This window comes from Sphaerisporangium sp. NPDC051017, from assembly GCF_040683095.1.
Lineage (GTDB): Bacteria > Actinomycetota > Actinomycetes > Streptosporangiales > Streptosporangiaceae > Sphaerisporangium.
The window spans coordinates 1-230686 of the sequence record NZ_JBFBCI010000004.1; the positions used below are offsets into that span (position 1 = coordinate 1).

At 70.5% G+C, this 230686-nt stretch carries 214 protein-coding genes, 1 tRNA gene, 3 pseudogenes and 1 riboswitch (1 of these 219 cut by a window edge); of the genes and pseudogenes, 75 read left to right on the forward strand and 143 right to left on the reverse strand.

Translation table 11 applies throughout. The features are described 5' to 3' along the window. Positions 1-238 precede the first annotated feature (238 nt). Positions 239-946, reverse strand: a complete 708-nt coding sequence (locus AB0M95_RS05280; protein WP_363759805.1) for a TetR/AcrR family transcriptional regulator — start codon at positions 944-946, stop codon at positions 239-241. Between the two features lie 250 nt (positions 947-1196). Between AB0M95_RS05280 and AB0M95_RS05285 the strand changes: the two genes are divergently transcribed. Next, a complete protein-coding gene (locus tag AB0M95_RS05285) occupies positions 1197-1811 on the forward strand; it encodes an SDR family NAD(P)-dependent oxidoreductase (RefSeq protein ID WP_363759808.1) in 615 nt (204 codons plus the stop codon). Next, on the forward strand, positions 1750-2469 hold the full coding sequence (locus tag AB0M95_RS05290; RefSeq protein ID WP_363759811.1) for a hypothetical protein: 720 nt from the start codon (positions 1750-1752) through the stop codon (positions 2467-2469). Before AB0M95_RS05285 ends, AB0M95_RS05290 begins: the two co-directional genes overlap by 62 nt. A gap of 188 nt (positions 2470-2657) precedes the next feature. Here the strand turns inward: AB0M95_RS05290 and AB0M95_RS05295 are convergent, their stop codons facing one another. From AB0M95_RS05295 to AB0M95_RS05330, 8 genes are all read right to left on the reverse strand, one after another. Beyond that, entirely contained in the window at positions 2658-3602 is a 945-nt protein-coding gene (locus tag AB0M95_RS05295; RefSeq protein WP_363759814.1) for a ribonuclease Z, read from the reverse strand. A 172-nt stretch (positions 3603-3774) separates the two neighbouring features. Continuing rightward, positions 3775-4365 carry a YetF domain-containing protein gene (locus tag AB0M95_RS05300; RefSeq protein WP_358527187.1) on the reverse strand — a complete coding sequence of 197 codons (591 nt, stop codon included), beginning with the start codon at positions 4363-4365 and terminating at the stop codon, positions 3775-3777. Positions 4366-4552: 187 nt separating this feature from the next. Beyond that, positions 4553-5947, reverse strand: coding sequence for an FAD-dependent oxidoreductase (locus tag AB0M95_RS05305; RefSeq protein WP_358515438.1), 1395 nt, complete (start codon positions 5945-5947; stop codon positions 4553-4555). An 84-nt stretch (positions 5948-6031) separates the two neighbouring features. After that, entirely contained in the window at positions 6032-6883 is an 852-nt protein-coding gene (locus AB0M95_RS05310; protein ID WP_363759818.1) for an ABC transporter permease, read from the reverse strand. Continuing rightward, on the reverse strand, positions 6880-7734 hold the full coding sequence (locus AB0M95_RS05315; RefSeq protein WP_363759821.1) for an ABC transporter permease: 855 nt from the start codon (positions 7732-7734) through the stop codon (positions 6880-6882). The genes AB0M95_RS05310 and AB0M95_RS05315 overlap by 4 nt, the downstream gene beginning before the upstream one ends. Before the next feature lie 4 nt (positions 7735-7738). Continuing rightward, positions 7739-8995, reverse strand: coding sequence for a spermidine/putrescine ABC transporter substrate-binding protein (locus tag AB0M95_RS05320; protein ID WP_363759824.1), 1257 nt, complete (start codon positions 8993-8995; stop codon positions 7739-7741). Further along, complete coding sequence (locus AB0M95_RS05325; RefSeq protein WP_358515449.1) at positions 8992-10155, reverse strand: ABC transporter ATP-binding protein; 1164 nt, start codon at positions 10153-10155, stop codon at positions 8992-8994. Before AB0M95_RS05325 ends, AB0M95_RS05320 begins: the two co-directional genes overlap by 4 nt. Before the next feature lie 62 nt (positions 10156-10217). Then, the gene (locus tag AB0M95_RS05330) at positions 10218-11651 is read right to left on the reverse strand and encodes an aminobutyraldehyde dehydrogenase (RefSeq protein ID WP_363759827.1); all 1434 of its coding nucleotides are present in this window, start codon (positions 11649-11651) and stop codon (positions 10218-10220) included. Between the two features lie 216 nt (positions 11652-11867). Here AB0M95_RS05330 and AB0M95_RS05335 point away from each other — a divergent pair, with 216 nt between their 5' ends. Beyond that, the gene (locus tag AB0M95_RS05335) at positions 11868-12371 is read left to right on the forward strand and encodes an Lrp/AsnC family transcriptional regulator (RefSeq protein WP_358515455.1); all 504 of its coding nucleotides are present in this window, start codon (positions 11868-11870) and stop codon (positions 12369-12371) included. Positions 12372-12509: 138 nt separating this feature from the next. On the opposite strand, the gene AB0M95_RS05340 is transcribed toward AB0M95_RS05335, so the two are convergent. Continuing rightward, positions 12510-13523: a DivIVA domain-containing protein gene (locus AB0M95_RS05340; RefSeq protein ID WP_363759830.1), complete on the reverse strand. Its 1014-nt coding sequence runs from the start codon at positions 13521-13523 to the stop codon at positions 12510-12512. A 111-nt stretch (positions 13524-13634) separates the two neighbouring features. On the opposite strand from AB0M95_RS05340, the gene AB0M95_RS05345 reads away from it, so the two are divergent. From AB0M95_RS05345 to AB0M95_RS05355, 3 genes are all read left to right on the forward strand, one after another. Beyond that, positions 13635-14381, forward strand: coding sequence for an ATP-binding cassette domain-containing protein (locus AB0M95_RS05345; protein WP_363759833.1), 747 nt, complete (start codon positions 13635-13637; stop codon positions 14379-14381). Then, positions 14378-15061 (forward strand): hypothetical protein, encoded by a 684-nt coding sequence (locus tag AB0M95_RS05350; protein ID WP_363759836.1) that lies wholly within the window; start codon positions 14378-14380, stop codon positions 15059-15061. Before AB0M95_RS05345 ends, AB0M95_RS05350 begins: the two co-directional genes overlap by 4 nt. A gap of 157 nt (positions 15062-15218) precedes the next feature. After that, positions 15219-16019, forward strand: coding sequence for a methyltransferase domain-containing protein (locus tag AB0M95_RS05355; protein ID WP_363759839.1), 801 nt, complete (start codon positions 15219-15221; stop codon positions 16017-16019). A gap of 75 nt (positions 16020-16094) precedes the next feature. Here the strand turns inward: AB0M95_RS05355 and rnhA are convergent, their stop codons facing one another. After that, complete coding sequence (gene rnhA / locus AB0M95_RS05360; protein ID WP_363759842.1) at positions 16095-16574, reverse strand: ribonuclease HI; 480 nt, start codon at positions 16572-16574, stop codon at positions 16095-16097. Positions 16575-16943: 369 nt separating this feature from the next. Between rnhA and AB0M95_RS05365 the strand changes: the two genes are divergently transcribed. Next, positions 16944-17198: a hypothetical protein gene (locus AB0M95_RS05365; protein WP_358515471.1), complete on the forward strand. Its 255-nt coding sequence runs from the start codon at positions 16944-16946 to the stop codon at positions 17196-17198. 35 nt (positions 17199-17233) lie between these two features. Here the strand turns inward: AB0M95_RS05365 and rlmN are convergent, their stop codons facing one another. Beyond that, entirely contained in the window at positions 17234-18337 is a 1104-nt protein-coding gene (gene rlmN, locus AB0M95_RS05370) for a 23S rRNA (adenine(2503)-C(2))-methyltransferase RlmN (RefSeq protein WP_363759845.1), read from the reverse strand. 107 nt (positions 18338-18444) lie between these two features. Between rlmN and AB0M95_RS05375 the strand changes: the two genes are divergently transcribed. Then, complete coding sequence (locus AB0M95_RS05375) at positions 18445-19482, forward strand: suppressor of fused domain protein (RefSeq protein ID WP_363759848.1); 1038 nt, start codon at positions 18445-18447, stop codon at positions 19480-19482. 7 nt (positions 19483-19489) lie between these two features. Here AB0M95_RS05375 and AB0M95_RS05380 read toward each other — a convergent pair whose 3' ends face one another. From AB0M95_RS05380 to AB0M95_RS05405, 6 genes are all read right to left on the reverse strand, one after another. After that, a complete protein-coding gene (locus tag AB0M95_RS05380; RefSeq protein ID WP_363759851.1) occupies positions 19490-20464 on the reverse strand; it encodes a phosphatidate cytidylyltransferase in 975 nt (324 codons plus the stop codon). A 245-nt stretch (positions 20465-20709) separates the two neighbouring features. Then, the gene (gene frr, locus AB0M95_RS05385; protein WP_363759854.1) at positions 20710-21267 is read right to left on the reverse strand and encodes a ribosome recycling factor; all 558 of its coding nucleotides are present in this window, start codon (positions 21265-21267) and stop codon (positions 20710-20712) included. A gap of 9 nt (positions 21268-21276) precedes the next feature. Beyond that, entirely contained in the window at positions 21277-21975 is a 699-nt protein-coding gene (pyrH, locus tag AB0M95_RS05390; protein ID WP_358516535.1) for a UMP kinase, read from the reverse strand. Between the two features lie 136 nt (positions 21976-22111). Beyond that, positions 22112-22945, reverse strand: coding sequence for a translation elongation factor Ts (gene tsf / locus AB0M95_RS05395; RefSeq protein WP_363759857.1), 834 nt, complete (start codon positions 22943-22945; stop codon positions 22112-22114). A 118-nt stretch (positions 22946-23063) separates the two neighbouring features. Then, positions 23064-24011 carry a 30S ribosomal protein S2 gene (gene rpsB, locus AB0M95_RS05400; RefSeq protein WP_363759860.1) on the reverse strand — a complete coding sequence of 316 codons (948 nt, stop codon included), beginning with the start codon at positions 24009-24011 and terminating at the stop codon, positions 23064-23066. 432 nt (positions 24012-24443) lie between these two features. Next, entirely contained in the window at positions 24444-25664 is a 1221-nt protein-coding gene (locus tag AB0M95_RS05405; protein ID WP_363760323.1) for a CoA transferase, read from the reverse strand. Positions 25665-26540: 876 nt separating this feature from the next. On the opposite strand from AB0M95_RS05405, the gene AB0M95_RS05410 reads away from it, so the two are divergent. Continuing rightward, positions 26541-27266, forward strand: coding sequence for a peptidoglycan DD-metalloendopeptidase family protein (locus AB0M95_RS05410; protein ID WP_363759863.1), 726 nt, complete (start codon positions 26541-26543; stop codon positions 27264-27266). Between the two features lie 105 nt (positions 27267-27371). On the opposite strand, the gene AB0M95_RS05415 is transcribed toward AB0M95_RS05410, so the two are convergent. Together AB0M95_RS05415 and AB0M95_RS05420 are read right to left on the reverse strand one after the other, a co-directional pair. Then, the gene (locus AB0M95_RS05415) at positions 27372-27818 is read right to left on the reverse strand and encodes a nitroreductase/quinone reductase family protein (protein ID WP_363759866.1); all 447 of its coding nucleotides are present in this window, start codon (positions 27816-27818) and stop codon (positions 27372-27374) included. Positions 27819-27900: 82 nt separating this feature from the next. After that, complete coding sequence (locus tag AB0M95_RS05420; protein ID WP_363759869.1) at positions 27901-28131, reverse strand: hypothetical protein; 231 nt, start codon at positions 28129-28131, stop codon at positions 27901-27903. Positions 28132-28804: 673 nt separating this feature from the next. On the opposite strand from AB0M95_RS05420, the gene AB0M95_RS05425 reads away from it, so the two are divergent. From AB0M95_RS05425 to dprA, 3 genes are read left to right on the forward strand one after another with little or no spacing between them, the layout of a single operon-like run. Then, positions 28805-29158 carry a YraN family protein gene (locus AB0M95_RS05425; protein ID WP_363759872.1) on the forward strand — a complete coding sequence of 118 codons (354 nt, stop codon included), beginning with the start codon at positions 28805-28807 and terminating at the stop codon, positions 29156-29158. Continuing rightward, entirely contained in the window at positions 29159-30706 is a 1548-nt protein-coding gene (locus AB0M95_RS05430) for a YifB family Mg chelatase-like AAA ATPase (protein WP_363759875.1), read from the forward strand. Beyond that, complete coding sequence (gene dprA / locus AB0M95_RS05435; RefSeq protein WP_363759878.1) at positions 30703-32250, forward strand: DNA-processing protein DprA; 1548 nt, start codon at positions 30703-30705, stop codon at positions 32248-32250. The genes AB0M95_RS05430 and dprA overlap by 4 nt, the downstream gene beginning before the upstream one ends. 425 nt (positions 32251-32675) lie before the next feature. Here dprA and AB0M95_RS05440 read toward each other — a convergent pair whose 3' ends face one another. From AB0M95_RS05440 to AB0M95_RS05505, 14 genes are all read right to left on the reverse strand, one after another. Beyond that, complete coding sequence (locus AB0M95_RS05440) at positions 32676-32999, reverse strand: DUF2469 domain-containing protein (protein ID WP_030511723.1); 324 nt, start codon at positions 32997-32999, stop codon at positions 32676-32678. 39 nt (positions 33000-33038) lie between these two features. After that, a complete protein-coding gene (locus AB0M95_RS05445) occupies positions 33039-33734 on the reverse strand; it encodes a ribonuclease HII (protein ID WP_358515508.1) in 696 nt (231 codons plus the stop codon). A gap of 478 nt (positions 33735-34212) precedes the next feature. Next, positions 34213-34992 carry a signal peptidase I gene (gene lepB, locus AB0M95_RS05450; RefSeq protein ID WP_363759881.1) on the reverse strand — a complete coding sequence of 260 codons (780 nt, stop codon included), beginning with the start codon at positions 34990-34992 and terminating at the stop codon, positions 34213-34215. A 383-nt stretch (positions 34993-35375) separates the two neighbouring features. Continuing rightward, positions 35376-36257, reverse strand: a complete 882-nt coding sequence (gene lepB / locus AB0M95_RS05455; protein WP_363759884.1) for a signal peptidase I — start codon at positions 36255-36257, stop codon at positions 35376-35378. A gap of 224 nt (positions 36258-36481) precedes the next feature. Beyond that, the gene (gene rplS / locus AB0M95_RS05460; RefSeq protein ID WP_358515515.1) at positions 36482-36847 is read right to left on the reverse strand and encodes a 50S ribosomal protein L19; all 366 of its coding nucleotides are present in this window, start codon (positions 36845-36847) and stop codon (positions 36482-36484) included. Positions 36848-37014: 167 nt separating this feature from the next. After that, positions 37015-37800 carry a tRNA (guanosine(37)-N1)-methyltransferase TrmD gene (gene trmD / locus AB0M95_RS05465; RefSeq protein ID WP_358516539.1) on the reverse strand — a complete coding sequence of 262 codons (786 nt, stop codon included), beginning with the start codon at positions 37798-37800 and terminating at the stop codon, positions 37015-37017. Positions 37801-37909: 109 nt separating this feature from the next. Next, positions 37910-38425 carry a ribosome maturation factor RimM gene (gene rimM / locus AB0M95_RS05470; RefSeq protein WP_363759887.1) on the reverse strand — a complete coding sequence of 172 codons (516 nt, stop codon included), beginning with the start codon at positions 38423-38425 and terminating at the stop codon, positions 37910-37912. 125 nt (positions 38426-38550) lie between these two features. Continuing rightward, the gene (locus AB0M95_RS05475; protein ID WP_114028904.1) at positions 38551-38793 is read right to left on the reverse strand and encodes an RNA-binding protein; all 243 of its coding nucleotides are present in this window, start codon (positions 38791-38793) and stop codon (positions 38551-38553) included. Between the two features lies 1 nt (position 38794). Beyond that, the gene (gene rpsP / locus AB0M95_RS05480) at positions 38795-39259 is read right to left on the reverse strand and encodes a 30S ribosomal protein S16 (protein WP_363759890.1); all 465 of its coding nucleotides are present in this window, start codon (positions 39257-39259) and stop codon (positions 38795-38797) included. Between the two features lie 348 nt (positions 39260-39607). Next, positions 39608-41164 carry a signal recognition particle protein gene (ffh, locus tag AB0M95_RS05485; RefSeq protein ID WP_363759893.1) on the reverse strand — a complete coding sequence of 519 codons (1557 nt, stop codon included), beginning with the start codon at positions 41162-41164 and terminating at the stop codon, positions 39608-39610. A gap of 118 nt (positions 41165-41282) precedes the next feature. Continuing rightward, complete coding sequence (locus AB0M95_RS05490) at positions 41283-41843, reverse strand: ATP/GTP-binding protein (RefSeq protein WP_358515527.1); 561 nt, start codon at positions 41841-41843, stop codon at positions 41283-41285. A 10-nt stretch (positions 41844-41853) separates the two neighbouring features. Then, positions 41854-42237 carry a DUF742 domain-containing protein gene (locus AB0M95_RS05495; RefSeq protein ID WP_114029192.1) on the reverse strand — a complete coding sequence of 128 codons (384 nt, stop codon included), beginning with the start codon at positions 42235-42237 and terminating at the stop codon, positions 41854-41856. A 5-nt stretch (positions 42238-42242) separates the two neighbouring features. Continuing rightward, a complete protein-coding gene (locus tag AB0M95_RS05500) occupies positions 42243-42656 on the reverse strand; it encodes a roadblock/LC7 domain-containing protein (RefSeq protein WP_204070212.1) in 414 nt (137 codons plus the stop codon). Between the two features lie 5 nt (positions 42657-42661). After that, complete coding sequence (locus AB0M95_RS05505) at positions 42662-45796, reverse strand: nitrate- and nitrite sensing domain-containing protein (RefSeq protein ID WP_363759897.1); 3135 nt, start codon at positions 45794-45796, stop codon at positions 42662-42664. A gap of 433 nt (positions 45797-46229) precedes the next feature. On the opposite strand from AB0M95_RS05505, the gene AB0M95_RS05510 reads away from it, so the two are divergent. From AB0M95_RS05510 to AB0M95_RS05530, 5 genes are read left to right on the forward strand one after another with little or no spacing between them, the layout of a single operon-like run. Then, positions 46230-47210, forward strand: coding sequence for an ABC transporter substrate-binding protein (locus tag AB0M95_RS05510; protein ID WP_363759900.1), 981 nt, complete (start codon positions 46230-46232; stop codon positions 47208-47210). Then, positions 47207-47983 (forward strand): ABC transporter permease subunit, encoded by a 777-nt coding sequence (locus AB0M95_RS05515; protein ID WP_358515535.1) that lies wholly within the window; start codon positions 47207-47209, stop codon positions 47981-47983. Before AB0M95_RS05510 ends, AB0M95_RS05515 begins: the two co-directional genes overlap by 4 nt. Continuing rightward, the gene (locus AB0M95_RS05520; protein WP_363759903.1) at positions 47980-48825 is read left to right on the forward strand and encodes an ABC transporter permease; all 846 of its coding nucleotides are present in this window, start codon (positions 47980-47982) and stop codon (positions 48823-48825) included. Before AB0M95_RS05515 ends, AB0M95_RS05520 begins: the two co-directional genes overlap by 4 nt. Positions 48826-48841: 16 nt before the next feature. Further along, on the forward strand, positions 48842-49636 hold the full coding sequence (locus tag AB0M95_RS05525) for an ABC transporter ATP-binding protein (protein ID WP_363759906.1): 795 nt from the start codon (positions 48842-48844) through the stop codon (positions 49634-49636). 46 nt (positions 49637-49682) lie between these two features. Further along, complete coding sequence (locus AB0M95_RS05530) at positions 49683-50690, forward strand: methyltransferase (protein ID WP_363759909.1); 1008 nt, start codon at positions 49683-49685, stop codon at positions 50688-50690. Between the two features lie 50 nt (positions 50691-50740). Here the strand turns inward: AB0M95_RS05530 and AB0M95_RS05535 are convergent, their stop codons facing one another. From AB0M95_RS05535 to AB0M95_RS05560, 6 genes are all read right to left on the reverse strand, one after another. Next, complete coding sequence (locus AB0M95_RS05535; RefSeq protein ID WP_114028915.1) at positions 50741-51337, reverse strand: ATP/GTP-binding protein; 597 nt, start codon at positions 51335-51337, stop codon at positions 50741-50743. After that, positions 51318-51779 carry a DUF742 domain-containing protein gene (locus AB0M95_RS05540; RefSeq protein ID WP_363759912.1) on the reverse strand — a complete coding sequence of 154 codons (462 nt, stop codon included), beginning with the start codon at positions 51777-51779 and terminating at the stop codon, positions 51318-51320. Before AB0M95_RS05540 ends, AB0M95_RS05535 begins: the two co-directional genes overlap by 20 nt. 23 nt (positions 51780-51802) lie before the next feature. Beyond that, positions 51803-52216, reverse strand: coding sequence for a roadblock/LC7 domain-containing protein (locus AB0M95_RS05545; protein WP_214413570.1), 414 nt, complete (start codon positions 52214-52216; stop codon positions 51803-51805). Positions 52217-52221: 5 nt separating this feature from the next. Further along, positions 52222-55287 (reverse strand): nitrate- and nitrite sensing domain-containing protein, encoded by a 3066-nt coding sequence (locus AB0M95_RS05550; protein ID WP_363759915.1) that lies wholly within the window; start codon positions 55285-55287, stop codon positions 52222-52224. A gap of 326 nt (positions 55288-55613) precedes the next feature. After that, the gene (locus AB0M95_RS05555) at positions 55614-57035 is read right to left on the reverse strand and encodes an aminobutyraldehyde dehydrogenase (protein ID WP_363759918.1); all 1422 of its coding nucleotides are present in this window, start codon (positions 57033-57035) and stop codon (positions 55614-55616) included. Between the two features lie 91 nt (positions 57036-57126). Next, positions 57127-58434 carry a glycosyltransferase gene (locus AB0M95_RS05560; RefSeq protein ID WP_363759921.1) on the reverse strand — a complete coding sequence of 436 codons (1308 nt, stop codon included), beginning with the start codon at positions 58432-58434 and terminating at the stop codon, positions 57127-57129. Positions 58435-58568: 134 nt separating this feature from the next. Between AB0M95_RS05560 and AB0M95_RS05565 the strand changes: the two genes are divergently transcribed. Continuing rightward, the gene (locus AB0M95_RS05565; protein ID WP_358515561.1) at positions 58569-59183 is read left to right on the forward strand and encodes a TetR family transcriptional regulator; all 615 of its coding nucleotides are present in this window, start codon (positions 58569-58571) and stop codon (positions 59181-59183) included. Positions 59184-59230: 47 nt separating this feature from the next. Here AB0M95_RS05565 and AB0M95_RS05570 read toward each other — a convergent pair whose 3' ends face one another. The 4 genes from AB0M95_RS05570 to AB0M95_RS05585 are packed head-to-tail and all read right to left on the reverse strand — an operon-like array spanning position 59231 to position 63184. Continuing rightward, positions 59231-60295 carry an ABC transporter ATP-binding protein gene (locus AB0M95_RS05570; protein WP_358515564.1) on the reverse strand — a complete coding sequence of 355 codons (1065 nt, stop codon included), beginning with the start codon at positions 60293-60295 and terminating at the stop codon, positions 59231-59233. Further along, on the reverse strand, positions 60292-61065 hold the full coding sequence (locus AB0M95_RS05575; protein ID WP_358515567.1) for an ABC transporter permease: 774 nt from the start codon (positions 61063-61065) through the stop codon (positions 60292-60294). The genes AB0M95_RS05570 and AB0M95_RS05575 overlap by 4 nt, the downstream gene beginning before the upstream one ends. Continuing rightward, positions 61058-62008 (reverse strand): ABC transporter permease, encoded by a 951-nt coding sequence (locus AB0M95_RS05580; protein ID WP_363759925.1) that lies wholly within the window; start codon positions 62006-62008, stop codon positions 61058-61060. The genes AB0M95_RS05575 and AB0M95_RS05580 overlap by 8 nt, the downstream gene beginning before the upstream one ends. Before the next feature lie 33 nt (positions 62009-62041). Beyond that, positions 62042-63184 carry a spermidine/putrescine ABC transporter substrate-binding protein gene (locus AB0M95_RS05585; protein WP_363759928.1) on the reverse strand — a complete coding sequence of 381 codons (1143 nt, stop codon included), beginning with the start codon at positions 63182-63184 and terminating at the stop codon, positions 62042-62044. A gap of 209 nt (positions 63185-63393) precedes the next feature. Here AB0M95_RS05585 and AB0M95_RS05590 point away from each other — a divergent pair, with 209 nt between their 5' ends. Both AB0M95_RS05590 and AB0M95_RS05595 read left to right on the forward strand, forming a co-directional pair. Continuing rightward, a complete protein-coding gene (locus tag AB0M95_RS05590) occupies positions 63394-64467 on the forward strand; it encodes a hypothetical protein (protein ID WP_363759931.1) in 1074 nt (357 codons plus the stop codon). Then, the gene (locus tag AB0M95_RS05595; protein ID WP_363759934.1) at positions 64464-65417 is read left to right on the forward strand and encodes an SIS domain-containing protein; all 954 of its coding nucleotides are present in this window, start codon (positions 64464-64466) and stop codon (positions 65415-65417) included. The genes AB0M95_RS05590 and AB0M95_RS05595 overlap by 4 nt, the downstream gene beginning before the upstream one ends. A 75-nt stretch (positions 65418-65492) precedes the next feature. On the opposite strand, the gene AB0M95_RS05600 is transcribed toward AB0M95_RS05595, so the two are convergent. From AB0M95_RS05600 to AB0M95_RS05655, 12 genes are all read right to left on the reverse strand, one after another. Continuing rightward, positions 65493-66083 (reverse strand): ATP/GTP-binding protein, encoded by a 591-nt coding sequence (locus tag AB0M95_RS05600; RefSeq protein ID WP_363759937.1) that lies wholly within the window; start codon positions 66081-66083, stop codon positions 65493-65495. Then, positions 66064-66423, reverse strand: coding sequence for a DUF742 domain-containing protein (locus tag AB0M95_RS05605; protein ID WP_114028927.1), 360 nt, complete (start codon positions 66421-66423; stop codon positions 66064-66066). The genes AB0M95_RS05600 and AB0M95_RS05605 overlap by 20 nt, the downstream gene beginning before the upstream one ends. Continuing rightward, on the reverse strand, positions 66423-66836 hold the full coding sequence (locus AB0M95_RS05610; RefSeq protein WP_358516541.1) for a roadblock/LC7 domain-containing protein: 414 nt from the start codon (positions 66834-66836) through the stop codon (positions 66423-66425). The genes AB0M95_RS05605 and AB0M95_RS05610 overlap by 1 nt, the downstream gene beginning before the upstream one ends. A gap of 5 nt (positions 66837-66841) precedes the next feature. After that, positions 66842-69841: a nitrate- and nitrite sensing domain-containing protein gene (locus AB0M95_RS05615; protein WP_363759940.1), complete on the reverse strand. Its 3000-nt coding sequence runs from the start codon at positions 69839-69841 to the stop codon at positions 66842-66844. Positions 69842-70141: 300 nt separating this feature from the next. Beyond that, positions 70142-72502, reverse strand: a complete 2361-nt coding sequence (locus tag AB0M95_RS05620; protein ID WP_363759943.1) for a [protein-PII] uridylyltransferase — start codon at positions 72500-72502, stop codon at positions 70142-70144. A 4-nt stretch (positions 72503-72506) separates the two neighbouring features. Beyond that, positions 72507-72845 (reverse strand): P-II family nitrogen regulator, encoded by a 339-nt coding sequence (locus tag AB0M95_RS05625; protein ID WP_358515589.1) that lies wholly within the window; start codon positions 72843-72845, stop codon positions 72507-72509. Beyond that, positions 72842-74155, reverse strand: a complete 1314-nt coding sequence (locus tag AB0M95_RS05630) for an ammonium transporter (protein WP_363759946.1) — start codon at positions 74153-74155, stop codon at positions 72842-72844. Before AB0M95_RS05630 ends, AB0M95_RS05625 begins: the two co-directional genes overlap by 4 nt. Positions 74156-74522: 367 nt before the next feature. Next, a complete protein-coding gene (locus AB0M95_RS05635; protein WP_358515593.1) occupies positions 74523-75464 on the reverse strand; it encodes a sigma-70 family RNA polymerase sigma factor in 942 nt (313 codons plus the stop codon). A 245-nt stretch (positions 75465-75709) separates the two neighbouring features. Further along, positions 75710-77059: a formimidoylglutamate deiminase gene (locus tag AB0M95_RS05640; protein WP_363759949.1), complete on the reverse strand. Its 1350-nt coding sequence runs from the start codon at positions 77057-77059 to the stop codon at positions 75710-75712. Positions 77060-77147: 88 nt separating this feature from the next. After that, positions 77148-77843 carry an SDR family oxidoreductase gene (locus AB0M95_RS05645; RefSeq protein ID WP_363759952.1) on the reverse strand — a complete coding sequence of 232 codons (696 nt, stop codon included), beginning with the start codon at positions 77841-77843 and terminating at the stop codon, positions 77148-77150. Further along, positions 77819-78046 (reverse strand): hypothetical protein, encoded by a 228-nt coding sequence (locus AB0M95_RS05650; RefSeq protein WP_363759955.1) that lies wholly within the window; start codon positions 78044-78046, stop codon positions 77819-77821. The genes AB0M95_RS05645 and AB0M95_RS05650 overlap by 25 nt, the downstream gene beginning before the upstream one ends. A gap of 49 nt (positions 78047-78095) precedes the next feature. After that, entirely contained in the window at positions 78096-78986 is an 891-nt protein-coding gene (locus AB0M95_RS05655) for a MurR/RpiR family transcriptional regulator (RefSeq protein ID WP_363759958.1), read from the reverse strand. Between the two features lie 446 nt (positions 78987-79432). On the opposite strand from AB0M95_RS05655, the gene AB0M95_RS05660 reads away from it, so the two are divergent. Continuing rightward, on the forward strand, positions 79433-81163 hold the full coding sequence (locus AB0M95_RS05660; RefSeq protein WP_363759961.1) for an ABC transporter ATP-binding protein: 1731 nt from the start codon (positions 79433-79435) through the stop codon (positions 81161-81163). A 406-nt stretch (positions 81164-81569) separates the two neighbouring features. On the opposite strand, the gene AB0M95_RS05665 is transcribed toward AB0M95_RS05660, so the two are convergent. After that, positions 81570-82304, reverse strand: coding sequence for a MerR family transcriptional regulator (locus AB0M95_RS05665; RefSeq protein WP_358515610.1), 735 nt, complete (start codon positions 82302-82304; stop codon positions 81570-81572). Between the two features lie 2 nt (positions 82305-82306). Next, positions 82307-83560: an MFS transporter gene (locus tag AB0M95_RS05670; protein ID WP_363759965.1), complete on the reverse strand. Its 1254-nt coding sequence runs from the start codon at positions 83558-83560 to the stop codon at positions 82307-82309. A gap of 132 nt (positions 83561-83692) precedes the next feature. Here AB0M95_RS05670 and AB0M95_RS05675 point away from each other — a divergent pair, with 132 nt between their 5' ends. Together AB0M95_RS05675 and AB0M95_RS05680 are read left to right on the forward strand one after the other, a co-directional pair. Further along, positions 83693-83965 carry a hypothetical protein gene (locus AB0M95_RS05675; protein WP_363759968.1) on the forward strand — a complete coding sequence of 91 codons (273 nt, stop codon included), beginning with the start codon at positions 83693-83695 and terminating at the stop codon, positions 83963-83965. Between the two features lie 10 nt (positions 83966-83975). Then, positions 83976-84584: an alpha/beta hydrolase fold domain-containing protein gene (locus AB0M95_RS05680; RefSeq protein WP_363759971.1), complete on the forward strand. Its 609-nt coding sequence runs from the start codon at positions 83976-83978 to the stop codon at positions 84582-84584. 198 nt (positions 84585-84782) lie between these two features. Here AB0M95_RS05680 and AB0M95_RS05685 read toward each other — a convergent pair whose 3' ends face one another. Beyond that, positions 84783-85580 (reverse strand): hypothetical protein, encoded by a 798-nt coding sequence (locus tag AB0M95_RS05685; protein ID WP_363759974.1) that lies wholly within the window; start codon positions 85578-85580, stop codon positions 84783-84785. Between the two features lie 122 nt (positions 85581-85702). Further along, complete coding sequence (locus AB0M95_RS05690) at positions 85703-86428, reverse strand: FCD domain-containing protein (protein ID WP_363759977.1); 726 nt, start codon at positions 86426-86428, stop codon at positions 85703-85705. Between the two features lie 149 nt (positions 86429-86577). Here AB0M95_RS05690 and AB0M95_RS05695 point away from each other — a divergent pair, with 149 nt between their 5' ends. The 7 genes from AB0M95_RS05695 to AB0M95_RS05725 all read left to right on the forward strand — a co-directional run bounded on the left by AB0M95_RS05695 (position 86578) and on the right by AB0M95_RS05725 (position 94127). Then, positions 86578-87924: a glutamine synthetase family protein gene (locus AB0M95_RS05695; protein ID WP_358515625.1), complete on the forward strand. Its 1347-nt coding sequence runs from the start codon at positions 86578-86580 to the stop codon at positions 87922-87924. 1 nt (position 87925) lies between these two features. Next, on the forward strand, positions 87926-89269 hold the full coding sequence (locus tag AB0M95_RS05700; protein ID WP_363759980.1) for an aldehyde dehydrogenase family protein: 1344 nt from the start codon (positions 87926-87928) through the stop codon (positions 89267-89269). 65 nt (positions 89270-89334) lie between these two features. Then, a complete protein-coding gene (locus AB0M95_RS05705) occupies positions 89335-90099 on the forward strand; it encodes a 3-oxoacyl-ACP reductase (RefSeq protein ID WP_363759983.1) in 765 nt (254 codons plus the stop codon). Positions 90100-90108: 9 nt separating this feature from the next. Beyond that, a complete protein-coding gene (locus AB0M95_RS05710) occupies positions 90109-90804 on the forward strand; it encodes a gamma-glutamyl-gamma-aminobutyrate hydrolase family protein (RefSeq protein ID WP_363759986.1) in 696 nt (231 codons plus the stop codon). An 81-nt stretch (positions 90805-90885) separates the two neighbouring features. Then, a riboswitch (glycine riboswitch) is annotated at positions 90886-90983 on the forward strand. A gap of 134 nt (positions 90984-91117) precedes the next feature. After that, entirely contained in the window at positions 91118-92209 is a 1092-nt protein-coding gene (gcvT, locus tag AB0M95_RS05715) for a glycine cleavage system aminomethyltransferase GcvT (protein ID WP_363759989.1), read from the forward strand. Beyond that, positions 92206-92595: a glycine cleavage system protein GcvH gene (gcvH, locus tag AB0M95_RS05720; protein WP_363759992.1), complete on the forward strand. Its 390-nt coding sequence runs from the start codon at positions 92206-92208 to the stop codon at positions 92593-92595. Before gcvT ends, gcvH begins: the two co-directional genes overlap by 4 nt. Positions 92596-92750: 155 nt before the next feature. Further along, entirely contained in the window at positions 92751-94127 is a 1377-nt protein-coding gene (locus AB0M95_RS05725) for an L-serine ammonia-lyase (RefSeq protein WP_363759995.1), read from the forward strand. Here the strand turns inward: AB0M95_RS05725 and AB0M95_RS05730 are convergent. Further along, positions 94114-95778, reverse strand: coding sequence for an integrase (locus AB0M95_RS05730; protein ID WP_363759997.1), 1665 nt, complete (start codon positions 95776-95778; stop codon positions 94114-94116). The two genes, AB0M95_RS05725 and AB0M95_RS05730, sit on opposite strands and share 14 nt — an antisense overlap. Positions 95779-96231: 453 nt before the next feature. After that, positions 96232-96882: a hypothetical protein gene (locus AB0M95_RS05735; RefSeq protein ID WP_363760000.1), complete on the reverse strand. Its 651-nt coding sequence runs from the start codon at positions 96880-96882 to the stop codon at positions 96232-96234. Positions 96883-97020: 138 nt separating this feature from the next. Here AB0M95_RS05735 and AB0M95_RS05740 point away from each other — a divergent pair. Then, a pseudogene (locus AB0M95_RS05740) lies at positions 97021-97149 on the forward strand (L-serine ammonia-lyase, iron-sulfur-dependent, subunit alpha); the annotation flags it as partial. Between the two features lie 762 nt (positions 97150-97911). Here AB0M95_RS05740 and AB0M95_RS05745 read toward each other — a convergent pair. From AB0M95_RS05745 to AB0M95_RS05760, 4 genes are all read right to left on the reverse strand, one after another. Continuing rightward, positions 97912-98109, reverse strand: coding sequence for a DUF397 domain-containing protein (locus tag AB0M95_RS05745; protein ID WP_363760003.1), 198 nt, complete (start codon positions 98107-98109; stop codon positions 97912-97914). Next, on the reverse strand, positions 98099-98905 hold the full coding sequence (locus tag AB0M95_RS05750) for a helix-turn-helix transcriptional regulator (protein ID WP_363760006.1): 807 nt from the start codon (positions 98903-98905) through the stop codon (positions 98099-98101). Before AB0M95_RS05750 ends, AB0M95_RS05745 begins: the two co-directional genes overlap by 11 nt. A 377-nt stretch (positions 98906-99282) precedes the next feature. Next, positions 99283-100097 (reverse strand): IS5 family transposase gene (locus AB0M95_RS05755; RefSeq protein WP_363760009.1). Its coding sequence is split into 2 segments (ribosomal slippage): positions 99283-99734 and positions 99734-100097, totalling 816 coding nucleotides; the frame shifts between segments, so codons are not numbered across the junction. Positions 100098-100240: 143 nt separating this feature from the next. Then, a complete protein-coding gene (locus tag AB0M95_RS05760; protein WP_363760012.1) occupies positions 100241-100924 on the reverse strand; it encodes a hypothetical protein in 684 nt (227 codons plus the stop codon). Between the two features lie 179 nt (positions 100925-101103). Here AB0M95_RS05760 and AB0M95_RS05765 point away from each other — a divergent pair, with 179 nt between their 5' ends. Continuing rightward, positions 101104-102633, forward strand: coding sequence for a hypothetical protein (locus AB0M95_RS05765; RefSeq protein ID WP_363760015.1), 1530 nt, complete (start codon positions 101104-101106; stop codon positions 102631-102633). Positions 102634-102745: 112 nt separating this feature from the next. Beyond that, complete coding sequence (locus AB0M95_RS05770) at positions 102746-103933, forward strand: amino acid deaminase/aldolase (protein WP_363760018.1); 1188 nt, start codon at positions 102746-102748, stop codon at positions 103931-103933. A 33-nt stretch (positions 103934-103966) separates the two neighbouring features. Here the strand turns inward: AB0M95_RS05770 and AB0M95_RS05775 are convergent, their stop codons facing one another. The 7 genes from AB0M95_RS05775 to AB0M95_RS05805 all read right to left on the reverse strand — a co-directional run bounded on the left by AB0M95_RS05775 (position 103967) and on the right by AB0M95_RS05805 (position 112442). Then, positions 103967-105145 carry an LLM class flavin-dependent oxidoreductase gene (locus AB0M95_RS05775; protein ID WP_363760021.1) on the reverse strand — a complete coding sequence of 393 codons (1179 nt, stop codon included), beginning with the start codon at positions 105143-105145 and terminating at the stop codon, positions 103967-103969. After that, positions 105142-106497 (reverse strand): NtaA/DmoA family FMN-dependent monooxygenase, encoded by a 1356-nt coding sequence (locus AB0M95_RS05780; protein WP_363760024.1) that lies wholly within the window; start codon positions 106495-106497, stop codon positions 105142-105144. Before AB0M95_RS05780 ends, AB0M95_RS05775 begins: the two co-directional genes overlap by 4 nt. A gap of 129 nt (positions 106498-106626) precedes the next feature. Beyond that, entirely contained in the window at positions 106627-108228 is a 1602-nt protein-coding gene (locus tag AB0M95_RS05785; RefSeq protein ID WP_363760026.1) for an ABC transporter substrate-binding protein, read from the reverse strand. A 70-nt stretch (positions 108229-108298) separates the two neighbouring features. Further along, positions 108299-110047 (reverse strand): ABC transporter ATP-binding protein, encoded by a 1749-nt coding sequence (locus tag AB0M95_RS05790; protein WP_363760029.1) that lies wholly within the window; start codon positions 110045-110047, stop codon positions 108299-108301. Next, positions 110044-110961: an ABC transporter permease gene (locus AB0M95_RS05795; protein ID WP_363760031.1), complete on the reverse strand. Its 918-nt coding sequence runs from the start codon at positions 110959-110961 to the stop codon at positions 110044-110046. Before AB0M95_RS05795 ends, AB0M95_RS05790 begins: the two co-directional genes overlap by 4 nt. Before the next feature lie 10 nt (positions 110962-110971). Further along, positions 110972-111916, reverse strand: a complete 945-nt coding sequence (locus AB0M95_RS05800) for an ABC transporter permease (protein WP_363760034.1) — start codon at positions 111914-111916, stop codon at positions 110972-110974. A 196-nt stretch (positions 111917-112112) separates the two neighbouring features. Beyond that, positions 112113-112442, reverse strand: a complete 330-nt coding sequence (locus tag AB0M95_RS05805; protein ID WP_358515680.1) for a DUF3618 domain-containing protein — start codon at positions 112440-112442, stop codon at positions 112113-112115. A gap of 149 nt (positions 112443-112591) precedes the next feature. Here AB0M95_RS05805 and bcp point away from each other — a divergent pair, with 149 nt between their 5' ends. The 6 genes from bcp to AB0M95_RS05835 all read left to right on the forward strand — a co-directional run bounded on the left by bcp (position 112592) and on the right by AB0M95_RS05835 (position 118900). Further along, positions 112592-113065: a thioredoxin-dependent thiol peroxidase gene (gene bcp, locus AB0M95_RS05810; protein WP_358515683.1), complete on the forward strand. Its 474-nt coding sequence runs from the start codon at positions 112592-112594 to the stop codon at positions 113063-113065. A gap of 53 nt (positions 113066-113118) precedes the next feature. After that, positions 113119-113191: transfer RNA gene (locus AB0M95_RS05815), tRNA-Leu, on the forward strand. Between the two features lie 340 nt (positions 113192-113531). Further along, the gene (locus tag AB0M95_RS05820) at positions 113532-114713 is read left to right on the forward strand and encodes a sensor histidine kinase (RefSeq protein ID WP_363760037.1); all 1182 of its coding nucleotides are present in this window, start codon (positions 113532-113534) and stop codon (positions 114711-114713) included. 61 nt (positions 114714-114774) lie between these two features. Then, on the forward strand, positions 114775-115455 hold the full coding sequence (locus AB0M95_RS05825) for a response regulator transcription factor (RefSeq protein WP_363760040.1): 681 nt from the start codon (positions 114775-114777) through the stop codon (positions 115453-115455). Positions 115456-115617: 162 nt separating this feature from the next. After that, a complete protein-coding gene (locus AB0M95_RS05830; RefSeq protein WP_363760043.1) occupies positions 115618-116379 on the forward strand; it encodes an ABC transporter ATP-binding protein in 762 nt (253 codons plus the stop codon). A gap of 1 nt (position 116380) precedes the next feature. Further along, on the forward strand, positions 116381-118900 hold the full coding sequence (locus AB0M95_RS05835) for an FtsX-like permease family protein (protein WP_363760046.1): 2520 nt from the start codon (positions 116381-116383) through the stop codon (positions 118898-118900). Positions 118901-119028: 128 nt separating this feature from the next. Here the strand turns inward: AB0M95_RS05835 and AB0M95_RS05840 are convergent, their stop codons facing one another. The 8 genes from AB0M95_RS05840 to AB0M95_RS05875 all read right to left on the reverse strand — a co-directional run bounded on the left by AB0M95_RS05840 (position 119029) and on the right by AB0M95_RS05875 (position 126312). Beyond that, positions 119029-119307: a hypothetical protein gene (locus AB0M95_RS05840; protein WP_358515698.1), complete on the reverse strand. Its 279-nt coding sequence runs from the start codon at positions 119305-119307 to the stop codon at positions 119029-119031. A 43-nt stretch (positions 119308-119350) separates the two neighbouring features. Beyond that, the gene (locus AB0M95_RS05845; protein WP_363760049.1) at positions 119351-120253 is read right to left on the reverse strand and encodes a toxin glutamine deamidase domain-containing protein; all 903 of its coding nucleotides are present in this window, start codon (positions 120251-120253) and stop codon (positions 119351-119353) included. 218 nt (positions 120254-120471) lie between these two features. Next, a complete protein-coding gene (locus AB0M95_RS05850) occupies positions 120472-122187 on the reverse strand; it encodes a molybdopterin-dependent oxidoreductase (RefSeq protein WP_363760052.1) in 1716 nt (571 codons plus the stop codon). A gap of 128 nt (positions 122188-122315) precedes the next feature. After that, on the reverse strand, positions 122316-122927 hold the full coding sequence (gene rdgB, locus AB0M95_RS05855; RefSeq protein ID WP_363760055.1) for an RdgB/HAM1 family non-canonical purine NTP pyrophosphatase: 612 nt from the start codon (positions 122925-122927) through the stop codon (positions 122316-122318). Beyond that, a complete protein-coding gene (gene rph / locus AB0M95_RS05860; protein ID WP_358515711.1) occupies positions 122924-123640 on the reverse strand; it encodes a ribonuclease PH in 717 nt (238 codons plus the stop codon). Before rph ends, rdgB begins: the two co-directional genes overlap by 4 nt. A 4-nt stretch (positions 123641-123644) precedes the next feature. After that, positions 123645-124397, reverse strand: a complete 753-nt coding sequence (locus AB0M95_RS05865) for an MBL fold metallo-hydrolase (RefSeq protein ID WP_363760058.1) — start codon at positions 124395-124397, stop codon at positions 123645-123647. 118 nt (positions 124398-124515) lie between these two features. After that, positions 124516-125427 (reverse strand): glutamate racemase, encoded by a 912-nt coding sequence (murI, locus tag AB0M95_RS05870; RefSeq protein ID WP_363760061.1) that lies wholly within the window; start codon positions 125425-125427, stop codon positions 124516-124518. 66 nt (positions 125428-125493) lie between these two features. Further along, positions 125494-126312 carry a thioesterase family protein gene (locus tag AB0M95_RS05875; protein WP_363760063.1) on the reverse strand — a complete coding sequence of 273 codons (819 nt, stop codon included), beginning with the start codon at positions 126310-126312 and terminating at the stop codon, positions 125494-125496. A gap of 220 nt (positions 126313-126532) precedes the next feature. On the opposite strand from AB0M95_RS05875, the gene AB0M95_RS05880 reads away from it, so the two are divergent. Continuing rightward, positions 126533-128248, forward strand: coding sequence for a DUF3352 domain-containing protein (locus tag AB0M95_RS05880; RefSeq protein WP_363760065.1), 1716 nt, complete (start codon positions 126533-126535; stop codon positions 128246-128248). 180 nt (positions 128249-128428) lie between these two features. On the opposite strand, the gene AB0M95_RS05885 is transcribed toward AB0M95_RS05880, so the two are convergent. The 5 genes from AB0M95_RS05885 to clpS form a co-directional block, all read right to left on the reverse strand. After that, complete coding sequence (locus tag AB0M95_RS05885) at positions 128429-129376, reverse strand: cysteine synthase (protein ID WP_363760068.1); 948 nt, start codon at positions 129374-129376, stop codon at positions 128429-128431. A gap of 2 nt (positions 129377-129378) precedes the next feature. Beyond that, a complete protein-coding gene (locus tag AB0M95_RS05890; RefSeq protein ID WP_358515728.1) occupies positions 129379-129657 on the reverse strand; it encodes a MoaD/ThiS family protein in 279 nt (92 codons plus the stop codon). Between the two features lie 267 nt (positions 129658-129924). Next, positions 129925-130335: a M67 family metallopeptidase gene (locus tag AB0M95_RS05895; RefSeq protein ID WP_358515731.1), complete on the reverse strand. Its 411-nt coding sequence runs from the start codon at positions 130333-130335 to the stop codon at positions 129925-129927. Between the two features lie 9 nt (positions 130336-130344). Beyond that, positions 130345-130872 (reverse strand): DUF2017 domain-containing protein, encoded by a 528-nt coding sequence (locus AB0M95_RS05900; RefSeq protein WP_363760072.1) that lies wholly within the window; start codon positions 130870-130872, stop codon positions 130345-130347. Next, complete coding sequence (clpS, locus tag AB0M95_RS05905; RefSeq protein WP_184887440.1) at positions 130869-131159, reverse strand: ATP-dependent Clp protease adapter ClpS; 291 nt, start codon at positions 131157-131159, stop codon at positions 130869-130871. The genes AB0M95_RS05900 and clpS overlap by 4 nt, the downstream gene beginning before the upstream one ends. A 45-nt stretch (positions 131160-131204) precedes the next feature. Here clpS and AB0M95_RS05910 point away from each other — a divergent pair, with 45 nt between their 5' ends. Together AB0M95_RS05910 and AB0M95_RS05915 are read left to right on the forward strand one after the other, a co-directional pair. Further along, a complete protein-coding gene (locus tag AB0M95_RS05910; RefSeq protein WP_363760075.1) occupies positions 131205-132488 on the forward strand; it encodes a nicotinate phosphoribosyltransferase in 1284 nt (427 codons plus the stop codon). A gap of 114 nt (positions 132489-132602) precedes the next feature. Then, on the forward strand, positions 132603-133259 hold the full coding sequence (locus tag AB0M95_RS05915) for an isochorismatase family protein (protein ID WP_363760078.1): 657 nt from the start codon (positions 132603-132605) through the stop codon (positions 133257-133259). 17 nt (positions 133260-133276) lie between these two features. Here the strand turns inward: AB0M95_RS05915 and AB0M95_RS05920 are convergent, their stop codons facing one another. The 6 genes from AB0M95_RS05920 to AB0M95_RS05945 all read right to left on the reverse strand — a co-directional run bounded on the left by AB0M95_RS05920 (position 133277) and on the right by AB0M95_RS05945 (position 140272). Next, the gene (locus AB0M95_RS05920) at positions 133277-134107 is read right to left on the reverse strand and encodes a hypothetical protein (protein ID WP_358515746.1); all 831 of its coding nucleotides are present in this window, start codon (positions 134105-134107) and stop codon (positions 133277-133279) included. Between the two features lie 36 nt (positions 134108-134143). Further along, a complete protein-coding gene (locus tag AB0M95_RS05925; protein WP_363760081.1) occupies positions 134144-135901 on the reverse strand; it encodes a DEAD/DEAH box helicase in 1758 nt (585 codons plus the stop codon). A 238-nt stretch (positions 135902-136139) separates the two neighbouring features. Further along, complete coding sequence (locus AB0M95_RS05930) at positions 136140-136838, reverse strand: hypothetical protein (protein WP_363760084.1); 699 nt, start codon at positions 136836-136838, stop codon at positions 136140-136142. Between the two features lie 249 nt (positions 136839-137087). Further along, a complete protein-coding gene (locus tag AB0M95_RS05935) occupies positions 137088-137972 on the reverse strand; it encodes a zinc metalloprotease (RefSeq protein ID WP_363760087.1) in 885 nt (294 codons plus the stop codon). A gap of 175 nt (positions 137973-138147) precedes the next feature. Further along, the gene (locus AB0M95_RS05940) at positions 138148-138402 is read right to left on the reverse strand and encodes a DUF3039 domain-containing protein (protein WP_358515757.1); all 255 of its coding nucleotides are present in this window, start codon (positions 138400-138402) and stop codon (positions 138148-138150) included. A 298-nt stretch (positions 138403-138700) separates the two neighbouring features. Beyond that, positions 138701-140272: a DHA2 family efflux MFS transporter permease subunit gene (locus tag AB0M95_RS05945; RefSeq protein ID WP_363760090.1), complete on the reverse strand. Its 1572-nt coding sequence runs from the start codon at positions 140270-140272 to the stop codon at positions 138701-138703. 137 nt (positions 140273-140409) lie between these two features. On the opposite strand from AB0M95_RS05945, the gene AB0M95_RS05950 reads away from it, so the two are divergent. Further along, on the forward strand, positions 140410-141072 hold the full coding sequence (locus AB0M95_RS05950; RefSeq protein ID WP_363760093.1) for a TetR family transcriptional regulator: 663 nt from the start codon (positions 140410-140412) through the stop codon (positions 141070-141072). Here AB0M95_RS05950 and AB0M95_RS05955 read toward each other — a convergent pair. Then, a complete protein-coding gene (locus tag AB0M95_RS05955) occupies positions 141015-141593 on the reverse strand; it encodes a YqgE/AlgH family protein (protein WP_363760096.1) in 579 nt (192 codons plus the stop codon). The genes AB0M95_RS05950 and AB0M95_RS05955 overlap by 58 nt on opposite strands. 184 nt (positions 141594-141777) lie before the next feature. Between AB0M95_RS05955 and AB0M95_RS05960 the strand changes: the two genes are divergently transcribed. Then, entirely contained in the window at positions 141778-142473 is a 696-nt protein-coding gene (locus AB0M95_RS05960) for a hypothetical protein (protein WP_363760099.1), read from the forward strand. A gap of 27 nt (positions 142474-142500) precedes the next feature. Here the strand turns inward: AB0M95_RS05960 and AB0M95_RS05965 are convergent, their stop codons facing one another. Together AB0M95_RS05965 and AB0M95_RS05970 are read right to left on the reverse strand one after the other, a co-directional pair. Then, positions 142501-143910 (reverse strand): NAD-dependent malic enzyme, encoded by a 1410-nt coding sequence (locus AB0M95_RS05965; protein ID WP_358515771.1) that lies wholly within the window; start codon positions 143908-143910, stop codon positions 142501-142503. 244 nt (positions 143911-144154) lie between these two features. Then, positions 144155-145111, reverse strand: coding sequence for a tetratricopeptide repeat protein (locus AB0M95_RS05970; RefSeq protein ID WP_363760102.1), 957 nt, complete (start codon positions 145109-145111; stop codon positions 144155-144157). Between the two features lie 227 nt (positions 145112-145338). Here AB0M95_RS05970 and AB0M95_RS05975 point away from each other — a divergent pair, with 227 nt between their 5' ends. After that, positions 145339-147060: a S8 family serine peptidase gene (locus AB0M95_RS05975; RefSeq protein ID WP_363760105.1), complete on the forward strand. Its 1722-nt coding sequence runs from the start codon at positions 145339-145341 to the stop codon at positions 147058-147060. Between the two features lie 71 nt (positions 147061-147131). Here the strand turns inward: AB0M95_RS05975 and AB0M95_RS05980 are convergent, their stop codons facing one another. Continuing rightward, a complete protein-coding gene (locus tag AB0M95_RS05980) occupies positions 147132-147680 on the reverse strand; it encodes a MarR family transcriptional regulator (RefSeq protein WP_363760328.1) in 549 nt (182 codons plus the stop codon). A gap of 375 nt (positions 147681-148055) precedes the next feature. Between AB0M95_RS05980 and AB0M95_RS05985 the strand changes: the two genes are divergently transcribed. From AB0M95_RS05985 to AB0M95_RS05995, 3 genes are all read left to right on the forward strand, one after another. Then, positions 148056-149447 carry a hypothetical protein gene (locus AB0M95_RS05985; protein ID WP_363760108.1) on the forward strand — a complete coding sequence of 464 codons (1392 nt, stop codon included), beginning with the start codon at positions 148056-148058 and terminating at the stop codon, positions 149445-149447. A gap of 87 nt (positions 149448-149534) precedes the next feature. After that, entirely contained in the window at positions 149535-150224 is a 690-nt protein-coding gene (locus AB0M95_RS05990; protein WP_358515781.1) for a DUF4230 domain-containing protein, read from the forward strand. Between the two features lie 332 nt (positions 150225-150556). Next, complete coding sequence (locus AB0M95_RS05995) at positions 150557-150727, forward strand: hypothetical protein (RefSeq protein WP_363760111.1); 171 nt, start codon at positions 150557-150559, stop codon at positions 150725-150727. A 96-nt stretch (positions 150728-150823) separates the two neighbouring features. Here AB0M95_RS05995 and AB0M95_RS06000 read toward each other — a convergent pair whose 3' ends face one another. Continuing rightward, entirely contained in the window at positions 150824-152011 is a 1188-nt protein-coding gene (locus tag AB0M95_RS06000; RefSeq protein ID WP_363760114.1) for an acetyl-CoA C-acetyltransferase, read from the reverse strand. Between the two features lie 168 nt (positions 152012-152179). Here AB0M95_RS06000 and mce point away from each other — a divergent pair, with 168 nt between their 5' ends. The 3 genes from mce (at position 152180) to AB0M95_RS06015 (ending at position 155534) form a co-directional block, all read left to right on the forward strand. Beyond that, positions 152180-152608: a methylmalonyl-CoA epimerase gene (gene mce, locus AB0M95_RS06005; protein WP_358515788.1), complete on the forward strand. Its 429-nt coding sequence runs from the start codon at positions 152180-152182 to the stop codon at positions 152606-152608. Positions 152609-152880: 272 nt separating this feature from the next. Beyond that, complete coding sequence (locus AB0M95_RS06010; protein ID WP_363760117.1) at positions 152881-154173, forward strand: DivIVA domain-containing protein; 1293 nt, start codon at positions 152881-152883, stop codon at positions 154171-154173. Between the two features lie 113 nt (positions 154174-154286). Next, on the forward strand, positions 154287-155534 hold the full coding sequence (locus AB0M95_RS06015; RefSeq protein ID WP_363760120.1) for an AI-2E family transporter: 1248 nt from the start codon (positions 154287-154289) through the stop codon (positions 155532-155534). Between the two features lie 143 nt (positions 155535-155677). Here AB0M95_RS06015 and AB0M95_RS06020 read toward each other — a convergent pair whose 3' ends face one another. The 3 genes from AB0M95_RS06020 to AB0M95_RS06030 form a co-directional block, all read right to left on the reverse strand. Next, entirely contained in the window at positions 155678-156382 is a 705-nt protein-coding gene (locus AB0M95_RS06020; protein ID WP_363760123.1) for an alpha/beta hydrolase, read from the reverse strand. Positions 156383-156540: 158 nt separating this feature from the next. After that, a complete protein-coding gene (locus AB0M95_RS06025; RefSeq protein ID WP_363760126.1) occupies positions 156541-156840 on the reverse strand; it encodes an ATP/GTP-binding protein in 300 nt (99 codons plus the stop codon). Positions 156841-156911: 71 nt separating this feature from the next. Continuing rightward, on the reverse strand, positions 156912-158387 hold the full coding sequence (locus tag AB0M95_RS06030) for a 3-hydroxybutyryl-CoA dehydrogenase (protein WP_363760129.1): 1476 nt from the start codon (positions 158385-158387) through the stop codon (positions 156912-156914). A 121-nt stretch (positions 158388-158508) separates the two neighbouring features. Between AB0M95_RS06030 and nucS the strand changes: the two genes are divergently transcribed. Then, a complete protein-coding gene (gene nucS / locus AB0M95_RS06035) occupies positions 158509-159210 on the forward strand; it encodes an endonuclease NucS (protein ID WP_363760132.1) in 702 nt (233 codons plus the stop codon). Between the two features lie 917 nt (positions 159211-160127). On the opposite strand, the gene AB0M95_RS06040 is transcribed toward nucS, so the two are convergent. Beyond that, complete coding sequence (locus AB0M95_RS06040) at positions 160128-160724, reverse strand: hypothetical protein (RefSeq protein ID WP_363760135.1); 597 nt, start codon at positions 160722-160724, stop codon at positions 160128-160130. Between the two features lie 78 nt (positions 160725-160802). On the opposite strand from AB0M95_RS06040, the gene AB0M95_RS06045 reads away from it, so the two are divergent. Then, positions 160803-160982: a hypothetical protein gene (locus AB0M95_RS06045; protein ID WP_363760137.1), complete on the forward strand. Its 180-nt coding sequence runs from the start codon at positions 160803-160805 to the stop codon at positions 160980-160982. Positions 160983-161338: 356 nt separating this feature from the next. Here the strand turns inward: AB0M95_RS06045 and AB0M95_RS06050 are convergent, their stop codons facing one another. Further along, on the reverse strand, positions 161339-162829 hold the full coding sequence (locus AB0M95_RS06050) for a recombinase family protein (protein WP_363760140.1): 1491 nt from the start codon (positions 162827-162829) through the stop codon (positions 161339-161341). 64 nt (positions 162830-162893) lie between these two features. Here AB0M95_RS06050 and AB0M95_RS06055 point away from each other — a divergent pair. From AB0M95_RS06055 to AB0M95_RS06090, 8 genes and pseudogenes are all read left to right on the forward strand, one after another. After that, positions 162894-163086, forward strand: a pseudogene (locus AB0M95_RS06055) (endonuclease NucS domain-containing protein); the annotation flags it as partial. A gap of 548 nt (positions 163087-163634) precedes the next feature. Next, positions 163635-164894: a glycosyltransferase family 4 protein gene (locus AB0M95_RS06060; protein WP_363760331.1), complete on the forward strand. Its 1260-nt coding sequence runs from the start codon at positions 163635-163637 to the stop codon at positions 164892-164894. Between the two features lie 108 nt (positions 164895-165002). Continuing rightward, positions 165003-165863 carry an ABC transporter ATP-binding protein gene (locus AB0M95_RS06065; RefSeq protein ID WP_363760143.1) on the forward strand — a complete coding sequence of 287 codons (861 nt, stop codon included), beginning with the start codon at positions 165003-165005 and terminating at the stop codon, positions 165861-165863. Then, a complete protein-coding gene (locus AB0M95_RS06070) occupies positions 165860-166714 on the forward strand; it encodes an ABC transporter permease (protein WP_363760146.1) in 855 nt (284 codons plus the stop codon). The genes AB0M95_RS06065 and AB0M95_RS06070 overlap by 4 nt, the downstream gene beginning before the upstream one ends. Next, positions 166711-167913: a sensor histidine kinase gene (locus AB0M95_RS06075; protein ID WP_363760149.1), complete on the forward strand. Its 1203-nt coding sequence runs from the start codon at positions 166711-166713 to the stop codon at positions 167911-167913. The genes AB0M95_RS06070 and AB0M95_RS06075 overlap by 4 nt, the downstream gene beginning before the upstream one ends. Beyond that, positions 167910-168527: a response regulator transcription factor gene (locus AB0M95_RS06080; protein ID WP_363760152.1), complete on the forward strand. Its 618-nt coding sequence runs from the start codon at positions 167910-167912 to the stop codon at positions 168525-168527. The genes AB0M95_RS06075 and AB0M95_RS06080 overlap by 4 nt, the downstream gene beginning before the upstream one ends. 160 nt (positions 168528-168687) lie before the next feature. Then, positions 168688-170175 (forward strand): aldehyde dehydrogenase family protein, encoded by a 1488-nt coding sequence (locus tag AB0M95_RS06085; RefSeq protein WP_363760155.1) that lies wholly within the window; start codon positions 168688-168690, stop codon positions 170173-170175. A gap of 79 nt (positions 170176-170254) precedes the next feature. Then, on the forward strand, positions 170255-170860 hold the full coding sequence (locus AB0M95_RS06090; RefSeq protein WP_363760158.1) for a TetR/AcrR family transcriptional regulator: 606 nt from the start codon (positions 170255-170257) through the stop codon (positions 170858-170860). A 33-nt stretch (positions 170861-170893) separates the two neighbouring features. Here the strand turns inward: AB0M95_RS06090 and AB0M95_RS06095 are convergent, their stop codons facing one another. Continuing rightward, positions 170894-171220, reverse strand: coding sequence for an STAS domain-containing protein (locus AB0M95_RS06095; RefSeq protein WP_358515826.1), 327 nt, complete (start codon positions 171218-171220; stop codon positions 170894-170896). A 126-nt stretch (positions 171221-171346) separates the two neighbouring features. On the opposite strand from AB0M95_RS06095, the gene AB0M95_RS06100 reads away from it, so the two are divergent. After that, positions 171347-171937 (forward strand): cob(I)yrinic acid a,c-diamide adenosyltransferase, encoded by a 591-nt coding sequence (locus AB0M95_RS06100; protein WP_363760161.1) that lies wholly within the window; start codon positions 171347-171349, stop codon positions 171935-171937. Between the two features lie 82 nt (positions 171938-172019). Here AB0M95_RS06100 and AB0M95_RS06105 read toward each other — a convergent pair whose 3' ends face one another. The 23 genes from AB0M95_RS06105 to thrC all read right to left on the reverse strand — a co-directional run bounded on the left by AB0M95_RS06105 (position 172020) and on the right by thrC (position 196702). Further along, positions 172020-172427, reverse strand: coding sequence for a DUF2550 domain-containing protein (locus AB0M95_RS06105; protein ID WP_363760164.1), 408 nt, complete (start codon positions 172425-172427; stop codon positions 172020-172022). A gap of 13 nt (positions 172428-172440) precedes the next feature. Then, positions 172441-172842, reverse strand: coding sequence for a F0F1 ATP synthase subunit epsilon (locus tag AB0M95_RS06110; RefSeq protein ID WP_358515834.1), 402 nt, complete (start codon positions 172840-172842; stop codon positions 172441-172443). Between the two features lie 52 nt (positions 172843-172894). Continuing rightward, on the reverse strand, positions 172895-174322 hold the full coding sequence (gene atpD / locus AB0M95_RS06115) for a F0F1 ATP synthase subunit beta (RefSeq protein WP_363760167.1): 1428 nt from the start codon (positions 174320-174322) through the stop codon (positions 172895-172897). 9 nt (positions 174323-174331) lie between these two features. Then, on the reverse strand, positions 174332-175234 hold the full coding sequence (locus AB0M95_RS06120; RefSeq protein WP_363760170.1) for a F0F1 ATP synthase subunit gamma: 903 nt from the start codon (positions 175232-175234) through the stop codon (positions 174332-174334). Positions 175235-175237: 3 nt separating this feature from the next. Continuing rightward, positions 175238-176890, reverse strand: coding sequence for a F0F1 ATP synthase subunit alpha (atpA, locus tag AB0M95_RS06125; RefSeq protein WP_363760173.1), 1653 nt, complete (start codon positions 176888-176890; stop codon positions 175238-175240). Between the two features lie 40 nt (positions 176891-176930). Next, complete coding sequence (locus AB0M95_RS06130; RefSeq protein ID WP_363760176.1) at positions 176931-177740, reverse strand: F0F1 ATP synthase subunit delta; 810 nt, start codon at positions 177738-177740, stop codon at positions 176931-176933. After that, a complete protein-coding gene (locus AB0M95_RS06135; protein WP_363760179.1) occupies positions 177740-178279 on the reverse strand; it encodes a F0F1 ATP synthase subunit B in 540 nt (179 codons plus the stop codon). The genes AB0M95_RS06130 and AB0M95_RS06135 overlap by 1 nt, the downstream gene beginning before the upstream one ends. 30 nt (positions 178280-178309) lie before the next feature. Beyond that, the gene (gene atpE, locus AB0M95_RS06140; protein WP_363760182.1) at positions 178310-178543 is read right to left on the reverse strand and encodes an ATP synthase F0 subunit C; all 234 of its coding nucleotides are present in this window, start codon (positions 178541-178543) and stop codon (positions 178310-178312) included. A 77-nt stretch (positions 178544-178620) separates the two neighbouring features. Next, positions 178621-179412 (reverse strand): F0F1 ATP synthase subunit A, encoded by a 792-nt coding sequence (atpB, locus tag AB0M95_RS06145; protein WP_363760185.1) that lies wholly within the window; start codon positions 179410-179412, stop codon positions 178621-178623. Positions 179413-179701: 289 nt separating this feature from the next. Beyond that, positions 179702-180133, reverse strand: a complete 432-nt coding sequence (locus AB0M95_RS06150) for a hypothetical protein (RefSeq protein ID WP_363760188.1) — start codon at positions 180131-180133, stop codon at positions 179702-179704. A gap of 138 nt (positions 180134-180271) precedes the next feature. Then, positions 180272-181525, reverse strand: a complete 1254-nt coding sequence (locus AB0M95_RS06155; RefSeq protein WP_363760191.1) for an MraY family glycosyltransferase — start codon at positions 181523-181525, stop codon at positions 180272-180274. A 60-nt stretch (positions 181526-181585) separates the two neighbouring features. Next, positions 181586-182896: a serine hydroxymethyltransferase gene (gene glyA, locus AB0M95_RS06160; RefSeq protein WP_363760194.1), complete on the reverse strand. Its 1311-nt coding sequence runs from the start codon at positions 182894-182896 to the stop codon at positions 181586-181588. A gap of 215 nt (positions 182897-183111) precedes the next feature. Next, on the reverse strand, positions 183112-183495 hold the full coding sequence (locus AB0M95_RS06165) for a hypothetical protein (RefSeq protein WP_358515864.1): 384 nt from the start codon (positions 183493-183495) through the stop codon (positions 183112-183114). Between the two features lie 33 nt (positions 183496-183528). Then, the gene (locus AB0M95_RS06170; protein ID WP_363760197.1) at positions 183529-185115 is read right to left on the reverse strand and encodes a hypothetical protein; all 1587 of its coding nucleotides are present in this window, start codon (positions 185113-185115) and stop codon (positions 183529-183531) included. A 213-nt stretch (positions 185116-185328) separates the two neighbouring features. Further along, the gene (locus AB0M95_RS06175) at positions 185329-186252 is read right to left on the reverse strand and encodes an L-threonylcarbamoyladenylate synthase (protein ID WP_363760200.1); all 924 of its coding nucleotides are present in this window, start codon (positions 186250-186252) and stop codon (positions 185329-185331) included. A gap of 60 nt (positions 186253-186312) precedes the next feature. Beyond that, positions 186313-187167 carry a peptide chain release factor N(5)-glutamine methyltransferase gene (prmC, locus tag AB0M95_RS06180; RefSeq protein WP_363760203.1) on the reverse strand — a complete coding sequence of 285 codons (855 nt, stop codon included), beginning with the start codon at positions 187165-187167 and terminating at the stop codon, positions 186313-186315. 60 nt (positions 187168-187227) lie between these two features. After that, positions 187228-188280: a peptide chain release factor 1 gene (gene prfA / locus AB0M95_RS06185; protein WP_358515875.1), complete on the reverse strand. Its 1053-nt coding sequence runs from the start codon at positions 188278-188280 to the stop codon at positions 187228-187230. 130 nt (positions 188281-188410) lie between these two features. After that, a complete protein-coding gene (gene rpmE / locus AB0M95_RS06190) occupies positions 188411-188629 on the reverse strand; it encodes a 50S ribosomal protein L31 (RefSeq protein ID WP_358515878.1) in 219 nt (72 codons plus the stop codon). 424 nt (positions 188630-189053) lie between these two features. Continuing rightward, positions 189054-189698: a response regulator transcription factor gene (locus AB0M95_RS06195; protein WP_358516548.1), complete on the reverse strand. Its 645-nt coding sequence runs from the start codon at positions 189696-189698 to the stop codon at positions 189054-189056. An 11-nt stretch (positions 189699-189709) separates the two neighbouring features. Next, a complete protein-coding gene (locus tag AB0M95_RS06200) occupies positions 189710-190999 on the reverse strand; it encodes a sensor histidine kinase (protein ID WP_363760207.1) in 1290 nt (429 codons plus the stop codon). Positions 191000-191667: 668 nt separating this feature from the next. Next, complete coding sequence (gene rho / locus AB0M95_RS06205; protein ID WP_363760210.1) at positions 191668-193674, reverse strand: transcription termination factor Rho; 2007 nt, start codon at positions 193672-193674, stop codon at positions 191668-191670. Between the two features lie 426 nt (positions 193675-194100). Then, the gene (gene thrB / locus AB0M95_RS06210) at positions 194101-195060 is read right to left on the reverse strand and encodes a homoserine kinase (protein ID WP_363760213.1); all 960 of its coding nucleotides are present in this window, start codon (positions 195058-195060) and stop codon (positions 194101-194103) included. 583 nt (positions 195061-195643) lie between these two features. Next, positions 195644-196702, reverse strand: coding sequence for a threonine synthase (gene thrC, locus AB0M95_RS06215; protein WP_363760216.1), 1059 nt, complete (start codon positions 196700-196702; stop codon positions 195644-195646). 495 nt (positions 196703-197197) lie between these two features. Here thrC and AB0M95_RS06220 point away from each other — a divergent pair, with 495 nt between their 5' ends. Together AB0M95_RS06220 and AB0M95_RS06225 are read left to right on the forward strand one after the other, a co-directional pair. Continuing rightward, positions 197198-197494, forward strand: coding sequence for a hypothetical protein (locus tag AB0M95_RS06220; protein ID WP_363760219.1), 297 nt, complete (start codon positions 197198-197200; stop codon positions 197492-197494). 148 nt (positions 197495-197642) lie between these two features. After that, positions 197643-199343: a glycosyltransferase gene (locus AB0M95_RS06225; RefSeq protein WP_363760222.1), complete on the forward strand. Its 1701-nt coding sequence runs from the start codon at positions 197643-197645 to the stop codon at positions 199341-199343. A 39-nt stretch (positions 199344-199382) separates the two neighbouring features. On the opposite strand, the gene AB0M95_RS06230 is transcribed toward AB0M95_RS06225, so the two are convergent. From AB0M95_RS06230 to AB0M95_RS06255, 6 genes are all read right to left on the reverse strand, one after another. Beyond that, positions 199383-201113, reverse strand: coding sequence for a glycosyltransferase (locus AB0M95_RS06230; RefSeq protein WP_363760225.1), 1731 nt, complete (start codon positions 201111-201113; stop codon positions 199383-199385). Further along, a complete protein-coding gene (locus AB0M95_RS06235; RefSeq protein WP_363760228.1) occupies positions 201110-202219 on the reverse strand; it encodes a glycosyltransferase in 1110 nt (369 codons plus the stop codon). The genes AB0M95_RS06230 and AB0M95_RS06235 overlap by 4 nt, the downstream gene beginning before the upstream one ends. A 273-nt stretch (positions 202220-202492) precedes the next feature. Beyond that, positions 202493-203779 carry a homoserine dehydrogenase gene (locus AB0M95_RS06240; protein ID WP_363760334.1) on the reverse strand — a complete coding sequence of 429 codons (1287 nt, stop codon included), beginning with the start codon at positions 203777-203779 and terminating at the stop codon, positions 202493-202495. Between the two features lie 92 nt (positions 203780-203871). Further along, entirely contained in the window at positions 203872-205254 is a 1383-nt protein-coding gene (gene lysA / locus AB0M95_RS06245) for a diaminopimelate decarboxylase (protein WP_363760231.1), read from the reverse strand. 127 nt (positions 205255-205381) lie between these two features. After that, the gene (locus AB0M95_RS06250) at positions 205382-206299 is read right to left on the reverse strand and encodes an anticodon-binding protein (RefSeq protein WP_363760234.1); all 918 of its coding nucleotides are present in this window, start codon (positions 206297-206299) and stop codon (positions 205382-205384) included. Between the two features lie 262 nt (positions 206300-206561). Further along, positions 206562-207464, reverse strand: a complete 903-nt coding sequence (locus tag AB0M95_RS06255; protein ID WP_363760237.1) for a MerR family transcriptional regulator — start codon at positions 207462-207464, stop codon at positions 206562-206564. Between the two features lie 94 nt (positions 207465-207558). Between AB0M95_RS06255 and AB0M95_RS06260 the strand changes: the two genes are divergently transcribed. Further along, positions 207559-207933, forward strand: a complete 375-nt coding sequence (locus AB0M95_RS06260) for a glutaredoxin domain-containing protein (RefSeq protein ID WP_363760240.1) — start codon at positions 207559-207561, stop codon at positions 207931-207933. A 4-nt stretch (positions 207934-207937) separates the two neighbouring features. Here the strand turns inward: AB0M95_RS06260 and AB0M95_RS06265 are convergent, their stop codons facing one another. The 3 genes from AB0M95_RS06265 to AB0M95_RS06275 form a co-directional block, all read right to left on the reverse strand. Continuing rightward, positions 207938-208675: a phosphotransferase gene (locus tag AB0M95_RS06265; RefSeq protein ID WP_363760243.1), complete on the reverse strand. Its 738-nt coding sequence runs from the start codon at positions 208673-208675 to the stop codon at positions 207938-207940. 63 nt (positions 208676-208738) lie between these two features. Next, positions 208739-208945: a DUF397 domain-containing protein gene (locus tag AB0M95_RS06270; RefSeq protein WP_363760246.1), complete on the reverse strand. Its 207-nt coding sequence runs from the start codon at positions 208943-208945 to the stop codon at positions 208739-208741. Positions 208946-208959: 14 nt separating this feature from the next. After that, positions 208960-209820, reverse strand: a complete 861-nt coding sequence (locus tag AB0M95_RS06275) for a helix-turn-helix transcriptional regulator (RefSeq protein ID WP_363760249.1) — start codon at positions 209818-209820, stop codon at positions 208960-208962. Positions 209821-210385: 565 nt separating this feature from the next. Here AB0M95_RS06275 and AB0M95_RS06280 point away from each other — a divergent pair. After that, positions 210386-210850 carry an ATP-binding protein gene (locus AB0M95_RS06280; RefSeq protein ID WP_363760252.1) on the forward strand — a complete coding sequence of 155 codons (465 nt, stop codon included), beginning with the start codon at positions 210386-210388 and terminating at the stop codon, positions 210848-210850. 282 nt (positions 210851-211132) lie between these two features. Here AB0M95_RS06280 and AB0M95_RS06285 read toward each other — a convergent pair whose 3' ends face one another. The 3 genes from AB0M95_RS06285 to AB0M95_RS06295 form a co-directional block, all read right to left on the reverse strand. Continuing rightward, positions 211133-211318 (reverse strand): hypothetical protein, encoded by a 186-nt coding sequence (locus AB0M95_RS06285; RefSeq protein ID WP_363760337.1) that lies wholly within the window; start codon positions 211316-211318, stop codon positions 211133-211135. Between the two features lie 237 nt (positions 211319-211555). After that, positions 211556-212515, reverse strand: a complete 960-nt coding sequence (locus AB0M95_RS06290; protein WP_363760255.1) for a hypothetical protein — start codon at positions 212513-212515, stop codon at positions 211556-211558. After that, complete coding sequence (locus AB0M95_RS06295) at positions 212515-213060, reverse strand: RNA polymerase sigma factor (RefSeq protein ID WP_363760258.1); 546 nt, start codon at positions 213058-213060, stop codon at positions 212515-212517. The genes AB0M95_RS06290 and AB0M95_RS06295 overlap by 1 nt, the downstream gene beginning before the upstream one ends. 169 nt (positions 213061-213229) lie before the next feature. Between AB0M95_RS06295 and AB0M95_RS06300 the strand changes: the two are divergent. Continuing rightward, a pseudogene (locus tag AB0M95_RS06300) lies at positions 213230-213566 on the forward strand (hypothetical protein); the annotation flags it as partial. On the opposite strand, the gene AB0M95_RS06305 reads toward AB0M95_RS06300, so the two are convergent. Next, positions 213516-215996, reverse strand: a complete 2481-nt coding sequence (locus AB0M95_RS06305) for a hypothetical protein (protein ID WP_363760261.1) — start codon at positions 215994-215996, stop codon at positions 213516-213518. The pseudogene AB0M95_RS06300 and the gene AB0M95_RS06305 overlap by 51 nt on opposite strands. A gap of 466 nt (positions 215997-216462) precedes the next feature. Here AB0M95_RS06305 and AB0M95_RS06310 point away from each other — a divergent pair, with 466 nt between their 5' ends. Both AB0M95_RS06310 and treS read left to right on the forward strand, forming a co-directional pair. Further along, on the forward strand, positions 216463-218223 hold the full coding sequence (locus AB0M95_RS06310) for an asparagine synthetase B family protein (protein WP_363760264.1): 1761 nt from the start codon (positions 216463-216465) through the stop codon (positions 218221-218223). Between the two features lie 285 nt (positions 218224-218508). Then, entirely contained in the window at positions 218509-220209 is a 1701-nt protein-coding gene (gene treS / locus AB0M95_RS06315) for a maltose alpha-D-glucosyltransferase (RefSeq protein WP_363760267.1), read from the forward strand. Between the two features lie 61 nt (positions 220210-220270). Here the strand turns inward: treS and AB0M95_RS06320 are convergent, their stop codons facing one another. The 3 genes from AB0M95_RS06320 to AB0M95_RS06330 form a co-directional block, all read right to left on the reverse strand. Continuing rightward, on the reverse strand, positions 220271-222544 hold the full coding sequence (locus tag AB0M95_RS06320; RefSeq protein ID WP_363760270.1) for an FtsX-like permease family protein: 2274 nt from the start codon (positions 222542-222544) through the stop codon (positions 220271-220273). 134 nt (positions 222545-222678) lie between these two features. Then, positions 222679-223446 carry an ABC transporter ATP-binding protein gene (locus tag AB0M95_RS06325; RefSeq protein WP_363760273.1) on the reverse strand — a complete coding sequence of 256 codons (768 nt, stop codon included), beginning with the start codon at positions 223444-223446 and terminating at the stop codon, positions 222679-222681. Between the two features lie 37 nt (positions 223447-223483). Next, on the reverse strand, positions 223484-223990 hold the full coding sequence (locus AB0M95_RS06330) for a PadR family transcriptional regulator (protein ID WP_358515947.1): 507 nt from the start codon (positions 223988-223990) through the stop codon (positions 223484-223486). Positions 223991-224120: 130 nt separating this feature from the next. Between AB0M95_RS06330 and AB0M95_RS06335 the strand changes: the two genes are divergently transcribed. The 6 genes from AB0M95_RS06335 (at position 224121) to AB0M95_RS06360 (ending at position 230521) form a co-directional block, all read left to right on the forward strand. Further along, on the forward strand, positions 224121-225380 hold the full coding sequence (locus AB0M95_RS06335; protein WP_363760276.1) for an ABC transporter substrate-binding protein: 1260 nt from the start codon (positions 224121-224123) through the stop codon (positions 225378-225380). Positions 225381-225476: 96 nt separating this feature from the next. After that, entirely contained in the window at positions 225477-226808 is a 1332-nt protein-coding gene (locus AB0M95_RS06340) for an ABC transporter substrate-binding protein (RefSeq protein ID WP_363760279.1), read from the forward strand. 11 nt (positions 226809-226819) lie between these two features. Then, complete coding sequence (locus AB0M95_RS06345) at positions 226820-228313, forward strand: sugar ABC transporter permease (protein ID WP_363760281.1); 1494 nt, start codon at positions 226820-226822, stop codon at positions 228311-228313. After that, positions 228310-229206, forward strand: a complete 897-nt coding sequence (locus tag AB0M95_RS06350; RefSeq protein WP_363760284.1) for a carbohydrate ABC transporter permease — start codon at positions 228310-228312, stop codon at positions 229204-229206. Before AB0M95_RS06345 ends, AB0M95_RS06350 begins: the two co-directional genes overlap by 4 nt. A 95-nt stretch (positions 229207-229301) precedes the next feature. Next, on the forward strand, positions 229302-229802 hold the full coding sequence (locus AB0M95_RS06355) for a hypothetical protein (RefSeq protein WP_363760287.1): 501 nt from the start codon (positions 229302-229304) through the stop codon (positions 229800-229802). Positions 229803-229843: 41 nt separating this feature from the next. Beyond that, the gene (locus AB0M95_RS06360) at positions 229844-230521 is read left to right on the forward strand and encodes a uracil-DNA glycosylase (protein ID WP_363760290.1); all 678 of its coding nucleotides are present in this window, start codon (positions 229844-229846) and stop codon (positions 230519-230521) included. A 136-nt stretch (positions 230522-230657) separates the two neighbouring features. Here AB0M95_RS06360 and pgm read toward each other — a convergent pair whose 3' ends face one another. After that, a protein-coding gene (gene pgm, locus AB0M95_RS06365) for a phosphoglucomutase (alpha-D-glucose-1,6-bisphosphate-dependent) (protein WP_363760293.1) crosses the window boundary here: on the reverse strand, positions 230658-230686 show its 3' end. It continues 1621 nt past the right edge of the window; 29 of the gene's 1650 nt are visible here — the last part of the coding sequence; the start codon falls outside the window, past its right edge; it ends in the stop codon at positions 230658-230660.

The window sequence follows — 230686 nt, forward strand, 5'->3', positions numbered from 1 at the left end:
GACGCTGGAGGGCCAAGAATCCTCCATCTCTTACGCAGCACCACATCAAGAAACTGCGCCTACACCAGCAGCTCCTTTCGGCGTTCGTGACACACTCAGGGTTTGATCGACGGCTGTGCCTTGGCCGCGGGCGTCCGAACTCGGCCCCGGCACATCCGCGCGTCAACTCCTGGCGGCCGAACAGCCACCAGGAGGCGGGTTCCCGCGTCGTGTACGACGCGTGCCGCCGCCGGAGAGTTCAACCGGCATGGGCGATCCGGTTGAGCCAGGCGCGCAGGAGTGCGGACTCTTCGGTGGTCAGCGCGTCCGTCTCGTCGAGCAGCGCGCGCAGCGCGATCGCGGCGCTTTTGACGCCCGGCCTGATCGGTCGGGGTTTGTCGACGGTGATCGCGGCGATCACCGCCTCCCGGGCGGCCTTCGAGAGGGTCAGGTCGGGTTCGTCCTCCGGGGTCGCGAGCAGGGTCAGTACGGTCCCGCAGCCCGAGGCGAACACCAGCCGCACAGCGAGGTGTTCGCCGACCCGGAGCCTGCCCGCCTGCGCGATGTTGTGGATCCGCGCGGCGAGCGGCGCGACGGTGGTGCGGGCCGCGAGGGAAGGACGGCTGGCTCGGGGGGTGCCGAAGACGACCGTGTAGAGCGCGGCGTTGGCCAGGCCGAAGCCGACGTGCTCGTCCCAGCCGAGCCGGAGCGCTTCGACCGGGTCGGCGTCCGGGTCCGGCTCGGGCCTGCCTGCGAGATAGAGCTCCATGCCGTGCGCGGCGACCGCGTCGATGAGGCCTTGCTTGTCGCCGAACAGGCGATAGATCGTCGGCGGTTGCACGCCCGCCGCGGCGCAGATCGCGCGGGTGGAGAGCGCCTCCGGGCCGCCTTCGGTGAGCAAGGAGGACGTCGCTTCGATGATCCGCCGGCGGGTTTTGGCCGCTGGGGCGGGAGACCTGGGTGCCACTCCCGCAATGCTAACCGTACGTCGTTAACGTTCGCACTCGGCTGTGAGCAGGCTCATCAGGCGCCGGTCATATTGACAAGATTTCCCGTTTGGCGTACGCATGTCCATGCATCGCTAACATAAAAACAATGTCACTGATAACAGTCCCTGGGAGGGCTCGATGATCACTAGGACCGGACTTCCCTGCCGCAGAAGCCACCGGGCTGCCAGATGCCCCGCCGCCGTCGAGAACCGGCGGGAGAACTGAGTCATGGCCGGACGTCTGGAGGGCAAGGTCGCCCTGATCACCGGAATCACCTCCGGCATCGGCCGGGCCGCGGCCCGGCTCTTCGCAGCCGAGGGTGCGCTGATCGCAGGCTGCGGAATGCGGCCCGAGGGCTTGAAGGAGACCGTTCGGCTCGTCACCGAGGCAGGCGGCACCATCGCCGGCACCGCGCCCGTGGACCTGGGGGAGCCCGCCGCGGTCACGGCGTGGGTGGACGAGGTCGTCGAGCGGTTCGGCCGCATCGACGTGCTCTACAACAACGCCGGCGGTCACGCGATGGGGCCCTTCGGTGCGGCGCCGGAAGAGGACTGGCGCGTGACGATGCGCAACGACCTGGACCCCACGTACCTCACGACCCGGGCCGTCTGGCCGACGATGTGCGCGCAGGGCGGCGGGGTCATCATCAACACCGCCTCGATCATCGCCTCGCGGGCCACGGCCGCACCGATGAGCGCGCACGGCGCCGCGAAGGGCGCGGTCGCGCTTCGGCATCGTCACGCGCTTCTACCTGCGAACCCACCCCAGGCCGCCGGTGACCATGGCCAGCGTTCACGTGTACCCGCTCGACGTATACGAGGAGTTGCTGACCTGGGCGATTGAAACGGGGCCGGACCTCGATCCGCGCGTGGAGATCCTCTTCCTCGCGACCAACCCGCGACTCCCGGACGGTCGGCCCGCCCCCGGGCCGACCGCCATCCAGATCATCACCTGCGCCATGGCCTCGACCGAGGCCGAAGCACTGGACATCCTGTCACCGCTCGACACCAACCCGGTGATCGACTCCGCCCTCACCCGCGCGACGTTCCCGGCCACCATGGACCAGATGTACGCCGCCGTCGACGCACTGGAGCCGTCCGGGCACCGCTGGCTCGCCGACAACATGTGGACCGATGCCGGCGCCGACGTGCTCGTCCCGCAGCTGCGCGAGCTGTTCACCACGGTGCCGAACGAGATCTCCCACGTCCTGTGGTACCCATGGCCCGGCCACCCGATCGACGCCGCGTTCTCCAACACGGGCCGCTTCTACATCGCCGCGTACGCCGGGTGGGACGACCCGGCGCAGGACGACGCATACGTCGGCTGGGTGACCGGCCAGATGCGGCGGCTCGAACCCCTTTCCAAGGGCATCCAGCTCGGCGATGAAAACCTCGTCAACCGGCCGTGGCGCTACCTCGCCGAGGACAACGAGCGACGCCTCGAGGAACTGCGCGAACAGTACGACCCCCACGGGCGGTTCTTCGGATACCTCAGGTTGTGACGGGCCGGTCCGACAGCAGCACCGTCCGGGCAGGCGACTGCGGCGGCGTGAGCGGTGACCATACCGTGGTACCGCCGGGTCCACCCGGTCACGGCGCAGCGCACGCAGGCCGACGGGACGATGCTCATTCTCGCCGGCCAGGGATAGATCCAGATGCTCGGCACGTTGGAGCCCGAGGCTGCCGCCGCCTATGTGCCATCGGCCCACTCCCCGCCGGCCGCGCGGCGGGGAGGGACGGGGACGCGGATCAGGTCCTCGGCGATGACCAGGTCGCCGTCGAAGTGGCGGCGGGCCTCCGCGGCGAAGGCGGTGGCGTCGGGGTAGCGCTGGCTGAAGTGGGTCAGGACCAGGCGGCGGACGCCGCTCTCGCGGGCCACGCGGGCCGCCTGGCCGGCGGTGAGGTGGCCGAACTCGTGCGCCAGGCGGGCGTCGGCGTCCAGGAACGTCGACTCGATGACCAGCATGTCTGCGCCCTCGGCGAGAGTGTGGACGCCCTCGCACAGGCGGGTGTCCATGACGAAGGCGAACCGCTGGCCGGCCCGGGGCTCGCTGACCTGCTCAATGGTCACCGTGCGCCCGTTCACGCGGATGCTTCCCTCGCGCAGCAGCTCGCCGACGCGGGGGCCGCTGACACCGAGGGCCGCGAGGCGGTCGCGCAGCATGCGGCGCCCGTCGGGCTCGACCAGCCGGTAGCCGTATGCCTGGACGGGATGGTCCAGGGGGTGGGCCTCGATCCGGCCGAAGGCGCCCTCGGCGATCACTCCGGGGGCGTGCACGGGCTGGGCTATGACGGTGGCGGTCTCGTGGTAGGAGCTGGCGTGCCGCAGGCGGGCGAAGTACTCGGCGCCCGAGGCCGGGAAGTGGGCGTACACCGGGTGCGGCACGCGGTCCAGGGACAGGCGCTGGACGACGCCGGGCACGCCGAGGCAGTGGTCGCCGTGGAAGTGGCTGATCAGGATGCGGGTGACGTCGGTCGCGGCCACCCCCGCCAGGATCATCTGCCGCTGGGTGCCCTCGCCCGGGTCGAACAGCAGGCCCGCGCCGTCCCAGCGGAGCAGGTAGGCGTTGTGGTTGCGGTTACGGGTGGGCGTCTGGCTGGCGGTGCCGAGGACGACGAGCTCGCGCGTGGACACCTGCGCCACGATAGACCCCCGGACGCTCCCGGAGCTCCAGGTTTTCCTGTGGCGGCGACACGCGGGGCATCGCCGGGCCCGCGGGGCCGGGTACGGGCGCGGGACTTTTATAAGCGTCTGCCCAGAAATCACCTAGGTGCACATAACGATGGAAATCTTCGACCTGTGATGTTCAGGCGCCCTGCGGACGGCCGTCGCGCGACGCCGCGAGGGAGGCGAGCAACGCGTCGATGGCGTCCAGCCGGCGATTCAGCGCGGCGATGTCCGCCTTGTCGGCGCTCTGCTCCTCCGGCCGCAGCGTGAGCACCAGATGCCCGGTCTCGGCGAGCTCGCCGACCTGGACCTCGCCGATCTCGTCGCCGTTCTGGATGCGCACGGCGTGTTCCAGCTCTCTCGTGGACAGCGCGAGGCGGCGCAGGTTCTCGGTCACGGGGCGGCCGTCACGGATGACGATCGTCGAGGTGCCCTGGACCAGCCGCGACACCCACGCGTACCGCACGGCCAGGTGGTTCAGCAGCTCGTTGGTGACGACGAGGGTGACCGCGCCGACGACGCCGCCCACCAGACTGTTGTCATTGCCGATCACCGCGTTCTGCACGACGTTGGACAGCAGGAAGATGACCACGAAGTCGAACGTGTTGAGCCCGGCCATGTCCCGCTTTCCCGCCACGCGGAAGACCACGACGATCAGTGCGTAGATCAGGACGGTCCTGAGCAGCTTCTCGGCCAGCGGGATCTGGAAGGTGAACATGTCGTGCCACACGGAGGTCTCCTCATCGGAAGCGTCGCGCCGATCCCCCCGCCGCGCGGGCGGAGGTCCGTACGGAGCGGACCCCGTACGAACCTCCCATCATGCTCTGCCTATTGCCTCGCTCCGCCCGGCGGTTCGGGGCGCCCCGGAGGGGACGCCCCGAACCAGCCCATGGCCGCGCCTCCGGCTCGGCGGGTTCTCAGGAGTCGAAGCCGAGTCCCAGCCGGTCGAGCGTGCGCAGCCACAGGTTGCGCCGCCCCTGGTGGGCGTCCGCCTGGGCGATCGACCACCGGGTGAGCTGGATGACGCCCGAGCGGATCGGCTCCGGCGGGAACGGTATCGGCTTCTCGCGCACCATGCGCAGCTCGGTGCGCTCGGTCGGCTCACCCTCCAGCAGGTCCAGCATGACGTTGGCGCCGAACCGCGTCGCGCCCACGCCCATCCCGGTGTACCCGACCGCGTAGGCGAGCCGTCCCTTGTGCGCCGTGCCGAAGAACGCGCTGAAGCGGCTGCAGGTGTCGATCACCCCGCCCCAGCGGTGCGTGAACCGCACTCCGGCGAGCTGGGGGAAGGTGGTGTAGAAGTGCGCGGCCAGGGTCGCGAACGTCGCGTCCCTCTGCTCGTACTCCTGCCTGACCCTGCCCCCGTTGAAGTACACCGCGTCGTACCCGCCCCACAGGATGCGGTTGTCCGTGGTGAGCCGGTAGTAGTGGAACTGGTTCCCGCCGTCGCCGACGCCCTGCCGGTTGTGCCAGCCCACCGACGCGAGCTGCTCCGGCGTGAGCGGCTCGGTCATCAGCGCGTAGTCGTACACCGGAACCAGGAAGTTGCGCAGCCGTCCGAGCAAGGGCGGGAACACCCCCGTGCCGAGCGCGACCCGGGCCGCCCGCACGCCACCGTGCGGGGTGATCAGCTCCATGGTCGTGCCGTCGTCGCGCAGCGAGCGCACCGGGCTGCGCTCGTAGATGCGGACGCCCAGCGACAGGCATGCCTCGCGCAGCCCCCACGCCAGGCGGGCCGGGTCCAGCATCGCGCAGCCGTCCCGCTCCCACTGCCCTCCGACGTAGGTCGGCGAGTCGACCTCGGCGCGGACCTGCTCGGCGTTGAGCAGGCGCATGTCCAGGCCGAGCTCGCGGGCGATGCCGGTCTCCTCCGCCATCGCGTCGAGCTGCCACGGCTCGGTGGCCACGTGCAGCTCGCCGGTGCGCTCGAACGCGCAGTCGATGCCGTACTTGGCGACCGTCCCCTCGATCTCGTCGAGGTTCTCCGCGCCCAGGCGAACGAGCGTGGAGACCTCGCGGGGCCAGCGGCTGAGGCCGTTGCCGAGCCCGTGGGTGAGGCTCGCGACGCAGAAGCCTCCGTTACGGCCGGAGGCCGCCCAGCCGACGCGCCTGCCCTCCAGCAGGACGACGTCGAGCGAGGGGTCGCGTTCCTTGGCCATCAAGGCCGCCCAGAGGCCGGAGAAGCCGCCGCCGACCACGGCCAGGTCGGCGGTCGTGCTGTCGAAGAGCCGCGGTAGCGGCTCGGGTTTGTCCGGACTGTCCAACCAGTACGGCTTACGCTCCGCGTCAGCCAGTGCTTTCAGCGGATCCACACATTTCACGTCCCAACGAACAGCGTCGTTTTTCCCTGGGCCGGGAACGCCGTGTTCCCGGTGCCAGGCGGGTGTTTCCCGTCTCTAGGTGCGGCGGCGCGAGGTCAGGGTGTTGACGACCGCGATGACCACGCCCACCGCGAAGATGAGGGTGCCAAGGATATTGACCTGCGGGGGCACGCCGATGCGGACCGCGCCGTAGATCCACAGGGGGAAGGTGATCGTCGCCCCGCTGGTGAACTGCGTGATGACGAAGTCGTCGATCGACAGGGCGAAGGCGAGCAGCGCGCCGGAGACCACGCCCGGCAGGATCATCGGGAACGTGACCCGCCAGAACGTGATCCAGGCGGAGGCGCCGAGGTCGCGCGCGGCCTCTTCCACCGACCCGTCCAGGCCGACCACGCGCGCCCGCACGGTCACCGCGACGAACGACACCGAGAACAGCACGTGCGCCAGCACGATCGTCGCGTACCCCGTCTGCACGCCGAGGCTGATGAACAGCGACAGCAGCGAGGCGCCCATGACCAGTTCGGGCGATGAGATCGCGGCGAACATCACCAGGTTGGTCGGCCCCTGCCCGCGGAAGCGGTAGCGGCCGAGGGCGATGCCCATCAGCGTGCCGAGCACGGTGGTGATGAGCGTGGCCAGCAGCGCGATGCTGATCGAGTTCGTGACGGCGGTGGTCAGGTCGGGGTAGTCCCCGAGTCGGCCCCACCACTTGAAGGTGAACCCCTGCCAGCTCACGTTCGACTTGCTCTTGGTGTCGTTGAAGCCGAACGCGATCATCACCGCGATGGGCGCGAACAGCCAGAGCAGGACGAGCCACGTGTAGACGTACAGCAGCCGGTCGCCCCACCGGGCGCGCGGGCGCCTCGGCACGCCCACATGCGCCTGCCGTGCCTCGGCGGGCAGGGCCGGGCTGAGTGAACCGCTCATCGCGCCGCCGCCTCCAAGACGTTCTCGGTGCCGAGGGCCTTGGCGTAGGCGAAGATGCCGATGAGCATCGCCGCCATGAGGATGAACGACAGCGCCGCGCCAGCCGGATAGTCGTTGTTCACGAGGTACTCCGTCTGGATGATGTTACCGATCATCGTATTCGCCGGGCCGCCCAGGATCGAGGCGTTCACGTAGTCCGCCGTCATCGGCACGAATGTCATCAGGACGCCCGCGAACACCCCGGGCAGCGACAGCGGCAGCACGATCCTGAGGAACGAGTCGCGGCGCGTCGCGTACAGGTCCTGGGCCGCCTCGACGACCCGCGGGTCCACGCGCTCCAGCGCCACGTAGATCGGCAGCACCATGAACGGCAGGTAGTTGTACGTCAGCCCGCCGATCACCGCCACCGTCGTCTGCAGCACGTGGAAGTCCGCGGGCAGCAGCCCGGCGTCCTTCAGCGGCTGAAGCAGGATGCCGTCGTCGGCGAGCAGGAACTTCCACGACACCGTCCGCAGCACGAACGAGACGAAGAACGGCAGCAGCACCAGCAGCAGGTACGTCGACTTGCGCGCGCCCGCCTTGAAGGCGATCCAGTAGGCCACCGGGTAGGCGAGCAGGATGGTGAGCACCGTCCCCGCCAGCCCGTACCCGGCCGAGCGCAGGAACTGCGTCTTGTACTCGCCGAGCGCGTCGCCGAAGCTCGCCAGGTGGAAGGTCTGGACGAAGCCGTTGACGACGTCGCCCTCCTGGGTGGAGACCGACGCCATGAAGACCAGCGGCACCACCAGGAAGCACAGCAGCCAGAGCCCGCCCGGGAGGATCAGCAGGTACGGCGCGATCTTCTGTCTCATGGCGTCAGCCCTGCGTGATCGGCTGGAAAATCCCCTCGAAGGCCTTCTCCTCGGCCGTGGTCAGGGACTTGTAGGAGCGCAGCCTGGCCATGTCGGACTCGGAGGGGAAGATCAACGGGCTGGTGGCGGCCATCTCCAGGGCCCTCTTGTCGTCCCCGCTCGCCTTGGCGGCGTCGGCCTTGATGATCTCCTGCGCCGAGGGCACGGGGGTGATGTAGGTGATGTACTCGGCCAGGTGCGCGGCGATCTCGGGCTTGTAGACGTAGTCCATCATCGCCAGCGCGTCGACCGGGTTCTGCGCGGTCTTGGGGATGCACATGTTGTCGGTCCAGATCGTCGCGCCCTCCTTGGGGACGACGAACTTGAGGTCCTGCCCCTCGGCGTTCTGCTGGTAGATGTCGCCGGACCAGGCCATGCACATCCAGATGTCCCCGCGGACCAGCGCGTCCACGTAGTCGTTCTCGTAGTACTTGCGGACGAGACCGGCGTCGCGCTGCTGCTGGAGCTTCTGCCCGGCCTTCTCCCAGTCGGCCTGCACGGACTTGTCCGGGTCGATGCCCAGCGCGAACAACGCGAAGTTCGCGATCTCCTGGGTGTCGATCATCATGCCGACCTTGCCCTTGTACTTGGGGTTCCACAGCTCCTCGATGCTGGTGATGTCCCCGTCGACGTACTTCGGGTTGTACGCGATGCCCGTCAGGCCCGACTGCCAGGGCACGGTGTAGGTGTTGCCCGGGTCGTAGGACGGGTTCTTGTACTTGGCCCCCACGTTGGCGTTGAACGTCGGCAGCTTGGAGTGGTCGAGCGGGACCAGGTAGCCGAGCGCCATGGCCCGGCCGAGGTGGATGCCGTTCGTGATCACCATCATGTCGAAGCCGATGTCCTGCCCGGCGGCGAGCTGCGGCTGGATCTTGCCGAACCAGGTGGAGTTGTCCTGGATGGCCTCCTGGTAGGTCACCTGGATGCCGGTGTCCTTGGTGAACGCCTCCAGGGTCGGGTAGGAGTTCCCCTTCTTCTCCATGTACAGCGGCCAGTTGGCCCACCGCAGGACGCCGTTCTTCTTCTTGTCCGCCCAGTACCCGGCGGCGGCGCTCGCTTTCGGAGGCTCGACCTTCTTCCCCTGGACTCCGCACGCGGCCAGGCCCAGCGCGGCGGCGGACAGCCCTCCGAGGCGCAGCGCGTCACGGCGGGTGAGGGAGGATCGGGTGCGGCTCTGCGTCAGGCCACGCAGGAACGCGAGATCACGTGGAGGGCTGGTCATGAGGTGGTTCGACTTCCAATCGCGTACGAGTGCTGCGGCTGCCATGACAACCAGACGGATTCGCCGCGCTCCGCCGTGATGCTGCTGTCCCGGGCGTTCTGCTCGAACACCGTGAATTCTGCACCGCTCGAAAGGTTGACGGCGTAGCTGTTGTAGGTGCCGAGATAGACCACCTCGGACACGACGCCGCGCACCGCGCTGACGTCCGCGGCCGGCTCCTCGCGGGAGATCCGGATCTTCTCCGGGCGGACGGTGACCTCCACCTGGCCGCCCTCGCGGGTCTGGCCGCCGACCGGCACCAGCACGCGCTCGCCCTCGGCGACGCGGATCACGGCCGTGCCTCCGCTGACGTGGTCGGCCGTGCCGCTGAGCAGGTTGGACGTCCCGATGAAACCGGCGACGAACGTGGTCGCCGGGCGCTCGTAGATCTCCCTCGGCCCCGCGAGCTGCTCGACCAGGCCGTCGTTCATGACGGCGATGCGGTCGCTCATGGTGAGCGCCTCGTTCTGGTCGTGGGTCACGTACACGAAGGTGATGCCGACCTCGCGCTGGATGCGCTTGAGCTCCATCTGCATGGCCTGGCGCAGCTTGAGGTCGAGGGCGCCGAGCGGCTCGTCCAGCAGCAGGGCCCGGGGGTTGTTCACCAGGGCGCGGGCGAGCGCCACGCGCTGCTGCTGGCCGCCCGACATCTGCCGCGGCCGGCGGTTCTCGCGGCCGGTGAGGTCGACGATCTCCAGCATCTCGCCGACCCGCCGCTTGATCTCCTGCTCGGGGACGCGCTTGCGCCGGAGCCCGAAGGCGACATTCTCCCACACGTTCATGTGTGGGAACAGCGCGTAGGACTGGAACACCATGTTCACGTCGCGCTTGTTGGGCGGCACGTTGGTGACGTCCTGCCCGTGCAGGCGTACGGTCCCCCGGGACGGGTCCTCGAACCCGGCGATCATCCGCATGGTGGTGGTCTTGCCGCAGCCCGACGGTCCGAGCATGGAGAAGAACTCTCCCTCGGCGATCGACAGGCTCACGCCCTTGACCGCCTGCACGACCTCACCGTGCGCGTGGTACTCCTTGACGACTCCGTCGAGTTCGATGGCGGGCACCGGGGAGATGTCGGAGGCGGCCGGAGCGGCCGCCTCCTTGCCCGCCTGGATATCGGTCATTCCAGGCTATCCCTCATCTGATATCTGAATCCGTGCACCGATACGGCGCGCGGGGCAGGTGGTCATTCACCGATGTAGTGCATGACGTGCTTCACGCGGCTGTAGTCGTGCAGGCTGAAGACCGACAGGTCCTTGCCGTAGCCCGAGTGCTTGAAGCCGCCGTGGGGCATCTCCGAGACGAACGGGATGTGGGTGTTCACCCAGACCACGCCGAAGTCCAGCCGCCGGGACAGGCGCATCGCCCGCCCGTGGTCGGACGTCCACACCGACGCCGACAGGCCGTACTTCACGTCGTTGGCCTTGGCGAGCGCGTCGGCCTCGTCGCTGAACGTCTGGATCGTGATGACCGGGCCGAACACCTCGGTCTGCACCATCTCGTCGTCCTGCCGCAGGCCGTCCACGACGGTCGGCTCGAACAGGTAACCCTTCTCCCCGATGCGCCTGCCCCCGGTGAGGACCTTCGCGTGGCCGGGGACGCGCTCCAGGAAGCCCTCGACGCGGGCGAGGTGGGCGGCGTTGTTGAGCGGGCCGTAGTACGCGTCCTCGTCGCCGTAGAGGCCGGTCTTGGTGGCCGCGGCCGCCTCGGCCAGGGCCGCCGCGAACGGCTCGTGGATGCTCTCGTGGACCAGCACGCGGCAGGCCGCCGTGCAGTCCTGGCCGGCGTTGTAGAGGCCCGCGCCCGCGATGGCCTCGGCCACGGCGGCGACGTCCTTGACGTCCTCGAAGACGACGACGGGCGCCTTGCCGCCGAGCTCCAGGTGCACGCGCTTCACGTCGTCGGCCGCGGACCGCGCGACCTGCACGCCCGCGCCCACCGAGCCCGTGATCGCGACCATCGACGCGGACGGGTGGCCCACGACCAGGGCGCCGGTCTCGCGGTCCCCGGCGACGACGTTGAAAACGCCCGCGGGGAGGACCTCGCCGACGATCTCGGCCATCTTCAGGGTCGAGACCGGCGTGGTGTCGGACGGCTTGAGCACCACCGTGTTGCCCGCGGCGAGCGCCGGGGCGATCTTCCATACCGCCATCATCAGCGGGTAGTTCCACGGGGTGACCTGCCCGATCACGCCGATCGGCTCGTGGCGGATCACCGAGGTGTGGTCGGCCAGGAACTCGGCCGAGCTCGGGCCCTCCAGGGTGCGCACGGCGCCCGCGAAGAAGCGGAAGTGGTCGGCGGCGGGCGGGATCTCGTCCTCGGCCATGCGCGCCCGCGGCTTGCCGGTGTTGAGGCACTCGGCCTCGACAAGCTCCTCGGCCCGTGCTTCTATGGCGTCGGCGATCTTCAACAAGTACCCGGCACGCTCACCCGGCGTCGTCTGCCCCCACGACTCGAACGCGGCGACCGCCGCGGCGTAGGCTGCGTCAACGTCCTCCTGACGGGAGACCGGCGCCTGAAGGTAGGCCTCCCCCGTGCTCGGATCGATCACATCGGAAAACCGACCGCTCTTGGCATCCACGAGCTCGCCGTTGATGAAGTTCTGGAGACGGGTGGTCAAAGCTCGACCTCCTCGTGAGTGGGCTGAGTTGTCGCGACTCTGACAGAGGTCGGACGCCACGACAAGGGATTTCGTCGCGAATATATCAAATTGCTACGAAATCGCTTGACAGGGCGCGGTGAACTGACAACATGTCGCACCAGGACGGCAACATCACCGGAACGGCCACGTAATCAGCTTGCTGTAGCCGTCCGGTCGCAGGGAGGACGCACGGAGATGACCACGCCGCCGAAAGCGCGACGGGACAACAACCACAACGACGCCAGGCCGGGGCCCGTGGTTCTGGACGATATCTCCAAGCGCATCATCGAGGAACTCCAGGAGGACGGGCGCAAGCCCTACGCCGCCATCGGCAAGGCCGTCGGACTGTCGGAGGCCGCCGTGCGCCAGCGCGTCCAGCGGCTCCTCGACGCCGGGGTGATGCAGATCGTCGCCGTGACCGACCCGCTCACCCTCGGCTTCCCCCGCCAGGCGATGATCGGCATCAAGTGCGAGGGTGACCTGGAGACGGTGGCCGACAACCTGTCGTCCATCGACGAGATCGACTACGTCGTGCTCACCGCGGGATCGCTGGACATCATGGTCGAGGTCGTCTGCGAGGGCGACTCCCACCTGCTGGAGATCCTCGGCAAGATCCGCGCCATCCCCACCGTCCGTGCCACCGAGACGTTCGTCTACCTCAAGCTCCGCAAGCAGTCCTACTCCTGGGGCACCCGCTGACCTCCTTCCCCACGTTCCTCCAAGCGCCTCGCGGCGGCCCGGTTCACCCCGCTGACCTGCCCTGACGCCTTCGCCGGCCAGGCTACCCGGCCCGCGAGACGGCTCGGACGCGCGGCGGCCCGGGACGCCCGGCCGGCCTCAGACGCGCTGCGCCCGCTCGGCCGTCAGGACGTCGCGGCGGTCCAGGATGTCGGCCACCTCGGCGAGGAAGGCGTCCACCTGGGGCACCGCGTACCCTGCCCTGAACAGGACCGTCGCGAACCTGGCCGCCCTGACCTGGTCCCCCGTGAGCGGAAGATCGGTCGTGCCGCGCAGGGTGGCCACCACGCGGTCCAGGAAGATGTCGACCTGGCCCTCGTGGTATCCCGCTCCGAAGCGTCCCCGGCGGAAGAGCATCCGCTCGACCTTCGCCGCCTGGGCCTCCAGCCAGGCCGCGGCGAGCGCCTCGTCGGCCGACGGCGCCTCCTCGGCCGACTGGCCGACGTGGAGGCTCCCCACGGCCTCCGGCTCCGGAGGGCCGTACCCGGCTCGCGCCGGGGTCCAGGGCACCCGCTCGTTGCGTCCCAGGGGATCCCAGGCGCCCGCCACGGGCGCGACGACGTCCTGCGGGTGGAGCGGCCTGCCCTCGGCGGCGGCGATCCGTCGGCCTCCTCCCTCTGAGCGCACCGCGGGCATCCCGGGCAGCGTCGGGGCCTCCTCTTCTTCGTCCGGTTCGTCCGTCAGCCCCGCGCTCGTCCCGCCGTAGGCGAGTTCGGACGCGGGCACCGGCGCGGCGTGGAACGTCTGCCCTCCCGGGTACCGGCGAGGCTCCGGGATGCCGGGCAACCTCGCCAGGCCGCCATCGCCGGGCCCTGCCGTCGCCGCCGTCGTCATGGCGGTCCCGGCGATCCCGGCGATCCCGGCGGTCATCGCGGGACGAAAGGGCAAGGTCTCCACGGCCACCACGAAGGCGTCCAGCGCGTAGTCGACCGCCATCTCGTTGTAGCCGCCGCGTTTGGCGCCGAAGCCCGCCATGCGGATCTCGTCCGCCGTCACCGGAGGGCCCTCCAGCGCGCCCCGGCCCAGGGTCGCCTCGATCCGCCGGATGAGAGCATCGACCTGCCCGGGGTTGTATCCGGTGCGTAACGCAAGTACACGTGGAAAGCGGTTCAAACCGCGTCCTCCCGGTTCACAGCCCCCGCATACGTATCCTCTTTACCATTCTTATTGGATGACTTAAGGAAATCCAGGGAGTCAGCCCTAGGGGAGTAAGCTTCCTGATCTATGCGGCTCGCGAACCTCTCCTTCCGCTACGCCCGCCGCGCCCCATGGGTGCTCCACGACGTGCGTCTCGACCTGCCACCCGGCACGGTCGCCGAAGTCACCGGCCGCAACGGCGCCGGCAAATCGACCCTCCTGAGACTCCTCGCCGGCACGACGCGCCCGACCCGGGGCACGATCGCCGACCGCCCGCCGATCGTCGGATACGCCCCCGAGATCTTTCCCGTGGGCCAGCCGTTCACGGTCGCCGCCTACCTCGCCCACATGGCCGCCGTCCGGGGCGTGCCCGCGTCCGCCGTCGCGCCGTGGGCCGAGCGCCTCGGCATGACATCCCTGCTGGACATTCCGCTCGGCGACCTCTCCAAGGGGAGCGCGCACAAGGTGGGGCTCGCGCAGGCCCTCCTCGCGCCGCCCGGCCTGCTGGTCATGGACGAGCCCTTCTCCGGCCTGGACGCGCAGACCCGCGCCGAACTGCCCCGGATCATCGAGGAGGTCACGGGCGCCGGTGGCATCGTCGTCGTCAGCGATCACCAGAGCGGCCTGGCGGACCACCCCGGCCTCACCCGCCTCGCCGTCGAGAACAACACCGTCCGCCTCATCGCGCCCACCGACCGCGCCCTGACCGATATTTCCGATATATCAGGCAAAACCGTGATCGAGGTCCTGGTGGAAGCGGACGAGGCGGACGCGGTGGCCCAGAAACTGCGCGCCGACGGCTACGACGCCCACATCCGAGGACTGCCGGGATGAAGCCGACCTTGATGCTCGTGCGGTTCAAGACCGCCGCGTACCTGCGCTCCCACCGGATCGTCCAGCCGTTCGTGGGACTGCTGGCCATCCTGATCATCCTGTACTCGACGCGCGTCCTGGCCGGCCACGAACTCTCCTCGTACGGCGACTCCGCCGCCCTGCTGGTCCCGGTCTTCGCCTGGGCGGCGCGGGGCCTGCTCGACACCGAGCCGGACGTCCAGCGCCTCATCTCGGTGACGGCCTCCGGACGTCCCGGCCGCGAGGTGACGGCCGGCCTGCTCGCCTCGGCCGCGGTGAACGCCGTCCTCGCCTGCCTGGCCGTCCTCGCCCCCCTCGGCATCGGCTTCGCCGTCACGCCGGGCGGGGCGGTGGTGGCCGGCGGCCTGGCCCTGCACGCCCTCTCCCTGCTCACCGGCACCGCCCTGGGCGCGCTGTCCAGCCGCCCGATCCTGCGCGACCAGGCGACGTCCACGCTCGTCATGCTCGGCGCCTACGTCGCGATGCTCCTGATCAGCCTGGCCCCCGTCACGTGGCTGACCGTCCCGCTGATCAGCTGGATGCGCGACGCCGGGCGACCGGCCTTCCTGACCTCCGCCCTCCCCGGCCTCGCCGCCATCACCCTCGCGTGGTGCGCGTTGGCCTTCCTCGCGTACACCTACCTACGCCGCACCCGCCCGTAGCCCTTCCTTCCGAGACCGCCTCCTCGCCGGGACGTCCCGTCGCGAGGGGGCGGCGCCGTTTCGGCTTTGACTATCTCGAAATGCGAGACATACTCGCTCGTATCGTGGACACCAGCGTAGGCTGGCAGCGGTTCGGATCCCAGAGGAGTTGATCGGCATGTCCGCCGTCTACACGCACGGTCACCACGAGTCGGTGCTGCGCTCGCACACCTGGCGCACGGCCGCCAACTCGGCCGCGTACCTGCTGCCGCACCTGCGGTCCGGAATGTCCCTGCTCGACGTCGGGTGCGGGCCGGGGACGATCACGGCCGATCTGGCGGAGGTGGTGGCTCCGGGGCAGGTCACGGGGATCGACACCGCCGAAGGAGTCCTGGCGCAGGCCAGGGACGTCGCGGCGGGGCGTGGGCTGCGGAACGTCGTCTACGAGGCCGGAGACGTGTACCGGCTGGAGTACCCGGAGGGGTCGTTCGACATCGTCCACGCCCACCAGGTGTTGCAGCACGTCGCCGACCCGGTCGGCGCGCTGGTCGCGATGCGGCGCGTCTGCAGGCCCGGCGGCATCGTCGCCGCGCGCGACTCCGACTACGCCACCTTCACCTGGTATCCGCAGGTGCCCGCCCTGGACGAGTGGCAGGACCTGTACCACCGGGTGGCGCGCGCCAACGGGGGCGAGCCCGACGCGGGCCGTCGCCTGCTGTCCTGGGCTCGCCAGGCCGGGTTCAGCGACATCACCGCCTCCGGTGCGGTGTGGTGTTTCGCCACCCCGGCCGACCGCGCGTGGTGGAGCGGCCTGTGGGCCGAGCGCATCACGTCCTCGGCCATGGCCGAGCAGATCGTCTCGTACGACTTCGCCACCCGCCCCGATCTGGAGCGCATCGCGGACGGCTGGCGCGCGTGGGGAGCGTCCGACGACGGCTGGTTCACCGTCCTGCACGGAGAAATCATCTGCCGAGCCTGACGGACCACACGGCCCCCGACCCTCAGCCGGGGCCGCCGGCTGTCACCAATGCAATGACTCGTACGGCTGATCCGCTCACCTGGAGGCGTTAAGGACCTGCTCGAGGCCGCGGCGCGCGAGGGCATCGGCGCGTTCGTTCTCGGGGTGGCCCGCGTGGCCCTTGACCCAGAGCCACTCGACGGTGTGCCGAGCGGCCGCCACGTCGAGGCGTTGCCAGAGGTCCATGTTCTTGACCGGCTGCCTGCCGGCCGTCTGCCAACCGTTGCGCTTCCAGCCGCGTAGCCACTGGGTGATGCCATTGCGGACATATGTGCTGTCGGTGTACAGGCGGACGGTAACCGGCCGGGTGAGGATCTCCAGGGCCATGATGGCGGCCATGAGTTCCATGCGGTTGTTGGTCGTACCGACCTCACCGCCGTAGATCTCCTTCTCTGTGTGGCGGTAGCGCAACACCGCCCCCCAGCCGCCTGGGCCCGGGTTACCCCTGCACGCGCCGTCGGTGTATATGTCCACGACCCGACCGGCCACCTGCTCCTGGCCCTCCACAGCCGGCATGTCCTCCTACTCCATCGGTCTCGCGGTCAGCGCCTGTCATGCCATTATGCGGCCTGAACATGAGTCAAGGGCCGCCTCACACTGTCCCTTGCCGCTCGAGAAGAAATCGCGTTCGAGTATCCGGACGACCCTGTAGACATTCATCTCAATCAGTGACCAACAACTCGCATCTGCGGCACGTCGACCAAAAGGGTAATACGACTATACGACCACAGTTCATCTGCGAAGCCGCAAATGGTGAACAATTATATGGATACACAAATCTAGGCACACGGCAAAGCAGGCTCAAATTATGTTTTCTCTGCCGAGCCAGTCGACCGTGCAATAACTTTGGGAGCCGAACGCCCTCTCCCCAGGCAGGAGGCCTCCATGGACAGCCCCGACGGGCGTGTGCTGATCATTGTGATCGTCGCGACGATTCTGTTCGTCGTGGGACGTAATTTCCAGCGGACCGTGGACACCTGGGCGGGCTGGGGCAAAGCCATCCAAACCGCCAAAGAGGCCGCGGACAAAATCCCCGGAGCGAAATCCTCGGCCTGGGCGGCGGTGCGGCGCATGATTTTCATCGGCGCGGTGACGCTGGCCCTCCTGGCCCTGATCGTCAACGCCTTCAGATACATCTGAGGCCGGCACCTCCGCGATCGGATGTGCCGGCCAGGCTAGGACTCCGGGGTGGCGGCGGCGAGTTGGCCGCAGGCGCCGTCGATCTCGCGGCCGCGCGTGTCACGGACGGTGACGGCGACGCCGTGGGACTCCAGGCGGTGGACGAACGCGCGCTCGTCCTCGGGCCGCGAGGCCGTCCACTTCGAGCCCGGGGTCGGGTTGAGCGGGATCAGGTTGACGTGGACGAGCTTGCCCTTGAGCAGGCGGCCCAGCAGGTCGGCCCGCCACTCGTGGTCGTTGATGTCCTTGATCAGGGCGTATTCGATGGAGACGCGGCGCTTGGTGATGGCCGCGTAGTTCCAGGCCGCGTCCAGGACCTCGGCGACCTTCCAGCGGGTGTTGACCGGCACCAGCGTGTCGCGCAGCTCGTCGTCGGGGGCGTGCAGGGAGACGGCGAGCGTCACGGGCAGCCCTTCGTTCGCGAGCTTCTCGATCGCCGGGACGAGCCCGACCGTCGAGACCGTGACCCCCCGGGCGGAGATGCCGAGCCCCTCGGGGGCGGGTTCGGTGATGCGCCGGACGGCGCCGATGACCGCCTTGTAGTTGGCGAGCGGCTCCCCCATGCCCATGAAGACGATGTTGCTCACCCGCCCCGGACCTCCGGGCACCTCGTCGCGGGCCAGCGCGCGGGCGCCCGCGACGACCTGCTCGACGATCTCGGCGGTCGACATGTTCCGGGTCAGCCCGGCCTGTCCCGTGGCGCAGAAGGGGCAATTCATGCCACATCCTGCCTGGGAGGACACGCACATGGTCACCCGGTCGGGATAGCGCATCAGGACCGACTCGACCAGGGCGCCGTCGAAGAGCTTCCACAGGGTCTTCCGGGTCGTGCCGCCGTCGCAGGTGATCTCTCTGACCGAGGTGAGCAGGCCGGGCATCAGGCTCGTCACGAGGCGGTCGCGGGACGCGGCGGGGAGGTCGGTCATGTGCGCCGGGTCGGTGGTGAGCCGCTCGAAGTAGTGCCGCGAGAGCTGCTCGGCGCGGAACGGCTTCTCCCCCAGCTCGGCGACGGCCGTACGCCGCTCGGCCATCGTCAGGTCAGCGAGGTGGCGGGATGGTTTCGCACGCCGGGGGGCGACAAAGGTTAGCTCGGCGGACATGTCCTTCTCTTAACAGTTTGCCGGAAGCTGCACTACACAGCCCCTTGGTGTGATCTATTGCGATCCACGGCCGAACGGGAGACGTACACCGGAAAGGCGGAAAGGCGTTGGGCACCACCGATGTCGTCCTCACCGACACCAGCCCTTATGGCAGTCGCATGGTGACCGTCGAGTACGAGGGGGCGTCCTCGGTAGCTTACCTGCGCGGCGCCGACGGCGGGATCCACGGCGCCGTGTGGCTCGCCAACCATGGACAGGCGCCACCCTTCGTCGACATGGACCAGATCGGCCGGGGCCACGCTCCCGTCATGCCCGTGGCCAACACGCGCCTCCCGGAGGGCACGGCGCCGTTCACGGCCGCCGAACTGGAGGTGCTCTGGTTCGAGGAGGGCGACGGGGCGGCCCTGTTTCGCAACAGCGATCTCCTGGCGGTCATTCCCGGCTGGGCGGACCTGGAGCGCGGAATGCCCGGATACGCCAGGGACGCGGTCGGCGAGTCCCCGTTCGCGTGGTCCCTGGACGAGGCCCTGGAGGGGCTGGCGCCGCGGATCGCCAAGGCCCGTTCGTACTGGGAATGGCGGCACGGCGACGGCGCGTGGCAGTCGTTCCAGCAGTTCGTCATGAGCCACCTGGACACGCGGGTCGGCCCGCCGGCGCGGTACTGGGACATCGGCGGGGACCGACTCCCCACCGTGGGCATCACCGAGCGCCCGCAGAACGGCTACACGGTGCTGTCGACGGTCGGGATGAGCTGCCAGCGCATGCCGACCGTAGAGCAGTACATCGACCGGCCCGACGCCTACGCCCGCATCGAACTGGCCATCGCCACCCGGGGAGAGCCCGCGGAGGCGGCTCAGGTGTTCCTGTGGCTGGCGCGGTACCCATGGCACTCGATCACCTGGCTCGGGCATGGCCACACCGCCCGCTGGTACGGCGCCCCGGCGACCTTCCCGCTCGGCCGCGGCTACGAGGGCGTGCTGATGCTGGACACCGTCCCCGGGCTGCCCGATCTGTCGGGGTTCACGTTCGGGGGCGACGAGGTGCGCTGGCTCTGGCTGATCCCGCTGACCGACCACGAACTGCGGATCGCCGCCGAACGCGGGCACGAGGCCCTGTCGCTGTCGTTGCCCGGGCGGATCCTCTGAAGCCCTCTCAGCCTGGCAGGAAGGCCGCCAGGAGCAGCCAGATCGGGACGAGCGTCGCGAGCAGGGAGTCCAGGCGGTCCATCAGGCCGCCGTGCCCGGGGAGCAGGCTGCCCATGTCCTTGATGCCGAGATCGCGCTTGATGACCGACTCGACCAGGTCGCCGAGGGTGGCGCACACGGCCGCAACGACACCGATGATCGCGCCCTGCCAGTACTGGCCGTCGAGCAGGAACCGCATCAAAAGCGACCCGCAGATCACACAGGCGAGGATGGACCCCGCGAAACCCTCCCAGGTCTTCTTCGGGCTGATGATCGACATCTTGTGCCTGCCGAACAGGATGCCCGCGAAGTAGCCGCCGATGTCGCTGGACACCGTGACGGCGATGAAGAGCAGCACGCGGTCGGCGCCGTCCGGCTTGGCCAGCATCAGCGGCACGAACCCGGCGATCAGGGAGGGGTACACCGAGGTCAGGACGCTTCCCGCGGCGTCCCTGACGTAGCCGTCCACGCCCTTGAACATCCGCTCGCAGAGCATGATCAGCACGGTGATCGTGAACGCGCCCAGCAACCAGATCGGGCCGCCCCAGTACGCCCCGGCGAGCATCGCGGCCAGGCCCGTCAACTGGAGCTTCAGCGGTACCTGGATGTCCCGCACGCCGAACGCGCGGATCATCTCCACCACGCCGATGCCGACGGCCGCCCCGATCACCAGGAGGAAAAGGGCCTTCTGCGTGTAGAGGGTGCCGAGGACGGCGGCCCCCAGCGCTAGGCCCACGCCGATCGCGGCCGGGAGGTTGCGGCCCGTACGAATGCCGTTCGGCTTTCCGGCCGCCGGGACCGGGCCGTGGTCCCCAGGATCGCCCACCCCATCGTCGTGGGCGGTGCCGTTGGCCTGCGCCCGCACGAGCCCCGCCGGGCCGGAAGCCCCGATGTCGCCGCCTCCCGCGGAGGAGGTGTCGGCGCCCCCCTCAGGGCCTTCCACACGGCCGCCTGGAGCCGCGGGCGGACGCGCCCCGGACCGCCGACCTGGTGCCGGCCCGGTACCGTCCGCCGTCGTACCTTCCACAGTTTCCCACCCTCGTACCGCCGGCCACGCTCGACGGCCCACTACGCCTGGCCCGCCGCGACGGCGGGAAGGGAGCGCGATGGGCCCGGCGCGGCGAGGCGCCCCACCCGCGGCAGGCACCGGAGTGGCAGCGCCCCTACCTGACCGTGGCTGATGCGCGCTCAGACCTCGAGCAGCTCGGCTTCCTTGTGCTTGAGAAGCTCGTCGATCTTGGCGACGTGCTTGTGCGTGAGGTCGTCGAGCTCCTTCTCGGCGCGGCGGACCTCGTCCTCGCCCGCCTCGCCGTCCTTGACCATCTTGTCGAGGGTCTCCTTGGCGTGGCGGCGGATGTTGCGCACCGAGACCCTGCTGCTCTCGGCCTTGTTCCGCGCGACCTTGATGTACTCGCGGCGGCGCTCCTCCGACAGCTCGGGGAACACCACGCGGATCACCGCGCCGTCGTTGCCGGGGTTCACCCCGAGGTCGCTGTCACGGATGGCCTTCTCGATGGCGACCATCGAGCCCTTGTCATAGGGCTGGATGATGACCATGCGGGCTTCGGGGACGTGGAACGAGGCCAGTTGCTGCACCGGCGTCGGAGACCCGTAGTAGTCAACATTGATCTTGTTGAACATTGACGGGCTGACCCGGCCGGTGCGGATCGCCGCGAAGTCCTCCTTGGCGACCGCGACCGCCTTGTCCATCTTCTCCTCGGCTTCGAAGAGGGTTTCGTCGATCACAGCGGCTCCCTATTTCCCTGCCGGACTCACCAGCGTGCCGATCTTTTCACCGCGGACCGCCCGCAGGATGTTGCCCTCGCCCATGAGGTCGAAGACCACGATGGGCAGGCCGTTGTCCATGCACAGGCTGATCGCCGTGGCATCCATCACCCCGAGGCCCCGCGTGAGGACCTCGCTGTACTCGAGCTGGTCGAAGCGGACGGCGTCGGGGTTCTTTCGGGGATCGGAATCGTAGACCCCGTCGACCTGGGTGCCCTTGAGCAGCGCCTCGGCACCGATCTCCAGCGCGCGCTGGGCGGCGCAGGTGTCGGTGGAGAAGAACGGCGAGCCGAGGCCCGCACCGAAGATCACCACACGCCCCTTCTCCAGGTGGCGGATCGCCCGCCGGGGCAGGAAGGGCTCGGCGACCTGCTGCATCGTGATCGCGGTCTGGACGCGGGTCTCGATGCCCCGCTTCTCCAGAAAGTCCTGCAGGGCGAGACAGTTGATGACCGTGCCCAGCATGCCCATGTAGTCGGCGCGGGCGCGTTCCATGCCGCGCTCGGACAGCGCGGCGCCGCGGAACATGTTGCCGCCGCCGACGACGACGGCGACCTGGACGCCCTCGCGCACCGCCTCTGCGACCGAGTCGGCGAGCTTGGCGACCACCACGGGGTCGATTCCGAGCGGCTCGGCGCCCGCGAACGCCTCACCGGACAGTTTCAGCATGACGCGCTTCCAGCGAAGCGGCCAGTTGTACGACTTGAACGACGAAGCCGCCGACGTAGCGGGTCGTTGGTTCTCCTGCACGGCGGCGGCCTCCTCGTTGACGGTTCTCAGCTGGTCAGCTTCCTTTGGGCTAAGCCTATGCCTGACCGACCTTGTAGCGGGCGAAGGCCAGGACCTTCACACCCGCCTCAGACGCGTACTTGCCGATCGTCTTCTTGGGGTCCTTGACGAACGACTGCTCGACCAGCGTGAAGTCCTTGTACCAGCCGTTGATGCGGCCGTCGACGATCTTGGCGATCGCGGCCTCCGGCTTGCCTTCCTCGCGGGTCATCTGCTCGAAGACCGTACGCTCCTTCTCGACCACGTCGGCCGGGACGGCGTTCGGGCTGAGGTACTTCGGAGCCATCGCCGCGGTGTGCTGGGCGATGTCCTTGGCGACCTCGGCGTTCGGGCCGTCGAGCTGGATCAGCACGCCCACGGCCGGGGGAAGCTGCGGGTCGGTCTTGTGCATGTAGGACACGATGTAGCCGCCGTCCAGCACCGTGAACCGGCGGATCTCGATCTTCTCGCCCAGGGCCGCGTTGGCCTCGTCGAGGTGCTCCTTGACGCTCTTGCCGTCGATCTCGGAGTCGAGCAGCGCCGGCACATCGGACGGCCGGGCGGCGAGGATGTGGCCGACGACGAGGGCGGCCAGCTCCTGGAAGCGCTCGCCCTTGGCGACGAAGTCCGTCTCGCAGTTCAGCTCAAGGAGGGCGGCGAGGGAGTCGCCCTCGTGCTTGACGGCGATCAGGCCGTTGGAGGCGGTGCGCGTCTCGCGCTTGCCGACGTCCTTGGCGCCCTTGACGCGAAGGAAGTCGACGGCCTTGTCGAAGTCGCCGTCCGACTCCTCCAGGGCCTTCTTACAGTCCATCATTCCGGCGGCGGTGAGCTCACGAAGCCGCTTGACGTCGGCCATGTTCACGGAAGCCATTGTCTTTTCCTCGTCGAGATGTCGTCGTGGATCGGGTGGGTGCGCCGCGTCAGGCACACCCACCCGGAAGGAGCCTTGCCGGCCGGGCGGACGATTCCCGCACGACCTGAGGCGAGACTCAGCCCTGCTGGTCGGTGCCCTCGGCGGCCTCGGCGGCGGCCTCCTGCACCGGAGCCTCAGCGGCCTCCTGCACCGGAGCCTCGGCGGCCTCGGGGGCGGCCTCCTGCGCCGGAGCCTCGGCGGACGCCTCGGCGGCGGGCGCGGCGTCCTGAGCGGTGGCTTCCTCGTCCGAGCGCGCGAGCAGCTCGCGCTCCCACTCGGCCAGCGGCTCGGCGGCGGCACCGGACGGCTTGTCGTCACCGCGCGTCGCACCGGCACGGGCCATCAGGCCGTCGGCGACCGCGTCGGCGATCACGCGGGTGAGCAGGCTGACGGCGCGGATCGCGTCGTCGTTGCCCGGGATCGGGTAGTCGACCTCGTCGGGGTCGCAGTTGGTGTCGAGGATCGCGACGACCGGGATGCTCAGCTTGCGGGCCTCGCTGATCCCGATGTGCTCCTTCTTGGTGTCGACGACCCACACCGCGCTGGGGACGCGGGACATGTCGCGGATGCCGCCGAGGGTGCGCTCGAGCTTGTCCTTCTCGCGGCGGCGCATCAGGAGCTCCTTCTTGGTGAGCCCGGAGCCTGCCACGTTGTCGAAGTCGAGCTCCTCGAGCTCCTTCAGACGCTGAAGCCTCTTGTGGACGGTGGAGAAGTTGGTGAGCATGCCACCCAGCCAGCGCTGGTTGACGTACGGCATGCCGACCCGCGCGGCCTGCTCGGCGATGGCCTCCTGGGCCTGCTTCTTGGTGCCGATGAACAGGATGGTGCCGCCGTGGGCGACCGTCTCCTTGACGAAGTCGTAGGCGCGGTCGATGTAGGACAGCGACTTCTGCAGGTCGATGATGTAGATGCCGTTGCGCTCCGTGAGGATGAAGCGCTTCATCTTCGGGTTCCAGCGACGGGTCTGGTGCCCGAAGTGAACACCGCTCTCGAGCATCTGCCGCATGGTGACGACGGGGGCCATGTGTATGGTCCTCCTGGGTAGAGCGCCGTTGAAGACGCGTGTCTCGGTTGTGCGCGAAGGCCTGCGGCCTTCGCCCTGACGCCCTGAGTCGTCCTATCCGGGTCGGCGACCCGGACCGAGAGGACGATTCGCCTGTGGGCGTGCGAAGTCGGCCCGCCTGACGAGCCATCAAAAAGTGTACCCGGAACCCGACCTCCCCCCGGCCACACGAACGCCCGCCCTCCCCCACCCGGCCATCCGCCGACACCCTCCTTGAGCTCCCTCCGCACCAAGCCTCCCTCTAAGATCACCACCCTCCGTAGCGATCATCACCCCCGGAGTGACGCCCTCACCGATCAGGCCTCAGCACGGCCGCACCTCACCGGATCCCGACCGAAGACGATCACAGCCCGCGAGAGGATTCCGTCCGGCGGTCGCTCGCTGCGGGGTGGGTCACCACCATGCGGGCGGGTGCTCACCACGGCCGGGGGGCGGCGAGGTCCAGCGTGGCCTGAGGTCGCCGATGACACCTGGCGCGCGGACATAGGTCAGCCGTCCCTGCGGGGTGTGCATCGTCTCCAGAAGGTCCGACGCGTCGGGCTCGGCGACGTTCCGGCCGTCGACGCGGCCCAGCCCGTCCAGCCATTGGGCGACGCGGGCGAGGGACAGCTCCACATGCCACGAGCCGCCCTCGGAACGGCGGCGCTGGAGGCCGGCCAGAGCTCCGAGCGCGGCGAGCCAGCCTGTGGCGTGGTCCAGGACCTGGGCGGGCAGCGGGACGGGGCGGTCGCCGTCCCCGCCCTCGTGGGCGATTCCGGTCGCCATCTGCACCAGGCTGTCGAAGCCGCGCCGTCCTGCCCACGGGCCGCGCGTCCCGTAAGCGGATATGTCGACACATACGATGCCCGGCCTGATCGCGGCGAGGTCGTCCGGGCCGAGCCCCAGCGCGACCAGCGCCCCCGGCCGGTACGCCTGAATGAGGACGTCCGCTCCGGCGACGAGTTCCCTGAACGCGGCGACTCCCTCGCGCGTCCGAAGGTCGATCTCACACGATCGCTTGCCGAGTGCCGTGCTCACGACCAGCCCCGGTACCTCAGGCAGATGCGCGGCGCCCACCCGGAGCACGTCGGCCCCGTAGGCGGCGAGCGCGCGGCTCGCCACAGGCCCGGCGATCACCCTCGTCAGATCGAGCACCCGAACCCCTCCAAGCGGCCCCCCACCCACCCCCGCGGGCGCGACGTCTGCCCCAGGCTCGGTATCCGCCCCGAGGCCGGTGTCTGTTCCGGGCAGACCGGGGGCGGCCCGTGAACCGTGATCGTCCATGCGTCCGATCACCACCAGCTGCGTGTCCGCCACGGCGGCACTCTGTGGGTGGGCCTTCCACTCGGCACGGCTCCGCATCGCGGCCGCGCAACCCCCCGCCTCGGTGACCGCCTCCTCCACGTCCAGCGCCGTCCGGCCGGCGCACGCCTCGGCGACCGCCGCTTCGTCCGCGTCGAGGGGAAGTCCGAGCGCACGCAACGCGGCATCCCGGTGGTGGTCGAAATTACCGTGCAGACGGACCCACCCGTCAGCCGTGCGGTAGTCCCCCGACAACGGCGCCCACAGAGCCGCCACCTCACCGCCCACCCGGAAGTACCGCTCGTCCCGGAAGGCGATCGCCGCCTCCCGCATGTCCACGGTCACCGCCCCCGACCGATCACGACGCCGCGCTGCGGCCACCGTCGGCCCAGGGACAAGGGGCCTGTCACCTGGCCCTAACTCCGACGATCCACCCATCACGCTTTGGTGAGGAGAGCCGCCCGTCATGCCTGGCTCCGCAGGCCGACCGGTCATACCTGGGCCCGCAGTTACATCACCTGGGGGCGGACGGGTGCCTGTTCCGCCTAGGTCCCGACAACTGCCTGCCACGCCTGGGCCCAGAGGCCCGTGAGCCGCCTCTGGGCCGCGAGGTCCGTCCGACGGGCCTGTGTTCGGGGATCCGTCGGCGGCGTTCGCCCCGGACGGCGAGCCGTCCGGACTTCCCCCAGATCGCCAGAACAACGAGACGGCCGCCGTCACGGCGCCGACCGTGGCGGCTGCCGCCGTCCCCACCCGGAACACGGAGGGCAGCACCGGATCCTCACCGGTCACCTCGACGGCCGGAAGATCGAGACCAACTCCCGCGCCCAGATCCCGGACGATCTCGGCGATGGCCTTTCCAACACCCCGCCCCGCCATCCCGGCGCCCTCCATGCCCCTCCCCACCTTCGGCTTCCCCTGCCGCCCGGGCGCTTCTGGTCATCCACAACCGGGCGCGCGTTTCGCCGCACGAGTCCGAGTTGTTCGCTTCCATCTTCAGGACTTGTCCACAGAATCGCGTTCGACCGTCTACGCACCGGCCCTATGCGTCAGTGTGCTCGCGTGCCTCAGGTCTCAATTCGCCTCACGGCGGTGTTCCTCGTCACGGTCACCGTTGCCGTGGCAGCCACGGCGGGCCTTCCATGCCTGGCGTCCGCCGTTCCGGCCGTGGCCGCCGTCCCTCGGCATGGTCATGAAGCCGAGGCTGTCATGGGTAGCGCATCGGTGCCGCCACCGCCCCGCCCCGTCATCGGACACCGCCCCCGAGAGGTGACAGAGCCGGATTCAGGTGCCCGTTCCCCGTCCACCCCCGCCGCGCCGGGCCGTTCAGCAGCCTCTCTGATCACGCCGGACGGTTCACCTCCCCCTCTGGCCGCGCTGGGCCGTTCGCCATCCAGATCAAGCACGCCGGGCCAGGGCGTTCAAGCTCTTCCGGCGCACGCCGTCGGCCCAGCGCCTCCAGAGCGGCCCCGCTGGCGGCTGCCGCTCGACGTCCCCTACCGGCGGGCCCTGCGTCGCTTCTCCCCACCGGCCCAGCCGTGGTACGCGGGTCATCGCGGAGTCGACCTCGACGCGAGGCCAGGGCAACGGGTGAGAGCGGCCGGTGACGGCATCGTCGGGTACGCGGATCCCCTCGCGGGCCGTGGCGTCGTGATGATCATCCACGCTGAGGGCCTACGAACGACCTACCTGCCGGTTCGCGCCTCGGTCCGGCGCGGGCAGGTCGTGCGCCTCGGCGACGTCATCGGCTCGGTGGAGCCGGGCAACGGCCACTGCCCCACCTCATGCCTCCACTGGGGCCTGATCAACCGGACCCGCTACCTGGACGCTCTTCTCCTGATCGGCCTCGGCCAGGTACGCCTCCTGCCAAGATGGTCACCCTCTCCTGGTCCCGACGCGACGCCCCTGGCAGATCCGCCGCTCGGACCGCCATAACGCCGTGAGTGGCCACGACTCCAGGAGCCGCTCGCCACGGCCCGGTGATGACGGGCGAGCGCGTGTAGATGTCTGCGGAGGGTGATCAGTCCGTGTAGCTGACGCTCAGTCCGTGTACTCGACGATGACGAGAGGGATTTCGCGTTCGGTTCGCGTCTGATGGTCCGCGACGCCGGGGTTGGCCGCCTGGAGGACGGCGAACAGACGCTCACGCTCCGCCCCTTGGGCAGTCGTGGCCACGCCCTGGAAGGTCTTCAGCACACCGGCGTCGGTCCTCAGCTCGATGGTCACATGGGGGTTGGCGACCAGATTGTGGTACCAAGCTGGGTGCGACGGAGCCGCCATGGCGGACGCCCAAAGGGCGATACGGCCAGGGCCGTCGGTCAGGAAGCCCAGGGGCGTCGTGCGTGACCGGCCGGTGCGGGCGCCGGTGGTGGTGAGCAGAACCAGCGGCACGTCCTTGAGCATGTCGTTCTTGACCTGCCCGTTCCCGGACCGGAACTCCTCGATGATCGAACGGTTGAAGGCCAGTTGGTCGTGAGGTGTCGACATCGGATGCCCCCTGAGGTCTTGATCGCTCCAGGCCCCACGCTACTCGCTCCCCGGATTTTTTCATTCGCAGGCGGCCGGCTGTTCACGAACCACCGGCCACGCGTCGGCCACGGGACGTGCAGGCCCGCACGCTCGGCGTCCGTCCCGCCGCGCCTGCGACGATCAGCTTGCCGCTCTGGGGGACGAGCACCCCGTCCGCCTCGCGGTCCAGCAGCGCCATGCGAGCCGCCCGTTCGGAGGCGTATCCGGTGACCGCGAAGGCCCCGGGCCTGGCCTTGGCGACCGCCGCCTCGACAGTATCCACGTAGGTCAAGCTCCGCCCCTCTGCCGCTGGCATTGGTGCCGATCCCCGAGCGCGCGGCCGATGATCACTCGTACGAGTCCCCAGGTTGCCGTCCCTCCCGCCAACACCGGAAGCCCCACGCACGACAGTGGCCGCGTAGGTCAAGCTCCGCCCTTGTATCGTCGGCGTTGGTTCGATCCCCCGAGCACGCGGTCAATGCTCACTCCTGCGAGCCCACGCCGGCGCCTAGGGATGGCCGAGCGGCGACCAGCGCACCGACGAGTCCGCCAACGACCGCGATGCGCATGCTCGTCCCCCTCATCCCAACCATGGCGTGAAGGTCCACGAAGATCCCTCGGCGCGCCACGCGTGCAGGTCATGGGTCAGCCCCGCACCTCACGGCCAGTCGACCACGCCCGTCGGCCTGGCGCGGCCGTTCTCCCACGTCAGCGCATCAGAACAACCTGCTGACGCACTGAACTACCTGCCCGCCATCGCGGTTATCCACAGCTCGGCGGGGCTCCGCCCGTCCGTGCGTTCTCCTCCCGCCCCAGACCGGAACGCTGAGCTGCAGGGATGCCATGACTACCCCTTCCATTCTCCCCTCGAATCCGAACGCGACTCGGTCCGTTGTCCCCAGAACCCGGTTCTACGGCCAGCGCGGCGGGCGAAGTGCGCGAAGGTCGCTGCCGGAGGTGGTCACATGGCCACGGCACATGAGCTCGGAAGGTACGGCGAGCAACTCGCCGCCGATTATCTACGGGCAGCCGGTTTCAAGATCATTGATCGCAACTGGTCCTGCCATGAGGGGGAGATCGACATCCTCGCCCGCGACGGATCCGCCCTGGTGGTCGTGGAGGTCAAGACTCGGTCGGGCAGGAGCCACGGCACCGCGTTCGAGGCCGTGACCCTGGCGAAGCTGGCGCGCCTGCGCACTCTGGCGGCCCGCTGGCTCAACGGCCAGACCGAATGGTTCTCCGCCATCCGCATCGACGTGGTGGCGCTGGAGCGCTTCGCCGGCGAGTTCTCGATCCGGCATGATCGGGGGGTTTCGTAAATGGCCGTCGCCCGCACGCGGTGTGTCGCGCTGGTCGGCGTCAGCGGTCACGTCGTCGAGGTCGAGGCCGATGTGGGTCAGGGCATCGCCGGCGTCAGCCTGATCGGCATGCTGGACACGGCGCTGAGCGAGGCCCGTGACCGTGTCCGTTCGGCCATCGTCAACAGCAGGTTCGCCTGGCCCGACGCCCGGGTCACGATCAGCCTGTTCCCCGCCAGCCTCCCCAAACGGGGCAGCCTTTTCGATCTCGCCATCGCAGTCGCGCTGCTGGGCGCGGCCGGCCTCGTCCCCCGGCAACCGATCTCCCGGCCGTTCTTTCTCGGAGAGCTCGGGCTGGACGGAACGGTGAAGCCGGTCCGCGGCATCCTGCCCGCCGTGATGGCCGCGGCGGAGGCCGGTGCCGGTTGCGTTGTCGTGCCGATCGCGAACGCCGCCGAAGCCGGGCTCGTACCAGGCGTGGACGTCGTGCCGATCCTCACGCTCGCCGAGCTGGTCGAGTGGCTGCGCAACGGCGATCCGATGAGCAAGCCGACTCTGGCGAGCGCGGGCGACCCGATGGCATCGACGGATTCACTTCCTCCCGGCGATTCTCCGCTCGATCTGGCGGACGTCGCCGGCCAGGCCACGGCGCGGCGTGCGCTGGAGGTCTGCGCCGCGGGGGGCCACAACCTCTGGATGCTGGGACCGCCCGGCACAGGGAAGACCATGCTGGCCGAGCGGCTCCCCACGCTCCTGCCCCCTCTGGACCGTGACCAGGCACTGGAGATCACGGCGATCCATTCGGTAGCCGGTGCCCTTCCCGCCGGGCGGCCGTTGCTGACGCGGCCACCGTTCATGGCCCCCCACCACACGGCCACGATCGCCGCCATCGTGGGAGGCGGAAGCGGGGTGATCCGGCCGGGGGCCGTCTCGCTCGCGCACCGCGGGGTTCTGTTCCTCGACGAGGCGCCCGAGTTCCCGGCACGGGTGCTCGACTCGCTGCGGCAACCCGTGGAGTCCGGCAAGGTGATCGTCGCCAGGGCGGCGGGAACGGTGTGCTTTCCGGCCCGTTTCATGCTCGTGCTCGCCGCCAACCCCTGTCCCTGCGCCCAGTCGTCCACTCCCGAGAACCCCTGCCAGTGCACACCCACCCAGCGGCGGCGTTACCTGGCTCGCCTGTCCGGGCCGCTGGTGGACCGCATCGACGTCAAGGTCCGCCTCGCGCGCTCCACCCGGCGCGAACTGCTGGCGGACCGGCAGTTCATCGAGCCCAGCGCCGTCGTGGCCGAGAGAGTGGCGCTGGCACGGGAACGCACGCTCAAGCGGCTGGCCGGAACACCGTGGCGGTGCAACGCCGAGATCCCCACAGCGTCCCTGCACGCTGACTTCCGGCTGCCTGCATCCGCGATGGCGCCCCTCTATCGCTGTCTCGACACCGGCGAGCTCAGTGCCCGGGGCCTGGACCGGGTGATCCGTGTCGCCTGGACCCTCGCGGACCTCATTGGCAAGGACAAACCTGACATCGCCGAGAGCACCACCGCCCTCGGCCTATGGCTGGGGGCCGAATGAACACCACACCATTCCCCGACGAGACCCACCCGGACCGCCAGAACCGCACCCCCGCGGCGCCGCCGACGGCGACCGCGAGTACCGCTCCTGAGAATCCGGCTGGCTGCGCGGCGCTGGACGATTCGGCCGGCGCGCATGGGCCTGCCCAGGATGTGCAGGCCAAGGCTGAAGGCAGCGCGAAATCCGATCAGAGCACAGAGGCGGTGCCCAACGCCCGCGGCGCGCCGGCACCCGATGACCTCGCCGCGACAGTGCCCGACGACCACGCCGCGAGCGCACCCGACCAGCGTGCCGTGACGGTGTCCGAAGGTCTTGTGGTGGCCGGCCGTGCGGTGACCGATGCGGTCGAGCGGAAGGCCGTCGCGAACCCGGGCGATCTTTCATGGGACGCGGTGCGGCTGGCCCGGGTCACGTTGATGCGTGTGGCGGACGCCGGAGACGCGGTGATGGGCCGCCTCGTCGCCGCGTACGGACCTGAGGGCGCGCTCGGCCAGGTACGGCGTGGTCACCTTGATCCGAGCTTCGTCGAAGAGTTGACCCGCGAGCGAGGCCGCACACCGGACATCGCCCGCATGCTGAGTGGATGGCGGGCGCGGCTCCTGGTCGCCGACCCGGTGACCGACCTCACCGAGGGGCAGGACCTGGGTGCCCGCCTGATCGTGCCGGGTGATCTCGAATGGCCCACCCAACTGGACGACCTGGGTCCGGAGAAGCCTTTCGGGCTGTGGCTCCACGGCGACGCGGATCTCCGCTTCTCGTGTCTTCGGTCGGTGGCCGTGGTCGGCTCCAGGGCCGCCACCCCGTATGGCACGCATGTGGCGGCGGAGTTCGGCGCCGATCTCAGCGAAGGAGGGTGGACCGTCATCTCCGGTGGTGCCCACGGAGTGGACGCGGCGGCGCATCGAGGAGCCCTGGCCGGCGAGGCCCGGACGATCGCCGTGCTGGCCTGTGGCACGGACATCGCCTACCCCGCCGCCAATCAGGATCTTTTCGCGGCCATCCGGGCCAGGGGCGTGGTGGTCAGCGAGTCGCCCATGGGCGTCCGCCCGACACGGCTGCGCTTTCTCGTCCGCAACCGGCTGATCGCCGCACTGTCCCGGGGAACGGTCGTCGTCGAGGCGGCCGTGCGCAGCGGAGCCCTCAACACGGCGAGCCACGCCGTCGCCCTTCGGCGTCACCTGGCCGCCGTGCCCGGCCCGGTGACCTCAGAGAACTCCACCGGCTGCCATCGGTTGATCCGCCGGGCGGAAGCGGTCTGCGTGACGTCGGCGCGGGAGGTCATCGAGCTGGTCGGGGCGATCGGAGACGATCTCGCGCCGGAGCCCAGAGGCCCGGTCCTCGGCAGGGACGCCCTGGATGAGGACACCCGCAAGGTCCTGGAAGCGGTCCCCGCGCGCGGAGGAACCGGTCCCGCGACCATCGCCCTCGATGCCGGGCTCGACCTGATGACCACTCTGGCCTGTCTGGGAGGCCTGGCCGCCGCAGGCTACGTCGAACGCGCCCCCCGAGGTTGGCGTCTCCGAAGATCAACGCCCGCCCCATGACCCAGCGCCTCCGAAGACCAAACCCCCACCCATGACCCATTAATCCACTCCCCCGGCGAGCCCGCTCCGACGACTTGCCGTGCGTCGGGTGCTGGGGACGAAGCTCGGGTCGTCGGGGCGTGGCGCGGGTGCCGGTGACTGCCGCCGGTGCCGCGCAGGCAAGGGAGAGGGTAGAAGCGAGCGACCCGTACCCGGTGCTACCCGGTGACCGTGCCACTCGAGGCCGTGAGTTGATGTGCGTGAGTTGATGTTTGGGGCCGGGGGCACCGATGTGCGTTACCGGTGTCCTGCGGGTGGGTTACCGGCTGGTGCGGTCTGGTGGGGGGGTGAGTTGCCGGTGCAGGCGTGTGGTGCCGGTGTTTGGGGTGCCGGATTGGTGTAGTGACGCCTGCTGTGGGCCTGCGAGTCGGGTGTGGGCCTGCGCGTCAGCTGGAGAAGCCTTCCTTGGGCATTTCCAGGTCGGGCTTGGCCAGTTCTTCTACGTTGACGTCCTTGAAGGTGACGACACGGACGTTCTTGACGAACCTGGCAGGGCGGTACATGTCCCACACCCAGGCGTCCTGCATCTTCACGTCGAAGAAGACATCACCGTTCTCGGCGGTGCGCACGTCGAGATCGACGGAGTTGGTCAGGTAGAAGCGCCGCTCGGTCTCGACGACGTAGGTGAACAGGCCCACCACATCGCGGTACTCCCGGTAGAGCTGCAACTCCATTTCGGTCTCGTATTTCTCGAGATCCTCTGCGCTCATCCCGGCCCTCCACTTTCCTTCCTCCCCCGGTGCGGCCGCTCAGGCGACACCGGCCCCCATTTCATTCTCGCCTATCCCGGCCCCCGCTCCGGACCGCGCCACCGTGTTCACGGTTACGAATGAGAACCGATGATGCGGGCTGGGTCCATGGGCCGCCAGAGCGCGACGGTGCCCCGCCGTCACGTACCCCTTGTGGTCGGCGAAGCCGTACTGAGGGTAGAGGTCGTCCAGCGAGGTCATCATGCGGTCTCTCGTCACCTTGGCGACGATGGACGCCGCGGCCACGCACGCCGAGACCTGGTCTCCCTTCCACACCGCCAGCGACGGGGCGGGCAGGCCAGGAACCGGGAACCCGTCGATCAGAACGTACCCGAGATCGCACTGAAGACCTGCGACGGCCCGCCGCATCCCCGCGATGTTGCACTTGTGCAGGCCGCGCGCGTCGATCTCCTCCGGCGGGATCGTCACCACCTTCACCGAGCGCGCGGTCGCCATGATGCGTTCGTGAAGCTCCTCACGCCGGGCGGGGGTGAGCGCCTTGGAGTCGGCCAGGCCGTCGATCTCGGCGCGCAGGACCACGGCCGCGACCACGAGCGGCCCGGCGCAGGCCCCGCGGCCCGCCTCGTCGACACCGGCGATGGGCGACAGGCCCCGCCGTGCGAGCGCGCGCTCATATCCGTACAGACCAGAATCGCGGCGCACGATGCTGGGTCGCGGACGGTAGAGAACAGTCATAAGCCAAGCGGCACGGAACCCCGCCGCGAAGGGATCAACCCGCGGGACGGTCGGACCCCCCGGCCGGTGAACGGCGATGCGAGCACGACCATGGGCCAAGCCTACGCCCGAAACGGCTACGGGGGTACGCTATCGCCCCTTTGAGAACCTCCCCGGCCCCCTCGCTGCCCGGCCTGCACGTGCAGCCACCAGGGAGAACGGCCAAGACCGGCGCACCTGAGGGCGAGATCCCTCCGGCTACGTCAACTGCACGACCTTCCATCCCACGCCACGCCGAGGCCATGGCCGTGCCGGGACGACGCGAGGTGGGGGCACAGATGGGCGCCGCCACGCGACCGGCTCGACACATGTCCGTTGACACTCCACCTCCGGCCTGAAGTGAAGACCGGGGCACCGCGGACGATCCTGGGAGCACGGGATAGGGATGCGGGCGGCCACACGTCCGGTCTGCGCGGCCTATCCGGACCCTTCGTACGCGCTAGCGGATCTTGGTGAAGGTTTCCGGGACCGGCAGCGTCGTCAGGCGCGAGAACGGCCAGTACACCGCGAAGGCCCTGCCGATGACATCGCTGGTGGCGATCGTTCCGTGGGAGCCGTTCTTCATGAAGGCGCGGGAGTCCTCCGAGGCGGCGCGGTGGTCACCCATGAGCCACAGACGGCCCTTGGGCACGGTGACGTCGAACTTCTCCTGCGACGGGAAGTCCTGTGGGTTGAGGTACGACTCCTCGTCGAGGGGGACGCCGTTCACCGTGATCCGGTTCTGGGCATCACAGCACTTCACATGGTCGCCCCCGATACCGATGACCCGCTTGATCGTGGTGGCGCCGTCCCAGCCCTTGAAGACGACGACCTCGCCGCGCCCGAGATCTCCCGTGAGACGGTTGACGATCACCCTGTCGTTGATGAGCAGCGTGTTCTCCATGGACTCCGACGGGATGAAGAACGAGTCCAGGACGAAGACGCGCACCAGCAACGCGACGACGACCCCTCCGAGCACGAGCAGCACGGACTCCCGCCACCCCGACTTCTTGCTCCTCGCGCCGGACTTGGCGGCCTCGGGCTCGTCGGACGACGGCGCATCCGAGCCGGACGCCGATCCCGGACGCTCCTCCGCAGCGCCCGGCCCAGAGGCCGCGGTGCCGTTCGAGCCACTGAGGTCAGGCGCGGAGGCGGCAGAGCCAGGCGAGCCGGGCGCACCGGCACCGCCGGGGTCAGGAGTACCGGGGTCGGGCTCGGGCTTGTGCTCTGTGACGCTCATCGGAACTTTGGGGCGGATTCCCGGTGAGGCGCCGGGAGGGGTTCACGGCCCCGTCTCCTTCAAATCTCTCGGGGATGGACGGACGGCTCCGCGCCTCTCGGGCGTGGAGGAACGTTTCGCACTCACTGCACGGAACAACGGTTCCGAATCATAGGGGTGGAAAGGGTGCCGAATGTCCGAAGTCACCAGAAACACCCCCGCATCGAGCCTGTGGCCGGCCCAAGGGTCTCCCCAACCGACTCCTCACCAGGAGAACACGGTTGGGGGTGGGCTGATCAAGAGGTGTGGCCCTCGGCGAAGGCAGCGGCACAGCCGGGAGCTTGCCAGGTCTGGCCGCCGAGCAGCACGACGTGGATGAGGTGGCGGCGGGACGTGGGTGGGAGTTAGAGGGTGGTGGGGAGTTTGGGGTTGGTCAGGTAGCGGCGGCGGAAGGCTACCAGGGGGAAGGCGCCGGCGAAGCCGAGAAGCAGAGGGGACGAGGACTCGGCGAAGGCCACGGCCTTGAGGGCGGGTTGGGTGAAGGTGTCCGGGATCGGGAGGGTGGTCGCGCGGCCGAAGGGCCAGACGATGACGAAGGCCCGCCCGACGACGCTGTCCTTCGGGATGGCGCCGCCGCCCGGGTCGCCCTGGTGGGACCGCGAGTCCAGGGACACGGAGCGGTGGTCGCCCATCACCCACAGGCGGTCCTTCTCGACCTTGATCTCGAAGAACTTCTGGGACGGCTGGTCGTCCGGGTACAGGTAGGCCTTCTCGTCGAGCGGGACACCGTTGACCGTGATCCGCCCCTGGGGATCACAGCACTTCACCGTGTCGCCGGGCAGGCCGATGACGCGCTTGATGTAGTCCTTCTCGCCGGGGACGACGCCGAACGCCGTGCCCACCCAGCGGAAGAAGCCGGCGACCGGGTTGGACGGCTCGGGGACGTCGATCTCACTGGCCCAGGAGTCGACGCCGGAGAAGACGACGATGTCGCCGCGCTCGATGTCACGCGTGTGGTAGACGAGCTTGTTGACCAGCACCCTGTCGTTGACGAGCAGGGTGTTCTCCATGGACTCCGAGGGGATGTAGAACGCCTGGACCACGAAGCTCTTGATGATGAGCGCAAGCAGCAGCGCCACCACGACCAGCACCGGCAGCTCGCGCCAGAACGAGCCCTTCTTTTCCTTGCCGCTCTTGGCAGCCGGCTTGGTGTCTTCCGCGACCACGTCTACCTCGTCCTCGACGGGGCGGCGCGGCCCGCCGGCCCCCTGGCCATCGCTAGTCATCGCTGTCGAGCCTAAATGATGCCCGCTCCACGCCGGGTCGCCGACTCGGCTTCACGTCCAAAGAACTGGGCACTTCCAGGGGGTTGACCTGTGAGGCCGCCGGTGGACGACGGAACGTTCCAGCTGGGCTCCCGGCCCGGCGGGGCCGCCCGAGCAGGCCCCGGCAGAACCCCATCAAAATGGCCCGCATCCCTGGTGGGATGCGGGCCACCTGTACGTGAAGGCTACTTGCTGGTGGGCAGAGCGTCGCGCTTCTCGCGGATGCGGGCGGCCTTGCCGCGCAGGTCGCGCATGTAGTAAAGCTTCGCCCTGCGGACGTCACCGCGGGTCACGACATCGATCTTCTCGATGACCGGGCTGTGCACCGGGAAGGTCCGCTCGACGCCCACGCCGTAGCTCACCTTGCGGACGGTGAACGTCTCGCGGACGCCGCTGCCCTGGCGGCGCAGGACGAAGCCCTTGAAGACCTGGATGCGGGACCGGTTGCCTTCGACGACGCGAACGTGGACCTCCAGCGTGTCGCCCGGGCGGAAGCTCGGGACGTCACTGCGTACGGCGGCCTTCTCAAGCTCCTGGATCAGCGTGTGCATGGCAGCGGTTCCTCGATTGAAGCGAGCACCCGGAGGTCCGCCCGGCCATGCGCGTAGCACGGCATCGAGGTGGACACGAGCGCTGGGCTGAATACGTCTGGGAGGCCGGGCGTCGCTCTTGCCCGAGCCGGCCGCGCGTCGACCATGGACGGGCCGACGGCAGCAGTTCAGTTTGCCATATCTTCCGGCGGGAAGCGAAACGAAGCGTCGTCGAGGACCTCGCGGTCGCGCTTGTCAAGGGCTCCGGGGCCGAGGCGCGCGAGCAGTTCGGGCCTGGTGGAGGCGGTGCGGCGCAGCGCCTCGTCCCGCCGCCAGCGGGCGATGGCCCCGTGGTTGCCCGACAGCAGGATGGGCGGCACCTCGTGGCCGCGCCAGACCGGGGGCTTGGTGTAAACCGGGCCTTCCACGAGGGAGGCCATGGCGCCGGGGGCGAAGGAGTCGTCGGCGACGGAGTCGGCGTTGCCGAGCACGCCGGGCAGCAAGCGCCCGACGGCCTCGACCATGACCAGCACCGCCGCCTCGCCGCCCGCGAGCACGTAGTCGCCGATGCCGACCTCGTCGACGCGCAGGCGAGAGCCGTATTCGGCCATGACGCGGGCGTCGATGCCCTCGTAGCGGGCGGGCGCGAACAGCAGCCAGGGCTCCTTGGCGTATTCGAGCGCCACTTCCTGCGTGAACGGGCGGCCGCTGGGCGTCGGCACGATCAGGCGGGGCGGCGCGGTGGCTGCGCCGGTGATCGCGTCGATGGCCTCGCCCCACGGCTCGGGCTTCATGACCATGCCCGGCCCGCCGCCGTACGGCGTGTCGTCGACGGTGCGGTGGACGTCGTGGGTCCAGTCGCGGAGCTGGTGCACCCGGATGTCGAGGATGCCCCTCTGACGCGCCTTGCCGATCAGCGAGACGTCCAGCGGGGCGAAGTATTCGGGAAATATCGTGATGATGTCCACCCGCATGCCCGCGTCCCGCCCAGCCCCTGGGAACGGGGACAGGTCCGCCGCCACATCGGGCGTCACGTCCAGGCGCAGATCAGGCCCCTGGTCCGGGCTCGAGTCCAGGCCCATGTCAGCTCGCCTCGTTCAGGTCGAGCAGCCCGGGCGGGGCGTCCACGATGGCACGGCCGGCGGCCAGGTCGATCTCGGGCACCAGGGTCTTGACGAAGGGGACGAACACCTCGCCGCCTCCGCGCCGCACCACCAGCAGATCCTGCCCGTGGTGGAGGACGTCCGTGATCTCGCCGACGGGCTCGCCCTCGACGGTGACCACGGCCAGGCCGATGAGCTGGTGGTCGTAGAACTCGTCCGGGTCCTCCGGCGGGGGGACGTCACCGGAGTCGATCACCAGCATCGTGCCGCGCAGCGTCTCGGCGCCGTCGCGGCCGATGACGCCCTCGAAGCCGAGCAGCAGGATGTTCTTGTGCCAGCGCGCGGTCTCGACGACCAGCGGGCCGGCGTCCGCGGGGTCGGTCGCCAGCGACGCGCCGGGGGCGAAACGCATCCCCGGGTCGTCGGTGCGCACCTCGACCGTCACCTCGCCACGGATGCCGTGCGGGCGGCCGATGCGGCCGACGACGAGTTGCACGTCGCTGCTCCTTCCAAACTCGTTCTGAACTTGAGGAGCCCGGGAGGGCGCCGCAGAATCGCGACAGGGGACCGCCCGGCTGCCGGGGGTCCCCTGTCCAGAGGGCTGGTGCCCTCTGAGCCTCGTTACCGGGCTTCGTTCAGGTCGAGCAGGTCGACCCGTACGTACTTGCCGTCGGCCAAAGCGTTCATGACGGTGCGAAGCGCCTTGGCCGTGCGGCCGCCACGGCCGATGACCTTGCCGAGGTCCTCGGGGTGAACCCGGACCTCCAAGACACGCCCGGTGCGAATGCGACGGGCGCGCACAAGAACGTCGTCGGGGTGCTCGACGATGCCCTTGACCAGATGCTCGAGGGCTTCCTCAAGCACCTCAGACCTCGCCTTCCGGCTTCTCCTCCGCGGCCGGCTCGGCCGGAGCAGCGGGGGCGTCGTCGGCCTTCACGGTCTTCTTGGCCTTGCGGGCGGTGGTGGCGTTGCCGGTGCCGGTGTCACCGGACAGCGCCTCCTTGGCCGCGGCCTCATAGATGGCGTGACGGTCGGGCTTGGCCTCGGCGACCAGCAGAGGCGCGGGGGCGGGCTCGCCCTTGAACTTCTGCCAGTCACCGGTCAGCTTGAAGATCTTGAGGACCGGGTCGGTCGGCTGAGCGCCGACGCCGAGCCAGTACTGCGCCCGCTCGGAGTCCACCTTGATGAACGAGGGGTTCTCCTTGGGGTGGTAGAGGCCGATCTCTTCGATCGCACGGCCGTCACGCTTGGTGCGGCTGTCCGCCACCACGATGCGGTACTGCGGGTTGCGGATCATGCCGAGCCGCTTGAGCTTGATCTTGACTGCCACGGGTGTGGTCTCTCCTGGGCTTTGAGCGTGGGTGGACGGGCGTCTCGCCGAGTGGGGCACGACGGGATGACCGCCCGAGGGACAAGCGTGATCCGCGGGGGTGAGAGGGCACCCACGGCCACGGTGTTCCAACATGACATTCTGCCAGATGTTCCGACCGCTTTCCGAATCGGCGCGACCTCACACCGTGTCGGACCGCCACCCGAGCCAGACGCCCACCCAGACGCCCGCGCCAGATGCCCAACCAGACATCAGGCAGACGCCCGGCCGGAAAGCCTCAGCCGGACGCCCAAGCCGAGACACCCGAAAGGTCACACCCGGCACACGAGCCGGGCCGCCGCCGGAGGACTACCCCTGGCCGGGAAGGCGGAACTTGGACGGGTCGAAGCCGGGCGGGAGCTCCAGGCCGGGGGGCATCTGCCCGCCGACGCCGCCCAGGCCGGCGAGCCCCGACGGCAGCGGCTCGGAGGACCCGCCGCTCGCGGCGCCGGCCTTGCCGAGCGCGGCCTTGCGCGGGTCGCCGCTGACCCTGCGGCCCTTCTTGGCCTTCTTCTGCGCGGCCTTGCCGCCCTTGCGCCCGCCGGGCATGCCCGGGATGCCCATGCCCCCGGCGACCTGCTTCATCATCTTCTGCGCGTCGAAGAAGCGGGTGACCAGGTTGCTGACCTCGGTGACGGTGACGCCGGAGCCCCGGGCGATGCGGGCGCGGCGCGAGCCGTTGATGATCTTGGGTTCCTGGCGCTCGGCCGGGGTCATCGAGCGGATGATGGCGGCGACGCGGTCGAGGTCGCGCTCGTCGACCTGGTTGAGCTGGTCGCGCATCTGCCCCATGCCGGGCATCATTCCGAGCAGGTTCTTCAGCGGCCCCATCTTGCGGACCATCATCATCTGCTCGAGGAAGTCGTCGAGCGTGAAGCCGTCGCCGGAGACGAGCTTGCCCGCCATCTTGGCGGCTTCCTGCTCGTCGAACGTGCGCTGCGCCTGCTCGATCAGGGTGAGGATGTCACCCATGTCGAGGATGCGGCTCGCCATGCGGTCGGGGTGGAAGGCGTCGAAGTCCTCGAGCTTCTCGCCCGTGGAGGCGAACATGATGGGACGGCCGGTGATGTGCCGCACCGACAGCGCGGCGCCGCCGCGGGCGTCGCCGTCGAGCTTGGTGAGCACGACGCCGTCGAACCCGACCCCGTCCATGAAGGCCTGGGCGGTGGTGACGGCGTCCTGGCCGATCATCGCGTCGACGACGAAAAGGACCTCGTCGGGGCTGACGGCGTCGCGGATGTCCGCGGCCTGCTTCATCAGCTCCTGGTCGATGCCGAGACGGCCGGCGGTGTCGATGATGACGATGTCGTGCTGCTGGCGCCGGGCGTGGTCGATGGAGCCGCGCGCCACGCCGACCGGGTCGCCGACGCCGTTGCCGGGCTCGGGCGCGTAGACCGGGGTGCCGGCGCGCTGCCCGACGACCTGGAGCTGCTGGACGGCGTTGGGCCGCTGGAGGTCGGCGGCGACCAGGAGCGGGGCGTGGCCCTGCTCGCGCAGCCAGCGGGCGAGCTTGCCGGCGAGCGTGGTCTTGCCCGCGCCCTGCAGGCCCGCGAGCATGATGACGGTCGGCGGGTTCTTGGCGTACCGCAGCCGCCGGGTCTCGCCGCCGAGGATCCGCACCAGCTCGTCGTTGACGATCTTGACGACCTGCTGGGCGGGGTTGAGCGCCTGGGAGACCTCGGCCCCGCGCGCGCGCTCCTTGACATGGGACACGAAGTCCTTGACGACCGGCAGGGCGACGTCGGCCTCGAGGAGCGCGATGCGGATCTCTCGACAGGTCGCGTCGATGTCGGCGTCTGACAGCCTGCCCTTTGACCTGAGGGAGGAGAAGACCGATGTCAGGCGGTCGGAAAGCGTCTCGAACACGTGATGGCCAGCCTCTGTGTCACGGGTCGTCCGGGGTGAGTTGACTCGAACTCTCAGCCTATCCGCTCCTGAGGCCGGTCACGCGTACCCGGCCGCGGGGCGAGGGGCCGGGAACGCGTCAGCTCCTCCAGCCGGGCACCGAGACCCGCATCGTCAGAGCGTGCTCGACCAGGGCGATCAGCGTGCTCTTGACCGATTCCCGTTTGCGCGCGTCGGTCTTGACGATGGGGACATGCGGTCCGAGCGTGAGCGCGTCGCGCACCTCCTCGTCGGCGTACGGGTGCTGGCCTTCCCAGCCATTGAGGCCGACGACGAACGGCAGCTTGGCCTCCTCGAAGTAGTCGACCGCGGGGAAGCTGTCGGCGAGCCGCCGGGTGTCGACCAGGACGACGGCGCCGATGGCGCCGCGGACCAGGTCGTCCCACATGAACCAGAACCGGTGCTGGCCGGGCGTGCCGAAGAGATAGAGGATCAGTTCGCTGTCCAGCGACACGCGGCCGAAGTCCATCGCGACGGTCGTGGTGGCCTTGCGCGGGATGAGCCCCAGGTCGTCGATGCCGGCGCTGGCGTCGGTCATGACGGCTTCGGTGGTGAGGGGGACGATCTCGGAGACCGCCCCGACGAAGGTGGTCTTGCCGACGCCGAAGCCGCCCGCGACGACGATCTTCGTCGAGGTCAACCCGCCGCGGCTAGAGCCTGCGAAGTCCACTGAGTACCCTTTCGAGCAGGTTGAAGTCCGGCTGTCCGGCGTCCAGTTGCGGGTGGTGTAGCTGGACGAATCCTTCCGCGGCCATGTCCGAGATGAGGACCCGGGCCACGCCGAGGGGAACCCGCAGGAGCGCGGAGATCTCCGCGACGGAACGCACCTGGCGACACAGCGTGTTGATCGCCTGGTACTCCGGAATCAAGCCGGAAATATCTTGATAAGGAGGAATCGTGGAGTGCACCAGCGTCTCCATGGCGAGGTGCGTCCGCGGTGCCGAGCGCCCGCCGGTGACCGTGAAGGGCCGGACGGGCGAAGAAGGTTCCTGTTGGTAGGGCCGTAAACCGTCCTCCCAGCCCGGACCGCCCATGGAGTTCACCGCGGCGACGACGCCTGAAGCTCGGCGCGCACGGCCGGGGTAAGCACCTGACCGGCACGCTCGACCATCAGCGTCATCTGATAGGCGACCAGGCCCATGTCGCAGTCGGGCGCGGCGAGCACGGCGAGACAGGAGCCGTCGCTGACCGACATGATCAGCAGAAGCCCCCGCTGCATCTCCACGACGGTCTGCGTGACCGCCCCGCCCTCGAAAACCCGGGAGGCGCCCTGCGTCAGGCTGATCAGACCCGCGGCCACCGCCGCGAGCTGGTCGGCCCTGTCCTTCGGGAAGCCCTCGGAATAGGCGAGTGGCAGCCCGTCGGACGACACCACCACCGTGTGGGCCACTCCCGGCACCGACCGGACGAAGTCGGTGATCAACCAGTTGACTCCGCGGGCGGCCTGGCTCAGCTCTCTCACTTGTCCTCCTTATCGCCCTGGGTGCGCCGCAGGTCCGTGTTGAACGCCACCTCGTCCTCGTTGAGTTCCCCGCGGGCGACCGCCCGGCCCTGGCGGATGCCCTGCTGGAAGCTGGACAGCCGGCTGCGCGCCCGGTCGGGCGAGAGCGCGGGCATGGCGGGGACGGGCGAGGTGGCGTTCTCGGCACCTGTCGCGGACCCGGGCACCAGATTGGCCTTCGGAACCCGCTTGGGGAGGCCCGCCGTGGTGGTCCCGTCCCGGACGGGCTCCTGCACCACGGCCGCGGCCTGCCAGCCGGCGTCGGCGGGGTTCTGCTGCCAGGCGCCGGTGTCCTTCTCCTTGTCCTGAAGCGGGTCCGCGCGGCGGAACCAGGCGGACTCGACGGAAGCGAAGATCGGCAGGAACTCGTCCTCCTGTTCCATCGGGGAGGGCCGCACGGCCGGCAGGGGTCCGGTGACGGCGTCCAGGTCAGAGGTTTCGTAACGGCGGGGCCGCATACGGGTCGGCAACTCGCCGGGTCCCGTAGGAGGACCGCCGTACCCGCCCGACCCCGTGCCAGGCTGCGGGTTGCCGCCGCCGAACAGGCTCGGCCCGGTGCCCGGCCCGTTGAAACCGCCTGAGCCGGTCGAGGACCCGCCGAAGGCCGACCCCGTCGAGGGACCACCGAAGCCGGTGGGGCCCGAGACCGGCCCGAAGACGTCCGTGGCTCCCCCCGTCCCGCCGAAGCCCCCCGTACCGCCGGTGGGCGGCCCGAACGCGGACGGGCCCATGGCGTCGTCGAACGCGCCGGTCGCCGGCCCGCCGACGGAACCGGGGCCGCCGACGGAACCGGCGGTGCCCGGCCCGGCGAACCCGCCGCCGCCGGTGGTCGGGCCGAGGGGCCCCGTCCCGTTGGCGCCGAACGCGGCCGGGCCCGTGGGCGAGCCGAACAGCGCCCCGGCCTCGGCGTCGAACGCGCCGCCGCCCTGTGTGGCGGACGCGAACAGGTTCTGGCCGCCGGGCTGGCCGGACGCCGGCCACGCGGGGGCACCCGCACCCGCACCCGCGAACGCCTGCCCGCCGGACGAGCCGGTCGAGCCGGACGCGGAGGAGCCGCCCGCCGGGGTCGCGGGCATGCCCATGAGCGACTCGGGCAGCAGCACCATCGCGGTCAGGCCGCCGGCGTCGTGCCTGCGGAGCTGGACGCGGATGCCGTTGCGCAGCGCGAGGCGGCCGACCACGAACAGGCCCATGCGGCGCGACACCGACACGTCCACGACCGGCGGGTTGGCCAGCCGCCAGTTGGTCTGGGCGAGTTCCTCCTGGGTCATGCCGATGCCGGCGTCCGTGACGGAGATCATCACGCCGCCGCCGTCGATGCGGTTGGCCGAGACGGTCACCCGGGTCTCGCGCGGGGAGAACGAGATGGCGTTCTCGACGAGCTCGGCGAGCAGGTGGATGACGTCGTTGACGGCCTGGCCGACGATCGAGACGCCGGTCGGGACGTGCATGGCCACGCGCTCGTAGTTCTCGACCTCCGACAGCGAGGCGCGGGTGACGTCGAGCAGGGGCACGGGCTGGCTCCACCGGCGCGCGGGCTCCTGGCCCGCGAGGACCAGCAGGTTCTCACTGTTGCGCCGCATGCGGGTGGCCAGGTGGTCCAGGCGGAACAGGTCGCCGAGCCGCTTGTCGTCCTGCTCGCCCTGCTCAAGGCCGTCGATCAGGGTGATCTGCCGCTCGACCAGCGTCTGGGTCCTGCGGGAGAGGTTGACGAACATGGCGCTGACGTTGCTGCGCAGCTGGGCCTCGTCGTTCGCGAGCCTGATCGCCTCGCGGTGGACCTCGTCGAAGGCCCGGGCGACCTCACCGACCTCGTCGTTGGAGACGACACCGATGGGGGTGACCTCCGGCGGGCCCGCGGCGCCCTCCGACTCGCGCAGTTTCTGCACCATCTCGGGCAGACGGCGACCGGCGATCTCCAGCGCGCCGCCGCGCAGGCGCCGCAGCGGGATGACGAGGGAGCGGGCCATGACGGAGGTGATGACGAGGACCAGGATCATCAGCAGGACCACCGCGCCGATGTTGATGGCGGCCTGGTTCTGCTCGGTGCGGGCCAGCTCGGCGGACTGGTCGACGATGGAACGTCCCAGCGCGCGCTGGACGTCGTGCATGCGGTCCAGCCGCTCGCTGGAGGCGCCGAACCAGTAGTCCACGTCGCTGGTTCCACCGCCGAGGCCGCGCAGGAACTGGCCCTGCCGGACGAGCTCCAGCGCCCGGTCGACCAGGGCCGCGGCGACGTCGATCTTGGGGCCGCTGACGGTGTCCTGGTAGAGCTGGCCCTGGGTGAGCGTGGCACGGGAGAAGAACGCCTGCAGCTCGCTGTCCTGCCGGGCGCGCGCGGCGTCGAAGGCTTCGAGCTCGGCCGGGGAGAACTGCTGGACCGTCAGGCCGATGCTCAGAATGCCGCGCTGGCGGGAGGCCTGTTCGGCGGCACGGCTGAGGGAGGCCAGGGCGGAGGCGCTCGCGTCGAGGGTGGCGTCGGTGCTGCCGCGGCCGATCTCGTCGAACATCGTGAGCAGGTCGTCGATGGCCAGGGAGTACTTCTGGAGCGTCGGGAGCGCGGGGAGCTGGGAGTCGCTCACGGTCTTGCGCAGGGATCCGAGCTGCGCCAGCCGGTCGAGCAGCCGCTGGTAGGGCAGGCGCCCGCTGTCGCGCAGGGCCGGCTCGACGGTGGCGCGGTGGTCCTGGACGATCTGGACGAGCGCGTCGACGGCGTTCTGCTGGTCGCGCAGCAGCAGTCTGGCCTGGCTTCCGTGCCGGCCACTCGCGACGAACCGGACCGACAGGTCACGTTCCAGGTCGAGCTGGTGGGCGAGATCGCCCAGGGTGGTCACGAACTGCGCCACCGTGCGGACGCGGTCGTACTCGGCCGCGTTCTGGATCGATGTCGCCACCCGGAGACCACCGAATAGGACGGCCACCAGAGTGGGCACCAGGATGAGCGCGATGAGACGGGTGCGCACCCGCCAGTTACGCAGCGCGAGCGAGCTTCCTGCCGACTGACGCGGGGCGGCGGGGGCGTCCGGGGCGGAGGGCGATCGGTCTGCGTCCGGCTTGGCGCGGCGACCGCTCTCGATTGTTGCTGTCCTCACAGGTCGCAACCTCTCGCCAGCTGGTCTGCGTGGGGAATGGACGCACTTGACGTGTGTGACACAAGACAAGTGACGGGCAATCGGAGCACAAGCCTACGAGCACGATCAATAGCCGTGAGTTTTTAGACCGTTCCAAGAAATTATTCAGTTCCTGGAATGTGATTCGGTCTCGCATGTCAAGCTCACGTCCGCACATCCGGTCCGATGTGGCCAGTTCGTAGTCAAAGCCGTATTTATACCGTTCCAGAGCACCAAACGCCGCCATCAACTCACTATTACGGTCAAAGTGGACTTTCTTACGAGTTTCGTGACATAGGCGGCTTATCCGTGTTAGCGCCGATCTTCCTCCGCTAAGCTTCACGCTCGCCGTGCCGGAAACCGCTCACACGCAGGTGACACGGCACTCTTCCCCCACAACTAATAGGACACCTCAATGAGAAGCTTTAGGGGTCGTACCTTCATCGTCGGCGTGGCCGCGGCTCTCACGCTCGCGGCATGCGGCGGATCGAACACCGGTTCGAGCAATACCGGCGGCGGGCTCGAGAAGACGACGATCAACATCGGCGCGATGCCCATCGCGGACGTCGCCGGGCTCTTCATCGCCAACGAACGGGGCTTCTTCAAGGAAGAGGGGCTGACCGTCAACACCAAGATCATCAAGTCGGCGGCGGAGGCGATTCCCCAACTCCACAGCGGTGCCCTCGACATCGGCATCGGCAACTACTTCACCATCTTATCGGCTGCCGAACGGACCCAGGACAAGTTCCGTTTCGTCGCCGACATCTACCAGTCGAAGCCCGACGTCTTCCAGATCGTCGTCCCCAAGGACTCGCCGATCCAGACGGTCAAGGACCTCAAGGGCAAGAAGGTCGCCGTCGCCTCGAAGAACAGCATCGCCGAGCTGGCCGTGGCCAACTCGCTGCGCACCGCCGGACTCGACCCCAAGAACGACGTGCAGTGGGTCCCCATCCCGTTCCCCCAGATGCCGCCGGCCCTGAAGAACGGTGACGTGGAGGCCGCCTGGCTGACCGAGCCGTTCCTCACCGGCGTCCAGCAGGAGCAGGGCGCGCGCAAGATCGTCGACACGATGACCGGCGCCATGGCCGACTTCCCGATCGCCGGCTGGGTCGCGATGGACGACTGGGCCAAGAAGTACCCCAAGACGATGGCCGCCCTCCAGCGCGGCCTGCTCAAGGGACAGCAGATCGCGGCCGCCGACCGCAAGGCGGTGGAGAAGGTGCTCCCGTCCTACACGCAGATCAAGCCCGAGGTCGCCTCGGTCATCAATCTGGGTTCCTACCCGACCACGCTCACCCCGGCCCGCATCCAGCGCGTCGCCGACCTGATGCTCGAGTACGGCTACCTGACCAAGAAGATGGACGTCACCTCCCTCCTGGCCCCGCTGCCTCAATGATCCGCGCCGCCCGAGTGGCCCGCGGCGCCGCCGGCGTCGCGGTCCTGCTCATCGCCGCCGAGCTGGCCGGGCGCACGGGCCTCGTGGACCCCTCGATGGTCCCGCTGATGTCGACGGTGCTGGCCCGCGCCGCGGGGCTGGTCGCCGACCAGCAGTTCCTGGCCGACGTCTGGGGGACCCTGATCGTCTGGGCCGCCGGGCTGCTCCTCGCCGTGGCGATCGCCGTCCCCCTGGGCATGCTGCTCGGCAGCCTCCCCCGCGCCGAGACGGCCACGCGTCCCCTGGTGGAGTTCCTGCGCCCGATCCCCTCGGTCGCCCTGCTCCCGCTGATCACGCTGCTGATCCCGGACGACTCGGCCATCAAGATCACGGCGGTCGTGTACGCGGCGGCGTGGCCGTTGCTCATCAACACGATGTACGGGCTGCGCGACGTCGACCCGATCGCCAAGGAGACCCTGCGCAGCTTCGGTTTCGGGCGGTTCGCCGTGCTCGCCCGGGTCTCGCTGCCGAGCGCGGCGCCGTTCGTCCTGACGGGCGTGCGGCTCGCAGCCGCGGTCGGCCTGATCGTCGCGGTGAGCGCGGAGCTCATCACCGGCGGCACGGCGGGGCTGGGCGCCTTCATGATCCGCGCGGGTGCCGGCTTCCGCACCGACCTTGTCCTGGCGGCAACGCTGTGGGCGGGGGTTCTCGGCCTGGTGGCCAACGCCCTGCTCCTGAAGTTGCAGCGCAGGGCGTTCCGCTGGCACGCGGCGACGTCCGGGGAGGTCTCATGAGCGCCACCACCGCCCTCCTGGCCGCGGAGGGCACCAAGCGGAGGACCCGCGGGGGCCGCCTCGCCGGCCTGCTGACGCGGGTGTGGCTGATCCCGGTGGCCGTCGCCGCCTGGGAGATCGGCACCCGCCAGGCCGCGTCGACCTATTTCCCCCCGCCCTCGCAGATCGCCGCCCGCGCGTACGAGCTGTGGTTCTCCGGGCCCGCGTCGCACCTGTTCCTCACCGACGACGCGCTCGGCGACTTCCTGCCGAGCCTGGCCCGGATGTTCGGCGGGTGGGCGGCGGCCTGCGTGCTCGGCGTCGGGCTCGGGGTGGCGCTCGGACGCTCCCGCGCGCTCGCCGGGTACATCGACCCGATCGTCGAGTTCTGCAGGGCGATCCCGCCCCCGGCGCTGGTCCCGCTGTTCATCGTCATCTTCAAACTCGGCACCGAGATGCAGGTGGCGACGATCGTCTACGGGGTGATCTGGCCCATCCTGATCAACTCCATCGACGGGGCCCGCTACGTGGGCCGTCTGCACATGGACACGGCGGAGGTCTTCGGGATGGGACGGGCCCAGCGGCTCTTCCGGATCATCCTGCCGGCGGCCGGTCCGAAGATCTTCGCCGGGCTCCGGCTCAGCGTCTCCCTGGCCGTGATCCTGATGGTGCTGTCCGAGCTGGTCGGCAGCACCGACGGGATCGGCTACCAGCTCGGCACCACACAGATGAACTTCGACCTGGCCGGCATGTGGAGCGTCATCGTCCTTCTCGGCGTCCTCGGGCTCGTGTTGAACGTGTCCTTCCTCGCCGTGGAGCGGCGCGTCCTCTCCTGGCACCGGCGAGCCCGGCAGACAACCTGAGGAAGCGGGAAGCATCGTGCTCGACGTCGTCAACCTGAGGCACACCTACGGCCAGGGGCCCTCCGCCCACCACGCCCTCGGCGGCATCGACCTGAAGGTCGCCGAAGGCGAGCTGGTGAGCGTGGTCGGGCCCTCCGGCTGCGGGAAGTCCACCCTGCTCCGCTCCATCGCGGGGCTCATCCAGCCCACCCACGGGCACATCCGCATCCAGGACGGCCACGTCACCGGCGCGCCGGGCGAGCTGGCCGTCGTCTTCCAGGACTACAGCCGCTCGCTGTTCCCCTGGATGACGGTCGGCGAGAACGTGGCGCTCCCGCTGCGCCGCCGGGGATTGGACCGTGCCGCCCGGCGCGCCGCCGCGGCCGAGGCGCTCGCGGAGGTCGGGCTGCCGGACGCGGCGGCGAAGTACCCGTGGGAGCTGTCGGGCGGCATGCAGCAGCGCGTGGCGATCGCGCGGGCTCTGGCGTACCGGCCCACATTGCTGCTCATGGACGAGCCCTTCGGCTCGGTGGACGCCCAGACCCGTGAGGACCTGGAGGATCTGGTGCTGAAGGTGCGAGAGCTGCACCGGATGACGATCCTGCTGATCACGCACGACATCGACGAAAGCGTGTACGTCGGGGACCGCGTCGTCGTCCTCACGAAGTCACCGGCGCGGGTCGCGGGAGAACTGGCCGTCGACCTGCCCTTCCCCCGCGACCAGATCGGCACCCGGGAGCTGCCCGCGTTCGTGCACCTGCGCGCCGAGGTCGGCCGCCTGGTGCGCGCCAAGGAGCAGCTCCCCACCTTCCATGCCTCCCAGCAGGCATGATCCCCCCGGCACCCTTCGGGGGCCGCATCTCACGACTGGAGTGCACATGACCGAGCCTTCGAGCACCATCACCGAGATCATCGCCGGTGGCTGGCGCCTGTCGGCCCTGAAGACCATGGTCGAACTCGACTGTGCCCGCCACCTGGCCGAAGGGCCTCTGACGGTGTCCGAGCTGGCCGGGCGCTGCGGGGCGCACGCGCCCTCGCTCGGCCGGATCCTGCGGACGCTCGGCGCGGTGGGCGTGGTCAGGACCGTGGACGTCGACACCTACGCCCTCACCGAGGCCGGCGCGCTGCTCACCGAGGACGCCGAGGGGTCCATGCGCAGCGCCGTGCTGACCAACATGGACCCGGTGCTCTCCTCCGCCACCAACGAACTGCTCACCGAGACGGTGCGCACGGGGCGGTCGGCGTTCACCGAGCGGTACGGCGTCCTGTACGACTACCTGTCCGAGCACCCCGAGCTGGCGTCGGTGTTCAACAACTTCATGACCGGCCGCGCGCTCCCCATGGCGCGGGGCGTCGCCGAGCGGTACGACTTCTCCTCGATCGGGAAGCTCGCCGACCTCGGCGGCGGGCGCGGGCACATCCTGGCGGAGGTGCTCCGGGCCAACCCTGACCTGCGGGGCCTGCTGTTCGAGCTGCCGCACGTCCTGCCGGACGCCCGCGCGGCGTTCGACGAGTGGGGCCTGACCAACCGGTGCGAGTTCGTGAGCGGCGACTTCTTCTCCGCCGCGCCGGAGGGCCCCGACGCGTACCTGATGGGCAGCGTCATCCACAACTGGGACGACGCCAACGCGCTGCGGATCCTGAAGGTGGTGCGCGCCGCGATGTCCGCCGACGCGCGCCTGCTGCTGGTGGAGATCGTCGTTCCGGACGACGACACCCCGCACTACGGCAAGGACCTCGACATCCGGATGATGGGGCTGTTCGGCCAGGGCCGCGAGCGCAGCCGCTCCGAGCACACCGTGCTGATCGAGAAGGCCGGCATGACGGTCACGGACGTGATCCCGCTGCCGTTCCACGCCAGCCTGATCGAGGCCCGGCCCATCTAGAGCCGATCCAGACCCGGACCGGCCGCCGGTGGCGGTTCCCGGCAGGGAGGTCAGCGGCCTCCCCAGCCGGGAACCGCCACCCGCATGGTCAGCGCGTGCTCGACCAGCGCGATGAGCGTGCTCTTCACCGAGTCTCGCGAGCGGGCGTCGGTCCGGACGAGCGGGATGTGCGGGGCCAGCGTCAGTGCCTCGCGGACCTCCTCGTCGGCGTGGGCGTACCGGCCGTCCCAGCCGTTGATGCCGACGACGAACGGGAGCTGGGCCTCCTCGAAGTAGTCGATCGCCGGGAAGCAGTCCGCCAGCCGCCGCGTGTCCACCAGCACGACCGCGCCGATCGCGCCCCGCACCAGGTCGTCCCACATGAACCAGAACCGGTGCTGACCCGGCGTCCCGAACAGGTACAGGATCAGATCCTGGTCCAGGGACACACGTCCGAAGTCCATCGCCACGGTCGTGGTGGTCTTGTTCGGGGTCAGCCCGAGATCGTCGATGCCGGCGCTGGCGTCGGTCATGACCGCCTCGGTCGTGAGGGGGACGATCTCCGACACCGCCCCCACGAACGTGGTCTTGCCGACGCCGAAGCCGCCCGCGACGACGATCTTCGTCGACGTGAGCGCCCCGCCGCGGCTAGAGCCTGCGAAGTCCACTGAGAACCCTTTCGAGCAGGTTGAGATCCGGCTTGCCCGTTTCGAGCTGCGGGTGGTGCACCTGGACGAGGCCCTCGGCCGCCATGTCGGCGATCACGATCCGGGCCACGCCGAGAGGCATCCGCAGAATCGCGGCGATTTCGGCGACCGACCGCACCTGACGGCACAGCGTGCTGATCGCCTGCTTCTCCGGGGTGAGCACCGACAGATCCTGGTGCGCCGACGTGGCGGAGGAGACGAGAGCCTCCATGGCCAGGGAGGTCCTCGGCGCGGTGCGCCCCCCGGTCATGGCGTAGGGCCGGACCAGCGAGCTCTGCTCCACCGGTTCCGGCGCGGGAAAGGGCGCGGCCGCGCCGGGGAACCGGCGTGGGTCCTCGATCTGCGCGTACGACGAACCGCCGCTCAGCGGGTCGCCGTCATCCGTCCAGCCACGACGTGCCATGGCGTCCTCCTGTCATCGGCCTCTCACCTGGGTTGAGACGCCTGGAGTTCGGCACGCACAGCCGGGGTAAGCACCTGACCGGCACGCTCGACCAACAACGTCATCTGATAGGCCACCAGGCCCATGTCACAGTCGGCGGCGGCGAGCACGGCGAGACAGGAGCCGTCGCTGACCGACATGATCAGCAAAAGCCCCCGCTGCATCTCCACGACGGTCTGCGTGACCGCCCCGCCCTCGAAAACCCGGGAGGCGCCCTGCGTCAGGCTGATCAGACCCGCGGCCACCGCCGCGAGCTGGTCGGCCCTGTCCTTCGGGAAGCCCTCTGAGAAGGCCAGGGGCAGTCCGTCGGCCGACACCACGACCGTGTGAGCGACGCCAGGGACGTTGTTCACGAAGTCGGTGATCAGCCAGTTGACGCCACGGGCCGCCTGGCTCAGCTCCCTCACGAGTCCTCCTTGTTGCGTTCACCGTTTCCATTGGCGGAAAGGTCGTCGTTGAGCTCGCCGCGGGCGGCGGCCCTTCCCCTGCGCACGCCCTGCTGGAAGCTCGACAGCCGGCTGCGCACCCGGTCGGGCGAGAGCGTGGGCTGCGGCGAGGCGAAGACGGACGGCCCGGGGTCGGCCGAGCCGGGGACGAGGTTGGCCTTCGGCACCCGCTTGGGCAGCCCGGAGGAGGTGATGCCTCCGAGCGAGGGGTCGCTGGCCGCCTGCGCCGCCTGCCAGCCCGCGTCACCCGGGGAGGACCAGGACCTGGCCTCGGCCGGCCGCATCGGGGCGGCGGGCTCCTCGTACGCGGCCTCCGGCGCGGCGGGGGCCGGGCCCTCCTCCCGCGGAACCGCCTCGAACGTGCTGGTGTCCTGCTCGACGACGTCGCTGCGGCGGAACCAGTCCGACTCGACGGCGGCGAAGATCGGGAGGAACTCCTCCTGCACCTCGTCCAGCGGCGAGGTGTGGACGGCGGGCAGCGGGCCGGTGTGGTCCATGTCCGGTACGGCGCCGAACGTGCGGGCCGACCTTTCGAGCGGACCGGTCGCGGGGCCGCTGAGGCCGCCGGCGACGGGGCCCGTGCCGGGGCCGGAGCGCCCGCCGGTTGCCGGGCCCGTGTGCCCGCCGGAGACGGCGGGCCACGACGCGGTGTCCTGGTCGGCCGGGTCGGGCCAGGCGGACTCGGGCTTGGCGCCGCCGGGCGGCGGGACCTCCGAGGGCCACGGCGTGTCGAGCGGCGGGTTGGGGTTGAAGTAGCGGTCGAACGGGTCCTGGTCGCCGGTCGCGTCCTTCTCGCCGCGCGGGCGCTCGAAGGGGTTGTCGAACGCGCCGGGCGCGCCGCCCTGACCGGCCGGGGTGGCGAACGGGTCGCGTCCGGGGCTCTGCGTGCGCTCGAAGGGGTCGCGCTCGAACGGGCCGGGCTGGAAGGGACCGCGGTTGACCGGGCCGGGGCCCGCGGAGATGCCCGGGTCGTCGGCTCCGAACACCGGGGCGCGCATCCCGCGCGAGCCGGAGCTCTCGAAGGCGCCTGGGGTGGCGAACGGCGAGCCGCCGCCCGGCCCGCCGAACTGGCCGGTGACCGGCGCGGCGACGTCGGCGGCCGGCATGCCCGCGTACTGGGGCGCGCCCGGCGCGGACAGCAGCGACTCGGGCAGCAGCACCATCGCGGTCAGGCCGCCGGCGTCCTGCAGGCGGAGCTGCACCCGGATACTGTGGCGCAGCGCGAGGCGGCCGACCACGAACAGGCCCATGCGGCGCGACACCGACACGTCCACGACCGGCGGGTTGGCCAGCCGCCAGTTGCAGTCGGCGAGCTCGTCGGAGGTCATGCCGATACCGCTGTCGCTGACCGAGATCATCATGCCGCCGCCGTCGATGCGGTTGCTCGACACGATGACCTTGGTCTCGCGCGGCGAGAAGGAGATGGCGTTCTCGACCAGCTCGGCGACCAGGTGGACGACGTCGTTGACGGCCTGGCCGACGATGGCCGTCCCGGACGGCACCCGCAGGTCGACCCGCTCGTAGTTCTCGACCTCCGACAGCGACGCGCGGACGATGTCGACGATCGGGACCGGCTGGCTCCACCGGCGCGCGGTCTCCTGGCCCGCGAGGACCAGCAGGTTCTCACTGTTGCGCCGCATGCGGGTGGCCAGGTGGTCGAGCTTGAACAGGTTCGCGAGACGGCCCTCGTCCTGCTCGCCCTGCTCCAGGCCGTCGATCAGGGTGAGCTGGCGCTCGACCAGCGTCTGGCTGCGCCGGGAGAGGTTGACGAACATCGCGTTGACGTTGCTGCGCAGGCGGGCCTCGTCGCCCGCCAGGCGGATCGCCTCGCGGTGGACCTCGTCGAAGGCCCGGGCGACTTCTCCCATCTCGTCGCGCGAGGTGACGCCGATGGGCACGACCTCCGCGGTCGGGGAGCTGTCGGTGCTCTCGCGCAGCCGCTGGACGGTCTCGGGGAGCCGGACGCCGGCGATCTCCAGCGCCTCGGCGCGCAGGCGGCGCAGCGGGCGGGTCAGGGAGCTCGCCACCGCGACGGTGATGATGAGGACGAGCAGCAACAGCACGACGATGACGGCGCTGGAGATCAGGACCTGGCGCTGCGCGTCCTCCTGCAGCGTCTGGCTCTGCTGCACGACCGAGCCCACGAGGCGCTCCTCGACCTTGCGCATGCGGTCGGCGACGGCCGAGAAGGAGGTGTACCACAGCGTGGTGTCGTCGCGGCGGGTCTGGTCGAGGTCCTGGATCTCCTTGTACTGGCGGAGCTGGGCCAGCGCCAGGGCGCGCATCCAGTCGGCCTTGTCGACCTGCTGGCCGCGCACGGTCTCGTTGTAGAACTTGACGTCGGCGGGCGTGGCCTCGGCGAGGAAGGCCGCGGTCTCGCGCTCCTGAGCGCTCCAGGAGCCGGGGAAGTTGACGAAGTCGTCGTAGTCGAACCCGCCGCCCGTGGTCCCGCGGGTGGCGAGGCCGACGGTCATGATGCCGCGCTGGCGCGAGACCTCTTCCTTGGCGCGGCTGAGCGCGCCGAGGGCGATGCTGTCACCGAACAGGCGCTGGTCGGCGCCGGAGGTGCCGAGCTCGCTCTGCATGGAGCTGAGGACGCCGACGACCCGGCCGTACATCCCGAGCGCGGCTCGGGGGGGGACACTGGTGTCCTCGACGATTCGGGCCCTGAGACCGGGCAGGCCCTCCAGCCAGCGGCGGATCTGCACGGCCTCGGCCCGGACACGCGCGGTGTGCGACTGGTCGAGGCTGGAGACCGCGGCGAGGACCGGCTGGCGGACCTTGTCGACGATCTCCTGCTGGGCGTGGACCTTCTTGAACCGCGCCGCCCGCCGGCCTTCGGCGATGTACCAGGCCGTCAGGTCGCGTTCCTTGTCGATCTCGTGGACCAGGACGTCGATCTTCTGGACCAGTATGGCGACGTCGGTGAGGCGACCGTAGTCCGAGGAGGTCGCGGCGGCGTCGACGAGCTGCGCGGCACCGAGGAGGACGCCGACGATCGTCGGGATGATGATGAGGGCCACGAGACGTGATCGGACACGCCAGTTCTGGAGCCGGAGCCGGCTGCCGGTCTTCGGCGTACGCGCCATGGATGGCCCCGACCGCTCCACACGGCCCTTTCGACCTGGGTTACCCCGGGGGTCTTTTGTCCTCACTGGTTTTCGCAACCTCTCACCGAGCCTGGCGTTCAGGGGGGTACGTCACGCGCGAGGCGCATGAGACGTCCGAGACATCCATCAGGCGAGGGTAATTGGAGCACACCCTTACCAGATCGGCCAACAGCACATTCATGGACAAACATCACCAAACAAGGCGTCCAGGGGATAAATCCCCCTTTTCGCTTCCGTAACTATGCGGGGCGAAATCCTTCACGGGGCTCGGAGGACGCGTGTTTGATCATCAGGTGGCGGGTGACCGAGTACTCTTGTACCGCTTCCTGGCTCATGTCCTTGCCGAATCCGCTACCCTTGACCCCTCCGTGTGGGGCCTCCGACGCGATCGGCAGGTGATCATTGACCCAGGTCACGCCCACGTCGAGGCGATGCGAGACCCGCAGCGCCCGCGCGACGTCCCGCGACCAGACCGACGACGCCAGCCCATACGGGGTGTCGTTGGCGAGGCGCACCGCTTCGTCCTCGCCCGAGAAGGGGATCACGACCAGCACAGGGCCGAAAACCTCGCCCCGCACGATTTCACTGTCCTGCGCCGCCCCCGCGACGAGCGTGGGCGGATAGTAGAAGCCCGGCCCCCCGGGAACCGTCCCGCCGCACAGCACCCGCGCCCCCGCGTCCGCCGCGCGCCGCACGAAGCCGTGCACCCGCTCGCGATGGCCCGCGGAGATGAGCGGCCCGATGTCGGTCGCCGTGTCCCACGGGTCGCCGAACGCGACGCCCGCGAGCGTCTCCCGCAGCGCCTCGACCGCCTGGTCGTACACCGCGCGCTCGACGTACACGCGGGTCGCCGCCGTGCAGTCCTGCCCGGTGTTGTACGTCGCGCCCATCGCGACACCCCTGGCCATCTCCGGCAGGTCGGCGTCCCCGAACACCAGCGCGGGCGCCTTGCCGCCCAGCTCCAGGTGGACGCGCTTGAGCCCGGTGCCCGCCTCGCCGGCGGCGCCGCGCATGACGGCCCTGCCGGTGGCGGTCGAGCCGGTCACGCTGACCATGTCGACGCCCGGGTCCGCGACCAGCGCCTGCCCGACCTCGGCGTCGCCGGTGACCACGCGCAGCACGCCCTCGGGAAGGCCCGCCTTCACCGCCAGCTCCGCCAGCCGCAGCGTGGTGCCGGGCGTCTGCGGGGCGGGCTTGATCACGACGGCGTTGCCCGCGGCCAGCGCGGGGCCGACCTTCCAGATCGCCATCACCAGCGGGAAGTTCCACGGCGCGATGGACGCCACGACGCCGAGCGGGCGGCGGATGAGCACCGAGGTGTACCCCGCGCTCAGCACGCCCGCGCCGCTGCCCTCCAGCGAGCGGGCCGCGCCCGCGAAGAACCGCAGGTTGTCCGCGGCGAAGGGCAGCTCGCCGTCGCGGAACACCGTCGCGGGCTTGCCGGTCTCGGCGACCTCCAGCCGGGTCAGCTCCTCGGCGTCGGACTCGACCAGGTCGGCCAGGCGCAGCAGCACGCGCGCCCGCTCCCCCGGCGTCGCGTTCGCCCAGTCCCGGTAGGCGTCCCTGGCCTCGCGTACGGCCCGCGCGACCTCGGCGGGCGGGGTGTCCTGCACCGGGGCCAGCGGTTCTCCGGTGGCCGGGTTCACGGGGGTCTTGCTCATGGTGCTCTTTCTTGTTGGCGCGGCCCGGTTGGTACGGCCCTGTTGGTGTGGCCCGGTCCCGCCGCGGTGGCGGGACCGGCGGGGGTGGGGCTCAGACGGCCGTGCCGCTGGTGGCGCCGGTCGCGGTCTCCTCGATCAGGTCGGCGGCCCGGCGCAGGCCGTCGCGGCCGCGGATCTCCTCGCCCGCCTCGGCCAGGCGCGCCCGCAGGGCGGTGTCCCCGAGCAGCCGGTCCAGGGCGGAGATCAGTTCCTCGTCGGTGAAGGTGTAGGTCGACAGGCGGACGCCGAGGCCGAGCTCGTGGATGCGCTGGGCGTTGTCGTACTGGTCCCAGAACAGCGGCAGCAGGATCATCGGCTTGCCGAAGTGCAGCGCCTCGGTGGTGGTGTTGTTGCCGCCATGCGTGATGACCAGGTCCACCAGGGGCAGCACCTTGGTCTGCGGGACGACCTCGGCGCCCCACATGTTGTCCGCCAGCTTGATCTCCTCGTGCAGCGGGCCCATGGAGACGATGTAGCGGTGCGGCGTGGTGGCCAGCACATCGATGACGCGCTGCATCAGCTCGACGTCGGCCGAGCCGAGCGAGCCGAGCGAGAAGTAGACCAGGGAGCCCTCGCTCGCCGGCGCCGACAGGGCCGCAAGCGACTCGGGCACCTCGAAGCTCTGGTCGGTCTCGCGCACCGAGGAGTCCAGGCGGTACCACGTGGGGCCGAGCGGCCGGGCGTCGGTGTAGTCGGCGATCTCGGGGTACACGTACAGGTTGCGGTCGCCCTCGTGGATGAACTCCAGTTCGGGCAGCGGCCGGGCGCCCTGCTCGACGACCCACTCGTTGAACGCGGTCCAGATCTCGCGGTGGGTGCGGTCGTACTCGGCGTGGAAGGCGTCCCACTCGCTCCGGTCGTCCGCGGGCAGGCCGCTGAAGACGGGCGCGACGTTCTCGCCCTTCACCTCCAGCGGGTTGCAGGAGACGATGCGCACGAACGGCTTGCCGGCGGTGAGCAGCGCCGGGAAGGTGATGACGTTGTCCTCGACGATGACGTCCGGGTTCACCCGCTCGATGATCGCCCTGAGCTGCGGCTCGCAGTACTTGGCGCCGTCGATGAGCGCGTCCCAGATCGGCTTGGTGACCGTCTCCAGCTGAACGAGCGTCGACTTGCGGTACTCGGGGGCGGTGTCGCGGATGAAGTCCTTCCAGAACTGGCCCGGGTCCTGCTCCTCCTCGGCGGGCGGGGCCAGGTCGACCAGGTCCTCCTCGAAGCCCATCGCGACGAGCTTGCCCTTCCACGACGCCTCGGCCGCGAACACCACGCGGTGGCCCCGGCGACGAAGGATGTCGCCGATGCCGATGCAGTTGTTCGTCGGCCCGTAGGCGCTCTCCGGCATGAAAAGTATGGTGGCCATCAGTACTCCATCGGATTTGAAGGACGATTCAAATACGTGCGGGCGGGGTAGGTCAAACTCCAGTTTCGTATGGCCTGGAGGGGAAGAGTGGTTTTACACTCCATCTTCAACAACGGGGCACAGGGGAGGCTGGCATGAGCTCGCGCAAGAGCCGGGCGGACCGGCGGGTGGACCTCATCGAGGCCGCTCGCCGGGCGATCCTCCGCTACGGCACCCAGGGCGTGCACCTCAACCACGTTGCCGAGGAGGCCGGGCTCACGTCGGGCGCGGTGCTCTACCACTACCCCGACCTGAGCGAGCTGCTGGTCGAGGCGCACCACGCCGGCATGGAGCGGTTCTACGAGCTGCGCGTCAAGCGCGTCTCCGGCCTCAGCGACCCCGCGCAGAAGCTCGTGGTCACCATCCGGTCCGGGCTGCCGGTCGGCCCGGACGACCCGGGCGTGCGGCTGCTGAACGAACTCGGCGGCGCGGCGGCGCGCAACCGGGTGTACGCCGTGCTGCTGACCACGCTGTACGACCGGCAGGTCGCGATGTACCAGTCCATCCTCGACACGGGCGCGGCCCTCGGCGTCTTCACGCTGACGGGGGACTCCGTGGTCATCGCGCGCAACCTGGTGGCGCTGGAGGACGCGTACGGCTACCGCATCACCGCGCGCCACCCCGTGATCGGCCCCGACGAGGCGGCCGAGCTCATCCTCAGCTACGCGAGGACGGTCACCGGCAACACGCTGCGGGTCCCGCTCAACTGACACCTCAACGGACACCTCGGCCTGCGCCCGGGCCGGGACGGCGGCGTTCACCGCGCGATCAGCACGGCGTCCGCGGCGGACCAGCCCAGCCCGACCTCGGCGCCGGCCGTCACGCGCGTCGGCCCCTGCGTCGCGACCAGCACCGGCCGTTCGTGGCCGGGCACGCGGACGGCGATGTGGGAGACGCCGCCGTAGAAGCTGACGTCGGCGACGACGCCGGACAGCACGCCCTCCGGGCCGAGCCGTACCGACTCGGGGCGGACGCCGAGCAGCGCGGGCGTCCCGGCGGTCAGGCCGCCCTGCGCGGGCAGGGTGCCGAGGCCGGACGCCGTCAGGCCCTCACCGTCTGCGACGCCCTCGAACAGGTTGTTGGCCCCGATGAACCCGGCGACGAACGGCGTGGCCGGCCGCTCGTACAGGCGCACCGGCGCGTCCACCTGCTCCACGCGTCCCGCCTGGAGCACGGCGATGCGGTCGGCGAGCGACATCGCCTCCTCCTGGTCGTGCGTGACCACGACGAACGTGATGCCCACCTCGTGCTGCAGCCGCTTGAGTTCGAGCTGCATCTCGGCGCGGACCTTCTTGTCCAGTGCGGACAGCGGCTCGTCCAGCAGCAGCAGCCGGGGCCGCTTGACGATGGCCCTGGCCAGCGCCACCCGCTGCCGCTGGCCGCCGGAGAGCTGGTGGGGACGGCGTCCGGCCTGGTCGGTGAGGCCGACCGTCGCGAGCACCTCGGCCACGCGCGCGGAGACCTCCGCCCGGGGCACGCCCTCGCGCTCCAGCCCGTACGCGACGTTCTTGGCCACGCTCATGTGGGGGAACAGCGCGTAGGACTGGAACATCAGGTTGACCGGGCGGCGGTGGGCCGGGCGCCCGAGCAGGTCGGCGCCGTCCAGGGTGACCGCGCCGGAGTCGGGCGTCTCGAAGCCGGCGAGGATGCGCAGGAGCGTGGTCTTGCCGCACCCGCTCGGGCCGAGCAGGGCGAAGAACTCGCCCTGGCGGATGTCCAGGGTGACGTCGTCCAGCGCGACGACGTCGCCGAACCGGCGGGACACGCCCTCGATGCCCACCAGCGTCCGGGGGACGGCGGGCGCCTCGGGAACAGCACTCATCTCAGGGACTCCGTCAGTCGGGTCATCCGCTGCGCGACGATGATCACGGTGAAGCTGACCGCGAGCAGGATCGTCGCCAGCGCGTTGATCTCGGGGGTGACCCCGAAGCGGACCATCGAGTAGATCACGATGGGCAGCGTCGGCTGGGTGGGCGCGGCGGTGAAGAACGCGATCACGAACTCGTCCAGGGACAGCGTGAACGCCAGCAGCGCGCCCGCCCCGATGCCGGGGGCCAGCGCCGGGAGCGTGATGCGCGCGAAGGTGGCGAGCGGCGTCGCACCGAGGTCGCGGGAGGCCTCCTCCAGCGAGGTGTCGGCGTGGCTGAGCCGGGTGCGCACGACCGCCGCGACGAACGCCATGCCGAACACCGTGTGGGCCAGGACGATCGACCACAGGCCGAGCGTCGCCTGCACCAGGTTGTAGAACACCAGCAGGCCGATGCCGAGCACGATGTCGGGAAGCACGGCGGGCAGCAGGCCGAGCGCGTCCAGCAGCCGCGACCGCGTGTAGCGGGCCATGCCCACGGCGAGCAGCGTGCCGAGGATCGTGGAAAGCACGGTCGTGCCGACGGCCACGATGAGGGTGTTGATCAGCCCCTCGCGGACCGTCTCGTCCCCGGCGAGGGTGGCGTACCACTTCAGGCTCGCGCCCTCGAAGACGTACGGCGACTTGCCGGAGTTGAACGACATCACGACCAGCACGACGATGGGCGTGTACAGGAAGACGTAAGTCACCCAGAACGGCACGTAGATCAGCCGGTTCCTACCCACGGCGGCCCTCCGTCCCCCCGTAGACGCGCGACACCCAGGCCTGCAGGAACAGCAGGACGATGAGCACGGCGATCATCGCGAGCGCGAGTGTGGACCCGAAAGGATAGTCGCGGGCCTTGAGGAACTGGTCCCTGATGAGGTTGCCCACCATGATGGACCGCCCGCCGCCGAGGATCTCCGGGATCACGAAGTTGCCGAGCGAGGGGACGAAGACGAAGATGCAGCCGGTCAGGACGCCCGGCATGGTGAGGGGCAGCGTGACCGACAGGAAGGTGCGGGCGGGCCGGGCGCCGAGGTTGGCCGACGCCTCGGCGAGCTGCGGGTCCAGCCGCTCGATGGCGGCGAACAGTGGGAGGATCATCAGCGGCAGGTAGGAGTACAGAAGGCCGGTGACGATCGTGCCCTGGTTGTAGAGCAGCTCCAGCGGCTTGTCGATGATCCCGATGCCGGTGAGCGTCTCGTTCACCAGGCCCGGCCCGCTCAGCATGATCACCCAGGCGTAGACGCGGATGAGGAAGTTGGTCCAGAACGGAAGGACGACGGCGACCAGCGCGACCGTCTTCCATTTGCGGGGCAGCCGGGCGATGGCGTACGCGGTCGGATAGCCGAGGAGCAGCGCGACCAAGGTGGTCACCGCGGCGATCTTGATGGACTCGAGGAGGACGTGAAGGTACAGCGGGTCGAACAGGCGGGTGAAGTTCTCGCCCGTCGCCTCGTAGATCACCCCGCCGAACCGCCCCCTGCGGAAGACGGTGTAGCTGAGGACGAGGGCCAGCGGCACCAGCAGCAGGACGATGAGGTATCCGAGCCCTGGTCCGAGGAAGGCCAGGCGCGCGCCCGCCGTCCCGAGGGCCCGTGACCGGCGCGAGGACCGGCGCGGCGGCCCACCGGCCGTGGGGCCGGTCACCGCGCCGGGTGGTGCGAGGTCGTGCTTGGCAGTCAAGGCAGCAGCCGTCTCAGTAACGTCTGGCCGTCACTACTGGTTGGCCGCGATCTCTTGGGCCAGGCGGGTGTACTTCGTCGAGGCCTCGCCGAGGTCGACGATCGACTCGCCCTGCAGCAGCTCGGCGGGGTTCATCTGGAGCGGGGTGTTCTTGGCGACCAGGTCGGCGTCGTTCTTGAAGACGAGGTCCATGGCGGCCTTGTTGGGCACCTTGTACAGGATGTTCTCGGCCACCCAGCTGTGCACCGACGGGTCCAGGATGAAGTTGATGAAGGCGTGCGCGGCCTCCTTGTTCTTGGACGTCTTCATGATGACCATGGTGTCCGACCAGAGGTCGCTGCCCTCCTTCGGCACCACGAACTTGATCTTCGGGTTGGTGGTCGGGCACCAGCCGTCCCACGCCTCCACCATCGCGGCCTCGCCCTTGTCCAGCTTGTCGCCGAACGTCGTGTCGTCGTAGGCGAGCAGCGTCTTCTTGGCCTTCAGGAGCAGGTCCTTGGCCTGGGCGAGCTGCTGGTCGTCGGTGGTGTTGATGGAGTAGCCGAGCTGCTTGAGCGCCGGCAGGGCCAGCCACCGCTCGGTGGTCATCATGGTGATCTTGCCGCGCAGGTCGGCGGGCGGGTCGAGGATGTCGTTCCAGCTCGTCGGCGGCGTCTTCACCATGTCCGTGCGGTAGCAGATGCCGGTGGTGCCCCAGGTGTAGGGGACCGCGAACTTGTTGCCCTTGTCGAACGAGAGCTGCGCCGCCTCGGGGTACAGGTTGGCGAGGTTCGGGATCAGCTCGGGGTGGAGCGGCTCCAGCAGTCCCTGCTCGTTGAGCGCCTGGGCGTACTGGCCAGAGACGAAGGCGACGTCGATGCCGCTGTCGCCGCCCGCCGTGAGCTTGGCCATGGCCATCTCGTTGGTGTCGTGGATGGCGACCTTGACGTCGAAGCCGAGCTTGGGGTTCTGCTTGACCCGCTGGGGGAGGTCCTTCGGGCTGTAGCCGTCCCAGATCGTGATGTTCAGGGACTGCTTGGTGAGATCCGCGTTGGGGTCGAGCTGGTCGGCCGCCGCGCTGGGGGCCGCTCCGTCCGCGCTCGTCTTGCTGCTACCACCACATGCCGCGAGTGCGAGTGCAAGACCGGCGGCGAGTGCCGCGGCCGGAAGACGACGGCTGTACCGGATTCGGGACACGGCCGCTACTCCTTAGGGTTCTGGACGTTCCGTGGTACGGGGGAAGACCGCAGTGCCTGACCTTCGCACGGCAGACCAAACCAGGAGTGTTGCAGTACATATCAACATGAGCAAGACTTTTCCGGACATTGTTAGCTCGTAGTTTGGTTGCCGAGTTGAATCCGAGTTCAACAGACGCCGACGGTCTCGCGTACGTGCGATGGCCGCCCATGGCGGGGGACGGCGCGACCGCGCGGCTCGTCGCGGCGCTCGCCCGCGGCGGGCGCCCCCCGGAGGGGCACGTCGTCCAGAACTTCCATCCGTTGCCGCACATCAATATCACGGCCCCCGAGCGGGGTCTCGACGTGGACCAGACCAACCGCTCGGTCATCGTGGACGAGCGGGTCGTCGTCAAGTGGCTCACCCCGCCCCTGCCGCTCCCCCAGCCCGCCCCCGAGGTCTACGCCCACCTGGCCGCCGTCGGCTTCACCGAGACCGCCCAGCCGTACGCGGCCCTGGTCGCGTGCCCGGCGGACGGGCCCGAGACGCTGGTCGCCCTCATGACCGCCTACCTGCCGGAGGCCCGGGACGGCTGGGAGTGGTGCGTGGACGAGGCCGAGGCCGGGCGCACCGCCTTCGCCGCCGACCTCGGACGGCTCGCCGCCGACCTGCACGCCGCCATGGCCACCCCCTCCGCGGCCGTCCCCTCCCCCGTCCGGCAGGCCGCCCCGGGACCACTGTGGGACGACCGCGCCCGCGCGGCCCTGGACGAGGCCCTGGAGCTGACAGATGGCCCCGACGGCGCCTGGCTCGCCGCGCGGGCGAACGTCCTGCGCGACGGGGTCTCGGCGCTCGGCCGGGCGGGCGGCACCCCGCTGATCCGCATCCACGGAGACCTGCACGTCGGCCAGACCCTGCGCTGGCGCGACGGGTACGCCGTCATCGACTTCGACGGCAACCCGACGGTCACCGGCGCCGACCCGTACCAGCCCGCCGCCCGCGACCTGGCGCAACTGCGCACGAGCCTGGACCACGTCGCCCAGGTGACCGTCAAGCACCGGCGGGCCGGCCTCCCGCGCATGCTGGCCTGGGCCCGCGAGGCGCGCGCGCTGCTCCTGTCGGCCTACCGCGACCGGCTGACCACGCACGACATGTCCTGGCTGCTCGCGGAGGAACTGCTCGACCCGTTCGAGATCGAGCAGGAGTGCCGCGAGCTGATCTACGCCGCCCGCCACCTTCCCCGCTGGCGCTACGCCCCCATGGGCGTGCTGCGCGCCCGGATCCCCGCCGAGGAGGACCAGTGAACCCCGAGCTGTATCTCGCCGACCTGGAGGCCAAGCCCGCGTCGCTGGAGGGGCTGGCAGAGGCGCTGGAGGGCCTCGACCCGTTCGAGGGCCTGCCCGCGGGCATCCGCAGGGTGGCGTTCCTCGGCATGGGCAGCTCCCGGTACGCGGCGGGCGTCGCGGCGCTGCGGCTGCGCGCCGCCGGGGTCGACGCCGTCGCGGAGTACGCCTCCGCCCGGCTGGGGTACCCGCCGGCGGAGGACACGCTGGTGGTGGCGATCTCCGCCACGGGCGGCAGCCGGGAGACCCTCGACGCATTGTCGCGATACCACGACAAATCACCCACGCTCGTGCTCACCAACACGCCCGGCTCCCCGGTTACCGAGGGCGTGGGCACGGTCGTGGAGATGCGCGCCGGCGAGGAGCGCGGCGGGGTGTCATGCCGCACCTTCCAGCACACGCTGGCGCTGCTGCTCGCCCTGGAGGCCCGGCTCACCGGCGTCAAGGCTGACGTCCCCGGGCTGCTGCGACGGGCCGCGGACGCCACGGCCGACCTGCTGGACCGCAGGGGGACCTGGCTCGCCGACGCGCTCGCCCTGCTCGACGGGCCGCACGGCGTCTACACGATCGCCCCGGCCGAACGGCTCTCGTCCGCCGAGCAGGCGGCGCTGATGGTGCGCGAGGGGCCGCGCCGGCCCGCGGACGCGTGCGAGACCGGCGACTGGGCGCACGTCGACGTGTACCTCACCAAGACCCTCGACTACCGGGCCATCCTGTTCCCCGGCTCGCCCTACGACGAGCAGGCGATGGACTGGGTGCGGCGGCGCGGCTCGACGGTACTGGCCGTCGGCCCGGCTCCCGAGGGCGCGCACGCCGTCAGGTACGCGGGCGACGACGACCCCGACGTGGCGCTGCTCACCGAAACGCTGGTGGCCGAGCTGGTCTCGGCGTCGTGGTGGGCGGCGGGCTGAGCCCGCGCGCGTGGTCCGGTACGGCGCTCGCCGTACCGGACCCCCTTCCCGGTTCGCGCGGCCTGACGTGCGGCCTCAGCTCGTGCGGCCGTACACCGACCTGAGGGTGAGCACGTACTCCACCAGCGTGATGAGGGTGGACTTCACCGCTTCCCGGGACCGGGCGTCGGTGCGCACGATGGGGATGTGCGGGGCGAGCGTGAGCGCCTCGCGGACCTCCTGCTCGGCGTGCGGGTAGTGCCCCTCCCAGCCGTTGATGCCGACGACGAACGGGAGCTGGGCCTCCTCGAAGTAGTCGATCGCCGGGAAGCAGTCCGCCAGCCGCCGCGTGTCCACCAGCACGACCGCGCCGATCGCGCCCCGCACCAGGTCGTCCCACATGAACCAGAACCGGTGCTGACCGGGCGTGCCGAACAGGTACAGGATCAGATCCTGGTCCAGCGAGAGCCGGCCGAAGTCCATCGCGACCGTGGTCGTCGTCTTGTTCGGCGTCAGACCCAGGTCGTCGATGCCGGCGCTGGCGTCGGTCATGACCGCCTCGGTGGTCAGCGGGAGGATCTCCGACACCGCCCCGACGAAGGTGGTCTTGCCGACGCCGAAGCCGCCCGCGACGACGATCTTCGTCGACGTGAGCGCCCCGCCGCGGCTAGAGCCTGCGAAGTCCACTGAGAACCCTTTCGAGCAGGTTGTGGTCTGGTTGTCCCTGGTTAAGCCGCGGCAGATGCAGGCGAACCAGACCTTCGTCGGCCATGTCGGCGATCAGCACCCGGGCCACGCCGAGCGGGACCCGCAGCAGTGCGGAGATCTCCGCGACCGAACGGACGGAGTGGCACATCATGATGATCGCCTCCTGCTCTGGCGTGAGCAGGGACAAATCATCACTCATTATCGGGGCCGAGGAGACCAGAGTCTCCATGGCGAGGTGGTAGCTCGGCTCGGCTCGGCCCCCGGTGACGGCGTACGGACGGAAGAGAGGCTCGTCCTCGGCCCCGTCACCCCCGAGCATCACCGGATCCTGGACGTCTGAAGCTCGGCGCGCAGGGCCGGGGTGAGCACCTGGCCCGCGCGCTCGACGAGCAACGTCATCTGGTACGCCACCAGCCCCATGTCGCACTCGGGGGACGCCAGCACCGCGAGGCAGGAGCCGTCGCTGATGGCCATGACCAGCAGGATGCCGTGCTGCATCTCGACCACCGTCTGGGTCACGCCACCGCCGTCGAAGACGCGGGACGCGCCCACGGTGAGGCTCAGCAGGCCCGCCGCGACCGCGGCGAGCTGGTCGGCCCGGTCCGGCGGGAAGCCCGCCGAGTTGGCCAGCTTGAGCCCGTCGGCCGAGACCACGACCGCGTGAGCCACGCCCGGTGTCCCGCTGACGAACTCCGTGATCAGCCAGTCGAACCTGCGTGCCTCGTGACTCAGCTCAATCACGAACCCTCCTTCTCACTACGGCCACGATCGGCGCCGGGCCGATCGGTCTCGCGGTCGCGTATGTCCGCCCGGCCGCGCTGGATGCCCTGCTGGAAACGGGACATCCGGGCGCGGACGACATCGGCGGAGACGTCCGGGCGCGGCGGGACCGGCGCCGCCTTGCCCTGGGGCTGCGGCGACGGCGTCCCTCCCACCGAGCCCGGCACGAGATTGGCCTTCGGCTTCCGCTTCGGCAGCCCGGACGAGGTGATCCCGCCGAGGGCGGGGTCGTTCACCGCGTCGGCGGCCTGCCAGCCGGCGTCGGCCTCCGAACCCCATGTCCCGCCGCCCGCGGCCTGCCGCGGCGCGGGCTCGGGCGTCCGGGGCCCGTCCGCCGGCTGCGACGACGCGGATCCCTCCGCTTCCTGCGCCCGGGAGGCGGCGATCTCCTGGGTGTCGGGCCGCCGGAACCACGCCGACTCGACCGACGCGAAGATCGGCAAGTATTCGTCCCCTCGTTCCAGCGGCGACTCCGGGACGCCGGGCGCCCTGCCGCCCGCGTCCCCTGGCTCGGTGCCCGCCCATCGTCCGGCCGGGCGCGACGGATCCGGCGCGCCCCTGACCGGCCCGGTGGACGGCTCGGGAAGATCGCGAAGCGCGGACATGGACGGGTCCGTCGAGGGCCCCACGGGCCCGAAGGGAGGCCCGGCCGGCGGGGGCGGCGCCTCGAACACCCCGCGCGGCCGTACGGGGGCGGTCCCCGGACCGAGCGGTTCCAGCGGTCCGCCCGCGGGGCCGGTCGGGGCCGCGCCCGGACCTGTGCCCGAACCTGTGCCTGGACCTGTGCCCGGGCCCGCGGGGCCGGGGCGGACCGGCAGGGGGCCCGTGGGCGCGGGGTCGCCGAACCGGCCGAAACGGCCGCCCGGCGCGCCGCCCGTCCCCGGGCCGAACGCTCCCTGCGCCGGGGTGCCCTTGAACGCCACGGGCGATCCGGCGCCGTTGAACGCCGACGACGATCCTGCGCCGTTCGCCGCCGGCGCGGAGGCGCCGTCGTTGTAGCCCGGGGCCCCGGCGAACGGGCCGGTCTCCTGGGCGTCGCCGCCCTGGGGCGTCACCGGCGAGCGCCCGGCGACCATCGAGATGAGCTGCGGCGGGAAGAGCACCATGGCGATCAGCCCGGCCGCGTCGCCCCTGCGCAGCTGCACCCGGATTCCGTGGCGCAGCGCCAGCCGGCCGACCACGAACAGGCCCATGCGGCGCGACACCGACACGTCGACCACGGGCGGGTCGGCCAGCCTGCGGTTGGTGTCGGCGATCTCGTCCGGCATCATGCCGATGCCGGAGTCGCTGACCGCCAGCAGGGCGCCGCCGCCCTCGATCAAGCTGCTCGACACGACGACGCGCGTGTTGCCCGGGGAGAACGCCAGAGCGTTCTCGACCAGTTCGGCGACCAGGTGCACGACGTCGTTGGCCGCGTGCCCGGAGACGGCCGCGCCGCGGTGGACCTTGACGTTCACCCGCTCGTAGTCCTCGACCTCCGACAGCGAGGCGCGCACGACGTCCACCAGCTTGGCGGGCCGGCTGCGCTTACGGGCGGCCTCGTGCCCGGCGAGGACCAGCAGGTTCTCACTGTTGCGGCGCATGCGCGTGGCGAGGTGGTCGAGCTTGAACAGGTCCGCCAGCCGGCCGCCGTCCTGCTCGCCGCGCTCAAGGCCGTCGATGAGGGAGATCTGCCGCTCGACCAGCGTCTGGATGCGCCGGGAGAGGTTGACGAACATCGCGTTGACGTTGCCGCGCAGCTGCGACTCCTCGGCCGCGAGCCGCAGGGCCTGGCGGTGGACCTCGTCGAACGCGGTGGCGACCTCACCGATCTCGTCGTGCGTGCCGATGAGGATCGGCTGGATGTCGGGCGTCTCGGTAGCGTCGCCGGACTCGCGCATGCGGCGCACCACGGCGGGCAGGCGGAAACCGGCGATCTCCAGTGCCTCGGAGCGCAGCTTGCGCAGCGGCCTGACCAGCGAGCGGGCGATCAGCACGGTGGTGGCGAGGACGAGCAGGACCAGCGCGAGGATGAGCACCACGGCGATGATCGCGTTGCGCCGTTCGCCCGACTCCAGCACCGACGCGCGGGCGGTGAGCGACTCGGCGACCCGCGACTCGACCTGCCTGAGCAGGTCGATGTTCTTGGTGCTGTCGTCGAACCACTGCTTGACGGCCAGCGCGCGCCCGTTGCCGTCCTGGATGGGCAGGTTGCGGCTGGCCAGGGCGATGGCCCACGACTTGGTGAGCTCGGCCCGGATGACCTGGGTGCCGCGCACGACCTGCGCGAGGTAGCGGCCGTTGTCCGCGCCGGCCTCGCCGGTGAAGGTGTTCATCGCGCTCTTCTGGCGCGACCGGGCGGCGATGAAGTCCTCGAGGGTGTCGGGGGTGAAGCGCTCGCCGCGCAGCAGGGTGCCGATGAGGGCGCCGCGCTGCTGGGACGCCTCCTCCTTGGCGTGCGCGAGGGCGCTGAGGCCGCGCGCGTCGCCGACCAGCTCGGGGTCCTCGGCGGTCTGGGTGACCTCGTCGTGCAGGCGCAGGATCGAGGCGATCACGTCGGTGTACTTGGCGGGCTGGCCGCCGGCGCGGACCACGGGCAGGCTGTCCAGGCGGTTCTCCACCTGCCTGGTCGCCTCGACGGCGCGCACGCCGTAGCCGGCGTCGACCTGCGTGAGGTCCTGCCGGACCCGGGTGATCGCGACGTCGACGGCGCGGCGCTGCTCTTCCAGCGCGGCCTTCTGCTGACGGTTCACCTGCACCCAGGTGGCCCTATCGCGTTCCAATCCCATTTCCATGGCGAGGTCGCGCAGACGCGAAGCGATCTCGGCCTCGGCGGCGATCCGCTGGTACGCGGCGACGCTGTCGATGGACGTCACGACACGCAGGGTCGCCAGCAGGACGCCGACGACCGTGGGCACGAGGATGAGAGCCGTCAGGCGGGCGGGCACGCGCCAGTTCCGCAGCGACAGCCTGGACACGCCACTCCGGCCGTGGTGGCCTCCGGAACCTCCCTGTCCGCCCGAGCGCTTGTGGCGCTTGAGGCGAGGGTCACCCGCCGTTCCGGGCTGGAGTGTGGACTTGATCCCGGTTCTCGTCGTGCTCACCGCGCCACCCCCCACGATCTTCCATGCATGGATGACGGCATGGCTGATAATTGCGTAAGCGGGGACAATTCGACCACAAGGTCACCAATGCCGTGGCCAGAACCCATCACACTGGACGTAATTGTTATGAACCTTGCCTAAATGACCTTGAAACCCCCGACCAGGCCGCGCGCGTCAGCGCAGTGCCGCGAGGACCTGGTCGCGAACCTGCGCACGCTGCGCGGCGTCGGTAATCGGCCGCCCCGACCGGTCGACCACATAGAAGACGTCGACAGCCTCCGCGCCGAGAGTCTCCACGCGCGCGGCGCGCACGTCAAGGTTGCATTCGCCGAAGGCACGGCCGATACGCCACAGCAGCCCCGGACGATCATGCGCGCGGACCTCGACCACCGTGGCCGTCTGCGAGGCGTCGTCCACCAGATTGACCCGTGGAGGAGCCACCGGAACCCGGGCCGGCCGCATTGACCTGGTACGACGCGCGAGCCGCTGTTCGATGTCCAACCGCCCGGCCAGCACCAGGCGGAGATCGGCCTCCAGCGTCGCGGGGTCCGGCGGGGTGCCGTACTCGGGCACCACCGAAAATTCGATGACGGCCGTCGAGGCCGCCGAGGCCGCCGAAGCGGCCCGCACGACCATGCGATGCGCCGCCAGCACGCCCGCCGCCCGCCACAGCAGGCCCGGCCGGTCCGGCGCCACAACGGTCACCGCGCCCCCATGCACGCGGACCGCGCCGCCACCGTGCCGGGCGAGCGAGGCCTGGCGCGGCGAGAGCGTCGGCGCGGGCGTGGGCGGCGTGCCCGACAGCACCGAGCGCACCCGGCGGACCAGCTCCGACACCAGCGACGCCTTCCACGCGTTCCACGCGGCGGGCCCGGTGGCGTTTCCGTCCGCCACCGCGAGGGCGGCCAGCAGCTCAAGCACCTCGCGCGAGCCGACCGCCTCGGCGACCCGGGAGATCGTCACCGGGTCGTCCAGGTCGCGCCGGGTGGCGGTCTCCGGGAGCAGCAGGTGGTGGCGCACGACGGTGGCGAGCGTCTCGACGTCGGCGGGCGGCAGGCCCATGCGGGCGCCGATGTCCCGGGCGACGATCTCGCCGGTCGTCGAGTGGTCGCCCGGCCAGCCCTTGCCGATGTCGTGCAGCAGGGCGGAGATGAGCAGGAGGTCGGGCCGCGACACCTCGCGGGTGAACGACGCCGCGCCCGTCGCCGCCTCGATCAGGTGGCGGTCGACGGTGAAGCGGTGGACGGGGTTGCGCTGCGGGCGGTGCCGCACCCGCTCCCAGTCGGGGATGAGGCGGACGATGATGCCCGCCTGGTCGAGCTCCTCCCACACCGGGACGGCCGCGCGCCCGGCGCCGAGCAGCGCCACCAGCGCGTCACGGGCCTCGTCCGGCCAGGGCACCGGCAGGGCGGGCGACTGCGAGGCGAGCAGCGACACCGTCGCGGGCGCGATCGGCAGGCCGGCCTCGGCGGCGGCCGCCGCGGCCCTGAGCACGAGAATCGGGTCGTTCTTGGGGCTCACGCCGCGGGCGAGGACGACCTCGCCGCCGTGCTCGACCACGCCGTCGGCCAGCGGGCGGCGGCCGCGAGGGGCCGGGCCCGAGAGCAGGCGGTCGACCGTGCGCCAGGTGGAGTCGAAGGCGTGGCTGATCGTGCGGCCGGCCTCGGCCAGGCGGCGCATCAGCGCCTCGGCGTCCAGCAGGCCGAGCGCGCCGGCCACGGCGTCCTGCTCCTGGAGGACCAGTCGGTCGGCGCCGCGTGCGGTGACGAGGTGGAGGCCGTGCCGGACGTCCAGCAGGAACTCGTAGGCCTCGCGGACGCGGGGGCCGGGAGCGGAGGCGACCCAGGCGGCGGCGACGGCCTGCATCGCCTGGACGTCGCGGAGACCACCACGGGAGTCCTTGACGTCGGGTTCGAGAAGGAAGGCCAGCTCACCGGAGGACTCGGCCCGCTTGTCCGCGGCCTCGCGCAACTCGGCGAGCCGCCGCTTGGAGTCGGAGCGCCATTCGGCGAGCACCGCCTCGCGGGCGGCGCGGGTGAGCTCGGGATCGCCGGTGACGTGCCGGGCCTGGATCAGGCCGAGCACCGCCTTCAGATCCTCGCGGGCGACCTTGGTGACCTCGTCCACCGTGCGCACCGAGTGGTCAAGGCCGAGCCCGGAGTCCCAGATGGGGTACCAGATGCGGTCGGCGATGCGGGCGACGTCCTCCTGGCCGTTGTGCAGGAGGACCAGGTCGAGGTCGCTGCCCGGGGCGAGTTCGCCTCGCCCCAGGCTCCCTACCGCGACCAGGGCCACGCCGGTCCCCGCGTAGGGTGCGCCGGCGCCGCCCGGCGGGGCGCCGGGCCCCGGCGGTGGCGCACCGGCGCGTTCGTCTGCGGAGGAGTACCCGCTCCTGGCCCCCCCGAGCCCGTTCCGGCCTTCCCGTCCGTACGACGTGGGACACGCCGTACGGAAGAGGTCGGCCAGCCAGCGGTCGATGTCGGCGGCGCGTTCCTTACGTGCCGCCGCATATGAGCGAGCGTCGCCTCTCATCATCCGGTTAGAGGGCCTCCGGTCCGCGTTCTCCCGTGCGGACCCGGACCACCGTGTCCACGGGGACGGACCAGACCTTGCCGTCACCGATCTTGCCGGTCTGGGCCGCCTTGACGATGACGTCGATGACGTCCTCGGCGTCATCCTCCTCGGCGAGGACCTCCACGCGCACCTTGGGCACCAGGTCGACCTGGTACTCGGCGCCGCGGTAGACCTCGGTGTGGCCGCGCTGCCGGCCGTACCCGCTGGCCTCACTGACCGTCATTCCCTTGATGCCGAACTGCTCCAGCGCCGCTTTGACGTCGTCGAGCTTGAAGGGCTTGATCACCGCCGTGATGAGCCTCATGCGTCTACCTTCTTCGCCGCTGATGGGACAGGACCGTTCACGGAGGCGGAGACGCCCGAGGCGTGAACGGAGCCGAGGTCGTAGCCGGTCTCGGCGTGGGTGGTGATGTCGATGCCGGTGACCTCGTCCTCTTCGGTGACCCGGAAGCCCATCGTCTTGTCGATGATCTTGCCGATGATCCACGCGAGGACGAACGAGTAGACGCCGACGACCACCGGCCCGAGGATCTGGCGTCCGAGCTGCGTCAGGCCCCCACCGTAGAACAGGCCCTCGGCCTGCGGGTCGAGGAACGGGTACGCGGCGAAGAACCCGAGCGAGATCGCGCCGATCGCGCCGCCGACCAGGTGGACGCCGACCACGTCGAGGGAGTCGTCGAAGCCGAGCTTGTACTTCAGGCCGACGGCGTAGGCGCAGACGGCACCGGCGATGGCGCCGATGACGATCGCCGCCCACGGGTCGACGAAACCACAGGCCGGGGTGATGGCGACCAGACCCGCGACCGCGCCGGAGGCGACGCCGAGGGTGGTGGAGTGCCCGTCACGGATCTTCTCTACGAGGATCCAGGCGCCGGCCGCGACCGCGGTGGCGATCTGGGTGTTCATGAACGCGAGGCCCGCGGTGCCGTCGACGGCGAGCTCCGAGCCGGCGTTGAACCCGAACCAGCCGAACCACAGGAGGCCCACGCCGAGCAGCACGAGCGTCAGGTTGTGCGGCCGCATCGGGTCCTTGCGCCAGCCGCTGCGCTTGCCGAGCACCAGGGCCAGTGCCAGACCCGCCGCACCGGCGTTGACGTGGACGACCGTGCCGCCCGCGAAGTCCTCGATGCCGAGCTGGCTGAGCCAGCCGCCGCCCCAGACCCAGTGGGCGACGGGGAAGTAGACGATGGTCGCCCAGATGACCGAGAAGACCACCCAGGCGCCGAACTTGGCGCGGTCGGCGATGGCGCCGCTGATCAGGGCCACGGTGATGATGGCGAAGGTCAGCTGGAAGGCGGAGAACACCAGGCTCGGCATTCCGGTGCCGTCGTCCTTGGTGGCGGTGTCGACGAGGCTCTGGAGGCCGATCTCCTTGAGCCCGCCGATGAACTTGTTCAGCGTCTCGTTGCCGTTGGTACCGAAGGCGAAGGCATGCCCGTAGATGGTCCAGGCGATGGTCACGGTGATGATGCTGACGAATGACATCATCATCATGTTCAGGACGCTCTTGGCCCTGGTCATGCCTCCGTAGAAGAACGCGAGGCCCGGAGTCATCAGCAGCACCAATGCGGTGGCCGCGAGCATCCAGGCTGTAGTGCCGCTATCGATCTTCATTCGATGCGACCCTCCTTACAAATGGCGTGTGGCCGATTTCTCCCGCAGTGGGCGCTCCAGGGCTTCATTGACCGGCTGCGCACTGACGTTGGCCGAAAGCGTGTTCTTCCGCCGTTTCAGGTCTCGACCAGGCGTGTTTCACGTACGTGAAACTCGCGGACATGAGGTTTCGGCCAGGTTTCGGAGGGTGGGACGATCAATATCGGCATGTCCCAAACCGCACGCCGCTCAGCAGCGTGCAGGACCGCGGGGCCGACGCCCTGGCGCCACCACCTGCGGGCATGCGGCGGCCACCCCGAAGGGTCGACCAGCCGAAAATGGCGAATAGGGGCCGAAAGTCACACGCAACCCGTGTCGGCCCCAGGCGCTACGCCGCCGTCTGCGCCAGCTTCCTGAGCCGGGCCAGAGCGTCACGCTCGATGCGGCGCGCCCGGTCACGGCCGATGCCGTACTTCTCACCGACCTCGGTGAGGGTGTGCTCCCGCCCGTCGACCAGGCCGTAACGCCACCGCAACATCTCGCGGGTCTGGCCCTCCAGGCCGAGCAGCCAGTCCTCCAGGCGCTCGCGCTCCAGCGTGTCCATCGCCTGCTGCTCGGGGTTCGCCCAGGTGTCGTCGGCGATCATGTCGCCGAGCTCGGTCTCGTCCTCGTCGCCGACGCCGAGCTGCAGCGACACCGGGTCGGAGGCCCAGCGGCGCAGCTCGCGGACCCGCTCGATGGGCAGGTCGAGGACGGCGGCGAGGTCGGAGTCGGTCGGCTCGGCGTCGAGCTCGGCCATCATGTCGCGGCGGACCCGCATCAGGCGGGTCATCTGCTCCCCCGCGTGGGTCGGCAGGCGCACGGGCCTCGCCTGCTCGTGGATCGCGCGGCCCACGGACTGGCGGATCCACCAGGTGGCGTAGGTGGAGAACTTGTAGCCCCTGCGGTAGTCGAACTTCTCGACGGCCCTGACCAGGCCGAGGTTGCCCTCCTGCACCAGGTCGATGAGCGGCATCCCCCGCCCGGAGTACTTGCGCGCGACGGCGACGACCAGCCGCAGGTTCGCCTGGATGAACTCGTCCTTGGCGCGACGCCCCGACACCGCGACCCGCTCGAGTTCCTCGTCCGTGGCGTCCGACGCCTTGGGTTCGGGCAGCCCGCTGTCCAGGAGCTGCTCGGCGAACAGGCCCGCCTCGATGCGCTTGGCGAGCTCGACCTCCTGCTCCGCGCTGAGAAGCGGCACACGCCCGATCTCGGCCAGGTAGGTGCCGAGAAGATCCCTGTCGGCGACCTGCTGTTCCTGCGTCCGATTCCCCGTCGGCATCGCCATTACGCTGGCACCTCGTCTCGCCACGCCCGCCGTATGTGCGGATCGGAGGGCGCCCCGCGGCAGCGCGACGTCCTCTCCCCCTCTTCTGCCTCGACCAACGAACAGTCCACGGCAAAGATTCCCTAAAGGGATACGACCGGAGAATGGTTTTAGACGTCATCCTCAGGGATGAGACCGGGCGCGAAAACTTCCGCGAAAAGGCAGTTGAAAGCGCGAAATCGCCTTTGACGTGAGGCCGCGGAAGATCAGCCGCGGATGGCCGAGATGGCGTCCGCGAGCAGCGTGCCGACGTCGCCGAGCACGTGGCCGCCCTCCACGACCACCCGCCTGCCGCCGGACACCACCGAGTGGACGTCGGCGGCCGTGGCCCCGAACACCACGCGCTCCAGCGCCGACTCGGCGCCCACCCCGGCGGTGCGCACCGAGTCCAGGCGCACGGACACCAGGTCCGCCCAGGCGCCGGGCACGATGAAGCCCGCGTCGGGGTGGCCGAGGGACGCCTGCCCGACCATGGTGGCCGTCTGGAGCAACTCGTCGGCCGTCCAGTGCCCGCGCTGCCCCGTGACCAGGCGCTCGTCCAGCTCGACGGCCCGCGCCTCCTCCAGCAGGTCGATCACCGCGTTGCTGTCGGTGCCGACGGTGACCGGCGAGCCCGCGTCGCGCAGCCGGCGCGCCGGGCCGATGCCGTCGGCGAGGTCCCGCTCGGTGGTCGGGCACAGGCAGACGTGGGTGGACGACCCGCCGAGCAGGGCCACGTCCACGTCGGTCAGGTGGGTGGCGTGGACGGCGGTCGTGCGCGGCCCGAGCACCCCGTGCTCGTACAGGACCTGCACGGGGGTCGCGCAGTAGGTGCTCACGCAGTGCTCGTTCTCGGTGCGCCGCTCGGACACCTGCGTGTGCAGCGGCGCCGCCCTGCGGTGGCCGAAGTCCGCCACCACGGGCATCTGCTCGGGCGGGCACGCGCGCACCGAGTGAACGGCGGCGCCGATCACGACGTCCTCCGTCTTGAGGTACTCCCCCGCCAGGTCGTCGACGCGCTCGGCCCAGCGGTGGGCGTCGCCGTCGCCGAAGCGGAGCTGTGTGCCGTCCAGGGGCGCGCCGATGCCGGCGGTGACGTAGCAGGCGTCCAGCAGCGTGATGCGGATGCCGGCGTCCCTGGCGCCCTCGATGAGCGCGTGGCCCATGGCGTTGGGGTCGTCGTAGTGCTTTCCGCCCTCGCCGTGGTGCAGGTAGTGGAACTCGCCGACACCGGTGATCCCAGCCAGGGCCATCTCGGCGAAGGTCGCGCGGGCGAGGGCGAGGTAGGAGTCGGGGTCCAGGGAGGCGGCGACGGCGTACATGCGCTCGCGCCAGTCCCGGAAGCTCACCGCGCCGGCCTCGGCCCGGCCGCGCAGGGCGCGGTGGAAGACATGCGAGTGGGCGTTGGCGAGGCCGGGCATCGTGAGCCCCGCCAGCCGGATCGCACCCTTGGGCGCCACGGCGACTCCGGGCACGACATCGGCGAACCGGCTGCCCACGACCCGGACGACCACGCCCTCGACGGCCTCCCCGGGGTGCAGCCAGGCCAGCTCGCACCAGTAGGTGACGTCGGACACCCCCTAAATCTCTCAGGGGAAAGGTCAAGGTAACCCCTGCTGGAGGAATGGATTCGTCCGGATCGGCGCGTCGCCGCCGGCCGTGCCGTCAGGCGGTCGGCCGCGCGGCCGGGCGGACCACGATCTCGGTGAAATGCGCGTCCCGCGACGCCGTCACCGCCGTGGCCACCGCGCGGGCCACCGACGCGGCGTCCAGGTACTTCTCGGGCTCGTAGGCGCCGCCCTCCTGCTCGCGCACGCTGCGCTGCAGGTCGGTGTCCACCCGGCCGGGGAAGACGCTGGTGACCCGCACGCCGTCGCCCTCCTCCTCCTGGCGCAGGGCGTCGGCGAAGGCCCGCAGCGCGAACTTCGTCGCCGCGTACGCCGCCCAGCCCGGGTTCACCCGCAGGCCCGATCCCGAGTTGATGAGCACGACCTGCCCCCGGGAGGCGCGCAGCGCGGGCAGCAGCAGGCGGGTGAGGTTCGCCACCGCGATGACGTTCACCTCGAACGACTCCCGCCACTGCCGCGCGGGCACGTCGGCCACCCGGCCGAGGTGGGCGGTGCCCGCGCTGTGGACCAGCACGTCCAGCCGGTCGATGCCGGCCACCGCCTCGGCGACCGCGCGCTCGTCGGTCAGCTCGACCGCCCACGGGCGGGCGCCGAGCTCGTCGCAGATCGCGTGCAGGGTGGTGCTCTCGCGCCCGCCGAGGATCAGCCCGTGCGTGGGGGCCAGCTCGCGGGCGACGGCCGCGCCCACGCCTCGCGACCCTCCGGTGATCAAGGCGATGGGTCGCGCGTCCATGCACGCCAGCCTAGTGGGCGCGCACCGGCAGGATCTTCGGCGCGCCCCGCCGCATCGACGAAACCGTGATCCTCGCCGGTCTTCAGTTGCGCGCGACTGGAATGGCTGAACCAGGCCATCAAAAATGCAGAAAAGGATGATTTGCCGTGATTTAAGTATTCGACCTCCGCCTGGAGGAGGTCACGACAATCAGACTCCCCCATGAGAGAAAAGCAGTCGTGACGCCGGGCGGGCGCGTACGGCCGGGTCGCGTCAGGGCCCCAGGAACACACCCATCTCGTCGGCCATCCGGTCGTGCTCGTCCAGCCGGGCCTGGGTGCGCAGCGGCGCCGCCTCGGCCATCGCCTCCAGCAGGAGCATCGCGACGGCCAGCGGCGCCGCGTGCGAGTCGCATACCGCCCGCCTGCGCACCGGCGCGGGCAGCACGACGTCCGCCGGGAAGGGCACGTCCATGCGGTCGGCGATCACCGCCGTGCGGAAGCCCAGCTTGGCGGCGTACTGCAGCGCGTGCACGACCTCGGCGGGATAGCGGGGCAGGACGACGGCCAGCAGCCACTCCGACCCGGCGCGGCGCGCGGCGTGCAGGCCGTCGGTCAGCTCCGAACCGCCGTGCACCAGCGGCCGCACGTCCGGGTGAATGCGCCGCGCGTAGTACCCGAACGTCGCGACGAGCCCCGACGACACGCGCAGGCCGAGCACGGGCAGCGGCTCGCACGCCGCCAGGGCCCTGCCCAGCTCCTCGATGCGGTAAGAGAGGCCGTCCGCCGGCCCGCCCGCGACGCCGTGACCCGAGGCCAGCCGGTCGCGCATGGCCGTCAGGTCGCGGATCTCGTTGTCGATCATCTCGCGCAGGAACCGGGCGCCACCGGCGTCGGCGTCCCGGGGAACGTGGCCGTTCTCGGGCGGCCCGTCGCCGGTCACCACGAGAGGACGCAGCGCGTGGCGGAACTCGGGGTACCCGGCGAAGCCCAGCGCCATCGCGAAACGGGTCACCGACGGCTGGCTCACCCCCGCCCGCTCGGCCAGCTCGACACTCGACAGGAAGACCGCGTCAGGCAGATGCTCACTCAGGTAATGCGCGATGCGCCGTTGAACCGGGGACAGCCGCCTCCCCCGCACCAGCCGTTCGAGCCCTTCCGCCACGTCCACCTCCAGCCCCGGGGCGCCAGCCCCGTGAACAGACCCCCGTGCCCGGCCCCCGCGTTCGCACGCATCCGCGAGCGACAACGCACCGAGCCGCCTTCCTCATCCGTGCTCATGGCGCGTCCTCGCCGCGCGAGGGCGCCCTTGAGCCGGCGATCCCTCGCGCCACCTGGTCGCGCGGGACCAGAGAGCCTCCCGTTTGCGTGTGTGATCCCCCGATCACCACGTGCCCTGAATAGGGGCATTCATGCGGTGTACCCGAAGCGTACCGGGAGGTGGGCATGGGTGCCGCGAATCTCGTCCTAGCCGTGCGATCATGGGGCGTTAAGCCCGATATATGCGGATATTCAGCGAAAGCAACGAGGACGCAACCCGCCACGGGAACGCGACACTACGCGTATCGCGTTCGACTGATCGTGAAATCCCCCTTGTCCCAGCCCGGTTCCATGCGGTTGCTTCTCTCCCACGTTCGTCCCTTCACGCGGACGCTCGTCCTCGGCGGCGTGCTCGGCCTGCTGGGCAGTGCCGCCGGGCTCGCCACGCCGCTCGTCGCCAAGAACGTGATCGACGCGTTCGGCCAGAACGTTTCACTCGCCGGCCCGGTCATCATGCTCAGCGCGCTCGTCGTCCTCGGCGCCGGCATCTCCGCGCTGGGCGGGTACGTGCTGGAACGCACAGCCGAGAGCGTGGTGCTGAGCGCGCGGCTTCGACTGATCCGGCGCATGCTGCGGCTGCGCGTGCCCGACGTGGACCGGCTGGAACCGGGCGACCTGCAGTCCCGCGTCACCGCCGACACCACCCTGCTGCGCGCGGTGTGCACGTCGGGCCTGACCAACGGCGTGACGGCGGTGTTCACGTTCGCCGGGTGCGTCACGCTGATGGCGATCATGGACGGCTTCCTGCTGCTGGTAACGCTCGCCGTCCTGGCGGTCGTCGGAGGCGTCAACATCTTCCTGCTGCCGCGCATCCGCCGCGCCACCAACGCCGCGCAGGTCGCGCTCGGCGAGGTGGGCTCGGCACTCGACCGCTCGCTCCAGGCGTTCCGCACGGTCAAGGCGTCCGGCGCGGAGGAGCGCGAGACGGCCGCCGTGGAGGGCGCCGCCACGACGGCCTGGCGGCGCGGGCTCAGTGCGGCGGGCTGGAGCGCGGCCGCCGGCACCACGACGTGGCTCGCCGTCCAGCTCGCCTTCCTGGCCGTGCTCGGCGCCGGCGGCGTCCGCGTGTCGAGCGGCCTGCTGGAGGTCTCCTCGCTGATCGCGTTCCTGTTGTACCTCTTCTATCTGACCTCGCCGATCGCCGAGCTCGTCCAGGCGGCGGTGCAGCTCCAGGCCGGGCTGGCGGTGATCCCCCGGCTGCGCGAGGTCGAGGATCTGCCCGCCGAGCCGTCCGGCCCGGCCGAGGCGCCGATCCCGATCGGGTCCGGCCCGGCGGGCGTGACGCTGTCCGGCGTGGACTTCCGGTACAGCGACGACCGCCCGCAGGCGCTGCGCGGGGTGTCCTTCGAGATCCCCGCCGGGGGCATGACCGCGCTGGTCGGGCCGTCCGGAGCCGGCAAGTCCACGATCTTCGCGTTGCTGGAGCGGTTCTACGAGCCGTCGGCCGGGAGCATCGTGGCCGACGGGCACGACATCCGCGACCTGCCCCTCGGCGCGTGGCGCTCCTCCCTGGGGTACGTCGAGCAGGACGCGCCGGTGCTGTCCGGCAGCCTGCGGCAGAACATCGTGTTCGCCGCGCCCGAGGCCACCGAGGAGGAGGTGGCCGAGGTCGTCCGGCGCACGCGGCTGGAGGACCTCGTGCGCAGGCTGCCCGAGGGCCTGGAGACGGCGGTCGGCCACCGGGGGCAGATGCTGTCCGGCGGGGAGCGCCAGCGCGTGGCCATCGCCCGCGCGCTGCTGCGCAGGCCGAGGCTGCTCCTGCTGGACGAGGCGACGTCCCAGCTCGACGCCGTCAACGAGATGCGGCTACGCGACGTGATCAACGAGGTCGCGGGCACGACCACGGTGCTGGTGATCGCCCACCGGCTGTCCACGGTGACGTCGGCGGACCGCATCGTCGTCCTGGAGGGCGGCCGGGTCCGCGCCGTGGGCACCCACCGCGAGCTGCTCACGCGGGACGACCTGTACCGCGAGCTCGCCACCACCCAGTTCGTGGCGAGCACCGAGGCCCTTCCCGGCTGAGGCTCGCCATCCCGCCCCTGCTCAGGGGGCGATTCCCTCGTCACGGGCACGGCCGGCGAAGATCGTCGGCCGGCTTTTCCCTTTCGGACCTATCCGGTGCCCCGGCGGCCCCGGATAGGGGATGAGGATCCCGGCCGGACCAAGGGCGGGGCAATTGCCACCACCGCAGGGAACTGCACGGCGATGTCGATTCGGCACCGCCGTAGGCGCACCAGAATCTGGTACACCGCGAGAACGTTCTTCCCTGATGGGACGGTGGGGCCGAATCGGCACCACCGCAGTTCACGCCCGGTGAACGTTTCCCCAGGTCTCGCGGTCCCGCCGGATCGGCGGCACCGTCACCGCCGATCCCGAGAAACCCCAGATCGTGCGGTGCCGCCACCGTGGCGGGACCGGACATGATGTCTCACTCGGCGCTGTGGGCGAGGTGTTCGCCGATGAGCCGCATGGTGCGCCGCTGTGCGGGATTCATGCCCTCCGTTACGAGGACTGTCAGCGAGTCGGTGTTCATCTGCTCACTAGGGCTGTCGGGGAAGTCTGGGAACGCCTTGTAGTGGGTGGAGAGGAACGCGCGGATCGTGGCGGTCGCACGGTCAACAAGAGAGTCGATCTCGTCTTCAGAGGCGTCGGCGGGTAGTTCCTGGAGCGCGGTGTTGACGTGGAGGAGTTCCTCGGGTGCATTTTTCAGGGCTTTGACGAAAGTGAGCGTGTCTTCCTTCGGCATCAGGTGAGTAAGAACGATTGCGACGTTGCGCGAGGCGGGATCGCCTCCGAGTGCCTCCATGGCCAGCAGCGCTTCGGGCGACAGATCGGGTGAGACCCCGAGACTGATCAGCTCATCGACCTCGGATCGGATGCGCTCAAGGTCGGCGATTCTGGTGTCGAGTTCCGCGCGTAATCCGCGCAGGGATTCCTGACCATCCTCTTCGGAATCAAGCATCCGAGCGACGTCGTCGAGGGTGAACCCGAGGCCAGTGAGGCGGGCGATGCGCAGCGCGAGTACGAGGTGGCGGGCGGTGTACTGCTTGTACCCATTCGCGAGCCGTTCAGGTTCGGGCAGGAGCCCGATGTCATGCCAGTGACGGATCGAGCGCAGCGTGACGCCAGCGAGGACCGCAAGTTGCCTGGTACTCCACGCCACGATCAGCCCTCCTTCGCTTCCACTGCTACATCAATTGTGTCCAACGACCGGAACGCGGGGGCGCACAGCGCGATGACGACGGTCACCACGATCACGGCCACGATCCCGATGCCCGCCGTCACGAGCCCGAACCCGGAAGCGATTGCGGCGATGGGAGCCGAGGTGAGGGCGGGTGCCGCAAGCATGAGAGCGTTCTGTGCACCGAGCACACGTCCGCGCATCTGATCCGGAGTCGCCTCGATGGTCGCCACCCCCAGCACCGCAGACATGGGGCCGCTGGTCAGACCGATGAACACGGCAGCCGCCAGCACCATCCAGGGCGCTGCCATCACGCCGATCACAGTGAACCCGATGCCAATGCCAACCATCCCGATCACGAACCAGGCACGGCGCGACACCTTCCCCGCAGTCGCCGCATACACGCCCGCGCTGAGAAGGCCACCGAGCGCGATACCGGTCGCGGCGAACCCACTGAGCTCGGGCAGGTTCTCGCTCGTGAAGTAGGCGGGCATGATCGTCGCCTGCAACGCCGCGATCACCGCGACGAACACCGCCGACAGCAGGCTCGCACCCAGCACCAACCTGTGCCAGAGCAGGAACCGCCACCCGGTCGCCAGGTCAGCGAACACCCCGCGAACACCGGCCTCCGCGGTGCGCGCATCGGTCGCGGTGATCTCTCCCGCGCGGGACGACATCGCGGACGACAGCAACGCCGCGGCAAGACTCATTCCGGCGGTGATGAACAACGCGGCAGAACTCACACCGACCAGCCACACCAGCAACCCACCCAGGCCAGGCCCGATCAGCATCAGCGCGCCCGACAGCGACTCGCGGACACCCACCAGCCGGTCCAGTGCGCCCGGCTTACCACCGTCGAGTTGGACGAGGCGGGGAAGCAGCGTCTCCCGCGCCGTCATCCCCGGCATGTCTCCGAACGAGCCGATCACACCCAGCACGATGAACCACGTCAGGCTCAACCCCCACAACGCATCCACAACCGGGACCGCGGCAACCGACGCCGCGGACAACACATCGCTGACAATCGACACCGTCCGCCGGTGCACCCGATCAACGACCACCCCCGCCAGCACCCCCACAACCGCCGCAACCGCAGCAGTCACCGAGGCAAGAACTCCGGCGGCGAGGATGTCACCGGTCTTCGCGAGCACCAGCAACGGGAACAACACCGACGCGATCCCATTCCCCAACAGCGACAGACTGTACGACCCCAGATAAACCCATGTACTTCGACTCATGAACCGATCACAAACTATGCCGCCACGGCACAGTCAAGTCAGAAGCCGAAAGCACCCAGTGAACACGAGTAAAGCGATTCCGACCACGGCGAGGCGTCCGGGTCTGGCACGTCCAGGTCCGGGTCCGGGGACGTGGCCGCCACGAGCGGCGGGGACGACGCGCGGTCGCCGGGCGGGGCTTCGTCCGGTCCGCCCGGCATCGGAGGCTCCGCGGCGCCGGGAATCGGCGGGCCGCTCGGGGATCTCGGCATGGCCGCGACCCTCACCGCCGTCGGCCTGCTGTTCGTCAGGCTCTCCTCCCGTCTCGACCGCCTGGCGACCGTCCACGCAGCCTGGGCGGGGCCTTCTGACGCCCGCCGCCCCTGCGACGTCGGCGAAGTGGGGAGATCCGCCGGGCGCCCGTAAGATCACGGGCATGAGGCCAACGCGTATCTGGATCCACGGGGGCGCGTGGATGCGGCGGCACGCGAGCGAGCGGTCGCGCGAGATCCTGTCCGCCCAGGGGCTCCACGTGGTGACGGCCACGCACCGGCTGAGCGACGAGGCCATCTGGCCCGCGCAACTGGACGATGTCCGGGAGGCCGCCCGCGCGGCCCGCGCCGAGCGGCCGGACGCGCCGCTGCTGGTGGGCGGCAGGTCCTCGGGCGGCCACCTGGCTCTCCAGCTCGGGTTGCGCGGCATCGACGCCCCCGACGACGTGGCCGGCGTCATCGCCGTCAGCCCGCCGGTGGACCCGCTCGCCGCCGACTGGCCCGAGTCCCGCGCCGCGGGCAGCCCGTGGTCGCGCCTGCTCGGCCACGTCCCCACCCCGCTGGACGACGTGACCGCCGACGCGACCCCCGCCAACCACGTGGGCAACGGCGTGCCGGTGCTGCTCCTCCACGGCGCCGACGACACGACCGTCCCCCGACCCAGGCGCTGGACCTGGCGGGCGCCCTCCTGGCCTCCGGCCACCCCGTCACGACGTACCTCACGAGCGGCGACCACGACCTCGACCTGGAGCGGGACGACGTCCGCCAGGTGATCGCGGCCTTCCTCTCCGTCCCGGCCCTGAGCGCGGCACGGGGCCACGCCGTCTCCTGACGCCCGTGGTCGCGAGACGGACGTCAGGCGCAGTTGGGGGCGTGAGGGGTCGGTCAGGAGCGGACGTACTTCGCGCGGATCTCGCGGGCGGTCTGCTCGATCTGGTCCTCTATCGGCAGGAGCCGGGCCTTACGGCAGGTCAGCGACGGCGTGTGGTGGAGTGCTCGCCGGTGTCCCAGGCCGAGGGCAGGTCGTGGCGGCCGGACACGAACTCCTGCACGGCGATCTTGACCTTGATCACCGGCCTGCGCCAGCGGTTCTCCCGGTGGACGGCCTTGGCCATCTTGGACGGGCTCGGCCGACGCGAGCCGGGGGCGAAGAGCCAGCGCGCCCACGGCGAGCCGGGACGCGCCAGCCGTACCGCGCCGACGATCAGGAGGATCGGCGCGAACAGGCCCGCGAGGCCGGTCCAGATCTTGCCTTTCATGAGGGTGACGACGGCGAGCACGAGGTTGCCGACGAGGAACAGGACGGCCGTCCACCTGCCGGCGGGGGACGGGTCGGGCTCCTCCCAGCCGAGGGGCCGCATGCCGAGCAGCAGGAGCACCGTCACGGCGACGGCGACGAAGACGGCGTCGACCGAGGTGCGCCCTTCCTCCGTCCAGTAGACGTCGCGCAGGTGCAGGATCAGCGCGAACTCGTCCAGGACGAGGGCTGCGCCGACCCCGAAGACGGCCGCCGTCAGCGCGTACCAGCCCGGGGAGAAGCCGGCGACGACCAGCCCGGCGACCCCGCCGAGGATCATCAGCACGACGCCGAACACGACGTGGTGGACGTGGACGTCGCCCACGCTGACGTCGCGGAACCAGCCCACCTTCGCGCGGATGAGCCGGACGTTCACGCGCGTGAACACGAACGTGACGATCAGCGCCACCAGGAAGCAGAAGAGCGGCAGCCGCCCCGTGTCGATGATCCGTTCCTGGAACCAGATTCCCACGAACATCCCCCATTACCGATGCTACGGCCCCCATTCGGGTGATCCCCGCGTTTCGCGGGCGCCGATCGTTTCCGTACGGAACGTCGCGTCCCGGAGGCCGGGCTCCCGGAACGCGTGAAATGTCAGGCTAGGAACGCCCGCAGCAGCGCCGCCGTCCCGTCCAGGTGCTCGGTGACGGCCCTACGCGCGGCCTCCGGGTTCCCGGCGAGGATCGCGGCGACGATGGCGGCGTGCTGCGCGGCGGCGTGGTCGATGTTCGGCCCGAGCACCGGGATGGCGTTGAGCAGGTCGGTCACCCGCAGCCGCGCGTCCGCGCACGCCGCCGCCAGCAGCGCCGACCCGGTCAGCTCGGCGACCGACAGGTGGAACGCCGTGTCCAGGCGCCGGTAGTCGGCGGGCGCGGCGTCGTTGACGTCCGCGAGCCGCCGTCTCAGCGTGGCCCGCTGCTCGTCGGTGAGGACTGAGGTCGCCAGGACCTGCGCGGCGCCGCACTCGACGGCCATGCGGAAGGTCAGCGCGTCCTCCAGCTCGTACGGGCCCATCGCGTTGACGGCGCGGCGCAGGTCGCCGTGGCCGCCGGCGAGCGGGGGCTCATAGACGACGAACGCCCCGCCGTAGCGGCCGCGCCGCACGTCCAGGTACCCGGCCTCCTGGAGGGAGCGAATCGCCTCGCGCAGCGTGACGCGGCTGATGCCGAGCTGGACGGCCAGCTCCCGCTCGGGGGGAAGCTTGTCGCCGGAGGGGACCACGCCGAGCTTGATCGCCTGGAGCAGTCGCTCGACGGTCTCCTCGAACGCGTTGCCCGCCCGGACGGGACGAAGGAGCGCGACGAGCTGCGGCTCCCCCATCACGACCTCCCTGTTCCCGATGCTGTTCCCCCTTCAATGGGTCGAGATTAGTCCAATTGAAGCCTCGGGTCGCCGAAACCGTTGACGCGGGGCCGCCGCTGGTGCTTGCATGCCTCCAATGGTCTGTTTCCAGACTTTTGGAGGGCGCGGTGCTCACCGTCGACCAACTGCGCGAGGACGTCTCCGCCGGCCGGGTGGACACGGTGCTCCTGGCCATCGTCGACATGCAGGGACGCCTCCAGGGCAAGCGGCTGTCCGCGCGGTACTTCCTGGAGGAGGTGCTGGAGCACGCCGCCGAGGGCTGTAACTACCTGCTCGCCGTGGACGTCGACATGAACACCGTGGGCGGCTACGGCATGTCGTCATGGGAACGCGGCTACGGCGACTTCGTGATGAAGCCGGACCTGTCCACCCTGCGCCGGGTGCCCTGGCAGGAGGGCACGGTCCTGCTGATGGCGGACGTCCTCTGGGAGGACGGCACCGACGTCGTCGCCTCGCCGCGCCAGATCCTGCGCGCCCAGCTCGCGCGGCTGGCCGAGCGCGGCTGGAAGGCGTACGTCGGCACCGAGCTGGAGTTCGTCGTCTACACCGACACCTACGAGAGCGCCTGGTCGAAGGCGTACCGCGACCTCACCCCGGCCAACCAGTACAACGTGGACTACTCGCTGCTCGGCGGCGCCCGGGTCGAGCCGCTGCTGCGCCGCATCCGGCTCGGCATGGAGGGCGCGGGCATGTACGTCGAGTCCGCCAAGGGCGAGTGCAACTTCGGCCAGCACGAGATCGCCTTCCGGTTCGACGAGGCCCTCGCCACCTGCGACAACCACTCGATCTACAAGAACGGCGCCAAGGAGATCGCGGCCCAGGACGGCATGTCGCTCACCTTCATGGCCAAGCCGAACCACCGCGAGGGCAACTCCTGCCACATCCACATCTCGCTGCGGACCGCCGAGGGCGCGCCGGTCATGGCGGGCGGCGGCGCGCACGGCCTGTCCACGATCGGCGAACACTTCATCGCGGGCCAGCTCGCCGCGCTGCGCGAGTTCACGCTGCTCTACGCGCCCAACATCAACTCGTACAAGCGGTACGTTCCCGGCAGCTTCGCCCCGACGGCGGTCAAGTGGGGCGTGGACAACCGCACCTGCGCCCTGCGCCTGGTCGGGCACGGCCCCTCGCTGCGCGTGGAGAACCGCGTGCCGGGCGGCGACGTCAACCCCTACCTGGCGGTATCGGCGCTGGTCGCGGCCGGGTTGCACGGCATCGACAACGGGCTGCCGCTGGAGGAGGCGTACGGCGGGAACGCCTACACGGCGGGCGCCGACACCGTGCCCACGACGCTTCGCGACGCCCTCGCCCTGTGGGAGTCTTCGAAGATCGCCAAGGCCGCGCTCGGCGAGGAGGTCGTCGAGCACTACGCGAACAACGCCCGCGTCGAACTGGCCGCCTTCGACGCGGCCGTCACCGACTGGGAACTGTTCCGGGGATTCGAGCGGATGTGAAATGAAGATCGTCAACCCTGCCACCGAGGAAGTCCTCGCCGACGTCGAGCTCGCGGACGCCGCCGAGATCGACCGCGCGGTGGAGCGGGCGCGCGCGGCGTTCCCGGCCTGGCGCGACGTCGCGCCCGGGGACCGCGCCCGGCTGCTGCGGCGCTTCGCCGACCTCGTGGACGCCCACGGCGAGGAGCTGGCCCGCCTGGAGCTGGCCAACTCCGGGCACCCGATCGGCAACGCCCGCTGGGAGGCGGGCAACGTCCGCGACGTGCTGCACTTCTACGCGGGCGCGCCCGAGCGCAACCACGGCAAGCAGATCCCGGTGCCCGGCGGGGTGGACATCACGTTCGCCGAGCCGCTCGGCGTCGTCGGGGTCATCGTGCCCTGGAACTTCCCGATGGTGATCATGACGTGGGGGGTCGCCCCCGCGCTCGCGGCCGGCAACACGGTCATCGTGAAGCCCGCCGAGTGGACTCCGCTGACGGCTTTGAGGCTCGCCGATCTGGCCCTCGAGGCCGGCCTCCCCGAGGGGGTGCTCCAGGTTCTGCCTGGAGCAGGGGAGGTCGCGGGGGCCCGCCTGGCCGAGCATCCCGGCGTGAACAAGATCGTGTTCACCGGGTCGACCGAGGTCGGCAAGATCATCGCCGCGAGCGCCGCGCGGACCGTCAAGCGGCTCACCCTGGAGCTAGGCGGCAAGAACGCCAACGTCGTCTTCGCCGACGCCGACATCGAACGGGCCGCCGCCACCGCGCCCGGAGCCGTCTTCGACAACAGCGGCCAGGACTGCTGCGCCCGCTCGCGCATCCTCGTGCAGCGCCCGGTCCTGGACGAGTTCCTCGACCGGCTCGGCGCGGCCGTCACGTCCCTCACCGTCGGCGACCCGCTCGACCCCGGCACCGACCTCGGGCCGCTGATCAGCGCCGAGCACCGCGCGCGCGTGGCGTCGTTCGTCACCGGCACACCGCGCTTCCAGGGGACCTGCCCGGCGGGCAAGGGCTTCTGGTTCCCGCCGACCGTGCTCACCCACGAGTCGCTGGACGAGCGCGCGTTCACCGAGGAGATCTTCGGGCCGGTCGTCAGCGTCGTCCCGTTCGACGACGAGGCCGACGCCGTGCGCATCGCCAACGACACCGTGTACGGCCTGTCCGGGTCGATCTGGACGCGGGACGTCGGGCGGGCGCTGCGCGTGGCCCGCGCGATCGAGGCGGGCAACCTGTCGGTGAACTCCCACTCCTCCGTGCGGTACTGGACGCCGTTCGGCGGCTTCAAGCAGTCGGGTCTCGGCCGCGAGCTCGGCCCCGACGCGCTGGCCGCGTTCACCGAGACCAAGAACGTCTTCATCGCCCACTGAGCCCACTGATCCACCGATCGCGGGCGAGCACCACCGATTTTCCAGGCACCGAGGAGATATTCACCATGCAACGTCTGCGTGACCGCGTCGCCGTGATCACGGGAGCGGCCGGCGGCATCGGCCTCGCCACCGCCCGCCGCTTCGCCGAGGAGGGCGCGAAGGTCGTCTGCGCCGACGTCGACGAGGCGGCCGGCGCCAAGGCGGCCGACGAGGTGGGCGGCCTGTTCGTCCGCTGCGACGTCACCAGCGAGGAGGACGTCAGCCGCATGTTCGAGACGGCCTTCGAGACCTACGGCAGCGTGGACATCGCGTTCAACAACGCGGGCATCTCCCCGCCCGACGACGACTCGATCCTGACGACCGGCATCGACGCGTGGCGCCGCGTCCAGGACGTCAACCTGACCAGCGTGTACCTGTGCTGCAAGCACGCGATCCCGTACATGCGGCGGCAGGGCAAGGGCTCGATCATCAACACCGCGTCGTTCGTGGCGGTCATGGGCTCGGCGACGTCCCAGATCTCCTACACCGCGTCCAAGGGCGGCGTACTCGCCATGTCGCGCGAGCTGGGCGTCCAGTTCGCCCGCGAGGGCATCCGGGTCAACGCGCTGTGCCCGGGGCCGGTCAACACCCCGCTGCTCCAGGAGCTGTTCGCCAAGGACCCCGAGCGTGCCCAGCGGCGCCTCGTGCACATCCCGCTCGGGCGGTTCGCCGAGGCGTCCGAGATCGCCGCCGCCGTGGCGTTCCTGGCCTCGGACGACGCGAGCTTCATCACCGGCGCCGAGTTCCTGGTGGACGGCGGCATCTCCGGCGCCTACGTCACCCCGCTGTAGGGCTTCGCGATGTCACGGCCCGTCATCGGGATCACCTGTTACGTCGAGCCGGCCGCGTTCACTGTCTGGGAGACGCGGGCGGCGCTGCTGCCGTACGACTACGTCGACCAGGTCGTCCGGGCCGGGGGCCAGCCGGTGCTGCTGCCCCCGGCGGGTGACCCGGCGCCGCTGGTCGAGCTGCTCGACGGGCTGATCGTGGCGGGCGGCGGGGACGTCGATCCGGGGCGGTACGGGGAGGAACCGGCGGAGCACACCGGCTACGTCCGGAAATTTCGGGATGAGGCTGAGTTTGGGCTGGTCGGTGCCGCTCTGAAGGCCGAACTGCCGTTCCTGGGCATCTGCCGGGGCCTCCAGGTCCTGAACGTCCGCCTCGGCGGCGCCCTCCACCAGCACCTGCCCCACGTGACCGGCCACAGCGCCCACGCCCCCGTCCCTGGCCGCTACGGCCAGATGCCCGTACGCCCGGAGCCGGGCACCAGGCTCGCCGAGATCCTCGGCACCGGCCCCGTCGACACCGCCCACTACCACCACCAGGCGGCAGCCCGCCTCGGCGAGGGCCTGATCGTCACCGCCACCGCCGAGGACGGCACCGTCGAGGCCGTCGAACTCCCTGGCCACCCGTTCACGCTCGCCGTCCAATGGCACCCGGAGACCGGCGATGACAACACCCTCTTCCACGCCCTCATCACCGCCGCCGCCACCTAGCCCACCCTGACCGGGGAGGGAGTGGCCGCCGCTGGGCATGGACAGGAGGGCAGGCATTGGTAGGGTGGGCGAGAACACCGATGATCCCGTGCGGGAGAGAGTCCTGACATCCGGTCAGGACCCCTGAAGGAGCAAGTCCTCCCCGCGAACCTCACAAGGCAAAGGACCGCGCGGGCAAGGTGATCTCTGGAAAGCAGGCCTCCTCCGGGGGCCTCGCCGAAGGTGAAAGTCCGGCAAAACCCGGGCGAAACTCTCAGGCACCGATGACAGAGGGGGAGGATGCTCTCATCCAACCCTGTCTGAGGTGCGCATCATGTCCAGACCCACACCGCTCCGCGAGGTGCACGAGACCCTCGGCGCGACGCTCACCGACTTCGCCGGCTGGCTGATGCCGTTGCGCTACGGCAGCGAATCCGCCGAGCACAACGCGGTGCGCACGGCCGCCGGCCTCTTCGACCTCTCCCACATGGGCGAGATCTTCGTCACGGGCCCGCAGGCGGGCGAGGCGCTGGACCACGCGCTGGTCGGCAATCTGTCCGCGCTGGAGCCCGGCCGCGCCCGGTACACCATGATCTGCGCCCCCGACGGCGGCGTCCTGGACGACCTGATCGTCTACCGCCTGGCGGGCGAGGAGTTCATGGTCGTCGCCAACGCCTCCAACTACGCGCGCGTCGCCGCCGAGCTGACCGAGCGCTCCACGGACTTCGACGCCGAGGTCGACGACCGCTCCGACCAGTACGCGCTGATCGCCGTCCAGGGCCCCCGCGCCCAGGAGATCCTCGCCACGCTCACCGACGCCGACCTCCCGTCGCTGAAGTACTACGCGGGCCTGCCCGGCACGGTCGCCGGCGCCGAGGCCCTGATCGCCCGCACCGGCTACACCGGCGAGGACGGCTTCGAGCTCTTCGTCGCCGCCGCCGACGCCGTCCCCCTCTGGCAGGAACTCACCAAGGCGGGCGACGCGTACGGGCTGCGCCCCGCCGGTCTGTCCGCCCGGGACACGCTCCGGCTCGAAGCCGGCATGCCGCTGTACGGCAACGAGCTGAACGCGGGGCTCACCCCCTTCGACGCGGGCCTCGGCCGCGTCGTGAGGTTCGACAAGCCCGGCGACTTCGTCGGCCGCGCGGCCCTGTCGCCGCTGAAGGACATCCCGCCGCGCCGCCGCCTCACCGGGCTCGTCGCGCGGGGCCGCCGAGTGCCGCGCCACGGATATCCCGTGGTGCTGCTGACGGACGGCACCGTCGTTGGAGAGGTCACCAGCGGCGCGCCCTCGCAGTCCCTCGGCAAGCCGATCGCGATGGCCTACGTGGACACCAACGTGTCCGAGGGGCTCGCGGTCGACATCCGTGGTAGCCATGAACCGGTCGACGTGGTTGACCTGCCTTTTTACCGGAGGAGCAAGTGAGCAGCATTCCCGAGGAGCTCAGCTACACCAAGGAGCACGAGTGGGTCGCCGGTCTGGACGACGGCCTCACCGTGACCGTGGGCATCACGGCGTACGCCGCCGAGTCGCTGGGTGACGTCGTCTACGTCCAGCTCCCCGAAGCGGGCGCGACCATCGAGGCGGGCGACGCCGTCGGCGAGGTCGAGTCGACCAAGTCGGTCAGCGACATCTACGCGCCGGTCGGCGGCGAGGTCGTCGAGGTCAACCAGACCGTCGTGGACGACCCGTCCCTCGTCAACTCCGACCCGTACGGCGAGGGCTGGCTGTTCCGCGTGCGCATCGAAGGCGCCCCGGAGGAGCTGCTCACCGCCGAGGAGTACACGACCGTCACCACGGCCGAGTCCTGACGCTCCTCTCCCCTGCCGTACCCGTACCCCGGCCGTGCGGGCTCCGGCCCCGGCTCCGGCGAGCCACCGCTCGCCGGAGCGCCCTTCCCCTCCTTCACCACCCCCGTCACCTCATCCGAACGTTCACCGCACACGTTCCGAAGGGCGGAAGATCAATGGCGATCAGCGTCTTCGACCTGTTCAAGATCGGCATAGGCCCGTCGAGCTCGCACACCGGCGGCCCGATGGCCGCCGCCCACAAGTTCGCCCGCGGCCTTCAGCGGGGCGGTCTGCTGGAGAAGACCGCGCGCGTCGAGGTCATCCTGTACGGCTCGCTCGGCCTGACCGGAAAGGGCCACGGCAGCGACAAGGCGGTCCTGCTCGGCCTGTCCGGCGAGAAGCCCGAGCTGGTGGACGTCGACACCGTCGACGATCGCCTCGCCCAGATGCGCGCCTCGGGCACCCTGAGGCTGTTCGGCGCCCAGGAGATCCCCTTCGTCGTCGGCGAGCACTGCGTGTTCGAACGCAAGATCTCGCTGCCCCACCACCCGAACGGCATGCGCTTCACCGCCTTCTCCCCCGAGGGCGAGACGCTGCGCGAGAAGATCTACTACTCGGTGGGCGGCGGGTTCGTCGTCGACGAGAACGCCACCGGCGCCGACCGCATCAAACCGGACGACACCGAGCTCCCCTACCCGTTCCTCACCGCGGCCGAGCTGCTGAAGCAGTGCGCCGAGAGCGGGCTGTCCATCTCCGGGCTGATGATGGAGAACGAGAAGGCGTTCGGCCGTACGGAGGCCGAGATCCGGGCGGGGCTGCTCAACCTGTGGCGGGTCATGTCCGAGTGCGTGCGGCGCGGCACCACCAAGGAGGGCGTGCTGCCGGGCGGCCTGAAGGTCAAGCGGCGGGCCAACCAGATGCTGCGGCGCCTCCAGAGCGAGAGCCCCGAGAAGGACCCGCTCCAGACCATGGACTGGGTCACGCTGTTCGCCCTCGCCGTCAACGAGGAGAACGCCGCCGGAGGCCGCATCGTCACCGCCCCGACCAACGGCGCCGCCGGAATCATCCCCGCCGTGCTGACGTACTACGACCGCTTCGTCCCGGGCGCCGAGGAGGACGGCGTGATCCGCTTCCTCCTCACCGCCGGGGCCATCGGCGTCCTGTTCAAGGAGAACGCCTCGATCTCCGGCGCCGAGGTCGGCTGCCAGGGCGAGGTCGGCTCGGCGTGCTCCATGGCCGCCGCCGGCCTGACCGAGGCCCTCGGCGGCACGCCCGAGCAGGTCGAGAACGCCGCCGAGATCGGCATCGAACACAACCTCGGCCTCACCTGCGACCCCATCGGCGGCCTGGTGCAGATTCCCTGCATCGAGCGCAACGCGGTCGCCTCCATCAAGGCCATCACCGCCACCCGAATCGCCATGCGCGGCGACGGCCGCCACTTCGTCAGCCTGGACAAAGCCATCAAGACCATGCGCGACACCGGCCGCGACATGCTCGACAAATACAAGGAAACCAGCCGCGGCGGCCTTGCCGTCAACGTCATCGAATGCTGACCTGTCCCCCCTCAAGAACCGGCTCAAGAAGATCGACGACAGACAGCCCAGTCTCACCCCCCACAAGCCGTAAGGCGACCTCCGCACGAGCCGCGAGATCCAATGGGGCCAACCTCTCCGTCTGATCGGCGTGCACGATCCGGTCCAGCCCCGCACCGACCAGCGGCGCCGCAGTACGGAGTGCCGCCTGGAGCGCGACTCCCTGCGTGGCGCCACCATGTAGGACGATGTTGCGGGTCCGGTACAGGCGGCGCAGTGTGATGCGGCAGGTGCCCATCACCTCGCCGAGCACGCGACGAGGATCCACCAGCAAGGCGACCATACGCCGCGCAGCGGGACCGTCGCTGTACCTGGTCCGCGCGCCCGAGAAGTCCAGGGCTGACGAACCTGACGCGAGCAGCGCTTCGGCGACACACCGACCGCGCTCCCGGTTCGTCGTGCAGACGGCGACGCGTTTCGCGAGATCGTCGGGCTCCTGCGGCTTGTGACGGTGGGCCAGAGCGGTCAACTCGGCCCTCGGCCACGAGCAGGCGATGATCGCGGCGAGACGATCGGCCGCGACGGCTTTGCCGGACCGCTCCCCCTCCTGGACATCGTGAGGGTGGCAGAGCAGGGATTCGACGGCCGCCCAGGCACCGGCCACCGCAGGACCGAGCGGCCCCTGATTGAGGGGAGCCGCTAGTTCGAGAGCTTCGTCAGTACGGCTGAGAGGCCCTTCAACCCGGTAGAGGTGCCTTTCACCGACGAGGCTCAAAACGTCGGCACCTCGTGCCGGCGGATGGAGAGGAATCGTGCTCTGGTGCCCCGCCACCCAGACATGCGGGAGCGGAGTGATCCTTCCCTGACTGGGACGGAGGAACGACGAACGTGCGACCATTCGTTCGACCATCTGCCGCGCCTGCTCCGCCGCTCGGTAGGGGTCCAGTGCGTGGAAGCAGTACAGGAAACCCCCACCGGACCGTACTCCCGAGGTGTCGTGGCCCTGCCTCTGCAACCACGCGATCACCTGGTCCTTCGGCAACCAGTTCGGCAGTGACGCGGCGAGTCGTCGCTGGGGTGTGTCCGCGAGGGCGACCAGCACATCGAAGGACTTCTGACCTGCACGCGCGAGGTCGGCCGCGCTTTCGGTGATGCCGGGCGGATCGACCGGACCCGTGGCCAGCCGTTTGGCCCATGCCAGGAGATGAGGGGCGCTGTATCCCAGATCCAGCAAGTGCGCTGCGACGGTACGGGAGAAACGTTCTGGGCCAGGCCGATCAGGCAGATGGACTGCGGCGGCCCAGCGCTCCAAGTAGCCGACTCGGGCATGTTCCAGGATCTCGCGCAATCTACGACGTGGCGAGCTGGACTCGGCCAGCGGCTTGGCGAGCAGGTCGGTGATCTCTCTCCGCAGTTCGCGTTCGCCCAGTCCGCGATCAGGGCCAATGATCACACGAAGCTCCGCACGTTGCCAGTCGCACGCAGCCGAAGAAAGAACTCCCCTCGCCTGCCAGGCCCCGGCTTCCCATAGCTCTTCCAACGCCAGTACCGATCCGACGTCCCAGAGCCTGCGCGCCCAGGGAGTATCCTCGCTCGCGAAGAAGTCGATCATACGGGCGAGCGCATAGCGCGCGTACGCCTCGCCAAGTTCGGGGGGTGACGATTGATGCACGCAGAGTACCGTAGCCCATCGTCACGGTCTGTGTGGTAACCTGTACTCACACCAAGGGACGCCCGCCACTCGTGGCCACCGTCCCTTTTTTCTTGCTCCACCACACCCACCAAGGGACGACCGCCACTCGTGGCCATCGTCCCTCTTTCATCGCCCACTCCCGGAGGGGTTCGCCTTGCCCGGTCGGGTTGCGGCGTTCCTCTGGGAGCCGGCAGTTGGCGTGAGGCCCCCCAGAGGAACGGCTTACGACGTGAATCGCGGAGCTCGGGCAGCCGACGACGCCGCGCCTGAGGCCGTGGAGCCAACTACGTCGGAGAACCGCGATGACCATGGTGCCGGCGCTGCTGACGACGGCGACCCGTTCTACATGAACGTGGTTCTCCAGGCTCCGCCGCGCGACTGGTGAGACAAGCGACCACCGGGGCTCCTGTCGCGGGACAGGAGCCCCGGGCGTCACCGATCGTCGGCAGGCCAGAACTGCAGGAGAAAGAACTCCGCCTCGTAGTCCTCGATGCCTAGCTCGTATTCCGCGATCTCGTCATCGGCCAGTCGCCGCACACGGACATGGGCTCTGACGTGCCAGACTTGATCGCTGGCGCCCAGGTCGATCGTTACAGGCGATGTCCCGCCTTCAATGTCGGTTATGTGGATCCGGCCCGAGGTCAACAGGACCTGATCGCTCACGTACTTGTCCCACGCCTCTGCCGGTGGCGGTGGCGGTGGCGGACTGCCGTTCCACGTCTCGAACCTGAAACCGGCGGTGTGCAGTCCGAGCGGGTCCTCACTCGCGGCGGTTTTGATGACCATGACGTTCGGGGTTGTCTCCAACCAGTCGCCGCCGAGCTCCCACGGCTGTTCACTGTCATCGGTGAGGCCATCCTGGTCGGCCAGAATGAAGTGGCCGTACAGAGGCTTGAACAGGTCCGTCACCGACGACATCAATTCAGCCACCGACACGCCCTTTCCGCTTATCCCTAGGGCATGCCCCAGCCGACGACGTGAGAGTTTCCTGACGTCCCAGATATCGTAGGGTCGATCTGCGTTGGCCACGGCCGGAACGGCGTCGGCGGCCGAGGTCGCTGCGGACAGCAGTTCCCCTGTCATGATCCTTCGATTTGGCCGGTGATCGAGTCTACGACCTTATTCAACTCCTCTACCAGCACTGACACTGCCCTGGAGGCGATGTCCACTAGGTCGTCGTACGGGCCACCCGGCGAATCCGGCAACCGGCCGGCCTCAACCGGCGACGGCCGCCACTTCGTCAGCCTGGACAAGGCCATCAAGACCATGCGCGACACCAGCCGCGACATGCTCGATAAATACAAGGAAACCAGCCGCGGCTGCCTCGCCGTCAACGTCATCGAATGCTGAGCCTCCGACCGTGGCCCGATCCCTGCGGACGGGAGCCGGTAAGGAGATTTCATTTGGTGGCTGAGGTAAGTGTCCCCACCCGTACCGCTTCGTCGTGGTAACTCCAGGTGAACCCACCCGAACCAAAGGCACAAACCCGCACCGGACAGATATCCGGAAAAGCCGAAACAGCAGGGCCAGGCGAGGCAGCGCCAAAGCTGCCGCTGGTCAACCCCCCGGACAGCCGTCACACCAGCTCATGGCGAGCCCGCCGCGACCGTCGCGCACGCCGTAGAGGCAGCCGCACAGGGGCGTTCAGCGACCTTGGCTGCGATGAATCTCCGGTCACAGCCAGGCCGATCCGCCCTCCCGCCATCGGCGGAGCACTTGATCGGGTGGGCTCACCTGGATCGACCACGACGGAGCGGCACGGGTGGGGACACTCACCGCAACCACAATTATTTCTGCTCCACCGCCCTAACTGGCATCTAGCGCTGGAGTTGCATGGCTAGCGGGACGAACTTGCGCTGATTTGTGGCCATATCAGGCCGCACCTACCGCGGGCAAATTCCAGTCCCCTGTGATCGCCGTACGGTATCCTTTACACACACCGAGGGATGACCGCCATTTGATCGATGACCATCGTCCCTTTTTTCTGTCTCCCCGGAGACGTCCGCATTTGCCTGGCCAGGCCGTGGCGGACCTTGGGGGCCCACGCAGCCAGCGGGGCTCCCCAAGGACGGGTTTACGAGTCGGATCGCGAACGACCTACAGTCGACGGGGTCAGATCTCGGCTTGCCTTATGCCGCGCAGGAATGCAGACCACTCGACAGGGGTGAAGGTCAGGGGTGGGTCGGTCGGGGTCTTGCTGTCTCTTACGCCGATGAGGCCAGGGATGTTTGAGGCCACCTCGACGCACTCGCCCGCGTCACCGCTGAAGCTGCTCTTACGCCACCGTGCATCCCGAAGGTCAGGAGCCAATTCGGTTCACCGCTTCCTCTATGAGTCGGAGTGACTGCTTGAACGGTACGGCTTCGGCCCTGATTGCGTCATACTTCCGGATCAAGTCGGCGATCAGGGCTCGGTCGTCGAACGTACGCCCGACGGGTTGGGCATCCGCGTACGCGGCGTAACAGGACCCGTTCCGTTCAGCGATGATGAACCCGCCCATGAGCCCACAGTGAGGCCGAGCAGCGTAGGGCACGAGCTGGATCGTCACCTGGGGATGTTGGGCGATCTCCAGCAGGTGGCTTAGCTGCTCACGCATGATCTCCGCACTGCCGATGTGGTCGCGGATCACATCCTCGTCGATGACCACATTGAGCGCGGGAGCCTGATCACGATGCAGGATCGCCTGCCGCTGCATCCGATTCGCGACTCGTTCCTCGACCTCCTCGTTAGAGATGCCGGGCCAGGTCGAGAGAATCTCCCGTGCGTATGCCTGAGTCTGCAGCAGCCCGGGAACGACCAAGGGCTGCCACGTCCGAAGGCTCGTGGCGTCCTCTTCTTCCTCCAGCCAGGGGCGGAGGTACTCGGGGGCCTTGTGCCAGGTTGTGGCCATGTACAGCCTGAGCATGGTGCCTTCCAGGGAGAAGGCCTTGTCGCAGAGCTCCGCGAACTGCTTCGACGGAGGACGCTTGGCTCTTTCGACCATGTTGATCATGGAGTCTGAGTAGCCGAGCCGCCTGGCAAGTTGCCGTTGGCTCATGTTGGCCGCCTCGCGGTAGCGGCGCAGCTCGAAGGCGAAGATGGCTCGTGGGGACTCGTGCGGGTCCATCTCTTTGCCGGGGGACAAAAGTGCACCTACCCATCCATGTGTGATCGTTTTAATGAGATCGCTTCGCGCACCTAACGGATTCGTTCACTGGAGCTGTGAGCACAGACTGCTTTCAATTCGCCACTGATCGTAGCCACGCTTTGGCACGCTTGCAGGGCGAAGTTCGAAAGTCTTCGGCGAATTCTTCGTCCGGGCGCAAAAGAAGGAAGGGCGGCGCAGGAGGGAGCGACCATCAATCGACAGAAGACGACTGTGGGAAAGTCGTAGAAACACGCCGGCCCTCGGCGGGGTTCCGCCGAGGGCCTTTGGCTATTTCGTTTTCGGCGCCCGCCGGCGCCGTTTTTGCGTCCGTGGAATTGGAGGTCCTAACAGAAAGATCAGCGAACGAGGCGTCGCCAGCAGATGATTGCCGCGGCTAGCTTCATGAACGCTTCGTGGATGTCGTCGCGGACCTCCCAGCGGATGCGCAGACGGCGGAACCAGTGCAGGAGCGCGATCGTCCTCTCAACCACCCATCGGTGGATGCCCAGACCCGAGCCGTGTGGGATGCCGCGTCGGGCGATGATGGGTTTGATGCCGGTGCGCCAGACCAGGCGGCGGTACTTGTCGTGGTCATAGCCGCGGTCGGCGTACAAGCGGTCCGGTCGCTTACGCGGCCGGCCGACGCGGCCGCGTACCGGCGGGATGGCCCTGATCAAGGGCATGAGCTGAGTGACGTCGTTGCGATTGCCGCCGGTCAAAGAGACCGCGAGGGGGATGCCTCCTCCCTCGGTGATGACGTGGTGTTTCGAGCCCGGCTTGGCACGGTCGACCGGGCTCGGACCGGTTTTGGGCCGCCCTTGAGCGCCCGGACGTGCGAGCTATCGATCACCGCCTTGGACCAGTCGAGCTGGCCGGCGGCATGCAACTCGGCGAGCAGCAACCGATGCAACCGGTCCCAGACACCGGCCGCGTGCCAGTCGCGCAGCCGCCGCCAGCAGGTCATCCCCGAGCCGAAGCCCAGTTCCTGCGGCAGGAACTCCCACGGGATCGCGGTGTAGAGCACGAACAAGATGCCCTGCAACGCCAGCCGGTCATCCAGCCGTTTACGGCCCGGATGGCGCCAGCGCCGCTCCACCTTCGGCAACAGCGGCTCGATCCGCTCCCACAGGCTGTCCGGCACGATCCACGGCAGTTGCTCGCCCTTCTTCACACGAAGATCAACGACTAGCAGCGCCAGGGGACACGGCTCTAGATCATTTTGTTAGGACCTCTTAGTCGGCGAAGGTCGTCGAGAGCCGTTGGCCTTCGCCACGAAAGTCATTCGTGGATGCGCCGCGGTACGCGGCCGGGTGCTCACCAACGTCCGGCGGTGGCCGGCACGTCCGCGGGGGCCGGTGCCGCGACGGCGCGGGTGCGCCACAGTTCCACGCCGAGCCAGAGCGCGCCGAGCGCGGTGAGTACGCCGTGGGCGATGCGGAGGGTGCCCGTGCCGAAGAACTGCGGGAGGAACAGGGCGAAGGCGGCGGCAAGCGGGACGGCGCTCCAGCGGGCCAGGACGCCCGAGCGCCAGACGGCGGCGGCGGCCATCACGACGCCCACGCCGAGGAGCACGAGTCCGGCGCCGAACATGGTGACCGCCACGGGCTGGAACCGGAACTCCTCGACCAGTGCCATCAACGACAGGTCGCCCTGCGCGACGACCCGCCGGGCGATCACGTACAGGCCGAAGTCCTCGGCGCCGTAGTACGGCAGGGTGAGGCCGGTGCCGATCATCGTCACCACGAGGGCGTGCAGGCTGCGGCGGTGGCCGAGCACGAGGTGGACGCCCAGCAGTCCCAGCGTGAGCAGGATGAAGCCGATCATGGCGAACAGGTGGGACGCGACCCAGGCCGAGGAGCCGATCGCCTCGGCCCCGGACATGGACGACTCATCCGAGTAGGGACGAACGACCGGATAAAGAAAGAACAGGACACCGGCCACCATGAGGGCGGCGGCTCCGAAGCGGACGCGGGGGGCGGCGGGGGTGGCGGTGTTCATGAGCGGTTCCCATCGAAACGGGGAGCAATCAAGTTCGACGCTCCTCTTCGAGAGCAATGCTCTCCCTTACGAACGCCGATGTCAATCGAGTTCCCCGCTCTAGAGACTTGCGGGCCGCCGTGCCTCGTGGTGGGGCGGGCTAGCATGTAGAGCCCGTTGTCCCCCCGAGGAGGTTCGCGGTGTTGTCGGGTGCGGCTTCCCGTGCGGCCAGGTCGTCGGCTGAGGTGGAGACCGGCACTCCGGCGGAGCCGTCGTCCGGGCGGGCACGCGGGGGGTTCGGTACCTTCGCCCGCGCGCACTGGGTGTTCCTGCTCGCGGTGATCGCCGGTGCGGCGCTGAGGCTGGTCGCCGTGCTCGGGTACCGGCCGGCGCTGTGGTTCTGGGCCGACTCGTTCGTGTACGTCAACGCGGCGCTCGACCCGCGGCCGCTGGAGTCACGGCCGTCCGGCTATTCGCTCTTCCTGTGGGCGCTCCGCCCGTTTCACGACTTCACCGCCGTCATCGTGGTCCAGCACCTGCTCGGCCTGGCCATGGCGGTCTGCGTGTACGCGCTGCTGCGCCGCCGGGCCAGGCTCCCCGGCTGGGGGGCGACGCTCGCCGCCGTCCCGGTGCTGTTCGACGTGCACATGGTGCAGCTCGAACATCTGGTGATGGCCGACCTGCTGTTCACGTTCCTGGTGACGGCGGCGGTGACCGTCCTGCTGTGGAGGCCGAGGCCGGCGGTCTGGACGGCCGCCGGCGCGGGCCTGCTGCTCATGGCCGCCACGCTCACCCGGACGGTGGGGCTGCCCGTCCTGGTCGTCGTGCTCGTGGCCATGGTGATCGCGCGCGCGGGGCCGCGGGCCGTCCTGGCGACCGCGCTGGCCGCCGCCGTGGGCATCGGCGGGTACGCCGTCTGGTTCCACGACACGCACGGGAGCTACGGTCTCGGCCAGAGCAACGTGTGGCTGTGGGCGCGCACGATGAGCTTCGCGGACTGCGCGAAGATCAGGCCGGCCGGCGAGGAGAAGATCCTCTGCCCGGCGGAGCCGGTGTCCGCGCGTCCGGCTCCCCCGGTCTACATCTGGGACGGCGGCTCGCCGCTCGCCAAGGTGAAGAAGGACGCCGACCGCGAGCGGCTCGCGGGGGCGTTCTCGAAGGACGCGATCCTGGCGCAGCCGTTCGATTTCCTGCTCACCGGTGTCCGGGACGCCTTGTGGAGCTTCGAATGGACACGCCGGATATATCCGACGCCCGGCCCGCAGAGCGCGTACGTCTTCCCCGACTCCGTGAAGCCGTTCACGGACAAGATCGCGTCCTCGGGCCGCACCGCGCCCCAGCTCACGACCGCCTACCAGGGCCACAGCGCGGACACCGTCGTGGCCGAGCCCTACGCCGGATGGCTGCGCGCCTACCAACAGCAGGGCTACGTCCGGGGACCGCTGCTGGCGCTGATCCTGCTGGCGGGCCTGGCCGGGGTGGTCGTCCGGTGGCGGCGGCTGGGCGGTCCGGTGCTGCTGCCCTGGGCGGTCGCGGTGTCGCTGCTCGTGCTCCCGCCGCTGATCGCCGCGTTCGACCACCGCTACGTCGTGCCGGTCCTGCCGGTGGCCTGCCTCGCTGCGGGCCTCGCCTTCGCCCGCCGCACGCCCGGCGAGGCGAGCCCGGCCACGTCCCCGCGGGCCCGGCACCGGCGGCGGGACGGCGTTGCCGAGCCGCGCGCGGAGCTGTGAGCGGGTACGCTGGGTCGCCCGCGGACAGCCGGGTGTCGGGGATCATGCGGAGGTGTGACAACCTCATAACATGACCTGGGCTCACCTAATCCGGCCTGCCTAGACTCCGGTCATGGACGAACGCCGGCGTTACGATCGCGCCACCGCCGATCTGGAGCCCCCGTTCACGATCCTGGACATGGACGCCCTGCGGGCGAACGCCGCCGCCATGGCCCGCCGGGCGGGCGGGAAGCCGATCCGCCTGGCGAGCAAGTCGATCCGCTGCCGGGCCGTCCTGCGGCGCGTCCTGGACATGGACGGCTACGCGGGCGTCATGGCCTTCACGCTGCCCGAGGCCCTGTGGCTGGCCGCGGAGGGGTTCACCGACATCCTGGTGGCCTACCCGACCGCCGACCGGAAGGCGCTGGCCGAACTGGCGGGCGACGCGCGAGCCGCCGCCGAGATCACGGTGATGATCGACCGCGTGGAGCACCTGGACTTCATCGACGCGGCGGTGGACAGCATCCACACGCGCCACGAAATCCGGATATGTCTGGACATCGATGCGGGGTTCCACGCACTCGGCGGCCGATTCCGGGCGGGCGTCCTGCGCTCACCGGTCAGAGAGCCCGGCCAGGCCGCCGACCTGGCCGCCGCGACCGCCAAGCGCCCGGGGTTCCGGCTGGCCGGCCTCATGGCGTACGAGGCGCAGATCGCAGGCGTCGGTGACCGCGTGCCCGGCCCGTACGGACGGGTGGTGCGGCTGATGCAGGCATGGTCCCAGCACGAGCTGACCGTCCGCAGGGGCCGCGTCGTCCGGGCCGTCCGGCAGATCGCCGACCTGGAGTTCGTCAACGGCGGCGGCACCGGCTCGCTGGAGAAGACGACCCGGGAGAAGGCCGTCACCGAGATCGCGGCGGGGTCGGGCCTGTACCACCCGCGGCTGTTCGACTTCTACCGCGGCTTCACCGGACGCCCGGCCGCGCTGTTCGCGCTTCCGGTGGTCCGCAGGCCCGCGCCGGACGTCGTCACCGTCCTCGGCGGCGGCTACCACGCCTCCGGCTCCCCCGGCGCGTCCCGCCTGCCGCAGCCGTACCTGCCGGCCGGGCTGCGCTACGACGCCAGGGAGGGCGCGGGCGAGGTGCAGACGCCGCTGCTCGGGCGGGCGGCCCGCGACCTGCGGATCGGCGACCGCGTGTGGTTCCGCCACGCCAAGGCGGGCGAGCTGTGCGAGCGCTTCGACGCGCTGCACCTGGTCGAGGGCGACCGCGTCGTCGAGACGGTGCCGACGTACCGGGGCGAGGGCCGCACGTTCCTGTGACCCGAACGGCCCGGGCCCACGGCAGAGGTGATCTCAGGTGGTCGCCGCCGCGTAGCGGTTGGACGGGCGGGGCAGGCCCAGGCGGGCGCGCAGGCCCGTCTCCTCGTACGCGCCGCGGAACACTCCCCGTGCCTGAAGGACCGGGACCAGGCCCCGGGTGATCGCCGTAAGGTCGCGGGGAAGCACGCCGGGCCGCAGGCGATAGCCGTCCAGGCCCGCGTCCCGCCAGTCCAGCAGCAGGTCCGCGAGCCGGTCAGGGGCGCCGGTGAAGATCAGGGCGTCCGAGTCCAGCGCGGCCCCGTCCAGGTCGTCCAGGCGCGCCTTCCGGTCGGCCGCGTCCTCGCCGAGGAAGGTCACCAGGTCGGCGAAGATCTTCAGCGGGGCCCCGGTGCGCCCCACGCGGTCCTCCGCCGCCCGCACCCGCGCGACGATGTCCGCGGCGCCGTCCCGGTCATACGGGGTCACGTACACGACGTCGGACGCCCGGGCGGCGAACTCGTAGGGCAGCGTGTCGTGGGCGAGCGAGGTGACCAGGGGCTGCCCCTGCGGGGAGCGCGGGGTGATCGACGGGCCCTTGACGCTGAACCACTCGCCCTGGAAGTCGATGTAGTGCAGCTTGTCCCGGTCGATGAACCGGCCGGTCGCGACGTCGCGGATCTCGGCGCCGTCCTCCCAGCTGTCCCACAGCCGGCGGACGACCTCGACCGCGTCCGCGGCCTCGCCGAACAGGTCGCGGACCACGCTGGACGCGGCGATGTCGCCGAGCTCCACGGGCGGGATCACGCGGCGCCCGAAGTTCCCGGCCTCGTCCACGCGGACGGACACCCGGGGCCGCCAGCCCGCGCGGCCTTGGCTGATGTGGTCGAGCGAGCCGATGCCGATCGCGACGTGGAACGGCTCGGTGTGGGTGGTGACGGTGGTCGGCACCAGGCCGATGTGCGAGGTCAGCGGCGCGACGTTCGCCGCGGTGAGCACGGCGTCGAGCCGCCCGCGCACCTGGTCCGAGCGGTCGTCCGCCTCCAGGAACCGAGAGGACTGGACGCTGAGGCCGTCCTCGAAGGTCACGAAGTCCAGCAGGCCGCGCTCGGCCTCCTGGACCAGGCCGGCCCAGTAGCGGGCGGTGAACAGCCGGTCCGGGGTCGCGTCCTCGGCCCGCCAGGCCGCCGGGTGCCATCCGGCGCCCTCCAGGGCGACCGCCAGGTGCAGTGTCATGCCGTCTCCTTAGAGGTACGAGGGGCCAGGCCGAGGTGGTCGCGCAGGGTCGGCCCGGAGTAGTCGGCGCGGAAGACGCCCTTCTCCTGCAGCAGGGGGACCACCTTGTCCACCAGGTCGTCCAGGCCGGTGGGCGTGAGGTGCGGGACGAAGATGAACCCGTCGGCGGCGTCGGTCTGCACGAACGTGTCGATCTCGTCGGCGACGGCCTGGGGGGTGCCGATGAAGGTCTGCGGGGCGGCCAGCTCGATCACGAGCTCGCGGATGGACAGGTTCTTCTCCTCGGCCAGGGCCCGCCACTTCGCCACGACCTCGCCCCGGTCGCGGCGGAACTGCGCGCGTCCCTTGGACACGCCCTCGTCCAGGTCCGGATCGATGTCGGGCAGCGGGCCGTCGGGGTCGTAACCGGACAGGTCGCGGCCCCAGTAGCCCTCGATGAAGGAGATCGCGGTCTGCGGGCTCACCTGCGCCCGCCGGATCTCGGCGGCCCGCTCGTGCGCCTCGGCGTCGGTGTCGCCGAGCACGTACGTCACCGCCGGGAGGATCTTCAGGTCCTCGTGGCGCCGGCCGTACGCGGCGAGCCTGCGCTTGACGTCGCTGTAGAACACCCGGCCCTCCTCCAGCTTGCTGTGCCTGCTGAAGATCACGTCGGCGGCGGAGGCGGCGAACTCGCGGCCCTCGTCGGAGTCCCCCGCCTGGATGATCACCGGGTGGCCCTGCGGGGGGCGCGGGGTGTTGAACCGGCCGGAGATGTCGAAATGCCGCCCTTGGTGCAGGAACGGGGTGATACCGCCCTCGCGGACGAACGCGCCGGAGGCGGCGTCGGCGGCCACCGCGTCGGCCGCCCAGGTGTCCCACAGCTCGCGGGCGGTCTCCAGGAACTCGGCGGCCCGGGTGTACCGGTCGGCCTCGGCCAGGAAGCCGCCGCGGCGGAAGTTCTCCCCGGTGAAGGCGTCGAAGCTGGTCACGACGTTCCACGCGGCCCGCCCGCCGCTCAGGTGGTCCAGCGAGGCCAGCCGCCGCGCCACCTCGTACGGCTCGTTGAACGTGGAGTTGACCGTCGCGGCGAGCCCGAGGTGGGTGGTGACGGCGGCCAGGGCCGACAGGACGGTGAGCGACTCGGGGCGGCCCACGACGTCCAGGTCGTGGATCTTGCCCTTCATCTCGCGCAGCCGCAGCCCCTCGGCGAGGAAGAAGAAGTCGAACCTGCCGCGCTCGGCCGTCCTGGCGAGGTGCCGGAAGGAGTCGAAGTCGATCTGGCTGGCCGAGCGCGGGTCGGACCAGACGGTGGTGTTGTTGACGCCGGGGAAGTGCGCGGCGAGGTGGATCTGCTTGGTTCCAGGGTCGGTCACGAGGTCCTCCTGGTCGGGGGTCCGGTGGAGATGCGGTCCGGGGGGTCCGGGCACGGTCTGGACGGGTCCGGGCACGGTCTGGACGGGTCCGGGCACGGTCCGGGCGGGTCTGGGCGCCCGCCGCCTGGGCTAGCCGACCCAGGCGTCGTTGAGCTGCTGAAGCCGGGAGTCGGCGCCGAGCGTGATGCCGTGGGCCTTGGACGACAGCGCCAAGATCGTGGTGAGCTCGAAGACGGGGATCGAGTGGGCCCGCTCGACGATCAGCTTCTGCGCCTGCTGGATGTGGCCGGCGCGCTTGGCGGGGTCCGCCGTCGCCTGCTGTCCGAGCAGCGCGTCCTCCAGCTCGGCGTCGTCGATGCGGTAGTAGTTGGTGCCCGCTGTGGAGTAGTTGGTGCGCAGGACGTCGCCGTCGGCGCGGCTGAGGTTGCCCCAGGCCAGGTCGAACGTGCCCTTGGCGTAGACCTGGAGCAGTTCGGGCACGGTGTAGGTCTGGAGCTCCAGCTTGACTCCGACCTTGGTGAGCTGCTGCTGGATCAGTTCCAGCGCCGACTGGTTGGGGCCGAAGTTCGAGAGCCAGGTGGTGACGAGGCTGAGCTTCTCGCCGTCCTTCTCGCGGACGCCGTCGGCGCCGGGCGTCCATCCGGCCTCGTCGAGCAGCTTCTTGGCGGCCTCGGGGTCGTAGGCGAGCGCGCCGCTCAGGTCCGTCCAGTCCGGGGTCGTCCTGGCCAGGATGCTGGTCGCGACGGCGAAGTCCGGGGTGAGGACGGTGTCGCGCACCTCCTGGGCGTTGATCGCCTTGGCCAGCGCCTGGCGGACCCGGACGTCCTTGAGCTTGGGCCTGGACTCGTTGGACGTCAGGCTGAAGACGTTGCCGGGGTTCGGGCGCACCACCAGGGTGTAGCCGCCGCCGCGCAGCACCTGGACGTTCTGCGGCGGGACGGTGCCGATGGCGGCGATCTGCCCCGACTGCAGCGCGCCGGTCCGCACCCCGGCCTCTGGGATGATCTTGAAGGCCACGGAGTCCAGATAGGCATCGCCCTGGTGCTTGCGGTCGGCCGGCGCCCAGGAGTATCCGGTGCGCTTCTTCAGCACGACCTCGGAGTTCTTGGTGTAGTGGTCGAGGGTGAACGGGCCCGTGCCCACCAGGTTGGCCGTGTCCCGCTCCTCGACCGGCTTGGCCAGGGTGGACGGCCCGAGCAGGCCGAGCGCGGCGGTGGAGCCGGCCTGCAGGAACGCGGCGTTCGGCGTGGTGAACTCGACCTTCGCCGTCAGCTTGTCCACGACCTCGGTGGCCTTGTAGCCGGTGAAATAGATGATCGACGAGGGGGCCTTGGCGCCCGCCTTGACGATGTCGTCGAAGTTGTCCTTCACGGACTGCGCGGTGAGCGGGGTGCCGTCCGAGAAGGTGACACCGTCGCGCAGCGTGAACGTGAACGTCTTGGCGTCCGCGCTCGCCTCCCACTTGGTGGCCAGCCAGGGAATCAGCTTGCCGGTGGCGGGATCCTGTTCGGTCAGGGAGTCGACGAGCTGCCGCGAGACGTACAGGGCGTCGTTGCCGGCGCCCGCGCCGCGCGGGTTGATGCTGATCGGGTCGGTGCTCAGGCCGAAGGTGAGGGTACCTCCCGAGCGCGGGGCGCCGCCGCCCGCCGTGCTCGTCTCCGCCGTGCCGGCCTGCCCGCAGGCGGCCAGCGCCAGCGGAGCGGCGGCCAGCCACGCCACAGGCGCGAGCACTCGCCCGCACCGCGCCGGACGATATGAATTCTTCATCGACATGCTCCTGAAGTGGGTGTTTCGCCGTTGTTCATCGGCGGTGGCCGGGGATCGCGTCCAGCAGTTCCCGCGTGTAGTCCTGCCGGGGACGTGTGAAGACGTCGTCCGCGTCGCCCTGCTCGATCAGGCGTCCGCCGCGCATGACGCCGACCTGGTGCGCGACCTGCCGCACCACCGCGAGGTCGTGGGAGATGAAGAGGTAGCTGACGCCCAGGTCCGTCTGAAGGCCGACCAGCAGGTCGAGGATCTGCGCCTGGATCGACACGTCCAGCGCGGACACCGGCTCGTCACAGACGACCAGCTCGGGGTTGACCGCCAGCGCCCGCGCGATGGCCACCCGCTGGCGCTGCCCGCCGGACAGCTCGGCGGGACGGCGGCGCAGCACAGCGGCGGGCAGGGCGACGACGTCGAGCAGCTCGGCCGCGCGCCGCCGCCGCTGCCGGCGGGTGCCGAGGCCGAACGACACCAGCGGATCCTCAATGATCCGCTCGACGCTCAGCCGCGGGTTGAGCGACGCGTACGGGTTCTGGTAGACGACCTGGACCCGCCGCCGCAGCGCGCGCAGACGTCCGCCGCGCAGCCGGGTGATGTCCTCGCCGTCGAAGACGATGCGCCCCTCGTCGGGGTCGGCCAGCCGCAGCAGCAGGCGGGCCGTCGTCGACTTGCCCGAGCCGGACTCGCCGACGAGCCCGTACGTCCGGCCGCGGCGGATGGCGAGGCCGACGTCGTCCACGACCCGCGTCCTCCCGCCGCCGAGCGGCAGCGGGTACTCCTTGACCAGGCCGTGGGCCGACATCAGCACGTCGTCCTCGCCGGAGGCGGGAACCGGGGAGGCGGGAACCGGGGACCCGGCCGGGACGCGCTCGGCGAACGGGTCGCCGGTCACGCCCGTCGTCCGGGCCCGTCCGGACCCGCCCCGCGCGGCGCGCACGGCCAGCAGCGTCGGGCGCGCGGTGGCGAGGCTCGGCGCCGCGGCGAGCAGGGCTCGCGTGTAGGGCTCGCGAGGATCGGTGAGGATCCGTTCGGGCACGCCCTCCTCCACGACCCGCCCCTCGCGCATCACCACGACGCGGTCGGCCCGGTCGGCGGCGATGCCGAGGTCGTGGGTGACGAGCAGCACGCCCATGCCCGTCTCGCGGGACAGGTGCTCGATGTGGTCGAGGATGTGCCGCTGCACGGTCACGTCCAGGGCGCTGGTCGGCTCGTCCGCGATCATCAGGCGCGGGCGCGCGGCGACGGCGATGGCGATCAGCACCCGCTGGCGCATGCCGCCGGACAGCTCGTGCGGATACTGCCGGGCCCTGGCCTCCGGGTCGGGAAGGCCCGCGCGGCGCAGCGCCTCGACCGCCTCGACCGCGGCGTCGCGCCTGTTCGCCAGGCCGTGGACGATCAGGACCTCGGCGACCTGGCTGCCGATCGGCTTGACGGGGTTGAGGGACACGGTCGGGTCCTGGGGGACCAGCCCGATGTCGCGGCCGCGCACGGCGCGCATGCGGCGCTCCCCCAGCCGGAGAAGGTCGGTCCCGCCGAACAGGATCTCCCCGCCGCCGATCACGGCGTTGGACGCCTGAAGGCCGGCGACGGCGTGCGCGGTCGTCGACTTGCCGCACCCGGACTCGCCCACGAGCGCGACCGTCTCGCCCTGCCCGACGGTGAGGCTCACCGAGCGGACCGCGTGCACCGATCCCCCGGCGACTCCCCCGGCGACGCGGTAGCCGACCGACAGATCGCGGATCCGCAGGAGCGGCTCGCTCCCGTTCGCGGCGTCGGCTCCGGTCATCGGCGGTGCCTCCATTCCCCGTCCAGCACCCGGGAGATCCGGTTCGCGGCCAGGACGGTCGCCGCGATGGTCAGGCCGGGCATCGTCGTCATCCACCAGGCGACGGCGAGGTAGTCACGGCCGCTCGCGATCAGCGAGCCCCACTCCGGCGTCGGAGGCCGGGCGCCGTAGCCGAGGAAGCTCAGCGCCGAGACCGACAGGATGGACGTGCCGAACTCCAGCGCGGCCAGGACGAGCACCGGGCCGGAGGAGTTCGGCAGCACGTGCCGGACCAGCACCCGGGTCCAGCGCGCGCCCCCGGCGTGCGCGGCCTCGACGTAGAGGCTGTGCCGCACCCGGAGCACCTCCGAGCGCATGACGCGGGCGCAGCTCGCCACGCTCGCCACCCCCACGGCGACCGCCACGTTGACGGTGCCGAACCCGAGCGCGGTGACCAGCGCCAGCGACAGCAGCAGGCCGGGGATGGCCAGCAGCACGTCGACCACGCGCATGATCACGTCGTCGGCCCACCCGCGCAGGAAGCCGCTCAGCAGGCCGAGCACGGACCCGGCCACCAGGCCGACGAGCACCGCGATCAGGGTCGCCTGGAGCGACAGCCCGGCGCCGTGCACCACGCGCGCGTACAGGTCGCGGCCGAGCTCGTCGGTGCCGAGCGGGTGCGCCGCGGACGGGGCGGCCAGCTTGTCGGCCGGGGTCGCGGCCAGCGGGTCGGCGGAGGTGAGCAGTCCGGGAGCGAAGGCGGCGAGCAGCACGAGCGCGACCCAGCAGGCCGCGGCCACGAGGCCGGGACGCCTGACGAGGAAGGCCAGGACCTCGCGCACCCTGCCGCGGCCCGGCGCGGCGGCGGCCGTGGCCGGCCGGTCCCCGGCGCCCGCCTCGGCGCTCGGCGGGAAGACACTGGTCAGATCGGTCATGGACGCCCCCTCATGACGCCGTCGCGGACGGGCGGGCGATGCGCGGGTCCAGCAGGGGATAGACGAGGTCGACGGCGAGGTTGACCAGGACGAACACCAGCGCGGCGAACACCACCAGGCCCTGGACGACCGGAATGTCCTGCGTGGTCACGGCCAGCGCGGTCACACGCCCGAGGCCGGTCCGGGAGAAGACGGTCTCGGTGACCACCGCGCCGGCCAGCAGGTTGCCGACGACCAGGCCGGCCACCGTCAGCGCGGGCAGGGCCGCATTGCGGACCGCGTGGCGCAAGTGGATGCGCGGCCGGCCCGCCCCCTTGGCTCTGGCCGTCTCGATGTACGGCTCGCGCAGGGTGGCGCTCATGCTCTTGGCCAGGAGCTGCGCGATGGTCGCGGCCGAGGGCAGGGCGAGGGTGACGGCGGGGAGGACGACGCTGGCGAAGCCCTCGTTGCCGACCACCGGGAACAGCCCGAGCTTGAACGAGAACACCTGGAGCAGGAGCAGCCCGAACCAGAACGACGGGATCGCCACGCCGAGGGGCGGCAGGCTCAGCAGCGTCTGCCGCAGCCATCCCCACGACACGTAGGTGGCCGGCAGCGCCAGGCCCGCCCCGAACACGACGGCCAGCAGCAGGCCCAGCCCCGCGATCTGCGCGGTCGCGGGCAGCGCGTCGGCGATCATGGTCTGCACCGGCTGGTGGCTCTGCACGGACCTACCGAAATCACCGCGTACCACCTGCCCGAGCCGGACGAAGTACTGCACTGTCACCGGCCGGTCCAGCCCGTACTCGTGCCGCAGCGCGTCAAGCTGCTCGGGGGTGATGTCACGTCCCGCCTCAGTGCCGGCCAGGACGGACACCGGGTCGCCGGGCAGCATGTAGAGGATCACGAAGGAGACCGTGTACGCCGCCCAGAGCACGAAGAGCGCCTGCGCCACTCTGCGCGCGAAGAACTTCACTCGTCCCCCTCAGAGGATGCGACGCGTGGGCGGAAATTCCCACTTATCCTACCGGGAGGATAGGAAAAGACCACGGCGCGGTCAAGGGATCGAATGAAGGCATACGTCAGAGCCGCCGTCGCCCCGGCGGGGCGACGGCGGCTCTACGCCCGGAAAGGGCGGGAAAGGGCTAGGGCTGGGCCAGGGAGGGGGCCGGTCAGGCGCGGCGGCGGCGCCACATCGCGATGGCGGCGCCGACGATCACCACGGCGCCCACGCCGATCAGCACGGGGGCGAGGCTCCGCGCCGGAGTGTCGTCCTGCCAGGCGTCCTCACCGTAGGCACCGGAGGTCCGCGCGGGGCCCAGCCCGACCACGTCGCGGGCCGTCGCGATCAACTGCTCGGCGTTGGACCTGACCTTGGCCACGCCGCGCTCGGCGACGCGCTTGGGGCTGACCCGCTCCACGATGGCGTCCACGGTGACAGCCAGCTCCGCCCGGGTGCGCTCGATCTGTCGTTCGAGCGCCTCGGGATCGGTGTCCGCCATGACGATCCCCTTCTCTACGTCCCGGACGAGCCGCGCGCGACGCCGGCTCGCCACCGTGCCGGGCGGACGGTCCGCCGCGGCGTTCGAACGCTCAGTCTGTCAGGTCCGGCGTTCCCCCGGCACTGGGGGCGTGCCGGTAGGTTGTTCCCGTGACACAGACGAGACTCGAGCCCGGCGACGCCGCACCAGACTTCATCCTGCCCGACGCCGAGGGCGCCGACATCGGCCTGAAGTCGTTCCGCGGCAAGCGGGTCATCCTCTACTTCTACCCCGCCGCGATGACGCCCGGGTGCACGAAGCAGGCGTGCGACTTCCGTGACAGCCTGGACGGGCTGACCGCGGCCGGTTTCGTCGTACTCGGCGTGTCCAAGGATTCCCCGCAGAAGCTGGCGAAGTTCACCGAGCGCGACGCGCTGACGTTCCCGCTGCTGTCCGACCCCGACCTGGCCGTCCACCAGGCGTACGGCGCGTACGGTGAGAAGACGATGTACGGGAAGACGACGGTCGGGGTGCTGCGCTCGACGTTCGTCATCGACGCCGAGGGGAAGATCGAGAAGGCGCTCTACAATGTGAAGGCGACGGGCCATGTCGCGCGCCTGCGGAAAGAGCTCGGCGTCGGTTAATGAGTACGGCCGCCGCCCCGCGCTCAACTATTATGGCGCAAGCCCTAAAGTCCGGGGTCGTAGCCCAATGGCAGAGGCACAGGTTTTAGGTACCTGCCAGTGTGGGTTCGAATCCCACCGACCCCACTCTCCGGCCGGGCCCGAACGCAGGAGAGCCGCCTCCACCTGAGTGGAGGCGGCCCGGCCGTGTCAGCCCGCTGGGCATGGGGCGTCTGGCGTCGGTAGGGTGAAATGCTCAGGGTCCTCCGGGTCGCGTGACTCATCCCCCCTGCCACGCGACCCGTCGTCTTTGTTCCCCGGCATCGCAATCTCCCTTTACTCACCCGAAGGTGGCTCCCACAGACAACTATCCACTAAGCCCCGTAAGCACGATGTAAGCCTGTTTGTCCCGTACGACCAGGGTCGTAGGACCAGATCCATCTCCAGATGGAAAGCAGGTGAACAGCGCGAACATAGGGTTGGTGGCGTGTTCGGAAGACTGCGCGCGCTGGGAGCCCGCGACATCAGGCTGGCGGACGCCGTCCTCCTCGTCCCGCTGTACCTCCTGATCGTGGTGTCGGCCCTGCCCTACGAGGGCGGCTCGGGCTTGGACGGCAGCTGGCGGCTCGACGTCCCCGCCTATTTCGCCTTGTCCTGCCTGCTCGTCATCCCGCTGTTCTGGCGCCGCCACCACCCCGTGCACACCTTCGCCGCCACCGCCCTCGTCAGCTTCGGGCAATGGCTCCTGCACATCGATCCGGTTTCCGCAAACTTCGCCGTGCTCGTGGCGATGTACGGCGTGGCGTCCAGGTGCGCCCTGCGCTGGGCGATCCCCGCCGGGCTCGTCGCCGAGCTCGGCGTCGGCCTCGTCGTGGTGCGCTCGAGCGTCCTCCAGCTTCCCGGCCTCATCACCGGTTCGATGCTCGTGGTCGCCACCTGGGTCGGCGGCATCTACGCCAGCACCCGCCGCCGCTACCTGGAGAGCCTGGAGGAACGGGCCGCGCGCGCCGAGCACGAGCGCGACCAGCAGGCCCGCATCGCCACCGCCGCCGAGCGGGCGCGCATCGCCCGCGAACTGCACGACGTCGTGGCGCACAACGTCAGCGTGATGATCGTCCAGGCGGACGGCGCGAGCTACACCCTCGACACCGACCCCGAGAAGGCGCGCCACGCCGTCCAGACCATCTCCAGCACCGGACGCCAGGCCCTCGCCGAGATGCGCCGCCTCGTCGGCGTGCTCCGGCAGGACGACGCCCAGGTCGAGGAGTACGCGCCCCAGCCGGGCGTCGCCGAGCTGGACGAGCTGGTGGCGCAGGTCAGGCGGTCGGGGTTACCCGTCGAGTTCACGGTCAGGGGCACCTGCCGCGACCTGCCCGAAGGAGAGCAGCTCGTGATCTACCGCATCGTCCAGGAAGCCCTCACCAACGCCCTCAAACACGGCGGACCGGGCGCCCGCGCCACCGTCGACATGGAGTACGGTGCCGGGGAGGTCCTCCTGCGGGTGACCGACGACGGGCGAGGCGCGGCGGCGCCCCCGAGCGCCGACGGGCACGGGCTGATCGGCATGCGCGAGCGCGTCGCGATGTACGACGGCAGCGTCCGCGCCTCGCCGCGTCCCGGAGGCGGGTTCCAGGTCGCCGTGCGGCTGCCCGTGAGCAGGGCCGCGTGAGCCCGGCCGCGCGGGGGGAGCATGGGCGGGGCAGCGTGAGACTTCCGGAGGGTGGGGCGGCGTGAACATCAAGGTGGTGCTGGTCGACGACCAGGCGCTGGTCCGCGCCGGGTTCCGCATGGTCCTGGACGCGCAGCCGGACATCGACGTCGTCGGAGAGGCCGCCGACGGGGCCGCGGCGGTGGAGCTGCTCGGCTCGGTGGCGGCCGACGTCGTCCTCATGGACGTGCGCATGCCCGGCGTGGACGGCGTCGAGGCCACGCGGCTCATCACGGCCCGGCCGGGCGCGCCGAAGGTGCTCATCCTGACGACGTTCGACCTGGACGAGTACGCCTTCGCCGCGCTCAAGGCCGGCGCCTCGGGGTTCCTGCTCAAGGACGTTCCCCCGTCCGACCTGATCAGCGCGATCCGCTCCGTGCACGCCGGCGACGCCGTGGTGGCGCCCAGCACGACCCGGCGGCTGCTGGAGCGCTTCACCGCCCACCTGCCCGGCCGCACGGCCCCCGAGCCCGAGGCCCTGGGCAAGCTCACCGCCCGCGAGCGGGAGGTCCTGATCATGGTCGGGCGCGGCATGTCCAACTCCGAGATCGCCGACCACCTCTCCCTGGCCGAGGCCACCGTCAAGACCCACCTCGGCCGCATCCTCACCAAACTCGGCGTCCGTGACCGCGCCCAAGCCGTCGTCTACACCTACGAGACGGGGCTGATCACACCTTTCGGATCCCATCAGCCGAAAGGTTGAGGCGGCCCTACCTCACTGGTCGCATCGGCCTCGGAGCCCCCCTCCAGGGGCGTATCCGAAGTCCGTTCCCAAGGGTCATGTAAGGCGGCCTTCGCGGCCATAGCGTTGATCTCGCGGGCGATCACCGCAGATCACCGGCTTAACCGCTTGAAGGAGCACGATGTGACCATCACCGGACAGGATGCCGTCCGCCGGGCCGCCCCCGCTGCCGTCGTCGCCAGGGGCGTGACGAAGGTCTACGGCCAGGGCGACGCCGCCGTGCACGCGCTGCGCGGCGTGGACGTCGGGTTCGCGACCGGCGCGTTCACCGCGATCATGGGTCCGTCGGGCTCCGGCAAGTCGACGCTGATGCACTGCCTGGCCGGGCTCGACACCGTGACCGCGGGCGAGGTGCGCGTCGGCGACGTCGACATCACGAAGCTGAACGACAAGCAGCTCACGTTGCTGCGCCGCGAGCGGGTGGGGTTCATCTTCCAGGCGTTCAACCTGCTGCCGACGCTGACCGCCGAGCAGAACATCCGCCTGCCGCTGGACATCGCGGGCCGCCAGGCCGACCAGGACCTGTTCGACGTGGTCATCCGCACCGTCGGGCTCGCCGACCGGCTGAAGCACAGGCCGAGCGAGCTGTCGGGCGGCCAGCAGCAGCGCGTCGCGGTGGCGCGAGCGCTGATCAGCAAGCCGGACGTCATCTTCGCCGACGAGCCGACCGGGAACCTGGACTCACGCAGCGGCGCCGAGGTGCTGTCGTTCCTGCGGACGTCCGTGCGCGAGCTGGGCCAGACCATCGTCATGGTGACCCACGACCCCGTCGCCGCGTCCTACGCCGACCGCGTGGTGTTCCTCCGGGACGGCGTGCTGGTGACCGAGCTGACGCACCCCTCGCCGCAGAGCGTGCTGGACACGCTGATGAAGCTGGAGGGCTGAGGTGCTGAAGACCACGCTGGCGGGGCTGCTGGCGCACAAGCTGCGGCTCCTGCTCACCTCCCTGGCCATCACCCTCGGCGTGGGGTTCATCGCGGGCACGTTCGTGCTGACCGACACCATCCAGGCGAGCTTCACCCAGAAGATCGCCGCGTCCGCCGACAAAGTGGACGTCGCGGTGCTGCCATCCCCCTCGGGCAGGGACGCGCCGGCCCCGCTCACCGCCGCGGACCTGGACAAGGTTCGCAAGGCGACCGGGGTGGCCGAGGCGCAGGGCATCGTCCAGGGGGACGCGCCGCTGATCGGCAAGGACGGAAAGGCCGTCGGCGACCTCCCGACGGCGGGCGTCTCCATCGTCACCGGCAGGCTCGGCCGCACGGAGGTCACCTCCGGCGCCGCGCCGGCCGCCGCGGACCAGGCCGTCCTCGACAAGGACACGGCCAAGACCCGGGGCTTCGCGATCGGGGACACCGTCCAGGTGCTGGACCACGCCGGGAAGCGGCACGCCTTCCGCGTGGTCGGCCTGTTCGACGCGGGCGTCGACCAGCGGATCGCCTACACGGGCGCCGTCGGGTTCACCACGGCGACCGCGCAGGCGATGACGGGCCAGAAGGGCTTCCGCGAGATCGACGTGGCCGCCACGCCCGGCGTCACGCCGCAGGCCCTGAAGACGGCGGTCACGTCGGCGCTCGGCGGCGCGGACCACAAGATCCAGACCGGGGACGAGCTCGCCGACGAGCTGGCCAAGGCGAACGGCGCCGACATGCAGTTCATCACCCTGGGCCTGCTGATGTTCGGGGTCGTCGCGATGCTCGTAGCGGCGCTGGTCATCTACAACACGTTCAACATCCTGGTCGCCCAGCGCACCCGCGAGATGGCGCTGCTGCGCTGCATCGGCGCCACGCGCAGGCAGGTCTTCGGCTCGGTCCTGCTGGAGTCCGCGGTGGTCGGGGTCATCGCCTCGCTGCTCGGCCTGGCGGTCGGGTACGGCCTCGGCTGGGGGGCGATCGCCGTGGCCGGCGCGATGGGGCAGGACCTGCCTGCGGCCGCCGTCTCTCTCGCGCCCCGCACGATCGCGGTCGCGCTGGCCATCGGCGTGGTCGTCACCGTCGGCGCGGCGCTGCTGCCCGCCCGTACGGCCACCAGGGTCGCCCCCATCGCGGCGCTGCGCACCCAGACCGGCGAGCAGACGTTCAGGGCCGGTGTCCTGCGGATGGTCTTCGCCGCGCTCTTCCTGCTCGCCGGCGTGGGCACCACGGCCGCCGGGGTCATGGCCCCTCCGGGACCGTCGGCGCTGTTCACCGTCATGGCGGGCGGCGTGCTCACGTTCTGCGCGGTGCTGATCCTCGGCCCGGTCATCGTCCGGCCGCTGAGCGCGTTCGCGGGCTGGCTGCCCGCCAAGCTGTCCGGCGTGCCCGGCAGGCTCGCCGTGGACAACTCGCGGCGCAACCCCAAGCGGTCCGCCACCACGACGGTCGCGCTGACGATCGGCGTCACGCTCATGACGCTGATCTCGGTCATCACCGCCACCACCCGCGCGACGGTCACGGCCCAGCTCGACGCGCAGTTCCCCGTCGACTACACGGTCATGTCCCAGGGCTCGTTCGAGCGCTCCGACGGCCCGGCGGGCGTGCCGAGGGAACTCGCCGCCGGCCTGCGCGCCCGGCCTGAGCTGGCGTCCGTGGTGCAGATCCGCCAGGGTGAGGCGCGCGTGGGCCGCACCCCCTACCGGGTCGGCACGTACGACGGTCCGTACAAGGTGGTGACCCAGAAGGGGTCCATCGAGGGGTTCACCGGAAGGACCGCCATCGTCGGGACCGCCGTCGCCAAGGAGCTCGGCGCGCAGCCGGGCGGCACGCTCGCGCTCTCCATCCCGAAGTCGGGGACCGTGAAGGTCAAGGTCATCGCGATCTTCGACGACTCGGCGCAGCTGCCCGAAATCACCGTGCCGCCGGCCACCTTCGAGAAGTGGTTCGGCCACGTCAACGACGACCAGGTGCTCGTCAACGCCAAGGACGGCGTCGCCGCCGGGGTGGCCAGGAAGGCCGTCGAGGACGCGACCCAGGCCTACCCGGCCGCGAAGGTCGTCAGCTCGACCGAGATCAGGGGCCAGTTCGACGACGTGCTGAACACGATGCTGATGGTCATCACCGGCCTGCTCGGCCTGGCGATCCTCATCTCGCTGCTCGGCATCGCCAACACGCTGAGCCTGTCGGTGCACGAGCGGACGCGGGAGTCCGCGCTACTGCGCGCCCTCGGCCTGACCCGGCCGCAGCTGCGGCGCATGCTGTCGCTGGAGGCGTTGATCCTCGGGCTGATCGGGGCGATCGTCGGGGTCGTCCTCGGCGTGGCGTTCGGCTGGGCCGCCACGCAGACGCTGGTGAAGGACGTGCTCTTCCGGCTACCGGTCACGCAGGTGCTGCTCTTCATCGCACTCTCCGGAGTCGCCGGCGTCCTCGCGGCGCTGCTGCCCGGACGCAGGGCGGCCCGTGCGTCCATCGTCGGCTCCCTGGCGAGCGACTGACACACGACGCCCGCCGCGGACGGGATCGGGACGGATCGTCGCCGATGACGCGCATGTCGTCACGAGCGGTGCCGTCATCACCTGGCCGGGACATCCCTCACGTGTGGGGCGATGTCCCGGCCACCGCGTCATCTGGGGCGGTGTCCCGGCCACTGCTCCGCCACGGCCTCCGGGGTCAGCAGCGGACGGATCGACAGCTCGCCGGTCACCTTGTCGATGACGACGCAGCCGCCTCCGGCGACGTCCGGCAGGACGCTCGGGTCCTCGGGCTCTGGGGCCTTCGGCCAGGCGACATATCCGCCCTCGAACGCGTGCAGCCCGACCTCGGTGGCCTGCCCCGCGGGAAGCGGCCCGTTGAAGTACTCCTCGGCCAGCGCCCGCGCCCGCTCCGCCGACAACTCACTCACCGGAGCCTCCCCACGCCGCCTCCCCGAATGGCTCCCGAATGGCTCACAGCCGCCTCCCCCGGCGGTCCGTGACGACGCAGAAGACGCCCGTGACCGGACCTCGGGGCGCGTCCACGGACGTGTGACCGCGTTGCGCGTCCACCCACACCACCGCGCCCGCCGAGTTGACCGCGTTCCACGCGTGGGCGCCTCCCGAGGGCCAGCGCGTGACCAGCACGGCCGACGCGCCGTGCCCGCCCGTGCGCAGCCGCTGGGCGATCGCCGTGTACGCGCGGCGGCCCTGCCCGACGTACTCGAAACGGTGCCCCAGCCACCGCTCGGCCCGCGCCACGCCACCCGCCTCACCGGTCAGCGAGGGCCTGCCCAGCCGGTCGTACTCGGGCAGGCGCGGGGCGGCGACCATCGGCTCGCCGTGCCAGGTGGAGATCACCGCCAGCGCGCAGTCGAGGGCGTTGGTCGCCCGGAACGGGTCTTCGCCGGGCCCCTCCCCGTTGACCAGGCGGATCCAAGCGCCGCGCGGGTCGGGGAAACGGGCTCCCGGGGGGAGCACCTGGCACAGGTCCCGCTGGAGCTGCGGGTCCGGCCAGGCGAGCCCGCCCGGCGTCCCGTAGGGCCTGCACGTGTCCAGCCGAGGCGGCCTGCCCGGCATGTCGAACCAGTCCTCGACCGGCCCCGGCCACGGCGGGGGCGGCGCCTCGGCCGCGAGGACCTCGTCGCGGGCCGGGGTCGCGTGCCACGTCCCGGAGTCGTGGGCGGGCGTCGCGTGCCACGTCCCGGAGTCGTGGGTGGCGACCGGCGCGGGACGCCACTCGCCGGCGTGTGCCTCGGCGGCCAGCTCGTAGTCGCGCCAGCGGACGCCGTCGGCCGTGACGACCGGGTTGTACCTCACCACCGTGGAACGTCCCCGGAACGTCCTCGGCGCGCCGTCATGCCTGGATCCGGACATGGTCTCCCCCAACCCCCGTACCCCCCCGGACAGACGTCGATCGTAGGGCCGCGTCTCGGCGGGGGACGGCCGATTCGGGGATTCACCTGGGGCCACCGGTCTCCCCCGTACCGAGTCCTCTTCGGCTGCGAAGCCATATCAAGCGGAGATCAACCCTGCCCCTGCCGCAGCCAGTACGCCCGGAAGGTACGGCGCATGCGCGCACCCCTCGGGTGAGCTCACTTCACCACGACGAGGATGGAGTGCCAGCCCGTCGCGCCGTCCGGGATGACCGGGGCGTAGTCGGGCGTCTGGGTGTAGCCGGTGGCGTCGGTGGCGCGAACCTCGATCGTGTGCTCGCCGGGAGTGGCGTCCCAGCCGTCCACGACCCACTGCCGCCAGGTGTCGATGCCCGGCACCTCGGCGAGGCTGGCCTGCCGCCACGGGCCCTTGTCGACGCGCACCTCGACCGCGTCGATGCCCTTGTGCTGCGCCCAGGCCACACCGGCGATCCGCGTCCGGCCCGCGCGGATGGTGGAGCCGCCCCGGGGCAGGTCGATGCGGGACTCCGTCTTGATCGGGCCCTTGGGCGCCCAGCCGCGCTCGGTCCAGTACGCCTCCTCCTGGTCGTAGCGGCCGACCTTGATCTCGGTGATCCACTTCGTCGCCGAGACGTAGCCGTACAGGCCGGGGACGACCTGGCGCACCGGGAAGCCGTGCGCGAGCGGAAGGGGCTCGCCGTTCATGGCGATGGCGAGCAGCGCGTCGCGGCCGTCCATCACGACGTCCACGGGGGTGCCGGATGTCCAGCCGTCGGTGGACGTCGACAGCAGCATGTCGGCGCCGGACTGGACGCCCGCCTCGCGCAGTATGTCGGCCAGGCTCGCGCCGAGCCAGCGGGCGTTGCCGACGTACGGGCCGCCGACGTCGTTGGAGACGCAGGTCAGCGTCACGTCGGCCTCCCTCAGCGGGCGCCTCAGGAGCTGGTCGTAGGTCAGCTCGACGGGTCGGTCCACCATGCCGTGGATCTTCAGCTTCCACGTCTTGGGGTCGACCTGCGGGAGGACCAGCGCGGTGTCGATGCGGTAGAAGTCCCGGTTCGGGGTGACGAAGGGGGAAAGGTCCTTCAGTCGCAGGTCGGCGCCCACCGGGATCGGCCTGAGCGGCTTCGCGGGCCTGGGCAGTGCGATCTTGGCCCGTTCGGCGCCGACTTCCAGGCGCCCGGCCAGTCCCCGTCCCGCCAGCCCGGCGACCCCCGCGACGGCGACGCCCGCGACGACGCCGGTGAGCAGGCCGCGCCGGTCGAACTCGTGCGGCCGGCCGCCCGCGCGCATGACGGCGGGGTACCGCGCCCGGTCGACGTCGCCGTCGCCCGCGACCCGATGTCCGCCAGCGCCCGTGGCGCCCTCGCCACCGTGAGCCCCGGCGACCTCGCCACCGTGAGCGCCCTCGCCACTGTCGCGCACGGCGGAGTGGTCCTGGTCCAGGCCGGCGTGGCGACCGGGCGGCCAGGCGCGGCGGACGATGACGCGCAGCGCCCAGGCCCCGACGGCCGCGCCGAGGACCGACGGGACGGCATCCAGCGACCCCGCGTCCGGCCGGGTGGACGCCGCGACCGCGCCGACCAGCCCGAAGACGAGCAGCCCGGCCGTCGCGAGCCCGGGCCGGCGGCGGGCGAGCAGGCCGAGCCCGGCCGCGACGAGCGCGAGCACCACCACGATGCCGCCGATGAGCACGACCTTGTCGTTCGTGCCGAACGTGCGGATCGCCCAGTCCTTCAGGGCCTGCGGGGTGCGGTCGACCGTCGCGTCGCCGACCGCGATGACCGGCGCCGCGCCCGGGTCGATCAGCCCGGCGGCGAGCTGGCCGACTCCGAGCGCCACGGCGCCCGCCACCAGCCCGGCGAGCGCCGCCGCCCACGCGTCCGCACGCGAACGCGCGTTGAAGTCCTTCACACAGCGAACGCTACGCCCAAAAGCCCCCGCCGGTTCTTACGCCCTGGTTACGGGAACCTGGGCGTACCAGGCGGGTACCGCCGCCGGGTGACGGGGCTGCGCCTATGGCCTCGCTCCGCTCGGCTGGTTCAGCCGAGCAGGTCGCGCAGGGCGGGGACGAGCGCGCGGAAGGCCCGCCCGCGGTGGCTGATCGCGTCCTTCTCGGCCGGGGACATCTCGGCGGTCGTGCGCGTCTCGCCCTCCGGCACGAAGATCGGGTCGTACCCGAACCCGTTGGTGCCGCGCGAGGCGCGGACGAGCGCGCCATGAAGAGCGCCCTCGACCACGCGCTCCTCACCGGACGGCAGGGCGGCGGCGGCCGCGCAGGCGAAGTGGGCGCCCCTGCGGCCGTCGGGAACGTCGGAGACCTGGGCGAGCAGGAGCCGCAGGTTCCCGGCGTCGTCGCCGTGCGACCCCGACCAGCGGGCGGAGAAGACGCCCGGCATGCCGTTCAGCGCCTCGACGCACAGCCCGGAGTCGTCGGCGACGGCGGGCAGCCCGCTGGCCGAGGCGACGGCGTGCGCCTTGAGCAGAGCGTTCTCGGCGAACGTGAGGCCGGTCTCGGCGACCTCGCCGATCTCGGGGAACTCCTCCAGGCCGACGAGCTCGATCTTCTGATCGGCCTCCGCCAGGATGCGGCGAAGCTCGACTATCTTGCCCTGGTTGCGCGTGGCGAGCACGACTCGCGCCACACCGCTCATGCGAGCGCCTCACGCTGGCGGACGGTCAGCTCGGCGCAGCCCCCGGCGGCGAGGTCGAGCAGCGAGTCGAGCGCGCCGCGGTCGAAGGGAACGCCCTCGGCGGTGCCCTGGACCTCGACGAACTCCCCCGACCCGGTCATGACGACGTTCATGTCCGTTTCGGCCGCGACGTCCTCGCTGTAGCAGAGGTCGAGCAGGGTGGAGGTGCCCACGACGCCCACCGAGACGGCGGCGACGGAGTTGACCAGCGGGTCGCCCGGGCACATCTTGCGCGCGCGCATCCACGCCACGGCGTCGGCGAGCGCGACGTAGGCCCCGGTGATGGCGGCGGTGCGCGTGCCGCCATCGGCCTGCAGAACGTCGCAGTCGAGGACGATGCTGTTCTCGCCGAGGGCCTTGTAGTCGACGCAGGCGCGCAGGGACCGCCCGATCAGGCGGGAGATCTCGTGCGTGCGCCCGCCGATCTTGCCGCGCACCGACTCGCGGTCGCCGCGGGTGTTGGTGGCCCGGGGCAGCATGGCGTACTCGGCGGTGATCCAGCCGAGCCCGCTGCCCCTGCGCCATCGCGGCACGCTGTCCTGCACAGAGGCGGCGCACAGCACTTTGGTGCGCCCGAACTCCACGAGGACCGAGCCCTCGGCGTGAGCGAGCCAGCCACGGGTGATCGTGACGGGCCGAAGCTGATCGGGCCTGCGCCCGTCTTCACGTGCCATGGGCTCACCTTAGGTCATACACGGCCCCGCTCCGCGCGAGTTCGATGTCGCCGCCGAAGCCCGCGCGACGGGCCTCGGCGAGCACCTCCGCGGGGTCGTACCAGGGCACCAGGTGGGTGAGCACCAGCGTGCCGACACCGGCGCGCGCGGCGTGCTCGGCCGCCTGCCCGCCGGTCATGTGCAGGCCCTTCGGATTGCCCGGACGGTCCAGGAAGGACGCCTCGCAGAGCAGGATGTCGGCGTCCGCGGCGAGTTCGACCAGCTCGGGGCACTCGCCGGTGTCACCGGAGTACGCCACCGAGCGCCCGCCGTGCGAGACGCGGAAGCCGTAGGTCTCGACGGGGTGGTTCATCAGGGCGGCGGTCACCTCGAACGGGCCCACGCGGAAGACGCCCGGCGCGAGCGGCGCGAAGTCGAACGCGGTCTCCAGGCCCGGCTCCTCGTCCATGCCGTAGGCGGCGGCGAGGCGGCGCGGGGCGTCCCGGGGCGCGTGGACCGGGACGCGCGGCAGGGGCCGGACGGGGGCGTAGGTGCGCACGACGTGATAGGCGCACAGGTCCAGGCAGTGGTCGGCGTGCAGGTGGGACAGGCAGATGGCGTCGACGTCGTACAGGCCGATATGCCGCTGCAGGGGTCCGAGCGAGCCGTTGCCGAAGTCGAGCAGCATGCGGAAGCCCTCGGCCTCCAGCAGATAACAGGACGCAGGGCTGTCCGGGCCGGGAAAGCTCCCGGAGCATCCCACGATCGTCAGCTTCACGGCTTTCTCCTCACTCTCCCGGCGCGGCGCGCCCCTCCCCGAGGCCGCCTGTCGCACCGGCTCGCTGTTGTGCCCCGCATCACCGCCCACCCCCGAGCGCCTGACCCGCCCGACCCGCCTAACCGGGCTGGACGGGCGCGGTCAGCGCCTCCTCGTCCGCCGTCCCGCCGAGCGGCGCGCGTTCGACGGTGACGATCTCGGGGCCGAGGAAGCGCCGGCCGAGGTCGGCGAACAGGGTGCCGTCGCCGGTCGCGCGGAACCGGTGCCGGGGCCCTGTACCCTGCCCCACCAGCCCGCGGTCGTGCAGGACGCGGAAGACGTCCTTGGCGGTCTCGTCCGCGCTCGACACCAGCGTGACGCCCTCCCCCATCACATAGGAGATGGCCCCGGCGAGCAGCGGGTAGTGGGTGCAGCCGAGGATCAGCGTGTCGCAGCCCTCGTCGATCACCGGCCGCAGGTACCCGCGGGCGACCTCGATCAGCTCCTCGCTCATCGTCTCTCCGCGCTCCACGAACTCCACCAGCCGGGGGGCGGCCACGCCGGTGAGGCGGACGTCCGGGGCGGCCGCGAAGGCGTCGTGGTAGGCCATCGACTCGATGGTGGCGCGGGTCGCGATCACCCCGACCCGGCCGTTCCTGGTGGCCCGCACGGCCCTGCGCGTCGCCGGGAGGATCACCTCCACCACCGGGACGTCGTAGCGCTCCCTGGCGTCCCTCAGGACGGCCGCGCTGGCGCTGTTGCAGGCGATCACGAGCATCTTGACGTCGGCCTCGACGAGGTGGTCCATGACCTGGAGGGCGTAGGCGCGCACCTCGGCGATGCGCTTGGGCCCGTACGGCTGGCGCGCGGTGTCGGCGACGTAGAGGATCGACTCGCCCGGAAGCTGGTCGATGATCGCCCGCGCGACGGTGAGGCCGCCGACGCCGCTGTCGAAGATCCCGATCGCGGGCTCCTCGCGGCCGATGTCCTCGCCCGAGGACTCCCTGATGCTGACCCACGGCGTGTGGGCGACGCTCCCGATGTCCGACATGATTCCCAAGGTTAGGGGAGCGCGGTCAATCGCTCGCGGTAAGAATCCTCACACGGCGGTAATCGTCTATGCCGGCCCGGTCGCGTCGGCTCGCCCGCCCCGGCCGAGGCGGGCGAGCTGGCGCGACTGGGCGACGAGGTGGCCCGCGGAGTCCCACACCTCGACGTCCTCGTCGAACCAGCCGTCCCTGATCAGCCGTCCGTGGCCGATGAGCGTGAGCCAGCCGGGCGCGGGCAGGGCGCGCAGGTGCCAGGTCAGCTCCACGGTGGGGGCCCAGCCGCGGCTCCCGGCCGAGAACACGACCGGCGGCAGCGCGTCCACGGCCAGGGCCAGGACGAACGGGTCGGGGTCCTGCGGCTCGGCCATGCGGAAGTACGCGCGCGACTCGGGCCGTCCGGTCGGCTCGCCGTGGAGCCAGCCGATGGTGGGCGGGTCGAAGCGCAGCTCCATGCGGGCGCTGAACGTCATGTTCGACTCGGGCTTTGGCTCGGGCAGCGTCACGCATTCCTCGACGGGGGGCATGGCGACGGCGGGCGTCCCCGACCAGGTGCTCGCGGCGTCGCCGAGCGTGGCGGTCGTGACGAGGGCGTCGAGGTGGGCCCGGCCGTCTCGGACCAGCGTGGCCCGGGTCACGGTGGCCGTCCTGCCGATCTTGACCTGTTCCAGGTGGACCCGGGCCGGGCCCGGCGCCGCCGCGCGGAGGAACTGGACGGATGTCGAGACGGGGTGGTCGTGCGGGGAGGCGTCGACGACCGCCCGCAGCAGCGCGGCCATGAGGTAGCCGCCGTTGAGCGGGCCGCCGATGGAGTAGCCGGGGTCCAGGCACACGTCGTAGGTCGTCGCGTCGACCCGGATGGCCTGGGTGGCCTCGTCGAACTTCGTCATCTGTCCCCTTGAGCCCTCGCCCGGCCGAACCTGCCGAATATTGTTCTGTTCGCCCTCACTTTACCGACGCCCGGTGGCGCCCTGGCGGCGGAGGGGCCGCGAACGCTCGGCCCGACTTGAAATATCCCTACCTTATGCAGGCGAAAGCGTCTTGCAAGCGGCCTGCTACCGGGACGATCTACTTTCATGACCGAACCCCATGAGACGGCGAGAGTGGATCATGTCTGACCAGCAGCCCTATCCCCCGTACCCCTTCAACCAGGACCCGGAGGCCACGGTGCACTACCGGACGCCCGGCGGCGGGCCCACTCCCGCCGGGTACGGCCGGCAGGCTGGATACGGCCAGCAGCCAGGGTACGAACAGCAGGCCGGATACGGGCAGCAGGCGGGCTACGGACAGCAGCCGTACGGCTATGCCCCGCCGCCGGTGGAGGGCCCACCGACCTGGCAGGGCGGAGAGCTCGGGCCGCCCATGCAGCCCCCGCCCCCGCCGGGCCACCGGAGGAAGCGGCGCGGCGGCTGGTTACTGGCCGTGATCGCCGCCGTGATCGTGGCGCTGGTCGGCGGTGGCGGCGTGTACGCGATGAACCTGCTCAGCGGCGGCGGGACCCAGCCCGAGGACGTGCTGCCCGGCGACGCCCTGGTGTACGCGCGGCTGGACCTCGACCCGTCCGCGGCCCAGAAGCTGGCGCTGTTCAGCCTGGCGCGCAAGTTCCCCGCGACCCAGGACAGCTTCTCCGGCGACGACCCGCGCAAGGCGCTGGCCGAGCTGATCGGCAAGAGCGGCGCCCTTGACAAGATCGATTACGCCCGCGACATCCAGCCCTGGCTCGGCGACCGGATCGGTCTCGCGCTGCGCGCCCCCGCCGACACGAAGAAGGGGCAGCCCGAGGTCGTGCTCGCCGTCCAGGTCACCGACGAGGCCGCCGCCCGCACGGGGCTGGCCAAGCTGAACAAGGGCGGCGAACTGAAGGGCCTGGCCTTCCGCGAGGGCTACGCGCTCATGGCCGTGACCCAGCGGGCCGCCGACGGGTACGCCGCCGCCGCTCCGCTGTCGGCCAACGCGAACTTCACCGCCGACCTCAAGTCCCTCGGCGACCCCGGCATCCTGTCCTTCTGGGCGGACATGGGACATCTCTCCAAGATCATCGCTGACACCACGGGCGCCGACCGCGCCGCCCTCGGCCTCGCCGAGAACGCGCGCTTCGCCGGAGCCCTGCGCTTCGACAGCGGCTACGCCGAGCTGAGCGTCGCCACCAGCGGCGTGAAGGCCGTCGACGCGAGCGAGCCGAGCCGTATCGCCGACCTGCCCGCCTCGACCGTCGGCGCGGTCTCGATCTCCGGGCTCGGCGACCTGCTCTCCAAGCAGTGGCCCGAGCTGCTCAAGACCATCGAGTCGGCCGCCGGGGCCCAGGGCGGCGGCGACATCGTCGCGATGGCCCAGCAGGCGTACGGCATCACGCTGCCGGACGACGCGGTGACCCTGCTCGGCAAGAACCTCACCGTCGCGGTCGACGAGAAGGGCCTGGACGGGGAACTGCCCAACATCGGCGCGGTGCTCACCACCGACCCCGCCAAGGCGCAGGAGGTCGTCGCCAAGCTGGAGGCAGCCGCCCAGAAGTCCGGCACGGGGGTGCCGCAGATCGCCAAGGTGGCCGCGGACGGGCGGCTCGTGCTCGCCGGCACCGAGGCCTACGCGGCGCTGCTCGCGCAGGACGGGACGCTCGGCGACAGCGAGACCTTCAAGACCGCGGTCCCCGACGCCGGCTCGGCGAGCACCGCGCTGTACGTCGACCTGGACAAGCTGGAGAAGTACTACCTGAACTCGCTGAACGGCGACGAGAGGGCGAGCGTGGAGAAGCTGAAGGCCGTGGGCATCAGCGGCCGGCAGTCCGGCGACACCGGGTCCTTCACCCTGCGGGTCCTGTTCAACTGAGGTACCAACGAAGGGCCGGCTCCCCGTCCGGGGGCCGGCCCTTCGTCGTACGTCCGAAACGAGCAGCGCCGAGACTTCGCCCAGAACCAGCTCAGGATCGGCTCGTGATCGGCTCAAAACCGGTACAGAACCGGCTCAGAGCGGGCACTGAGGCCAGGCCCAGAGCTGCTGGCACCGACGCTAGGCCCAGAGCTGGCCCTCCAGGCGGTCCTCGGCCTCGTCCAGGGTGCCCTCGTAGGCGCCCGTGGACAGGTACTTCCAGCCACCGTCGGCCACGATGAACGCGATGTCGGCGCGCTCGCCCGCCTTCACCGCCTTGGCCGCCATGCCGAGCGCCGCGTGCAGCGCGCAGCCGGTGGAGATGCCGGCGAAGATGCCCTCGGCGCCGAGCAGCTCGCGGGTGCGCCGCAGCGCGTCGGCCGAGGTCACGGAGTAGCGCGTGGTGAGGACGTCGGCGTCGTAGATCTCGGGGATGAAGCCCTCGTCCACGTTGCGCAGCCCGTACACCAGCTCGCCGTACCGCGGCTCGGCGGCGACGATCTGGACGCCGGGCACCCGCTCGCGCAGGAAGCGCCCGACCCCCATCAGCGTGCCGGTGGTGCCGAGCCCGGCCACGAAGTGCGTGATCGAGGGAAGGTCCTCGAGGATCTCGGGCCCGGTCGACTCGTAGTGGGAGCGCCAGTTCGCCGGGTTTCCGTACTGGTAGAGCATCACCCACGAGGGGTTCTCGGCCGCGAGCCCCTTGGCGACGCGCACGGCCTCGTTGGAGCCGCCCGCCGCCGGCGAGGAGATGATCTCGGCTCCCCACATGCGCAGAAGCTGGCGGCGCTCCTCGGAGGTGTTCTCCGGCATGACGCAGATCAGCTTGTAGCCCTTGAGCCGGGCGGACATGGCCAGCGAGATGCCGGTGTTGCCCGAGGTCGGCTCCAGGATCGTGCAGCCGGGGCTGAGCAGGCCGTCCTTCTCCGCCTGCTCGATCATCCACAGCGCCGGGCGGTCCTTGACCGAGCCGGTCGGATTGCGGTCCTCCAGCTTCGCCCAGACGCGGACGTCCGGGGACGGGGACAGGCGTGGCAGCCCCACGAGCGGCGTGCGCCCGACCGATTCGATCAGCGAGTCGAAGCGCATGACTAGCGCGCGCCCCCGGCCACGGCGGGGAGCACCGTGACGGTGTCGCCGTCTGAGACGGGAGTGTCGAGGCCGCCCAGGAAGCGGACGTCCTCGTCGTTGAGGTAGACGTTGACGAACCGGCGCAGGCCGGACTCGTCGACGATGCGCTCCTTGATGCCGGGGTGGCGGGACTCCAGGTCGCCGATCAGGTCGGACAGCGTCGCACCGGCGCCGCTGACGGACTTCTCGCCGCCGGTGTAGGTGCGGAGGATGGTCGGAATGCGAACCTCGATGGCCATCGCGGGTCAGTCTCCTTGGTCATTTGTCGTCGCGGGGGCGCCCAACGGGTGCGAACACGCGTCGGGAGGACGGGATTCCTGCGATCAGGAACAGTCGTAGACGACGGCACAGGGAGTGTGCCCGAAAAGGTGCGTCCGCACGGGCGACGAAGGCCCGGGGCGCACCCTGGCGCTCCCGATCTCCGGGTCAATCGTCAGCATGTTCCCAACTCTACAGCGTCCGGGCGTTCGCGCCGATGGCCGAAACCGCGCCGGACGGCGGACCGTTCAGGCGGGGACGATCTTCACGTCCTCCTCGGTGATGACGCCGTCGATGATCCGGTAGGAGCGGAACTGCACCGCGTCGGCGTCGGCCGTGGACACCAGCACGTAGTGGGCGTTCGGCTCGGAGGCGTAGGAGACGTCGGTGCGCGAGGGATATGCCTCGGTGGCGGTGTGGGAGTGGTAGACGACCACGGGCTCCTCGTCACGGTCGTCCATCTCGCGCCACACCCGGAACTGCTCCATCGAGTCGAAGCGGTAGAACGTGGGCGAACGCTCGGCGTTCTCCATGGGAATGAACCGCTCGGGACGGTCGGAGCCGACCGGCCCCGCGATCACCCCGCACGCCTCGTCCGGGTGATCGGCCCAGGCGTGGGCGATGATCTTGTCGACCAGTTCCCGTGAGATCGTCAGCATGCCTGGAAGTTACCAAAGCGCGCGGACCAGTGTGTCCTGCAGGTAGGTCAGCCAGTCGTAGGTCACGTACGCCGGGTAGCGCGGGTCGTCCTCGGACATGTCGGACAGCTCTTCGTGGATCTCCTCGGTGACCTCCAGGCGCACGCCGAGGGCCAGCCGGACGTCGTTCAGCGCGCGTAGCCACGCCTGCGCCTGGTCGGCGGTGAGGCGGACCTCCCCCTGCTCGGCGGTCTCCAGCAGCGTCTCGGCGTCGGCGCGCTTGCCCTCGCGCAGCGTGGCCTCGGTGTAGCGCCGGAACTCCGCCGACGCCTTCTCGTCGTCGGCGTAGGCGGAGGGGAACAGGCGGGCGAGCACCGGATCAGAGGGCTCCTCGGCCTCGCCGATGCCGAGCGCGCGCTCCAGCGGGTCCTGCCCGGTGGAGCCGGGCTGCACCAGACCGAGGACCTGCGCCACCAGCGAGCGCAGGATCGACGCCTCCCCGCCGTCCAGGAAGATCGTCACGCCTCCGCCGAGGCCCGCGCTGAAGCCCGTGCTCACGCCGAATCCCGCTGGACGGTGGCCCACAGGCCGTAGGAGTGCAAGATCTGCACGTCGCGTTCCATCTCCTCGCGGGTGCCGCTCGCCACCACGGCCCTGCCCTTGTGGTGCACGTCGAGCATGAGCTTCTCGGCCTTCTCACGGGGGTAGCCGAAGACGGTCTGGAAGACGTACGTCACGTACGACATCAGGTTGACCGGGTCGTTCCAGACGATCGTCAGCCAGGGGAGATCGGGCCGGACGTCCATCGACGGACGTGCGACCTCAGCCGGCGCGGTACTACCCACATTCCCATCCTGCCCTACCCCGGTCGTAGTCTTCGACTTGTGAAGATGGGGATGAGCAGCGCGTTGCTTACCGATCACTATGAGCTGACGATGCTGCAGGCGGCATTGGCCAGCGGTGCGGCCCACAGGCGCGCGGTGTTCGAGGTCTTCGCCCGCCACCTTCCCGGCGGCCGCCGGTACGGGGTCGTCGCGGGCACCGGGCGCGTGCTGGACGCCCTCGCCGGCTTCCGCTTCGGCGACGCCGAGCTGGCGTACCTGCGCGAGAACCGCGTCGTCGACGACGAGACCCTCGGCTTCCTGGCGTCCTACCGCTTCTCGGGCGACGTCCGCGGCTACCGCGAGGGCGAGTGCTACTTCCCCGGCTCGCCGATCATGGTCGTGGACGGAACGTTCGCCGAGGCGGGGCTGCTGGAGACGGTGATCCTCTCCATCCTCAACCACGACTCGGCCATCGCGTCGGCGGCCTCGCGCATGGTGGGGGCCGCCGGCTCGCGGCCGATCATCGAGTTCGGCTCCCGGCGCACCCACGAGGCCGCCGCCGTCGCCTCGGCCAGGGCCGCCTACCTCGCGGGCTTCTCCTCCACCTCCAACCTCATGGCCGGCAGCGTCTACGGCGTGCCGACGGCCGGCACCGCCGCCCACGCGTTCACGCTCCTGCACGACTCGGAGTACGACGCCTTCCAGGCGCAGATCGACTCCCTCGGGGCGGAGACGACGCTGCTGATCGACACCTACGACGTCGCCAAGGCCGTGCGCACGGCGGTGGAGCTGGCCGGGCCGGCGCTCGGGGCGGTCCGCATCGACTCCGGCGACCTCGCCGTGGCCGCGCACGAGGTGCGGGAGATGCTCGACTCGCTCGGCGCGACGCGCACCCGCATCGTGGTCACCAGCGACCTGGACGAGTACTCCATCGCCGCCCTCGCCGCCGCGCCGGTCGACGGGTACGGTGTCGGGACCTCGGTCGTCACCGGCTCGGGCGTGCCGACGGCGGCCATGGTGTACAAGCTGGTCGCCCGCGAGGACGCCGACGGCGTGCTCCAGCCGGTGGCCAAGAAGTCGGTCGGCAAGCCGAGCCGGGGCGGCGGCAAGAACGCGTTCCGGGCCCTGGAGGACGGAACCGCCGTCGCCGAGCTGGTCACCTCCGCCGACGCGCCCGCCCCGGCGGGGGCCCGGCCGCTGCTGCACGAGCTGGTTCGCGGGGGCGAGATCGTCGGGCGTGAGCCGCTGGGCGCCGCCAGGGAACGCCACCGGGCCTCGGTGAACGAGCTGCCCGTGCTGGCCCGGCAGCTCTCCCACGGCGACCCGGTGATCCCCACCGTCTTCTCCTAGCCGCCCTCGCGAACCGTAGTCTCCCTTGTCGCTGGACTTCCCGACATATCCCCTTTGATCCCCCGGTGGCCGGGGCGGCGCGTCCCCGGCCACGCGACCGAAACGAGGCCGACCATGAACCCGGAGAACCGCGAGAACCCCGTGGATGTCGAGAACCCGGCGGGCGGGACGACCCCGGACGGCCCGGCGAACACGGCGAACACGGCGCTGATCATCGTCGACGTGCAGAACGACTTCTGCGAGGGCGGCAGCCTGGCCGTCGCGGGCGGCGCCGGGGTGGCGGCGGCGATCGGCCCGCACGCCGCCGCCGAGCCGTACGCGCACGTGGTGGCCACCCGCGACTACCACGTCGACCCCGGGGCCCACTTCGCCGAGCACCCCGACTACGTCCACAGCTGGCCCGCGCACTGCGTGGTCGGCACCCCCGGCGCCGGGTTCCACCCCGCCCTCGACACCTCCCCCATCGAGGAGGTCTTCAGCAAAGGCCGCCACAGCGCCGCCTACAGCGGCTTCGAGGGACACGGCGAGGACGGCACGGGGCTGGCCGAATGGCTGCGCTCGCGCGGCGTGGAACACGTGGACGTCGTGGGCATCGCCACCGACCACTGCGTGCGCGCCACCGCCCTCGACGCCGTGAGGAACGGCTTCACCGTCCGCGTCCTGCTCGACCTGACCGCCGGCGTCGCGCCCCGGACCACCGAAGCCGCCCTCGCCGAGCTCAGGGCCGCAGGGGTCCACCTCACCGGCGCCCCGGTGCTCGCGACCCCCTGACCGCGCCGGCCGCGGCGTCACACCTCGGCGGGAACCGGCAGCTCCTCGGGGTCGGGCAGGAGGCTCGCGATGAGCTCCCACACGCGCTGGACCTCGACGAAGATCAGCCGCAGGTCGCCGTCGGGGGTCAACGTCCCCGGCATCATCGGCTCGGCGAGGCTCTCGCACAGCCAGTAGCCGAGAGGGCCGCAGTCCAGCACGGTGATGCCGCGGACCTCCGTGCCCGATCCGTCCCGGTTGGGCCACGCCGCGGTCATCCGCCAGTTGGCGTTGAGCTGCAGCAACAGATGGGTGAAGATCGTCAGCTCGGGCTCGGTCAGATCGTCCTCGGCGGCCAGCACCGCACGTAACAGCGCGGCGGTCTCCTGGACGCGGGTGGGGTCCATACGGGCGAGCGCGGCGAACCCGGCGTCCATGGCGGCGACCCTCGTGGTCACGACGGGGGCGACCGGAGGCTTGACCCCCCGGTCGCGCAGGCCGACCACCCGCGCCAGCGACCACACCAGCGCGCCGAGGTCGGTGGGCACGTACTCCGACTCCGCCTCGCCGGGCCATCCCTCGAACACGTAACAGGCGTGGTGCCCGATGACCGCGCCGTGGCTGGTCGGCCCCTCACTGCCCGTGATCTCGACCTGGACCAGCACGAGCGGCTCGGCGATCACGTCGGCGAGGGTGGCCAGCTCGGGGATGACCTCGCCCATGTCGCCGAGGAGCCCCGCCGCCCACAGCTCGTCGCGGGCGCCCAGCAGGTCGGCGGTGACCGGCACCCCTTCGTACAGGCAGCCCAGCACCCCGAGGTGAGCCGGGCTCAGCCGGAAGCGGTCACGCGCGCTGTCGAAGGAGGGCATCGATCGATCTTCCTGCCTGGGCCGGGACGCACGAGCTTAGCGCGAGCGCTGGTTGGCCCACTTGCGGATGGTTTCGATGCGCTGGCGGATCTGCTCGGCGGTGGCCTGCGCGATGGCGGGGCCGCCGCAGGTGCGGCGAAGCTCGGCGTGGATGACGCCGTGCGGCTGGCCGGTGCGGTGGTTCCAGGCGCCGACGAGGCCGTTGAGCTCCTTGCGCAGGGCCGCGATCTCCTCGTGCGGGCTCAGGGCGGGCTCCGGCCGGGGTTCGGCCGCCTGGCGCCGCTTGGCGGCCTGCTGCTCGGCCTGGTGCTTGCGGAGCAGGACCGCCACCTGGTCGGGCTCCAGCAGCCCGGGAAGGCCCAGGAAGTCCTCCTCCTCGGGAGAGCCGGGCGCGGCGGCCGTGCCGAACTCGCCGCCGTCGAACAGGACGCGGTCGAAGGTGGCCGACGCCTCGACCGTCTCGAACGGCAGCTCGTCGCCGAGGACGTCGGGATTGTCCTTCTTCTGCTGGGCCTCCTCGACCAGGAAATCGTCGAGGCCTTCCTCGGGGAGCTTGCGGTCGAGGACGTGGTCGCGCTCGGCCTCCATCTCGCCCGCCAGCCCCATCAGGGTGGGCACGGAGGGCAGGAACACCGAGGCGGTCTCTCCCCGCTTGCGCGCCCGGACGAAGCGCCCCACGGCCTGGGCGAAGAACAGCGGCGTGGACACGCTGGTGGCGTAGACGCCCACGGCCAGCCGGGGAATGTCGACGCCCTCGGACACCATGCGGACCGCGACCAGCCAGCGTTCGTCCGAGGCGCTGAACTGCTTGATCTTGTCCGAGGCGCCGGGGTCGTCGGAGAGCACGATCGTGGCGCCCTCGCCGGTGATCGCCCGCAGGTGCTTGGCGTACGCGCGGGCGGTCTCGTGGTCGGTGGCGATGACCATGGCCCCGGCGTCGGGCACGCCCCGGCGGACCTCGGCGAGCCGCCGGTCGGCCGCGCGCAGAACCTGGCGGATCCAGTCGCCCTTCGGGTCGAGCGCGGCCCGCCAGGCCTGCCCGAGCTGGTCCTTGGTGAGGGGGGTGCCGAGGGTGGCGGTGATCTCGTCGCCCGCGCGGGTGCGCCACCGCATCTCGCCGGCGTACGCCAGGAAGATCACGGGACGGACGACGCCGTCGGCCAGCGCCGGGGCGTAGCCGTAGGAGTAGTCGGAGACGCTGCGCCGCACGCCCTCGCCGTCCTCGGCGTAGGTGACGAACGGAATGGGGTTGGTGTCCGACCGGAACGGCGTGCCGGTGAGGGCCAGGCGCCTGGCGGCGGGCTCGAACGCCTCGCGCACGCCGTCGCCCCACGACTTGGCGTCGCCCGCGTGGTGGATCTCGTCGAAGATGACGAGGGTCCGGCGGTACTCGGTGCGGGAGCGGTGGAGCGCGGGGTGCATGGACACCTGGGCGTAGGTGACCGCCACGCCCATGTAGTCGCGCGAGGTGGCGCCCTGGCTGTTCTTGAACTCCGGGTCGATGGCGATGCCCACCCGGCCGGCGGCGTCGGCCCACTGGCGCTTGAGGTGCTCGGTGGGCGTGACGATCGTCACCCGCTGGACGGTGCCCCGGGCGAGGAGCTCGCTGGCGATGCGCAGCGCGTACGTCGTCTTGCCCGCGCCCGGCGTCGCGACCGTGAGGAAGTCACGCGGCTCGCGCCGGAAGTAGAGGTCGAACGCCTCCTGCTGCCACGCGCGGAGCTTGGGCGCGGTGCCCCACGCGGCGCGGTCGGGATACGAAGGTGACAGATGGGACGCGGCAAACGAGCTCACGCCGACCTCCTCCTCAGACGGCTCCGGCGGCCGGCCGGGCCCTCGCCCCCGTTTGTGATCTTGACGTCGCGCTCGTGTCGGTCCCTCACAGTGAAGCCACCCTAGTGGGGCCGACCGACAAACGCGCCGACGCCCGCGGAATCGCCGCCCGGTGTCCGGCTGCGCCCACGTGGTCTTCTCGCGTCCGCGACCCCTGCCGCCCCGCGGGGCCGACGCCGGCCCCACCCGGCCAGGCGAGCTACCTGAGCCCGTTGACCACGGCGTCGATCTCGGCCCGCCGCCCCGGGTCGTCCGGCTGGGCGAGGCCGACGACGATCACGCTCTTGTCGTCCTTGGTGAGAAGTGTCACCCGCAGGTACGACGGCCGGTTGACGACATCGGTGTACGTCGCGCGAAGCGCCCGTGAATGGCCCGTGTACGCGCCGACGCTCATCCACCGGTCGTCGACGACCTCCATGGTGTCCCCGCGCAGCAGCAGCCGCCCGTACAGGTCCGCGAGCCCGATCGCGGCCTGACGGGGCCCGAGAACGGCCACGGAGTCGGCCGCGCCGCCGGGCCTGGCCATCACCAGCGCGGTGTCCGGCAGGGCCGCGACGGAGGTGAATCCGGTGACCGGCGGGATCGCCCCGCGGGTCCACCCCTTCGGCAACGGGTAGGTGACGCCCGCCGTCGTGTCCGCCACTGCCGAGGGCGCCTCAGGTGAGCGGACGGCGTTCGTGATGACGGCGACCAGACCGGCCACCAGCGCCGTGCCCGCCACCACTGCGACGGCGAGCAGCGCCGCGCGCCTGGCCCACGCGGGCACCGCGACCCGCGACGGCGGCGCGGGCCTGCCGTACACGCGGGCCGAGGGCGGTAAGCCCTCCTCCTGTTCCGGCTCCGGCGGGGCCCATGCCGGATCGCCGTACGGCCGTCGTCCCGTGCGCTGTTCCTCCACGCCGCCTCCTCCCGGTGCTCTGAGTATCGCCACCGAGCCCGCCCCTCCGTCAACGCCGTGTTTATTGCCGAGCCTTCGGCTCGGCGTGTTCGGGGCGCACTTTAGGCGGCGTTCTTCCGCCCTCGCGGGCAAGGGATCGTTCCTCACCCTTGCCCGCGAGGACTCCAGAACACCGCCGCGCCCCGAACAGCGCCTGTTGCCGCGCCTTCGGCATGGCGGTTCGGGACGCCCCTTCAGGCCCCGAAGGGATCACGTGGCGGAGGCGCGGTAGGCGGACCACATGTCGCGCATGCGGGCCGCCTGGCCGGCGGTGAACTGAGACATGCAGCGGTCGTGGGCGTAGTCCATGAAGTTGTGGATCGGATCCTCGCCCGGGTCGGGGCAGGTGTCCTTCTGCACGGGGCAGCCCTGCGTGGGCGTCGCCTCGGGAGGGGTGTCGTCGACGGAGTCGCCGGGCGGGGAGCACCCGTTCTCGAACGTGTGCAGCAGGCCGAGCCAGTGGCCGATCTCGTGGACGGCCGTGTACCCCTTCGAGAAGTCCCGCATGGAACCCCCGGGCAGGCTGCGCCAGTCGATGACCACGCCGTCGTTGGCGGGGCGTCCGGCGTACCAGTGCGGGTAGGTCGCGTACCCGAGCACGAGCTCGCCGAGCTGGGCGATGTAGAGGTTGAGGGTCTCGGGGCCGCCCCTGCGCAGGCGCTGCTTCATGGCGTTCTCGCTCAGCAGCGGTTTGCGGAACCAGACCGGGTTGTCGGTGTGGGTCACGCCGCGCAACTCGAACCTGATGCCGGTGTCCACGCCGCCGAGCCGCCCGCCGTACGCGGCGTTGAGCGTCTCGACCTGCGGCCCGATCGCGGTGTCCGGGACACCCTCGCGCCCGTCGGTGATCACGTGGACCCACAGGGGAACCGTCGTCGTCGTGGGGGGCCGCCGCCGGGGCGGGCCGGGCAGGGACCCCAGGCGGCGGCGCATGCCGGCGAGCATCCGTGCGGCGTCGGCGGCGTTCAGGGAGTACGGCTCGTCCCGCTGTGTCCCGGCCCCGGGCGCCCGGGTGCGTTCGCATGAACGCGCGGCGTCCGCCCGGGCGGGGCCGGAGGGGCCGCCCTGTGTGCCGAGGCACACGAAGGAAACCACGGACGCCAAAGACACGGCCACCGCGCGCCGCACCATGCACTCCCCCGTCGTCGCAGGTCAGAGTGCTGACGCTAGCCGCACTCCGCGCGATCACCGGGGAGCAACACTCCGTCGGAGACGTACGAGCCGAGGAGCGACTCTCCCTTGGAGACCCGCGAGCCCAGGCGCGGCACCCTCAGGAGCCGCCGGGCTCGCCGCCCTTGGGCAGGCCCTCGTAGATCTCCTTGCACTCCGGGCAGACCGGGTACTTCTTGGGATCACGGCTCGGCACCCAGACCTTGCCGCAGAGCGCCCGGATCGGAACGCCGGTCACCATGCTCTCGGTGATCTTGTTCTTGTCGGCGTAGTGCGAGAACCGCTCGTGGTCCCCCTCGTCACCATGCGAGAGGTTCGGCCGTACGTCGCTCTCAGGCAGGATCTTCGTGCTCACGAACCGAGTTTATTGGGTGGTTCGGAGTCTCGCTCCGTCAACCAAGATCTGTCCGGGGCCCGTCACCCCGAACCCGCCGAGCCAAGCGAGGCCATAGGCCGTTCGGGGCGCGGCGGTGTTCTGGAGGAGGAGGGAGGAAGGGTGAGGAACGAACCCTTCCGAGTGACGACGGAAGAACACCGCCTGAAGTGCGCCCCGGACACGCCGTGCCGAAGGCGCGGCCATAGGCACGGTTCGGGGCGCCTGAGGGGGCGCCCCGAACCGTGCCTATTGCAGGAGGCGCGGCCTTAGGCGCAGCTCAGCCCACGTGGACGGGGGCGTCCTCGACCTTGCGGCCGGCGCGGACGAAGAGGGCCAGGGCGGCGGCGAGCACGGCCACGACCACGGAAACGCCGAAACCGAAGTGCATGCCGTCGAGGAAGGACAGATGGGCGGCCTGGGTCAGGGCGTCCGCGATCGGCTTGGGGCTGCCGGGGGGCACGGGGGCGACGCCGAGGGCGACCGCGCTGCTCATCGCGTCGACCTGCGCCGCGGTGGCGGGGATCTTCACGGCGGAGAGGTGGCCGGGCAGGACCTCCGCGACCTTGGCGGTGATGAGCGCGCCGAGGACGGCCGTGCCGAGCGAGCCGCCGACCTGCATGGCCGACTGCTGCATGCCTCCGGCGACGCCGCTGAGCGACTCCGGCGAGTTGCCGACGATGACCTCGGTGGCGCCGACCATGACGGGCGACAGGCCGAAGGCGAGGAGCGCGAACGGGATCGCGGTGTCGATGTAGCCGGCCTCCAGACCGAGACGGGAGAGCAGGAACATCGAGACGGCGGTGATCAGCATGCCGACGGCGATGGGGATCTTCGGCCCGAACTTGCTCAGCAGGACGCCGGCCAGCGGTGAGGCGACCATCATGCCGGCGCTCATCGGGAGCATGCGCATGCCCGACTCCAGCGGGGACAGGCCGTGCACGCCCTGGAAGTAGAACGTGAGGAAGAACATCGCGCCGAACATCGAGAAGGCCATGAGCACCATCAGGGCCGTGCCGATGGAAACGGACGCGTTGCTGAACAGGCCGAGGGGCAGCAGCGGCTCGCTCGCGCGGGTCTGCCAGAAGACGAACAGCGCCCCCAGCACGATCGCCCCGGCGAGGAACCCGAGCGTCTTGGGGTCGCCCCACCCGTAGCCCGGCGCCTTGATGATGGCCCACACCAGGCAGAACATGGCGCCGGACAGCAGCACCACGCCCAGCCAGTCGATCTTGGACAGGGACCCGGCCCTGTTCTCCTTGATCACCCAGAAGGCGACGATCAGCGCGACGACGCCGACCGGCACGTTGATGAAGAAGACCGACTGCCAGCTCACGTTCTCGACGAGCAGGCCGCCGACGATGGGGCCCGCCGCACTGGACATGCCGATCGTGGCTCCCCAGATGCCGATCGCCATGCCGAGCTTCTCGGCCGGGAACGCCGCGCGCAGCAGCGCGAGCGCGGCCGGCTGGAGCAGCGCGCCGAACAGGCCCTGGAGGACGCGCAGCGCGATGAGCATGCCGATGGAGGAGCTGAGGCCGATGGCCAGCGAGGTGAGGGCGAAGCCGGCGATGCCCACGAGGAAGACGGACTTGTGCCCGAACAGGTCGCCGAGCTTGCCCGCCGTGATGAGGAAGACGGCGAGGGCGAGCAGGTATCCGCTGGTGATCCACTGAAGGTCCGAGAGCGACGCTCCCAGCTCCTTGCCGATCACCGGGTTGGCGATGGAGACGACGGTGCCGTCGAGCATCACCATGATCACGCCGAGCGCGACCGCCAGCAACGTCAGCCACGGATGGCCGTGGCCGCGACGGGCCGGCGCGTCGGGGCGCGCGGCCAGCGCTTGAGCCATGAAGATGTCCCCCTGATTCGACTAGTAGTCAACGACCGGTAATTTATGTCAGTCGATGACAGATGACAAACGCTTTTATGCGACAGATGATGACTTATGGCAGTATATGAAGTAAATATTTCGAGGAGGCATCTGGGGTGGGTCTAAGGGAGCGCAAGAAGCATCGGACCCGGCTCGCGCTGTGCGATGCCGCCTTCGAGCTATTTCTCGAACAAGGGTTCGAGTCTACCACCGTCGATCAGATCGCCGCGGCGGTGGACGTCTCGCCGCGCACCTTCTTCCGCTACTTCGGCAGCAAGGAGGACCTGGCGCTCGACTACACGGTCGAGTACGACGAGCTGATCACCACGGCACTCGCCGCGCGCCCCGAGGACGAACCGCCGTTCCAGGCCCTGACCAACGCCTACCGCACGTTCATCCACGCGCTGGAGGTCGGCGCGGCCGAGGACCCCGCCCGGTTCGTCCGGCAGCGGCGCGTGATCGAGGGCAACCCGCACCTGATGGCCGCGAGCTTCGCCCGCATGGCCGAGACCGAGAAGAAGCTCACCGCCGAGATCGCCCGGCGCCAGGGCACCGACCCCGAGATCGACCAGCGCCCGCGGCTGCTGGTGGCGTTCATCACGGCGGCGATCCGCGTCGGCTCCGAGTGCCCCATCGAGGCCACCACTTCACTGGCCGAGCTGCTCGGCAAGATGGAGAGCGTCCTGTCGCTCGTCGAGCAGGCGCTGGACCCCGGCTGGTGTCAGTTCAGCTTGGGGTCGTCCGGGCAGGTCGCCACGAAGGCCAGCTCCCCGGGCTGACGCCGCAGCACCGCCCGCCACAGGTCGGCCGGACGCGAGTCGAACGTGTCGCCCGGCTCCGCCTCCACGACGTACCAGGACCCCTCGCGGATCTCGGCCTCGAGTTGGCCCGCCGTCCATCCGGCGTACCCGGCGAAGATGCGCATCTGGGTTATCTCACCCGCGAGGATCTCGGGAGGGGCGTCCAGGTCCACCGTGCCGAGCTTGGACACCGCCGTGGCCCCGGCGTGGAGCCTGCGCCACCCGAGCGGCTCCTGGCCGCTCGGCACCGAGGCCAGCGCGAGCGCGCTGTCGGTCTGCACCGGCCCGCCCTCGAACAGCACCGGCGGTCCGCTGACCAGCGGGTCCCAGGACGGGAGCACCTGGTTCACCGTGACCTCGCTCGGCCGGTTGAGCATCACGCCGAGGGTCCCGCCGTCCTCGTCGTGTTCGAGGACCAGCACGACGCCGCGCCGGAAGTTCGGGTCGTCCAGCAGTGGCGTCGCCACCAGCAGCCCGCCGACGTAGATCGCCTCCGCCATGCATCCATCATGACGCGTGATGCCCCTAATGCGCGCCTACCCCCAGCCACTCGGCCGCACGGGCGCGGACATGTTACCTTGGGTGCACGAGCGGGCACTCTCCGTGTCAGATCCTGGTGATGGAAGAGCCCGTTTCGCGCAAACCGCCCCAAGCAGACGGCAGTGACCAAGAGGGAGAGCCCACATGAACCGCCTCATACTCGTGGCGCTCATGGCGGTGGGCGTGGCCGTGGGCGTCCCCGCCGCGCGCACCTCCCATGCCGCCGGCATCGGCGACGAGGGCGGGAGACGCGACCCGCGCGGCGGCCGGGTCGACGTCAACGTCTCCCGGGTCGAGTGCCCCTCCAGCAAGGCGAACGTCGTGATGACCGCGCCGCGCGACCACGGCACCGTCGAATACTCCGTCTACCGCGGCGACACGCTCGTGCGCAACGGCCTGCTCTGGCCGGGCGTCCAGCGCACCATCCCCGTCTACGTCGAGCCGCGCTCCACCGAGCGCATCGGGGTCACCCTCGCCGGGCAGGGCACCACGCGCTACCAGGTCTGGTCCCGCTGCGAGACTCAAGAGGAGTCGTACGGCGAGTACCGCGAGTCGGTCTACAGCGAGAGCGAAGAGAGCTCCGACGACGCGCGAGGCGGCGGGCGCGCCGAGAGCGTGCGCTCCCACCGCTACAACCCGCTGATCCGCCAGCCGTACGGCCGCCTGCCGTACACCGGGCCGCCCGCCGACTTCTGGGGCAAGGTGGCCACGGCCACCGGCCTGATCGTCTTCGGCGGAATGCTGTGGTGGGTGGCCCTGGTGTGGCCGCGCCGCGTCCCCGCGGAGCCGCTCATGCGGCCCCGCCCGATGTACGCCTCCCGCCGGTCCACGCCTCGATGAGACGGTCAACGCCTCGGTGAGGCGGGGCTACGCCTCGGTGAAGCCGCGGGCCTTGCCGCCCGCCGACTCCCGGACGGCCGCCGCCACGGTGGTCGCCACGTCCGGGTTGAAGACGCTGGGGATGATGTAGTTCGGCCCGAGTTCCTCCACCGACACGACGTTGGCCAGGGCGTTGGCGGCGGCGAGCAGCATGGCCTCGGTCACCGTGCGCGACTGCGCGTCCAGCAGCCCGCGGAAGACGCCCGGGAAGGCCAGCACGTTGTTGATCTGGTTGGGGTAGTCGGAGCGGCCCGTCGCGACCACGGCGGCGTGCTCGCGCGCGTCGTCGGGCGAGACCTCGGGCTCGGGGTTGGCCAGCGCGAACACCACGGCCTTGTCGGCCATGGTGGCGATGTCGTCGCCGTTCAGGATGCCGGGGGCCGAGACGCCGATGAAGACGTCCGCGCCCTTCACCGCGCCCCGCAGATCGCCGCCGTACCCGTCGGCGTTGGTGTTCTCGGCGATCCAGCGCAGCGACGCGTCCAGGTCGTCGCGGCCGAGGTGGACCGCGCCGACGTAGTCGCAGACGACGACGTTGCGCGCCCCGGCGGCGAGCAGCAGGCGCAGAACGGCGGTGCCCGCGGCCCCGGCGCCCGCCATGGCGATGCGCACCTCCGGCAGGGACTTGCCGACGACGCGCAGCGCGTTGGTCAGGGCGGCCAGCACGCAGATGGCGGTGCCGTGCTGGTCGTCGTGGAAGACCGGGATGTCCAGCAGCTCGCGCAGCCGGCGCTCGATCTCGAAGCAGCGCGGCGCCGAGATGTCCTCCAGGTTGATGCCGCCGAACCCAGGGGCGATGGCCCGGACGATCTCGACGATCGTGTCGACGTCCTGGGTGTCCAGGCAGATGGGCCAGGCGTCGATGCCCGCGAAGCGCTTGAACAGCGCGGCCTTGCCCTCCATGACCGGCAGCGCCGCCGCAGGGCCGATGTTGCCGAGGCCGAGCACCGCCGAGCCGTCGGTGACCACGGCGACGGTGTTGCGCTTGATGGTCAGCCGGCGGGCGTCCTCGGGGTTACGGGCGATGGCCAGCGACACCCGCGCGACGCCGGGCGTGTAGGCCATCGACAGCTCGTCACGGTTGCGCAGCGGCACCTTGGACTGCATCTCGATCTTGCCGCCGAGGTGCATCAGGAACGTGCGGTCGCTGACCTTGTGCAGGACGACGCCCTCGACCGCGTCGAGGCTGTCGACGATGGCCTGCGCGTGGTCGGTGTCCTTGGCGGCGCAGGTGACGTCGATGCGAAGCTTCTCGTGACCGGCGTTGGTCACGTCGAGGGCGGTGACCACACCGCCCGCGTTCTCCACTGCGTGAGTGAGCTGGCTGACGGCCTTGCCGCCCGCCGGAACCTCGAGTCGGACGGTGATCGAGTAAGAGACGCTCGGCACGGTGGCCACGGGTATCCGCTCCTTTGCGGTACTGCTGATCCGCGTGCTCGGGTGCCCGGTGTCGCGCATCCGGCTCGCCTGTTCCCCTGGGAGACATGCATTCGGGGGTATCCATCGTGCCAGACGCGGCCGGGCGCTTCCGCCTCGCGCGGGACGTGGCCGGAGCCCTAGGGGTGGTGACCCGGGTGGCGCCCGGCCGCCCGCGAGCGACGCCCTCCAGAGGAGAAGGGCGCCGCGCGGGAGCGGCGGCGCCTCAGTAGAGGGCGTTGGCGAGGGCCCGGCGCGCCTTGGCGACCGAGGGGTCGTCCGCGGGCAGGGCGTCGAACAGGCCGAGCAGGTGGCGGCGGGCGCGGTCGCGGTCGTCGCCGGAGGTGCGGCGGACGAGCTGGACGAGCCGCTCGAACGCCTCGTCCACCTTGCCGCCGAGGATCTCGACATCGGCGGCCTGGGTGTGGGCCTCGACGTCGGCGGGGTTCCCGGCGGCGCGGGTCAGGACGGCCGCGGGGTCGAGGCCCTGGGTGCGACGCACGAGGCCGACGCCCGCGAGGCCGATCTTGGCGTCGGGGTCGGCCGGGGACCGCGCGAGCAGCCGCTCGTAGGCCGCCGCGGCTGCGTCGAGATCGCCCTGCTCGATGGCATTCTCGGCGGCCAGCAGGTCGGGGTCGGCTGCGAGCTGCGGCGCCTCCTGGCCCTCCGGCGCCTCGCCGGGCGGCGGCAGGTACTGCGCGAGGGCGGTCATGAGCTGGTCGAGCCACTGGCGCACCTGCGCCTCGGGAAGCGCGCCCTGGAAGCCCGTGACGGCCTGCCCCTGGAAGACGGCGAGGACGGTCGGGATGCTCTGCACCTGGAGGGCGCCGCTGATCTGGGGGCTCTTGTCGACGTCGACCTTGGCGAGCACCCACCGGCCCCCCGCCTCGGCGGCGAGCTTCTCGAGGATCGGGCTGAGCTGCTTGCAGGGCTCACACCAGGTGGCCCAGAGGTCGAGGACGACCGGCGTGCGCATGGAGCGCTCGATCACGTCTGTGGCGAAGGTCTCATCGGTGACGTCGATGACGGCCGCGCCGGCGGGAGGCTGGGCGGGACCCCCGCCCGCCGCGGCCTGCGCCGCCGCCGCCTCACGGCGGGCCTGGGCTTCCAGTGCCTGCTTGCGGGCACCGAGGTCCACGGCCCCCTGCAGCGAGGCCGGTCGAGTGAAGTCCGCTGGGCTCATAGTCCAATCCTGCCGTATCCCGCGTGTGCTCAGGGTCGCCACGGGGACGGCGGGGCCGCGCCGGGGTGCGGCGGGGGGACGACCGCGCGCCGGGGGACGGCTGGGGACGGCGGGAGGACAGCCACCGAATGTCACGCCTTTGTCGCAGAAATCTCTCGGAACTGTCGTGTGGCGCGAATATCACCAACGATGGGCACGGCATGAATTCAGCTCACGTGGAGGTGGGTGTGAAACGCGTCATCGTCGTCTCCGCCGCTGCCGCCGTGATCGCCGCGACAGCGGCGGTCCCGGCGCAGGCCGTCCCAACGACGGCCGAGCCCGCGGCAACGACCCAGTACGTCGTTCTTTACAAAGACGGCGCCACTGCGGCGGACGCCCAGAAGGCGATAGAGGCCGCGGGTGGCACCGTCGTCAAGGTGAACAAGGCCGTGGGCCTGGCCACCGTGACGACGGCGAACCCGGGCTTCGCCTCGGCGCTCACCGGCAACGGCGCCATCGAGGGCGTCGCCCACGACCGTGTCATCGGCAGCGTCCCGAAGACCGCCAGGCTGGCGGCGAACACCCAGGCGGCCATCCAGTCCAAGGCGGTCGAGAAGGCCGGCCGGGGCGATGGCGGCCCGCTCAAGTTCGGGCGCTCGGTCAAGGCCGAGCCGCTGTCGGATCTGCAGTGGGACATGAAGCAGATCCGCGCCGAGGAGGCGCACAAGTACGAGCAGGGCGACCCGAAGGTCCTGGTCGGTGTGATCGACACCGGGATCGACGGCTCGCACCCCGACATCGCGCCCAACTTCAACCGGGCGCTCAGCCGCAACTTCACGGTCGACATCCCCTACGACGCCAACGGCAACGTGGTCGACGGCCCCTGTGAGGACGAGCCGGACCAGTCCTGCAACGACCCGAACGACGTGGACGAGGACGGCCACGGGACGCATGTCGCGTCCTCGATCGCCTCCCCGATCAACGATCTCGGCATCTCCGGTGTGGCGCCCAAGGTCACGCTGGTGAACCTGCGGGCCGGCCAGGACTCGGGCTACTTCTTCCTCCAGCCCACCGTGGACGCGCTGACCTACGCCGGCGACATCGGCGTCGACGTGGTCAACATGAGCTACTACATCGACCCGTGGCTGTTCAACTGCGTCGACAACCCGGCGGACTCCCCCGCCGACCGCGCCGAGCAGGCGACCATCATCACGGCGACCCAGCGCGCGCTGGACTACGCCCACCGGCACGGCGTCACGCTGGTCGCCGCCGCGGGCAACCAGGCGATCGACTACACCAAGACCAACACCGACGCCTCGAGCCCCGACTTCGCCAGTGTGCCCGGCCAGGCGCCGTACTCCCGCACGATCCCGCCGAGCTGCGTCTCGATGCCGACCGAGGGCGAGCACGTGATCTCGGTCTCCTCGACCGGAATCAGCAAGCGCAAGTCGTACTACTCCAGCTACGGCAACGGGTTCGTCGACGTGGCCTCACCCGGCGGTGACGCCTACGACACGCCGGGCAACACGCGGGACGTCACCAAGGCGACGCTGTCGGCCTATCCGAAGTCTCTCGCCCTCGCCAACGGTGAGATCGACGAGAACGGCGACCCGACGGTGAACTACGTGGTGAAGGACTGCAACGGCGGCACCTGCGCTTACTACCAGTACCTGCAGGGCACCTCCATGGCCTCGCCGCGCGCGACCGGGGTCGCGGCGCTGATCGTCAGCAAGTACGGGCACCCCGACTGGCGCAACGGCGGCAAGACCCTCGCTCCGGACGTGGTGGAGGCGATCCTGAAGGGCACGGCCACCAAGACGGCCTGCCCGACCCCGCCCGCCTTCACCTACACCCGCATCCTGCCGAGCGGGCAGACGGTGACCGCCACGCACACCTGCGAGGGCACCAAGGCGTCCAACGGCTTCTACGGCAGGGGCATCGTCGACGCCCTGCGCGCCGTCGGCCACTAGCCGGGCCGACTGACCGGGCCGACTGACCGGGCCCGCGCACAGCGGTAACGACCGGGCCGGACGACCGGGGCTCATCGCCTCCGGTGGTCCGGCCCGGACTCGTCTCCGGGTGGCTCGAAGTCGCCCGCCGCCACCCTGATCGTGCGCAGCATGCCGAACATCTCGGCCAGGTCGGACTCGCCGTACATCGTCATGCAGAAGTCGGCCTCCATCAGGTCGGCGGTCGCCCGGGTGACGAGCTCGCGCCCCTTCTCGGTGATCTCGGCGAGCACCCCGCGCCCGTCCCTGGGGTTGCGCATGCGGCGGACGAGCCCGGCGCGCTCCAGGCGGTCGACGGTGTTGGTCACGCTCGTCGGGTGCACCATCAGGCGCTCGCCGATGCGCGACAGGGGCAGCGCGCCCGTGCGGCTGAACGTGAGCAGCACGAGCGCCTCGTAGCGGGCGAACGTCAAGTCGTGCGGTCTGAGCAGCGTGTCCAGTTGCCTCAGCAGGATCTGGTGCGCTCTCATGATCGATGTTACGGCCGCCATGGCGGATGACGGCCCGAAATGGACGCGCCAGGACTCGGCGGCGCGTTCGATGGGGTCGAATGGCAGATTGAGCGGCTTCGGTACACCGATGGACACAACGCTACGCTAGCGCCTGCGTGGACCACTGACACTGGGTGACTGAGTTCATGGGTTACCCAAGAACCGGGACGCCAAACATCACGCTCCGTTATGGTGTGCATGTCAAGAGGTGAGGCGCGGCAAAGCCCGGTCCAAAACGGGGAAAACCGCGCCGGCGACGCGAGGCACGGTAAGACGAGCCCGTGGACGTCCGGCGTGGCGGGGACCGACCGGGCGAAAGGTGCCAAGGGGCCGGCACCGGCGCACGCGTCGCTCATCCAGGCACGGGGGGTGCTTGTATGAACAACATGAGCGCACGGGCAGCGCGGCCGGTCGTCCGGTCCGCGCGAGGCCGTGCTTGAGCAGAGGGGCGTTTCACGCGAAGAGTTGAAGCACAGCGCGCTTGCGGCGGTAGGGATACTGCTCGCGCTGGGCCTGCTCGCGGCGTGGAGCGTCCTCGTACCCGGAATATCCGCGTGGGAGAACATCGTCGTCGCGGTCATCGGCTCGCTGCGGCTGACGGGACCGGTCGCGGCGGCCTTCGCGGCCTGGGTCGCCGTGCGCAGGCGCCGGGCGGCGCCGCGCCGCGTGCCGGGCGCCTGGCAGGTGCTCAGAGCGCCGCTGGCGATCCTGGGCGTCGTGGTGGGGTCCTTCGGGGCCACCGTCACGCTGCTGGCGATGAAGGCCGCCCTGACCGAGCAGGCGGGCCATCTGGCGCCCACGGGCCTGGCGGTGGGCGCCGCCGGGCTCGCGCTGTACACGGTGACCGGATGGGTCGCCGGGTGGGCGCTGCCTTGGCCGGTCACCCCGCCGCTGGCCGGGGTGGGTGCGTACGGCCTGCTGACGGCGCTGCCGCAGGGGTCGTCCTGGGGCGTCAGGCTCGCGCCCGCGCTGTCCGAGCCGTACGACCCGTTCGAGGGGTTGAGCCCGGGGGCCTTCGCCAACCAGACGCTCTGGCTGGTCGGGCTCACCGTCGCCCTGCTGCTGGCGTGGGCCGCCGCCGTGACCGGGCGCGCGCTGACGCTGGCCGGCGCGATGCTGGCCGTGCTGGCGGCGGGCACGGGCATGGCGCGACTGCTGGGCGAGCCGCAGGCCGTGGCCGCGAGCGAGCCGATGGTCTACACCTGTCAGGAATGGCCCATCACCGTCTGCGTCCATCCCGGGATGGCCGGCGGTCTGACCGAGCTGGGCGCGGCGTTCACGACCGTCGCCGCCCGCCTGACGGGCACGCCGGGGGCGTTCTCGCGGGTCGAGCAGCGCTCCCGCGCGGGCACCGCCCCGCCGGGGCCGGGCGTGGTGCCCATCTACGTCGACGACCTCACCCCGGGGTTCGCCGCGCGGGCGGCGGCCGAGTTCGTCGAGCGGCTGGCACGTCCGTGCGGCACCGCCCGCGCCGCCGGGTACCGCGCGATCGTGACGGCCTGGCTACGCGCGGAGCCGCTGCCGAGCGGACCGCTGCCGGGTCACCAGGCGGCGGCCACGTGGTTCTCCGGCCTGGCCGACAGCCAGCGCCGCGACTGGCTGCGCATGTTCTACACCGACTTCGCCACGTGCGGGCTGAAGGCGTCCCATTTCGGTGGAGGCGGGGCGGGGCAGATCGCCGTCCACCACGTGGCGCCCGGGGCCGGGACGGCTTCCCGGCCGCGTGCGCGGCTCGTGCCGGGCTATCCGGGCCAGTCGCCCGTGCCGGGCTATCCGGGCCAGTCGCCCGTGCCCGGTTCGCCGTACCCGACGATGCCCGCCCCGGCCTCCCCGCAGCCGGCGGCCTTCCCCAAGTGAGAGGCCGCCGGCGTGGCGGGGGCCGCGCTCCCGAGGAGCGGCCGCACATGATGTGAGAAAGGCCTCATCTCGGGAAGGAGACGGGTCGTGAACCGCCCGATGCCGACCCCCCAGACGGCGCCGCCGGCCGAGCCGGTCGAGCGCCGCCGCCGGCGTGGCTGGCGCCTCCTCGCCGGCGTGCTCGTGGTGCTGGTGCTCCTGGTCGTGGGAGCCCGGCTCACCTGGTCGTACCTCAACCCGTTCGGCGAGACGACCGTCGACCGCAGCCAGCCGGTCCTGCTCCAGTCGATCCAGAACATGAGCCGGTTCCAGGCCGCCAGCGGCGACTTCCAGGTCATCGTCGACCTGGAGAAGGACGCCGCGTTCCTTCCCGACGCCATCAAGGGCTCGCGCACGCTGTTCGTCGGCGCGGGCAGCGTGGACGCCTACGTCGACTTCTCGGGCCTGCCCAAGGACGCGATCACCGTCTCCCCCGACCGCACCGAGGTCACCGTGCGGCTGCCGCGCGCGCAGTTGGAGAAGACGAACCTGAACAACGAGAGGTCCTACGTCTACGCCCAGCAGCGCGGGCTGCTCGACCGCGTCCAGGAGCTGCTGTCCAGCTCCCCGCAGAACCAGCAGGAGCTGTACGTCCTGGCCGAACGCAAGATCGCCGAGGCCGCCCAGGCCAGTGACCTGCGCGCCCGCGCCGACCAGAACACCAAGCTGATGCTCGAGGGCATGCTCAAGTCCCTCGGCTTCACCAAGGTGACGGTGAAGTACGCCGACGAACCCTGAGCCGCCGGGGGATTCCGAAGGATCCCCCGTTCGGGGAGCGCTTTCTCTTGCCGGATATTTCCGGAGGTCCAGGCAGATGTCAGGTTTTCAGCGAAATCCGACTACTGGCATGATTTGGGTTGAGGTGGGATGGGATGCGCCATTCATCGTGAGCTGCACCTCTGCCGCCCTGGTGGGATAGGGATGGGACGCCCGTGAAATGCCCGCCCGGTCCGGTGACGGCTCCACCCCCCGAAATGCGAGGGCTTCATGGCGCGACGAGGCGAAGCCGAACAGTTCGCCGCCTTGCTTCGAATGCTCAAGGACCGGGCCGAGATCACGATCTCGACCCCGTGAAGGGCTGCGTCAAACGCGACGCGGACATGGAGGCGGTCCGGCGCGCCTGCTCGGGCGCGTTCTCGCCGCACGCGGGCATCGCCCACGTGAACGTCGACATCTGCCGGGACGACCTTCTCGTGGAGATCGAGGGAATCGTGCCGCCGGAGCGTTTCCCCCGCGCATGATCCCCGCCTGTGCCCTGCCCTCGGGCCACGGCCCCGGGCGGGCGTCCGCACCCGCCCGGGAAACGTGAGAAACCGTGAGATGTGCCGGTCCGGGCCTCAGGAGGCCGGGACGGTGATGATCAGCGCGTCGCCCTGGCCTCCGCCGCCGCACAGCCCGGCCGCGCCGGTGCCCCCGCCCCTGCGCCGCAACTCGTGGGCCAGGGTCAGGACGATGCGCGCCCCGGAGGCGCCGATGGGATGGCCGAGAGCGATGCCGCCGCCGTTGACGTTGATCTTGTCCTCCGGCAGGCCGAGCTCCTTGGTGGACTGGAGCACGACCGCCGCGAACGCCTCGTTGATCTCGACCAGGTCGAGGTCGTCGGCGGTGAGGCCCTGCTTGCCGAGGGCCTGGTGGATGGCGTTGGCGGGCTGCGACTGCAGCGAGTTGTCCGGCCCGGCGACGTTGCCGTGCGCGCCGATCTCGGCGAGCCAGGGCAGCCCGAGCTCCTCGGCCTTGGCCTTGGACATGACCACGACGGCGCAGGCCCCGTCGGAGATCTGGGACGCCGACCCGGCCGTGATGGTGCCGTCCTTGGCGAAGGCCGGGCGCAGCTTGGCGAGCGTCTCGACGGTGGTGTCGCCGCGCACGCCCTCGTCGCTGGTGAAGACGATCGGGTCGCCCTTGCGCTGGGGCAGGGTGACCGGGACGATCTCGTCGTCGAACCGGCCGTCCTTGATCGCGGCGGCGGCGAGCTGGTGGGACCTGGCCGAGAAGGCGTCCTGCTCCTCGCGTCCGAGGCCGAGCCGGGTGTTGTGCCGCTCGGTGGACTCGCCCATCGAGACGTGGTCGAACACGTCCGTGAGCCCGTCGAGGGCCATGGCGTCGACGACCTCGGAGCCGCCGAACTTGACGCCCTTGCGCAGGCCCGGCAGCAGGTGGGGGGCGTTGGTCATCGACTCCATTCCGCCCGCGACCACGATGTCGAACTCGCCGGCGCGGATGAGCTGGTCGGCCAGGGCGATCGCGTCGAGCCCGGACAGGCAGACCTTGTTGATGGTCAGCGACGGCACGCTCATCGGCACGCCTGCCTTCACTGCGGCCTGGCGGGACGGGATCTGCCCCGCGCCGGCCTGGATGACCTGGCCCATGATCACGTACTGCACCTGGTCGGGCGCGACGCCGGCGCGTTCCAGCGCCGCCTTGATCACGATGCCGCCCAGGTCGGCGGCGGACAGACCGGACAGCGCGCCGAGCAGCCGTCCGATGGGAGTGCGGGCCCCTGCCACGATGACGGATCGCGACATGCCAGGCGGGATGGTGGAAGAACCGGACACCAGGGCCTCCATGATGGGGTCGTAGGCGACTTTGCCACCATACCCAGAGCGCGCCGGCCGGTTTGCGCGAGGTCTCGGCGACGGGACCTCGCTCAGGACGCCCGGCACGCGCAGGCCGACACGCAGGGAGGACACGCAATGCTGCTGAGAATCGACCATGTGGGCATCGCCTGCGAGAATCTCGACGAGAAGATCGCGTTCTACCGGGCGGCCTTCGACGTGAAGGTCGTCAGCCGCGAGATCAACGAGGAGCAGGGGGTGGAGGAAGCCATGCTGCACGTGGCCGACGGCGAGGGGGGCGGCTCCTACATCCAGCTCCTCCGGCCTCTGGGCCCGGACACGCCGGTGGGGAAGTTCCTCGCGCGGCGGGGCGAGGGTGTTCACCACATCGCGTACGGGGTGTCCGACATCGTCGCGGCGATGGAGCACATCGGCGGCGAGGGCGTGCGTTTGCTGGACAAGACCCCTCGGCACGGAGCAATGGGCACGTCAATCGCGTTTCTTCATCCAAAAGACGTGGGAGGAGTCTTGACAGAGCTGGTCGAGTCCCCTCCCCGGCCGTCCTAGCAGACGAAACTTAACAATGGCTTATTCGTAACAAGTCGCGCAGAAAGTCGGACGGGACCTCCAATTCGGCAACACCGGAGTACGCTGGCCTACCACCGGACGTGGATCCCGACCATGGACGGGCGAGCCGAGCACAAGCACCGGAGGGCACGCGAGAGCGGGCCCTCCGGCATGTGCGCAGCGCGCGCGACCATGGGCGCGGGTTCCCGCCTCGGATGTCCGCCCCCCCGTCCGGCCCGTGTAGCCGTCTCGACAACCCAGGATCGAGCCTCATGCAGTCCGACATCGACGCCCAGCTGAACAATTTCTTCGAAGACGCCCCCACGCGGGAATTCGACGTGGTTCTCCGTGGTTACGACCGGCACCAGGTGCACGACCACCTCAAGCAACTCGACACCGAGTTGCGACAGGCGCGCGAGCAACTCGGCGCGTCGCAGCGCGAGCTGTCCGATTCCCAGCGCCAGCTCCAGGAGCAGGAGCGCCCGACCTATTCCGGTCTCGGCGCCCGCATCGAGCAGCTGCTGCGGCTGGCGGAGGAGCAGGCGACCGAGCTGGTCCAGGCGGCCAGGTCCGAGGCCAACGAGATCAAGGCCGCGGCCAAGGTCGACGCCGCCGACACGCGCGCCGCCGCCGAGAACGAGGCGGCCGAGAAGCGCGCCCTCGCCACCCGCGAGGCCGACGAGATGCGCACGACTGCCGAGCGCGAGGCCGAGGAGATCCGCTCGACCGCCAAGCGCGAGGCCGACGAGCTGACCTCCACCACCGAGCGCGAGGTCTCCAAGCTCCGCGCCACCGCCGACCACGAGGTCGCCGAGAAGCGCGCCGACGCCGAGCGCGAGATCGCCAAGCTGCGCACCACCACCGAGCGCGAGGTCGCGCAGCTGCGCGCGTCCACCAAGCGCGAGCGCGACGAGGTGCTCACCACCGCCAAGCGTCAGGCCGACGAGATGCGGGCCCAGGCCCAGCGCGTCCTGGAGGAGTCCGAGGCCAAGCGCGCCCAGGACGAGGCCGAGTTCGAGATCCAGCTCGCCGCCCGCCGCGAGGAGGCCGAGCGCCAGGAGTCCGAGCGTCACGCCACCGCCCAGGCCGCCACGCAGAAGCTGGTCGCCGAGGCCGAGCAGCGCGCCGCCACGGCCGAGCAGCGGGCCACCAAGGCCACCCAGCAGGCCGAGCAGACCCGCCGCGAGGCGGACACGCACGCCAAGCAGCTCCTGGCGAACGCCCGCAAGAACGCCGACCAGCTCGTGGCGGAGGCCAAGTCCAGCGCCGAGTCGATCGTCTCGGACGCCAAGTCCGAGGCCGAGCGCAACCGCACCATCGCCCAGCGCCAGGTGGACGAACTGACCCGCCAGCGCGACAGCATCACGAGCCACCTCGCTCAGCTGCGCCAGCTGCTCGGCGGCGCGGCGCTGCCGGGCATGGACGAGGCCCCGGCGGTGGCCGCCGCCCCTGCCAAGCCCGCCCTGGCGCCGACGCCGATGGCGAGCGAGAAGCCGAGCCCCGCGCCGGCTCCGCAGCGCGCCTCGGCTCCCGCCGACGACGAATCCGAGTGGTGGCAGGAGTAGCCCCCAGCGGTAATCACAAATGGGGCGTTAGGACGGCTACCGGGAGAGCCTGGCGATCATGTTGGTCGCTAGGCTCTCCTGTTGTCCGCGTCCTGTGATGTCGAGGAGCACTCGTGCCCGATACCACCCCGGATGCCACACAGCGTCCGGACCTGCCCAGATCCGCCGCGCACGGCGGGCCGGGCGCCGCCGAGGTGACCGACGTCCTGCGCGCGGCGGGCATCCCCCGTCCGGCGCCCTCCGGCGAAGGCGCGCCATCGCGGAGCGGCGCGGGCACTGCGGCGCCGGCCAAGGACGCGGCGCACGGCGGCGCGCCCTACGGCGAGCCGGGCAAGCCCTTCGCCCGCGGCCCGTTCCTGTGGGGGTTCACGGCAGCGCTCGGCGTGCTGACGGCGTGGGGCCTGGCCCAGGCCCTGCTCAGCTCGCGCAGCGTGATCGTGCTGATCGTCGTGGCGGCATTCCTGGCCGTGGGGCTCAACCCCGTGGTCGAGGGGCTCCAGCGGTGGGGGCTCGGCCGGCGCTGGGCGATCTCGATCGTCTTCCTCGGCGTGATCGTCCTGTTCGGGCTGTTCGGGCTGGCGATCGTCCCGCCGGTCAGCGAGCAGACCAGCGACTTCATCAGCGCGGTGCCCGGCTATGTGCAGGAGCTGCTGGCCAACCCGACGATCAAGCAACTCGACGCTGACTACGAGATCCTCGCCAAGGTGCAGGACTACATCACCAACGGCGGCCTCGGGGCGGCCGTGGCCGGGGGCATCCTCGGCGCGGGCGCGGTGGTGCTCGACGCGTTCTTCTCCGGGTTCACGCTGCTGGTGCTGACGCTCTACTTCCTCGCCTCGCTGCCCTCGATCAAGGACTACCTGCTGCGGCTGGTGCCCGCGACCCGCCGGACGCGCACCGCGGCGATCGGCGACGAGATCCTGACGGGCATCGGCGGCTACGTCGCCGGCAACGTGTTCATCTCGGTGATCGCGGGCGCCCTGTCATGGCTCTTCCTGTCCATCGCGGGGGCGCGGTACGCGCTGGCGCTTGCGCTCGTGGTCGCGGTGACCGACCTGATCCCGCTGGTGGGAGCCACGGTCGGCGCGGTGCTGGTGAGCGCGGTCGGCTTCCTGCAATCCATGACGCTCGGCTTCGCCTGCGCGATCTTCTTCATCGTCTACCAGCAGATCGAGAACTACGTGATCTACCCGCGCGTGATGCGCCGCTCGGTGGACGTCGCGCCCGCGGTGACGGTGATCGCCGCGTTGTTCGGCGGCGCGCTGCTCGGCGTGGTCGGGGCGCTGCTGGCGATCCCCGTGGCGGCCGCGGTGGCGCTGATCGTCCGAGAGGTCGTCCTGCCCCGCCAGGCCCGGATGTGACCCCGGGCACGGGTCCCCGGATGGCTCGGGCGGCAGGAACGCCTCGAGGGCCGCTCAGGTCGCGGTGAAGCCGCCGATGAACAGCACCTGCCCGGTCATGTAGGCCGAGTGTTCCTCGCCGGCGACGCCGCGCGGGCGGGAACTCACACTTCGGTGGGCAGCGGATGAGCGGCGGGGTTCACCCGCCTGACGATCTCGTTCAGCACGACGCGGACGTACGGCTCGCCGACCCACAGGTGCTTGGCGCCGTCCACGCCGACCACCTCCGCCTGCGGGACCCGCGCGAACCGCTGCCGCGCCTCCTCGGGCCTCAGGTAGTCGTCGAACTCGGGGACCAGCGCGACGAGCGGCCGTCCGAAGCCCGCCCAGGCGTCGAGGTCGGCGTCTCCGGCGCGCTTGAGGGGAGGCGACAGCAGGATCGCGCCCTGGACGAGCGGGTCGTGCCCCCACTTCAGCGCGAGCTCGGTGCCGAACGACCAGCCGAGCAGCCAGCGATTCGGCAGGTCGTGGAACTCGGCGTACTCCAGGGCCGCCCCCACGTCGAACCGCTCGCCCTCACCCTCGTCGAACGCGCCCTCGGACTTGCCCCGGGCCGAGGCGGTCCCCCGGGTGTTGAAGCGCAGCACCGCCAGGCCCGCCAGCGCGGGCAGCCGGTAGGACGCCTTGCGCAGCACGTGGCTGTCCATCATGCCCTCGGCCGTGGGCAGCGGGTGCAGGCAGATCAGCGTCGCGGCGGGACGGTCCTCGAGCGGCGAGGCCAGCTCGCCGACCAGCGTGAGCCCGTCGGCCGTGTGCAGCTCGATGTCCTCCCGCACGGCGGGCAGGATCGTGGACGAGCGGATCTCCAATGACGGCTCCTCAAACTCCTTCGAGCACCCCGGCGAGCCCGGGGCGGGACGGCTTCCGCGTCTCGGCGCGGGCCGCTTCCTGATCAGCGGCCCGCCATCTGACCGGCGGGCCGCTTTCCGGTCGGCGAACCGCTTTCCGGTCGGCGGGCCGCTTCGGGTCAGTAGCGCGAGCGGCCGGGCCCGCGGTCGGAGCGCTTGCGCCAGCACGCGGTGTGCCAGTGGCGCCGCTCGCCCTCCCCGCCGGTCCAGTTCGGCCAGCTCACGATGTGCGGCAGCCCGGGACGGATCTCCTGGTCACACCCCGGGCAGCGGTAGACCTTCTCGGACCCGCCACCGGAGACCATGCGGACCTTCCACTCTCCGTCCGGTCCTTCCTCCACCCGGTCCATTCCCCGCAGGACGTCGTCTTCGATGGGGCGCGCGGGCGTGGCGCGTCCTCCTCTGTCCCAGGGGTCCATGCGGCGAGCACGACGGGGGCTCATGTCGACCTGAACGTCTGATCGCAGGATCTTCTTCCTGTTCCTAGCCCCTATATCCCCCCGTCATCGATCCGCGTCACCCCGGCCGTGACCAGCCGGTCCAGCAGGGGCGCGGGCGCGAAGGACGGCTCGCGGTACTCGGCGTACAGCGCGCGCAGGCCCTCGCGGACGGTGGCCAGGCCGACGGCCTCCAGCGTCTCGAACGGGCCCGCCGGGTAGCCGCAGCCGAGACGCATCGCGGCGTCGATATCGGCGACGGAGGCGTACCCGGAGTCGTACATGCGCACGGCGTCGTTCAGGTAGGGGTACAGCAGGGCGTTCACCACGAACCCGGCGCGGTCGGCGCTCGCGACCGGCGTGCGCCCGAGCACCGAGACGACCTCCCTGGCGGCGCCGGCGGCCTCGGGAGAGGTGAGCACCGTCGAGACGACCTCGGCGACGCGCTCGCCGACCAGGTGAAGACCGACGAGCCGCTCGGGCCGGGGCAGCTGCGCCGCGTGCTCAACGACCGGCGTGCTGGAGAGGACGAGGACGACGTCGGCCTCCTGCGCGTCGCCCGTCTTGACGCCCGCCGCGGACAGCTCCGCCGCCAGCCGCTCGGCCCCCTCGCCGATCACGCACACCGACCCCGGATGCGTCCCCGCCGAAGCCGGTCCGGCCTCGGCGGCGCCCTCGTAGGTGTGGAAGCCGCGCCCGCTCTTGCGGCCGAGGAGCCCGGCGGTGACCAGCTCGCGCAGGATCGGCGCGGGCGCGTGCGCCCGGTCGCGGCTCTCCTGGAACAGGACCTCGCAGACCTCATGGGACACGTCCAGGCCGATCAGGTCGAGCAGGGTGAACGGACCCATCGGCAGGCCGGCGCCGAGCCGCATCGCGGCGTCGATGTCGTCGCGTGAGGCGACGCCCAGCTCCAGGAGGGTCGCGGCGTGGTTGAGGTAGCCGAGCAGCAGCCGGTTCACCACGAACCCGGCCCGGTCCCCCACGGTCACCGGGGTCTTGCCGACCCGCCGCGCCAGCTCGGCGACGTCCTCGGCCACCCCCTCGGCGGTGACGACGGTGCGCACGACCTCGACGAGCGGCATGACCGGCGCGGGGTTGAAGAAGTGCATGCCGACGACCTGGCCGGGCCGCGCGATGGTCGAGGCGACGGCGGTGACGGACAGGGAGGAGGTGTTGGTCGCGAGGACGGCCTCCGGCTTGCACACGCGATCCAGGTCGGTGAACAGGGCGCGCTTGTACTCCATGACCTCGGGGATCGCCTCGACCACAAGGTCGGCGTCGCGCAGGTCGTCCAGCGAGCCGGTGAAGGCGATCCTGCCGACGATCTCGTCGCGCCCGGCCTCGGACAGCTTGCCCCTGCTCACCGCGCGGCCGGTGGACCGCAGGACGTGCCCCCGGCCGCGCTCCAGCGCCTCCGCGTCGACCTCGACCCCGACGACGGCGAGCCCGGCGCGGGCGAACACCTCGGCGATCCCGGCCCCCATGGTGCCCAGCCCGACAACTCCGACCGTCTCAAATGTCCGTGACATCCGGCCCTCCTCTCGCCGCAAGTCTCCCAGAGCACCGGCCCTCCCCTCAAAAGACCCCACCCCGGACGGCCGTCCGCGATCGGCGCCCGGCGACCCTGGGCGGGCGGTAAGGTTGGCGGTCATGCGGCTGGTCATCGCGCGTTGCAGCGTGGATTACGTGGGGCGGCTGACGGCGCACCTCCCGATGGCGCCCCGGCTGATCCTGGTCAAAGCGGACGGCTCGGTATCAATCCATTCCGACGACCGCGCGTTCAAGCCGTTGAACTGGATGAACCCTCCGTGCAGGCTCCGCGAGGAAGAGGGCGGCTGGACCGTCACGCACGGCAAGACCGGCGAGCAGCTGATCCTCACCATCGAGGAGATCCTGCACGACTCCTCGCATGAACTCGGCGTCGACCCGGGCCTGCGCAAGGACGGCGTCGAGGCCCACCTGCAGGAACTGCTGGCCGAGCACATCGAGACGCTCGGCGACGGCTGGTCGCTGGTCCGCCGGGAGTACCCCACCGCGATCGGGCCGGTGGACATCCTGTGCCGCGACCACCTCGGCGGCACGGTCGCCGTCGAGATCAAGCGGCCCGCTTCACGGCTACGGCACCACGCCGTCGAGATCAAGCGGCGAGCAGGCATTGACGCCGTAGAGCAACTGACCCGTTATCTAGAGCTACTGAATCGTGACCCCCTGCTGGCCCCGGTTGGGGGTGTGCTGGCTGCACAAGCGATCACCCCGCAGGCCCGCACGCTGGCCGAAGACAGGGGTATACGGTGCGTCATTCTCGACTACGACGAACTGCGGGGGATGAAGCGCGAAGATACGCTGTTTTAGGGGTGGCAGCAACGTCCACATGCAATACGCATAGCGAATTGAACGCGTGGAACCTCCGTCCGGGACCGGCTTTGGCCGCCCGAAGGGCCGCTGCTTCGTCGATGCGCAGCGACTGCGCGGAGGGCCTGGTGAGTGCCGGTCGGGCTGGTCCCTCCGCGTGGTGATCGTGGGAACCGCGTGTTCCGCGTGATCCGGCCGGTGTCTTGCAGCATGCGCTTTACCGCCATCACCGCCGGTTATGCGGCCCGGCCGGCTCGATCGGTACTACGGCCGCCTCCGACGCCCACCGGCACGCCACCCAGTTCCCGGGACCACCGGTTATAGGGCATGCTGCTCCGGCAACGACATTTCCGCAGGTTACCAGGCCGGGAAGGGCCTCCCCAGTTCCCGCCGCCACTCTCGATGCGTTCCGTGCCCCATACGCCGGGGAGTCCTTGACAGCTGCATCCAGGCTCTTCACTGCGTCCATGGCCTCCGCCCCGATTTCGAGAGACTCGGCACTCCCTCGTCCCACCACAATGGGGGCTTCGCTTCATGCTACGGACCGCACCGTCGCTCCCCCTCCTTGTGTCCAAGCGCCCCTACTGGCCCTCCGCTCCCGAACGTGTCCCCAGCCGTCAGGTAGCCGGGTGAGAGATCACAAATGCGGTTCGTGGTCGCTGCGGACGGGTGAATGTAGCTGGTTGGGTGGGGTTTCTGCTTGATCGTGTTCGTGTCGGAGACGGTCGGGTGGAGGGTGGGTTCTGGATGCGTCTCTACGCGAATAACTGAAAAGAATCCGGACATATAGGGGTGAAACAGGCGTACTTCGGGGTGTTCGGGGATTACGGGGCGTCGGGTTGTGCCGGGCCGGGGCGCCCTGCGCGTGGTTGCTCGCGGTGGGTTTCCCCAGCCCGTACGGGGAGTACCCGTTCGACTCAGTTGCGGGGGCGAGAGCGGAGATAGCCGGGCAGGTGGCTGTCACAGCAGGCCCACTTGGTGCCCGACTTGTCGGTGACGGCGTACTTGGGCTCGTCGGTGCAGGGGTTGTTCTTGCTGCCTCCCCAGGTGCACCGCCGTCGGCTGTCATCGCCGGGGAAGAGATCGGGGTGGTGATCGTTGATCTCAGCTGCGGCAGGGCGCCGACCGGTGAGGTTCCCGACGGCGAGGATCTCCTTGGCACCGAAGGCGCGGCTGACGCCGGAGGGGGTAAGGCCGGCGGCCTGGCCGAGGGTTTCCAGGGTGTGGGGGCGCGGGGTGACGTAGACCCGGCCGTAGGCCAGGAGCAGCCGGATCTGCTCATCGGCGGCCTTCTTGATCGCGACGAGGTCCTCAAGAGCGGCGAGGAGCGGATCGTAGTCCGGGCCGTGGTCTGCCGCCGCGGCTCCCAGTCTCCGGATGAAGGCGGAGCGGGGCCTCCACGCGTCGTCCACCGCGGCGGCACGCTCGACCGGAGGGGTTTGGTCGTCCTCGGAGAAGTACGGCAGCGGCCAGCGGATGGCGAAGATGTCGTCCAGCAGGTCCTGTGAAGTCATGCTTGAAGAATGCACAAGATTTTGAATGAGTACAAGAGATTTGCTGAAGGCAAGTGCTGGTGTGCTGGAGGCAGCGGGGTGTTGGGTCGGGAAGGGCCCCGGCACGCCCCGCTCACCGCGATCATGGCCCGCGAGGTCGCGGCGATGCTAGAGAGCGCCTTGCTTCCGTCGATGATCGGCCCCGAGCACACCGACCTGGAGGGCGTGGCGTGGCAGATCCGCCACATGTTCGACTCCATCAGTCGCCCTGCTGGATGATGAGGCGGCCGGCGAGCATCCGGGAGCGGCGATGGATCTGGTCCTCCAGCTCTCCCACGCCCTGAGATGCGCACCGCTACGCCGCCGAGGTCATCGGCGAACCGCGGCTCGCCGACTTCCTGGTGAAGGCCGAGGGCTACAGGACGGGCTCGAGGCCACCGTCGCCGCCGCGACCCTACGCGTGTTCCCGCCCGACATTGACCTCACGACGAAGGGCTACGACGTCCGCCTGGAGGACGTCCCCAGGGCCGCCCCGACTTCGGTCTGCCCACCCTGCGCACACTTTTGGGGCTGGGGACAGCTTCGGGAGCGGAGAGCTTACTGGCCATGCGACAAGCAGTCCGGCCTCTTACGGCTTACACCTTCCAGATTATTTCGATCTGCTCAGGGTCGAATTTGGACACTGCGTCGGTGAGTTGGTGTTCGTAGCGAGGTTTGCCGCCGCCAGGGTGGACGATGATTTTGTCCATGACCAGCCCAATCATGCTGCGCTTCCAGCCCAGATCATCACTATTCAGCCACGTCTCACGGATGCTTTGGCCCACGGGCAACACGGCCGCGCCGCGTTTGGCGCTCAGTTTTTCTACCTTACCTTCCAGGTTGGCAATGGAAGTTTCAGTCGCACCTTTGGCAAGCATGAACTGCTCGCGGGTCAGCTGGTCTAGGTTGTCCCCGTAATAGTCACCAATGAGCTCAGTGAGCTTTTGGCGCTTAGCCTGTAGTTCATCGAGGGCCGCCCGGAGCCGCGTGGAATCTTCCTCAGTATCGCTGAAGAAAGTGGCAAAGTCGTCGCCGTCCAGTCGGGTAATCACGGCAGCGGCTACCAAATCTTCCAGCGGTTCGGCCAGCCGAGTAACTCTGCCGCAGCCAGTGGGGAGTTGGTCAGCAGAATAGCTGAGGCAGCGGTAGCGCGCCTTCTTTGGCTGGCTGGGGCGGTCTTGTTTAACTGTTCCGTGCAGCCTGCGGCCACATGCCCCGCAGAACACGAAGCCAGCGAGTACATACTTGCGGGGATTGGAGCGCTGGGCCTTGAGCTGCTCATCTACCCGTAGCGCCACCTGCACCCGCTCGAAGATCACAGGGTCAATTATGCCTTTCCAGATGGCGGGATACTCGGCGTCCTTATGCACTCGGATTCCTACATACCGCTTGCGGCCCATCATGTTAATGAGCGTGGGCTTGTACCATTTCGCGCCCTCGGCGGTAGACACTTGCTGTTGGTTCAGGCGGCGGACAATGTGGTTGATGGATTCGCCCTTGAGTAAGCGGGCTGCAATATCGCGGATTACCTCCGCTTCTTCTTCAACGATGGTGACGCCGTCTTTGGCATAGCCGTAGGAACGCCGCCCTCCGTTAGGGAGCCCTTGTCGTGCTTGGCTGCGCTTCTTGCGCTGGGCGCGTTCCGAAATCAGATCGCTTTCATAGGCGTTGACTTTGACATAGTCCCGAAGGGCGGCGCGGCCTACTGCCGTTCGCAGGTCATAAACCGCGCCAGTGGTGGTGACGATGCTGTAAAAAGTGGTGATATCACCGAGCTGGATAAGTTCTTCCAGATCGGAAGGGTCGCGGTAGATACGGCTCAGCTCAGTGACGCGCAGGCGGTCAATACCGTTGGCGCGGATAAGCTCAAGGAGTTGCGGGTACTCCACGCGCGACTTGGCCTTGTTTTTCTTACCGAAGCGGGAGATGGAAGCATCGTTATCCTTGAAGGCGGCAACGAAGGTGATTGCTTCGCCCGACTCCTCGCGGGTGTCGGCGCACTCGGCAAGCTGGATGGTGACGTTCTCGCTCAGCCCGCGACGATCTTTGCTGAGCCGCGCGTAGTCGGCTTCGCGGATGGGGGGCATGCAGGCAACTCCTTCGGTCAAGGCATCCTACGCCACGAAGCGGCACCTTCATCGACACCGACATATCAAGCAGCTCACGCGCTATCTGGAGCTGCTCAACCGCGATCCGCTGACTGATCGCGCCGGTCAAGGGCGTGTTCGCCGCGCAGGAGATCAGGCCCCAGGCCCGCGTGCTGGCCACCGACCGGGGCATCGGCTGCGTCACGCTCGACTACCACGCCCTGCGCGGCATCGAGCGCACCGACACCCTCTTCTGAGCTCCCCGTAGTCCCGCGACCCGTTGGCATGCCCTGAATCCATAGCGGCACCCGGAACCCAGCGCCCCCGCCAAATCATTCACAACAGGGGCGCATTTCCACTGGTAGAGCGGCTGTCCGATTCATCCCGCGTTCATCGGGGCCGGCCTGCCCATGGGCGTAGGGCGTGACCGCCCGGCCGCGGATCGCTCCCCCGGCACGCGAATGCCGTTCGGGTCAGCCGCCGGACGCGCTCGCCCGGTGACATGCAGCGACCCGTCGCACCCTGGACATCCCGGCCCCAGACACTCCGCGCCATGCCCCGTTTCAGGTAACCATTCGAGCACGCACCGAATTTTTCGCGAAAAGGCGCAACTGTTCACCGGGATCAATGCGTCTAGATCATGAACAAGGGGACTTGGTACGGGGAGCGCGCTAACCCAACGTTTACCTCCGATGGAGTACGAAAGGGACCATCGTCCTCCCGGACACGGGCGGCTCCCCGCGCCGTAGGGCGAATGACTTGCGAGGGTACGAATGACTTCACGACACAGGGGGCGTCCAGCGTGATGACGAGGGCACGGGCGATCGTCGCCCGCGCGGCGCTCGCGCTGCTCGGGCTGGTCAACCGCAGGCGGCTGCGTAAGGCGCCGCCCCGGGGGACCGGACCGGTGCGCATCCTGCTGCTGCACGCGTACGGCATGGGCGGCACGATCCGCACGGTGCTCAACCTCGCCGCGTACCTGTCCCGGGAGCGCGAGGTCGAGATCGTCAGCCTGGTGCGCACGAACGAGGAGCCGTTCTTCGCGATGCCGCCGGGCGTGAAGGTGACCTTCCTCGACGACAGGATGTCGCCGCGCGGCCGGTTCGCGGACTTCCTCGCGCGGCGCCCGAGCAGGCTGGTGTCCACGGAGGAGAAGGCGTACCACACCATGAGCCTCCTCACGGACCTGCGGCTCGTCCGCTACCTGCGGTCCCTGCGCGGCGGGGTGGTCATCGGCACCCGTCCGGGGTTCAACCTGATCATGAGCCTCTTCGCGCCGCCGGAGGTCGTGCTCGTCGGCCAGGAGCACGTCACCTTCGAATCGCACGGCCCCGAGCTCCAGGCCCAGATCAAGCGGCGCTACGGCAGGCTCGACGCGTTCGCCACCCTCACCGAGGCCGACCGCAAGGAGTACGCCAAGGCGCTGCGCAAGAACCCGCCCGGACGGCTGGTGCGCATCCCGAACGCGATCCCCGACCTGGCGGGCGACGTCTCGCCGCTGACCGAGAAAGTGGTCATCGGCATCGGCCGTATCGTCTGGGTCAAGGGCTTCGACCGGCTGGTCAACGCCTGGAAGACCGTGGCCGTGGAGCACCCGGACTGGGTGCTGCGCATCTACGGCGGCGGCACGCCCGAGCGCGAGGCCAAGCTCCAGTCCCGTATCGACGAGGCCGGGCTGTCGGACAAGGTGTTCCTGATGGGCAGCACCCCGGAGATCGGCGTCGAGCTGTCCAAGTCCTCGATCTACGCGGTGAGCTCGCGGTACGAGGGCTTCGGCATGACGATCCTGGAGGCGATGAGCAAGGGGGTGCCGGTGGTGAGCTTCAACTGCCCGCACGGCCCCAAGGAGATCATCACCGACGGGCACGACGGCCTGCTCATCCGCTCCAAGAAGGCCGTGGAGCTGGCGGCGGGCATCGGCCGGCTCATCGAGGACGAGGAACTGCGCCGGACGATAGGCGCCAACGCGCTGCGCACCGCGGCGAACTACCAGATGGACGTCATCGGGGCCCAGTGGACCGACCTGCTGGCGGACCTGGCCCGACCCTCCCCCGGCGCCGCCTGACCCGCGCGGATCCGCCTGTCCATCGACCCAGCCGTCCATCGATCGGTGGACAGCCCGATCGGTCCCTCGGTGGTGCCCAGAATGCCGCGGCGGGCGGATGATTGCGGCATGAATCAGACAGCGGTGAGCGTGCGCGGTCTCACCAAGCGGTACGGCGACGTCCGCGCGGTGGACGGCATCGACCTGGAGATCGGCACGGGCGAGGTGTTCGCCATCCTCGGCCCCAACGGCGCGGGCAAGTCGACGACCGTCGAGATCATGGAGGGATATCGCGAGCGGGACGCCGGGGAGGTCAGCGTCCTCGGCATCGACCCCCGGCACCCGACGCGGCTGTGGCGCAGCCGCGTCGGCATCGTCCTGCAGACGGCCAACGACACCGCGGAGCTGACCGTCCGCGAGACCGTACGCCACTTCGCCGCGATGTACCCCTCCGCCAGGGACCCCGACGAGGTGATCGCCAAGGTCGGGCTGACCGAGAAGGCCCGCACGCGCCTGCGGCAGCTCTCCGGCGGCCAGCGGCGGCGGGTCGACGTGGCGCTCGGCGTGATCGGCCACCCCGAGCTGCTGTTCCTGGACGAGCCGACCACCGGCTTCGACCCCGAGGCCCGCCGTCAGTTCTGGGAGCTGATCAAGGGGCTCGCCGACGACGGCACGACGATCGTCCTCACCACCCACTACCTCGACGAGGCCGAGGCGCTCGCCGACCGGGTCGCGGTGATCGCGAAGGGCCGCATCGTCGCCGAGGGCGACCCCGCCACGCTGGGCGGGCGCGCGTCGGCCCAGGCCACGGTGAGCTGGCTGGAGGACGGCGGGCGCAGGCACGTCGAGACCCACACGCCGACCGCGGCGGTCCTGGACCTGACCGCCCGCTTCGACGGCGAGGTCCCCGAGCTCACCGTGACCCGCCCGTCCCTCGAGGACGTGTACCTGCGGCTGATCAATCCCGAAGACGAAGAGGGGCGGAAATGACCGAGACCGTCGCGTCACCGCACGCCGGAGCCGTGGACGGGGCCGGGATCGGCCGGCTGCCGTCCGTCGTCGCGAGCGGCTGGAACAGGGCGGCCGTGGAGACCAAGATGTTCTTCCGCGAGAAGGACGCGGTCATCTTCACCTTCTCGTTCCCGATCATCCTGCTCGTCATCTTCGGTTCGATCTTCCAGGGAGAGCTCGACGGGCACATCACCGTCGCGCAGCTCTACACGGCCGGGCTGATCGGCGCGGGCGTCATGAGCGCGAGCTTCCAGAACCTCGGTGTCGGCATCGCGGTCGACCGGGACGACGGCACGCTCAAGCGCCTCGCCGGCACGCCCATGCCGCGCAGCGCGTACTTCGTCGGCAAGATCCTCAGCGTGCTGGCGCTCTCGGTGCTGGAGGTCGCGATCCTGCTGGCCGTCGGCGTCGTGATGTACGACCTGAACCTTCCCTCCGCGCCGGGCACCTGGATCACCTTCGCGTGGGTGTTCGTGCTCGGCATCACGGCGTCCTCGCTGCTCGGCATCGCCGTCAGCAGCCTGCCGAGATCGTCCAAGAGCGCGACCGCGGTGATCAGCATGCCGTTCGTGGTGCTCCAGTTCATCTCCGGGGTCTTCATCCCGTTCACGGTGCTGCCCGAATGGCTGATGAGGATCGCGTCGTTCTTCCCGTTGAGGTGGATGTGCCAGGGCTTCCGGTCGGTGTTCCTGGGTGAGGCGGGGGCCTCCCTGGAGCTGGCGAAGTCCTACGAGCTCGGCCGCGTCGCCCTCGTGCTCGGGGCGTGGATAGTCGGAGGTCTTGTCCTGTGCCTGACGACGTTCCGGTGGAAGGGCCGCCGCGACGGATGACGAGCCGCCTCTCGCGCGGCGACGCGTGGGCGGCCTTCCGAAGCTGGGAGATCTTCTACCTCGTCGTGTTCGTGGTGACCGCCGGCATCGTGGCGACGGACGGCGGGCCGTCCCCCGCGGCCAAGGGAACGGCGCTCGCCTTACTGGGGGCGTGCGCCGTCGCCTACTTCGTCGTGGGACGGGCCGCCACCATGAGCGACGAGCCCAACCCGCGGGAAGGCGTGATCTACAGCGTGCTGATCGTGGCCGCGTTCGTCCCCGCGGCGACGATGGTCCACGCGGCGGGGTTCGCCCTCTTCGCGCTGTGCCCGCAGGTGTTCATGATGCTGCGCTCGCGGTGGGCCGTGGTGGTCGTGATCTTCCTCAACGTGTTGCCGGCCGTCCGCCTCCTCAGCCCCGAGCTCAGCGTGGGTGAAGCCATCGGGAGCGCCGCGTTCTCGGTCGTCTCGGTCGCGTTCTCCCTGGTGTTCGGGCCGTGGGTGTCGCGCATCATCCGCCAGAGCGCCGAGCGGGCCGAGCTGATCGAGGAGCTGCGGGCCAGCCGTGCGCAGGTCGAACGGCTCTCGCGCGAGCGGGGCGCCCTGGCGGAGCGGCAGCGGCTCGCCGGGGAGATCCACGACACGCTGGCCCAGGGCTTCACGAGCATCATCATGCTGATCCAGGCGGCGGAGGCGCAGGCCGACCCGTCCCACCACCTGGCCCTGGCCGTGCGGACGGCACGGGAGAACCTGGAGGAGGCGCGCGGGCTCATCGCGGCGCTCACCCCGGCGCCGCTGGACGGGTCCACGCTGGAGGAGGCGCTCGGCAGGATCGCCTCGCGGCTGGGCGAGGAACTCGGCGTGCCGGTCACCTTCACGGCCGAGGGCGCCTCGCGCCCGCTCCCCCCGGGCGCCGAGGTCGTGCTGATCAGGGCCGCCCAGGAGGCACTGGCCAACGTGCGCAGGCACGCGACGGCCTCCTCCGCGCACGTGACGCTGGAGTACGGCGAGCACGAGGTCGTCCTGCGCGTCGCGGACGACGGGGTGGGTTTCCACCCCGGGGCGGGCACACCGGAGCCCGCCCCGGAGGCTCAGGGGTACGGCCTGCGGGCCATGCGCACGCGCGTCGAGCAGGCCGGAGGCACACTGGAGATCGCGAGCGCGCCCGGGAAGGGCACCGAGCTCACCGTCCGGCTTCCCCAGGAGGAGACCCCCGCGTGATACGCGTGCTGATCGTCGACGACCACCCCGTCGTCCGGGAGGGCCTGCGCGGCATGCTGGAGGCCGACCCGGGCATCGGCGTGGCCGGAGAGGCCGGTTCGGGCGAGGAGGCCGTGGCCCGCGCGCGGGAGTTGACCCCCGACGTGATCCTCATGGACCTGCGCATGCCCGGCGGCGACGGCGTCTCGGCCATCGCGGGCATCCTCGCCGACCGCCCCGAGAGCCGCGTGATCGTCCTCACGACCTACGAGACCGACCAGGACATCGTGCGCGCGGTGGAGGCGGGGGCCGCGGGCTATCTGCTGAAGGACACCGCGCGGGCCGACCTGATCGCGGCGGTGTTCGGCGCGGCGCGCGGCGAGACGGTGCTGTCCCCCTCGGTCGCCACCCGGCTCGTCACGCGCATGCGGGCGCCCGTCGCCGAGTCGCTGTCCAAGCGCGAGACCGAGGTGCTGGCGCTGGTCGCCCGCGGCCTGACCAACGGCGAGATCGGCAGGTCGCTGTTCATCAGCGAGGCGACGGTGAAGACCCACCTGTTGCGGATCTTCGGCAAGCTCGGTGTCTCCGACCGCACCGCCGCCGTCACGACGGCCCTGAGCCGCGGCCTGCTGTGACGGGCACGCGCGGCGCCGCGACGGTCCGGGCCGCCGGGCATATCGTTGCCCCGGATCGCCGGAAAGGTGCACCATGTGGGTCCGGGCGGGTCCGGACGGGGCGGCGCACCCAGGCCCCGGGACCGGCCGACGCCGCCAGCGCCGAGAGGGAGACGTCCTGATGTCAACGGTCACCGAGCAGCGCACCTTCGACTCGCTGGACCCCGCCACGGGCGCGGTCGTGGGCACCCATCCGATCCATGACGCGGCGTCCGTACGGGCCGCCGTCGAGGCCGCGGGCGAGGCGGCGCGCTGGTGGGCCCGGCTGGGCTTCGCCGAACGGAAGCGCCGGCTGCTGGACTTCAAGGCCGTCCTGACGCGGAACCTGGAGCGGGTCGCCACGAAGATCCACCAGGAGACCGGCAAGCCGATGGGCGACGCGACGCTGGAGACGGCGATCACGATCGTCCACCTGGACTGGGCGGCGCGCCACGCGCGCAGGGTGCTCGGCCCGCGCCGGGTCTCGCCGGGCCTGGTCGGCATCAACATGGCCGCCACGCTGGAGTACCTGCCGCTCGGCGTGGTCGGCGTGATCGGCCCGTGGAACTACCCGCTGTTCACCCCCATGGGGTCCATCGGCTACGCGCTCGCCGCAGGGAACGCCGTGGTGTTCAAGCCCAGCGAGCTGACCCCCGGCGTCGGCGTCCTGCTGGCCGAGTTGTTCGCCGAGAGCGTCCCCGAGCACAAGGTGCTGCAGGTCGTCACCGGGTTCGGCGAGACCGGGGCCGCGCTCGCCGCCGACCCCGGCGTCGGCAAGATCGCCTTCACGGGGTCGACCGCCACCGCCAAGCGGGTCATGGCGGCCTGCGCGGCGAACCTCACGCCGATCGTCGCCGAGTGCGGCGGCAAGGACGCGCTGATCGTCGACGAGGGCGCCGACCTCGCCGCGGCGGCGGACGCCGCGCTCTGGGGCGCGATGTCCAACGCCGGCCAGACCTGCGTGGGCGTGGAGCGCGTGTACGTCGTGGAGAGCGTCTACGACGCGTTCATGCGCGAGCTCACCGAGCGCGCCGGGGCGCTGCGCACCGGCGAGGACTACGGGCCCATCACCATGCCGTCCCAGACGGAGGTGATCCGGCGGCACGTCGACGACGCGCTGGCCCGGGGCGGCAAGGCCGTGGTGGGCGGCGCCGCGTCCGTGCGGCCGCCGTACGTCGACCCGGTGGTGCTCACCGACGTGCCCGAGGAGTCGAGCGCGGTGCGCGAGGAGACCTTCGGGCCGACGATCACGGTGACCAGGGTCGCCACGGCGGAGGAGGCGCTGGAGAAGACCAACGCCGTCGCCTACGGCCTCGGCGGGACGATCTTCTCGGGCGACACCCGGCGGGCCATGGAACTGGCCCGCGCGATGCTCAGCGGCATGACGGCGATCAACTCGGTCATCTCGTTCGTGGGCGTGCCCGCGCTGCCGTTCGGCGGCGTCGGCGACTCGGGGTTCGGGCGAATCCACGGCGCGGACGGGCTGCGCGAGTTCACGCGTGCCAAGTCCATAACGCGGCAGAGATTCCCCCTTCCGGGCATGAACCTCACGTCGTTCACCAGGACTCCGGCGGAGCTGCAGCGTCTTGTGAAAATGGTCACTATTCTGCATGGTCGACGCAAGAGCTAGTTGTCCTGATACTTCCCCAAAAACGATCTTGCGTCCATAATGATGGGTTCCTACGAGCCAGCAGGACGCGAGGTGGGACTTGGCGACCGGACGTGACTACCGCGGGATGACGGCGGAGCAGCGATTAGCCGACCGCAAGGAACGGCTGATGAGCGCGGCTTACGCGTTGTTCGCCGGACCAGGATTCAATGCCACCACGATCGAACGATTGTGCGCGGCGGCTCGCATTTCCAACCGGGCGTTCTACGAATGCTTCACCGGGCGCGAAGATCTGATGCGGGCGGTGTACGACCGCTGCGTCGAGGAGACCCTCCTCGCGGTGTCCAAGGCGATCGGAGAGGCGCCCCCCGACACCGACAGCAGGATCCGGGCGGGCATCGCCGAGTACATCACCTTCGTCACCCGTGACCGGCGGCGGGCGAAGATCATGCATCTGGAGGTGCGCAGGGCCGGCGACATCCTCGCCCCGCACCGCCAGCGCGCGGTCACCGGCTTCACCCAGATGATCGAAGAGACCATGGGCGAGGTGCCCGGCGAGCCGCCGGAACGCCTCCACCTGCTCTCGCTCGCGCTCGTCGGCGCGATCCAGGAACTGCTCATCGAGTGGGTCCTCGCCGACGTCAAACCTCCCCTGGACAGCCTGATCGACACGGCCGTCCACATCTTCCGCCGCTCCTTCGGCTGAAGCGCACCCCCGTCGCACCCGGGGGACGCGCCTTCAGGCCGCGGCGGCGGCCGGGAGCTCGACCTTGAGCACCCGGTGCAGGCGGGTGATGGCGAGGAGCCTCATGACCCGCGGCGGCACCCCGCGAAGGACGAGCCGGCGCTCCGCGCGCAAGGCGCGGCGATGCGTCCCGACGAGGACCCCCAGGCCGGCGGCGTCGATCATCTCCAGACCCGAGAGATCGACGATCATGTCACCGTCCCCCGACTCGACCGCCTCGTGCAGACGCGGCCGCAGCCGGGCCACCGTGCCGACATCGAGCCTCGCCCCGACGCTGACCACCTGGACCCCCGCGCACCCCGGACCAGACCGGCTTGGCATGCCGCCTCCTCATGTCAGACGGCCCTCACAGGCCGCAGAGGTCCCCTGCCCACCAATCCCTCTCCTATTCCTCCGTTAGCGCCCCAGAGCACCGTTGAAGGACGCCCGCGGGGCTACGCTGGCGGCATGACGCGCGCTGACAACGACAAGCCTGTCGTGCTGTCCAAGATCTACACGCGGATCGGCGATGACGGCACCACGACGCTCGGGGACATGAGCCGTACCCGGAAGACCGATCCCCGGCTCGCCGCCTACGCGGACGTCGAGGAGGCGAACGCCGCGATCGGTGTGGCCGTCGCGATGGGGAACCTCGCGGCCGAGATCGTCGAGGTGCTGGCCGTCGTCCAGAACGAGCTGTTCGACGTCGGAGCCGACCTCTGCACGCCCGTGACCGAGAACCCCGAGTTCCCGCCCCTGCGCGTCGAGCAGTCCTACGTCGACCGGCTCGAAGCGCAGTGCGACCTCTTCAACGAGCGGCTCCGCCCGCTGCGCAGTTTCATCCTGCCGGGCGGCGACCCGGGCACCGCGCTCCTGCACGTGGCCCGCACGGTCGTCCGCCGCGCGGAACGCACCACCTGGTCGGCCCTGGAGACCCACGACGACGTGAACCCGCTCACGGCCCGCTACCTGAACCGCCTGAGCGACCTGCTCTTCATCCTCTGCCGCATAGCGGCCGACGGCCGGGAACTCCTCTGGAAGCCCGGCGCCACCCGTTAGACAGTGCCTATGGCCTCGCTCCACTCGGCGGGTTCGAGGTGCCCCTTACCGCCGTGCCGGAGGCGCGGCCATAGGCACAGATTTACGCGGCGTCCAGGTGCGCGCTGGGCGGGGCGCTTTCGACCCAGGCCAGGAAGCCCGTCAGGGCGTCTTCGCTCATGGCCAGGGAGACGCCGGCGCAGTCGACCGTCCAGTAGCCTGCGGGGCCGTCGTCGCCCGTGAGGGGACGACGGGTCGAAACGGTGAGGCCGCGCCTCGCGATAGCGTGGCGCGGCCTCAGTCGCAGTCCAAGAAATGGGATCCAGTGGAGCTCTCCGCCCGCATAGCGGGCCACTCCGCTTCTCCAGGCCCGGTTACTCGTACGCAGGCTACATACGACGTTGCCCCGGGATCGGGCGAGCAGTATGCCACGAAGGACGAGCAAGGCGGCGACCACCGCAACGCTTATCAAAATCTCCAGCGCCGCCATGGTCGCCCCCCCGAAGCTCATGTCCGTATAACTGTCAAACCTCTTCGCCGGCCGCGCGCAGGCGGGCCCTGGCACGCTTGGCCTCGATCTGCGCCTCGGTGTCCTCGCCGCCGGCGTCGACCGACGAGAGCGCCCGCTGGAGCGCGTCCCGGGCCGCCGCGACGTCCACCTCGGAGCCGAGCTCGGCCGTCTCGGCCAGAACCGACACATCGTTGTTGGCCACGGAGATGAACCCGCCGTGGACGGCCGCGACCACGTCCCCGCCGTCGCTTCGCTTGATGCGCAGGACGCCGCCCTCCACGAGGACGCCGAGAACGGGGGCGTGATTCGGCATAATACCGATCTCGCCGTCCACGGTCTTGGCAATCACCATGTCTGCCTCGCCCGACCAGATCTCACGTTCCGGCGAAACGACGCCGATGCGGAGCTTTGCCATCACACACCTTCCTCGGATGCCGGTACGGCAGGGCCGTACCGGCACCCCGTCGTCAGCGGGCCAGTTCCTTCGCCTTGGCGATGGCCTGGTCGATGCCGCCGACCATGAAGAACGCCTGCTCGGGAAGGTGGTCGTACTCGCCCTCGCACAGGCCCTTGAAGGAGCGGATCGTCTCCTCCACGTCGACGAACTCTCCCGGCTGGCCGGTGAACGCCTCGGCGGCGTACATCGGGTGGGACAGGAAGCGCTCGATGCGGCGGGCCCGCTGGACGACGACCTTGTCCTCTTCCGAGAGCTCGTCGATGCCCAGGATGGCGATGATGTCCTGGAGCTCGCGGTACTTCTGGAGGATCCGCTTGGTCTCCTGAGCCACCCGGTAGTGCTCCTCGCCCACGATCGTGGGGTCGAGGATGCGGGAGCTGGAGTCGAGCGGGTCCACCGCGGGGTAGATGCCCTTCTCCGAGATCGGCCGGGACAGAACGGTCTGCGCGTCGAGGTGCGCGAACGCGTTGTGCGGGGCCGGGTCGGTGATGTCGTCCGCGGGGACGTAGATCGCCTGCATGGAGGTGATCGAGTGACCGCGGGTCGAGGTGATGCGCTCCTGGAGGACGCCCATCTCGTCGGCCAGGGTGGGCTGGTAACCCACCGCGGACGGCATACGGCCGAGCAGGGTGGAGACCTCCGAGCCCGCCTGGGTGAAGCGGAAGATGTTGTCGATGAAGAGCAGAACGTCCTGCTTCTCGACGTCGCGGAAGTACTCGGCCATGGTGAGCGCGGAGAGCGCGACACGCAGACGGGTGCCCGGAGGCTCGTCCATCTGGCCGAACACCAGCGCGGTGTCCTTGAGGACGTCGGCCTCCTCCATCTCCAGCCAGAGGTCGTTGCCCTCACGGGTGCGCTCGCCGACGCCGGCGAACACCGACGTGCCGGAGAACTTCAGCGCGACCCGGCGGATCATCTCCTGGATGAGGACGGTCTTGCCGACGCCCGCGCCGCCGAACAGGCCGATCTTGCCACCCTTGACGTACGGGGTGAGCAGGTCGATGACCTTGATGCCTGTGGGCAGCATCTCGGTGCGCGACTCGAGCTGGTCGAACGGCGGGGACTGGCGGTGGATGCCCCAGCGCTCGTTGATCTGGAGCGAGGCGGTGGGCGTGTCCAGGGCCTCGCCGAGGGTGTTCCACACGTGGCCCTTGACGACCTGGCCGACCGGCACCGAGATGGGGGCGCCGGTGTCGTTGACGACGACGCCGCGGACGACGCCGTCGGTGGGCTGCATGGAGATGGCGCGGACCAGGTTGTCGCCGAGGTGCTGGGCGACCTCCAGGGTCAGCGTCTTGGTCTCGCCGCCGATGGTGACCTCGGTGGTGAGAGCGTTGTAGATGTCCGGCATCGCCTCGACGGGGAACTCCACGTCGACGACGGGACCCGTGACGCGGGCCACGCGACCTACGGCGGTCGCGACGGTCTCAGCAGTCATTGTGGTTTCTCACTCTTTCCCCGCGGAGGCGTCGGCGAGCGCGTTGGCGCCGCCGACGATCTCGCTGATTTCCTGGGTGATCTCGGCCTGCCGCGCCTGGTTCATCCGCTGCGTGAACACGCGGATGAGCTCGTTGGCGTTGTCGGTCGCCGACTTCATCGCGCGGCGACGCGAGGCGTGCTCGGAGGCGGCCGACTGGAGCAGCGCGTTGAAGATGCGCGACTCGATGTAGCGCGGCAGGAGCTGGTTCAGCACCTCACCGGCGGTCGGCTCGAACTCGTAGTACGGCAGCGGGCCTTCGGGGGGCTGCTCGGTGGTCTCCTCGACCTCCAGCGGAAGGATGCGCTTCACCTGGACCTGCTGGGTGAGCATCGAGACGAACTCGGTGTAGACGATGTGGATCTCGTCGATGCCGTTCTCGTCCTCGAACGCCGTCACCAGCGCGTCGGCGATCTCCTTGGCGTGCGCGTACAGCGGGTTGTCGGAGAACCCGGACCACTCGCCGCTCATCTGCCGGTCGCGGAACCGGTGCCAGGTGATGCCCTTGCGCCCGACAACGAACGGCTTGGGCTCCAAGCCGCGTCCCCGCAGGTGACCGGCCAGCGCCTCGGCCTCGCGCAGCACGTTGGCGTTGAAGCCGCCGGCGAAGCCGCGGTCGCTGGTGACGATCAGGACGCCCGCCGCGGTGGGCCGTTCCTTGGCGACGGTCAGCGGGTGGTCGATGTCGGCCGAGTTGCTGAGGACGGCCGACACCGCGCGCGTGATCTCACGCTCGTACGGAACCGCCGCCTCCATGCGCTGCTGCGCCTTGATGATGCGGGACGAGGCGATGAGCTCCTGCGCGCGGGTGATCTTCGCAGTGGACTTGACCGAACGGATCCGCCGCCGCAGCAGTCTTAGCTGGGCACCCATCGGCTACTTCTTCTCGGCCGTCGGGCGGACGTGCTTCACGATCTTCTCCTGGCCGACCTCGTCCGCCTGGAGCGGGTTGACCGGCTCGTCGTTCACGAGCAGCGTGCCGGAGGAGGTCTGGAACGTCTTCTTGAATTCCGTGATCGCCTCCTTGAGCGTCGTGATCGCGTCGTCGTTCAGCTCGCGCGTCTCACGGATGCCGTCGAGGACGCCCTTGTACTTGGTCGTCAGGTAGTCCAGGAACTCGGCCTCGAAGCGCGCGATGTCCTCGAGCGGGACGTCGTCGAGCTCGCCGCTGGTGCCGGCCCACACGGAGACGACCTCGCGCTCGACCGCGTACGGGTGGTACTGCGGCTGCTTGAGCAGCTCGACCAGGCGGGCGCCGCGCTCCAGCTGGGCGCGGGAGGCCGCGTCCAGGTCGGAGGCGAAGGCCGCGAAGGCCTCCAGGTCGCGGTACTGCGACAGCGACAGGCGGAGCGTTCCGGCGACCTTGCGCATCGCCTTGATCTGCGCCGAGCCACCGACGCGGGAGACCGAGACACCGACGTTGATCGCCGGGCGGACGCCGGCGTTGAACAGGTCGGTCTCCAGGAAGCACTGGCCGTCGGTGATGGAGATGACGTTGGTCGGGATGAACGCCGAGACGTCGTTGCCCTTGGTCTCGATGATCGGCAGACCGGTCATCGAGCCGGCGCCCATGGCGTCGGAGAGCTTGGCGCAGCGCTCCAGCAGGCGCGAGTGCAAGTAGAAGACGTCGCCGGGGAACGCCTCACGGCCCGGCGGGCGGCGCAGCAGCAGGGACACGGCGCGGTAGGCGTCGGCCTGCTTGCTCAGGTCGTCGAAGACGATGAGCACGTGCTTGCCCTGGTACATCCAGTGCTGGCCGATGGCCGAACCGGTGTACGGGGCGATGTACTTGAACCCGGCGGCGTCGGAGGCCGGGGCGGCGACGATGGTGGTGTACTCCATGGCGCCGGCCTCTTCGAGGCGCCCGCGGACCTGCGCGATCGTCGAGCCCTTCTGGCCGACCGCGACGTAGACGCAGCGGACCTGCTTGCTCGGGTCGCCGCTGGCCCAGTTCTCGCGCTGGTTGAGGATCGTGTCCACGGCGATCGCGGTCTTGCCGGTGCCGCGGTCGCCGATGATCAGCTGGCGCTGGCCGCGGCCGATCGGCGTCATGGCGTCGATCGCCTTGATGCCGGTCTGCAGCGGCTCCTTCACCGGCTGGCGCTGGACCACCGACGGCGCCTGGAGCTCCAGGGGCCGGCGCGCCTCGGCCTCGATCGGGCCCTTGCCGTCGAGCGGGTTGCCCAGCGAGTCGACGACGCGGCCGAGGAAGGCGTCGCCGACCGGGGCGGACAGGACCTCGCCCGTCCGGCGTACCGACTGGCCCTCTTCGATGCCGCTGAAGTCGCCCAGGATAACGGCACCGATCTCCCGGACGTCCAGGTTCAGTGCCAGGCCACGCGTGCCGTCCTCGAACTCAAGCAGTTCGTTCGCCATCGCCGAGGGAAGGCCGGAGATGTGGGCGATGCCGTCGCCGGCATCGACGACGGTCCCGATCTCCTCCCGGGCCGCCCCTTCCGGCTCGTAGGCCTGGACGAAGCGCTCAAGCGCGTTCCGGATCTCGTCCGGCCGGATCGTCAGCTCCGCCATCTCTCTTCAGTCTCCCTAATCATCGGCCGCCCTGACTCTCCTAGCCGGCCAACCGGCGGCGGACATCTTCAATACGTCCTGCGATCGTGGTGTCGATCATCTCGTCGCCCAGCCGGACCGAGAATCCACCGATCACCCGCGGGTCCACCTCGACGTTCAGGTGGACGTCGCGACCGTACGTGGTGCGCAACCAGGCGGCGAGGCGCTGCCTCTGCCCGTCGGTCAGCGGAACCGCGCTGCGCACCACGGCGACAAGTTGCTGTCGCTGCTCCGCCACGAGCTGGATGTACTCATCCAGCCCTCGTTCCAAGCTACGTCCTCTGGGGTACAGCGCAAGCTGCGTCACCAGCCGCAGGGTGGCCGGGGCGACCCTGCGGACGAGGAGGTCGCCGAGCAGGGCGCGCTTGGCGTCCGCGGGGAGGGCCGGGTCGGCGAGGGCGTGGCGCAGCTCGGGGTTGGCCTCGACGATGCGGCCGAAGCGGAAGAGCTCGTCCTCCACGTCGTCGAGCCTGCCCTGGGACTCGGCCTCGGCGACCGAGGCGATGACGCTGAGCCGCTCCAGCGCGTCGGAGAGGTCTCCGGACTTCGACCACTTGACCGAGACGGCCATGACGACCGTCTCCAGAGCGGCGTCGTCGATCTTGCCGCTCAGCAGCGCCCGCACGACCTCGGCCTTCTGCTCCGCGGAACGCGCGGGGTCGGCCAGGTTGCGGCGAAGCCCGTGCTCGCGGTCCAGCAGGACGGCGACCGCGAGCAGGTCATCGGCCACGCGGGCGAGGTCCGCCGTCCCGGCCACCGCGTTGAAGCGCTCTTCGACCTCGGCGAACGAGCTACGGCTCAGGCCTCTCATCAGCGCACCGCCGCCCCGTCCGCGGACTCGAGCTCGGCGAGGAACCGGTCCACGACGCGGCTCTGGCGGACCTCGTCCTCCAGCGACTCGCCCACGATACGGCCGGCCAGATCGGTCGCCAGGCGGCCGATCTCACCGCGCAACTGGGCGAACGCCTGCTGGCGGTCGGCCTCGATCTGCGCGTGCGCGGCTTCGATGAGGCGCCGGGCCTCGGCCTGGGCCTCCTCACGGAGCTCGGCCTTGATCTGCGCGGCCTGCTCACGGGCCTCTTCCCGCAGGCGGGCGGCGTCGTGACGGGCCTCTTCGAGCTTGGCGCGGTACTCCTCGAGGGTGCGCTGCGCCGTGGCCTGGGCCTCCTCTGCCCTCTTCAGGCCGCCTTCGATGGCCTCGGTCCGCATCTCCAGGGTCTTCTGGATACGCGGGACCAACAGACGGCCGACGAAGAACAGGACGATCAGGAAGGAGATCCCGCCGATGGCCATCTCCGCCATATCGGGGAGGAGAGGGTTCGTCGCTTCTTCTGCCGCTAGCAGATACACAATTGCCACCTTCCGCCGGGGAGGGTCGCGTCAGGCCCGGAAGGCGAACGCGAGCGCGATACCGATCAGAGCGAGCGCCTCGGCGAAGACGAAGCCCAGGATCATGTTCTGACGGATCAAGCCGTAGGCCTCCGGCTGGCGGGCGATGGCCTGCACGCCCTGGCCGAAGATGATGCCGATGCCGATGCCGGGGCCGATCGCGGCGAGGCCGTAGCCGATGGAACCAAGGTTGCCGGTCACTTCGGCGAGCAGACCACTAGACATGCTTAGTTTCCTTTTCTATCGACCAGTGGGACGTCCACCGGGGTTTCGGGCGAGGTGGAAGATTTTTCAGTGCGTTATCAGTGCGCGGGGTGAACCGCGTCGTTGATGAACATGGCCGTCAGCAGCGCGAACACGTAGGCCTGCAGCGCCTGGATGAACAGCTCGAAGGCGGTGAGCAGGATCGTCATCGCGACCCCGAGCACGCCGAGCGGGGCGCCGAGCGGCGTGATCTGCACCGCGAGGAAGTGCCAGCCGACCTCGGAGAACAGCGCCACGATGAGGTGGCCCGCCATCATGGTGGCGAAGAGCCGCACCGCGTGGGTGATGTGGCGCAGGAAGAAGGTCGAGATCAGCTCGATGGGGGCGACCAGCACGTAGATCCAGCCCGGGAGGCCGGGAGGGAACATCACGTTCTTGAAGAAGCCGATCGGCCCCTGGTGCTTGATGCCCAGGTACATGACGAGCAGCCACACGCCGATCGAGAGGACCGCGGGGTAGCCGATGCGCGCCATGACGGGGAACTGGATGAAGACGACCGAGCCGAACAGGTTCATGATCCAGACGAACAGGAACATGGTGAACAGCAACGGCATCCAGCGGTCGCTGTCCTTGCCGAGGTTCGGCCGGGCGATCTGGTCGCGGACGAAGTCGTAGGCGAGCTCGCCGACGTTCTGCACGCCCCTCGGCACGAGTTTCGGCCGCGAGAAGGCGATGAAGGCGAACACCACGACCAGGATGGAGGCGGTGAAGGCCAGCAGGGCCGGCTTGTTGAACCAGGCCACATCGTCGACGAGCGGTGGCCAGTCGAAAATGCCTAGCCCCGGAGCCTGGAACTCATCGGAGGCGAGAGGCGTCAGCGTGGCGCTCACTCGTCGTTCCCTTCGTCGTGATGATCGGTCGTCAGCAGGTCCTCCGGTCGGCGTACCTCGGAGAGGCCGACCGGAGAAGAAGTGTGAAGAGGGCGAGGAGGCCAGGACTCAATGGCACAGGCGAACGTTCCCCTGCCGCGCACGCGACAATAGCAGGCGTGGCCCTGACTAGTCATATCGAGCCAGCCGCGTGAGGCGCGCGCCCCAGGCACCTGACGATGACGTGTCTCACCCCGTCTGCCAAGGCGAGTGTAGAGCAAACTCACGGAGACCGTCGGTACGCGACGCGTCACGTCCGCTTCTCCCCGATCTGGCCCGGCACCTTGGCGGTGGGGTCGACGTAGAGGATGCGAAGTTTCAGGAAGCCGCGCGCCTCGCCGATGGTCCAGATGACGGTGCACGCGATGACGGTCAGGCCGAACGCCCCGGGAGTCCACACGGTGGCGTCCTGGAAGGCCTCCAGCGTCACGACCAGGGCCAGGATCTTCAGCAGGAACGTGCCCAGCGCCGCGGCCATCATCATCGTCGGCGAGATGCGCGCGGCGTAGGTGACGGCGACGAGGCTGATGGTGAAGAAGGCCGCGACGACCAGCACGCCGATGCCGGCGCCCAGGGCTCCCTTGGCACCGTCGGCGAACGCCGCGACGGCGACGGCGACAAGCCCGGCCACCCCCGTGGGGAACGCGGCCGCCCGGAGAATCTGGAGGTCGTTGGCCTGCATCGGTGCTCCAAAGAACAGTTGTCAAGCGAGCGATTGCTACCTCGCGGGGCGGGCGTTGCCCGCCCTTGCTAGTGAAAGGTATCACAAGCTCATGAAGGAGCGCCTTTACCTGGGCTTTCGGGCAGGTGAACGAATGTGTCAGCCGGTCGTCGCGGTGGCGGGCGAGGAGTGCGCGGAATCGTCGGCCGCGGACGCCTCCGGCGTGGAGGGGCCCGCCGAGACCGGGCCGGAGGTCGGACCGGGGCCGCGCCGGGTCGCGCGCGCGCCTCCCCCGCGCCCGCCCCGGCCCGAGCGCCACAGCGGCAGGCCCATGAGCATCAGCACGGCGAGGGCGAACACCACGACCGCGGGGAACACGAACAGCGGCACGCCGCCCACCGAGAGGCCGACGACGGCGGCGGCGAACAGGAACGTCCACGCGTACATGATCAGCACCGTGCGGCGGTGCGAGTGGCCGATGTGCAGCAGGCGATGGTGCAGGTGGCCGCGGTCGGGCGCGAACGGCGACTTCCCGTACGACGTGCGCCGGACGACCGCCATGACCAGGTCGGCCAGCGGGAGGACCATCACCGCGAGGGGCAGCAGGATCGGCAGGACGAGGGGGAACCGGTTGATGTCCGCGGCGCCCTGGTAGTCGACCGTGCCGGTCACCGTGACCACCGACGTCGCCAGCACCAGGCCGATGAGCATCGCGCCGGTGTCGCCCATGAAGATCTTGGCGGGATGGAAGTTGTGCGGCAGGAAGCCCAGGCACATGCCGATGAGGATCGCCGTGATGGCCGCCGTGACGCTCAGGCGGCCCTGATCGAGGCTGTCGGTCAGCGCGATCGTCCACGCGAACGTCGCCATCGCGGCGATGCAGACGATGCCGGCGGCCAGGCCGTCCAAGCCGTCCACGAAGTTGACCGCGTTGATGGCGACCACCACCACGAGGATCGTGATGATCGTCTGCAGCGTGCTGTCGAGGCTCACCGTGTTCCCGTTGGGCAGCGGGACCCACAGCAGCGTGAGCTTGAAGACCACCAGCAGCCCGGCCGCGGCGATCTGCCCCCCCAGCTTGACCAGGGCGTCCATGCCCCACCAGTCGTCCAGGAACCCGGTGATCACGATGACGCCGCCCGCGAGGGCCAGGGCTGTCACCGTCTGCCCCTCGCCCATCTTGGGCGAGGCGAGCGTGGCCCCGATGTGCTCGAGGCGGGTGGCGACGAACAGCCCCGCCAGCATTCCCGCGTACATCGCCAGGCCGCCGAGGCGAGGGGTCCGGACGGTGTGCACGTCGCGCTCGCGGATCTCGGGCGCGGCGCCGATGCGGAGCGCGAAGACCCTGACCAGGGGGACCAGCAGGTAGGTAACCGCGGCCGCCACCAGCGCTATGAGTGTGTATTCGCGCACGTACCTAGTTTCCCGGATTGTCCGGTCATCTGTGACCGGAAAACTGCACAGAACTGCACATTAACCCCGCGGATATGCCGGGTGACCACGTGTGAGCCGCGTCACCCGCTCGGCCACCGACGTTATCGCACCTGGATCCCCCACCGCTTGCGCCACCATCGACGCGATCTCCTTCATCTCCGGCACGCCCATGCCCTGCGTCGTCACGCACGGCGTGCCCAGACGGATGCCCGAGGTCACCGTGGGCGGCTCGGGGTCGTACGGGATCGTGTTGCGGTTCAGGGTGATCCCCGCGCGGGCGCACGCGTCCTCGGCCTCGGCCCCCGAGACGCCGAGGTCGCGCAGGTCGATGAGCGTCAGATGCGTGTCGGTGCCGCCGGAGACCGGGCGCATCCCCTCCGCCGCCAGCCCGTCCGCCAGCGCCCGCGCGTTGGCCACCACCTGCCCGGCGTACGCGCCGAAATCCGGGCGGGACGCCTCGCCGAACGCCACGGCCTTGGCCGCGACCGCGTGCATCAGCGGCCCTCCCTGCGTGAACGGGAACACCGCGCGGTCGACGCGCGAGGCGATCTCGTCGGTGCACAGGATCGCCCCGCCCCTCGGACCGCGCAGCGCCTTGTGCGTCGTGAACGTCACCACGTCGGCGTACGGCACCGGCGACGGGATCACGCCGCCCGCCACCAGCCCGATCGTGTGCGCGACGTCGGCGAGCAGCCACGCTCCGACCTCGTCGGCGATGCCCCGGAACACGGCGAAGTCGATGAGCCTCGGGTACGCCGTCGCGCCGCAGATGATCAGCTTGGGCTGGTGGCGCAGCGCCAGGTCGCGCACCTCGTCGTAGTCGATCGTCTCGGTGTCGCGCCGCACCCCGTACGCCACCACGTCGAACCAGCGTCCCGAGAAGTTGACCTTCGAGCCGTGCGTCAGGTGACCTCCGTGCGAGAGCGCCATGGCCAGAACCGTGTCGCCCGGCTGGAGCAGCGCCGCGTAGGCGGCGAGGTTCGCGGAGGCGCCCGAATGCGGCTGGACGTTGGCGTGGTCGGCGCCGAAGAGCGCCCTGGCGCGGTCGATCGCCAGCTGTTCCGCGCGGTCGACCACCTCGCAGCCGCCGTAGTAGCGCCTGCCCGGGTAGCCCTCGGCGTACTTGTTGGTCAGCGTCGAGCCGAGCGCCGTCATCACCGCGGGCGAGGTGAAGTTCTCACTGGCGATGAGCTGCAGGCCGGCGCGCTGGCGTTCCAGCTCGTCCAGCAGCACCAGCGCGATCTCGGGGTCACGGCGCAGCAGCTCGGAGAAGTCGGGGCCGTAGAAGACACCCTCGCCCGGGGGCGCGTCGCCGGGCCGTCGTCCGTGGTCTCGCCCTTTCGCCCGCATGGCTCGATCACCATCCCCTCCTCGCGCCGCGACGCGCGTGGCAAAGGACCGCCGATTTCCCCACTGTATGCCCCGGCGCGGGCGGGCCCGCCCGCGCACACCATGCCGGACCTGCTCAGGGCGCTCCCGGACGGCTTCCAGGCGTGCACCGCCCGTACGGCCCGGCGTGTGCGGCGGGCCGTACGGGTATCAGCCGTATCGGTTTCTCAGCCGTCTCAGCTGTAGGCGTGCGGGGCCGAGGAGGAGACCGGGACCCAGCGGGGGGTGTCCGCCGCCTGGTCGCTGATCGCGGTCAGCACGGCCTGCCGGTACATGCCGAGGCGCGTGCGCCACTCACCCATGTCCTGCACGTACCGCTCGGCGACCGGCGCGTCCCAGACATCGCGGCTCCGCGCCATCTGGTACGCCTTGTCCAGCGAGCCGGTGAGGCTCTCCAGCAGCGGCTGGGCCTGCTGCCAGAGATCGACGAGCTTCTGGTACTCGGGGTTGAAGCGCCAGCTCGTCGCGTGCCCGTCCGGGCTGAACGGATCGGGCGACGCCGACGCGGGCGGCATCTCCCCGGGCTGCAGCGGCCTCGGCGCGGGCGGATCCGCGTACATGTCGGAACACCACTCCTTCAGCTGGCGGACGACTTAGCCGGCGGACGACGAAGAGCGGGAGCCGTCGGAGGCGGCGTGGCTCGGGCCCCGGTCTTCGGTCGCGTCGCCGTCGTAGGCGGGGTCGGTGAACGGGTCGCCAGTGTATGGATCGGCGGGCGAGGCGAATGGGGACTGTGAGGCGCTGAGATCGCCGAGCCGGGGCGCGGAGTCCGGGGGCATGTAGACACCCGACTGCACCTGTCCTCCCGCCTGGACGGCGCCCTGAGGCGCGCCCACGGGCTGGTCGGGCGCCTGGCCGCCGGAGCCGGACGGCTGGGCGCCGGTATCGGACGGCTGGGCGCCCGGGTCGGGCGGCAGGGGCGCCGACGGCTTGGCCGCGCCGGACGGGTCGCCGGGCTGGGCGTAGCCCACTGGGCCGTCGGAGTGGGGATGCCCCGGCTGCGCGCCGTCCGGAGGGACGACCACCGGCTGCTCCATGGGAGGGATCTTGTCCATGTTCTGCGACAGCCAGTCGAGGTGCTCGGCGCTGGGCGGCTTCATGGTGACCTCGACCACCCGGACGCCGTCGACGTTCACCACCCGCGTGCGTTCCTGGCTGGTGTCGATGTCGTTGGCGTTGTCGGGCCTCGGGGTGTCCAGCCGGCCGTCGCCCCCGCCGCCCTGCGTCGCCGTCGGGTCGACGTACTGCGGCTGGTCGGCCTTGGGAACCGGCTCGGCCTTCGGGGCATGATCGGCCTTCGGCGCCGCGTCATGCTTGGGCGCCGGGTCATGCTTGGGCGCGGGGTCGCCCTTGTCCGTGGGAGCCGGATCGTGCTTGGGCGCGGGCTCGTGCCTGGGGGCCGGGTCGTGCCTGGGGGCGTCGTTCTTCTCGTGCGTGGGCGCCTCGTGCTTGGGCGCCTCGTGAGTGGTCGGTTTGTCCGCGCGGGGAGCGTCCTGCCCGTCGGAGCGCGGCGGCTCGACCTTGTGCGTCTGGTCGTTCTTCGGCGGGTCCTGCTTCTCGACCTTGGGGTCGTCCCGCCTCTCCCCCTTCGGCGCGTCCTTGTCGCCCTTGGGCCCGTCGTCCTTGTGCTCCTTGTGCTCCTTGGGCGCGTCCTTGTGGTCTTTGGGCGTGTCGTCCTTGTCGGCCTTCGGGGACGGGTCCGCCGAGTGCTTGTCCCGATCGTGCGGCTTGGTGTCCTTGTCGGGCTTGTCGTCCTTCGGCGCGTCGTGCTTGTCGGTCTTGTCGGCGGGCGGGTGGGCCTTCGGCTTGTCCTTGGTCTGCGACTCTGACGTGGGAGCGCCGTTCCGGTCGCCCTTGTCGGCCTTGTCGCCCTTATCAGCCTTGTCGCCGTCGTCCTTCTTGTCCGCAGCCGTCTGCTTCATGGTCTTGGGAGCGGCCGGCCCCTCGTTCTGCTTTTCTTTCTTCTCCAGCAGCACGAGGCGCGCGTTGACGTCCTTGACCAGTGTGTCCCCGGCGTCGGCGACCTGCGCGGGCCGGTGGGTCGCCGGGACGGCCAGGCCCGCCGCGCTCGTGAGCTGGGTGATGCGGGACTCGACCGTGCGCATCTGATTGCCGGCCTGCCCGACCTCGGCCAGCAGCTCGCGGACCAGCTTGGGGTCCATGCCGTTCAGCTTGCCCATGGGCGCCTCCCTGCTCGTGGTCGCGCTCCGCCGGTCGCTCTGTGGCAGGGCTTTCACCCTGCCCGCAGCCATGCTCCCCCGCCACGGCCCGTCGCTCAAGAGCGCGGACGCGGTTCACGGTACTGTCCACGGCGAGCCGGACCACCCATCGATAGCCACAGGGCATGAATCACGGTCACGCGCTGTCGCGGGGGCGGCCCGCCCGCACCCGGCTCAGGCCTCGCCGTCCGCCTTCTTTGCCTGCTCGACGGGCTTGTCCACCGGCTTGCCTGCCGGCTTCGGCTCCTCCGCGGTCGCGGTCACCGGCTTCGGCTCCTCGGCGACCGTCTCGACGGGCTTCGGCTCCTCGACCGGCTTCCCCTCAGCCGGCTTCCCCTCGGCCGCCTTGACCTCGGCCGGCTTCTCCTCAACCGGCTTGACCTCGGCCTGCGCGTCCTCCGGCTTCTCTGCCTCGGCGCCGGGCAGAGGGCGGCGGGTGTCGACCTCGGGCTCGCCGTCGGTGGCGATGTACCCGACGATCGCGCGCAGCTTCTCGACCGGCACGGCGCCCTTGCGCAGCACGCGGGGCACGGGCGTGGTGAGGTCGACGATCGTGGACGGAATCTCATCCGTGCAGGACCCGCCGTCCAGGTAGACGCCGACCGACTCGCCGAGCTGGGCCTCGGCGTCGGCCGCGGTGGTCGCGGGCGGCGCGCCGGAGCGGTTCGCACTGCTCACCGCCATCGGACCGGTCTCCTTGAGCAGCTCGAGCGCGAGCGAGTGCAGCGGCATGCGGACCGCGACCGTCCCCTTGGAGTCGCCGAGGTCCCAGGTGAGGGACCGGCTCGCCCGGCAGACCAGCGTCAGCGGCCCGGGCCAGAACGCGTCGATCAGATCCTGCCCGTAGGCGCCGAGGTCATCGATCAGGGCGGTGGCCGCCCGTACGGTACCCACCAGGACGGGAACGGGCATGTCCCTGCCCCGGCCCTTGGCCTCCAGCAGTTCCGCCACCGCCGAGGGCGTGAAGGCGTCGGCGCCGATGCCGTAGACGGTGTCGGTCGGTATCACGACCAGCTCGCCCGCGCGGATCGCGGCCGCCGCGTCGGCGAGCCCGGTCGCGCGCTCCTCGCTGTTCGAACAGTTATAACGTCGGATCACGAGTCGTCATCCTTCCACGTGGGCCGCACCGTCATGCCAGGGGCACCGATGCATGTGCCCTCATTCCTGGCCGTAACGGGCCGTCACGAATCGGTCACGCCCGGCGAGGTCGGTGTGGTCGCGGGTGTCGCGCCAGCCGCGCTCCTCGGTGAACTCCAGGTACACCGACGACCCCTGCTGGTCGGCGTGCTCGACGGCGACCAGGCCGCCGGGCCGCAGGAGCCGCCTCGCGGTGCGCTCGACGGCGCGGACCTCGTCCAGCCCGTCCTCACCGGAACCGTACAGCGCGCGGGAGGGGTCGTAGTCGCGCACCTCGGGGTCGCGCGGCACCGCCCCCGGCGGGATGTAGGGCGGGTTGGAGATCACCAGGTCGACGCGGCCGTTCAACTCGGGCAGGCAGTCGGCGAGGTCTTCGGGGTGGAGGGAGACGCGGCCCTGGCCGTGCTCGACGATGTTGCGCTTGGCCCAGCCGTACGCCAACGGGTCGACCTCGACGGCGTGGACCTGCGAGAGCGAGACCTCCTGGGCGATCGACAGGGCGATGGCGCCGGAGCCGGTGCCGAGGTCGACCACGACGGGCGAGGCGACGTCCATCTCGTGGAGCCGGTCGATCGCCCACCCGGCGACCACCTCGGTCTCGGGTCTCGGGACGAAGACGCCGGGCCCGACCTCCAGGGAGAGGTAGCGGAAGTAGGCGCGCCCGGTGATGTGCTGGAGCGGCTCGCGGGCCTCGCGCCGGGCGACGCCCTCCCAGAACAGGGCGTCGAAGTCGGCGTCGCGCACGGTGTGAAGCTGGCCACGCCGCACGCCGTGGACGAACGCCGCGATCTCCTCAGCGTCGGTTCGCGGTGAGGGGACACCCGCCTCGGCGAGCCGGGCGGTGGCGAGCGCTATCTCGTCCATCAGCAAGGTCATGGGCGTTTTCGTGATTTGTCTCGTTACGAGTGGACGGCGGGCACCAAGGTCATCTCAGGGTCACGCATGGGCGGCGAGCTTCTCCGCCATCTCGGCGTCCGTGAGGGCCTGGATGACGGCGGAGAGATCTCCGTCGAGCACCTGGTCGAGGTTGTACGCCTTGAACCCTACGCGGTGGTCCGAGATGCGGTTCTCCGGGAAATTGTAGGTGCGCACGCGCTCGGACCGGTCGACCGTACGGACCTGGGACTTGCGCTCGGCCGAGGCGGCGGCGTCGGCCTGCTCCTGGGCGATCGACAGCAGCCGGGCGCGCAGGATGCGCAGCGCCGACTCCTTGTTCTGGAGCTGGCTCTTCTCGTTCTGGCAGGAGACGACGACGCCGGTGGGCACGTGGGTGATGCGCACGGCGGAGTCGGTCGTGTTGACGCTCTGGCCGCCGGGGCCGGAGCTGCGGAACACGTCGATGCGCAGGTCGTTGGGGTCGATCTGGACGTCGACCTCCTCGGCCTCGGGATAGACCAGGACGCCCGCCGCCGACGTGTGGATGCGGCCCTGGGACTCGGTGACCGGCACGCGCTGCACGCGGTGGACGCCGCCCTCGAACTTCAGCCGCGACCAGACGCCGTCGGCGCCCTTGCCCTTCACGGCGACCGTCACGTCCTTGTAGCCGCCGAGATCGGAGTGCTGCGCGTCGATGATCTCGGTCTTCCAGCCCACCCGCTCGGCGTACCGCAGGTACATGCGCAGCAGGTCGCCGGCGAACAGCGCGGACTCCTCGCCGCCCTCGCCCGCCTTGATCTCCATGATGATGTCCTTGTCATCGTTGGGATCGCGGGGGATGAGCAGGTGCTTGAGCCGCTCCTCCAGCGGCGGGATGCGGCTTTCGAGCTCGGCCACCTCGTCGGCGAAGGCGGCGTCCTCGGTGGCGAGTTCCCGGGCGGCCCCCAGATCGTCGCGGACGCCGTCCAGCTCGCGGTAGGCGGAGACGATCGGCGTCAGCTGGGCGTACCGCTTGCCAAGGGTCCGCGCCTGGTTCTGGTCGGCGTGCACCGCGGGGTCGGCGAGCTTGAGCTCCAGCTCGGCGTACTCGGCGAGCAACTCCTCCAGGTGCACCGTGCGTCCCTTCTTTCGTGCTTGGCTTGTGGCGGAAACCCGTGGCGGAAACCGGGGCCATCATCAAGAACGCCGACCCGGGCACGCCCCGCGAACAGGGGGGCGTTTCCGGGCCGGCGCTGCTTGCGGGCTACTTGCTCGCGGGCTTCTTGCCGAAACGCTTCTCGAAGCGCGCCACGCGGCCGCCGGTGTCCAGGATCTTCTGCTTGCCCGTGTAGAACGGGTGGCAGGCCGAGCACACGTCGGCGTGGATGACGCCGTTCTTGGCCGTGCTGCGGGTGGTGAAGCTGCTGCCGCAGCTACAGGTCACCTGGGTGAGACCGTACTGCGGGTGGATGTCAGGCTTCATCTCAGTCCTCTCTGGGGCGCGGTCGCCGGGTCGCCTTCATCTCTCGCGGTCGGAGTGACGCGCGGGCGGGCGGGAACCGGAACCGCCATGGGTCGGCTACCAGTGTGCCAGATCCTGTAACCGCGCCAGGCCATCGTCCATTCCCGCGCCCCTCTCGCCCGCCCGGGACCGGCCATCCGACACGGTGCTATGACTACGGAAATTGAGTGCTAAAGGGCCTCATTCCGGGAAAAGGCGGGCTGTGACCGCGATTCCTGGCAGGAACACGCCCTGGGGGAGCCACAAGCTCAGGCGAAACGGCAACGAGACGGACAGCGCGGCCGACGCGACGGGCAGAGCAAGGCACGCGGACAGGAGCCGCGTTCGACTGGCTTTATCCGGTTCGCCCGGCTCGCACGACCCGGACCAGGGCGGCGGGAACGCCTCAGAGACGGCCGAGGTAGGCCAGCACGGCCAGGACCCTGCGGTGGTCGTCCGGCGTGGGGTCCAGCCCCAGTTTGCCGAAGATGCCGGAGATGTGCTTCTCGACCGCCCCCTCGGTGACCCCGAGGCGTCCGGCGATCGCGTTGTTCGACCGCCCCTCGGCCATGAGCGCGAGCACCTCTGACTCGCGGCCGGTCAGCGACTCGATCGGCTGCCCCCGGCGGCGGCTCAGCAACTGCACGACCACCTCGGGGTCGATCACCGTACCCCCGGCGGCCACCCGGCGCACGGCGTCGAGGAACTCGGCGACGTCGGCGACCCGTTCCTTGAGCAGGTAGCCCACGGCCGCCGCGCCGCGCCCGATCAGTTCGGTCGCGTAGCGCTCCTCGACGTACTGCGACAGCACGAGCACCGGCAGGCCGGGTAGCAGGGCGCGCGCGGAGATCGCCGCGCGCAGGCCCTCGTCGGTGTGGCTCGGCGGCATGCGCACGTCGACCACCGCGAGATCGGGCTCGTGCGCGCGCACCGCCTCGACGAGCCCCGGGCCGTCCCCGGCGGTGGCGACGGTGTCGATGCCACCGTCGGCGAGCAGCCTGACCAGGCCCTCCCGCAGCAGGACGGAGTCCTCCGCGATCACGACCCGCATCGCGCGTTCTCTCACCACTCGTACGGTAGCCGGGCCCGGATCACCGTGGGGCCGCCCGGCGGGCTCTCCACGGTCAGCGTGCCGTCGATGGTCGCCGCGCGGTCCGCCAGCCCCGCCAGCCCGCCGCCGGGGCTCGCCACCGCTCCCCCGGCGCCGTTGTCGCGCACCTCGACGACCACCCGCTCGTCCTCCCGCCCGACCCGGACGGACGCCTCGGTCGCCACCGAGTGCTTGGCGACGTTCGTCAGCGCCTCGGCGACGATGAAGTAGGCGATGCTCTCGACGGCGGCCGGCGGCCGGTCGGTGATCTCGACGCTCACGTCCACACGGATCGGCGCCCGCGCGGCCAGCGCCGACAGGGCGGCGTCCAGGCCCCGGTCGGTCAAGATCGCCGGGTAGATGCCGCGGGCCAGGTCGCGCAGCTCGGCGATCGCGGCCTTGGTGTCCGCGTGGGCGCGGACGAGCAGCTCTCTGGCCTGCTCGGGGTCGGAGTCGAACTTCGCCTGCGCCCTGCCGAGCTCCAGCGCCACCGACAGCAGCCGCTGCTGGGCCCCGTCGTGCAGGTCGCGCTCGATCCTGCGCCGCTCGGCCTCGGCGGCGTCCACTCCCCTGGCCCGGCTCGCCCGCAGGTGCGTGACGCGCGCCTCGTCCCCCGGGCCGAGCAACGCGACCGCGAGCAGGGTGTGCAACCACGCCATGCCCCGTACGACGTACAGCGTGATCACCAGGAGCGCCAGGCCCACCAGCGTCCACGGCAGGGACTCGGGGAGGGTGTCGACCCCCAGGCGGCCGGTGATGACCGTGGTCTCACCTGACAGCACGAACACGGGCTGCATCATCAGCCCCACGCAGGACACCCACAGGGTCAGCGACACGAGGAACTCGCCGAGCCCGAGGGGGAACAGCAGCAGCAGGTAGCCGAGGTCCTTCCACGTGGCCGGGTCGCCGAACAGCCAGCCTAGATGCCGCACCACCCCGCCCTGCGGCCTCGGACGGTACGGATTCGGAATGGCGACGCCCAGCGCCAGGCGCAGCAGGCGCCGCTCCAGCATGGCGCCGCCGCGCCACAGCAGCATGGTGACCAGCAGCAACGGCAGTCCCACCCACACCAGGATCAACCCCAGCGAGATCGACAGCCCCGTGGCCAGGATCACGAACCAGGTGACGCCGAGCGCCGCACTGACCCCCAGCAGGTACGGCACCGAGCGCCAGGTCAGCGGATCGGCGAGCAGCCCGAGCGGCCCGTACGGCCCGAGGGGCACCCGCCTGCGCAGCGGCGGGCGGCTCGGCTCCGCGGTCATCCTGAACGCCCTCCGGTCGAACCTCGGCCGTGTCCCGGACATCCCGAGCGTCTCTGATTGGCTTAGCGATCCTGTGCGTTACACAGAATCAAGGCACAACGAGCTGCCCGGTATTCACCGATCGTCTTCGTGCCCTGGTGCCGGCAACCGGAGCCGCCGGCCCGTCGAGCACGCCCCCCGGACGCTGACCGGTCGGGCGTGCACAGCCCGACCGGGGAGGGTGCCCGACGTCGCCTGGGCGTCGGGCGTGTTGGTAACAACATGCTACGACATAACCACGATTCGCTAATCGAATCAGAAAGCCTGCCGAGTCCGCGGGCACGACGCCATGGGGCGAGTGTCAGTCCCCGGGTAGGGACACCCCCCGCCCCGGACGCGAAATCCTCACCCCGCCGCCCCACCCCAGGTCGAAAACTCTTCACCCCACCGCGAACCCTCCGCTGGGCTCCGCGGGCGGGAACTCCGCGCCGCGCACGGTAAAAGGGCGGCGAGCCCGTGGCCCGCCGCCCCTTCACACACCCGCCCGACCGCTGTGCCTATGGCCGCGCCTCCGGCACGGCGGTCCAGGGCGCTCCTTTAGGCGGCGTTCTTCCGTCGTCACTCGGAAGGGGCTCGTTCCTCACCCCTTCCTCCCTCCTCCTCCAGAACACCGCCGCGCCCCGAACAGGTCAGTCGCGGTCGTTGCTGACCGTGGTCTTCTGGACCTGGAGCAGGAACTCGGCGTTCGACTGCGTCTCGCGCATCTTCTCCAGCAGCAGCTCCAGCGCCTGCTGCATGTCGAGGGCGTGAAGCACCCGGCGCAGCTTCCAGACGATCTGCAGTTCGTCCCTGGACAGCAGGATCTCTTCCTTGCGGGTGCCGGACGCGTCGACGTCCACCGCGGGGAAGATGCGCTTGTCGGCCAGGGAGCGGTTGAGCTTGAGCTCGGCGTTGCCGGTGCCCTTGAACTCCTCGAAGATGACCTCGTCCATCTTGGAGCCGGTCTCGACCAGCGCCGTGGCGAGGATCGTCAGCGAGCCGCCGTTCTCGATGTTGCGCGCGGCGCCGAAGAACCGCTTCGGCGGGTACAGCGCGGTCGAGTCGACACCACCGGACAGGATGCGCCCGGACGCCGGGGCCGCCAGGTTGTAGGCGCGGCCGAGACGGGTGATCGAGTCGAGCAGCACGACGACGTCGTGGCCCAGCTCGACCAGCCGCTTGGCGCGCTCGATGGCGAGCTCGGCGACCGTGGTGTGGTCCTCGGCGGGACGGTCGAAGGTCGAGTGGATGACCTCGCCCTTCACCGACCGCTGCATGTCGGTGACCTCTTCCGGCCGCTCGTCGACCAGGACGACCATGAGGTGGCACTCGGGGTTGTTACGGGTGATCGCGTTGGCGATCGCCTGCAGGACCATCGTCTTACCGGCCTTCGGCGGGGAGACGATCAGCCCGCGCTGGCCCTTGCCGATCGGCGCGACCAGGTCGATGATGCGCGTGGTCAGGATGTTCGGGTCCGTCTCCAGCCGCAGGCGCTCCTGCGGGTAGAGCGGCGTGAGCTTGGTGAAGTCGGGGCGGTTGCGCGACTGCTCCGGGTCCATGCCGTTGACGGTGTCGAGCCGCACGAGCGCGTTGAACTTCTCGCGGCGCTCGCCGTCACGGGGCTGGCGCACCGCGCCGGTGATCACGTCGCCCTTGCGCAGGCCATTGCGGCGGATCTGCGCCAGCGAGACGTACACGTCGTTGGACCCCGGCAGGTAGCCGCTGGTGCGCACGAACGCGTAGTTGTCGAGGATGTCGAGGATGCCGGCGATCGGGATCAGGACATCGTCGTCGCCGATCACGGGCTCGTTGCTGTCGAAGCGGTCGCGGCCCCGGCGGTTGCGCTCCCTGAACCGGCCGCGGCGGCCACGGCGGTCGTCGTCGCCCTGCGGGTCGCCGCCCCGGTCCCGAGACTGGTCGCGGCTCTGGTCCCGAGACTGGTCACGGCCCTGGTCGCGGGTCTGCTCGCGTCCCTGGTCACGGCCCTGCTCGCGGTTCTGCTCGCGGTTCTGCTCGCGGCGGCCCTCGCCGGCGTCGGCGGCGCGCTGCTCGGGACGGCTGTTGTCGCTGCGGTTGTCGGGACGGTTGTCCCCGCGCTCGCGCCGGTCTCCACGGTCACCGCGGCCGCGGCGCTCGCCACGCTCGCGGCGGGACTCGGTGCGCTCGGGACGGGTCTCGGACTGCGCGACCGGCCCGGCGTCGGCGGACGCGGCGACGGGAGCGATCGTCTCGGCGGGCTGCGGCGCCTCGGCGGCCGGGGCGCGCTCCTCGCGAACCTCGGCCGTGACCTCGGCGGGAGCCGGACGGGAACGTTCCCGCCGGGTGCGGGCGGGGCGCTCGGCCGGTGGCTCGGCGACGACCGCGGGCGCGGCAGCGGCGGGAGCCGGGGCAGCGGCGGCGGTCTCGGCGGTGGTAGAGGCACCGTCGGCGGTGACGCCCTGCTTCTCCTGGATGGCGGCGATGAGCTGGCTCTTGCGCATCCGCCCGATCCCGCTGATGCCCAGGCTCGACGCGAGAGCCTGCAACTCGGGCAGCACCATGGCCGCGAGGCCGGTGCCGGAGCGACGGCGCGGCCTGGCCGCGGCGCGGGTGGGGGTGTCGCCGGCGGCCGGCGCTGCGCCGGGGGCGTCGGAGAGGAGTTCGGTGGTGTCGCTCAACTAAAAGGTCCTTCCCAGGGGTCGGGCGTCGGCCACGATCAGCCAGGCGTCCCGGTGGTGCGACCCGGCGGGACAGACCGGGTCGGGCTGGACGAACTTCCAAGGTGTCGGAAAGCCGGTGCGTCGAACCGGCACACGGCCGTCACCGTAGAGATTCGCGAGCCGTTGGGGGCCCGGGGGTCGCCCCCCGGCTGGTTACCGCCGACCAGATGTCGATGCCAATCGAACGCGCATGTCCCCGATTACGCCGCTTCTCGACACGCCAACCGGATGTGGACCAACCGGAGGCGATGAAATCAGGAAGCCCGCTGTGCGGCCTGCGTCTTGCGACGCGAGGCGCGATCCAGCGATGTATGGCTGACAAGCACGCACCCGCAACGGGGGCATCTGGTGCGGCTACCAGCCTAACATCACCAGCGCACACTGCTATTCCCTGAAGGTCGAAGATGCATCAGCGTGTCTCGGGAATTGAACGGTCGCGCCAGATCGGTCGACGTCCAATGGCTGGATGTGCCAGTCATTACCCACTTCCGACGCGATCAAATCATGAGTATCCGTCGTGCCGAACGCGAGAACCGTCGGACCGGCCCCCGATACGACCGCGGGTACCCCGGCCACGCGCAGACGTTTTACCAGATCGGCCGTGCCCGGCATCGCAGGCGCGCGGTAGGCCTGGTGCAAACGGTCTTCTGTGGCTGCCAGCAGAACCTCGCTCTCGGGTCGCTGGGTGAGCGCCGCTATGAGCAGGGCGGCGCGTCCGGCGTTCGCCGCGGCGTCGGCGTGCGGAACATCCTTCGGCAGGAGCCCGCGCGCCGTCTCCGTGGACAGCCGGGTTCCCGGCACCAACGCCACGGGTCGGACGCCCCCATGCGGGCTCAGTTTCAGCTTACGCGGCGTTCCGGACAACTCGGTCCACGCGATGGTGAGACCTCCGGAAAGACAGGGGGCGACGTTGTCGGGATGCCCCTCCATCTCCGTGGCCAGCGCGAACACCTCGTCGTCCGTCATCTCGGGGGCGGCGAGCGCGCGGGCGGCGAGGATGCCCGCGCAGATGGCGGCCGAGGACGAGCCCAGGCCGCGCGCGTGCGGAATGCGGTTGAGGCAGCGCAGCCGGATGCCCCTGGGCTGGGGCACGCCGGCGCGGGCGAACGTCGCGCGCATCGCCCTGACGATCAGATGGCCGTCGCCGAGGTCGAGTTCCCCCGCCCCCTCGCCTTCGACCGCCACCACGACCCCGCGCGCGTTCGGCGACCCCGGCACGTCGTCGTGCAGGACGGCCTCGATCTCGTCGTACAGGGTGAGCGCGAGCCCGAGCGAGTCGAAACCCGGCCCGAGATTGGCGCTGGTGGCCGGCACCCGGACGACGACGGGGCTGCTCGTTGCCATGCGTTCCTCGGATTCGTTCTGGGTTGTGCGCGAAAGGCGATCTCGGTGGCGCCGAGTGCCGTCTGAAAAGGTTCACGAACGCCGATCGCCGGGCGTTCCCAGGCACGCCAAGAAGTTTCGCGGGCGCACCTGGCGGTGTACCCGCTTCTCGGGCGGTCCGCGGGGGGCCGCGGCCGACTCGTGGGGCCTGCCCCGTGAGCCGCCGGGTCGACCGGAGCGGACCTCGCGGTGGGCTCCGGCGCGTTCCCGGGGTGCGCGGGACCGCCACCGGGGCACGGCCGGCGTCGCGTCCCGGGTGACGCCCTTGAGGATTACGGGTGGCCGGGTGAAGGCTCTGGGGTGATCCCGACGATTTCTCCGGCCGGTACGGGCCGCGCTCCCCACGTAACCGCGACCGTCTCCGGCACCCTGTGAACCTTACCGGTCCGCCCCGAACCCCTTCCGGGTGTCGCCCGACATAATGCCGGGTCATGGCCGGTTTCGTCCAGGGGCGGGCCGGCGGGAACCACCCGGAATCCGGCCGGAATCCGCCCTCCGCGAAAGCGGGACCGTCCCGGGCGGTCGCGCCGCCCGGGGAAGCGGCTCAGGCCAGCTCGAGCGCCGCGGCGGCGGCGAACGCGTCGACCGGGATCGTCAGCGGGGTGGGCGCGCCGGAGATCGCCCAGTCCGGGTCCTTGAGCCCGTTGCCGGTGACCGTGCAGACCACGCGCTCGCCGGGCTTGAGCAGGCCCTGCTCGTGCGCCTGGAGCAGGCCCGCCACGCTCGCGGCCGAGGCCAGCTCGACGAACACGCCTTCCTCCTGCGCGAGGAGCTTGTACGCGGCGGCGATCTGCCGGTCGGTGACGGCCTGGATGGTGCCCCCGGAATCGTCGCGCGCGGCCTCGGCGAGCTTCCACGAGGCGGGGTTGCCGATGCGGATCGCCGTGGCGATCGTGTGCGGGTGGGTGACCGGGGCGCCCTGGACGATCGGCGCGGCGCCGCTGGCCTGGAAGCCGAGCATGCGCGGCGTGCGGGTCGCCACGCCGTCCGCGGCGTATTCGCGGTAGCCCATCCAGTAGGCCGAGATGTTGCCGGCGTTGCCGACGGGGATGCAGTGGACGTCCGGCGCGTCGCCGAGGGCGTCGACGATCTCGAACGCGGCGGTCTTCTGGCCCTGGAGGCGGTGCGGGTTCACCGAGTTGACCAGCGCGATCGGGTAGTTCTCCGCGAGCTTCCTGGTCATCTCCAGGCAGTCGTCGAACGAGCCGTCGACCTGCAGGAGCTTGGCGCCGTGCACCAGGGCCTGCGCCAGCTTGCCCATCGCGATCTTGCCCCGGGGCACCAGGACCGCGCACGTCAGGCCGGCGCGCACGGCGTAGGCCGCGGCGGAGGCGCTGGTGTTGCCGGTGGAGGCGCAGATCACCGCCTTGGCGCCTTCCTCCACCGCCTTGCTGATGGCCACGGTCATGCCGCGGTCCTTGAAGCTGCCGGTGGGGTTGAGGCCCTCGACCTTGAGGTAGACCTCGCAGCCGGTCAGGTCGGAGACGCGGCGGGCCGGAACCAGCGGCGTGCCTCCCTCGTGCAGCGTGACCACGGGCGTCGTCTCGGTCACGGGAAGCCTGTCACGGTATTCCTCGATAAGGCCACGCCATGCCCTGAACATCGTCGCTCCTCCCGCGCCCGGCCCGGCCTGTCGCCGGGGCCTCGGCGGCGCGTAACCATGGGTCCGCTACCAGCGGTATCAGGCCTTGAGTCTACGGGGGCGGCCGACCGGCCGTCTCCGTTGTCCACAGGCTGGACCGGCCTTTTCGGCCCGTCCACAGCGTGCCGGACGATTCGCCGGGTGCCCTTGCGTGAAGGGCCGCCGCGAAATCCTCACCACATCATCGTGGAAGGAATGAGAACCTCACTGTCTCTTTATCATCTTTTACCCCACAATTGGGGGAACGTCCGCAAGCTTCGAGGAGAAACGTCGCGTGCCCGACGAACACAACACCGCCGGCACGTACACGCGAGCCCCCGAAACACCGGATGACGACCTCCACGTCCGCGCGCGGGCCCCCGAGACACCGGACAACTCCGCTGCGCCGGCCTGGCCAGGCGGGAAGCCGAACTCACGGCGCGCGAAGCCGAGCTGGCCTGCGCCCGTGAGGAGCTGGTGCGCGTCAACGCCGAGCTGCGCGCGGAGGCCGTCCGCCTCAGGCGCCGGGTGAAGCTTCTCAACGACCGCCTCGGGGAGTATCGCGAGGCCATCGCCCGCATCCGCCGCTCCCGGGCCTGGCGCGTGATCACCGCCTACCGCCGCGTCCGCCACCCTGGCCGGCGCCCCACCGCCGACCTCTCCCCTGCCCCGGCCCCCCTTCCGGGCGGAACCGTCCCCGCCGCGATCTCCCGCACGGTGGCGGGCTCGCCCTCAGGCGACGGTTCCGAGCGGCTCCCACAGGGGCACGCCTAGGCCCGCGGGCCGGCGCCCGCCAGAAGATCATCGGTCGTACCCGCGTTTCGCAGGCCATTGCCTGGATAGGGGCTCTCACCAAGCTCACAGATTCCAGGGGTAGGGTCGTCAGGCGGTGGCGAAGCGTAGCGACGAAGGAGCGATCATCGTGTCCGTCTCCCCGCGGACGAGCCCGGGGCCGCCCGGTCACGTCCAGGGAAGCCCTACGACGGCGGGCCCCGGCGACCGGCCCCGGATCCGCCACAACGACTACTCCCCACTGGTTCCGCCCCCGCTCGGCACGTGGAGTCCCGAGCTGCGTGTGAGCGTGGTGATCCCGGCCCACGGCGGGCAGCACCGGCTCGACCTGACGCTCGCCGCGCTGGCGGCGCAGACCTACCCGGCCGGCCTGATGGAGGTCATCGTCGTCGACGACGGCAGCGAGCCGCCGCTGCGCCTGCCCGGGACGCGGCCGGAGAACACGCGGCTCGTGCCCGCCGCGCCCGGCGGCTGGGGAATCGCGCACGCGCTCAACACCGGGGCCCGCCTCGCCGAGGGCGAGATCATCCAGCGCCTGGACGCCGACATGGTGACCTCCCGCGAGCACATCGAGGCGCTGATGCGCTGGCACCACCTCACCGACTACATCGTCACGATCGGCGCCAAGGTCTTCGTCGAGGAGCCCGCCCTGACTTCGGTGCAGGTCCGGGAAGCCGTGGGCGCGGGGAATCTCGACTCGTTGTTCGACATGGCGGCGGCCATCCCCAGCAGCACAGAGGCGACGATCCGGCGGCTGGACGGGCTGCGGGCCAGCAAGAACCCCTACCACGTCTGCACCGGGCCCACGGTCTCGCTGCGCCGCGCCCTGTTCCACGAGGCCGGCGGCCTGGACCCGGCCGTGCTCCGGGGCGAGGACACCGAGTTCGCCTACCGGCTGGCGATGCGCGGCGTGGTGTTCGTCCCCGACATGGAGGCGCGGGCCGTCCATCTCGGCATCCCGGCCCAGCGTGTCGACACCGAGGCGACCGTGCGGGTCGTGGCCCCCTACCTCGCCCACCGCATCCCCCTGCGCCGTGACCTGCGCAAAGAGCGCGGCAGACGCTGGCTGATCCCGTACGCCGAGGTCGTCTTGGACGTACGGCGCGCCGAGCCCGGGGGACGCGGACACAGCGGGCCCGACGGGAAGGAAGACATCGACTCCGCGGCGCGGACGCACGCCGAGCCCAAGGTTCGGGCGGCCGTCGGCGCGGCGCTCGGGGGCAGCCTGCCCGACGTCGTCGTGACGCTGCTCGGCCCGTGGTCCGCGCTGCCCGAGGGCCGTCACCGCGTGCTGGACGATCCGGGCTTCGAGGCGCGGCTGATCCGCGAGCAGTTCCGCCACGACGACGCCGTCCGGTTCGCCGAGGAGGCCGCCGCCGACCCCGACCCCGTCCCGTTCCGGTACACCGGGCCCGTGGACGTGCCGCTGGCCCGGCGCTCGCTGGAGCTGATGATCAAGAACCTGAACGACACCCGCGCCGGGCTGCTGCTGGTCGAGTTCCCCGACGGCCGTGCGGCCCGCCTGGAACGCACGGACGCGACGAACCGCGCCCGCCTCCTCGCGGGTCTCGGCGAGGACCTCGACGACGTGATCGAGCAGACCCATGGCGTCCGCCGGTGCCCGTCATCGGACTTCTGGCCGCCCGAGAAGCCCAAACCGCAGCCACCCCCCGTCGCCACCGCGCCCGCCGCCGGCGAGGCCACCGCGCCGTCCCCGGATCGTCCATCACCCGCCACCACTCCCCCCGACCGCCCGGGCCCGAGTCCCACGTCGCCGGGCGCCCCCGAAAAGCTGGTGAAACGCCTCCGCACAGCGCTCCGCGGCCGGTGATCCTCCCACCCGGGCCTCTGGGCGGTCCCGCTCGGGCGGTCAGGTGTCGGACCGCTGGTCGTTCGCCGGTTTCGCGGCGCCCGTCCGGCGGGGGGAGATGCGCTTCATGACGGTGCGCAGGCGGCTGGTCTTGAGGGCCGCGAGCTCCTTGCGCAGGCTGCCCACCTCGCGGCGCAGGTCGACGGCGGACTTGCGCCAGCGACCGGCCTCCTCGCGCCACTTGGTCACCTGGCCGCGAAGGCGTTCGGCCTCCTTGGTGAGCTTGACGATCTCGGCCTCGGCGTCCAGCCTCGCGCGATAGGCCATCCTGCGGCCTTTGACCGGGGTCGCGTCCGCGGCGGGCAGGAAGCCGAGGCTCTCGCCGTCGATCCACAGAGTGCCGTACACGTCGTCGACAAGATCATCGACCGCCCGGCCGGCCACGACGCCCGTACCGAGTCCGCCGGCCGTGGCGTCCGAAACGGCCCCATCGGCCCCGAGGTCCGGATCGGCGGAACCGACCAGGGCGGCGCGGGCGAACGCGGAGCGGCGTTCCAGGCGGGCCGTGGTCACGCCGTCCGGGCTCTCGGCCAGCAGCACGCCGACCAGCCCGTGGTCGCCGTCGACCGCCAGGTCGAGCAGCCGGGCGAGGGAGTCCTCCCCTGGCACCCAGCCCGCCGGGAGGCGCAGCCGGTACGGTGCCAGGCGCTCGGCCTCGCCGGACGTGAGCCGGACCCGCGGGTCGTGGGCGTAGTGCCCGCGCAGGAGCGTGAGGTCGAGGCGCGGGTCGGTGAGCGGGGCCCTGCGCTCGGGCGTCAGCGCGTCCCAGGGGCCGTCGAGCAGCACCGACACGTCCGGGATCGTGCCGGCGAGCACGGCGTCCACGGTCGCGCGCGTCTCGTCGTATCCGCCGGCCTCGACCACGACGTCGAGGTATGGGACCTTCCACTGCCGCGTGGGGTGCCCGCGCAGCCAGCGGTACTGCGGGACGCGGTCGCCGAGCAACGCCTGGCTGACCCGGTCGATGCGCTCCTTGTCGCGCATGCGCATGGACGGCCCGAGGTGGTACCCCACCGCGAGCGGCTCGGGGACGAACACCGCGCCCGCCTGGGCGAGGCGGTACCCCATCTCGGTGTCCTGGCCGAGGACGAGCTCGGCGTCCATGGGCCCGGCGGCGTCGATCAGCCGCCGGTTGACCGAGGTCGCGCCGCCGACGTGCAGGCTGAAGGCCCGGCTCGAGGCCTGGGTGAGCCCGCTGGTGCGTTCGATCAGGTCGACGAGCCATTCGTGGGGCTCGGCGGGTTCGAAGAGCGCGGCGAGGTCCTTGCCCGACGCGACGGCCTCGGGTGCGGGCAGGGCGGCCGTGGTGAAGCGCAGGTAGCCGGTGACGACGAGGTAGGGCGCGAGGTGGTGCCAGCGCATGTGCGCCTCGACCTCGTGCCGGTCGGCGACGACGTCGGAGTCGAGCCAGTGCACGATGTCGCCGGTCGCGACCGCGAGCCCGGCGTTGCGCGCGTCGGCCCGGCCGGGGGTGTCGCAGATGATCAGACGCGTGCCCGCCGGGCGCATCGGCGGCAGGCGCAGGGCCGGGCTGCTGCCGTTGTCCACGACGACCACCTCGAGAAGCTCCTCGGGGTAGGTCTGCGCGGCGAGGGCGGCCAGGACCAGGTCGAGCTTGTCCTGCCCGTTGTGGGCGGGGACGACCACGCTGACCCGCAGGGACGGTGTCCAGGCTCCGAGGGCGGGCGGGCCGAGGACGGTGTAGTCGTTGCCGCGGACGCGCGGGATCATGAGGCTTCCAAGACGCGGCTGGGCCGGAAGCCGCGCCACTGGTTGGTCGAGACCCGCAGGAAGTGGGCCAGGGGAAGCTGCCAGGTGTGCCCGGCGGCGAGCGAGCGGCGCAGGACGTAGCCGAGGCCCTGGGTGCGGTAGATGCGGGCGCCCGCGGCGTGGGCGGTCTTGAGGAACCGGGCGTCCACGCCCCGCGCCACCCCCTCGAAACCGCCTATCTCCTGAAATTTCGCCCGAGCGAGGAAGATCGTGCCCCCGGCCACATGGTCCGACCACACCTCGCTGGTGTAGTCCGTACGCCGGACCGTGACCTCCAGCGGCTCCAGGTAGAAGAACTCGGCCGTCGCGCCCACGATGTCGGCCTCGCTGTAGGCCCGGGCCATGAGCAGGTCGGAAAGGTGCTCCGGCGAGTACCAGTCGTCGTCGTCCCACTTGGCGATCTCGTCGCCCGCCGCCCGCGCCGCCGCCCGGTCGAGCACCTCGCCGAACGGCGTGGCGACGTCCGCCTCGACGACGGTCACCGGCAGCGGGAACGACGCCAGGGCGCGCCGCACGTCCGGATGCGCGGCCGGGACGCCGTGCAGGCCGAGCAGGACCTCGACCTCGACGTGGCGCTGGCGCGCGATCTGCGCGAGCGCCGTCCCGAGCAGCTCCGGGCGCTTGCTGGACATCACCACGCTGACCTTCGGCGCCGGACGGCCCGCGGGCTTTCGCAGGACTTGGCGGCGCAGGCGCAGGCTGTGCTCCTCACGGCGAAGATCGCTGACGGACCGCACCGAAGGGTCGCGCGGGCGCGGGGCCCACGCGGACAACAGCGCGGCGAGCTCGGGCTCGGCCTCCTTGAACCAGGCCGGGACCTCTTCGGCGTACACCGGCACCCCGGCGGCCGCGAGGCCCGAGATCGTCTCCAGAACCCCCGCGCGCCCCTTCGGCCAGCGCACACGCAACCCGTCGAGCGAGCGCAGGCCCACGACGGACGCCGCCGTCACCGGAAGATCGGCGGGCTCGCCGTCGAAGACCGGACGCCCGTCGCGGAAGGACAGCTCACCGGGGCCGCCGGTAGGGGTGCGCGTGAACCCGAGTGGGGTCGGGTCGCCCTCTGCCACTGCGCTCCCTTCGACGATCGCCCTCCGCCAGGGGCGGGGGAAGCCCGGATGCCGGGCCGGGCGGCACGGCGGTCTCGTCGAAGAAAATGCTCTCACCCGCGAGGGGTCACCGGGCGCCGTACGGCACGCTCTCGGCGAACTCCCAGCTTGATGGGCACGCTCTCGGCGAACGACCGGTTTGACGGGCACGCCGAGGGGCGAACCCCACCCCAGAAGGATGGACCCCGGCCGGATGGGCACGCCTTGCGGCGAGCACCCGGCCGGTGGCCGGCGTCAGGAGGTCTCTTCGCCCTCGACGCGCATCACGCTGGTCACGCCCCGGACGATGTCCAGCTCGCGCAGCCCCGCGATCGTGGCCGACAGCGCGGCGTCGCTGGCCCGGTGGGTGACCAGGACGAGCTGGGCGTCGTCGCCGCGCCCCTCCTGCCGGACGATCTGGATGGAGACGTCATGCTTGGCGAACATCTCGGCGACCGTGGCGAGCACGCCGGGCTTGTCCGCGACGTCCAGCGAGACGTGGTAGCGGGTCACCGTCTCGCCCATCGGGTGGACGGCCAGGTCGGCGTACGTCGACTCCTGCGGCCCGTGGGTGCCCGCAATGCGGTTACGGGCCACGGCGACGATGTCGCCCAGCACGGCCGACGCCGTGGGCGCGCCCCCGGCCCCCTTGCCGTAGAACATGAGCTGGCCTGCGGACTCGGCCTCCACGAACACCGCGTTGTACGCCTCACGGACGCCCGCCAGCGGGTGCGTCCTCGGGATCATCGCCGGGTGGACGCGGACGCCGACCGACCGGCCGTCGTCGGACCGGGCGCAGATGGCCAGCAGCTTGATGACGTATCCCATCGCCTTGGCGCTGGAGACGTCGGTCGCGGTGATCTCGGTGATGCCCTCGCGGTGGACGTCGGCGGCCGTCACGCGCGTGTGGAAGGCGAGCCCGGCGAGGATGGCGGCCTTGGCGGCGGCGTCGAAGCCCTCCACGTCGGCCGTCGGGTCCGCCTCGGCGTACCCCAGGGCCTGGGCCTCCTCCAGGGCGTCGCTGAACGACGCGCCGGTGGAGTCCATCTTGTCCAGAATGTAGTTGGTCGTCCCGTTGACGATGCCGAGCACGCGGTGGACGCGGTCGCCCGCCATGGACTCGCGCAGCGGCCGCAGCAGAGGGATCGCCCCCGCCACGCTGGCCTCGAAGTACAGGTCGCCGCCGTGCTTCTTGGCCGAGCCGTGGACGGCGGCGCCGTCCTCGGCCAGCAGCGCCTTGTTGGCCGTGACGATCGACTTGCCCGCCGAGATCGCCGACAGGATGAGCGACCGAGCCGGCTCGATGCCGCCGATCACCTCCACCACGATGTCGACGTCCTCGCGGGTGACCAGGGACTCGGCGTCGGTCGTCAGCAGCGCCGGGTCGACGTCGCTGTCACGCTTACGGCCGAGGCGCCGTACGGCCACCCCGGCGAGCTCCAGCGGCGCGCCGACACGGGCGGCCAGATCGTCGGCCTGCTCCTGCAACAGCCGCACGACCTGCGAGCCGACGACGCCGCAGCCGAGCAGCGCGACCCGCAACGGCCTGCCCTGCTCGCCCGGTTTCTCGTGGCGTCCCCGCGGCGAAAGATCCTCTGCCGCGCCGGCGACCTCCCGCACCTCTCCGGCGGTTTTCACACTTGCCCCCTCAGCAGGTCGTCCTCGGTTTCGCGGCGCACGATCACGCGGGACGCCCCGTCCCGTACGGCGACCACGGCGGGCTTGGGCAGGTAGTTGTAGTTGTGCGCCAGCGACCGGCAGTAGGCGCCCGTCGCCGGGACCGCCAGCAGGTCGCCCGCGGCGAGGTCGTGCGGCAGCCAGGTGTCCCGGACGACGATGTCGCCGCTCTCGCAGTGCTTGCCGACCACACGGGACAGGACCGGCCGGGCGTCGCTGGAACGGGACGCGAGCACGCAGGTGTACTCGGCGCCGTACAGCGCGGTGCGGAGGTTGTCGCTCATGCCGCCGTCCACGCTGACGTAGGAGCGGATGCCCTCGACGTCCTTGATCGTGCCGACCTCGTAGACCGTCACGCCGCCGGGCCCGGCGATGGCCCGCCCCGGCTCGACGGTGAGCCTCGGCACGGGAAGCCCGGCGTCCTCGCACACGCGAGAGATGATCTCGCGGAGGCTGTCGGCGACCACCTTGATGTCCGGCGCGTCGTCGCCCGCGACGTAGGCGATGCCGTACCCGCCGCCGAGGTCCAGCTCGGGCAGGACGACGCCGTGCTCCTCCTTGATCTGCGTCAGCAGCACCGCGAGGCGCCGCGCGGCGACCTCGAAGCCCGCCGTGTCGAAGATCTGGGAGCCGATATGGGAGTGCAGGCCGACGAGCTCGAGCTGAGGAAGGGCCAGCACCCGGCGCACGGCCTCGGCGGCGGCGCCGCTGTTCAGGGACAGGCCGAACTTCTGGTCGTCGTGGGCCGTGGCGATGAACTCGTGGGTGTGCGCCTCGACGCCGGTGGTCACGCGGATCTGCACCTGGGCGCGCACGCCGAGCTTCTCGGCGAGGTAGCCGACGCGGGCGATCTCGTCGAAGGAGTCGACGACGATGCGGCCGACCCCGGCGGTCAGGGCCTGCTCCAGCTCGGCATACGACTTGTTGTTGCCGTGCAGGGCGATGCGCGCGGGCGGGAAGCCGACGCTGAGCGCCACGGCCAGCTCACCGCTGGTGCAGACGTCCAGGCCGAGGCCCTCCTGGTCGACCCAGCGGGCGACCTCCCTGCACAAGAACGCCTTGCCCGCGTAGTAGACGTCGCCGCCGTCGAAGGCGGCCTTGTAGTCGCGGCAGCGCGAGCGGAAATCGTCCTCGTCCACGACGTAGAGAGGAGTGCCGTACTCGCGGGCGAGATCGCGGACGTCCACGCCGGCGATCGTGACCGCCCCGTCCACGCGGCCGGACGTTCGCGGCCAGATGGCGGGGTCGAGCGAATTGAGGTCGGCCGGGGCCTGCGGAGGCCGCTCCTCAGGCAGCACTTCGGCGTGCCGGTCACCGGCGGGATGGGCGAATCGACTCACCCGAACGAGGCTATCCGACCCTGTGATCCCCCCGCGCCCAATGCTCACCAGACGAGACGGTCCTGAGGAAGATGTTCACGGTGGCAGGCCAGACGGCGTACCACTTCCTGCTATTTACCGGTTTTTGTCATATTTTCACGGGATGGGCTTGCCCGAGTGCTGTCAACCCCTCACCCAGCACCTCGCGGACGGCCCGCGCCATCCACAGGCGCGCGACATGAGTGCCGGTCGGCGGTTCGTCGCCCTTCGGAATCGCCGGGGCGTGCTCGAACGCGTCATGGTAGGCCTCGGCCAGCCGCTCCAGGTACGCGGGCCATCCGGACTCCCGTCCAGGCCCGCGACCGCCGGAGGCGCGCGCTTCGCCACCACCGGACGGATACCTCCCTGATCGTCCGGCATCCCGCCCCGCCCGCCGGCTCGGCAGCTCGGCCAGCACGCGCAGCACCGCCCGATCACGCGGATCGTCCAGCGACTCGGGCCGGAACCCCGCAGCCGCCCCCGGCTCACCCCTGCGTTCCTCCGGCTCCCCCTTACCTTGACCGGACGCACCCGGAGGACCGGCCTCGATCCCGAGGTCGCGGGCCCAGCGCTGAACGGCACCCGCCCGCACGTAGGCGTACCTCACGACGAAACCGGGGTTGCTCCACGTGAGCGGCACCTCGGGCCACGGCGCCGACCCCACCGGAACCGGCACCTCGGCCGGCGTGACCGGCCCGGCCAAGATCTCACGGACGATCTCCCCCGGCACGGCCACCTCGATGACCAGGAACCCGTTCTGCCGCACCTGAACCGCCCTCACCCCGGGCACGGCCCGAAGCCGCACGGCCAGCCCTTCCGCGACCTCCCGCGCCGACCTTCCCGTGATCTCGCGCACCGGCCCGCCCGCCGGCCGTTCCGTGATCTCCCTCGCCGGCCCGCCCGCCACCTGCCGCGCGGGGCCCGCCCGCCGAAGCACCGCCGCCGAGACGTAGACCGCCTCGCGCTCCCATGATCCTTCGGGCACCGGAGGCGAGCCGAGGATGGCGCGCAGCGCGTCCACCGTCACCTCCAGAACCTTCCCGCCGAACGTCCCGGCTCGCCTCGCCGATAAGCGGCACAAAGCTCAGGCTACGGTGCGTCCGCCGACGCTTCCTCAGCGGCAGACCACGCGCCGAGGGCGGGCGTCCGGGCACTGAGCAGCGCACAGCGGATCTCCACGGCCGGATCACCGAGATGCTAGACGACCGCGTGGTCATTCAATCGAGGTTCGCGTTGCGACATCGGGCTATGGAGGCGGCGTGCTCAGAGGCGGCGTGCTCAGAGGCGGCTCATTCGTGGGCGCGCAGGGCGGCGATCAGCCATTTGAAGGCCGGTATGGCCGAGGGGAACGACGTCCGGCCGTTGAGCACTTCCAGAAGTTGCCAGTAGCGCTCCACCCGTGGGTCGGCGAGCTGTTCCAGCCGCTCGCGCAGTTCCGCGCGCTCGGAGCCCGGAAGGCTGGGGCTGACGATCTCGTCCAGGACGGCCTTGCCCCGCGGCGACTCGGGGGCGATCCCGTCGGCCAGCGCGCCGCCCGCGAGCTCGACGACGGCCGGGTACAGACCGGGCCGCCATTCGGGCGCCCACCCGTCCCCCGTCCCCGCGATCACCATCTGCCGGATCTTCCGCTGGAAGCCCTCGTCCGCGACCAGTTCGGCCAGCTCGATCCAGGCGTCCACCCGCTCCGGCGCGGGGTCGTCGGGCAGCTCGCGCATCCAGTCCGCGATGATCACGGCATCCGGGCTCAGCCCCACGCCGGCGGTCACCCGCGCGACGAAGTCGTCGATGATCTGCTTTCGCTCGCGTACGGACAGCCGGGCCAGTTCGTGCATCAGAAGCATCTCCTTCGGGGTTCCGCCGCGCTTGGCGACCGTGCTCAGCACGGCGCGGCGCAGCCGGAGGGTGCGGATCTCCGCGTCCAGGGCCTTGACGTGGGCCTCGGCCACCTCGGCGACCGTCGCCCTCCGCTCCAGCACCTCGCGTACGGCCTCCAGCCCGAGGCCGAGATCACGCAGCGTCTTCACCAGGTCGAAGCGGGCGACCGCCTCGGCGTCGTAGAGCCGGTAACCACCGGCGGACCGCCCGCTCGGCGGCACCAGCCCGGCGTCCGACCAGAACCGCACCGTCCGAGCCGGCACGCCCGCCCGCCGCCCGAGATCACCGATCGTGTACAGCCGCTCGCGTTCGCCCACACCGCCCACCCTGCACCTTCCACCCACTGGAACCTCAACCCGTATCACCGACCGCGGATCCGTCAACCGGCGTCCGGCTTGAGATACTCGCCCAATGTCTCCCGGGCAGCTCATCGTCCTCATCATCGCGATCGTGCTGGTGATCATCACGAACCTCCCTCGCCGAGGCCGGTCGACCTCGTACAAGGACGCCGACCACACGGGGGTGGTCATCTACTGGCGACCCGGGTGCACGTTCTGCATGAGGCTACGCACGCGCCTGCGCTTCACGCGGCTGCGCTACCACGAGGTCAACATCTGGCGAGACCCCGACGCGGCGGCGTTCGTCCGCTCGGTCGCGAACGAGAACGAGACCGTACCAACCGTCACCGTGGCCGGAAAGGCGATGGTGAACCCGTCGAAGCAGCAGTTGCTCGAAGCGGTCACGACGTACGCGCCGCACCTGACATCTGGTGACCCAGACGGGTGACCCGCTACCGTAGGCGGTCCTCCAACTCCCGCCGGTGCCGGCTGACCCACTGGGCGGCGTTTCTGATGGAAACCACCACGCCCGCCTTGGCGAGCCGGATCATCGCCGGGTCGCCGTCGGCGGCGCTTGATTCGATGCCGCGCCAGCAGCGGTCCTGCCACCACAGGATCGTCTCGACCAGCCCGTCACGGTCCTCGAGGCCGTAGGCGTCGGAGATCAGACGTATCCGCCGACCGGCCTCCGCGACGTCCGTCACCGACGGCCCGAGGTCGAGATATTGCCAGCAGACATGCGCGACGTCGTGAACGCGGGCGCCGGGCGCGGCGATGTCCCAGTCGATGAACGCCACCGGCCGCGTCTGCTCCCCAATCCCCTCGTACACCGTGTTCTTCGGCGACAGGTCGTTGTGGCAGACCACCTCTTCGTCCCCGGCGAGTTCCGTCCCCGCCGTCAGATCGTGGAACTCCCGAACGAGCTCGGCGACGCGGACGAGGCTCTTGTCCGAGCTAACCCAAGGAGCCCTCTCCGGCTCCCAGGGAACATCGCCAGGCAGATAAGACAGCACTTCCCGCCCCTGCTCATCCACCCCGAGAAACCTCGGTGCTCCGCCCCACCCCCGCCGCTCGAAATGCTCCAACAGCGCGTGCACGAAGCCACTACGCCCCGTCAGCGACCGCCGAACCGTCTCACCGACCCGCACGACGTCATTGACGAACCCCCCAGCCAAACGGATCTCTTCCACCCGCCAACCCTGCCGAAGACGCGGCGAGAAGACAACCGACCAGCTGAGGAGCCACCCGAGTCTTCAGATCAGGTGAGCGTTCCTCTTAACCCCGGCGACAAAGGCATGCCATTCGTCGCTGGGAAACGTCAGATTCGGGCCGTTCGGGTTCTTGCTGTCCCGCACGACGCGAACGCCGCCCCTCATTTCCGCCACCTCAACGCAGTCTTGACCGTTTCCGCTACGAGAGCTTTTCCGCCATACGGCGTGCGGCAGATCCAGCGCGGACATCCCGCGCCTCCTCCCTAGGATTCGGCTGTCAGACCGATCATCTCCGTGATGAAGCGACGAGACTCGTCAGGATCCCGGGCCTTGGCACGGAGATGGTCAAAGGCCAGCGTATACCGATACACATCCGTCTCCTTCTCCACATAAAGGCTGCCGGTCAGGTTCTCGAGAAATACGACATCGGCATCCGCCTGCTCGGGAAACTCGAAGATCGAGAAGGCTCCACTGGTGGCGGCGTGCGCTCCCACGGCGAATGGCAATACTTGGAGGGTGATGTTGGGCGTCTCGGTGAGGTCGGCCAGATGCCGGAGTTGCGCGCGCATCACGTCGGGGCCCCCGACGAGGCGGCGCAGCGTCGCTTCGTCTAGGACGCTCCACAGGCGTAGCGGATCCTGCTGAGAAAGCCGCGCCTGCCGCGCCACTCGGACCTCTACTCGGCGTTCGATCTCGCCCGGTGGCGAGGTGATCAGTGCGGCGCGGATGACGGCGCGCGCGTAGTCCTCGGTCTGGAGGAGACCCGGCACGATCTCGGGCGCGAAGCTTCGTATCGAGGTGGTCGCCGCCTCCAAGCCGATATAGGTGGCGTATTCGGTGGGCAGGTCGCCATAGCCTTCCCACCAGCCTTTCTTCTGCGCATCACGTGCCAGCGTGAGGATCTCGGCGCGCCTGGAGGGCGTCAGCTCGAACAGGTCGAGAAGAAGTCCGACGTCCTTGACGGTGACCCCGACCTTCGACGTCTCGATTCGCGACACCTTGGTGATCGACCAGCCGAGCCTTTCCGCGACCTGTTCCATCGTCAGCTCGGCCTTTTCGCGCATACGCCGGAGGTCGGACGCGAGCCGCCGCCTGCGAACGGTCGGGCTTCCGGGTTGTTTCATCGTGGCTCCTGTGAGGGGACTGTTCGCGGACAAAGCCGGATGGTTACGACATAGCGGGCTAGCGGCGCGCAAATTGCGGAACCACTTGCGACGCACGACAGCGTAGCGTCATGCTGACACTACCGCTGGTAACCATGATGGGTCGGCGGATCATCGCAAGTTGCTGGTGAACGACCATGCGACCGTACGAAGGGCGCCGACGATGACACCGCGCGATCAGAGACCGGAACCGACCGAGTCACGTATCGCCGTGAAGGGGCGCCATCGGCACGGAACCACGCCGAGCCACGTCGCACCGAAGAACTGGGATATCGCGAAGCGCGCCAGCGCGGATCAGATGGACCGGCTCGAACCGGGCTGGGCCGTCTGGTACGGGGTCGGGAGTCGTCGTTTCTACGCCGTGGCCAGGTGGGCGACGCCGGTTCCCCTTACCGCGAAGGCTCGCACGATCGAGGAACTACGCGGCCTTATGCGTGAAGCGGAGTCGATGATGCCACCGCCCGGCCCATCCACACCCTCTCGCGACACGCCCCTACGAATTTCACCCCCCGTCGGAGGAGCATCAATGACGACGACGCCGGACGGACTTCGTACGGCTTGCTGGGACATTCCGCATGACCCGGCCGCAGTAGGGCGGGCCAGGGACACGATCAAAGAGACGCTCGCGGGCTGGGGCCTTCGCGATCTCATCGACGATGTTCTCCTCGCCGCAGGTGAACTGCTGAGTAATGCGGTTTCGCACGGCGCTCCCCCGATCCGGCTTTCCCTGTGGGCCACAGGCATCGACCTGTGCGTGCGGGTGACCGACCACGGAACCGGACGGCCGCGCCAACTCGACCTGGGGCTCGAAGCGGTACACGGCCGCGGCCTGACGATCGTCGCGGCGCTGGCCGACGAATTCGGGGTCATCCCACTCGCGGAGGGACCGGGCAAGACCGTCTGGGCCAAGTGGCTATTGAGAAACGTCGGGGCGCAGGGCACTCAGCCAGTCGCCGGCCTCTCGCGGCGTGGCGAAACGGACGACGTGTAAGTGCGCGAAGCGGGTGTCGTGGGCCCGTCGTGCGATTTCCGCGCGGCGGGCGGCGTGCTGCGACCACGCCCACCAGGCCGGGTGCTCGCCGCTGAGCCATCCGGTCCAGGTCTCCACGTTGCCGCCGAAGACGCGCTCGCGACGCAGCGTCCTCAGCAAGGACCGGCGCAGGACGTGCCGACGTCTTCCATCCTGACTCGGGCCTGGGGTCTGCCGCCGAGTAGGTTCTTTTCCCACAGTTCGCCCAGTGAGTAGTCGGCTAGAGCGCCGGTCAAGTAGTCGTCAGGCGGCCAGCTGGTGCTCGGCCGGCCGTTGGGCTATTACGTGGAGGTTGTGGACCACGGCGGTCCGGCGCAGGTCGAACAGGTTCTTGCGGGTGCCGCGGTAGCGGACGTGGCGGTCTTGGCCCGCTCGCCGCCGCCACGCGAAAACAGCCGTCGCCTGGGCCACAGCTGATCGCGAACTCATCCACCGGCACCAGCCGCTCCTGCTGTCTGCACTGCGATGGACCGGCTGACCTCCGACCACCCACTCCAGATCCGCACCCACAGGTCCTGAGTACTCCAGCGGCGCATGAGACCGATCTGCCCCTGGAGATCACGGTCAGTCACAACCGCGCCCCTCAGCATCGAGAACCCGCGACAGTTGAATACCCGACCTCACCAGTACCGAGGGCCGGAATATGGCATGGCTGCCCAGGCAGGACTATTCCTTGATGACATCGTCGCGTGGACCACCATAGACAGGGTTCCTGTCGAAGCGCTTGTCGGTGACTAGCAGGCGGATCAGCCCCGGTTCGCGGATTGACTCCTCCGCCTCCCAGACGATCCAGTCGTCGCCGACGGGCTTGGTCTGCGTGCGGAGCTCGACGTAGCCGCCCGGGTTGTCCGGCGCAACCTCCATGATCAGATACGTGACCTTCAGCCCGCGCCTCTTGAGCTCGGGCAGGACCTCCCCGACAGTCTTCTCGTCCACCCGGAAATCGGCGAGCGAGCCGCCCTTCGAGGTCGCCGTCCGGTAGTCGGACTTGCCCACCTTCGCTTCGTGTGACTTGTCGGGCACGAGAACGCACGGGGCGACCGGCCCACTCATCAGGATCGTGCTGGTGCTGTGGTCGCTGATCGTCCAGACGAACGTCTGGCCGGGCTTGAAGAGCTTGGTGTCGATCCGCATCTGCCAGCCCTGGCTGTGTTCCTCCCCGGGGATGTTCTCCGGCACGGAGTACAGGCCGCGGGGGATGTCCTGCACCCAGGTTCCGCGCGGTTCCTTGCACCACTGGCCCGGGGGCGCGTAGTCGACGATGGCCGGGACGTTGAGCTCCTTCAACCGCTTCGCCAGTCCCGCCTTGTCGCGGAAATCCCGGACCTGGACGTACACGACACCGTCGGGTTCCTTGGTGACCGCGTAGGAGGGGGTGCCGCTCTCCTTCAGCAGGCTCGGCCCCACCGCGATGCCCACGGCGAGCAGCCCCGCGCCCGCCAGTCCCAGGGCCAGCCGCTGGGCAGGGGGCCGGCGGGGGCGGACGGGGGATGGGCCGGGCTGCTCGGCGGCGATTGAGGCCAGCAGCTTCCGCGCCCCCACATCGGAGGCGTGCCCTCCCGGCTTGCCCGGTTCCACCCGGGCCAGCGCACGTGTGATCTCGTCGATGTCGTCGGTGTTCTTCATCACAGATGTCCCTCCGCGGGGGCCAACCGGCTTTCAGATGTGAAGTGCACGTCCGCCTCGGCGAGCGCGCGGGCGAAGCGCCTGCGGGCGCGGTGGAGTCTGATGCGTACGGCGTTGCGCGACATGCCGAGCACGGTGGCGATCTGCTGTCGGTCCAGTCCCTCCCAGGCGACCAGGGACAACAGCTCCCGATCGGTGTCCGGTAAGGCCCGGAAGATCTGCGCGATCGCCGTCAGCTCGACCCCGCTGTCGGGCGCGGCCTGGTACAGGTCGGCCATTTCGGCGTCGAGCTCCACACTGAGGGCCTGGCGGCGCACCTCGACCCGATAGTGGTTGGCCAGCACCTTGCGCGCCACGCCGTACAGCCACAGTGTGGCCTGCTCTCCATCCGGCACTTCGCCCATCCGCCGCCAGGCGATGGCAAAGGTTTCCGCCACGACGTCCGCCGCATCCTGCGGCGAGTGGCAGCGGCGGGCCGCGTACGCCGTGATCTGGCCATACGCCTCCCGGTAGAAGGACTCGAACCTGGCCGGCTCACTACGCACGGACTGGTCCCGCGCCCGGTCTCCTCGGCATCCCCATGGCCGCCTCCTTCATAGCCTTGATGTACGGACATCTGTGCCTATGTAGGGAGTCAGGCCATCATTTCGTGCCAGGGCGGAGAAATTTCGCGGCTATCCCGCCGCAGCGAAGGGCCGAACCCGGATGGTCCCGTCGGTGCCCGAAGCCACCGTCACCGATCAGATCGCCGCCGATCTGGCCGCCCAGCATGCCACGCTCACCGAACTGCACATCGACCGGGCCTACCTGGCCTCCGCCCTGGTCCGCGAGCGTCCTGCCGGCTTGGAGATCTACTGCAAGGCCTGACGGCTGGCAAGGCCGCCGCGCCCGCTACCGCGGCACCCGCAAGAACCTGTTCGACCTACGACGCCCCGCGGTCGTCCACAACCTCCACGTCATCGCCCGCCAGCAAGACGGGTTCCTCCGGGCAGAGCCCAGGTCAGATCATGGCCAAAGGTTCGGCCGGGGTGTAGCCCTGGAGGTGGGATGAGGACAGGAGGCGTTCGTTCGCGGCCGGGGGGACGCGGACGTAGGAGTAGCGGTCGGCGGAGTAGACGCGGATGCCGTCGGTGCGGCATTGGCGCATCAGGGTTTCGTCCCACTCGTCGGAGACGTCGGCTATGCCGAGGTCGGTCAGGGTGGGGCGGCGGGCCAGGAGAGTGGCGCCGGCGAGCTCGGGGAGGAAGCGGTGCTCGGTGCCGGGGCCGCGGAGCAGGGTGGCGCCGGTGCCAGGGATGTGGGCGTAGTAGGACGACTTGCCGATGATCTCGGCGTCCACGGCGGCGAAGTAGCGGACGAGGTCGGCCAGATAGTGCTCGCCGTAGAGGTCACGGGGGTCCAGGACGGCCACCAGGTCGCCGTCGGCGAGCCTCAGGGCGCGGTCGAGGGCCGCTCCCCTCGTGGCGGGCGCGCCGGTCTCCCGGACGATCACGTCACCTCTGTGGACGGCTCGCGCGGACTTCTCGACGGTGGCGGCGTCCAGGCCTTCGGCCACGATGACGAGCTGGCCGGGAGCGTGGGCCTGGCGGTGGAGCTGGGCGAGTACGTGGTCGAGCTCGGTGGGGTCCGAGACGGCCGTGATGGCGGTGATCGAGACGGCGTTCCGGATCGACGGCAGGCCCGCGGTGGCGATGATCGGGTCGAGCAGCGGGGTGACCGAGATCGTGGCGCGCCAGGCCAAGTGGGCTTCGGCCGCGGACTGGTCCTCTGCGGCCAGGTACTCCTGGACGGAGGTGAGGGCGCGGCGTAGCGAGTCTTCGTCGGTCGCGATGGGGGCGGTGAGCTGCATGATGGAGGTGCCGCAGGCAGACAGCTCTTCGATGGTCCGCGCGTCGGCGTCCGGCCCGGCGAGCACGAGCGCGGCCGACCTGTAGGCCGTCAGCAGATCGTCGTACGTGGCCTTCGGAGTGATCAACGGCCCCCACGGCGCGGCGAGGAGCACGTCTCCTCCGTACGCCGCACCGGGTCGCGGACCGCCCTCATCGGCACTTTCTCGCATCCCGGGACGAGGAGTACCCGTGCCGGGCATGGCTGAGGAACCCGTGCGGCCGACCCCACCGGTGCTACCAGAAGCGACTCCTCCGTACGCCGCACCGGGTCGCGGACCGCCCTCATCGGCACTTTCTCGCCCCCCTGGACGAGGAGCACCCGTGCCGGGCACGGCTGAGGAATCCGCGCGGCCGACCCCACCGGCCGTACCAGAAGCGACTCCTCCGTACGCCGGACCGCCCTCATCGGCACCCTCTCGCACCCCCGGACGAGGAGCGGTGGTGCTCGGGGTGGCAGTTCCCGCGGTCGGGGTGGCTCCCGCGCTCTGGGGGACGGCACCCGGAGTCGGGGCGGCTCCCGCGGTCGGCGCAGCGGCTCCCGTGCTCAGAGTGGCGGCTCCCGTTGTGGGGGTGGGGAGGTAGGGCTTGGGGAAGTCGGCAGGGAGTGCGCCTTGGACTGCGGTGCCTAGGAGGGCTACTTCCTTGCGGCCTTCGGCTGCGGGGATCTGGTTGTGGACGCGGGGTTGGGTGGCTATCGGGAGGACGGTGACGCGGTCGTGGCGCAGCGCGGCGCGCCACTCGCGGGCGCGGGCCTCGGACGTCGCGAGGACGTGGTCGAAGTACGACGCCACTGGGACACTGACCGACACCGGGCCGCCGGAGTGCCAGAAGACCGTGCGGATGCCGCGCCGTCCGCATTCCTCGATCAGGTCGCGCAGCCCTCGCGTACGCCCGGCCAGTTCCTCGAGCCAGCGTCCGCCGTTGCCCTGGAGGGGACCGGCCTGGACGGACTCCACGAACAGCAGGTGCGGGCGGTGCTGGTCGAGCATCGCCTGCCAGTTGTCCGGGCCGAAGTTGGTCACCTGACGCCACTCGTAGCGGAACAGCGCCTCCGAGCGCCGGTCGACGATGGCGGCGACGGTGAGGTACGGCCTGGTCAGCGGGCCCTTAGGCACGACGAAGTGCTCGTCCATCGCGGTGGAGACGGCGGGACCGGCGGTGTTGGGGGCGACGGGCGCGACGGCCGGGGGCGGGTCGAGCGGGGCGGGGGCGAAGTCGGCGCGCTTGGGCGCCGGGCGCTTGCTGATCGGGGCCCGGAGGGTGCGGGCGACCTCGCCGGGCTTCTTGGTGTGGATGGCGTCGCCGAGCTTGGACCATCGGCTTTCCTGCACCGACTCCAGGCGCCACAGGGCGACCTCGGTCTGGTACTTCTGCTCGGCGAGGTTCTTGGCGAGCTGTGTCGCCTGCCGCTCGGCCGACTTGAGCCGGGCCTCGGTCTCCTTCAGCCGGGTGAACGCCTCGGCCTCCGAGACGGCCGCCGCCGCCAGCCGTTCCTGGTAGTCGGCCAGCAGCCGGGTGAGCTCGGCGGCACCGGACGCGGCCGCCACGGCGGCCTCAAGGGCCCGCCGGGTGCTCTCCAACTCTTCGCTCATGCCATCACCGTGTCCCCGAAAGCCGTCGAGGCAGAATACTCGCAGATCCCACCCCACCACCTCGAACCCGAAAGAAGCAGAGAAACGTCAACCAGGGGGAATCGAGCCGTCCACCTGACCAAACACCAGAACGGCCGAAGGAGGGGGTGCCATGTTCGGGGAGCACATCGACCACGGAAGACTGACCGCCGCAGTGGTACCCCACAGACCCGCAGATAGAGGACTTGCCGCAACAGTCATACCCCATGAACCGTGGCCGGGAGCGTTGCGACCGCTCGTCGCACGAAAGACGAACTCCCACGACCTCGACCCGCCACACGGCGGCGGAGGCGCCCGGATCGACACAGACCCGTGCGGAGCGAGGACCATTTCCTCCGACCAGCGGCTTGCCTTGTGGGCCGTCTTGGAGGTGGAGGAATCCGTACACTCGGCACGTACTCAACTGGGCGCTGAGGGGAGAAGGCCGGTGCGCAAGGGGAAGTGGCCGGAGTACCAGGCGCGGCCGTACGTGTGCGGCGCGATCGGAGGCTACGACCCGGCACGGCTGGCGGTGCTGGCGCAGGCGGGCCCGTCGGTGCGCGAGGTCCACCGGTCCCCCGGCGCGGCCCTGTTCAGCTCCGCGCCCCTCGTCCCGTACGCGAGCACCTCCACGCTGACGGCCGATGCTCCGAGCCTCGTCCCGTACGCGAGCGCCCCCGCCCCTGACCGGACCGCGAGCGCGCCCGATTCGGCGAACGGCACCACGCGGTTCGCCTGGGCCGAGCGGAGACCGGACAGGCCCCTCCCCTGGCTCGCGGTGGCGGAGACCTACGAGGCTCCGGGGCTGATCGACGAGGCCCACGCCGTCACGCTGCACACCGGGGCGTTCGGGTTGATCGATGTGTACTACCTCGCCGAGGGGGACGCGGTCTACTTCGCGGGGAACATCGAGCCGCTGCTGGCGCTGGCGCGCAGGCCGTACGAAGTGGACTGGGACGCGTGGGCGGCGATCCTCAAGCTGACCTACCCCCTGCTGGAGGCCACGCCGTACAAGCAGGTCAGGAGGCTGCCGGGCTCGACGGCGCTCGTCTGGTCCCGGACCGCGCGGAAGATCATCGTGGAGAGGCGGACGCCGCGCTGGGTGCGTGAGGAGCCGTTCGACCGCGGCGTCACGGCCGGGGACATCGTGGCGCTGCTGCACGAGGCGCTGAAGCCGTACGACGACCGGCCGCTGCTGGTACCGGTGAGCGGCGGGTACGACTCGCGACTGCTGGCGTCGGTCGCCAAGGTCCGCCGGATCGACGTCGAATCGTGGACGACCAGCCCGGACGACGGCCTGGACAACGACATCGACTTCGCCCGCATGGTGACCCGCGTGCTGGAGATCCCGCACCGGATCGTCCCGCAGGACGCGGCGGCCTTCCCCGACGAGGCGCGGTGGGCGGCGCGCAGGCTGGAGTACCTGACCAGCCACCATGCCTGGTACTCGCCGTTCGCACGCGAGGTGCACGCCGCGGGCCGTCCGGTCGTGGACGGCCTGGCGGGCGGGCCGCTGATGAAGAACTTCCTGATCACCGCGGACGCCGTGGGCGCGGGGACCTCCGCCGACCGCCAGACCGCCCTGCTGGCCGCGCTGTCCACGGGCGAGCCGCACATGCCGATGCTCTCGGAGAAAGCGCTCGCCTTCGTCGAGGACCGGGTGGGGTCGGCATTCGCGCAGGCCACGTCGATGCTGCGCGGTCACAGGTCGGAGCTCCCGCTGAGCGTGCTGCACACCCGGACGGCCCGGGGCATCGCCCGCTCCCCCGTGAACCTGGTCGGCCCCGAGGTCACGCCGGTCTTCCCGTTCCTGCACCCGGAGTTCTTCGACGCGGCGCTGTCGGTGCCGGTGGAGCGCAAGGAGGGCGGCCGGTTCTACCGGGAGATCCTGTGGGCGGCGAACCCGAAGGTGGCGTCGCTGCCGTCCACGAACGGCGCGTTGCCGCACCGCCGGGTGCCGCTGCGCTCGGCGGGCCCGGCGGCCCGGGAGTGGAACCACCGGATGCTGCGCAAGGTCGCCGCGGCCGTGCCGAGCCTGATGTCCGCCCCGATGCTGGAGGCGATCTCCCAGGGGCCGGACGGGCTGACGGCGTTCGGGTCGTGGAACTCGCGGTTCTGGTTGCGCAGCCTGGTGCTTTTCGGTTCCTGGCTGACCGACTACGAGGACGTGCTCGGGGACCTCACACCTCCGTGGGAGGCCGCGTCGTGAAACGTTCCCTCCACCAGCGCTCGGCACCGTGCGTGTTCACGCCTTTACGTGAGCAAAGCCCGGACTGCGGGCGATTACGCGGTTGGCGTCGGGGAGACGAGCGCTGATCGTCTCCGGATGGCCCTAATGGCCTGCTAGTCTTCCGCGAAACAGCGCTGAAACACGCCGCCGCGCACCGCATTACCCCTTCGGTGACGGCGTCGGGCGGTAGCCGCAGGGATGACGGCTCCATAGGCGCGTTCCCCTCCGTTTGCATGCCCTACTCTCCCAATGCGAGCGAACCATATGAGCGCTTCACCATGCCCGGAATCATGTCCGGAATCGGTTCCCGAGGACTTCGTCTCGTCCGACCCCCAGTGGTACAAGCGAGCCGTCTTCTACGAGGTGCTGGTCCGGGGCTTCCGTGACTCCAACGGCGATGGCACCGGCGACCTGCGCGGTCTGATCGAGAAGCTCGACTACCTGCAGTGGCTGGGCGTCGACTGCTTGTGGCTGCTTCCCCTGTACGAGTCGCCGCTGCGCGACGGCGGGTACGACATCGCCGACTATACGAAGATCCTCCAGGAGTTCGGCAACCTGGCCGACTTCATGGAGCTGATCGAGCAGGCGCACAAGCGGGGCCTGCGCATCATCACCGACCTGGTGATGAACCACACCAGCGACCGGCACCCGTGGTTCCAGGCCTCCCGGCACGACCCCACGGGCCCGTACGGCGACTTCTACGTGTGGTCCGACGACCCGACCCGCTACCCCGACGCGCCGATCATCTTCGTCGGCGCCGAGGAGTCGAACTGGACCTATGACCCGGTGCGCGGGCAGTACTACTGGCACAGGTTCTTCCACCACCAGCCGGACCTGAACTACGAGAACCCGGCCGTGCAGGACGCCATGCTGGAGGTGCTGAGGTTCTGGCTCGACCTCGGCATCGACGGCTTCCGCCTGGACGCGGTGCCGTACCTGTTCGAGCGTGAGGGCACCGACTGTTCCGGGCTGCCCGAGACCCACGCCTATCTGAAGCGCGTCAGGACCGAGGTCGACCGCCTGTACCCGGACCGGGTGCTGCTCGCCGAGGCGAACGGCTGGCCCGAGGACGTGGTCGCGTACTTCGGCGACCCGACGAGGGGCGGGGACGAGTGCCACATGGCGTTCCACTTCCCGCTGATGCCGCGCATCTTCATGGCCGTGCGGCGGGAGTCGCGCGAGCCGATCTCCGAGATCATGTCCCGCACGCCGAAGATCCCGGACACGGCGCAGTGGGGCATCTTCCTGCGCAACCACGACGAGCTGACGCTCGAGACGGTCACCGAGGAAGAGCGGGACTACATGCACGCCGAGTACGCCAAGGACCCGCGCATGCGGGCCTACCTCGGCATCCGGCGCAGGCTGGCCCCGCTGCTGGACAACGACCGCGACCAGATCGAGCTGTTCACGGCGCTGCTGCTGTCCATGCCGGGGTCGCCGGTCATGTACTACGGCGACGAGATCGGCATGGGCGACAACATCTGGCTGGAGGACCGTGACTCGGTCCGCACGCCGATGCAGTGGAGCCCGGACCGCAACGCGGGCTTCTCCGGCGGCGACCCCGGCCGTCTGTACCTGCCGGCCATCATGGACCCGATCTACGGATACCAGGCCGTCAACGTCGAGGCGCAGCAGAAGAACAGCTCGTCGCTGCTGCACTTCACCCGCACGATGCTGGAGGTGCGGCGCGCCCACCCGGTGTTCGGCACCGGCGCGTACACCGAGCTGTGGTCGCCGAACTACGCCGTGCTGGCGTTCGTCCGGGAGGAGGGCGAGGACCGCATGCTGTGCGTCAACAACCTCTCCCGGCACCCGCAGCCGGTGGAGCTGGATCTGCGGCGGTTCGCCGGCCTCACGCCGGTGGAGTGCCGGGGTGACGTGGCCTTCCCGGCGATCGGCGAGCTGCCGTACCTGCTGACCCTGCCGGGCCACGGGTTCTACTGGTTCTCCCTGACCGAGCGCTGAGCTGGTTCTCCTGAGCGAGCGCTGAGCCGGTCGTACTACGCCCGGAAGATCCCGGTGACCTCTAGCGGGGGGTCACCGGGACGCGGGCGCGGGCGGCCTTGCGGGCGGGGATCAGCGCGACCAGCAGCGCCGCCCCGACCGCCGCGAGGACCGCGACGAGCAGCGTCGCCGCCCCAGGCGCGCGGCCGATGCCCGCGCCGATGCCGCTGGCCGCGCCCTGCAGGTCGATCAGCCCGGACGAGACCGCCGCCCCGGCCAGCGCCCCCGCGCCGACACCGAGCACCACGAGCAGCCCGGTGCCGGTGACCAGAGTCGCCATGACCTGGCGCGGCGTGAGGCCCATGGCCTTGAGCACGGCCAGGTCGAGGGCGTGGTCGCGCAGCCCGAGCGCGCTGGCCGTGAGCATGGTCGCGAGGCCCAGCAGCGCCAGCACGACCACCAGCAGGACGATGATCACGCGGATGACCGACAGCCGGTCGGCGAGGTTGACGGCCTGCGTGACCTCCAGCCCCTGGGACTGCAGGCGGGCATGGACGACCGCCGGGTCGGCCCCCTGTCGGAGCACCACGCCGAAGAACTGCGGCGGCAGCGCGTCCTTGGGGGCCAGGCTGTCCAGCGCGACCGACAGCACCTCTCCGTCCTGTTCCGGCTCCAGCACCCGTCCGACGATCTGGACGATCAGCGGGGTGCCGCCGATGGTCAGGCGCGTGCGGTCGCCGATGCGCACGTTCAGCAGGTCGAGCAGGCCCTGCCCCGCCACGGCCTCCCCCCGCTCGCGGAACATGCGGCCCTCGACGACCGAGAACGGGTAGGGGTCGGCGACGGTGCCGAGCGCCCGCGTGCGGACCGTGCGCGTCTGACCGGGGACGACGGTGTCGACCTCCGTGCCGGGGTAGGACGCGACGACGTCGGGGTTGCCGAGCACGAGCCGGTTGGCCGCGTCGGAGGTGAGGTTGCCGGGACGCACGGTCAGCGCGGCGGCCTGGCCGACCTGCTCGGGATGGCTGCGGAACGCGTCCAGCGTGGCCCAGCAGCCCAGGCCGATGGTGATCATCATCATGGGGATCGCCAGGCCGAACGTCGTCAGCAGGGCCGGGAGCCTGCGGGTGAAGGCGTCCCGGGCGCCGAGCACCAGCGCGGGCGGCAGCCGTACGAGCAGGGCGACGCGGGCCATGCGCGACAGGTGGCCGCGCGGGGGCGCGGACGGCGCGGCGGGGATCGGCGGGGTGCGTCCGCCGCTCCAGGCGGGCAGCCAGACGGCCACCAGCACCATCAGGACCGCGCCGAAGGTGATCGCCACCAGCGGAGCCGAGGAAAGCGGGACGACGACCGTCTCGGCGAGCGTGTACGCCGTGATCAGCCGGCCGCACAGCACGCCGAGCGCGATGCCCGCGAGCCCCAGCGAGCCGTGCTCGATGACCAGCATGCGGACGACCTGGCGGCGGGTGAAGCCGAGGGACTTCAGCGTCGCGATGTCGCGCTGCTGGGCGAGCACGCGGCCGCCCACGGCGTTGGCGATGGCCAGCGCCGCCGCCACCAGCCCGGCCACGCCGAACAGGGCGAGCATCACGCCGAGGAGCCGGTTGTCGAGTTCCATCGACGCCTGGACCTCGCGCCAGGTGGTCGCCCGCTGCACCTGCCCCGCCAGGGCGGTGATGGTCCGCTGGACGATGAGCGAGGTGGCGTCCGGGTCGGCCAGCCGCAGTCCGGTGACGGCTTCGCTGCGGCCGAGGGCGGGCTCGACCTGCCGGAGGGTGGTCGACAGCGTCCAGGCCAGGCCGGGGGTCCACTCGGGGTAGAAGCCCTGGTCGCCGCTCTCGGCGAGGCCGACGACGGTCAGGGCGTGGTCGGCGCCGTTCAGGCCGATGGCGGGGAAGGAGGCGCCGGGGCGCAGGCCCAGGGCCTTGGCGAACGAGCGCTCGACGACGACGCCCGCCGGAACGTCCGGGTCCAGCCAGCCGCCCTCGCGGACGATGGGGCGTCCTACGGCGGGGAGCGCGGCGGGCATCTCCTGGAGCGCCACCGGGGTCTTCTTGCCGTCCTGTACAAGGGTGGCGGGGGCGCTGCGGTACGGACCCGCGACGTCGGTCACGCCGTCCAGGGCCTTCAGCGTCGCGGGGTCGGGGGCGTCCTTGGTGTGGATCCAGACGTGGGCGCCGTTGCCCCGGGTGAACAGCCCGCGCCAGGGGTTGGTGCCGTCCTCCAGCAGGGTGGCTGCGGTGATCAGCGCCCCGACGATGCCCGCGACCGCCAGGACGGTCAGCACCGCCTGGCCGCGCCGCGCCAGCAGATCGGCCTTGATCCAGCGTCTCTCCGCCGTGTTAATGGCGCTCACCCTGCCTATTGCGCTCTCTCCGTTCGCGCGGTGTGACGGCGCCTTGAGCCGGCGCTCTTCCGTCGTCACTCGGAAGGGCTCGTTCCTCACCCTTCCTCCCTCCTCCTCCAGAGCACCGGCGCGCCCTCACACACTCATCCGCGTAGTTCCACGACGTCGCCGGCGCCGGGTTTGGTGCGGCGGCGGGGCGGGGCGATGGCGCCGTCGTCGACGATCATGCCGTCTAGGAGGGTGACCACGCGGTCGGCGAGGCCGGCGACGCGGGCGTCGTGGGTGACCATGACGATCGTCTGGCCCTGCCGGTGAACCTGGCCGAGCAGGCGGAGCACGTCCTTGGTGTTGCGGCTGTCGAGGTTGCCCGTGGGCTCGTCCGCGAGCAGGACCTGGGGCTGGTTGGCGAGCGCGCGGGCCAGCGCCACCCGCTGCTGCTCGCCGCCGGAGAGCTGGGCCGGGGAGGCGTCGGCCTTGTCGACGAGGCCGAGCTCGCCCAGGAGGTACTCGCGGCGCTCGCGGGCGTGCCGGGGGGACGAGCCGCCGAGCAGGGCGGGCAGTTCGACGTTGTCGGCGACCGTCATGTTGGCGACCAGGTTGAAGAACTGGAAGACGAAGCCGATCTTCTGGCGGCGCAGGATGGCCCAGCCGCTCTCGTTGAGGGTGTCGGCCCGCTTGCCGTCCACCCAGATCTCACCGCTGGTGCGGCTGTCGAGCCCGCCGAGCATGTGGACGAGCGTGGACTTGCCGGACCCGGACGGCCCCATGATGGCGACGAACTCGCCCCGGTCCACCCGCAGGTCGACGCCGCGCACGGCGTGCACCGGCAGCCCTCCGGTCTGGTAGACCTTCACCAGGTTGACAGCCTGAACGGCAGCGCTCGTCGTGCCGGGCTCATTGGCGAGGCTCACGGGGCTCGATCACCACTTTTCATACTTTTCTACCGCATCAGGCCAGCTCTTCCTGGCAGCGTTCCAGCCAGTCGAGGTCCGCCTGAAGGTGGAGCATGGCGCCTTCGATCAGCAGATGCGCCGCGCGGTTGTCCTGGTCGGTCTGCTCGGCGACTTCTACCAGATCGCGCATGATAGCGAGGTAATGACGGCGCTGCCTGTTGATCAGCGCCATGCGGTCCGCGATTCCCGTCATGGGGGCCAGCACGAGCTTCATGAAGAACTCGTCCCTGACCCGCGGGCCCTCGGACGGCGACTCTGCCCACTCGTCGAGGGCCTCGCGTCCGGCGGCCGTGCAGTAGTAGACCTTCTTGTTCGGGCGGTTGGACTGCTCGACGTCGACGCCGCGCACCAGGCCGTCCTTCTCCAGGCGGCCGAGCGTGACGTAGATCTGCCCGATGTTTGGCGAGGGATAGGCGCTGCCGAATATCTGCTCGAGCGCCTGTTTCAGTTCGTACCCGTGGGCAGGTTCCTTCGCCAGGAGCGCCAGCAGCGAGAGCCGCACGCCCTACCTCCTCGGGCTTCACGTTACCTGAGCGTTACGGGGTTATCCGTTGACGGTCACCTTACCGCTATGCATAACATGCATGCATCTACATAACACGCATGTAACCCAAACAAAACCCGGAGGACACGTGCGGCCCCTCGCCCCCCTGCTGCTGGCGGCACTGCTGCTCGGCGGCTGCGCGGGGCTGGGAGAGCGCGAGGGAGGCCAGGCCGGAAGCGCGGACGGCACGGGCCCCATGACCTTCGCCACCGGGCGGGACACCACCGCCTACCTGCAGCCCCTGATCGACAAGTGGAATCGCGCCCACCCCAAGGAACCGGTCACGCTGCTGGAGCTCCCGGAGGCCGCCGACGAGCAGCGTGCGCAGATGGTGGCCAACCTGCAGGCCAGGAGCGACCGCTACGACGTGCTCGGCCTGGACGTCGTCTTGACCGCGGAGTTCGCCGACGCCGGCTGGATCGTCCCGCTCGACGGCGGCCTGTTCAAGCTGGACCGATTCCTCCCCCCGGTCGTCGACACGGCCACGTACAACGGCAAGCTCTACGCGGTGCCCTACACCAGCAACGCGGGGCTGCTCTACTACCGCAAGGACATCCTGGACCGCGAGCGCCTCAAGCCGCCCAAGACCTGGGCCGAGCTCCGCGACCAGGCCACGCGCCTCGGCAAGAAGTACAAGCTCGACGGCTACGCCGGCCAGTTCCTGCCGTACGAGGGCCTGACCGTCAACTTCGCCGAGGCCGTGCAGTCGGCGGGCGGCCAGATCCTCAGCCCGGACGGCACCAGGGTGACCATGGACCTCGGCACGGCCACGACCGGGCTGAACTTCCTGGTGAACGGCCTGCGCGAGGGGTGGATCCCTCAGGAGGCCCTGACCTACAAGGAAGAGGAGTCCCGCCTGGCGTTCCAGGAGGGCAAGCTGCTGTTCGCCCGCAACTGGCCGCACGCCTACGGCCCGGCCACGCGGTCCGCCCTCGCGGGGAAGTTCGCGGTCACGCGGCTGCCCGGCCTGCACGGGCCCGGGTCCAGCTCGCTCGGCGGCAACAACCTCGCCATCAGCGCGTACTCCAAGCACCAGAAGTCGGCGCTGGAGTTCATCCGCTACTTCACGGGGCTGGAGAACGAGCGCAGCGTGCTCACCGACGGCTCCTTCCCCCCGGTGTGGTCGGAGTTGTACGACGACCCCGCCCTGATCAAGCGTTATCCATATCTGCCCGTGCTCAAAGAGAGCATCATGTCAGCGCGGCCGAGACCGGCCAGCTCCAACTACGACCAGGTCAGCCTGGCGATGTCGAGTGCCGTCTCCGACGCGCTCGACTTCAGGAAACCGAGCGACGAGACCGTCGCCGCCCTGAAGCAGGAACTCGGCGAGATCATTCGCACCCCATAGGCGGGGGCGATCCCCCCGCTCTCATCCCGCATCCCTTTTCATCCCTTCTCGATATTCCATTCGCACATTTCGGGGGCTTCACCAGGAGGTAGCACCATGCGTGTCAAGACGACTGCGGTGGTGGCCGGGCTGATGCTCGCGGCCGCCGCGTGTGGCGGCCAGTCGAACGACACCGGATCGTCGCCCTCGGCCTCCGCCGGCGGCAGCAGCGCGCCGGCGGCGAAACCGCTCGAGGGCACCACCCTCGAGGTCGCCGCCAAGTGGACCGGCGACGAGCAGAAGAACTTCCAGAAGGTGCTCGACGCCTTCCAGGAGAAGACCGGTGCCAAGGTCACCTACGCCTCGACCGGCGAGGACACCGGCGCGTACCTCGGCCCGCGCATCCAGGGCGGCAACCCGCCGGACGTCGCGATCCTGCCGCAGCCGGGCCTCGTCCAGCAGTACGCGGAGCAGAACGCGCTCAAGCCGCTGTCCACCGAGGTCCAGGCGCAGATCGACCAGAACTACACCCCGTACTGGAAGGAGCTCGGCTCGGCGGGCGGCCAGGTGTACGGCGTGCTGGTGAAGGCGGCGCACAAGTCGCTGATCTGGTACCGGCAGCCCGCGTTCGACGACGCCGGCGCCCAGCCCGCGACGACGTGGGACGACCTGATCGGCAAGACGGCCCAGTCGCTCGCCGACTCCGGGACGGCCCCGTTCGCCCTCTGCGCCGCCTCCGGTTGGACGCTGACGGACCTGTTCGAGAACGTCTACCTGTCGAGCGCGGGCCCGGAGAACTACGACAAGCTCTCCAAGCACGAGATCCCGTGGACCGACCCGTCGGTGACCACGGCCCTGGAGAAGCTGGCCCAGATCTTCTCCAAGAAGGACTTCATGGTCGGCGGCTCCTCGGGCGCCCTGCAGACCGACTTCCCGACGTGCGTCACCCAGGTGTACGGCGAGAAGAAGGCCGCCATGGTGATCGAGGCCGACTTCGTCGCCGTCTCGGCCGTCCAGTCCGGCGCCAAGGTCGGCGAGGACGCCAAGATCATGCCGTTCCCCCCGGCCGGCGACACCCCGCCGGTCGTGCTCGGCGGCGACGTCGCGGTCGCGATGAAGGACTCCAAGGGCGCGATGGCGCTGCTGGAGTACCTGGCCTCCGCCGAGGGCGGCACGGTCTGGGCCAAGAGCCCCGGCTACCTCTCCCCCAACCGCAACGTCTCGCCCGACAACTACCCGGACGCCCTGACCAAGCAGCTCGCGCAGACGATCATCTCCGCGGGTGAGGCCGTCCGGTACGACATGTCGGACCTGGCGCCGAGCGCCTTCGGCGGCACCGACGGCAAGGGCGAGTGGAAGCACCTCCAGGACTTCCTGCGCAACCCCCAGGACGTCAAGGGCATCCAGGAGAAGCTCGAGGCCGACGCCGCGAAGGCCTGGAAGAAGTAGGGACGGCGGCCGTGACCGAACGGTTGGACGGCCCGCAGACCCCGCGCGGCGACGGCGACGTCGCCCGCGGGGCCTCCCCCGGACCAGACGAGACCCCCCAGAACCCCCAGACCGGCACGGCGACCCATCCGGCCCTGGGCGACGTCGCCACCGGCGACACCGCGCTTCCCGCCCTCGCGACCGGCCCGGCCGCTCGCAAGGCCGGGTACTCCGGGTCGGGCGACCTCGGCCCCTCCCCCAAGGTGGCCCTCTTCTTCCTGCTCCCGGCGTTCGTCCTGCTCGGCGCGTGGATGGTCTACCCGATCATCTACTCGCTCCTCCGCAGCCTGTACGACGCGGGCGGCGGCACGTTCGTCGGCGTCGACAACTACGCGGCCATCTTCAGCGACTCCGCCACGCTCACGACGATCAGGAACAACCTCATCTGGGTCGTCGTGGCGCCGAGCCTGGTCACCGTGCTCGGCCTGCTGTTCGCGGTGCTCACCGAGCGCGTCCGCTGGGCGACCGCCTTCAAGCTGGTCGTCTTCATGCCCATGGCCGTCTCGCTGCTGGCCTCGGGCGTCATCTTCCGGCTCGTCTACGAGCAGGACCCGGACCGCGGCGTGGCCAACGCCATCATCACCTCGGTGCACGACGTGTTCGCGTCCAGCAGCGGCTACCCGGGCGCGCGGCCCCGCGAGAACGACCAGGCGCCCGCCGTCGTGGACAAGGGCGCGGTCGTCACCAAGCAGGCCGCCCAGGCCGGGAGCCAGGTGCTGATCCCGCTGGTCGGCCTGAAGACCGAGGCGCTGCCCTCGGGCGCCGCCGCGGCCAAGGAGGCGCAGGCGCCCCCCGGAGAGCTGTCGGGCACGGTGTGGCTCGACTTCACCCCCGGCGGCGGCACCGTCAACAAGATCGACGGCGCCGAGAAGGGCATGCCGGACGTCACCGTCGAGGCCGTCGCCGGAGGCGCGGTCAAGGCGACCACGACGACCGCGGCCGACGGAACCTTCCACTTCAGCGGGCTGCCCGCCGGGTCGTACCAGGTGCGGCTGCCACAGGAGAACTTCGCCCAGCCGTTCTCCGGCGCCACCTGGCTCGGGCCCACGCTGATCACGCCGGCCATCATCGGCGCGTTCATCTGGGTGTGGGCGGGCTTCGCGATGGTGCTGATCGCGGCCGGGCTGTCGGCGATCCCGCGCGACGCCCTGGAGGCGGCGCGCATCGACGGCGCGACCGAGTGGCAGGTGTTCCGCCGCATCACGATCCCGCTGCTGTCGCCGGTGCTGCTGGTCGTCCTCGTCACGATGATCATCAACACGCTCAAGGTCTTCGACCTCGTCTTCATCATCGCGCCCGGATCCGTGCAGCCGCAGGCCAACGTGATCGCGCTGGAGATGTGGCGCGTCTCGTTCGGCGGCGGCGGCAACCAGGGGCTTGGCAGCGCGCTCGCGATCTTCCTGCTCGTGCTCGTGCTGCCGTTCATGGCCATCAACATCCGGCGGTTCCGGAGGGAGCAGGCATGACGACGATCACCGCGCCCCGCACGAGCCCCGGCGCGGGCACGCTCCGCCGCGGAGTCCTGTCACGGGTGGCCGACCGGGTCGGGGGCGGGCTGGTCCAGGTCGTCCTGATCGTGCTGGGCCTGTTCTGGCTGGTCCCCACGCTCGGGCTGCTCGTCGTCTCGCTGCGCGACGACGCCGACAACAACTCCAGCGGATGGTGGACGTTCTTCACCAAGCCCGCGCAGCTCACCTTCGAGAACTACGGCAACCTGCTGGCGAGCGGGTTCACCTCGTCGTTCTGGAACACCGTGGCGATCACGGTGCCCTCGACGATCCTGGTCATCGGCTTCGCGGCCATGGCGGGGTACGCCTTCGCCTGGATCGAGTTCCCCGGACGCGACACGCTGTTCCTGGTGGTCATCGCGCTGCTGGTGGTGCCCGTCCAGATCGCGCTGATCCCGATCGCCAAGATGTACGGGGCGTTCGGGATCTTCGGCTCGATCCCCGGGGTGGTGTTGTTCCACACGGCCTTCGGGCTGCCGTTCGCCATCTTCCTGTTGCGCAACTTCTTCGTCGGCATCCCCAAGGAGCTGCTGGAGGCCGCGCGCATGGACGGCGCCGCGGAGTGGAAGATCTTCGCCACCGTGGTGTTCCCCCTGGCCAAGCCCGCGGTCGCCTCGCTCGGCATCTTCCAGTTCCTGTGGGTGTGGAACGACCTGCTCATCGCGCTGGTGTTCGCCGACACCGGCTCCCAGCCGATGACCAAGGCGTTGCAGTCCCAGATGCGGCAGTTCGGCACCAACGTGGACATCCTCGCGCCGGGAGCCTTCCTGTCGCTGATCATCCCGCTGGTGCTCTTCTTCTCCTTCCAGCGCTACTTCGTCCAGGGCCTGCTCGCGGGCTCGGTCAAGTAGTCCGCACGGGTGCCCGTCTCGCGGGGGCAGACGGGCACCCGGCATTCACGCCGAGGAGTGCATTGACCACTCCCTGTGACTGTATGATTACGCGCATGGTCGATGAATTTCCTCCCCCCACCGTGACCGTCCCGGCTTACGAGCTGAGTGACCTCCGCTCCCTCATGGCGAAGTGGGCGCAGAAGACGCACCAAAACTCGGTGATCGTCACAGAGCACAGCGATCTCATTCGCTGCATCTACAACCGGCTCGAACACTTCGGTTCGGCGCAGGATGACCTGATCACCGAGGTACACGACCTCCGCAAGCGCATGATCGGCGTCGAGGCAGGTGTCACCGACCTGCGGTCGCAGTTCGCCGACCTCCGCAGCGATGTGAACGAGATCAGGGCCGACGTGACGGATCTCCGAACCGAGGTCGGAGAGATCAAGAGCACGATGGTCACCAAAACCGAGCTCGACGAGGTCAAGGCCGACCTGGCCGGAGTCAAGACCGACCTGGCCGGAGTCAAGACCGACCTCGCCGGGGTCAAGGCCGAGGTGGCCGGGGTGGACGGCAAGATGGATTTGCTGCTCGCGCACTTCCAGCTCAACTGAGTTCGCGTCCGGTTGTCGGTCGTCACGGCTAGGATCCCGGCATGACCGGACGTCCATTACACGAAGTCGTCGAATCCGGGTGGGCAACCGCCCTGGAGCCCGTCGCCGAGCGCATCTCCGCGCTCGGCGACTTCCTCAGGCAGGAGATCGCCGAGGGCAGGCAATATCTTCCCGCGGGCGCGAATGTCCTGCGGGCTTTCCAGCAGCCGTTCGACCAGGTGCGCGTGCTCATCGTCGGGCAGGACCCCTACCCCACTCCCGGTCACGCCGTCGGCCTGAGCTTCTCCGTCGCGCCGGACGTCCGTCCGCTGCCGGGCAGCCTGGTGAACATCTACAAGGAGTACACCGCCGACCTCGGCTACCCGCAGCCCTCCAACGGCGACCTGACCCCATGGACGGAACAGGGCGTGCTGCTGCTCAACAGGGCGCTCACCGTCGCGCCGGGCAAGCCGGCCTCACACCGCGGCAAGGGGTGGGAGGAGGTCACCGAGCAGGCGATCCACGCGCTGGCCGCCCGGGGCGGCCCGCTGGTCGCCATCTTGTGGGGCCGTGACGCCCGCTCGCTCAAGCCGATGCTCGGCCAGGTGCCCGCCGTCGAGTCGGCCCACCCGAGCCCGCTGTCGGCGCGCAGCGGCTTCTTCGGCAGCCGCCCGTTCAGCCGGGCCAACGAGCTGCTGCAGAAGCAGGGCGCGGCCCCGGTCGAGTGGAAGCTTCCCTGACGCGAGCGAACCCGGCCGCGCGCCCGGGTCGCTGAGACCCGTACCGCGCCAGACCGGCCACACCGACGCGCCCGCCAGAACGGGCGGGCGCGTCACCACGCGCGGGTCACCCACCCGCCCTCGCGGGCATCGAAGGCTACGCGCCGGCCCGCTCCAGCACCGAGC

Coding starts and splice junctions, on each gene's coding strand:
- AB0M95_RS05285 (WP_363759808.1), top strand. CDS start 1,197: ATGGCCGGACGTCTGGAGGGCAAGGTCGCCCTGATCACCGGAATCACC.
- AB0M95_RS05290 (WP_363759811.1), top strand. CDS start 1,750: ATGGCCAGCGTTCACGTGTACCCGCTCGACGTATACGAGGAGTTGCTG.
- AB0M95_RS05310 (WP_363759818.1), bottom strand. CDS start 6,883: ATGAGCGGTTCACTCAGCCCGGCCCTGCCCGCCGAGGCACGGCAGGCG.
- AB0M95_RS05315 (WP_363759821.1), bottom strand. CDS start 7,734: ATGAGACAGAAGATCGCGCCGTACCTGCTGATCCTCCCGGGCGGGCTC.
- AB0M95_RS05320 (WP_363759824.1), bottom strand. CDS start 8,995: ATGACCAGCCCTCCACGTGATCTCGCGTTCCTGCGTGGCCTGACGCAG.
- AB0M95_RS05325 (WP_358515449.1), bottom strand. CDS start 10,155: ATGACCGATATCCAGGCGGGCAAGGAGGCGGCCGCTCCGGCCGCCTCC.
- AB0M95_RS05335 (WP_358515455.1), top strand. CDS start 11,868: ATGACCACGCCGCCGAAAGCGCGACGGGACAACAACCACAACGACGCC.
- AB0M95_RS05345 (WP_363759833.1), top strand. CDS start 13,635: ATGCGGCTCGCGAACCTCTCCTTCCGCTACGCCCGCCGCGCCCCATGG.
- AB0M95_RS05350 (WP_363759836.1), top strand. CDS start 14,378: ATGAAGCCGACCTTGATGCTCGTGCGGTTCAAGACCGCCGCGTACCTG.
- AB0M95_RS05355 (WP_363759839.1), top strand. CDS start 15,219: ATGTCCGCCGTCTACACGCACGGTCACCACGAGTCGGTGCTGCGCTCG.
- rnhA (WP_363759842.1), bottom strand. CDS start 16,574: ATGCCGGCTGTGGAGGGCCAGGAGCAGGTGGCCGGTCGGGTCGTGGAC.
- AB0M95_RS05365 (WP_358515471.1), top strand. CDS start 16,944: ATGGACAGCCCCGACGGGCGTGTGCTGATCATTGTGATCGTCGCGACG.
- rlmN (WP_363759845.1), bottom strand. CDS start 18,337: ATGTCCGCCGAGCTAACCTTTGTCGCCCCCCGGCGTGCGAAACCATCC.
- pyrH (WP_358516535.1), bottom strand. CDS start 21,975: ATGCTGAAACTGTCCGGTGAGGCGTTCGCGGGCGCCGAGCCGCTCGGA.
- tsf (WP_363759857.1), bottom strand. CDS start 22,945: ATGGCTTCCGTGAACATGGCCGACGTCAAGCGGCTTCGTGAGCTCACC.
- rpsB (WP_363759860.1), bottom strand. CDS start 24,011: ATGGCCCCCGTCGTCACCATGCGGCAGATGCTCGAGAGCGGTGTTCAC.
- AB0M95_RS05405 (WP_363760323.1), bottom strand. CDS start 25,664: ATGCGGGAGGCGGCGATCGCCTTCCGGGACGAGCGGTACTTCCGGGTG.
- AB0M95_RS05410 (WP_363759863.1), top strand. CDS start 26,541: ATGGGTAGCGCATCGGTGCCGCCACCGCCCCGCCCCGTCATCGGACAC.
- AB0M95_RS05415 (WP_363759866.1), bottom strand. CDS start 27,818: ATGTCGACACCTCACGACCAACTGGCCTTCAACCGTTCGATCATCGAG.
- AB0M95_RS05425 (WP_363759872.1), top strand. CDS start 28,805: ATGGCCACGGCACATGAGCTCGGAAGGTACGGCGAGCAACTCGCCGCC.
- AB0M95_RS05430 (WP_363759875.1), top strand. CDS start 29,159: ATGGCCGTCGCCCGCACGCGGTGTGTCGCGCTGGTCGGCGTCAGCGGT.
- dprA (WP_363759878.1), top strand. CDS start 30,703: ATGAACACCACACCATTCCCCGACGAGACCCACCCGGACCGCCAGAAC.
- AB0M95_RS05440 (WP_030511723.1), bottom strand. CDS start 32,999: ATGAGCGCAGAGGATCTCGAGAAATACGAGACCGAAATGGAGTTGCAG.
- AB0M95_RS05445 (WP_358515508.1), bottom strand. CDS start 33,734: ATGACTGTTCTCTACCGTCCGCGACCCAGCATCGTGCGCCGCGATTCT.
- lepB (WP_363759881.1), bottom strand. CDS start 34,992: ATGAGCGTCACAGAGCACAAGCCCGAGCCCGACCCCGGTACTCCTGAC.
- lepB (WP_363759884.1), bottom strand. CDS start 36,257: ATGACTAGCGATGGCCAGGGGGCCGGCGGGCCGCGCCGCCCCGTCGAG.
- rplS (WP_358515515.1), bottom strand. CDS start 36,847: ATGCACACGCTGATCCAGGAGCTTGAGAAGGCCGCCGTACGCAGTGAC.
- trmD (WP_358516539.1), bottom strand. CDS start 37,800: ATGCGGGTGGACATCATCACGATATTTCCCGAATACTTCGCCCCGCTG.
- AB0M95_RS05495 (WP_114029192.1), bottom strand. CDS start 42,237: ATGGGCGGTCCGGGCTGGGAGGACGGTTTACGGCCCTACCAACAGGAA.
- AB0M95_RS05510 (WP_363759900.1), top strand. CDS start 46,230: ATGAGAAGCTTTAGGGGTCGTACCTTCATCGTCGGCGTGGCCGCGGCT.
- AB0M95_RS05515 (WP_358515535.1), top strand. CDS start 47,207: ATGATCCGCGCCGCCCGAGTGGCCCGCGGCGCCGCCGGCGTCGCGGTC.
- AB0M95_RS05520 (WP_363759903.1), top strand. CDS start 47,980: ATGAGCGCCACCACCGCCCTCCTGGCCGCGGAGGGCACCAAGCGGAGG.
- AB0M95_RS05530 (WP_363759909.1), top strand. CDS start 49,683: ATGACCGAGCCTTCGAGCACCATCACCGAGATCATCGCCGGTGGCTGG.
- AB0M95_RS05540 (WP_363759912.1), bottom strand. CDS start 51,779: ATGGCACGTCGTGGCTGGACGGATGACGGCGACCCGCTGAGCGGCGGT.
- AB0M95_RS05555 (WP_363759918.1), bottom strand. CDS start 57,035: ATGAGCAAGACCCCCGTGAACCCGGCCACCGGAGAACCGCTGGCCCCG.
- AB0M95_RS05560 (WP_363759921.1), bottom strand. CDS start 58,434: ATGGCCACCATACTTTTCATGCCGGAGAGCGCCTACGGGCCGACGAAC.
- AB0M95_RS05565 (WP_358515561.1), top strand. CDS start 58,569: ATGAGCTCGCGCAAGAGCCGGGCGGACCGGCGGGTGGACCTCATCGAG.
- AB0M95_RS05570 (WP_358515564.1), bottom strand. CDS start 60,295: ATGAGTGCTGTTCCCGAGGCGCCCGCCGTCCCCCGGACGCTGGTGGGC.
- AB0M95_RS05590 (WP_363759931.1), top strand. CDS start 63,394: ATGGCGGGGGACGGCGCGACCGCGCGGCTCGTCGCGGCGCTCGCCCGC.
- AB0M95_RS05605 (WP_114028927.1), bottom strand. CDS start 66,423: ATGCTCGGGGGTGACGGGGCCGAGGACGAGCCTCTCTTCCGTCCGTAC.
- AB0M95_RS05620 (WP_363759943.1), bottom strand. CDS start 72,502: ATGATGAGAGGCGACGCTCGCTCATATGCGGCGGCACGTAAGGAACGC.
- AB0M95_RS05625 (WP_358515589.1), bottom strand. CDS start 72,845: ATGAGGCTCATCACGGCGGTGATCAAGCCCTTCAAGCTCGACGACGTC.
- AB0M95_RS05630 (WP_363759946.1), bottom strand. CDS start 74,155: ATGAAGATCGATAGCGGCACTACAGCCTGGATGCTCGCGGCCACCGCA.
- AB0M95_RS05635 (WP_358515593.1), bottom strand. CDS start 75,464: ATGGCGATGCCGACGGGGAATCGGACGCAGGAACAGCAGGTCGCCGAC.
- AB0M95_RS05645 (WP_363759952.1), bottom strand. CDS start 77,843: ATGGACGCGCGACCCATCGCCTTGATCACCGGAGGGTCGCGAGGCGTG.
- AB0M95_RS05650 (WP_363759955.1), bottom strand. CDS start 78,046: ATGGGGGAGTCTGATTGTCGTGACCTCCTCCAGGCGGAGGTCGAATAC.
- AB0M95_RS05660 (WP_363759961.1), top strand. CDS start 79,433: ATGCGGTTGCTTCTCTCCCACGTTCGTCCCTTCACGCGGACGCTCGTC.
- AB0M95_RS05670 (WP_363759965.1), bottom strand. CDS start 83,560: ATGAGTCGAAGTACATGGGTTTATCTGGGGTCGTACAGTCTGTCGCTG.
- AB0M95_RS05680 (WP_363759971.1), top strand. CDS start 83,976: ATGAGGCCAACGCGTATCTGGATCCACGGGGGCGCGTGGATGCGGCGG.
- AB0M95_RS05690 (WP_363759977.1), bottom strand. CDS start 86,428: ATGGGGGAGCCGCAGCTCGTCGCGCTCCTTCGTCCCGTCCGGGCGGGC.
- AB0M95_RS05700 (WP_363759980.1), top strand. CDS start 87,926: ATGAAGATCGTCAACCCTGCCACCGAGGAAGTCCTCGCCGACGTCGAG.
- AB0M95_RS05705 (WP_363759983.1), top strand. CDS start 89,335: ATGCAACGTCTGCGTGACCGCGTCGCCGTGATCACGGGAGCGGCCGGC.
- AB0M95_RS05710 (WP_363759986.1), top strand. CDS start 90,109: ATGTCACGGCCCGTCATCGGGATCACCTGTTACGTCGAGCCGGCCGCG.
- gcvT (WP_363759989.1), top strand. CDS start 91,118: ATGTCCAGACCCACACCGCTCCGCGAGGTGCACGAGACCCTCGGCGCG.
- AB0M95_RS05725 (WP_363759995.1), top strand. CDS start 92,751: ATGGCGATCAGCGTCTTCGACCTGTTCAAGATCGGCATAGGCCCGTCG.
- AB0M95_RS05735 (WP_363760000.1), bottom strand. CDS start 96,882: ATGACAGGGGAACTGCTGTCCGCAGCGACCTCGGCCGCCGACGCCGTT.
- AB0M95_RS05750 (WP_363760006.1), bottom strand. CDS start 98,905: ATGGACCCGCACGAGTCCCCACGAGCCATCTTCGCCTTCGAGCTGCGC.
- AB0M95_RS05760 (WP_363760012.1), bottom strand. CDS start 100,924: ATGAACACCGCCACCCCCGCCGCCCCCCGCGTCCGCTTCGGAGCCGCC.
- AB0M95_RS05770 (WP_363760018.1), top strand. CDS start 102,746: ATGGACGAACGCCGGCGTTACGATCGCGCCACCGCCGATCTGGAGCCC.
- AB0M95_RS05775 (WP_363760021.1), bottom strand. CDS start 105,145: ATGACACTGCACCTGGCGGTCGCCCTGGAGGGCGCCGGATGGCACCCG.
- AB0M95_RS05790 (WP_363760029.1), bottom strand. CDS start 110,047: ATGACCGGAGCCGACGCCGCGAACGGGAGCGAGCCGCTCCTGCGGATC.
- AB0M95_RS05795 (WP_363760031.1), bottom strand. CDS start 110,961: ATGACCGATCTGACCAGTGTCTTCCCGCCGAGCGCCGAGGCGGGCGCC.
- AB0M95_RS05805 (WP_358515680.1), bottom strand. CDS start 112,442: ATGGCGGACACCGATCCCGAGGCGCTCGAACGACAGATCGAGCGCACC.
- AB0M95_RS05845 (WP_363760049.1), bottom strand. CDS start 120,253: ATGTCCGGATCCAGGCATGACGGCGCGCCGAGGACGTTCCGGGGACGT.
- rdgB (WP_363760055.1), bottom strand. CDS start 122,927: ATGAGCGGTGTGGCGCGAGTCGTGCTCGCCACGCGCAACCAGGGCAAG.
- rph (WP_358515711.1), bottom strand. CDS start 123,640: ATGGCACGTGAAGACGGGCGCAGGCCCGATCAGCTTCGGCCCGTCACG.
- murI (WP_363760061.1), bottom strand. CDS start 125,427: ATGTCGGACATCGGGAGCGTCGCCCACACGCCGTGGGTCAGCATCAGG.
- AB0M95_RS05875 (WP_363760063.1), bottom strand. CDS start 126,312: ATGACGAAGTTCGACGAGGCCACCCAGGCCATCCGGGTCGACGCGACG.
- AB0M95_RS05880 (WP_363760065.1), top strand. CDS start 126,533: ATGTCTGACCAGCAGCCCTATCCCCCGTACCCCTTCAACCAGGACCCG.
- AB0M95_RS05885 (WP_363760068.1), bottom strand. CDS start 129,376: ATGCGCTTCGACTCGCTGATCGAATCGGTCGGGCGCACGCCGCTCGTG.
- AB0M95_RS05890 (WP_358515728.1), bottom strand. CDS start 129,657: ATGGCCATCGAGGTTCGCATTCCGACCATCCTCCGCACCTACACCGGC.
- AB0M95_RS05895 (WP_358515731.1), bottom strand. CDS start 130,335: ATGCTGACGATCTCACGGGAACTGGTCGACAAGATCATCGCCCACGCC.
- AB0M95_RS05910 (WP_363760075.1), top strand. CDS start 131,205: ATGGGGATGAGCAGCGCGTTGCTTACCGATCACTATGAGCTGACGATG.
- AB0M95_RS05915 (WP_363760078.1), top strand. CDS start 132,603: ATGAACCCGGAGAACCGCGAGAACCCCGTGGATGTCGAGAACCCGGCG.
- AB0M95_RS05920 (WP_358515746.1), bottom strand. CDS start 134,107: ATGCCCTCCTTCGACAGCGCGCGTGACCGCTTCCGGCTGAGCCCGGCT.
- AB0M95_RS05945 (WP_363760090.1), bottom strand. CDS start 140,272: ATGGCTCAAGCGCTGGCCGCGCGCCCCGACGCGCCGGCCCGTCGCGGC.
- AB0M95_RS05955 (WP_363760096.1), bottom strand. CDS start 141,593: ATGGCGGAGGCGATCTACGTCGGCGGGCTGCTGGTGGCGACGCCACTG.
- AB0M95_RS05960 (WP_363760099.1), top strand. CDS start 141,778: ATGAACCGCCTCATACTCGTGGCGCTCATGGCGGTGGGCGTGGCCGTG.
- AB0M95_RS05970 (WP_363760102.1), bottom strand. CDS start 145,111: ATGAGCCCAGCGGACTTCACTCGACCGGCCTCGCTGCAGGGGGCCGTG.
- AB0M95_RS06000 (WP_363760114.1), bottom strand. CDS start 152,011: ATGTCGCGATCCGTCATCGTGGCAGGGGCCCGCACTCCCATCGGACGG.
- mce (WP_358515788.1), top strand. CDS start 152,180: ATGCTGCTGAGAATCGACCATGTGGGCATCGCCTGCGAGAATCTCGAC.
- AB0M95_RS06010 (WP_363760117.1), top strand. CDS start 152,881: ATGCAGTCCGACATCGACGCCCAGCTGAACAATTTCTTCGAAGACGCC.
- AB0M95_RS06025 (WP_363760126.1), bottom strand. CDS start 156,840: ATGGACCCCTGGGACAGAGGAGGACGCGCCACGCCCGCGCGCCCCATC.
- AB0M95_RS06030 (WP_363760129.1), bottom strand. CDS start 158,387: ATGTCACGGACATTTGAGACGGTCGGAGTTGTCGGGCTGGGCACCATG.
- nucS (WP_363760132.1), top strand. CDS start 158,509: ATGCGGCTGGTCATCGCGCGTTGCAGCGTGGATTACGTGGGGCGGCTG.
- AB0M95_RS06040 (WP_363760135.1), bottom strand. CDS start 160,724: ATGACTTCACAGGACCTGCTGGACGACATCTTCGCCATCCGCTGGCCG.
- AB0M95_RS06050 (WP_363760140.1), bottom strand. CDS start 162,829: ATGCCCCCCATCCGCGAAGCCGACTACGCGCGGCTCAGCAAAGATCGT.
- AB0M95_RS06060 (WP_363760331.1), top strand. CDS start 163,635: ATGACGAGGGCACGGGCGATCGTCGCCCGCGCGGCGCTCGCGCTGCTC.
- AB0M95_RS06065 (WP_363760143.1), top strand. CDS start 165,003: ATGAATCAGACAGCGGTGAGCGTGCGCGGTCTCACCAAGCGGTACGGC.
- AB0M95_RS06070 (WP_363760146.1), top strand. CDS start 165,860: ATGACCGAGACCGTCGCGTCACCGCACGCCGGAGCCGTGGACGGGGCC.
- AB0M95_RS06075 (WP_363760149.1), top strand. CDS start 166,711: ATGACGAGCCGCCTCTCGCGCGGCGACGCGTGGGCGGCCTTCCGAAGC.
- AB0M95_RS06085 (WP_363760155.1), top strand. CDS start 168,688: ATGTCAACGGTCACCGAGCAGCGCACCTTCGACTCGCTGGACCCCGCC.
- AB0M95_RS06095 (WP_358515826.1), bottom strand. CDS start 171,220: ATGCCAAGCCGGTCTGGTCCGGGGTGCGCGGGGGTCCAGGTGGTCAGC.
- AB0M95_RS06100 (WP_363760161.1), top strand. CDS start 171,347: ATGACGCGCGCTGACAACGACAAGCCTGTCGTGCTGTCCAAGATCTAC.
- AB0M95_RS06105 (WP_363760164.1), bottom strand. CDS start 172,427: ATGAGCTTCGGGGGGGCGACCATGGCGGCGCTGGAGATTTTGATAAGC.
- AB0M95_RS06110 (WP_358515834.1), bottom strand. CDS start 172,842: ATGGCAAAGCTCCGCATCGGCGTCGTTTCGCCGGAACGTGAGATCTGG.
- atpD (WP_363760167.1), bottom strand. CDS start 174,322: ATGACTGCTGAGACCGTCGCGACCGCCGTAGGTCGCGTGGCCCGCGTC.
- AB0M95_RS06120 (WP_363760170.1), bottom strand. CDS start 175,234: ATGGGTGCCCAGCTAAGACTGCTGCGGCGGCGGATCCGTTCGGTCAAG.
- atpA (WP_363760173.1), bottom strand. CDS start 176,890: ATGGCGGAGCTGACGATCCGGCCGGACGAGATCCGGAACGCGCTTGAG.
- AB0M95_RS06130 (WP_363760176.1), bottom strand. CDS start 177,740: ATGAGAGGCCTGAGCCGTAGCTCGTTCGCCGAGGTCGAAGAGCGCTTC.
- atpE (WP_363760182.1), bottom strand. CDS start 178,543: ATGTCTAGTGGTCTGCTCGCCGAAGTGACCGGCAACCTTGGTTCCATC.
- AB0M95_RS06150 (WP_363760188.1), bottom strand. CDS start 180,133: ATGCAGGCCAACGACCTCCAGATTCTCCGGGCGGCCGCGTTCCCCACG.
- glyA (WP_363760194.1), bottom strand. CDS start 182,896: ATGCGGGCGAAAGGGCGAGACCACGGACGACGGCCCGGCGACGCGCCC.
- AB0M95_RS06165 (WP_358515864.1), bottom strand. CDS start 183,495: ATGTACGCGGATCCGCCCGCGCCGAGGCCGCTGCAGCCCGGGGAGATG.
- AB0M95_RS06170 (WP_363760197.1), bottom strand. CDS start 185,115: ATGGGCAAGCTGAACGGCATGGACCCCAAGCTGGTCCGCGAGCTGCTG.
- prmC (WP_363760203.1), bottom strand. CDS start 187,167: ATGACCTTGCTGATGGACGAGATAGCGCTCGCCACCGCCCGGCTCGCC.
- rpmE (WP_358515878.1), bottom strand. CDS start 188,629: ATGAAGCCTGACATCCACCCGCAGTACGGTCTCACCCAGGTGACCTGT.
- AB0M95_RS06195 (WP_358516548.1), bottom strand. CDS start 189,698: ATGCGGGTCGTGATCGCGGAGGACTCCGTCCTGCTGCGGGAGGGCCTG.
- AB0M95_RS06200 (WP_363760207.1), bottom strand. CDS start 190,999: ATGACCGCGGAGCCGAGCCGCCCGCCGCTGCGCAGGCGGGTGCCCCTC.
- thrB (WP_363760213.1), bottom strand. CDS start 195,060: ATGGCAACGAGCAGCCCCGTCGTCGTCCGGGTGCCGGCCACCAGCGCC.
- thrC (WP_363760216.1), bottom strand. CDS start 196,702: ATGTTCAGGGCATGGCGTGGCCTTATCGAGGAATACCGTGACAGGCTT.
- AB0M95_RS06230 (WP_363760225.1), bottom strand. CDS start 201,113: ATGATCCCGCGCGTCCGCGGCAACGACTACACCGTCCTCGGCCCGCCC.
- AB0M95_RS06260 (WP_363760240.1), top strand. CDS start 207,559: ATGTCTCCCGGGCAGCTCATCGTCCTCATCATCGCGATCGTGCTGGTG.
- AB0M95_RS06270 (WP_363760246.1), bottom strand. CDS start 208,945: ATGTCCGCGCTGGATCTGCCGCACGCCGTATGGCGGAAAAGCTCTCGT.
- AB0M95_RS06275 (WP_363760249.1), bottom strand. CDS start 209,820: ATGAAACAACCCGGAAGCCCGACCGTTCGCAGGCGGCGGCTCGCGTCC.
- AB0M95_RS06280 (WP_363760252.1), top strand. CDS start 210,386: ATGACGACGACGCCGGACGGACTTCGTACGGCTTGCTGGGACATTCCG.
- AB0M95_RS06285 (WP_363760337.1), bottom strand. CDS start 211,318: ATGAGTTCGCGATCAGCTGTGGCCCAGGCGACGGCTGTTTTCGCGTGG.
- AB0M95_RS06290 (WP_363760255.1), bottom strand. CDS start 212,515: ATGAAGAACACCGACGACATCGACGAGATCACACGTGCGCTGGCCCGG.
- AB0M95_RS06305 (WP_363760261.1), bottom strand. CDS start 215,996: ATGAGCGAAGAGTTGGAGAGCACCCGGCGGGCCCTTGAGGCCGCCGTG.
- treS (WP_363760267.1), top strand. CDS start 218,509: ATGAGCGCTTCACCATGCCCGGAATCATGTCCGGAATCGGTTCCCGAG.
- AB0M95_RS06340 (WP_363760279.1), top strand. CDS start 225,477: ATGCGTGTCAAGACGACTGCGGTGGTGGCCGGGCTGATGCTCGCGGCC.
- AB0M95_RS06350 (WP_363760284.1), top strand. CDS start 228,310: ATGACGACGATCACCGCGCCCCGCACGAGCCCCGGCGCGGGCACGCTC.
- AB0M95_RS06355 (WP_363760287.1), top strand. CDS start 229,302: ATGGTCGATGAATTTCCTCCCCCCACCGTGACCGTCCCGGCTTACGAG.
- AB0M95_RS06360 (WP_363760290.1), top strand. CDS start 229,844: ATGACCGGACGTCCATTACACGAAGTCGTCGAATCCGGGTGGGCAACC.